216 protein-coding genes, 5 tRNA genes and 1 rRNA gene (1 of these 222 running past the window's edge) are annotated in these 230686 nt (G+C 33.5%); 109 read left to right on the top strand and 113 right to left on the bottom strand.

What is annotated here, in order from left to right; genetic code table 11:
• Both Q0857_RS14000 and Q0857_RS13995 read right to left on the bottom strand, forming a co-directional pair.
• On the bottom strand, window positions 1-456 hold the 5' portion of the coding sequence (locus tag Q0857_RS14000) for a RagB/SusD family nutrient uptake outer membrane protein (RefSeq protein ID WP_298536349.1). Its footprint begins 1338 nt before the window's first position; 456 of the gene's 1794 nt are visible here — the first part of the coding sequence; it begins with the start codon at window positions 454-456; its stop codon lies beyond the left edge, outside the window.
• A 77-nt stretch (window positions 457-533) separates the two neighbouring features.
• On the bottom strand, window positions 534-3668 hold the full coding sequence (locus tag Q0857_RS13995) for a TonB-dependent receptor (protein ID WP_298536347.1): 3135 nt from the start codon (window positions 3666-3668) through the stop codon (window positions 534-536).
• A 550-nt stretch (window positions 3669-4218) separates the two neighbouring features.
• On the opposite strand from Q0857_RS13995, the gene Q0857_RS13990 reads away from it, so the two are divergent.
• The 5 genes from Q0857_RS13990 (at window position 4219) to Q0857_RS13970 (ending at window position 8315) form a co-directional block, all read left to right on the top strand.
• Window positions 4219-4848: a Crp/Fnr family transcriptional regulator gene (locus Q0857_RS13990; protein ID WP_298536345.1), complete on the top strand. Its 630-nt coding sequence runs from the start codon at window positions 4219-4221 to the stop codon at window positions 4846-4848.
• Between the two features lie 178 nt (window positions 4849-5026).
• Window positions 5027-5584 carry a YeeE/YedE thiosulfate transporter family protein gene (locus Q0857_RS13985; protein WP_298536342.1) on the top strand — a complete coding sequence of 186 codons (558 nt, stop codon included), beginning with the start codon at window positions 5027-5029 and terminating at the stop codon, window positions 5582-5584.
• Between the two features lie 2 nt (window positions 5585-5586).
• Window positions 5587-6000, top strand: coding sequence for a DUF6691 family protein (locus tag Q0857_RS13980; RefSeq protein WP_298536340.1), 414 nt, complete (start codon window positions 5587-5589; stop codon window positions 5998-6000).
• A 2-nt stretch (window positions 6001-6002) separates the two neighbouring features.
• A complete protein-coding gene (locus tag Q0857_RS13975) occupies window positions 6003-6794 on the top strand; it encodes a sulfite exporter TauE/SafE family protein (protein ID WP_298536338.1) in 792 nt (263 codons plus the stop codon).
• Between the two features lie 108 nt (window positions 6795-6902).
• Window positions 6903-8315, top strand: coding sequence for a rhodanese-like domain-containing protein (locus Q0857_RS13970; protein WP_298536336.1), 1413 nt, complete (start codon window positions 6903-6905; stop codon window positions 8313-8315).
• Between the two features lie 11 nt (window positions 8316-8326).
• On the opposite strand, the gene Q0857_RS13965 is transcribed toward Q0857_RS13970, so the two are convergent.
• Together Q0857_RS13965 and dinB are read right to left on the bottom strand one after the other, a co-directional pair.
• Window positions 8327-11338, bottom strand: coding sequence for a PHP domain-containing protein (locus Q0857_RS13965; protein WP_298536334.1), 3012 nt, complete (start codon window positions 11336-11338; stop codon window positions 8327-8329).
• A gap of 10 nt (window positions 11339-11348) precedes the next feature.
• Window positions 11349-12569 carry a DNA polymerase IV gene (gene dinB, locus Q0857_RS13960; protein ID WP_298536332.1) on the bottom strand — a complete coding sequence of 407 codons (1221 nt, stop codon included), beginning with the start codon at window positions 12567-12569 and terminating at the stop codon, window positions 11349-11351.
• A gap of 104 nt (window positions 12570-12673) precedes the next feature.
• On the opposite strand from dinB, the gene Q0857_RS13955 reads away from it, so the two are divergent.
• Window positions 12674-13273, top strand: coding sequence for a S24 family peptidase (locus Q0857_RS13955; protein WP_298536329.1), 600 nt, complete (start codon window positions 12674-12676; stop codon window positions 13271-13273).
• Here the strand turns inward: Q0857_RS13955 and Q0857_RS13950 are convergent, their stop codons facing one another.
• The 14 genes from Q0857_RS13950 to Q0857_RS13885 form a co-directional block, all read right to left on the bottom strand.
• Window positions 13274-13549 (bottom strand): ATP-dependent Clp protease adaptor ClpS, encoded by a 276-nt coding sequence (locus tag Q0857_RS13950; RefSeq protein WP_298536327.1) that lies wholly within the window; start codon window positions 13547-13549, stop codon window positions 13274-13276. It lies immediately after the preceding gene.
• 32 nt (window positions 13550-13581) lie between these two features.
• Window positions 13582-14418, bottom strand: a complete 837-nt coding sequence (gene prmA / locus Q0857_RS13945; RefSeq protein WP_298536325.1) for a 50S ribosomal protein L11 methyltransferase — start codon at window positions 14416-14418, stop codon at window positions 13582-13584.
• A gap of 39 nt (window positions 14419-14457) precedes the next feature.
• Window positions 14458-15093, bottom strand: coding sequence for a response regulator transcription factor (locus Q0857_RS13940; RefSeq protein ID WP_298536323.1), 636 nt, complete (start codon window positions 15091-15093; stop codon window positions 14458-14460).
• Window positions 15083-16951 carry a sensor histidine kinase gene (locus Q0857_RS13935; RefSeq protein ID WP_298536321.1) on the bottom strand — a complete coding sequence of 623 codons (1869 nt, stop codon included), beginning with the start codon at window positions 16949-16951 and terminating at the stop codon, window positions 15083-15085. Before Q0857_RS13935 ends, Q0857_RS13940 begins: the two co-directional genes overlap by 11 nt.
• A 123-nt stretch (window positions 16952-17074) precedes the next feature.
• Window positions 17075-17935 (bottom strand): hypothetical protein, encoded by an 861-nt coding sequence (locus Q0857_RS13930; RefSeq protein ID WP_298536319.1) that lies wholly within the window; start codon window positions 17933-17935, stop codon window positions 17075-17077.
• Complete coding sequence (locus tag Q0857_RS13925; RefSeq protein WP_298536317.1) at window positions 17932-19083, bottom strand: LamG-like jellyroll fold domain-containing protein; 1152 nt, start codon at window positions 19081-19083, stop codon at window positions 17932-17934. Before Q0857_RS13925 ends, Q0857_RS13930 begins: the two co-directional genes overlap by 4 nt.
• Before the next feature lie 6 nt (window positions 19084-19089).
• Window positions 19090-21057 carry a hypothetical protein gene (locus Q0857_RS13920; protein ID WP_298536315.1) on the bottom strand — a complete coding sequence of 656 codons (1968 nt, stop codon included), beginning with the start codon at window positions 21055-21057 and terminating at the stop codon, window positions 19090-19092.
• Between the two features lie 7 nt (window positions 21058-21064).
• Window positions 21065-21715, bottom strand: a complete 651-nt coding sequence (locus Q0857_RS13915) for an outer membrane beta-barrel protein (protein ID WP_298536313.1) — start codon at window positions 21713-21715, stop codon at window positions 21065-21067.
• Window positions 21716-21729: 14 nt separating this feature from the next.
• On the bottom strand, window positions 21730-23112 hold the full coding sequence (locus tag Q0857_RS13910; protein ID WP_298536311.1) for a hypothetical protein: 1383 nt from the start codon (window positions 23110-23112) through the stop codon (window positions 21730-21732).
• 184 nt (window positions 23113-23296) lie between these two features.
• Window positions 23297-24046 carry a triose-phosphate isomerase gene (gene tpiA / locus Q0857_RS13905; protein WP_298536309.1) on the bottom strand — a complete coding sequence of 250 codons (750 nt, stop codon included), beginning with the start codon at window positions 24044-24046 and terminating at the stop codon, window positions 23297-23299.
• An 80-nt stretch (window positions 24047-24126) separates the two neighbouring features.
• Entirely contained in the window at window positions 24127-24615 is a 489-nt protein-coding gene (locus Q0857_RS13900; RefSeq protein WP_298536306.1) for a TlpA disulfide reductase family protein, read from the bottom strand.
• A gap of 64 nt (window positions 24616-24679) precedes the next feature.
• Complete coding sequence (locus tag Q0857_RS13895) at window positions 24680-25756, bottom strand: ABC transporter permease (protein WP_298536765.1); 1077 nt, start codon at window positions 25754-25756, stop codon at window positions 24680-24682.
• Window positions 25757-25781: 25 nt separating this feature from the next.
• Entirely contained in the window at window positions 25782-27092 is a 1311-nt protein-coding gene (locus tag Q0857_RS13890) for a BT_3928 family protein (RefSeq protein WP_298536304.1), read from the bottom strand.
• Complete coding sequence (locus tag Q0857_RS13885; protein ID WP_298536762.1) at window positions 27089-27634, bottom strand: DUF1599 domain-containing protein; 546 nt, start codon at window positions 27632-27634, stop codon at window positions 27089-27091. The genes Q0857_RS13890 and Q0857_RS13885 overlap by 4 nt, the downstream gene beginning before the upstream one ends.
• Before the next feature lie 104 nt (window positions 27635-27738).
• Here Q0857_RS13885 and folP point away from each other — a divergent pair, with 104 nt between their 5' ends.
• From folP to Q0857_RS13870, 3 genes are read left to right on the top strand one after another with little or no spacing between them, the layout of a single operon-like run.
• The gene (folP, locus tag Q0857_RS13880) at window positions 27739-28563 is read left to right on the top strand and encodes a dihydropteroate synthase (RefSeq protein ID WP_298536302.1); all 825 of its coding nucleotides are present in this window, start codon (window positions 27739-27741) and stop codon (window positions 28561-28563) included.
• A gap of 16 nt (window positions 28564-28579) precedes the next feature.
• Entirely contained in the window at window positions 28580-29266 is a 687-nt protein-coding gene (locus Q0857_RS13875; RefSeq protein ID WP_298536300.1) for a hypothetical protein, read from the top strand.
• A 35-nt stretch (window positions 29267-29301) separates the two neighbouring features.
• Window positions 29302-30087 carry a diadenylate cyclase gene (locus Q0857_RS13870; RefSeq protein ID WP_298536298.1) on the top strand — a complete coding sequence of 262 codons (786 nt, stop codon included), beginning with the start codon at window positions 29302-29304 and terminating at the stop codon, window positions 30085-30087.
• Here the strand turns inward: Q0857_RS13870 and Q0857_RS13865 are convergent.
• The 5 genes from Q0857_RS13865 to Q0857_RS13845 form a co-directional block, all read right to left on the bottom strand.
• Complete coding sequence (locus Q0857_RS13865; protein ID WP_298536296.1) at window positions 30084-31850, bottom strand: ABC transporter ATP-binding protein; 1767 nt, start codon at window positions 31848-31850, stop codon at window positions 30084-30086. The genes Q0857_RS13870 and Q0857_RS13865 overlap by 4 nt on opposite strands.
• On the bottom strand, window positions 31851-32594 hold the full coding sequence (gene truA / locus Q0857_RS13860) for a tRNA pseudouridine(38-40) synthase TruA (RefSeq protein WP_298536294.1): 744 nt from the start codon (window positions 32592-32594) through the stop codon (window positions 31851-31853).
• A gap of 472 nt (window positions 32595-33066) precedes the next feature.
• On the bottom strand, window positions 33067-33777 hold the full coding sequence (locus Q0857_RS13855) for a hypothetical protein (RefSeq protein WP_298536291.1): 711 nt from the start codon (window positions 33775-33777) through the stop codon (window positions 33067-33069).
• A gap of 40 nt (window positions 33778-33817) precedes the next feature.
• Window positions 33818-34687: an SDR family oxidoreductase gene (locus Q0857_RS13850; protein WP_298536289.1), complete on the bottom strand. Its 870-nt coding sequence runs from the start codon at window positions 34685-34687 to the stop codon at window positions 33818-33820.
• 67 nt (window positions 34688-34754) lie between these two features.
• On the bottom strand, window positions 34755-35612 hold the full coding sequence (locus tag Q0857_RS13845; protein WP_298536287.1) for an AraC family transcriptional regulator: 858 nt from the start codon (window positions 35610-35612) through the stop codon (window positions 34755-34757).
• 262 nt (window positions 35613-35874) lie between these two features.
• Here Q0857_RS13845 and Q0857_RS13840 point away from each other — a divergent pair, with 262 nt between their 5' ends.
• Together Q0857_RS13840 and Q0857_RS13835 are read left to right on the top strand one after the other, a co-directional pair.
• On the top strand, window positions 35875-36387 hold the full coding sequence (locus Q0857_RS13840; protein WP_298536284.1) for a metallophosphoesterase family protein: 513 nt from the start codon (window positions 35875-35877) through the stop codon (window positions 36385-36387).
• 274 nt (window positions 36388-36661) lie between these two features.
• A complete protein-coding gene (locus tag Q0857_RS13835) occupies window positions 36662-37090 on the top strand; it encodes a peptidylprolyl isomerase (RefSeq protein ID WP_298536282.1) in 429 nt (142 codons plus the stop codon).
• Window positions 37091-37225: 135 nt separating this feature from the next.
• Here Q0857_RS13835 and Q0857_RS13830 read toward each other — a convergent pair whose 3' ends face one another.
• Complete coding sequence (locus tag Q0857_RS13830; protein WP_298536280.1) at window positions 37226-37636, bottom strand: DUF4293 domain-containing protein; 411 nt, start codon at window positions 37634-37636, stop codon at window positions 37226-37228.
• A 184-nt stretch (window positions 37637-37820) separates the two neighbouring features.
• On the opposite strand from Q0857_RS13830, the gene rho reads away from it, so the two are divergent.
• From rho to Q0857_RS13815, 3 genes are all read left to right on the top strand, one after another.
• Window positions 37821-39455, top strand: coding sequence for a transcription termination factor Rho (rho, locus tag Q0857_RS13825; RefSeq protein WP_298536278.1), 1635 nt, complete (start codon window positions 37821-37823; stop codon window positions 39453-39455).
• A gap of 877 nt (window positions 39456-40332) precedes the next feature.
• Window positions 40333-41253: a ThuA domain-containing protein gene (locus Q0857_RS13820; protein ID WP_298536276.1), complete on the top strand. Its 921-nt coding sequence runs from the start codon at window positions 40333-40335 to the stop codon at window positions 41251-41253.
• 65 nt (window positions 41254-41318) lie between these two features.
• Window positions 41319-41990, top strand: a complete 672-nt coding sequence (locus Q0857_RS13815) for a class I SAM-dependent methyltransferase (RefSeq protein WP_298536274.1) — start codon at window positions 41319-41321, stop codon at window positions 41988-41990.
• A gap of 75 nt (window positions 41991-42065) precedes the next feature.
• On the opposite strand, the gene Q0857_RS13810 is transcribed toward Q0857_RS13815, so the two are convergent.
• From Q0857_RS13810 to proS, 5 genes are all read right to left on the bottom strand, one after another.
• A complete protein-coding gene (locus Q0857_RS13810) occupies window positions 42066-43241 on the bottom strand; it encodes a T9SS type A sorting domain-containing protein (RefSeq protein WP_298536272.1) in 1176 nt (391 codons plus the stop codon).
• A gap of 179 nt (window positions 43242-43420) precedes the next feature.
• A complete protein-coding gene (locus Q0857_RS13805) occupies window positions 43421-43783 on the bottom strand; it encodes a hypothetical protein (protein WP_298536270.1) in 363 nt (120 codons plus the stop codon).
• Window positions 43784-43928: 145 nt separating this feature from the next.
• Complete coding sequence (gene rpsT / locus Q0857_RS13800) at window positions 43929-44180, bottom strand: 30S ribosomal protein S20 (protein ID WP_298536268.1); 252 nt, start codon at window positions 44178-44180, stop codon at window positions 43929-43931.
• 23 nt (window positions 44181-44203) lie between these two features.
• Window positions 44204-44275 (bottom strand) — tRNA-Glu (locus Q0857_RS13795).
• Window positions 44276-44467: 192 nt separating this feature from the next.
• The gene (proS, locus tag Q0857_RS13790; RefSeq protein ID WP_298536266.1) at window positions 44468-45946 is read right to left on the bottom strand and encodes a proline--tRNA ligase; all 1479 of its coding nucleotides are present in this window, start codon (window positions 45944-45946) and stop codon (window positions 44468-44470) included.
• A gap of 121 nt (window positions 45947-46067) precedes the next feature.
• Here proS and Q0857_RS13785 point away from each other — a divergent pair, with 121 nt between their 5' ends.
• From Q0857_RS13785 to Q0857_RS13760, 6 genes are all read left to right on the top strand, one after another.
• Entirely contained in the window at window positions 46068-47192 is a 1125-nt protein-coding gene (locus Q0857_RS13785) for a hypothetical protein (protein WP_298536264.1), read from the top strand.
• Window positions 47193-47224: 32 nt separating this feature from the next.
• Entirely contained in the window at window positions 47225-48769 is a 1545-nt protein-coding gene (locus Q0857_RS13780; protein ID WP_298536262.1) for an OmpP1/FadL family transporter, read from the top strand.
• A 181-nt stretch (window positions 48770-48950) separates the two neighbouring features.
• Complete coding sequence (gene folE, locus Q0857_RS13775; protein ID WP_298536259.1) at window positions 48951-49628, top strand: GTP cyclohydrolase I FolE; 678 nt, start codon at window positions 48951-48953, stop codon at window positions 49626-49628.
• 37 nt (window positions 49629-49665) lie between these two features.
• Window positions 49666-51147 carry a cysteine--tRNA ligase gene (gene cysS, locus Q0857_RS13770; RefSeq protein ID WP_298536257.1) on the top strand — a complete coding sequence of 494 codons (1482 nt, stop codon included), beginning with the start codon at window positions 49666-49668 and terminating at the stop codon, window positions 51145-51147.
• Window positions 51148-51215: 68 nt separating this feature from the next.
• A complete protein-coding gene (yidD, locus tag Q0857_RS13765; protein WP_298536255.1) occupies window positions 51216-51437 on the top strand; it encodes a membrane protein insertion efficiency factor YidD in 222 nt (73 codons plus the stop codon).
• Between the two features lie 121 nt (window positions 51438-51558).
• Window positions 51559-52452 carry an alpha/beta hydrolase gene (locus tag Q0857_RS13760; RefSeq protein ID WP_298536253.1) on the top strand — a complete coding sequence of 298 codons (894 nt, stop codon included), beginning with the start codon at window positions 51559-51561 and terminating at the stop codon, window positions 52450-52452.
• Window positions 52453-52583: 131 nt separating this feature from the next.
• On the opposite strand, the gene Q0857_RS13755 is transcribed toward Q0857_RS13760, so the two are convergent.
• Entirely contained in the window at window positions 52584-54044 is a 1461-nt protein-coding gene (locus Q0857_RS13755) for an aminoacyl-histidine dipeptidase (protein ID WP_298536251.1), read from the bottom strand.
• Between the two features lie 73 nt (window positions 54045-54117).
• On the opposite strand from Q0857_RS13755, the gene Q0857_RS13750 reads away from it, so the two are divergent.
• A complete protein-coding gene (locus Q0857_RS13750) occupies window positions 54118-55185 on the top strand; it encodes a DUF3810 domain-containing protein (protein WP_298536250.1) in 1068 nt (355 codons plus the stop codon).
• A gap of 7 nt (window positions 55186-55192) precedes the next feature.
• Here the strand turns inward: Q0857_RS13750 and Q0857_RS13745 are convergent, their stop codons facing one another.
• Window positions 55193-55981, bottom strand: a complete 789-nt coding sequence (locus Q0857_RS13745) for a DUF6503 family protein (RefSeq protein ID WP_298536247.1) — start codon at window positions 55979-55981, stop codon at window positions 55193-55195.
• A gap of 83 nt (window positions 55982-56064) precedes the next feature.
• On the opposite strand from Q0857_RS13745, the gene Q0857_RS13740 reads away from it, so the two are divergent.
• Both Q0857_RS13740 and Q0857_RS13735 read left to right on the top strand, forming a co-directional pair.
• A complete protein-coding gene (locus tag Q0857_RS13740; protein WP_298536245.1) occupies window positions 56065-56859 on the top strand; it encodes an RNA methyltransferase in 795 nt (264 codons plus the stop codon).
• Between the two features lie 109 nt (window positions 56860-56968).
• A complete protein-coding gene (locus Q0857_RS13735; protein WP_298536244.1) occupies window positions 56969-58201 on the top strand; it encodes a M48 family metallopeptidase in 1233 nt (410 codons plus the stop codon).
• 3 nt (window positions 58202-58204) lie between these two features.
• Here Q0857_RS13735 and yaaA read toward each other — a convergent pair whose 3' ends face one another.
• The 3 genes from yaaA to Q0857_RS13720 all read right to left on the bottom strand — a co-directional run bounded on the left by yaaA (window position 58205) and on the right by Q0857_RS13720 (window position 60730).
• A complete protein-coding gene (yaaA, locus tag Q0857_RS13730; protein ID WP_298536243.1) occupies window positions 58205-58963 on the bottom strand; it encodes a peroxide stress protein YaaA in 759 nt (252 codons plus the stop codon).
• Window positions 58964-59138: 175 nt separating this feature from the next.
• Window positions 59139-60170, bottom strand: a complete 1032-nt coding sequence (locus Q0857_RS13725) for an RluA family pseudouridine synthase (protein ID WP_298536242.1) — start codon at window positions 60168-60170, stop codon at window positions 59139-59141.
• A 2-nt stretch (window positions 60171-60172) separates the two neighbouring features.
• Window positions 60173-60730 (bottom strand): PASTA domain-containing protein, encoded by a 558-nt coding sequence (locus Q0857_RS13720; protein WP_298536241.1) that lies wholly within the window; start codon window positions 60728-60730, stop codon window positions 60173-60175.
• A gap of 245 nt (window positions 60731-60975) precedes the next feature.
• Between Q0857_RS13720 and Q0857_RS13715 the strand changes: the two genes are divergently transcribed.
• From Q0857_RS13715 to Q0857_RS13705, 3 genes are read left to right on the top strand one after another with little or no spacing between them, the layout of a single operon-like run.
• Window positions 60976-61950: a D-alanine--D-alanine ligase gene (locus tag Q0857_RS13715; RefSeq protein ID WP_298536240.1), complete on the top strand. Its 975-nt coding sequence runs from the start codon at window positions 60976-60978 to the stop codon at window positions 61948-61950.
• A gap of 59 nt (window positions 61951-62009) precedes the next feature.
• Window positions 62010-62465, top strand: a complete 456-nt coding sequence (gene coaD, locus Q0857_RS13710; protein ID WP_298536239.1) for a pantetheine-phosphate adenylyltransferase — start codon at window positions 62010-62012, stop codon at window positions 62463-62465.
• A gap of 33 nt (window positions 62466-62498) precedes the next feature.
• Window positions 62499-63029 (top strand): thioesterase family protein, encoded by a 531-nt coding sequence (locus Q0857_RS13705; RefSeq protein ID WP_298536238.1) that lies wholly within the window; start codon window positions 62499-62501, stop codon window positions 63027-63029.
• On the opposite strand, the gene Q0857_RS13700 is transcribed toward Q0857_RS13705, so the two are convergent.
• Entirely contained in the window at window positions 63026-64639 is a 1614-nt protein-coding gene (locus Q0857_RS13700) for a SulP family inorganic anion transporter (RefSeq protein WP_298536237.1), read from the bottom strand. The two genes, Q0857_RS13705 and Q0857_RS13700, sit on opposite strands and share 4 nt — an antisense overlap.
• 242 nt (window positions 64640-64881) lie before the next feature.
• On the opposite strand from Q0857_RS13700, the gene Q0857_RS13695 reads away from it, so the two are divergent.
• On the top strand, window positions 64882-66063 hold the full coding sequence (locus Q0857_RS13695) for a DUF418 domain-containing protein (RefSeq protein WP_298536236.1): 1182 nt from the start codon (window positions 64882-64884) through the stop codon (window positions 66061-66063).
• Between the two features lie 213 nt (window positions 66064-66276).
• Here the strand turns inward: Q0857_RS13695 and Q0857_RS13690 are convergent, their stop codons facing one another.
• The gene (locus tag Q0857_RS13690; RefSeq protein ID WP_298536235.1) at window positions 66277-66858 is read right to left on the bottom strand and encodes an NUDIX domain-containing protein; all 582 of its coding nucleotides are present in this window, start codon (window positions 66856-66858) and stop codon (window positions 66277-66279) included.
• Between the two features lie 134 nt (window positions 66859-66992).
• Here Q0857_RS13690 and pyrE point away from each other — a divergent pair, with 134 nt between their 5' ends.
• Window positions 66993-67637 (top strand): orotate phosphoribosyltransferase, encoded by a 645-nt coding sequence (gene pyrE / locus Q0857_RS13685; protein WP_298536759.1) that lies wholly within the window; start codon window positions 66993-66995, stop codon window positions 67635-67637.
• Window positions 67638-67703: 66 nt separating this feature from the next.
• Window positions 67704-68099 carry an SRPBCC family protein gene (locus tag Q0857_RS13680; protein ID WP_298536233.1) on the top strand — a complete coding sequence of 132 codons (396 nt, stop codon included), beginning with the start codon at window positions 67704-67706 and terminating at the stop codon, window positions 68097-68099.
• On the opposite strand, the gene Q0857_RS13675 is transcribed toward Q0857_RS13680, so the two are convergent.
• The gene (locus Q0857_RS13675; RefSeq protein ID WP_298536231.1) at window positions 68096-68827 is read right to left on the bottom strand and encodes a biotin--[acetyl-CoA-carboxylase] ligase; all 732 of its coding nucleotides are present in this window, start codon (window positions 68825-68827) and stop codon (window positions 68096-68098) included. The genes Q0857_RS13680 and Q0857_RS13675 overlap by 4 nt on opposite strands.
• 92 nt (window positions 68828-68919) lie before the next feature.
• Here Q0857_RS13675 and rsfS point away from each other — a divergent pair, with 92 nt between their 5' ends.
• The 7 genes from rsfS to Q0857_RS13640 all read left to right on the top strand — a co-directional run bounded on the left by rsfS (window position 68920) and on the right by Q0857_RS13640 (window position 74550).
• Entirely contained in the window at window positions 68920-69291 is a 372-nt protein-coding gene (gene rsfS, locus Q0857_RS13670; protein WP_298536229.1) for a ribosome silencing factor, read from the top strand.
• Window positions 69292-69300: 9 nt separating this feature from the next.
• Window positions 69301-71265 (top strand): ATP-dependent zinc metalloprotease FtsH, encoded by a 1965-nt coding sequence (ftsH, locus tag Q0857_RS13665; protein WP_298536227.1) that lies wholly within the window; start codon window positions 69301-69303, stop codon window positions 71263-71265.
• A 122-nt stretch (window positions 71266-71387) separates the two neighbouring features.
• Window positions 71388-71996 carry an LUD domain-containing protein gene (locus Q0857_RS13660; RefSeq protein WP_298536225.1) on the top strand — a complete coding sequence of 203 codons (609 nt, stop codon included), beginning with the start codon at window positions 71388-71390 and terminating at the stop codon, window positions 71994-71996.
• A gap of 1 nt (window position 71997) precedes the next feature.
• Window positions 71998-72819 carry a phosphatidate cytidylyltransferase gene (locus Q0857_RS13655; protein ID WP_298536224.1) on the top strand — a complete coding sequence of 274 codons (822 nt, stop codon included), beginning with the start codon at window positions 71998-72000 and terminating at the stop codon, window positions 72817-72819.
• Window positions 72809-73462: a phosphatidylserine decarboxylase family protein gene (locus tag Q0857_RS13650; RefSeq protein ID WP_298536222.1), complete on the top strand. Its 654-nt coding sequence runs from the start codon at window positions 72809-72811 to the stop codon at window positions 73460-73462. Before Q0857_RS13655 ends, Q0857_RS13650 begins: the two co-directional genes overlap by 11 nt.
• The gene (locus Q0857_RS13645; RefSeq protein WP_298536220.1) at window positions 73462-73728 is read left to right on the top strand and encodes an acyl-CoA-binding protein; all 267 of its coding nucleotides are present in this window, start codon (window positions 73462-73464) and stop codon (window positions 73726-73728) included. Before Q0857_RS13650 ends, Q0857_RS13645 begins: the two co-directional genes overlap by 1 nt.
• A 42-nt stretch (window positions 73729-73770) precedes the next feature.
• A complete protein-coding gene (locus Q0857_RS13640; RefSeq protein WP_298536218.1) occupies window positions 73771-74550 on the top strand; it encodes a carbohydrate-binding family 9-like protein in 780 nt (259 codons plus the stop codon).
• A 55-nt stretch (window positions 74551-74605) separates the two neighbouring features.
• Here the strand turns inward: Q0857_RS13640 and Q0857_RS13635 are convergent, their stop codons facing one another.
• Entirely contained in the window at window positions 74606-77239 is a 2634-nt protein-coding gene (locus Q0857_RS13635; protein ID WP_298536216.1) for a valine--tRNA ligase, read from the bottom strand.
• 308 nt (window positions 77240-77547) lie between these two features.
• Between Q0857_RS13635 and Q0857_RS13630 the strand changes: the two genes are divergently transcribed.
• Window positions 77548-77964 (top strand): DUF1573 domain-containing protein, encoded by a 417-nt coding sequence (locus Q0857_RS13630; protein WP_298536214.1) that lies wholly within the window; start codon window positions 77548-77550, stop codon window positions 77962-77964.
• 74 nt (window positions 77965-78038) lie between these two features.
• Here Q0857_RS13630 and Q0857_RS13625 read toward each other — a convergent pair whose 3' ends face one another.
• Complete coding sequence (locus Q0857_RS13625; protein WP_298536211.1) at window positions 78039-79376, bottom strand: pepsin/retropepsin-like aspartic protease family protein; 1338 nt, start codon at window positions 79374-79376, stop codon at window positions 78039-78041.
• A gap of 124 nt (window positions 79377-79500) precedes the next feature.
• Between Q0857_RS13625 and Q0857_RS13620 the strand changes: the two genes are divergently transcribed.
• The 4 genes from Q0857_RS13620 (at window position 79501) to Q0857_RS13605 (ending at window position 83107) form a co-directional block, all read left to right on the top strand.
• Window positions 79501-80691: a pyridoxal phosphate-dependent aminotransferase gene (locus tag Q0857_RS13620; protein WP_298536209.1), complete on the top strand. Its 1191-nt coding sequence runs from the start codon at window positions 79501-79503 to the stop codon at window positions 80689-80691.
• Window positions 80691-81704: a UDP-N-acetylmuramate dehydrogenase gene (gene murB / locus Q0857_RS13615; protein WP_298536207.1), complete on the top strand. Its 1014-nt coding sequence runs from the start codon at window positions 80691-80693 to the stop codon at window positions 81702-81704. Before Q0857_RS13620 ends, murB begins: the two co-directional genes overlap by 1 nt.
• Before the next feature lie 69 nt (window positions 81705-81773).
• On the top strand, window positions 81774-82304 hold the full coding sequence (locus Q0857_RS13610) for a sigma-70 family RNA polymerase sigma factor (protein ID WP_298536205.1): 531 nt from the start codon (window positions 81774-81776) through the stop codon (window positions 82302-82304).
• Between the two features lie 11 nt (window positions 82305-82315).
• Entirely contained in the window at window positions 82316-83107 is a 792-nt protein-coding gene (locus tag Q0857_RS13605; RefSeq protein WP_298536203.1) for an anti-sigma factor, read from the top strand.
• 74 nt (window positions 83108-83181) lie between these two features.
• Here Q0857_RS13605 and aqpZ read toward each other — a convergent pair whose 3' ends face one another.
• Entirely contained in the window at window positions 83182-83871 is a 690-nt protein-coding gene (aqpZ, locus tag Q0857_RS13600; RefSeq protein ID WP_298536756.1) for an aquaporin Z, read from the bottom strand.
• A gap of 147 nt (window positions 83872-84018) precedes the next feature.
• On the opposite strand from aqpZ, the gene Q0857_RS13595 reads away from it, so the two are divergent.
• The 7 genes from Q0857_RS13595 (at window position 84019) to Q0857_RS13565 (ending at window position 91307) form a co-directional block, all read left to right on the top strand.
• Entirely contained in the window at window positions 84019-84222 is a 204-nt protein-coding gene (locus Q0857_RS13595; protein ID WP_298536201.1) for a membrane or secreted protein, read from the top strand.
• Between the two features lie 8 nt (window positions 84223-84230).
• A complete protein-coding gene (locus Q0857_RS13590; protein ID WP_298536199.1) occupies window positions 84231-85343 on the top strand; it encodes a glycosyltransferase in 1113 nt (370 codons plus the stop codon).
• A complete protein-coding gene (locus Q0857_RS13585) occupies window positions 85334-85879 on the top strand; it encodes a sigma-70 family RNA polymerase sigma factor (RefSeq protein WP_298536197.1) in 546 nt (181 codons plus the stop codon). Before Q0857_RS13590 ends, Q0857_RS13585 begins: the two co-directional genes overlap by 10 nt.
• A complete protein-coding gene (locus Q0857_RS13580) occupies window positions 85880-87094 on the top strand; it encodes an Nramp family divalent metal transporter (protein ID WP_298536195.1) in 1215 nt (404 codons plus the stop codon). It abuts the gene before it with no gap.
• Window positions 87095-87143: 49 nt separating this feature from the next.
• Window positions 87144-88022, top strand: coding sequence for a lipoyl synthase (gene lipA, locus Q0857_RS13575; RefSeq protein ID WP_298536193.1), 879 nt, complete (start codon window positions 87144-87146; stop codon window positions 88020-88022).
• Window positions 88023-88024: 2 nt separating this feature from the next.
• Window positions 88025-89029, top strand: a complete 1005-nt coding sequence (gene gap, locus Q0857_RS13570; protein ID WP_298536191.1) for a type I glyceraldehyde-3-phosphate dehydrogenase — start codon at window positions 88025-88027, stop codon at window positions 89027-89029.
• Window positions 89030-89117: 88 nt separating this feature from the next.
• Entirely contained in the window at window positions 89118-91307 is a 2190-nt protein-coding gene (locus Q0857_RS13565; protein ID WP_298536189.1) for an ATP-binding protein, read from the top strand.
• Here the strand turns inward: Q0857_RS13565 and lpxK are convergent.
• Complete coding sequence (gene lpxK / locus Q0857_RS13560) at window positions 91297-92295, bottom strand: tetraacyldisaccharide 4'-kinase (RefSeq protein ID WP_298536187.1); 999 nt, start codon at window positions 92293-92295, stop codon at window positions 91297-91299. The two genes, Q0857_RS13565 and lpxK, sit on opposite strands and share 11 nt — an antisense overlap.
• A gap of 46 nt (window positions 92296-92341) precedes the next feature.
• On the opposite strand from lpxK, the gene Q0857_RS13555 reads away from it, so the two are divergent.
• The 3 genes from Q0857_RS13555 (at window position 92342) to msrA (ending at window position 95210) form a co-directional block, all read left to right on the top strand.
• A complete protein-coding gene (locus Q0857_RS13555) occupies window positions 92342-93436 on the top strand; it encodes a Nif3-like dinuclear metal center hexameric protein (RefSeq protein WP_298536185.1) in 1095 nt (364 codons plus the stop codon).
• Between the two features lie 3 nt (window positions 93437-93439).
• Window positions 93440-94219, top strand: coding sequence for a C4-type zinc ribbon domain-containing protein (locus Q0857_RS13550; RefSeq protein WP_298536183.1), 780 nt, complete (start codon window positions 93440-93442; stop codon window positions 94217-94219).
• 328 nt (window positions 94220-94547) lie between these two features.
• On the top strand, window positions 94548-95210 hold the full coding sequence (gene msrA / locus Q0857_RS13545; RefSeq protein WP_298536181.1) for a peptide-methionine (S)-S-oxide reductase MsrA: 663 nt from the start codon (window positions 94548-94550) through the stop codon (window positions 95208-95210).
• 179 nt (window positions 95211-95389) lie between these two features.
• Here msrA and Q0857_RS13540 read toward each other — a convergent pair whose 3' ends face one another.
• A complete protein-coding gene (locus Q0857_RS13540; protein WP_298536179.1) occupies window positions 95390-95821 on the bottom strand; it encodes a hypothetical protein in 432 nt (143 codons plus the stop codon).
• A gap of 151 nt (window positions 95822-95972) precedes the next feature.
• Window positions 95973-96773: a bifunctional 2-polyprenyl-6-hydroxyphenol methylase/3-demethylubiquinol 3-O-methyltransferase UbiG gene (locus Q0857_RS13535; RefSeq protein ID WP_298536177.1), complete on the bottom strand. Its 801-nt coding sequence runs from the start codon at window positions 96771-96773 to the stop codon at window positions 95973-95975.
• A gap of 33 nt (window positions 96774-96806) precedes the next feature.
• On the opposite strand from Q0857_RS13535, the gene Q0857_RS13530 reads away from it, so the two are divergent.
• Window positions 96807-97466 (top strand): hypothetical protein, encoded by a 660-nt coding sequence (locus tag Q0857_RS13530; protein ID WP_298536175.1) that lies wholly within the window; start codon window positions 96807-96809, stop codon window positions 97464-97466.
• 140 nt (window positions 97467-97606) lie between these two features.
• Here Q0857_RS13530 and Q0857_RS13525 read toward each other — a convergent pair whose 3' ends face one another.
• Window positions 97607-98026: a (4Fe-4S)-binding protein gene (locus Q0857_RS13525; RefSeq protein ID WP_298536173.1), complete on the bottom strand. Its 420-nt coding sequence runs from the start codon at window positions 98024-98026 to the stop codon at window positions 97607-97609.
• Window positions 98027-98143: 117 nt separating this feature from the next.
• Between Q0857_RS13525 and kynU the strand changes: the two genes are divergently transcribed.
• The 7 genes from kynU to Q0857_RS13490 all read left to right on the top strand — a co-directional run bounded on the left by kynU (window position 98144) and on the right by Q0857_RS13490 (window position 104598).
• Window positions 98144-99415, top strand: coding sequence for a kynureninase (gene kynU / locus Q0857_RS13520; RefSeq protein WP_298536172.1), 1272 nt, complete (start codon window positions 98144-98146; stop codon window positions 99413-99415).
• On the top strand, window positions 99408-100805 hold the full coding sequence (locus tag Q0857_RS13515; protein WP_298536170.1) for an NAD(P)/FAD-dependent oxidoreductase: 1398 nt from the start codon (window positions 99408-99410) through the stop codon (window positions 100803-100805). Before kynU ends, Q0857_RS13515 begins: the two co-directional genes overlap by 8 nt.
• Before the next feature lie 61 nt (window positions 100806-100866).
• Window positions 100867-101307 carry a GNAT family N-acetyltransferase gene (locus Q0857_RS13510; RefSeq protein ID WP_298536168.1) on the top strand — a complete coding sequence of 147 codons (441 nt, stop codon included), beginning with the start codon at window positions 100867-100869 and terminating at the stop codon, window positions 101305-101307.
• Between the two features lie 2 nt (window positions 101308-101309).
• Entirely contained in the window at window positions 101310-102092 is a 783-nt protein-coding gene (locus tag Q0857_RS13505) for an SDR family oxidoreductase (protein WP_298536166.1), read from the top strand.
• 150 nt (window positions 102093-102242) lie between these two features.
• Complete coding sequence (locus tag Q0857_RS13500; RefSeq protein WP_298536164.1) at window positions 102243-102776, top strand: 3-hydroxyanthranilate 3,4-dioxygenase; 534 nt, start codon at window positions 102243-102245, stop codon at window positions 102774-102776.
• Window positions 102777-102868: 92 nt separating this feature from the next.
• Entirely contained in the window at window positions 102869-103954 is a 1086-nt protein-coding gene (locus Q0857_RS13495; RefSeq protein WP_298536162.1) for an amidohydrolase family protein, read from the top strand.
• Window positions 103954-104598 (top strand): O-methyltransferase, encoded by a 645-nt coding sequence (locus tag Q0857_RS13490; RefSeq protein WP_298536160.1) that lies wholly within the window; start codon window positions 103954-103956, stop codon window positions 104596-104598. Before Q0857_RS13495 ends, Q0857_RS13490 begins: the two co-directional genes overlap by 1 nt.
• 10 nt (window positions 104599-104608) lie before the next feature.
• On the opposite strand, the gene Q0857_RS13485 is transcribed toward Q0857_RS13490, so the two are convergent.
• From Q0857_RS13485 to Q0857_RS13460, 6 genes are all read right to left on the bottom strand, one after another.
• A complete protein-coding gene (locus tag Q0857_RS13485; protein ID WP_298536158.1) occupies window positions 104609-105217 on the bottom strand; it encodes a response regulator in 609 nt (202 codons plus the stop codon).
• 145 nt (window positions 105218-105362) lie between these two features.
• On the bottom strand, window positions 105363-105650 hold the full coding sequence (locus tag Q0857_RS13480; protein ID WP_298536155.1) for a twin-arginine translocase TatA/TatE family subunit: 288 nt from the start codon (window positions 105648-105650) through the stop codon (window positions 105363-105365).
• An 85-nt stretch (window positions 105651-105735) separates the two neighbouring features.
• On the bottom strand, window positions 105736-108021 hold the full coding sequence (locus tag Q0857_RS13475; protein ID WP_298536154.1) for a M1 family metallopeptidase: 2286 nt from the start codon (window positions 108019-108021) through the stop codon (window positions 105736-105738).
• A gap of 109 nt (window positions 108022-108130) precedes the next feature.
• Window positions 108131-108634, bottom strand: a complete 504-nt coding sequence (locus Q0857_RS13470) for a DUF6702 family protein (RefSeq protein WP_298536152.1) — start codon at window positions 108632-108634, stop codon at window positions 108131-108133.
• Between the two features lie 94 nt (window positions 108635-108728).
• Window positions 108729-109502, bottom strand: coding sequence for a hypothetical protein (locus Q0857_RS13465; protein WP_298536150.1), 774 nt, complete (start codon window positions 109500-109502; stop codon window positions 108729-108731).
• A gap of 86 nt (window positions 109503-109588) precedes the next feature.
• Window positions 109589-110389, bottom strand: coding sequence for a carboxypeptidase-like regulatory domain-containing protein (locus tag Q0857_RS13460; RefSeq protein ID WP_298536148.1), 801 nt, complete (start codon window positions 110387-110389; stop codon window positions 109589-109591).
• A gap of 109 nt (window positions 110390-110498) precedes the next feature.
• Here Q0857_RS13460 and pepE point away from each other — a divergent pair, with 109 nt between their 5' ends.
• A complete protein-coding gene (pepE, locus tag Q0857_RS13455) occupies window positions 110499-111206 on the top strand; it encodes a dipeptidase PepE (protein WP_298536146.1) in 708 nt (235 codons plus the stop codon).
• Between the two features lie 30 nt (window positions 111207-111236).
• On the opposite strand, the gene Q0857_RS13450 is transcribed toward pepE, so the two are convergent.
• Together Q0857_RS13450 and Q0857_RS13445 are read right to left on the bottom strand one after the other, a co-directional pair.
• Window positions 111237-111309, bottom strand: a tRNA-Gly gene (locus tag Q0857_RS13450).
• 48 nt (window positions 111310-111357) lie between these two features.
• A complete protein-coding gene (locus Q0857_RS13445) occupies window positions 111358-111783 on the bottom strand; it encodes a GNAT family N-acetyltransferase (protein ID WP_298536144.1) in 426 nt (141 codons plus the stop codon).
• A 53-nt stretch (window positions 111784-111836) separates the two neighbouring features.
• On the opposite strand from Q0857_RS13445, the gene Q0857_RS13440 reads away from it, so the two are divergent.
• Complete coding sequence (locus Q0857_RS13440) at window positions 111837-112310, top strand: GNAT family N-acetyltransferase (protein WP_298536142.1); 474 nt, start codon at window positions 111837-111839, stop codon at window positions 112308-112310.
• Between the two features lie 141 nt (window positions 112311-112451).
• On the opposite strand, the gene Q0857_RS13435 is transcribed toward Q0857_RS13440, so the two are convergent.
• Window positions 112452-112850 carry an ankyrin repeat domain-containing protein gene (locus tag Q0857_RS13435; protein WP_298536140.1) on the bottom strand — a complete coding sequence of 133 codons (399 nt, stop codon included), beginning with the start codon at window positions 112848-112850 and terminating at the stop codon, window positions 112452-112454.
• A gap of 251 nt (window positions 112851-113101) precedes the next feature.
• On the opposite strand from Q0857_RS13435, the gene gpmI reads away from it, so the two are divergent.
• The 5 genes from gpmI to Q0857_RS13410 all read left to right on the top strand — a co-directional run bounded on the left by gpmI (window position 113102) and on the right by Q0857_RS13410 (window position 117232).
• Window positions 113102-114619, top strand: a complete 1518-nt coding sequence (gene gpmI, locus Q0857_RS13430) for a 2,3-bisphosphoglycerate-independent phosphoglycerate mutase (protein WP_298536138.1) — start codon at window positions 113102-113104, stop codon at window positions 114617-114619.
• Between the two features lie 132 nt (window positions 114620-114751).
• Window positions 114752-115159: a BT0820 family HAD-type phosphatase gene (locus Q0857_RS13425; protein ID WP_298536136.1), complete on the top strand. Its 408-nt coding sequence runs from the start codon at window positions 114752-114754 to the stop codon at window positions 115157-115159.
• Window positions 115160-115251: 92 nt separating this feature from the next.
• A complete protein-coding gene (gene map, locus Q0857_RS13420; protein ID WP_298536134.1) occupies window positions 115252-116070 on the top strand; it encodes a type I methionyl aminopeptidase in 819 nt (272 codons plus the stop codon).
• 5 nt (window positions 116071-116075) lie between these two features.
• Entirely contained in the window at window positions 116076-116840 is a 765-nt protein-coding gene (locus Q0857_RS13415) for a class I SAM-dependent methyltransferase (RefSeq protein ID WP_298536132.1), read from the top strand.
• Between the two features lie 17 nt (window positions 116841-116857).
• Window positions 116858-117232: a DUF423 domain-containing protein gene (locus Q0857_RS13410; protein WP_298536131.1), complete on the top strand. Its 375-nt coding sequence runs from the start codon at window positions 116858-116860 to the stop codon at window positions 117230-117232.
• Here Q0857_RS13410 and Q0857_RS13405 read toward each other — a convergent pair.
• The gene (locus Q0857_RS13405) at window positions 117229-118209 is read right to left on the bottom strand and encodes an FAD:protein FMN transferase (RefSeq protein ID WP_298536128.1); all 981 of its coding nucleotides are present in this window, start codon (window positions 118207-118209) and stop codon (window positions 117229-117231) included. The genes Q0857_RS13410 and Q0857_RS13405 overlap by 4 nt on opposite strands.
• A gap of 55 nt (window positions 118210-118264) precedes the next feature.
• A complete protein-coding gene (locus Q0857_RS13400; protein WP_298536126.1) occupies window positions 118265-118642 on the bottom strand; it encodes a Na(+)-translocating NADH-quinone reductase subunit F in 378 nt (125 codons plus the stop codon).
• Window positions 118643-118791: 149 nt separating this feature from the next.
• Between Q0857_RS13400 and Q0857_RS13395 the strand changes: the two genes are divergently transcribed.
• The 4 genes from Q0857_RS13395 (at window position 118792) to Q0857_RS13380 (ending at window position 121639) form a co-directional block, all read left to right on the top strand.
• Window positions 118792-119583 (top strand): hypothetical protein, encoded by a 792-nt coding sequence (locus Q0857_RS13395; RefSeq protein WP_298536124.1) that lies wholly within the window; start codon window positions 118792-118794, stop codon window positions 119581-119583.
• A gap of 10 nt (window positions 119584-119593) precedes the next feature.
• A complete protein-coding gene (locus Q0857_RS13390) occupies window positions 119594-120349 on the top strand; it encodes a DUF6090 family protein (protein ID WP_298536122.1) in 756 nt (251 codons plus the stop codon).
• A gap of 2 nt (window positions 120350-120351) precedes the next feature.
• Window positions 120352-121125, top strand: coding sequence for a DUF6090 family protein (locus Q0857_RS13385; RefSeq protein ID WP_298536120.1), 774 nt, complete (start codon window positions 120352-120354; stop codon window positions 121123-121125).
• A 61-nt stretch (window positions 121126-121186) separates the two neighbouring features.
• Window positions 121187-121639: a Na(+)-translocating NADH-quinone reductase subunit F gene (locus Q0857_RS13380; RefSeq protein ID WP_298536118.1), complete on the top strand. Its 453-nt coding sequence runs from the start codon at window positions 121187-121189 to the stop codon at window positions 121637-121639.
• Window positions 121640-121724: 85 nt separating this feature from the next.
• On the opposite strand, the gene fucP is transcribed toward Q0857_RS13380, so the two are convergent.
• The 9 genes from fucP to Q0857_RS13335 all read right to left on the bottom strand — a co-directional run bounded on the left by fucP (window position 121725) and on the right by Q0857_RS13335 (window position 132247).
• The gene (fucP, locus tag Q0857_RS13375) at window positions 121725-122954 is read right to left on the bottom strand and encodes an L-fucose:H+ symporter permease (RefSeq protein ID WP_298536116.1); all 1230 of its coding nucleotides are present in this window, start codon (window positions 122952-122954) and stop codon (window positions 121725-121727) included.
• A 39-nt stretch (window positions 122955-122993) separates the two neighbouring features.
• Window positions 122994-124730 carry a sodium/solute symporter gene (locus Q0857_RS13370; RefSeq protein WP_298536114.1) on the bottom strand — a complete coding sequence of 579 codons (1737 nt, stop codon included), beginning with the start codon at window positions 124728-124730 and terminating at the stop codon, window positions 122994-122996.
• Between the two features lie 108 nt (window positions 124731-124838).
• On the bottom strand, window positions 124839-125960 hold the full coding sequence (locus Q0857_RS13365) for an AraC family transcriptional regulator (protein ID WP_298536112.1): 1122 nt from the start codon (window positions 125958-125960) through the stop codon (window positions 124839-124841).
• Between the two features lie 225 nt (window positions 125961-126185).
• Entirely contained in the window at window positions 126186-127493 is a 1308-nt protein-coding gene (nqrF, locus tag Q0857_RS13360; RefSeq protein ID WP_298536753.1) for an NADH:ubiquinone reductase (Na(+)-transporting) subunit F, read from the bottom strand.
• Between the two features lies 1 nt (window position 127494).
• Window positions 127495-128217 (bottom strand): NADH:ubiquinone reductase (Na(+)-transporting) subunit E, encoded by a 723-nt coding sequence (gene nqrE, locus Q0857_RS13355; RefSeq protein ID WP_298536110.1) that lies wholly within the window; start codon window positions 128215-128217, stop codon window positions 127495-127497.
• A gap of 48 nt (window positions 128218-128265) precedes the next feature.
• On the bottom strand, window positions 128266-128913 hold the full coding sequence (locus tag Q0857_RS13350) for an NADH:ubiquinone reductase (Na(+)-transporting) subunit D (RefSeq protein WP_189360638.1): 648 nt from the start codon (window positions 128911-128913) through the stop codon (window positions 128266-128268).
• Between the two features lie 3 nt (window positions 128914-128916).
• On the bottom strand, window positions 128917-129663 hold the full coding sequence (locus Q0857_RS13345; RefSeq protein WP_298536107.1) for a Na(+)-translocating NADH-quinone reductase subunit C: 747 nt from the start codon (window positions 129661-129663) through the stop codon (window positions 128917-128919).
• Between the two features lie 2 nt (window positions 129664-129665).
• Window positions 129666-130892, bottom strand: coding sequence for an NADH:ubiquinone reductase (Na(+)-transporting) subunit B (locus Q0857_RS13340; protein ID WP_298536106.1), 1227 nt, complete (start codon window positions 130890-130892; stop codon window positions 129666-129668).
• The gene (locus tag Q0857_RS13335) at window positions 130892-132247 is read right to left on the bottom strand and encodes a Na(+)-translocating NADH-quinone reductase subunit A (RefSeq protein ID WP_298536104.1); all 1356 of its coding nucleotides are present in this window, start codon (window positions 132245-132247) and stop codon (window positions 130892-130894) included. The genes Q0857_RS13340 and Q0857_RS13335 overlap by 1 nt, the downstream gene beginning before the upstream one ends.
• 164 nt (window positions 132248-132411) lie before the next feature.
• Between Q0857_RS13335 and Q0857_RS13330 the strand changes: the two genes are divergently transcribed.
• The 6 genes from Q0857_RS13330 to Q0857_RS13305 all read left to right on the top strand — a co-directional run bounded on the left by Q0857_RS13330 (window position 132412) and on the right by Q0857_RS13305 (window position 138662).
• Window positions 132412-133662, top strand: coding sequence for a DUF5103 domain-containing protein (locus tag Q0857_RS13330; RefSeq protein WP_298536102.1), 1251 nt, complete (start codon window positions 132412-132414; stop codon window positions 133660-133662).
• A 106-nt stretch (window positions 133663-133768) separates the two neighbouring features.
• On the top strand, window positions 133769-134155 hold the full coding sequence (apaG, locus tag Q0857_RS13325) for a Co2+/Mg2+ efflux protein ApaG (RefSeq protein ID WP_298536100.1): 387 nt from the start codon (window positions 133769-133771) through the stop codon (window positions 134153-134155).
• Window positions 134156-134646: 491 nt separating this feature from the next.
• Complete coding sequence (locus tag Q0857_RS13320) at window positions 134647-135918, top strand: hypothetical protein (RefSeq protein ID WP_298536098.1); 1272 nt, start codon at window positions 134647-134649, stop codon at window positions 135916-135918.
• Window positions 135919-136221: 303 nt separating this feature from the next.
• Complete coding sequence (locus tag Q0857_RS13315; protein WP_298536096.1) at window positions 136222-136794, top strand: Crp/Fnr family transcriptional regulator; 573 nt, start codon at window positions 136222-136224, stop codon at window positions 136792-136794.
• 64 nt (window positions 136795-136858) lie between these two features.
• Window positions 136859-137728: an SDR family oxidoreductase gene (locus Q0857_RS13310; protein ID WP_298536094.1), complete on the top strand. Its 870-nt coding sequence runs from the start codon at window positions 136859-136861 to the stop codon at window positions 137726-137728.
• 157 nt (window positions 137729-137885) lie between these two features.
• Complete coding sequence (locus Q0857_RS13305) at window positions 137886-138662, top strand: hypothetical protein (protein ID WP_298536092.1); 777 nt, start codon at window positions 137886-137888, stop codon at window positions 138660-138662.
• 20 nt (window positions 138663-138682) lie between these two features.
• On the opposite strand, the gene Q0857_RS13300 is transcribed toward Q0857_RS13305, so the two are convergent.
• Window positions 138683-139675, bottom strand: a complete 993-nt coding sequence (locus tag Q0857_RS13300) for a DUF6695 family protein (RefSeq protein ID WP_298536090.1) — start codon at window positions 139673-139675, stop codon at window positions 138683-138685.
• Window positions 139668-140393 carry an NRDE family protein gene (locus tag Q0857_RS13295; RefSeq protein ID WP_298536087.1) on the bottom strand — a complete coding sequence of 242 codons (726 nt, stop codon included), beginning with the start codon at window positions 140391-140393 and terminating at the stop codon, window positions 139668-139670. The genes Q0857_RS13300 and Q0857_RS13295 overlap by 8 nt, the downstream gene beginning before the upstream one ends.
• 151 nt (window positions 140394-140544) lie before the next feature.
• On the opposite strand from Q0857_RS13295, the gene pruA reads away from it, so the two are divergent.
• From pruA to Q0857_RS13270, 5 genes are all read left to right on the top strand, one after another.
• The gene (gene pruA / locus Q0857_RS13290; protein WP_298536085.1) at window positions 140545-142176 is read left to right on the top strand and encodes an L-glutamate gamma-semialdehyde dehydrogenase; all 1632 of its coding nucleotides are present in this window, start codon (window positions 140545-140547) and stop codon (window positions 142174-142176) included.
• 374 nt (window positions 142177-142550) lie between these two features.
• Complete coding sequence (locus Q0857_RS13285; RefSeq protein WP_298536083.1) at window positions 142551-142898, top strand: YciI family protein; 348 nt, start codon at window positions 142551-142553, stop codon at window positions 142896-142898.
• Window positions 142898-144139 (top strand): sigma-70 family RNA polymerase sigma factor, encoded by a 1242-nt coding sequence (locus tag Q0857_RS13280; RefSeq protein ID WP_298536081.1) that lies wholly within the window; start codon window positions 142898-142900, stop codon window positions 144137-144139. Before Q0857_RS13285 ends, Q0857_RS13280 begins: the two co-directional genes overlap by 1 nt.
• Window positions 144140-144221: 82 nt before the next feature.
• Window positions 144222-146642, top strand: a complete 2421-nt coding sequence (locus tag Q0857_RS13275) for a CehA/McbA family metallohydrolase (RefSeq protein ID WP_298536079.1) — start codon at window positions 144222-144224, stop codon at window positions 146640-146642.
• Window positions 146643-146769: 127 nt separating this feature from the next.
• Window positions 146770-147726 carry a tetratricopeptide repeat protein gene (locus Q0857_RS13270; protein WP_298536077.1) on the top strand — a complete coding sequence of 319 codons (957 nt, stop codon included), beginning with the start codon at window positions 146770-146772 and terminating at the stop codon, window positions 147724-147726.
• Window positions 147727-147729: 3 nt separating this feature from the next.
• Here the strand turns inward: Q0857_RS13270 and rsmG are convergent, their stop codons facing one another.
• A complete protein-coding gene (gene rsmG / locus Q0857_RS13265) occupies window positions 147730-148359 on the bottom strand; it encodes a 16S rRNA (guanine(527)-N(7))-methyltransferase RsmG (RefSeq protein ID WP_298536075.1) in 630 nt (209 codons plus the stop codon).
• Between the two features lie 230 nt (window positions 148360-148589).
• Between rsmG and Q0857_RS13260 the strand changes: the two genes are divergently transcribed.
• Entirely contained in the window at window positions 148590-149684 is a 1095-nt protein-coding gene (locus Q0857_RS13260) for an acyl-CoA desaturase (RefSeq protein WP_298536073.1), read from the top strand.
• A gap of 31 nt (window positions 149685-149715) precedes the next feature.
• On the top strand, window positions 149716-150900 hold the full coding sequence (locus Q0857_RS13255; protein WP_298536071.1) for a pyridoxal phosphate-dependent aminotransferase: 1185 nt from the start codon (window positions 149716-149718) through the stop codon (window positions 150898-150900).
• A gap of 57 nt (window positions 150901-150957) precedes the next feature.
• Here the strand turns inward: Q0857_RS13255 and Q0857_RS13250 are convergent, their stop codons facing one another.
• The 3 genes from Q0857_RS13250 to trkA all read right to left on the bottom strand — a co-directional run bounded on the left by Q0857_RS13250 (window position 150958) and on the right by trkA (window position 154444).
• Complete coding sequence (locus Q0857_RS13250; protein WP_298536068.1) at window positions 150958-151221, bottom strand: hypothetical protein; 264 nt, start codon at window positions 151219-151221, stop codon at window positions 150958-150960.
• 352 nt (window positions 151222-151573) lie between these two features.
• The gene (locus Q0857_RS13245) at window positions 151574-153067 is read right to left on the bottom strand and encodes a TrkH family potassium uptake protein (RefSeq protein ID WP_298536066.1); all 1494 of its coding nucleotides are present in this window, start codon (window positions 153065-153067) and stop codon (window positions 151574-151576) included.
• A 27-nt stretch (window positions 153068-153094) separates the two neighbouring features.
• On the bottom strand, window positions 153095-154444 hold the full coding sequence (trkA, locus tag Q0857_RS13240; RefSeq protein ID WP_298536064.1) for a Trk system potassium transporter TrkA: 1350 nt from the start codon (window positions 154442-154444) through the stop codon (window positions 153095-153097).
• A gap of 138 nt (window positions 154445-154582) precedes the next feature.
• On the opposite strand from trkA, the gene ubiE reads away from it, so the two are divergent.
• Both ubiE and Q0857_RS13230 read left to right on the top strand, forming a co-directional pair.
• On the top strand, window positions 154583-155308 hold the full coding sequence (ubiE, locus tag Q0857_RS13235; protein ID WP_298536062.1) for a bifunctional demethylmenaquinone methyltransferase/2-methoxy-6-polyprenyl-1,4-benzoquinol methylase UbiE: 726 nt from the start codon (window positions 154583-154585) through the stop codon (window positions 155306-155308).
• Window positions 155309-155312: 4 nt separating this feature from the next.
• Window positions 155313-156041: a porin family protein gene (locus tag Q0857_RS13230; protein WP_298536060.1), complete on the top strand. Its 729-nt coding sequence runs from the start codon at window positions 155313-155315 to the stop codon at window positions 156039-156041.
• A gap of 16 nt (window positions 156042-156057) precedes the next feature.
• Here the strand turns inward: Q0857_RS13230 and Q0857_RS13225 are convergent, their stop codons facing one another.
• Window positions 156058-156780, bottom strand: coding sequence for an RNA methyltransferase (locus Q0857_RS13225; RefSeq protein ID WP_298536058.1), 723 nt, complete (start codon window positions 156778-156780; stop codon window positions 156058-156060).
• 170 nt (window positions 156781-156950) lie between these two features.
• Between Q0857_RS13225 and Q0857_RS13220 the strand changes: the two genes are divergently transcribed.
• From Q0857_RS13220 to accD, 3 genes are all read left to right on the top strand, one after another.
• Window positions 156951-159476 carry a BamA/TamA family outer membrane protein gene (locus Q0857_RS13220; RefSeq protein WP_298536056.1) on the top strand — a complete coding sequence of 842 codons (2526 nt, stop codon included), beginning with the start codon at window positions 156951-156953 and terminating at the stop codon, window positions 159474-159476.
• A gap of 137 nt (window positions 159477-159613) precedes the next feature.
• On the top strand, window positions 159614-160681 hold the full coding sequence (gene fbaA / locus Q0857_RS13215) for a class II fructose-bisphosphate aldolase (RefSeq protein ID WP_298536054.1): 1068 nt from the start codon (window positions 159614-159616) through the stop codon (window positions 160679-160681).
• 320 nt (window positions 160682-161001) lie between these two features.
• Entirely contained in the window at window positions 161002-161859 is an 858-nt protein-coding gene (accD, locus tag Q0857_RS13210) for an acetyl-CoA carboxylase, carboxyltransferase subunit beta (RefSeq protein ID WP_298536052.1), read from the top strand.
• Between the two features lie 28 nt (window positions 161860-161887).
• Here the strand turns inward: accD and Q0857_RS13205 are convergent, their stop codons facing one another.
• Window positions 161888-162997, bottom strand: a complete 1110-nt coding sequence (locus tag Q0857_RS13205) for a PAS domain S-box protein (RefSeq protein ID WP_298536050.1) — start codon at window positions 162995-162997, stop codon at window positions 161888-161890.
• Between the two features lie 170 nt (window positions 162998-163167).
• Here Q0857_RS13205 and rpsO point away from each other — a divergent pair, with 170 nt between their 5' ends.
• From rpsO to Q0857_RS13190, 3 genes are all read left to right on the top strand, one after another.
• Entirely contained in the window at window positions 163168-163437 is a 270-nt protein-coding gene (gene rpsO / locus Q0857_RS13200; RefSeq protein WP_298536749.1) for a 30S ribosomal protein S15, read from the top strand.
• A gap of 214 nt (window positions 163438-163651) precedes the next feature.
• Window positions 163652-165925, top strand: coding sequence for a polyribonucleotide nucleotidyltransferase (locus Q0857_RS13195; RefSeq protein WP_298536048.1), 2274 nt, complete (start codon window positions 163652-163654; stop codon window positions 165923-165925).
• 157 nt (window positions 165926-166082) lie between these two features.
• Entirely contained in the window at window positions 166083-167474 is a 1392-nt protein-coding gene (locus tag Q0857_RS13190) for a glycosyltransferase (protein WP_298536046.1), read from the top strand.
• An 88-nt stretch (window positions 167475-167562) separates the two neighbouring features.
• Here the strand turns inward: Q0857_RS13190 and Q0857_RS13185 are convergent, their stop codons facing one another.
• Window positions 167563-168489, bottom strand: a complete 927-nt coding sequence (locus Q0857_RS13185) for a LysR family transcriptional regulator (RefSeq protein WP_298536044.1) — start codon at window positions 168487-168489, stop codon at window positions 167563-167565.
• 309 nt (window positions 168490-168798) lie between these two features.
• Between Q0857_RS13185 and Q0857_RS13180 the strand changes: the two genes are divergently transcribed.
• Together Q0857_RS13180 and Q0857_RS13175 are read left to right on the top strand one after the other, a co-directional pair.
• Window positions 168799-169764 (top strand): sodium-dependent bicarbonate transport family permease, encoded by a 966-nt coding sequence (locus Q0857_RS13180; RefSeq protein WP_298536042.1) that lies wholly within the window; start codon window positions 168799-168801, stop codon window positions 169762-169764.
• A gap of 21 nt (window positions 169765-169785) precedes the next feature.
• Window positions 169786-170097, top strand: coding sequence for a hypothetical protein (locus tag Q0857_RS13175; protein ID WP_298536040.1), 312 nt, complete (start codon window positions 169786-169788; stop codon window positions 170095-170097).
• A gap of 75 nt (window positions 170098-170172) precedes the next feature.
• Here Q0857_RS13175 and Q0857_RS13170 read toward each other — a convergent pair whose 3' ends face one another.
• Both Q0857_RS13170 and Q0857_RS13165 read right to left on the bottom strand, forming a co-directional pair.
• Complete coding sequence (locus Q0857_RS13170) at window positions 170173-171279, bottom strand: fatty acid desaturase (protein WP_298536038.1); 1107 nt, start codon at window positions 171277-171279, stop codon at window positions 170173-170175.
• Window positions 171280-171437: 158 nt separating this feature from the next.
• Complete coding sequence (locus Q0857_RS13165; protein WP_298536037.1) at window positions 171438-172319, bottom strand: LysR family transcriptional regulator; 882 nt, start codon at window positions 172317-172319, stop codon at window positions 171438-171440.
• Between the two features lie 84 nt (window positions 172320-172403).
• Between Q0857_RS13165 and hutH the strand changes: the two genes are divergently transcribed.
• From hutH to rpe, 5 genes are all read left to right on the top strand, one after another.
• Window positions 172404-173894: a histidine ammonia-lyase gene (gene hutH, locus Q0857_RS13160; protein WP_298536035.1), complete on the top strand. Its 1491-nt coding sequence runs from the start codon at window positions 172404-172406 to the stop codon at window positions 173892-173894.
• Window positions 173895-173906: 12 nt separating this feature from the next.
• Window positions 173907-175904 (top strand): urocanate hydratase, encoded by a 1998-nt coding sequence (locus Q0857_RS13155; RefSeq protein WP_298536033.1) that lies wholly within the window; start codon window positions 173907-173909, stop codon window positions 175902-175904.
• Window positions 175904-177142 (top strand): imidazolonepropionase, encoded by a 1239-nt coding sequence (gene hutI / locus Q0857_RS13150; RefSeq protein ID WP_298536031.1) that lies wholly within the window; start codon window positions 175904-175906, stop codon window positions 177140-177142. Before Q0857_RS13155 ends, hutI begins: the two co-directional genes overlap by 1 nt.
• Before the next feature lie 175 nt (window positions 177143-177317).
• A complete protein-coding gene (locus tag Q0857_RS13145; RefSeq protein WP_019387909.1) occupies window positions 177318-178181 on the top strand; it encodes a sigma-70 family RNA polymerase sigma factor in 864 nt (287 codons plus the stop codon).
• A 174-nt stretch (window positions 178182-178355) separates the two neighbouring features.
• Entirely contained in the window at window positions 178356-179018 is a 663-nt protein-coding gene (gene rpe, locus Q0857_RS13140) for a ribulose-phosphate 3-epimerase (RefSeq protein WP_298536029.1), read from the top strand.
• On the opposite strand, the gene Q0857_RS13135 is transcribed toward rpe, so the two are convergent.
• The 20 genes from Q0857_RS13135 to mraZ all read right to left on the bottom strand — a co-directional run bounded on the left by Q0857_RS13135 (window position 179015) and on the right by mraZ (window position 199739).
• A complete protein-coding gene (locus Q0857_RS13135) occupies window positions 179015-179434 on the bottom strand; it encodes an HPP family protein (RefSeq protein ID WP_298536027.1) in 420 nt (139 codons plus the stop codon). The genes rpe and Q0857_RS13135 overlap by 4 nt on opposite strands.
• Before the next feature lie 76 nt (window positions 179435-179510).
• Window positions 179511-179930, bottom strand: coding sequence for a CBS domain-containing protein (locus Q0857_RS13130; protein ID WP_298536024.1), 420 nt, complete (start codon window positions 179928-179930; stop codon window positions 179511-179513).
• An 80-nt stretch (window positions 179931-180010) separates the two neighbouring features.
• Entirely contained in the window at window positions 180011-180727 is a 717-nt protein-coding gene (locus tag Q0857_RS13125; RefSeq protein ID WP_298536022.1) for a zinc-dependent peptidase, read from the bottom strand.
• A 561-nt stretch (window positions 180728-181288) separates the two neighbouring features.
• Window positions 181289-182356 carry an XRE family transcriptional regulator gene (locus Q0857_RS13120; protein WP_298536020.1) on the bottom strand — a complete coding sequence of 356 codons (1068 nt, stop codon included), beginning with the start codon at window positions 182354-182356 and terminating at the stop codon, window positions 181289-181291.
• 46 nt (window positions 182357-182402) lie between these two features.
• Window positions 182403-183038 carry a hypothetical protein gene (locus Q0857_RS13115; protein WP_298536018.1) on the bottom strand — a complete coding sequence of 212 codons (636 nt, stop codon included), beginning with the start codon at window positions 183036-183038 and terminating at the stop codon, window positions 182403-182405.
• Between the two features lie 398 nt (window positions 183039-183436).
• Window positions 183437-183510: transfer RNA gene (locus tag Q0857_RS13110), tRNA-Arg, on the bottom strand.
• Window positions 183511-183540: 30 nt separating this feature from the next.
• Window positions 183541-183990: a GatB/YqeY domain-containing protein gene (locus Q0857_RS13105; RefSeq protein WP_298536016.1), complete on the bottom strand. Its 450-nt coding sequence runs from the start codon at window positions 183988-183990 to the stop codon at window positions 183541-183543.
• A gap of 145 nt (window positions 183991-184135) precedes the next feature.
• Complete coding sequence (gene ftsZ / locus Q0857_RS13100; protein WP_298536014.1) at window positions 184136-186115, bottom strand: cell division protein FtsZ; 1980 nt, start codon at window positions 186113-186115, stop codon at window positions 184136-184138.
• Between the two features lie 114 nt (window positions 186116-186229).
• Window positions 186230-187543 (bottom strand): cell division protein FtsA, encoded by a 1314-nt coding sequence (gene ftsA, locus Q0857_RS13095; protein ID WP_298536012.1) that lies wholly within the window; start codon window positions 187541-187543, stop codon window positions 186230-186232.
• A 3-nt stretch (window positions 187544-187546) separates the two neighbouring features.
• On the bottom strand, window positions 187547-188068 hold the full coding sequence (locus tag Q0857_RS13090) for a cell division protein FtsQ/DivIB (protein ID WP_298536010.1): 522 nt from the start codon (window positions 188066-188068) through the stop codon (window positions 187547-187549).
• Between the two features lie 187 nt (window positions 188069-188255).
• The gene (gene murC, locus Q0857_RS13085) at window positions 188256-189608 is read right to left on the bottom strand and encodes a UDP-N-acetylmuramate--L-alanine ligase (protein WP_298536008.1); all 1353 of its coding nucleotides are present in this window, start codon (window positions 189606-189608) and stop codon (window positions 188256-188258) included.
• Window positions 189608-190705 (bottom strand): undecaprenyldiphospho-muramoylpentapeptide beta-N-acetylglucosaminyltransferase, encoded by a 1098-nt coding sequence (murG, locus tag Q0857_RS13080; protein ID WP_298536006.1) that lies wholly within the window; start codon window positions 190703-190705, stop codon window positions 189608-189610. Before murG ends, murC begins: the two co-directional genes overlap by 1 nt.
• Window positions 190706-191899 (bottom strand): FtsW/RodA/SpoVE family cell cycle protein, encoded by a 1194-nt coding sequence (locus Q0857_RS13075; protein ID WP_298536004.1) that lies wholly within the window; start codon window positions 191897-191899, stop codon window positions 190706-190708.
• A 12-nt stretch (window positions 191900-191911) separates the two neighbouring features.
• Window positions 191912-193249 carry a UDP-N-acetylmuramoyl-L-alanine--D-glutamate ligase gene (gene murD, locus Q0857_RS13070; protein WP_298536002.1) on the bottom strand — a complete coding sequence of 446 codons (1338 nt, stop codon included), beginning with the start codon at window positions 193247-193249 and terminating at the stop codon, window positions 191912-191914.
• A 49-nt stretch (window positions 193250-193298) separates the two neighbouring features.
• A complete protein-coding gene (gene mraY, locus Q0857_RS13065) occupies window positions 193299-194540 on the bottom strand; it encodes a phospho-N-acetylmuramoyl-pentapeptide-transferase (protein WP_298535999.1) in 1242 nt (413 codons plus the stop codon).
• A gap of 43 nt (window positions 194541-194583) precedes the next feature.
• Window positions 194584-196047, bottom strand: a complete 1464-nt coding sequence (locus Q0857_RS13060) for a UDP-N-acetylmuramoyl-L-alanyl-D-glutamate--2,6-diaminopimelate ligase (RefSeq protein WP_298535997.1) — start codon at window positions 196045-196047, stop codon at window positions 194584-194586.
• Complete coding sequence (locus tag Q0857_RS13055) at window positions 196044-198005, bottom strand: penicillin-binding protein (protein WP_298536746.1); 1962 nt, start codon at window positions 198003-198005, stop codon at window positions 196044-196046. The genes Q0857_RS13060 and Q0857_RS13055 overlap by 4 nt, the downstream gene beginning before the upstream one ends.
• Window positions 198006-198068: 63 nt before the next feature.
• Entirely contained in the window at window positions 198069-198386 is a 318-nt protein-coding gene (locus Q0857_RS13050) for an FtsL-like putative cell division protein (protein WP_298535995.1), read from the bottom strand.
• On the bottom strand, window positions 198386-199294 hold the full coding sequence (gene rsmH, locus Q0857_RS13045) for a 16S rRNA (cytosine(1402)-N(4))-methyltransferase RsmH (RefSeq protein WP_298535993.1): 909 nt from the start codon (window positions 199292-199294) through the stop codon (window positions 198386-198388). Before rsmH ends, Q0857_RS13050 begins: the two co-directional genes overlap by 1 nt.
• The gene (gene mraZ / locus Q0857_RS13040; protein ID WP_298535990.1) at window positions 199269-199739 is read right to left on the bottom strand and encodes a division/cell wall cluster transcriptional repressor MraZ; all 471 of its coding nucleotides are present in this window, start codon (window positions 199737-199739) and stop codon (window positions 199269-199271) included. Before mraZ ends, rsmH begins: the two co-directional genes overlap by 26 nt.
• Window positions 199740-200053: 314 nt before the next feature.
• Here mraZ and Q0857_RS13035 point away from each other — a divergent pair, with 314 nt between their 5' ends.
• From Q0857_RS13035 to Q0857_RS16950, 3 genes are all read left to right on the top strand, one after another.
• The gene (locus Q0857_RS13035; RefSeq protein ID WP_298535988.1) at window positions 200054-200818 is read left to right on the top strand and encodes an alpha/beta hydrolase; all 765 of its coding nucleotides are present in this window, start codon (window positions 200054-200056) and stop codon (window positions 200816-200818) included.
• Window positions 200819-200879: 61 nt separating this feature from the next.
• Window positions 200880-201491, top strand: coding sequence for a ribosome biogenesis GTP-binding protein YihA/YsxC (yihA, locus tag Q0857_RS13030; protein WP_298535986.1), 612 nt, complete (start codon window positions 200880-200882; stop codon window positions 201489-201491).
• A gap of 429 nt (window positions 201492-201920) precedes the next feature.
• Window positions 201921-202037 (top strand): hypothetical protein, encoded by a 117-nt coding sequence (locus tag Q0857_RS16950; RefSeq protein WP_367278098.1) that lies wholly within the window; start codon window positions 201921-201923, stop codon window positions 202035-202037.
• Window positions 202038-202074: 37 nt separating this feature from the next.
• Here the strand turns inward: Q0857_RS16950 and Q0857_RS13025 are convergent, their stop codons facing one another.
• The gene (locus Q0857_RS13025; RefSeq protein WP_298535984.1) at window positions 202075-203169 is read right to left on the bottom strand and encodes an ABC transporter permease; all 1095 of its coding nucleotides are present in this window, start codon (window positions 203167-203169) and stop codon (window positions 202075-202077) included.
• A gap of 10 nt (window positions 203170-203179) precedes the next feature.
• A complete protein-coding gene (locus Q0857_RS13020) occupies window positions 203180-205318 on the bottom strand; it encodes a carboxy terminal-processing peptidase (RefSeq protein ID WP_298536744.1) in 2139 nt (712 codons plus the stop codon).
• Between the two features lie 177 nt (window positions 205319-205495).
• Here Q0857_RS13020 and surE point away from each other — a divergent pair, with 177 nt between their 5' ends.
• Genes surE through Q0857_RS12995 form a run of 5 tightly spaced genes read left to right on the top strand, consistent with a single transcriptional unit; the run spans window position 205496 to window position 210304 of the window.
• On the top strand, window positions 205496-206272 hold the full coding sequence (surE, locus tag Q0857_RS13015; RefSeq protein ID WP_298536742.1) for a 5'/3'-nucleotidase SurE: 777 nt from the start codon (window positions 205496-205498) through the stop codon (window positions 206270-206272).
• Complete coding sequence (locus tag Q0857_RS13010; protein ID WP_298535982.1) at window positions 206265-206549, top strand: hypothetical protein; 285 nt, start codon at window positions 206265-206267, stop codon at window positions 206547-206549. The genes surE and Q0857_RS13010 overlap by 8 nt, the downstream gene beginning before the upstream one ends.
• A gap of 3 nt (window positions 206550-206552) precedes the next feature.
• Window positions 206553-207665 (top strand): lipid-A-disaccharide synthase, encoded by a 1113-nt coding sequence (gene lpxB / locus Q0857_RS13005; RefSeq protein ID WP_298535980.1) that lies wholly within the window; start codon window positions 206553-206555, stop codon window positions 207663-207665.
• 3 nt (window positions 207666-207668) lie between these two features.
• Window positions 207669-208241, top strand: a complete 573-nt coding sequence (locus Q0857_RS13000) for a C40 family peptidase (RefSeq protein ID WP_298535978.1) — start codon at window positions 207669-207671, stop codon at window positions 208239-208241.
• A 23-nt stretch (window positions 208242-208264) separates the two neighbouring features.
• Complete coding sequence (locus Q0857_RS12995) at window positions 208265-210304, top strand: ComEC/Rec2 family competence protein (protein WP_298535976.1); 2040 nt, start codon at window positions 208265-208267, stop codon at window positions 210302-210304.
• A 6-nt stretch (window positions 210305-210310) separates the two neighbouring features.
• Here Q0857_RS12995 and Q0857_RS12990 read toward each other — a convergent pair whose 3' ends face one another.
• From Q0857_RS12990 to Q0857_RS12970, 5 genes are all read right to left on the bottom strand, one after another.
• Window positions 210311-210778, bottom strand: a complete 468-nt coding sequence (locus Q0857_RS12990; protein ID WP_298535974.1) for a thioredoxin family protein — start codon at window positions 210776-210778, stop codon at window positions 210311-210313.
• A 12-nt stretch (window positions 210779-210790) separates the two neighbouring features.
• Entirely contained in the window at window positions 210791-211339 is a 549-nt protein-coding gene (locus Q0857_RS12985; RefSeq protein ID WP_298535972.1) for a thioredoxin fold domain-containing protein, read from the bottom strand.
• Window positions 211340-211427: 88 nt separating this feature from the next.
• Window positions 211428-213197: a peptide MFS transporter gene (locus Q0857_RS12980; protein WP_298535969.1), complete on the bottom strand. Its 1770-nt coding sequence runs from the start codon at window positions 213195-213197 to the stop codon at window positions 211428-211430.
• 69 nt (window positions 213198-213266) lie between these two features.
• Complete coding sequence (locus Q0857_RS12975; RefSeq protein ID WP_298535967.1) at window positions 213267-214655, bottom strand: peptide MFS transporter; 1389 nt, start codon at window positions 214653-214655, stop codon at window positions 213267-213269.
• Window positions 214656-214682: 27 nt separating this feature from the next.
• On the bottom strand, window positions 214683-216878 hold the full coding sequence (locus Q0857_RS12970) for a S9 family peptidase (protein WP_298535965.1): 2196 nt from the start codon (window positions 216876-216878) through the stop codon (window positions 214683-214685).
• 150 nt (window positions 216879-217028) lie between these two features.
• On the opposite strand from Q0857_RS12970, the gene Q0857_RS12965 reads away from it, so the two are divergent.
• Both Q0857_RS12965 and Q0857_RS12960 read left to right on the top strand, forming a co-directional pair.
• A complete protein-coding gene (locus tag Q0857_RS12965) occupies window positions 217029-218351 on the top strand; it encodes a hydroxymethylglutaryl-CoA reductase, degradative (protein ID WP_298535963.1) in 1323 nt (440 codons plus the stop codon).
• Window positions 218348-219256, top strand: coding sequence for a GYDIA family GHMP kinase (locus Q0857_RS12960; protein ID WP_298535961.1), 909 nt, complete (start codon window positions 218348-218350; stop codon window positions 219254-219256). The genes Q0857_RS12965 and Q0857_RS12960 overlap by 4 nt, the downstream gene beginning before the upstream one ends.
• A gap of 146 nt (window positions 219257-219402) precedes the next feature.
• Here the strand turns inward: Q0857_RS12960 and Q0857_RS12955 are convergent.
• The 9 genes from Q0857_RS12955 to Q0857_RS12915 form a co-directional block, all read right to left on the bottom strand.
• Window positions 219403-219477, bottom strand: a tRNA-Pro gene (locus Q0857_RS12955).
• A gap of 162 nt (window positions 219478-219639) precedes the next feature.
• On the bottom strand, window positions 219640-220620 hold the full coding sequence (gene trxB, locus Q0857_RS12950) for a thioredoxin-disulfide reductase (protein ID WP_298535959.1): 981 nt from the start codon (window positions 220618-220620) through the stop codon (window positions 219640-219642).
• Between the two features lie 152 nt (window positions 220621-220772).
• Entirely contained in the window at window positions 220773-222905 is a 2133-nt protein-coding gene (locus Q0857_RS12945) for a peptidylprolyl isomerase (protein ID WP_298535957.1), read from the bottom strand.
• A 135-nt stretch (window positions 222906-223040) separates the two neighbouring features.
• On the bottom strand, window positions 223041-224330 hold the full coding sequence (locus Q0857_RS12940; protein WP_298535955.1) for a hemolysin family protein: 1290 nt from the start codon (window positions 224328-224330) through the stop codon (window positions 223041-223043).
• A gap of 3 nt (window positions 224331-224333) precedes the next feature.
• Entirely contained in the window at window positions 224334-224525 is a 192-nt protein-coding gene (locus Q0857_RS12935) for a hypothetical protein (RefSeq protein WP_298535953.1), read from the bottom strand.
• 64 nt (window positions 224526-224589) lie between these two features.
• Window positions 224590-225144, bottom strand: a complete 555-nt coding sequence (gene lptC / locus Q0857_RS12930; RefSeq protein WP_298535951.1) for an LPS export ABC transporter periplasmic protein LptC — start codon at window positions 225142-225144, stop codon at window positions 224590-224592.
• Complete coding sequence (locus Q0857_RS12925) at window positions 225144-226523, bottom strand: hypothetical protein (RefSeq protein ID WP_298535949.1); 1380 nt, start codon at window positions 226521-226523, stop codon at window positions 225144-225146. Before Q0857_RS12925 ends, lptC begins: the two co-directional genes overlap by 1 nt.
• Before the next feature lie 19 nt (window positions 226524-226542).
• A complete protein-coding gene (locus Q0857_RS12920) occupies window positions 226543-227853 on the bottom strand; it encodes a hypothetical protein (RefSeq protein WP_298535947.1) in 1311 nt (436 codons plus the stop codon).
• On the bottom strand, window positions 227850-228581 hold the full coding sequence (locus Q0857_RS12915) for a type III pantothenate kinase (RefSeq protein WP_298535945.1): 732 nt from the start codon (window positions 228579-228581) through the stop codon (window positions 227850-227852). The genes Q0857_RS12920 and Q0857_RS12915 overlap by 4 nt, the downstream gene beginning before the upstream one ends.
• Window positions 228582-228761: 180 nt before the next feature.
• Here Q0857_RS12915 and Q0857_RS12910 point away from each other — a divergent pair.
• Window positions 228762-228834 (top strand) — tRNA-Phe (locus Q0857_RS12910).
• 58 nt (window positions 228835-228892) lie between these two features.
• Here Q0857_RS12910 and Q0857_RS12905 read toward each other — a convergent pair.
• Window positions 228893-230239: a transporter substrate-binding domain-containing protein gene (locus Q0857_RS12905; RefSeq protein WP_298535943.1), complete on the bottom strand. Its 1347-nt coding sequence runs from the start codon at window positions 230237-230239 to the stop codon at window positions 228893-228895.
• 233 nt (window positions 230240-230472) lie between these two features.
• Window positions 230473-230580, bottom strand: a 5S ribosomal RNA gene (gene rrf / locus Q0857_RS12900).
• Window positions 230581-230686 lie beyond the last annotated feature (106 nt).

Raw genomic sequence — 230686 nt, 5'->3', positions numbered from 1 at the left:
TCGAGCTTGAGCATACATTACGATAGCTTCTTCCTCATCGTCTTCAGTTTCAAACGTACCTAACAAACCCTCTGCGCCTCTAATCACTTGGTTGGCTCTAAAAATCGTAGTATATAGAGCTGACCATTTACCATTGGGAGCCTGATCGGCTTCATTAAATATTTGCAGGTAATATGGGTTTACATTATTAGGTCTTTGATAACCCGTACCCCATGCTATATCAGACCTTAGCATCTCATCAACCAGTCGAAAATTACTTCCTCCTGCCAAGCCTTTATAGGTTGCAGTAAGGCCTTTATCTAAATCATCCAAGTTACTCCAAAATGTAGCAGTGGAAATCTCATTAGGATTTGTTTGTTCAAGAAATTCATCCTTACAGCCAAAAAAAGCTAAAGACATAGACAAAACAAACAAAGTTGTTAATTTGGCACATTGTGTTTTAATATATTTTTTCATTTTCTTGTTTTTATGTAATGTAATGATATGAAACGAATTACATCTTTAAATTTAACTATTTTTTCCATAACAATAAATTAAAAATCGACTTGTACGCCTAGTCTAAATTGATTGCTTACAGGATATGTGCCTTTGTCAATACCTCTTGTACTAACTCCGTTATTTCCAACTTCTGGATCATATCCATCATATTCAGTAAATGTTAATAAGTTTTGGCCAGCGGCGTAAACTCTAAATCTAGACACATTAATCTTTTCGGTGATTCTCTTTGGTATGGTATACCCTAAAGAAATATTACGTAACCTAATAAACGAGCCATCTTCTACCCAGTAATCTGTAAACCCTCTATAATTATTATGATTTGCTCCTCTATTTACTGGTATTGGCGAATTATTGTTTTGAGGTGCCCAGGCATAAGCAAGGTCCCTGTGGTTTCTACTTTTATAGGCCAATGCCTTATTTCCATTAATAATTTCGGCTCCTGATGACGCGTACCACATCATACCAAAATCAAAATTCTTATAATTGGCCGAAAAATTAAAGCCCATTTCAAAATCTGGAATACCACTACCCACATATTGTCTGTCGTTAACATCTAAAACCCCATCGCCAGCGTCAGGAATACCATCACCATTAGTATCAACAGTTAAGGCATCCACATATCTTAAATCTCCAAGTTTAGCATTAGTATCAAGCTTCTGGTATTCTATTAACTCTTCTTCAGTCTCTATAATGCCATCCGTTTTTATCAAAAGAAAAGCGCCGGCCTCACGACCTAATGCTAGAAAAGATGTAAGATCTTGATCGTTATCATGACCAGAAATACTACTATCATCAAAAGGAATAATTTCGGTTGATCCAGACATTTTGGTAATTTTATTATCGTTTTGTGTAAAAGTTAAACCCGCACTCCAACTAAACTTGCCACCATGTTTATAATTTACTGCATACTCAATACCTTGATTCGTCATATCACCAACATTAAGCGTTACCTCCCCATTTGAACCGGTTCCAACTGATTGCGGAAGTAAGACTGGAAACAACATATCTTTTTTATTGGTTCTGTAATAATCCCCAGAAATAGTTAGCTTATTTTTAAACATACCTAAATCAAAACCAAAGTTTGAAGCTATTGAAGTTTCCCACTGCAAATTTGGATTCGCATATTCTGTTTGAACGGCCCCTATTTTTAAATTTTCATTAGCGCCAATTCCCAAGGCATAATCATTATCAAGCGTAATTGTTCCAAATTGTGCATAAGGATCAATACCCTGGTTACCTATTGAACCTATACTAGCTCTCATTTTAAGTGAATTAGCAACATGTCTTACAGGATCCCATAATTTCTCATCAGAAACATTCCATGCGGCTGATGCTCCTGGAAAGACTCCCCATCGCTTATTTTCACCAAAAGCAGAAGATCCATCTCTACGCACACTCGCACTAAACAAATACTTCCCTTTATAATTATATTGAACTCTCCCCAACATACCAATTAATGTTCGCTCAGAATCTTGTTGCCATTGTCCCGTTCCAGATCCTGAACCTTGATCAGCAGTTCCTCCATTTAGTACGGTAATGCTATTATCTATAAGATCAAAACGTTGCCCAAAGAATTGAGAATAATTAAATTTTTCGGATGTATAAGCTGCAGTGATATTAATATTATGATCACCAAAAGATTCACTAAAATTCAATATATTTTCTAAAGTCTGTCTTTTTCTTAAATAGCTTTCATTTCTTACTCGTGAACGCTGTGTTGAGACTTCATCACCATTAATATCAACGGCTACAAACTTTGGATTGATAATCCTTCTTGTTGAATTTTCATAGGCTGCAGAGGCTCTAACTGTATATTTTAAATTATCAAGAATACTATATTCAGCAATTATACTTCCATCAAAATATTGAGTTTCTGCATTATCTTGTTGCAGAAATTTATATCCTAAATTTGAAATATTATCTGCGGCACTCCCCTCATCTGCATTATCAATTGCTTCTTGATTCGGATCAATAGCTACTTGATACGCCGGATATCTAATGGCATCTAACAAAAGCTGCCAGGGTGCTCTGGTTTGATCGTCTACTCTAAAAGATAAACCCGTAGATATTTTCCATTTCCCCTTTTTGTATTGGGTATTAGATCTCACATTGAATCGCTTAAGTCTTGATTTGATAATAACACCTTCTTGATCGAAGAAATTACCATTTACACTATATGTTAAACCGTTACTACCACCAGAGATACGTATATTATAATTTTGAATAGGTGCTTGATCGTTTGTAATAGTGTCTACTAAATCTGTATTGTTAGTTAAACTAAATGGATTTCTTTCAACACCAGTCCAGGTGTTTCCAAAGGTTCTATCATTTAACGCCTGCGATTGCAGGAATTGTGTATAAAAGTTATCTTCAACAGATAGCGTAGGTGTTCCTGAAGTGATATTTTGAATACCATAATAGCCTTCAGCCTGTATTTTCATTTGACCTTCTTTACCAGATTTAGTAGTAATTAGTATAACCCCACTAGCGCCACGTGTACCATATATAGCGGTTGAAGCGGCATCCTTTAAAATATCAATAGTTTCAATTTCGTTTACAGATAACCTTGGGTCACCCTCAAAAGGTATCCCATCAACCACATAAAGCGGTGTATTGGATCCGTTAATAGACGTTAAACCACGAATTTGAATATTCGCTTCAGAGCCCGGAGCACCAGAACTGGCAGTTACATTTACCCCTGCTACTTGTCCCTGGAGTGCTGCTCCAATATCAGAAGTTGCTGTTTGTGTCAACACTTCTGCTCCCACTTGTGCTACGGCTCCCGTAACCTCTTTCTTCTTTTGGGTACCATACCCAACTACTACTACTTCGTCCAATTCGGAGAGGTCTTCTACCAAGACCACATTTACAACGCTTTTTCCAGATATGGAAACCGTTTCTGTAACGTATCCTAGATAACTAAATTCTAAAACGCCACTAGAACTGGCATTTAACGAATAATTCCCATCAAAATCGGTAATCGCACCAGTATTAGTCCCTTTTACAATTACCGTAACTCCTGCTAAAGGTTCATTTTGAGATGTTACGGTTCCACTTATTGGAATAGACTGTGCATTTATTGCATTGATGCTTGAAACAAACAATGCAATTAGACAAATCTTGAATCGCCATTTCTTAAATGACCATTTTTCAAGTAAATCAAATTTCATACTTAATTAGTTTTAGTTTTAATTGTTAGTAGCTCTTTTAAAAAAATTGATAATAATTAACTAAAAGTTATTACCGAATAGAAAATAAATAGTTTCTTCTCAACCTAAATAATTGTAAAGCATACAAACCTATCTAGATTACTAAAAAAATAGTTTTACATATGTGTTTAAAACGATAACATATGTTTTACATGAAAGATCTTGTATTAACAAAAAGGGGCAATACTATCTCAAATCTCAACTGTTTATTAATAACAGTAAAAAGCTACATTTTGATTTAAATGTTCATGAGAAATTTCGTTCAATATTTTTCATAAAACACTGTTAATAAAACCTTTAAACACCAAACGATAACGTCTAGCGTCAATACTCCAATTGTAAAAACACACTGTAACCGGGCATATAAAACCGCCTAAAAAAGGTCTCATAGAATTAAAAAACAAATTATCTTTTGATTTTATGTGTAGGTTTTTATTGAATAGCATAAATGATTTTATTGGATAAATCTATCCAAACAATTAATTCAATATTTAAATTGTTATTTTTGATAATGACTTTTGAATTACTTAAACAAAAATTTTCCAATACTCTAGATGAAAAACTCATTGAAGAGATTTTTGAAATTGGTCAATTTGCCTCGTTCAAACAAAACGATATTATCATTGACATTGGTCAACCCTTAAAGTTTATCCCACTTCTTTTAAGTGGCGATATTAAAATCCTCAGAGAGGATGATGAAGGCAATGAATTACTTATTTATTTTTTAGAAGCTGGCGAAACCTGCACTATGTCGCTAACCTGCTGTATGGGTACCACCAAAAGCAAAATAAGAGCCGTAGCAGAAAAAGACACCTCTCTTGTCATGATTCCTGTTGAGAATATGCAAATCTGGTTTCATAACAATGAGAGTTGGCGAAGTTTCATTCTAGAAAGTTATCAAACCCGTTTTGATGAAATGCTTGAAACCATTGATAATCTTGCTTTCATGAAAATGGATAAGCGTCTACTTAAATACCTTATCAATAAAACCAAACTTCACACCTCAAAAACTATTATTGTAAAGCATCAAGATATTGCCGAAGATTTACATACTTCTCGTGTAGTGATATCAAGACTTTTAAAACAATTGGAAAAAGAGAACAAAATAAAATTAAGTCGAAATAAAATAGAAGTTTTCTAATTTAAATAATTTAAGCGTTACGTCCAGGTATGGGCTTTTACAAGTCGCCCTCTTTAAGGAATTCCAATAATTACACAATCTCTCACGCATCTAAATAACGAGCAAATTAGGTGTTTTAAGTAACAATTATTACAAACTTAAAACAGTCTTACCTCTAAATTTGCACAAAACACGAAACATGCAATATATTTTAAACCCTTGGCCTTGGTATATCTCTGGACCATTAATAGCAATAGTAATGGCACTGCTACTCTATTTCGGAAAAACATTTGGTATGTCGTCAAATCTAAGAACACTATGCGCTATTGGTGGTGCTGGTAAAATTGCCGATTTCTTTAACTTTAAATGGAAAGACCAAATATGGAACCTTACTGTAGTCGCTGGAGCCATTATTGGCGGGTTTATTGCAACGCAATATTTATCAAATGATAGCGTCACCAATTTAAATCCTGCCACCACCGTAGAGCTTCAAAATATGGGCTTTAAAACCCCGGGAGCCACTTTAGTTCCGGACGAAATGTATAGCTTGGATGTACTAGCAACACCGAAAGGCATGCTACTATTAATTGTTGGAGGCTTACTAGTAGGTTTTGGTACTAGATATGCTGGTGGTTGTACTTCTGGTCATTCCATAACAGGACTAAGTAGTTTACAAAAACCCTCTTTAATTGCCGTAATAGGTTTTTTCATTGGTGGTTTAATCATGACTAATTTTATTCTCCCTTTAATCTTTTAAATATGAAATTTATAAAATTCTTACTGGTAGGTATATTCTTTGGTGTTGTTTTAGTGAAATCTGAAGCTGTATCATGGTTTCGTATTTATGAAATGTTCCGCTTTCAGTCCTTCCATATGTATGGTATTATAGGAACAGCCATTGCTTCTGGAATACTATTTCTACAAATCTCAAAAAAAGGTTATATAAAGAGTATAAAAGGCGAAGATATTTTTGTTCCCAAAAAAGATAAAGGATTCACTAGATATATTATTGGGGGAATCATTTTTGGATTTGGTTGGGCACTAATTGGCGCATGTCCTGGTCCTATGTACATACTTTTAGGAACTGGTGTTTGGAGTATGATTCTTGTTATCCTAGCTGCTGCAATAGGCACATTGATTTACGGCATGCTAAGAAACAAATTACCTCATTAAGTATGGATAACATCCAAATATTAGGTTTTTTTGGTGCCTTAATTGTAGGTTTGGTTTTAGGCCTAATTGGTGGTGGTGGCTCCATACTTACAGTGCCCCTGCTGGTTTACCTTTTAGGGTACAACCCAATTATAGCCACCGCTTACTCGCTTTTTGTTGTTGGCACCTCATCTATGGTAGGCACATACCAAAAGTATAAAAAAGGCCTAGTAAATTTTAAAATAGGCTTAGCCTTTTCTTTCCCTTCTTTTATAGCAGTTTATTTATCAAGGCGCTATTTAGTTCCTAGTATTCCAGATACTCTTTTTTCTATTAAGAATTATACGTTGACTAAAGACATGGGAATCATGATTTTCTTTGCAATCATCATGCTACTTGCTGCCTTTTCCATGATTAAAAATAGAAAAAATGAAGACTACTCTTCCACAAATCAGCCTTATTTCAAGACTTTTGTTCAGGGACTCGCCATTGGTACCATAACTGGAATTATTGGTGCTGGTGGTGGATTTCTTTATGTTCCTGCCCTTGTACTTTGGGCTAATATTCCCATGAAAAAAGCAGTGGGCACATCATTAGTTATCATTACTATTAACTCACTTATTGGTTTTATTGGAGATGTTCAAACTTTAGATATTGAATGGATTTTCCTTTTATTTTTTACAGGAGTTTCAATTTTGGGCATCATGCTAGGCGTGTTTCTCTCAAAATTTGTAAGTAGCAGCAAACTAAAAAAGAGTTTTGGTGTTTTTGTTCTTCTAATGGCTATTTATATTATATATATGGAACTCAATTAGTCTAGTGTAATATAAGTTACAAATTGATTGCTAGGGGTTTAGTAATTTTGAATAATTAAAAAAACAACATTTTTTTCTAATCTAGAGAAAGTGATAAAATATTAAGATATGAAAATAGAACAGATTTATACGGGATGTTTAGCACAAGGGACATATTATGTAGAATCGCAAGGTGAAGTTGCTATAATTGATCCATTACGTGAAACACAACAATATGTTGATAAAGCAAATGCTGAGGGTGCTAAAATCAAATATATTTTTGAAACTCATTTTCATGCTGATTTTGTTTCAGGTCATATTGATTTAGCTAAAAAAACAGGGGCTACCATTATTTTTGGTCCTGGAGCAGAAACTTCTTATGACATTCATACCGCAAAAGATAATGAAACATTCATGTTAGGCGATGTTACTTTTAAGGTACTTCATACGCCTGGACACACTTTAGAATCTTCAACTTTTCTTTTAATTGATGAAAACGGTAAAGATCATGCCATTTTCTCTGGGGATACTTTATTTCTAGGTGACGTTGGTCGTCCAGATCTCGCGATAAAATCAAATCTAACTAAAGAAGATTTGGCAGGTATGCTTTTTGATTCTTTGCGTCGTAAGATTATGCCTTTGGCAGATGACATTATTGTTTATCCAGCTCACGGAGCAGGGTCTGCCTGTGGTAAAAATTTAAGTAAAGAAACTGTAGGTATTCTTGGTGAACAAAAAAAAACGAACTATGCTTTAAGAGCAGACATGACTAAGGATGAATTTGTTAAAGAAGTATTAAACGGTATTGCACCTCCTCCTCAATATTTTGCAAAGAATGCCATGATGAATAAGTCTGGCTATGATAATTTTGAAACTGTATTACAGAAAGGAAATACTGCTTTGAGTCCTGAAGTATTTGAAGCTATTGCAAACAATCAGGACGCCTTAGTTTTAGATGTTAGAACAGAACAAGAATTTGTAAAGGCCCATATTCCTAATTCTATATTTATTGGGTTAAATGGTGGTTTTGCGCCATGGGTTGGGGCTTTAATTACAGACTTAAAACAGCCAATTTTATTAGTTGCTCCAGAGGGCAAAGCACAAGAAACTGTAACTCGATTATCGCGTGTGGGTTATGACAATACTTTAGGGTATCTTAAAGGCGGCATCAATGCTTGGAAATCTGCAAACAAAGACATTGAAACTATAACCTCTGTAACTGTTGAAGAGTTTGCTAAAGATTTTAATAACAAAAAGATTACTGTTTTAGACGTTAGAAAAGATGGTGAATACAAATCAGAACGCCTTCAGGGAGATCACGTTCTGCACTTTGCCTTAGATTATATTAATGATAATATGAGTTCTATAGACCAAAGTAAACCCTATTATGTGCATTGTGCTGGTGGCTACAGATCTGTTATAGCAGCTTCAATTTTAAAAGCAAGAGGATTTAATAAGTTAAAGGATATAGCTGGAGGGTTTGCAGCCATAAAGAATTCAGATTTGCCAATTACTGCTTTTGTGTGTCCATCAACTTTATAAATTCTATTTACCTAACTATTAACTGTAACTGATTTCGGAAATGCTTTTCGGTTATAGGTCATATCAAATCTAGGGTCTGATATATAAGGCATTCTTTCTTGCTTTATAACTTCAATGCTTAAAAAATTAAATTCTTCAACAACTTTTCCAATAATACAATACACCCCTTTACCTTTAAAAGGATATTGTTTGGCTACAGGCGGAAAATGTACCGTATCTAACCATTGACCATCTTGATCTAAGAATGTGCCAAAATGCATACGATCTCCTTTGTGTGTGCTTGTATTTTTAGCCGTAATCAAATATCCATAAATAGTTATCACCCTATTTTTATAAGCCTTTAAATCTGCTGCTAAAATCTTATTATTTGGTCGTTTTTCTAGAAGTGAAAACACATTATACATAGTAAAACCCAACAATTCTAATTGGTCAAAAGCATTCTCTAAATCTGTTATTGTAAATTCTGGTAGCGCAAATGCTTTGGCTCCAATTCTAAACAACTGAGGTTGTAACTCATCAATAGACAAATGATTACATTTATAATAAGCTTCCCATAGCAACGTACGCTTGTCCTTTCCTAAACTTCTAAATGCATCAACTCTAATAAGAATATCTAATTGTTCTATAGACATTGGCACACGTTCTATAAAATCATCTAATGACAAAAAATATCCGTTTACTCTTGCCTTCAGTAAATTAATCATATTACGTTTTTCAAATCCTTGTAAATGCTGAAACCCTAAATAAATATCAATACCTTGAATGAGTGTTTCAATAGTGCTTTTATTAATACAAGGCGGATGAATAAACCCGCCTTGTTTTTTGGCTTCATGCAAATAGAGTTCTGTTCTATAAAACCCTCCTCCGTTATTTACAGTAGCCACCATATATTCCAAAGGGTAGTAACATTTTAAAAATAAACTTTGATAAGATTCTACAGCATACGATGCAGAATGTCCCTTAGCAAAAGCATAACCAGCAAAACTTTCAATTTGCCGCCAAACTTCAAATATTACGGCATCTTGCTCTCCCTTTTTTCTACAGTTAGAAATAAACTTTTCTTTAACTGCTAAAAACTCTTCCCTAGAGCGGTATTTTCCACTCATTCCTCTACGCAACACATCGGCTTCTCCCAAATCCAAACCTGCATAATGATGCGCTACTTTAATCACATCTTCTTGATAAACCATGATTCCATAAGTATCGGGCATAATATTCCATAACACTGGATGTGCTTTTTTTCTACGCTCTGGGTTTTTATGACGTAGAATATACTCACGCATCATACCACTTTTAGCAACACCAGGACGAATAATAGAACTTGCTGCTACCAGCGTTAAATAATCTCTAACACCAAGTTTTTTAAGAAGCATACGCATGGCTGGAGATTCTACATAAAAACAGCCTATACATTCTGCTTTTTCTATCATGGTATTAATATACTCATCAACAAAAAATGATTTTGCATTATGAATGTTGGGTAATTTAACCTCTGGCTTATTTACTTTAATTATAGCAATGGCATCTTTTATTTTTCCTAACCCACGTTGCCCTAAAATATCAAACTTATATAAGCCTACATCTTCTGCAATATGCATATCAAACTGAACCGTTGGAAATCCTTTTGGAGGCATATTAGTAGCAGAAAAATAGTGGATGGGTTTTTCTGAAATTAATATGCCTGCAGCATGAATACTAATATAATTTGGACGTCCTTCAAAATACTTAGCATAACGCAAAACTAATATAGACAACTCATCTAACTGGTTATAACTAAATTTCCCTGAGCATAATTTATCTATTTCATACTTAGGTAATCCAAATACTTTTCCTAGTTCACGTACTGCCCCACGGTATTGAAAAGTTACATAAGCGCCTAGAAGCGCAACTTGTCCATTAGCTCCAAATTCTTCAAAAATAAAACGCGTAACATCTTCTCTATCCCATGTTGAAAAATCAATATCAAAATCTGGTGGGGTAGTACGGTATAAATTCATAAACCGCTCAAAATACAAATCCAATTCTATAGGATCTACATCTGTAATTTCCAATAAATAAGCAACAATACTATTAGCCCCGCTCCCTCTACCTACGTAATAATATCCTTTTGATTTTGCATATTGAATGATCCTCCAATTAATCAAAAAAAAGCTTACATAATTTTGATGTTTAATAAGACGTAATTCTTTTTTCAAACGTTGTTTGATGGTTTTTGAAATCTCATCGTATCGCTTAGGTAAACCTTCATAACAAAGCGCTACTAACTTTTGATAATCCTGTACTTTATTTCTAGTTAGGGTTGATAAATTTTGACTCTTTTTATTCTTAGAAAAATCAAACTCAATACTACAACGCTCCAATAGCCGTGTCGTATTTCTCAAAATATGAGGAAAATTTTCAAAGGCTTTTTCTAGCTCATAAATTGGTACTAATTTATGTTCTAATAATCCTTGCTGTAATTTAGGCAACTTACTTAAAAGCACATTATTATCAATAGCTCTTAATAACCTGTGTATATTGAAATCTCGTTTATGTCTAAAACTTACTGTATGCAACACTACCAATTTATCCTTAAATTGATTCAAATTTGAAAATTGAAGTTTATTGATATCGCTAATTGATATTCCTATAAATTCATTTTTAGTAAAGTCCTGTTTTTTTAATTCTAATAACTTCTTAAACGGATAGATTGTGATAGCTTTCTTAAAACTAGGAGCTACATCAGGGAACCGTTTATCATTATGTAAGTGGTTTGAAAGGAAATTATTGAGTTCTAAAAAACCTTCGTTATTAATTGCTAAACACACATAACACTGATGATTTTTATTTCTGAAATCTATCCCAACTACAGGGCTAACCTCATATTTTGGTGCATACTTAATAAAGTTTAAGCATCCAGAAGTATTATTAATATCGGTAAGCGGAAATATGCTACAACCATTTTTTTGAGCCAATGCTAGAAGTTCTTTTTCAGGTATCGTACCATAACGCAGACTATAATGTGAATGATTATTTAAAAACATAATACTAAAACTATTGTGTACGATGCGCTAATACAATGGGAGGCTCTCCATTAAAAGGGTTAGTAAAATTACCTACAGACCTCGCCCCTTCTCCTAATGCCGCTGCGCGAAACACACTGCGTGATCCATACCGTAAGCGAATTTTATCCATAGCACTATATAGATTAACCGTTCTTTTCTCATCATCAAACAAATTAATTTGATAGGTCCCTGAGGTAATACCTCCAAACCTAACACCTACCAAACGAATAAGCACACGCCTATCATACAATTTATCGAACAACTCCTGTACCAACGGAATTAAATGATGATCTGCCGATGTATATGGTATTTTTAATTGTTTAGAGCAAGTTTGAAAATCTGAATACCGAATTTTCACAGTCACTACCGAAGTTAATTTTCCTCCACGTCGTAATTGAAACGCAAGGTCTTCAGCCATAGCCGCAAGTGTGGTTCTTATTTTTAAAATATCAATAGTATCCTGACCATAAGTACGCTCACTTGAAATAGATTTACGCTCATGATATTCTATAATTGGTGTATTATCTATACCATTAGAACGCTGCCAAATAACTCGTCCGTTTTTACCAAAAACCGAAGTCATCATTTCTACAGGCATTTGTTGTACAGTATGTACAGTCTTCATCCCCATATTACAAAATGCTCTAAATGTTTTTTCGCCCACCATGGGAATTTTTTTAATAGAAAGCGGCGCCAAAAAATTCTTTTCAGAACCAAAACCTATTTTTAATTGGTTATTAGGTTTTGCTTCATTTGTAGCAACCTTAGAAACGGTTTTATTCCCTGAAAGTCCAAAGGATATGGGTAAACCAGACTCTCTCATTATTTTTTTACGCAATTCAGTAGCATATTTATAGCATCCAAAAAAACGATCCATCCCTGAGAGATCTGCATAAAACTCATCAACACTAGCCTTCTCTAAAACTGGCACGTCGCTTTGTATTATTTCTGTAACAAGTTTTGAATATTTGGTGTATGTGCCTGCATTACCTCTAATAAAAATAGCCTGCGGGCATAGTTGCCTTGCCATTTTTGCGGGCATTCCAGAATGCACACCATAGGCTCGTGTCTCATAACTAGCTGCACTTACTACACCACGCCCTCCTGTACCACCAACTATCACAGGTTTATTATTTAACCTACTATCTAAGAGTCGTTCGCAGGAAACAAAAAAAGTGTCCAAGTCCAAATGTAAAATAGTGCGTTTCATAAAAATATTTGTTCTACAAAAATATAGAACAAAAACAAATATTCTATATTTATACATATATTTGTTATTAACAAATTAAAACATCTATTTAAAAACCTCTGTAGATGAAGGATTTACACAACAACCAAATAGCCCTTTTAAAACTACTCAACGAGCAAGTTGACAACCCACTAACCATACGACAAATTCAAGAAAATTTAAAGTTATCTTCTTCAAGTGTAGTTGCACATCATATTCAAAAACTAGAACAAAAAGGATATTTAAAACGTAATCCACACAACCCAAGAGATTATCAAGTTTTCCTTAATCCTGAACGCCCAATTATCTATTTAAACCTTTATGGACATGCACAATGTGGTAAAAATGGAACGATATTGGATGGCAACCCTATTGATAAAATTCCCATCGCCTCTCGTTTACTTAAATTCCCTGCTCATGAAGGATTTATTGTTACTGCTCGTGGTAATTCTATGGAACCTTTTATAAAGGAAGGTGATTTAGTAATTGCCCAAAAGAAAAATGAAGCTCTAAACGGAGATAAAATTATATGTGTTTATGGAGAAAAAGTTCTTATTAAAAAGTTTTTTAAACAGAATGAAACTATTTCTCTAACGTCTTTAAATAGTGAGGGGCATCCCCCTATAATTGTGGATGACTACTTTAAAATTGAGGGTGTTGTTAAAAATGTACTAAAGTATAGCTAACTAAACTATCTCTGCACTTAATCCTGCCTCTAAAAGCATGGTACAACGTGGTTTCAAGTCATCAAACACACCTGTTTTAACCGTACATTTACCTTTGTAATGCACAAGTAAGGCACACTGTTCTGCTTGTTCTGCAGTATGCTCGCAGGCATAAATTAGTGTTTCAATAACGTGGTCAAAAGTATTAACATCATCATTAAACAAGACTATTTCATTTTGAGTTAAGACTTCCTCCTCAAGTAGTAATTCTTCGGATATTTTTTCTTTAGTACCCATGTCTTTAATTATGTTTTTTTGAAAAACTTGCACTAATTTAAAAATTTTAAAGCAACCCAATTGTTTCTTTCAAATTTTTCTTCAAATTTTAACAAATGATTTTCACATTCTGCTTTAATCATAGGGATGTCATCATTATAAAATCCACTTAAAAACAACATACCGCCCTTATTCAAACAAGATATGTAGGTTCCCATGTCTTGCATTAAAATATTGCGATTTATATTAGCGATAATAACATCATACTTTTTTTCTACAAGAACAGAAGCATCTCCTTCAATAACGGTTATATGTTTACAATTATTTCGCTCTACATTTTCAATACTATTTAAATAGCACCAATTATCATAATCTACAGCATCAATGGGTTTAGCGCCTTTTAGTTCTGTTAAAATAGCCAAAACTCCAGTTCCGCAACCCATATCTAAAACCGATTTACCTTCAAAATCATTTTTTAAAATATGCTGAATCATCATATGTGTGGTTTCATGATGCCCTGTACCAAAACTCATTTTGGGCTCTATAATAATATCATATTGTGTATCAAACTTATCATGAAAAGGAGCTCTTACAGCACACGCACTATCAACCACAATAGGGTTGAAATTTTTCTCCCACTCTGCATTCCAATTGGTTTGTTCTATTTCATCGAACTCGAAAGTAATTTTAAATTCCTCTGATTTTAAAATTTGTATATCATCTAAAATATTCCCGTGCCATTCTTCTTTTTGAATATAGGCAGTTACACCTTTTTCAGTTTCAACAAAACTCTCAAAACCGGCATATCCTAGCTCTGCAATAAGAATTTCAACTCCTGGTTGTAAAGGATCTACCTTAAATTCGTAACCAATATAAATGATGTTAGACATAGTCGTTTTTTTGCGACTACAAAGATATGAACTTACGGGCTATAACAATTCTTTCTCAATCGCTATTTTAATAATCCCCACACTATTTTTAGCACCAAGTTTACTCATAATATTCATACGGTGGGTTTCCACGGTTTTTGGACTAATAAAGAGTTTTTCTGAAATTTCTTGGGTGGTTAACTCCTCTGAAATAGCCACTAAAACATCCTGTTCTCTTCTAGTAAGCTTGGGTTTTAAACCATTATCAGTTGTTTTTTTAGAGCCTTGGTTTAGTAAACTAGCCTGAATGTCTTTTTGCAAAAATAACTCACCAGATAATACCGTTTTCATGGCGGTAACCAACTCGAGTTTATCTGTATTTTTTAATAAATAACCATGAACCCCATTTTTAAGCATGCGTTTTACAAATGATATATCTTCAAAATTAGTTAAGGCAATAATCTTTAATTCTGGGTTTGTTTTTAGAAGCATTTTACTTAAATCGATACCATTTATATCTGGTAAATTAATATCTAAAAACAACACATCTGGCGCATCTTTTTCAATATTATCAAGGGTGTCTTGTGCATGTTCATACATACCCACTACCTGTAATTCTGGTGTACCCTGAAGCATCGCCGCAATGCCCTTTAAAACCATTTTATGGTCGTCTGTTATCGCTACTTTAATCACCATTAAGTTTATCTTTATCTATATCTATGGCATACGAGGTTCCTTTGTTGTTCGAAATTAAATCGACATCAGCTTGTAAATAATCAACTCTAGATTGTACGTTACTTAAACCTATACCAGGACTTTCAATATTATTTTTATCAAAGCCTGTTCCGTCATCCTCAACGGTTACCTGAATCATATTATTCCGATGACTAATTTGAACATTAATGTTAGAGGCTTTGGCATGCTTTACACCATTAGTAATTAATTCCTGAATGATTCTAAAGATATTCACTTCGGCTTGTTTAGGGATATTAATAACCTCTCCTAGTTGTTGAAACGTAATCTCTAAATTAGAGTTTAAACTATTTAAATTATTGCAATAGGCCTCGGTTGCCTCCACAAGGCTAAATTTTTCTAAGGTTGGAGGCACCAAATTATGCGAAATAGCCCTTACCTGTTTACAAGAGTCATCTATCATGGTTATGGCCTCTTTAATTACTTTATTATTCATTTCTAGTAAAGACGATAGTTTGTATTTTATGGCCGATAAATCCCCATTAACGCCATCATGCAATTCTTTAGCAATCCTGAGCCGTTCTTTTTCCTCGCCTTCAATAAGTGATTCAAGCGTTTTTATTTGAAACTCCCGTTTTAGTGTTAATATTTCCTGGTTTTTTCTTTTTTGGCGCTGTTTAAGCAAAAACACTAATAAGATGGTCGATACCACCAAAAAGATAATTCCTCCCAACATATAATTGTTCTGGGCTTTCTTTTTCTGAATCTCTGATTCTTTTTCTTTAAGTTCTAATTGTTGTGTTGCTATTTCCTTGTCTTTTTTTTCGGTTTGGTATTTTCTATCCGCATTGGTCAATAACATTTTATTTTCAGACTTATATACAGAATCAATATATGTTACATAGGTATTTAATAATTCATTAGACCTTTTATAATTCCCTAACTTTCCTTCTATTAAAGAACGCTTCCTGTATGCCATATCTGCATACCACAAACTTTTCACCTCAAAAGAGTCTATGTTTTTAGTATTATAAATATGCGCCGCTTTATTAAAATTACCTCTTTCATACTCTAAATTCCCCATTAACAGATCACTTTCAATAATAGTTCGTTCTAATTTTCTTCGTATGGCATAGTCTTTAGATTTTGTTATTGACACTTCTGCCTCTTCGTAATTCTTTAATTCAGTTTGAAGTCTTCCTAGGGTCAGATATAGGTAGTGGGATACTTCAGGTAAATCAATTTTATTACAAATTTCTTCAACTCTTTCTAAATAAGGTTCTGCTTCTTTATATTTTTTTTCTCGCATTGCATGGAATGCTAAATTCATTGAAGCATAAGACTCAACCCTAATTTCTTTTGATCTATTAGCCATTTCTCTTGTCAGTTCTAAATAATATTTAGCCTCCTCAAAAAAACCAGCATTTTCATAAATTACAGAATGATTGTAGTACAAAAAACAAAGTTCATAATCATCATCTTTGTTTAATTCAATAGCTTTTAAACTATACTCTAATTCTTTTTCTATATTATTTGAATTCTCATAAGTTCTAGAATAATTACCGTAAAGAATACCCCTTACAGTTTTATTATCACTAATATCTAAAGCGGTAAGTGCTTTATCATAATAAGATCGTGCAAACTCTTGATTTCCATTCTCAGACTCAATCAACCCTAAATTATTATAAATTTCAGCCAATTGATAATTGTCAGACTTTAGAGAATAAAACAATGCACTATCCGCATAAAACTTTGCTTTATCAAATTCATAATCCATAGCTTCAGCTGACAGGGTCAAATAGAGATTTGTTAAAACTGTATCAACTTTCGTTTTTTTTAGCTCTAATTTCAAACTATCCATTCCCGGGGTTTGGCCCCCCAAAAAAAACGACGTAAACAATAAACAAACACTAAATATATTTTTCAAAATACACACTATATAAAAGTTTCTTAAATGTAAGAAAATTATAAATTACTTTTAGATTTAGTTACACAGATCACTACCTCCAATAACCCATTTATCACCATTAATATAATAGGCACCATCCTCGGTATAACGCTCTATGGGCATATAACTAACCTCTCCGGCATTGGATGTAAGACGTAACACCATATAATTATTAATATCCATTAAACTCCAAAGCCCTTCACCTGCACTGGTGCTAGACCAAGTCTCACCATCCATAGCGGGACCACCTGCACTTAAATCGGAGTAACCATCTATAACAAACCTGCCGTTTGAACAAAAATGAATAGTCGTCTTGCTACTAGACCCAACACTTACCGTATTATCATAATCCGATGTGTAATAGGAACTATAATTAATAAGCTTTCTGCCCTTAAACATTCTGGCATTTTGCTGTGCTTGCGAATTCATAAAGGTTCTATATTTTATAGATTTTGAAACCACAACAGCTAAGTCTTGTAAATCATCTGTAAAGTTCGATTTTGAGGCAATAACAACCGTCGTTACTCCGCCTCTTCCCCAGAGCTTACTTCTAGAAACTACGGTTACAACCACAATTTCCTGGTCATTACTACTGCCTTGATATAACGCTATGAAATCGCCATTTTCAAGTTCCATAATATCTGTAGCCAATGCAGCTTGCCACCCCTCCTCATCCATGTTTTGTTGCATATTTTGTAAAATCATGTCTTCTGATGTCCAGCCGTGTTCTATAAATAATAAACCTGCTTGTACATTAGGATTGCTGCACATAATTTGTCCATAGTTTTCTTCTTGCACCTCCCAACCACTTGGCAAATTAGCTTGCATAGCGATACCTGTAAAACGCGTTTGTGCAACCGTTGTCATGGTTATAAATAATAAAAAGATAAGTCTCATTTTTTTAAGATTTTAAACACCTTAGTCTGTTGATTCTCTTGATTTTGCACTGCTACAAAATATAACCCAGGAGCTTGATTACTCATTTGTATCTGGGCTTTATTGGAACTATTATTAATACTATTTAATATTTTACCACTCACATCATAAAGTGATACATTAAAACTACCTAGCTTGTTAAAGTTAATGATTAACGTATCAATAACAGGGTTAGGGTAGAACTTAATCGTATTTTCTACGAAACTATCGTCTTCTATATTTAGCGGAGCCTCACATTTTCCGTTAGCTCCTGCGTTATAAATACTTTGAATTTCTGTTTCTGATAGTGCACGGTTGTAAACTGAAACCTCATCGATTTGACCACCAAAATAGTTTACATAGTCTTTATTTTGGTTATCATATTGCGCCCCGATAGTTAACGGCAACCCTGCACTACTTGCAGGTGGGTTTGTAAATGGAACCCATCCAAAATTAAACCCATCGGCATAAATAGTATGTTGATTACCCTTACGCACATACACATAATGATGCCATTGAAAATCTTCAAAAGAAGGTCCTCCTAAATCAATATTGGCTCCTGCAGTATCTTGAAAAGCGCAATTTAATGTCGCTCCAGAAAAACGCATAGAAAAAACAGTTGGTTCTTCTTGAGCACCTTTGCAGACCACTGTGTTTTCAGAATTAAATACGGTTTGTACTGCCCATAATTCAACCGTAATATCTCCTGTAATATCTAAACTTTCACTAGCCGGTATAACTACAACATCATCTACGCCATCAAACAAAAAGGCTTTGTTAACTGATCCTGTTGCATAAGTCGCCCCATTAGATGTTCCATGGTTACCGCCCACCAAGTCATTGGCATTATCTTCAGCCGCCCACCAACTTATCAAGTTATGTGGAGGTGTTACACAGTCCAAGTTTTGAGAGGCTTGATTGTTTAGCTGATGTTTACCTATAAATCCTTCGGAAACTTCAATTGTATTGGCTGAATATTCATTAATTGAAACTTCTCCAATTGTTGAAACGACCGATATAGGTCCTGACTTAGCGGTTCCACCTCCATTATCTAAACTAGTTATTTTAATATTGAATTGAGAATATCCCAATTGCCCGATAATTAATAACAGTGTTGTAATTTTTTTCATAATGTTTTATTTTTTAAAGACCACAAAATTGAAAGACTCGTCTGAAAGCGAGCCAGATGTACTATAAGTATTCACAGCTATATAGCTTGTATTTCTAACCGTTTTAATAAAACCTATATCCCCATGAAGCGAGGACACCACCATATAATCTCTATAATTAGAAGGTGGATTATTAAAAACGACTCTGTAAGCTCCTGTTCCTGTTTTTGAGATGGTAAAACCAGCCGATGAAGCGGAAGTAACCTCGCCTACACTTGTTATCAAACCGTAGATATACGCTTTCATATCGGCATCGCCCGAGTCTTTTCCTTGAACTTCCTCTACGTCTAAGGCTCCGTTAATGGTAGTATTTCCATTTTTAAGTACTACCATGGCATCACTGACATTAGCGGACCCTGTTCCATTACCTATAACAAATAAGGGATCTGTAGCTACAAATGAGGTTATTGACCCTCCAGAGTTTGTATTATATTGACCAATTGTGGTTTGTGCAAAACTTTCTGAAGTGGTTAGGCTTCCCATGGCTATAGATCTATTTCCAATAGCCGTTGTTCCTTGCCCCATGGCTGTTGAATGATTTCCTGACGCCAGCGTTCCGCTATTAAAAGTAACTGCATAATCACCCGAAGCTATTGTATTACTACCTATTGCAAGAGTACTTATTCCAGTAGCACGTGTATTTTTCCCAATAGCTATAGAATTTAAACCAGATGCGATGGTGCTTTCTCCCATAGCAATAGCGTATCGACCAGATGCTTTTGTAGTGCTCCCCATCGCTACAGAATAATAGCCAGTTGCACCATAATTTCCTGTACCCTTACTAATACTCAAGTCTAATGCATTTTGCCCTACGTTACCATATTTATCAGGGTCTCTACCCAACAAACGATAGCCGAAATCAAAACCTCTGGGAACGCTTTCTAAACTACCAAAGCTATTGGCAGCTTCCCAATGTGTTCCAGAATCACTAGTATTCATTACCAATACTTCCCCGGCTTCTCCTTTACTTATAGGTAAGGTATATCCAGAATCATCATTATTTGCATCAACCGTTAAAACCCCATTAATTTCTGTATTCCCATTTTTTAACATCACAAGTGCATCACTTCTATCATTAATATTAGTACCATTACCAATGACAAATAATGGGTCTGTTTCTACAAAAGATTTAGATGAACTAGAAACATTCGTATTATAGCTTCCTATAGTGGTTTGATTATAAGATGCTGCTATAGTTTCTCTACCAAATACTGTACTATAATAACCAGAAGCTTTTGTACTACTACCAAAGGCAGATGAGCTATGACCCAAAGCTTCGGTGTAGGCTCCAAAAGAGGTTGCATAGGTATCAGCTGCTTGGGTGTTATAACCAAATGCAACTGAATATTCGGCCGAGGCTTCTGTATTATAACCAGATGCAAAGGCCCCTTCTTGGGTAGCTCCTCTGGTTTCAGATTCAGAACTTTGAAACGATAAGTCTATGGCTTCTTCTCCAATATCACCATGATTAGCAATTACCGCATCGGCTAAACGATACCCTTCATTACCATTTTCTGTAACCTTTACTAAATTTCCCATATTGGTGATGGTACCAGTAAACGTTTCGGCTGTTTTAGCATGCAACGCGTAAGGTACCTGCTTAAAGGCGGTTGTTCCTAAATCTACCAAACCATTGCCAATATCTATGGCAACATTTAGAAATTGTTCTTTGGTCCAATCTATTGTTTCAAAAACACCTAAAGTTGGACTACCTTCACCTATATTCGTAACAACTATACCATTTTTATTGGTAGTTATAAGGCGTGTTTCTTTATAAATATCTATAGTCCCGTTTTCTTTAATTGTGAAATATATGGTTACTGGAGTATTAGCTACAATTTGATCGCCATCTTGAATAACAGCCTTGTAATTAATTCCTTGCTGGCTAAAACCCATTGTTGAGAGCAGTAGACATAAAATATAAAACCTTTTCATAATTAGTTTATTTTGAATGACCCTTTTCATTTCCGAACTGATATGAAACCCCCACCTGAATGTTATTTATCTTTAAATAGTTATCACTATTTCCACCTTTTAATAAATTGGTTTGTCCCCAATCATATCGAGCACCTACAGCAATTGTTTCTGAAATATTATATGACAAACCAAAATCTATCGCAAAATTTGTTGTTTTCACCCTTTCGCCCGTATCTAAAAGAAACCCTAAACTGGGTCCCGCTTGGGCTTTAAACTGTTCTGAAATATGATACGACACTAAAACAGGCACCTGTATTTGGTTAAAACCTTTCACTCCAACGAATCTTATTTCTGGCTGTAGCTCAAATTTGTTTGATAAATTAATATCTGCTAACGCCAATCCTATATAGAAACCTGTTTTATTAGAAGACTCACTATAACTAAAAGATGATAGCGATGCCCTGTTTAAACTGGTAGATGCTTTTGAAACCGAAATCTTGGTGGTTATATCAGTATCTGGTAATGGTGTATTATCCATTGGAGGTTCCGTATTTGGGTTAGAAACCGCATAGTTAATATCCATAAAATTAACACCTCCTGTTACTTTTATTTTTTGCCCGTAAGTGAATGTGGTTATAAAGCACATTAACACTGATATTCTGATTAATATTTTCATGATTATTTTAGTTTTTAATTGGTTACTATAATGGATTCTGTAATTATGTAATAATCTTCTACTCTTATATCTTCCACTTCTCCAACACAAATACAAGTATTTGTTTCCCAAACAGTTTGAATACTTGTATCGTTAAAACTTGCACGTTTTAAAATAGATTTCTGCAAATCATCACTTTGCGCAAACCAATACACCATTTGGTTTTTTAGATCTAATTTCATTCTATGAGGTAAGATATCTGAAGTGGTTGGGTGATTCCCTGCTATTTCAACAACATTTAAATTTGTTTCTGTTCCTTCCAAATTACTAGTCCCTACAGTATAATATCTTTGGCTACCCCGGTTGTAAGAAAGAATCATGTAGATTGTTTTATTAGGTAGATCTACGGCTATATCATGTATTTCATGACCATCAGTAGTGAAAATGGTACTACCTTGCAAGCTAGAACTACTAACTGGATTGTAGGTATATAGAGCATGTCTATCATGCATGATTAATAGCGGATTTTCAGTTTCCTGCACCCAAATTTTCTTAATCGCATTTGCTCTGGTCGCGTTCTCTATTTGAGCCAATAAGGTTTTATTGGTTCCATCTGCATTCATTTTATAAAGCCCATGCCTACCTACTTTAGTTAAATCTGCACCTTCTAAGAAATAATATATTTCTTGTTCTGTTTGGTTTTTGGCTAGTGCACTAAACAGGTAATTTGACGTAGATACACTCATTATTTCACGTCCTCCCTCTGAAGGATTTACAGAAGTAATATTAGCATCTAAACCAGATTCTGTAGAACCAACAAGCAATTCGTTAAACTCAGGATAGACCATTAATGATTTTCCTTTGGTTACATCTTTTGATAATATGGTTTCTTTGCTTGTACCATCATTATAAATATCTAATCTGTTTATACTTGCATACTGCCTATCTGAGAAAAATAATTGAAAAACTATAGCTAGTTCTTCCTCTTCCTCTTCTTCTTCAGACTCTCCCACAACACATTGGATTGTTCTTGTAGTAGATGCGTTATTATCATTTGCATCTCTAAAAAGGAATTTAATTGTATAGAAACCAGGAGTGTCTATTGAAAAATTCGCTGTTAAATCTAATATGGTATTATTTTCACTAAAGTTACTTTCTACATCGGCATCTACTAAGTTACCATCGGCATCGGTAATTGTGAAAATTCCAAAAACAACCGCATTATTATCTGTTGCTCTGGCATGTATTTCTATAGAATTGGGCGAAAAACCACTATCACTTGTATAGAAAATAGAGTTATCATTTGGTTTAATAATCTCTATTAAAGGCGCTTCGTCATCACCCTCTAAAGGTTCTGTTTTACAAGCAACTAACAGTATTGATATTGCAAATACAAAAAGAAGTTTTAAAATTTTCATAAGGCTAAAATTGTTTGATTAATAACTGATTGCAAGTTACTTTGAGGTCTATAAAAAAAAGTAAGGGCATTCCTTGATTTGTAAAAAATCAGGGAATACCCTTAAAAATGTTTGAAACAAAAAAGACCTGTTAAACTTAAAAGTTCAACAGGTCTTAATCATGAATTTTATACTTCTATTTTATTTAAAAAGCATTTACAATTGCAAAGAAATCTTCTGCTTTAAGTGAAGCCCCTCCAATTAAACCGCCATCTACATCTGGCTTAGAGAAAATCTCCTCAGCGTTAGCAGGTTTCACACTACCTCCATAAAGGATAGATAGACTATTGGCAACATCATTACCGTATTTATCTGCTAGTGTTTTTCTAATAAAGGCATGCATATCCTGCGCTTGCTCTGGACTAGCTGTTTCTCCTGTTCCAATTGCCCAAACAGGTTCGTAAGCTAAGACGATATTTTGAAACGCATCTGCACCTAAATGAAATAATGCGTTTTTAATTTGACTCCCTACAACAGCTTCTTCATTTCCTGCTTTTCTATCAGCAAGTTCTTCTCCAAAACAAAAAATAACGCGCATACCATTAGCTAAAGCTGCATCTACTTTTTTAGCCAACAACTCATCGGTTTCATTAAAATACTCACGACGTTCACTATGCCCTAATATTACAGTATTTACACCAATACTTTTTAGCATTCCTGCACTAATTTCACCTGTATAAGCACCACTTTCAGCAAAATGCATATTTTGAGCAACTACTTCAATAGTTGAGCCTTTTACGCTATTACTAGCCTGAGATAAATTTACAGCAGTTGGCGCAATCATAACCTCTGCATTAGTTGTTTTATTTTGAGCTTTTAAACTTGCGATTAACGCTTCTGTTTGCGCTACATCGTTATTCATTTTCCAGTTTCCTGCTACAATTTGTTTTCTCATAATTCTTACTTCACCTTCACAACTAGAAGGGTTTTATTTTATTATTAATATTATTCTGTACTAAGACGACGCAAATATAATTATTCTAAAGCTTCGGTTATCTGATTATTATCAGCTTCTACAGCTTTAAATAATTTTATGTTTCCTTTTGAATCGACCACCATATATCTGGGTATCCAATCGATATTTACAAAGTTTCCAAAAGCGCTATCCTTTCCATTTGGCAAGTAATAATGTTCACCTTGAACATCATATTTTTTAATACCACGTTTCCAAGCATCTTGACCTCTATCTAAAGATAAAAATATATAAGCAGCTTCTGGATTGGCCTTTTGTAATGCTTTTACTTTTGGCATACCTTTAATACAATCGCCACACCAGGATGCCCATATATCGATTACAATCATTTTTCCCTCATGGGTTTCCAATATATCCTTAAACAATACAGATTCTCCATCTAAAGAAATAAATGTATCGTTTAAAGCAGCCTCATTAAACTTAGTAGGTACATCTTTAATACAACTCAAAAACCCAATAAGTAGAACCAATAAATATTTCGTTTTTTTCATTTTTAAAACACTTTATTAGGTTAAACAGTCTCTATTTTTAAACCAAACTAACAAAAGCAGTATATTATTCTAACTTAACTTTTGGATCTAACCATACATAAATTAAATCTACAAAAACATTGATAATTATAAATAACAAAGCAATAATTAACACCGACCCCATTATTACTGGCAAATCTAAGGTGTTTAAGGCATTTACTATTTCTTTTCCTAGTCCATTCCAGCCAAAAATATATTCTACAAAAACGGCTCCTGCTAACATTGATGCAAACCAACCTGAAATAGCCGTTACTACAGGATTCAAAGCATTTTTAATAGCATGCTTTTTAATGATTTGAAATTCACTTAAACCTTTCGCCCTCGCAGTTCTTATATAATCTTGATTAAAAACTTCTAGCAAGGAATTTCTCATTAACTGAATAACCACAGCTAGAGGGCGAATACCTAATACAATAGCAGGTAAAATTAAGTTTTTCCATTTGATATGTATCGCTTCACCGAAATCGTCTAACTCAAATAAGCTTCCTGTCATTTCCAAATGTGTGTACTCATGTAAAATATATCCAAAAAACCAGGCAAATAAAATAGCACTAAAAAACGAGGGAATACTCATCCCAAATGTACTCAAAACCATAATGGTTTTATCTAACCAGGTATCTTTATAAAGGGCAGAAACAACGCCTAAAAACACGCCTAAAACAATAGCAATACAAATAGCAGATACTGCCAATACAAATGTATTAGGTAATGTTTCAGATAAAACTTGGCTTACCTTTTTTCCTTGCTTTGTAAACGACTCTCTTAAATAAGGCCACTTTAATACAATAGTTGTATTGCCTAGGGAAACCACCTTTGCTTCATTATACTTCCCTGATCGCAAATACGTATAGTCAGTGGATTGGTTGGAATGAAATGAAACGGGAGACAAATCATTTAAATAATACAAATACTGTGTACCGATTGATTTATCAAAGCCATATTTCTGCTTTACTAAAGCCAATTGCTCACTATCTTCATTTTGACCAAGCATCATTTGAGCAGGGTCTCCAGGAAGAATATTGAACAAAAAGAAAATAACAGTAACTACCCCAAACAGAGTTAGAATAGCATATAGAATTTTATTTAATAGGTAACTTATCAGTTGTTAGTTATTTGTTAGTTGAATATTATTCTTCTTTAAGTTTGACTTCAATTTGACCCGTGTAAAATGTACTGTTTTTAGCATTTAATTCTTTAAGTTGAATTGAATCCTTAATAACATTTACACTTTCTATTTTAGATGAATCTAAAGCTTCAACCTCTTCTTTTGTTGAAGGTGTATGATTAATGAAATAAGCAATAATATCTTCAACTTCTTCAGATTTTGGTTTTCTTTCAACTATTGGCAACTCCAAACTCTCAATATCATTCCAATGAACTTTTTGCTTTATAGTCCCATTATCTAGTTCTAAAACACCAGGGTTTGATCGCACTATAGTTTTCAAAGCTTTCTCATCACATAAATACCATTTAAAATCCACGTTATAAGCCTCGTTAATACGTTGCTTCGTATCATTTCCAGAGGCTGTTAATCCAATAATTTTATAACCGTTTTTTCTGGCATCATCTTGCAATGCTTTCAACTTGAGTGCTCCTCCTCTTTCAATTTTTTCTAAACTATACGATATAATAACAATCAGGTTTTCTTCATTTAAAAACTGTTCGGTTAGATCCTCATCTTCTGTTTCTATAGAAAAATCGACTACCGAAGGCGTATATCCTTCTTGAAGTACCTCAGTTTCCACTGAAACAAAATCACCTTCTACCGAAGGATAAGAACCATCAGTAACAATTATTTTTTCTTCACCTTTAATGTTAAACTTCCAGCTATATTTTAAAATAGGTTTTGGTGCATCCTCAGGAATAATCATACCCTCTCGAATATTTTTACCAATAGCGTATGCTCTAAAATCTATTGAAGGCAAATGTTCTAACACATGAAAACCAAACCATAAACTCACAATAAAACTCATTAATGCTAAAACAGTTGTCTGTAATTTACCAAATACAGGTTGAATGTATTTTAATCCAACAAACAATACTAAAATAAAAATAAGTAAAACAACATCTTTCGTAAAACTTTCCCAAGGCGTAAGTTTTAAGGCATCTCCAAAGCATCCGCAATCTTTAACTTTATCAAAATATGCCGAATAAAAAGTTAAAAATGTAAAGAACAGAATCATTAAAAGCAAGCTCCAAACTGTAAATTTGGGTTTATACCCTACAAGTAGAAACGCTCCCAATACAACTTCGAAAACCACCACTAAAACAGATATTCCTAATGCATAGGGCTCTAGAAAAGGTATGTTCAAAACATCTGGACTAAAGTACTCTTGAAGCTTATAAGAAAACCCAAGTGGGTCATTTAGTTTTATAAACCCCGATATAATAAACAAAACCCCAACAAAAATTCTGGATAAAGCGACTAATGCTTTCATACTTTCTCATTGTTTAAATGAATCATAGCAAAAATAGCATAGTTAATCATATCTTGATAATTGGCATCAATACCTTCACTTACCAATGTCTTCCCTTTATTGTCTTCAATTTGCTTAACCCGTAGTAATTTTTGTAAAATTAAATCAGTCAAACTACTTACCCTCATATCGCGCCAAGCTTCACCATAATCGTGATTTTTATCCTCCATAAGCTGTTTGGTTACAGCAGCCTTTTCAACATATAATTTAGTCGCCTCTGTAGTAGACATATCGGGTTGTTCAACAACGCCCTTTTCTAACTGAATCAAGGCCATAATGCAATAGTTAATAATCCCTATGAACTCACTTTCTTGACCTTCGTCTACCTTTCTCACATCATTTTGTTGCAAACTTCTAATACGCTGCGCTTTAATAAAAATCTGATCTGTAAGTGATGGCAATCTTAATATTCTCCATGCACTACCATAATCGCTCATTTTCTTTTCAAACAAACTTTTACAGGTATCTATTACGGCATCATATTGTTTTGAAGTATCTTGCATAAATAAATTCATTTTTGCGTAAATTTCGCATAAATAATCAAAACCTTCAAGGTTTATGGTTTAAAGTTTTAAACTATGTACCAACACCTTAGAAAACTGTGTAAATGACTATAAATTGTAAAGGCAAACTCATTGATTTAGCATTTCCTAAGATTATGGGGATTTTAAATATCACCCCAGATTCCTTTTATGATGTTGGTACCTATAAAAATGAAAAAGAAGTTCTGCATCACGTTGAAAATATGCTAACAAAAGGGGCTACTTTTATTGATGTAGGTGCTTATAGTTCCCGGCCTAATGCAGATCATGTTAGTGAAAATGACGAACTGAAACGAATACTTCCAATTGTAGACTTAGTTCTAAAAGAATTCCCTGAAACGATTCTCTCTATTGATACGTTTAGAAGTGAAGTTGCTAAGCAATGTATAGAAGCTGGAGCAGCGATGATAAATGATATTTCGGCCGGTTTACTTGATGACAATATGCTGCCAACTATTGCAAAGTTGCAAGTCCCGTATATTATGATGCACATGAGAGGAACACCTCAAAACATGCAGCAACAAACTACATATGATGATTTAGTAAAAGATGTATTATACTATTTTTCGGAACGCATAGCAGCTGCCAAAGCTTTGGGAGTCATTGATATGCTCATTGACCCTGGATTTGGGTTTGCAAAAACTTTAGATCAGAATTATGAACTCTTAAATAAATTAGAGCTTTTTAAAATGATTGAAAAACCCTTGCTAATTGGAGTTTCCAGAAAATCAATGATATACAAAACATTAAAAACTACAGCGCAAGAAGCATTAAATGGCACCTCGGTATTAAATACTATCGCCCTACAAAAAGGAGCCTCTATTTTACGTGTTCATGATGTAAAAGAAGCTGTGGAATGTGTTAAACTTGTTGAATCTCTCAAAAGTTAGTTGTTGCTTAAATATTATGAAAAACCTCTTTTTATCCATTATCTTTATTTGCCTTATTTCCTGCGGAGAAGATAAAGCTGTTCAGTTGCCCGAAATTAGTAATTCTAAGGTTACAGAAATAAATGATGTTTCTGCAGCTTATCTGTTTTATGATGAAACCTTAAGGGATAGTGTAGAGCTTAATAGAAGAAACCTAATTAGCACAACCAATTGGTTAATAAACGTTGATAAACGATTAACGCTAAAACAAGTGATTCCACATATTCAGTATTTGCAAGAGAAAAAAGGTAATTCTAGTCATAAAAACGAAAATGCTAAAAACTATTTTACCTGTAACGATACCAGTAAGCAAAACCTAGGTTTTTTTGAATTTACAAATTCAGTCTATAAAAATGCAAGTATTATCCCTTTAGTTGGAGATGAAATTTTCAATAAAAAACACAATTTCATTATTTATTTTAATACTGAAAATGACATTCAAATTAAATCATTTCCAGATAATGAAGATCCAATACATTCTAATATTAAAAACATTAAAAACGATTTAATTACTTTGACAAAAAGATTAAATAATGATTTAAATATCTCGCTAAGTTTTAATTCCGGCATTACCTTTCAAAACTATATTAGCATGAAATCGCTTGTCGCAGACCTGCCATCAGAAAAACTATCTATTACGGATATAGAATTTATTTCAGATTAAGCTTATTTTCTTAAATTTACAAAAACCCACTTCCATTGGATATTTTTCAAGACCTTTTAAAATTTACCGTTGTAGATATAATTGATGTCATTTTAGTAGCCCTGCTGCTTTATTATGTTTACAGGCTGATTAAAGGTACTGTAGCCATAAATATTTTTATTGGTATAATAATTATTTATGGCGCTTGGAGATTAACAGACTTTCTTAACATGGAGCTGCTCACTGGTATTTTTGGCGGATTTATGAAAGTTGGTATTATTGCTTTAATAGTTGTTTTTCAGCCGGAAATTCGAAAATTTTTACTCATGGTAGGGTCAACAAATTTTGGCCGACGTCGTAAATTTTTGCAACAAATTAATTTCTTAAAAACAGAATCTGCTGACGAAACCGATGTTGATGCCGTGATTTCTGCCTGCAATAAAATGTCTATGTCCAAAACTGGTGCACTAATTGTTTTTGAACGAAACAACAACCTCGATTTTTTATCAGATTCAGGTGATGAAATGAATATTAAAGTCACTCAACCCATTATAGAAAGTATCTTTTTTAAAAATAGTCCCCTTCATGATGGTGCTATAATTGTTAGCAACAACATTGTTAAGGCAACACGTGTTATTCTGCCTGTAAATAATGAAAAGAGTATTCCTCAACGTTTTGGTTTAAGGCATAGAGCAGCTATAGGGGTTACAGAAAAAACAGATGCCTTAGCTTTAGTAGTAAGCGAAGAAACTGGACATATTTCTTACTTTAAGGACGGTGAGTTTGTTGTTTTTGAAGACACTAATGAGCTAAGTACAATAATTAAAAAAGATTTAGCCTAAGCCACTTCCTCTTGTAAAAACTGAACTTCGTATAAGTTTTTATAATAGCCATCAGCCTTTTTGAGTAACTCATTGTGGGTACCTTGTTCTACTATTTCACCAGCATCCATAACTATAATTTTATCCGCTTTTTTAATAGTAGCCAAACGATGCGCAATAACAATTGAAGTCCTGCCTTTAGTAATCTTATCAGTGGCATTTTGAATAAGCTGTTCAGAATACGAATCTACAGAAGACGTAGCTTCATCTAGCACCAAAATACTAGGATTCGTTACATATGCCCTCAAAAAAGAAATGAGTTGACGCTGACCCGAAGACAACATAACGCCTCGCTCTTTTACATTATAATGATACCCATTAGGCAAAGTCATAATAAAATCATGAATACCAATATCTTTCGCGGCTTCTTGAACCTGTTCTTCTGTTATTTCGGGATGATTAAGCGTTATATTATTTAAAATAGTATCTGCAAATAAGAATACATCTTGCAATACAACAGCAATTTGGGTTCGTAATGATCCTAGAGTAACATCTTTAATATTAACACCATCAACAGAAATCGTACCATCATTAATTTCATAAAAACGATTCAATAAATTAATAATTGTAGATTTCCCAGCTCCGGTGGCTCCAACAATGGCAACGGTTTCTCCTGCTTTCACATCAAAAGAAATCCCTTTTAGCACAGGTTCATCATCTACATAATTAAAATACACGTTTTCAAATGAAATATCGCCTTTAAAGTGCTCAGCAACATATTTACCATGATCATCAATTTGCGATGTTGTATCAATCACTTTAAACACTCTATTAGCTGCCACCATTCCCATTTGTAGGGTATTAAACTTATCTGCAATTTGTCGTAGTGGTCTAAATAGCATTGGGATAAACATAATAAAAGATACAAGCACTCCTTGCGTAACACTCCCTTCTAAAACTACATTTAAACCACCATACCAAGCGACTAAACCAATAGTAATCGATGAGGACAAATCGGCCAATGGAAAGAAAATAGAATTATACCAAACCGTTTTTAACCAACCTTTTTTATGGCGCTCATTAATAGTTTTAAAGTTGTTTGATTCAACAGATTCGCGTGTAAACAACTGTAATATCTTCATACCCGTTAATCGCTCTTGTACAAACGAGTTTAAATTGGAAACTTCTGTACGCACCTCTTCAAAAGCTTTTTTCATATATTTTTGAAAAACACGCGTAGCATAAAGCAATACTGGAAGCATTAAAAACACAATTAAGCTCAACTTCACATTGGTATAAACCATGACTCCAAATACGACAGACATGGTTAACAAATCTCGAACAATCATAAACAAACCTTGTCCAAAAATATCAGCAATACGTTCCATATCGGTTACTGCCCTAGTGATGAGTACACCCACTGATGAATTATCATAATACTTCATTTTAAACTTAAGCAAATGATCGAAAAGTTTTACTCTAACATCCATGACCAAATTTTGACCTAGCCATGTAGCGTAATAAATAAAGAGTAACTGAAAAAAAGTTTGCAAAATTAAAACACCAAGCATAAGCATGATATAAAACAAAAAGTCTTTAGCTTCTTGTTTGGCAATACTGTCGTCAATGGCAAATTGTGTGATTTTGGGTGTAGCCACACTGAATACCGCAAGTATAACCACAAGAACGATTAAGCCAAAAAACACAAACTTATAAGGCTTTATATATTCAAATAGGCGCCTAAAAAGCTTAAAATCAAAAATACTTTCTTTTCCTTTACTCATCTATAGTCTTATCTCTTCTGGGTATTCAATTTTTGTTAAGTACAACCCATGCGCTGGCACAGAAAACCCTGCTTCACTTCTACTTTTAGATTGAATAATTTGATGCAACTCCTCAACTTTAATTTTACCAAGACCAATATTAATCATGGTACCTACAATGGCTCGAACCATATTTCTCAAAAAACGATTGGCTTTAATTTCAAAATGAAGCTCATCTGCTTTAAAAAACCATTCCGCCTTCATGATATCACAATAATACGTTTTTACGTCGGTATTACTTTTTGAAAAACATTGAAAATCTTTATACTCAAATAATATCTTGGCAGCCTCATTCATTTTGTTAACGTCCAAATTCTGTTTCACAAAATAAGTGTTTTCAAAATTAAAAACATTTTTCACTAAGCCTATTCGGTAAACATAAGTTCTGCTTAAAGCATCAAAACGCGTATGCGCTTCTGGTTTTACATTAAATATTTCTTGTATAGCAATATCTGAAGGTAAAAACGAGTTCAACTTAAAAACTAGATTAGACTGACTTAAATTAATATCGGTATCAAAATGAGCAAACATTTGAGAGGCATGTACTCCAGCATCTGTTCTGCCAGCTCCCATTACACTAACAGTTTCATTAAGTATGGTAGACAATGCGTTTTCAATAACTTCCTGAACAGAAATAGCATTAGGTTGGTTCTGCCACCCATGGTATAATTTCCCGTTATAAGCCAATTCTATAAAATATCGCAACCTATTTGTACCGTTTTATAAGAACACAAAGATAGCGAGATTTGCGATTACCCATACATCAATAATCTTAATTAAATATTAAAAAATATGGGGGTTACCCGATCCTGAATTTAGCTCAGGATCAGGTCGGGCTTTTCGTTGCAATCTTTTTATGCTAACCTTGTTTCTGCATACCACAACAGGTTTTGTTTACTTCATAATTGTGCTTAATTAAAATGATAGATGAGCACAAAAAGGATTTCCTATACAATCCCTAACGCAACTATTTGCAGACTACAGGAAATACATGGATCTGCTTTCCTTTTTAAGGATGGCTCGGTTAACGTTCTGTGTATGAATAGTAGCGGGTAAAATACACTTTTATATTGAGCTGCAAGATATTGAATTAAACGAAAAAACGGTTCGGGACCACTCCCAAACCGCTGTTACTTATACACTTTGCTGTACGTAGTTTTTAATTATTTTTTAGGTTCTACAATGTAGCCTCACCGATGAAAAAGTATAGATTTTTAAGTGAAGCATCTCTTTTTGGGAAAAGTGCCTTCATTCTCTCATCTGTTCCCATTTGTTGGAGTCCTTCCATGGAGTCGAAGTAGAAACGATGTATTTCATCAGGTTTTTCTACTGTTCCTTTAGATTGAAATGGGGCAACGAATCGTTCAAAGTGTGTTCCAAATTCAGGCATGATTTCACAAACTTCATCATGATATTCCTCAAACTCCTTCACAGCCGCTTCTCTCTCATCAAAATAGATAAGTGCTACCCCATATGTTTTTGATGTATCACCTGATTCTTTCTCGAATTCAAAATCAGTATTACGGCTAGTGAATATAGAAATATCCTCTAATGCTGGTATTGCATACTCTTCTCTAATTTTAATAAACTCAGGATCTTCGTTGAATTTATTAAATACTTCAATACTAGGATAAGATGCGAAGTGAATTTCATCAGGTATATCTAGTTCACCTTCCGCTAACATAGTTGGTTTAATTACCCGCTCTATTTTTCCGCCATAACTTTCTAGAATTGTTCCACCTTTCTTTTTATACTCGTCAAAGCGTTGCTCTTCACCATCTTTGATATACATCAATGCGACGTTTACGATTTCTTCCTTCTTCTTCTCCATATTATTTGTGTTTTGAGTGTTAGATCTTTCTTTTATTGAACTACATGAGAACATCATCAAAGTCCCCATTATAATTGTTGTTATCCTTTTCATTTTTTTAAATTAAATGCCCCATCTGGAGGTTGTTTTTAACATGGTTCTCTTGAATTCGACCAATGCTATTATTCAATTCATTTGTCCCGTAATCAATCCCTGTAACTTTTCTGATTGGTCTTTTTCCTTTCTCGGTTTGAAGAACCTCTAATACAGAATCTGCTATTTCTTGAGGGTTAGGTGCGTCATCACTTTTGAAAAGTTCTCCAAAGCTTTGAAGCATTGCTGAAGGAACCATACGCATCTCCCCATAAGTATCAAGAGCCGTTTCATCATCTTCTTTAGGTCCGCTATGCAATAAGCTGGTAGGAAATGGACCGGGCTCCAAAATAGACACATCCACACTTAATGGTTTTAGCTCATATCGGAGGGATTCGGTGTATGCTTCTAAGGCAAATTTACTAGCGCAGTAAACTCCAAAGTAAGGGAATACCAAACGACCTGCTAAAGAGGAAATATTGATAATAACCCCATCCATTGATTTCTTAATTAAAGGAAGGAAAGCCTTAGTTGTTCTTAGAACTCCAAAGAAATTGGTGTCAAATTGCTCTTGAACTTGTTCTAAACTATATGCTTCTGTTATGCCTACATACATAACACCGGCATTGTTTATCAGCGCATCAAGGCTTCCATCTTCTCGTGTGATTTTTGTAGTTAATTCTTTTACAGAAACATCACTCGTAACATCAAGTTCAGCGACAGTAATGGCTAAGTTTTCATCTTTAGCTAATACTTCAAATTCTTTTCTTTTCTCATAGTTTTTACCATTGGGATCTCTCATGGTTGCCCAAACTTTGTATCCTTTTCGAGCAAGGGTGAGAGTGGTCAGATAACCAAACCCGCTACTTGAACCTGTAATAAGTACTTTTTTCATCTTTTTGCTTTTTAGTATTAATTAATAATACAAAGGTCAGCATAGCAAAAAGGAAAATGTTTTACTGTTAGTTCAATGAATTTCCCAAATGGGTCATCTTGTAGTTAGAAGGTGAGACACCGTATTTTTGTTTAAATGTTTTAGAAAAATGCGACACGTTAGCGAACCCACATTCATAAGCAATATCTGTTGCTCTTAAGTCTGTAGATGTCAATAGCTCTATCGATCTTTCAAGTTTCTTATCCCTTAAGTAGCTTGCAGGAGAAACGCTGTATAGTTTTTTGAATTCTCGCTTGAATGTAGATAGACTTTGATTATTAAGCTGAGCCAATTCGTCAAGGGTGGTATTAGAATAATAATGTGCTTCTATGATCTCTCGAAAAGAATAAGAGTTTGGATTAAATAGGTTAGAAAGAACTTGTCTAATTGCAGGGGCATTTTGAGTTTGATTCAGTAACAAGATGATTTCTTTTAACTTTAAAATCAAAATTTCCTCATTAAATAGATTAGGGTTATTAAAGTAAAACAGAATGTCTTCTATGTACTTATGAATTAAAGCATCACTGTTCAATTTCGTCATTCTTAAATCTGAATTATTCTTTACTTTTAGAAAATCAGGAAGTTTATTTTCATAAATTTTTAAAAGGACTTCAGGGTAAAAATGAACAGCTAAAGCTTGATATGTCTCTGAGGATTTTGAAGGCAGCATCCTACTCGTATAGTTACCACACTTCATTAAAAGCGACTCTTCAGCTTCAATTTTTACTTTTTCCACTTCAGAAACCGATTCATATTCCCCCTTCATGATATACAGGAAACATGCCGCATTCGGCATGGGGTTTGGCTTTTTAAAAGGAGGTTTTAGAACAATCGTCTCAAAAATCATTTTGCCAAATAAATCAATCGTCTTATAGTCTAATATCATCTCATTTTTATCGCAATATTATAAAGATAATTGTTCTGATTGGTTATACGGTTGATTCATTAATTTGTCTATTCGGGTCAAAAATATTAAGTACAACTTTTGGGATATGAAATCGTTTCAATGTTTCATATCCTACGTTAAACGAAGTTCGATAATTTTTCTAACAAAATCAAGCAAACCACTCTCCAAATAACAGGTCATCATCACCAGCTAATTAAAACAATAATCAATAACTTTACATTCTTATTTTGCTAGACCTATAATGACTAAAATATTACTACTTTCTGACACCCATGGCTACATAGATACCGATATATTAAAATATGTAAAACAAGCTGATGAAGTGTGGCACGCTGGCGATATTGGTAGTTTAAAGGTTACTGATGCTATTAAAGCCCTTAAACCATTAAAAGGTGTTTATGGAAATATTGATGACGCCAGTGTTAGAGTAGAGTTTCCTGAACACAATAGATTTACCTGTGAAGATGTTGATGTTTGGATGACGCATATTGGAGGTTATCCCCCTAAATATAACCCGAGAGTTCTCTCTGGTATTAAAGAAAACCCTCCCCGAATTTTTATTTGTGGCCATTCGCATATTTTAAAAGTGATGCCCGATAAAAAACTAAACCTTATACATATGAATCCTGGAGCTGCTGGTAAACATGGGTTTCATAAATCCAGAACTATGCTAAGGTTTACTATTGATGGCAAAAAAATTGATAATCTGGAGGTTATTGAATTTCCTGTTAGGCACCCAAAATCAAACTTATAGTCCATTGTGATAACCTTAAAAAGTAGACCATCCATCGTGGGTACTTGAATTTGGCGAGTACGTGCTTAGGGATTGCAGTAAAAAGCCCACAGCGAGGTACGAGCGCGGACTTGCTACGTAAAGCCCGACCTGATCCTGAACTAAATTCAGGATTATGTTAACGCCCAACATATTACGACACCCTTTTAACCTCATACTTGAATAAACAAAACCTGATAAATTACTTGATAAGTTGTATTTTTGCAGCCGTTTTAAAAATTAAACATAATTTGTTATGAGTCAAGTAAAAGAAAATGATACGATAAAAGTACATTACACGGGAAAATTAAGTAATGGTCAAGTTTTTGACAGCTCGTTAGAAAGAGAACCTTTAGAAGTTGAACTAGGTAAAGGCATGCTTATTCCTGGGTTTGAAAAAGGGATTATTGATATGAAATTAAATGAAAAGAAAACGATCAATATTCCCGTTGCTGAAGCTTATGGCGATGTGCAAAAAGAACTAATGTACGAAGTTAAGAAAGAACAATTACCACCAGATATGGCCCCTGAAGTTGGTATGGGGTTAGCCTCGAAAGACGAAAACGGTAGAGAAGTACAATTTCGCGTCGCTGCTGTTAATGACGACCATATCATTGTTGATGCCAACCATCCATTGGCTGGACAAGATCTAACTTTCGATTTAGAGCTTATCGAAATAAAATAATTATTTCTAAATCTATAATACAATTTAAAGTCTGGAATTTTATTTTAGACTTTTTTTTTGCCTAAAACCTTGAAAAAAAAAGCCCAAGATCTTCATCCTGGGCTTACGCACTAATACTACTAAGATATAAGGTTTTTAACGTAACCTATCAACAGATTTTACGAGATCTTCATCCTTCTTGATGGCCTTATTGGCTAAAGCCAAAAACACGATAGAAACAATAGGGAGAAGCATCCCAATACCTTTCTCAGAAACCGCCGTTTCTCCAGATATATTTAGTGATTGATACACGAAAAATCCTAGTAAAATAAAGTTTAATATGATGTTAAGTCGCCCCAGCATAAATTGAGACTTCCTATTTTTATACATAAATATAGATATTAAAGACAGTATGGCCGAACCTAAGAATAAACCCAAGTATAGTATATCGTCTTTTGCAAACACACTTAAACCATCATTAGTAATCCATAAATGGAACACAAATATTAACCCTGCCGAAATACCAGCAGCGCATAATAAATAAATAGATTGAATACGTTGTAACATATAATTTTATAAAACTAGACCGCAAAAATAGAAGAATAAATACAAAAAAATAAAATAAAGTTGTATAATTGCAGTAATAATTCTCAACAATCGCAATAACAAGCGGTTAATTCTTCAGAATAAAATCATTTTTTTCAGAATTACTCAAGATCGTATTCAATACAAAATATTCAATTAAACATCAATGTTTGAAATTTCACAATTAAAAGAAAAAAAGCTCGCTGATTTACAGGAGATTGCAAAAAAACTGAGCGTTCCTAAATATCGTTCATTAAAAAAACTTGATTTAGTATACCAAATCCTAGATCAACAAGCTGCTGATCCTAAAGCTGTAAAAGCTGTTGTAGCCCCTGCTGAAACTACTGAAAACGCAGAACCTAAACCTGCTAGAAAACCAAGACAACGGGTACAGAAGCCAGCTAAAGACAGTACACCAGCTAAGCCAGAAGCTAAAGCAACTGAAAGCAAAACTGAACCAAAAGCAGATACTGCAAAAAAAGCAGAGGCTCCTCAAAAACAACAAAAGGAAGAACAAAGAAAAGATAACAATCCTAGGCATAGAAATAACCAAAACGACAATCAGCAGAAGTCGAATCAAAGAAATCACAGCCAAAATAAAAATCAACACAGAAACCAAAAAAATGGTAATGTTGACAAAGGCAACAAAGATAACAGAAATCGTTACCGCGAGCCCGATTTTGAGTTTGACGCCATTATTGAAAGTGAAGGTGTTTTAGACATTATGCAAGATGGATATGGTTTTTTAAGATCTTCAGATTACAACTACCTGTCTTCTCCTGATGATATTTATGTGTCACAATCTCAAATTAGATTGTTTGGTTTAAAAACTGGAGACACTGTTTTGGGTCATGTACGTCCGCCAAAAGAAGGAGAAAAATATTTCCCTTTAATTAAAGTAAGCAAAATTAATGGTCAAAACCCTAATGTGGTAAGAGATCGTGTGTCTTTTGAGCATTTAACACCTTTATTCCCTCAAGAAAAATTCAATTTAGCAGAACGTCAAAGTACGATTTCTACTAGAATTATGGACTTATTTTCGCCTATTGGAAAAGGACAACGTGGAATGATTGTATCGCAACCAAAAACGGGTAAAACTATGTTACTTAAGGATGTTGCAAATGCTATTGCAGCAAACCACCCCGAGGTTTACCAAATGATTTTATTAATTGATGAACGTCCTGAAGAGGTAACAGATATGCAACGTAATGTTCAAGGAGAAGTTATTGCTTCCACTTTTGATAAAGAAGCTCATGAGCACGTAAAAATTGCCAATATTGTTCTTGAAAAAGCAAAACGACTCGTAGAATGTGGCCATGATGTCGTGATATTATTAGATTCTATTACACGTTTAGCAAGAGCATATAATACGGTACAGCCCGCTTCTGGTAAAATATTAAGTGGTGGTGTTGATGCCAACGCCTTACACAAGCCAAAACGCTTTTTTGGAGCAGCTCGAAACATCGAAAACGGTGGTTCTCTTACCATTATTGCAACAGCGCTTACTGAAACAGGTTCTAAAATGGACGAGGTCATTTTTGAAGAGTTTAAAGGAACTGGTAACATGGAACTTCAGTTGGATAGAAAAATATCTAACCGTAGAATTTTCCCTGCTATCGATTTAACATCTTCAAGTACGCGTCGTGATGATATCTTATTAGATGACAACACTATTCAGCGTATGTGGGTAATGCGCAAATACTTAGCAGACATGAATCCTGTTGAAGCTATGGAATTCATTAATGACCGTTTCAAACAAACGAGAAACAACGAAGAGTTTTTAATATCTATGAATGGATAATAAATTATAAACTTTACTAACAACTAAACTAAAAAAAGTCTTAACCTCATGTTAAGGCTTTTTTTGATTTATAATAATTTAAAAACCTCATATTAGGCACATTGCTTTATTCTATAATTTTGTAGTCATAAATATACTTCAAAATCACATTAAAGGACGTTAAACATTGGAGACAAATAAGTTTTGATTCCTTTCAAAAGTAGATACGAATATTAAAAATACACTAAGCCACCATTACTCTGCCAAATTAGTTCGTTATGCTATTACTCATTCAATAAACAGTAAACTTTCAATAATTTAACACAACCATTTGATAATTTCAGCATCTAAAAGTAAAGTACAAAGAAAGAATTATGAAAATTGAAAAAATAGGATTACTAATAGTTATAGTGTTCAAATTTTTTTACGAGCCGTAATAGTGATGACTATAATAAATCAACATTTGAATCAACCGCAATACTTTCAGGTTTCGACCTGACCTTATGTTCCTGCTGTGGAGGTTGTTGGATTATTATTATTATTATTATTATTATTGATGGAGATGAATCTGAGAATTGTTTTTCTGAATTACCTCCAAATTCTGATATAAATTTAGAAACCATAAAATCATCTATTTCTGTTAATTTAAATTGGTCTGAATCGCTTGATTATTGCGGACAGAGGATAATAATTGAATCTCTTGAGCTAATTGAATGAGAGACTATATGATGAAACAAAATCTTTCATTTAAAACATTAATTGTTCAAAATTAATAGCCATATCAACTATAGTTTATTCTACGATACTCTAATTCAATCAAATTAACTACTTTTAGTCCGTTTTTGATAACAGTTAAGGAAGTCGACAATCATTTTAAAGTATAGTTTTTAAAACAATTATGGCTAAATTATTATTCAATTTTCTTTTCATTCTTTTTTTGGGACAGTTTGTATGTTCTCAATCACATTCTAACAAATTAAATGTTTTAATCTTAGATGGTTTTAGTAATCACAATTGGAAACAAACTTCTTTACTTGTTAAATCGATTCTTGAAGAAAGCAATTTATTTAATATAACTATATCAACAGCTCCTTCTACACTTAAGGGTAGTGCATGGCAAAATTGGCGACCGAAATTTGAAAATTTTGATGTTGTTATTCAGAACACGAACAATATTCAGAATAAAAAAATCCATTGGCCTCAAGAAGTTCAAAAAGATTTGGAAAACTACGTAAGATCAGGAGGGGGCCTATACATACTCCATTCAGCAAACAATGCTTTCTCAAAGTGGGACGAGTATAACCTTATGATAGGATTAGGCTGGAGATCGGAAACCGAAGGTATTGCACTGCAAATAAGTGAAAATAAAAAAATAGTTGAAATTCCTGTAGGAAAGGGTAAGCCCACATTTCATGGGCCAAGAAACGACGAAGCTATTTATATTTTAAACAACCATCCTATTAATAGAGGTTTTCCTCAAGTTTGGAAGACACCAGACTTGGAACTTTATAAGTTTGCTAGAGGGCCAGCCAAAAACCTTACCGTACTTTCATACGCGATAGATGATAACACCAATATAAACTGGCCGGTAGAATGGGTGGTTTCCTATGGGAAAGGAAGAGTTTATAATTCTTCTATGGGGCATCTCTGGGAAGGGGAATCCTACCCGATAAGTTATAGATGTGTTGGTTTTCAAACCACTTTAATTAGAGCTACAGAATGGTTAGCTACTGGAAATACTTCTTATGAAATACCTGACAATTTCCCAACCCAAAATAAAATGGAATTAATTAGCATAACTACTAATACCCCGAAATAAGACAAAGTTCTTTTTAAATTTCCACCAAAGCAAAATACAAATCAACGAATATTCAAATAACACACATGTCCAAAAAATTTAACACCAGCAAACTTTCTAAACAAGAGCTGGCAAGTCATTTAAAAAAACCTACTGGAGAAGATGGAAAAGAAGTTGGTAGGCAAATGAATAAAGGTAATAAACATATCTGCCTAAACTCCTACAATGTATTAAACCCTAAATCAAATAGCTTGATCCTAGAAATTGGAATGGGCAATGGTTACTTCACCAAAAATATTTTGTCAATGAATCCTAATTTAGAATGTACTGGATTAGATTTTTCCCAAACTATGGTTGATGAAGCTATGCTATTAAATAAGAAATTGATAAATACTAAAAAGGTGTCTTTTATTAAAGGTTCGATTGAAAAACTGCCATTTGATAATAATAGTTTTGATTATATAACCACGACTAACACAATATATTTTTGGCCGAATTTAATAGATAGTGCTAAAGAAATGTATAGAGTATTAAAGCCTACTGGTAAAGCTTTAATTGGATATCGATCAAAAGAACTGATGGATAAAATAGAATTAACACAATACAACTTTAATAAATATACTAAAGAAGAGATAGAAAAATTATTAGATAAAACGGGATTCAAACAAATAGCAACAGAGGTAATTTCGGAACCAGACATTGACTTTGATGGAATTCCTATGTCCATGAGCGGACTCTTTACCTATGGATTAAAATAACAACAAACAGTAAAAAAAGACTACAAAACGTAAAAAGCACTTCCTTAAAGCAGATAACCTTTATAAGTTGACAACCTAATTTTTAATAATTTTCATAACATCAAACCTCCCATTAATTCCTTCAAGTTTTATAAAATATAACCCACTAGCCAAGTGTTCAAAATAAACTTTACTGCTTTTACTTGGAATATTCTTTACTGTTTTAACTAAAAATCCATTTACATTGTAAACATTTAATTGTTTTAAATTAGAATTAGACTTAATGGTAATAAAATCTAGAACAGGATTTGAATAGGCTAAGCTTCGTGAAAGATTAAACTCCGATGCAGAGGCCGTTTCACCTTTATCTTTATACGTCCGAATCCAATCCACTTTGAATGTATGCCCATCGGTATCGGCTAATTCCCAATCAGTTGGCCATACACCATTATTTACTTGCCAGCCTTGGGCAGCACCAGAAATAATAATTTTTTCCTCACTGGATAATCCGTTACCGTTTAAATACTCATTAGGATCAATAATCGCTGCTCCAGAAACTGTTCTTACCAAAACTCCATCAATATAGTACTCTAAATGAAAAGGATCTCTCCAATACACTCCTACTCTTCTAAAACCATCGCGCCAATAAGAACCATCTGTATACCAACTACCATTATCCGTAGGTTGATAATCTAACGCTGGCGTAACACTCCTGTCAAAAGTATGATGACTCAAATGCATTCGCTTTGCAAACCATTCTTTTGAAGAACTAGCACTTTCGGAATAGCTAGAACCATAGGCTTCAACAATATCGATCTCCTCAGCACTATCTGAACTTAGCATCCAAACTGCATTAGCCATTACCGAATTCATCACTTTCATTCGAGTTTCAACAAAAACAGGATACTTAATTGCTGTTTTAGTTGAAATGGCCTGAAAATGGACTTTATCAGTTGTACCAGGCACTCGTGTGGCTTTTATTTCCAGATTACCATTCGTTACTCTTGCGTTATCTGGAATCCATTCTGTATTTCCCGGACCTTTCCAACCGTTAATAAAACCATCTTTCCACTTACTATTAAAAATAGCTCCCTTATTATCTGCTGGAGCTTCGTAATTAAAATCATCTGAAGTCTCGTCTATGAGCTCCCATTGGCCAACAACAGGATCAACTGGTATATCTATACCATCCCAATCATATTGTGCAAAAAGTCTTGTAGAGATTAAACAAAAGAATAAAAACAAGAAAAAAAAACTTCTTTTTTGAGACATAACTGTATGGTTTAAATGAAAATCATTCACTCACTAAAATAGTAAAAATAAGTTGTTCTTTTCAAAATAACAGAAACCTCAAAATAGCTTGTAAATGTTTATAATATTTTACAAAGGATACTTTATAAAAAAAGCCTCTCGAATTTGAAAGGCTTTTAAATTATAATCTATTTTTCTATTCAATAGTCAGTTAAAAGATCTCTGTATTCTTTTAAGTCCAAAACATTCATCTTATTATTCAAATTTTTAATAAGAGATAATAAATATTTAAGACTTTCTTCAGGTGCAGTCATATCATTTGCCACAATTTCTCCATTCTCTTCTAGCGGTTCATCATCCAGAATTGGTATTAAAAATGAATCATTTGCTTCAATATGCTCATAAGTAAGTCTTAAAACCTTAACCACTAAAGGTATTTGCTCTTCTAAAGCAAAAACGCGTAATGCTTTAACATTACTTATTACGCCTTCACTATTAACACCATCTTCATCGATTTTCTTAAGAGTCTTATCTATAAGTTTTATTGCTTCTTTATTTTCCAAGGGATTGTAATTTGTTAAGTTTACTACTTGTTGCTATTGCAAATTTATAGTTTTATTTATTGGTTTAAAACTAAAACATTAAAAGAAAATCAAAAAAAAAGCTCCTCATAATGAGAAGCTTTTAAATATATTTCTTTAACGAATCTTAAAGTGCAGCAACATGTGCAGCCAAACCGGATTTAAGGTTTGCAGCTTTATTAGCATGAATTACATTTTTCTTAGCTAACTTATCTAACATAGAAACTATTGAAGGGAATAAAGCTTCAGCCTCTTTCTTATCAGTTAATTCACGTAACTTCTTGATAGCATTACGTGTTGTTTTATGCTGATATTTATTAGTTAAGCGTTTAGCTTCGTTACTTCTAATTCTTTTTAATGCTGACTTATGATTTGCCATTTTATTCTTCTTATTAAATATTGTAGCCCGTAGGGGAATCGAACCCCTCTTACCAGGATGAAAACCTGGCGTCCTAGCCGATAGACGAACGGGCCATTTGTTTTAGAGTGCGCAAATATAATTTTAATTTACAAACCTGCAACTTAAAATTTAATAATTACTTCACTGTTTCAAATAACTTACAATGTTTTCCATTGCGGATGCAAAAATACAACTATTTTTAAATGTTGCAAGAGCAATATAAATTTTTTTTAAAAAAATTTATATTGCCTTTTTTATTTTTGAAATTAATATGCTTTTGCGAACAATACTCTACGTTTCGACGGTTTTCCAGAATACACACAAACCCCTTCTTCTTCCTTGGCTTCCAAAGGAATACAACGTATAGTAGCTTTGGTTAACTCTTTTATCTTGTCTTCAGTCTCATTTGTACCGTCCCAATGTGCAGAAATAAACCCTGTTTTAGTTTCTAAAACGTTTTTAAACTCTTCAAAAGTTTCAACCTCAGTAGTATGTTCATTTCTATAATCAAGCGCCTTATTAAATAAACTGTCTTGCATTTCTTTTAGCAAACCTTCAACCTTGTCATTTAAATTATCCAAAGCAATAACTTCTTTAGTTAAGGTATCTCTCCTTGCAATCTCAACCGTTCCGTTATCCAAATCTTTCGGACCTATAGCTATACGCAATGGTACTCCTTGTAACTCATGCTGTGCAAATTTAGCTCCCGGTCTATGCGTTGTTCTATTATCAAATTTAACCGTAATATGCTTTGCTCTTAAATCACTTAGTATACTATTTACAACTTCTGTAATAGCCTCCAAATCTTCTGCACTTTTATATATCGGCACAACAACAACTTGGTTAGGTGCTAAACTTGGTGGTAATACTAATCCATAATCATCGCTATGCGTCATAATTAAAGCCCCCATTAAACGTGTTGAAACACCCCACGATGTTGCCCAAACGTAATCTTGTTTTCCTTCTTTATTAGCAAACTTAACATCGAATGCTTTTGCAAAATTTTGACCTAAAAAATGTGAAGTCCCTGCTTGCAAAGCCTTTCCATCTTGCATTAATGCCTCAATACAATAAGTTTCATCGGCTCCAGCAAAACGTTCACTTTCTGTTTTCAAACCTTGAACTACCGGAATAGCCATAAACTTTTCAACAAACGTAGCATATACATTATTCATCAACTCTGCTTCTGCCAGAGCTTCTTTTTTTGTTTCGTGAGCGGTATGCCCTTCTTGCCATAAAAACTCTGCAGTCCTCAAAAATAAGCGCGTTCGCATTTCCCAACGCACCACATTTGCCCACTGATTTATTAAAAGAGGTAAATCTCTATAAGATTGTACCCAACCTCTAAAAGTATTCCAAATTATAGCTTCACTTGTAGGTCTTACAATAAGTTCCTCTTCAAGTTTAGCCTCTGGATCTACTCGTAATTTCCCTTCTTTATCCGGATCATTTTGCAACCTGTAATGCGTAACAATTGCACATTCCTTAGCAAAACCCTCTGCATTCTTCTCTTCTGCCTCAAACAAACTTTTAGGAACAAACAAAGGGAAATACGCATTTTGATGCCCTGTTTCTTTAAACATTTTATCTAATTCTGCCTGCATTTTCTCCCAAATCGCATAACCGTAAGGTTTAATCACCATACATCCTCTTACTGCTGAATTCTCAGCAAGGTCTGCTTTGACAACCAATTCGTTATACCACTTAGAATAATCTTCCGCTCTACTAGTAAGTTTTTTACCCATATTATTGTTTTGGCACAAATGTTGTGACTATTGTTAATTGAAAATAGTTCAGCAAAACTAACTATTTTTGTTATGTTCAACAATAAAATTTAGAGATATGCATATTAACAACTACTTAAAAATGAAAACACCCTTAGTAATATTACTGGGGTCATTGCTAGGTTTAGTTTCCTGTGGAACTTACGATTATGTAGGTGTTGATAACGACGGCATCTATGGTGAACCTGTGGTTATGCATCAAGAAAAAACTGTTGAAACACCACCAAAAAAGGATAATAACTATTATGAAAACTATTTTCAGACCAAAGCAATCGAATCGGAAAATCTTGATGACGACAATGTTATCTTTACTGATATAGACTCCTACGAAAACTCAAGTTATGTTGAAAATGATACTATACCAAATAACTATCAAGGTTATGCTGGATGGGGACAAAGTAATACCAATGTTGTTGTTAACGTAAATTCTGGCTGGGGAGGCTGGGGTGGCTACGGCGGTTGGGGTATTGGCTTTGGCTGGGGCTATGGTGGATTTTATGGCGGTTACCCAGGTTGGGGATGGGGAGGATACTATCCCGGATGGGGTTACCCAGGATGGGGATATCCAGGCTGGTGTTATCCCGGTTATGGCGGTTACTACCGCAGTCCATACGTGTCATATAATGCTGGTAGAAGAGGTAGTTATTACTCTAGAGGCTATAGTGGAACTCAAACTGGTAGACGAAGTTCATATGGAAAATCAAATACTGGAGGCAGACGAAGTGCATATGCTTCCAATAATTCAAGAAATTCTGTATCTGGCAATAGCAGCACCAGACGTAGTTCTGTAAATTCTAACAATAGAACAACTTCAAAATATAACACCGCTAGAAGAAGTAGTAGCAGTGTAAACCGTAGCTCCTCTAGAACTAGTAATGGTTACAGGCAAGGCTATAATTCTAATGGCAATAGAACATACTCTGGAACCGCAAGAAGATCTAGTACCGTTTCTAGAACGCCATCAAGAAATTCAACAGCACGGGCTTCATCTCCTTCTGCAAGAAGAAGTTCAAGTACAGTCTACAGACAACCAGCAAGAACTTATAATTCTGGAAACGCAAATAGAAATTCATCTTCGCGAAGTTCGGGGTATTCTCCAAGTAGAAGCTCTAGTTCAAGGTCAAGTGGTTCAATGTCAAGATCATCTGGTGGCAGTAGAAGTTCGGGTGGTGCGCGTTCATCTGGTGGCGGAGGAAGAAGACGCTAATCTTTTTATTCATTCAAAAAAAAACTATCAATATGAAAAAGTTAAATTTACTATTCATAGGAATCCTATCTATGTCTACCGTTTACGCACAAGAAATTAGTGATGTGTTACGGTATTCACAAAGCGAAATTCATGGAACGGCTCGATTTAGAGCTATGAGTGGTGCATTTGGCGCTTTAGGTGGTGACTTAAGTGCGGTAAGCTTAAATCCTGCAGGATCTGTCGTTTTTAACCAAAGCCACGCAGCAATAACTGGTTCTGTCGTAGGTACGGACAATACTACCGAGTATTTCAATAATTATACAAATTCTAACGAATCTAAATTTCAAATAAACCAAGGTGGAGCCGCTTTTATATTTAGAAATAATGACAGAAGTTCCGAGTGGTCTAAATTTGCACTGTCCTTCAATTATGAACGCACAAATAATCATAACAGTAGTTGGACGGCAAGAGGCTTAAATGACACTCAAGATCCTGATTTTAGTAATTCTGTAGCAAGTTACTTTTTTGACTATGCAGACGGCAAAAGACTTGTTGACATTTCTGCCCTACCTGATGAAACCATATCACAGGCATATAGAAATATTGGAGATGAATTTGGTTTTGCACATCAACAAGGTTTTTTAGGCTATGAATCTTATATTTTAGACCCAGAGTTTGATGATGATGAAAACACAGCTTATTTTTCTAATGTAGAGCCAGGAAATTTTAATCATAATTACACCTATATCGCATCAGGCTATAGCTCTAAAATGAGTTTCAATCTAGCTACACAATACAAAAATGTTTTATCTCTTGGTTTAAATTTAAACTCTCACTTTATGAGGTATGATAGAGCTACAATTCTTTTAGAAGATAATAATAATGTTGGTTCTTACGTCAATAGTATAGATTTCAGAAATAATTTAACAAGCAGAGCTGCTGGATTTTCCTTCCAATTGGGAGCTATTGTAAAACTAACCCCAGAGCTTAGAGCTGGACTAACTTACGACTCCCCTACATGGTACTCTGTGGATGAAGAAACTTCACAATCTGTTTCCACTGTTCGAGATGAGGTTAATGGTCCTGAATCTATACTTATAGCTCCTGGAATTTTAAACGTATACCCGAGATACAATTTACAATCCCCTTCAAGATTTACAGGTAGTTTAGCCTATGTTTTTGCAAAGCGCGGAATTTTAAGTTTCAACTATTCAAACACAAATTATAGCAAAACAAAACTTACTCCAACTTACGATCCCTTTTTTGCTGATCAAAACGATATTATGAGTAATACATTTACAAATGCATCAACATACCGAATCGGCGCAGAATATAAAATAAAACAAATCAGCCTAAGAGGTGGGTATAGGTTTGAAGAAAGTCCTTATTTAAACCAAACAACTGTTGGGGATTTAACTGGTTATTCTTTTGGTATTGGATTCAACTTTGGAAACTTTCGACTAGACCTAGCTTATGATCGTGCAGAACGAGATTCCCAAAACAATCTTTACAATTTAAACTTTGGGACTGCTCCGTCTGCCAATGTTAATACTGAGAACCAAAATTTCACGTTCACTTTAGCATTTAATATTTAATTTCGATCGTATAACAATTACAGATCACACCAAATAATTATAGCTGCTAATTTTTTAAGCAAAATTCTTGTAATTAAATTTCAATTTACTAGACTAAGTAGAAGTATTAATTATTTGCTAACATCAAACGTTGCAAAAGAGAAATGCTTATCTTTGCAAATTAAATTTTGAGCTATTACTGATGAAATTTGACAACAATTTAGACGACTTTGAAGCTTTAGGAGATGAGCACATTGGTACTTCGGAAAACACACCGATGCGCAATGATGCTTTTAAACTTTCTAATGAGGAAAAAATAGACATCATTAAAGATGATGTTCGTCATATTATGGAAACCTTAGGTTTAGATTTAACAGACGATAGTCTTAGTGGAACACCAAACCGTGTCGCTAAAATGTTTGTTAAAGAAATTTTTGGAGGTTTAGACCCAAATAAAAAACCAAGTGCTTCAACATTCGATAATAAATACAAGTATGGTGAAATGCTGGTTGAAAAAAATATTACGGTATATTCAACCTGTGAGCATCATTTATTGCCTATAGTTGGTAGAGCTCATATTGCTTATATTTCAAACGGAACTGTAGTAGGGCTATCTAAAATGAATCGTATTGTAGATTATTTTGCTAAACGTCCGCAAGTTCAAGAACGCCTTACCATACAAGTAGTTAGAGAACTTCAAGATGTTCTTGGAACAAAAGATGTCGCTTGTGTAATTGACGCCAAGCATTTATGTGTCAATTCAAGAGGAATTAGAGATATTGAAAGTAGTACGGTAACTTCAGAATTTGGAGGAAAATTTAAAGACATGGCAACGCGTCGCGAATTTCTTGACTACATTAAATTAGACACAACTTTTTAATTTTTAGCCTAATTAAATAACTCATCACCTGCCTAACATGCCGTTATACCAATCGCAACAAATAAAAATATACAATTCTCTTACTGGAAAAAAAGAAATATTTAAACCCATTAACGAAGGCCATATTGGTATGTATGTTTGCGGACCAACAGTTTACAGTAATGTTCATTTAGGCAACGTAAGAACATTTATGTCTTTTGACATGGTTTTTAGATATCTTAAACATTTAGGATATAAAGTAAGATACGTGCGAAACATTACAGATGCAGGACATTTAGAAAATGATGCTGATGCTGGCGAGGATAAAATCACAAAAAAGGCACGACTAGAACAAATTGAACCTATGGAGGTCGTACAACGTTATACGGTCGACTTTCATAACATTTTAAACACCTTTAATTTTCTACCTCCCAGTATTGAACCAACTGCAACCGGGCATATTATTGAACAAATTGAATTAATAAGTACGATCATTGAAAATGGTTATGCTTATGAAATAAACGGTTCGGTTTATTTTGATGTTCACAAGTTTAACGAAACCAACGACTACGGTAAATTAAGCAAACGTAAAGTTGAAGATTTAATTCATAACACCCGTGAACTCGATGGACAAAGTGATAAAAAAAATCCGCAGGATTTTGCACTTTGGAAAAAAGCAGAACCTCAACATATTATGCGCTGGCCTTCTCCATGGAGTGATGGCTTTCCAGGCTGGCACTTAGAATGTACTGCCATGAGTACAAAATACTTAGGTGAAAAATTTGATATTCATGGAGGTGGTATGGATTTAAAATTCCCTCACCATGAATGTGAGATTGCTCAAAATGAAGCTGCAAAAGGTGTTTCTCCGGTAAATTATTGGATGCATGCTAATATGCTAGAATTAAATGGATCTAGAATGTCTAAATCAACTGGAAATACGGTAAATCCAGACGAATTGCTTTCTGGAAAAAACAAGTTTTTCAGTAAACCCTACTCCCCTAGCGTTATCCGTTTTTTTAACGCTCAGTCTTCTTACAGAAGTGTTTTAGATTTAACGGATGATGGTTTATTAGGAAGTGAGAAAGGCTTTTACAGATTGATGGATGCAGTAAATTTGTTAAAAATCATAGAAGCTACGACAACCTCTACTTTTGATGTTTCAGCATGGAAACAGAAATGTTATGATGCCATGAATGACGACTTTAATTCACCTATCCTGATTGCGCAACTTTTTGAGGTAGCTAAATACATTAACCAAATAAAAGAAGGAAAAGCAACTATTTCTTCTGAGGATTTAAATACATTAAAAGACACTGTAAATATTTTCGTTTTTGATGTTTTGGGTCTTGAAAACAGTTCTAAATCTAATTCGGGAACCGATAAATTGTCTGGTGCTATTGATGTTTTAATCAAGTTAAGACAAGAAGCTAGGCTTAATAAAGATTTTGCCCTATCGGATAAAATTCGCGATGAGTTGGCAGAAGTTGGTATTCATCTTAAAGATGGAAAAGACGGCACAACGTTTTCTGTAAATTAGTGACTTTTTTGAATTAGTCTTACATTATAGAAAGAATAATTTAATGGCTAATATTCATATTCAAAAACATGAAAAAGCTTCTTATTACGTCTTTTTTATTTTTAATTAAAGTTTACCAAGCTTTAATATCTCCGCTTACACCTGCAACATGTAGATATCAGCCAACATGTTCACATTACAGTAAAGAAGCCCTTCAAAAACATGGCCTTTTTAAAGGTGGCTGGCTTGCTATAAAACGTATTTTTAGTTGTCATCCGTGGGGAGGCTCAGGCTACGATCCCGTTCCTTAAAGAATCCTATTCAAACAAAGTCAAATCAACATTACTACCTATTTTAGTTGAATTAAAACTAAGGAGACGTAATTAGTATTATATTTAATTTTCTATTGAAATTAGATTTAACACGTTAATTATGTTTAAGACTATTAAAAGCCCCATACTTCCATTCCTGATATTATTATCTTTTTTGGCGCACGCGCAAACACATACTATTATTGAATTACCTCATGTAAAACCAGATAGTATTACATGGACTAACCCGGAAAAAGAGTATTATTCTAAAGATTGGAAATCAAATGCCGTTACCAATGTATCAACACCTACACTAATTGTATATAGCCCCCCTATTGAAAAACAAAATGGTACCTCTGTTATAATTGCACCAGGTGGAGGCATATATGCATTGAGTATGGAATACGAAGGTAAAAAAGTAGCTGAATGGCTAAACCATAAAGGCATTACCGCTTTTATCCTTAAATATAGGCTCGTTCCTACTGGCGATGATGGCATCAAAGATTTAAAAAATATTGTAAAAAATAATAATGAGGAACGTGTAAGAATAACAAAAAAACTCATGCCCTATGCTACTGCCGATGGTTTGAATGCTATTAGTTATATAAGGACTAATTCGAATAAACTTGGAATAGATCCTGAAAAAATTGGATTCATGGGATTCTCTGGAGGAGGGTGTGTGCTATTTGGTGTAGTAAATGATTGTACTGAAAAAAACAAACCAAATTTTCTTGTTCCTGTCTATCCTGGAACTGATTTAATTAACCCCAAACCTAACAATTTAACACCTCCAACCTTGTTTATTATGGCTGCTAACGATCAATTAATAGATGCCACCGTATTTACTTCAATTTTTAATAAATGGCACAAGGCTGGCGTTAAAACAGAAATGCACATGTATGCCAATGGTGGCCATGGTTTTGGCACATGGCTAAAAGGGCTTCCTGTTTCAAAATGGCTTGATCGTTTTTACGAATGGATTTTAAGCGAAAAATTACTAAGCCTAGAACAATAACTCATCTTATTTAAAAAAATATTTTAGAACATATATTTTCACAAAGTGTATCTAAATCTATCGTTGATAATGTAATCAACCTCAATCTAGATTAAACAATTCATACAAGTAAATGAAATTTTTAATTTATTCTATTTCAAAGGAATCTCTTTTAAAATCTCTAAAACAAATTTCCAATATTTTTGTACTGATGATATTTGAGCTCTCTCATCTGGAGAATGAGCTCCTCTAATGTTTGGTCCGAAACTAATCATATCCATATCTGGATAATTTTGCCCTAGAATCCCGCATTCTAATCCTGCATGACAGGCAGCTACATGAGGATCTTCACCATTTAATTTTTTATACAATGGTTTCATGACTTTTAAAATTGCCGAATCCATATTAGGTGTCCACCCTGGATAATCTCCAGAAAATTCAACTTCACATCCAGTTAATTCAAAAGTAGCTCTTAATGTATTAGCTAAATCTACTTTGGCGCTTTCTACTGAAGAACGTGTTAAACAACCCACATGAATTTTTCCTTCCTTAACAATAACTCTTGCTATATTGTTTGAAGTTTCTACCAATCCAGGAATATCTGCACTCATTCTATAAACACCATTTAATGCCGAATACATGGCTCTAGTAAAACCTTCTTGAACTCCTAAATCCATTATTGTTTTTGGTGCTTCACATTTTGAAATACCAATCTTCAAATCAGGTTCCATAGTTTTAAGCTCCTTTTGAATTGTATTTACTACCAATGCCATATCTAAAAGAAAAGCATCTTCATGCACGGCATCAATAGCTACAATGGCATTGCTTTCACGTGGAATAGCATTTCTTAAACTTCCTCCATCTATTTCAGAAATACGCAGTCCGTAATTTTCAAAACCATCAAATAATAGGCGGTTCATAATTTTATTAGCATTTCCTAAACCTTCATGAATTTGCATACCAGAATGCCCCCCTTGTAAACCTTTAACTGAAATAGTATAACCTACTTTAAACTCTGGAGTCTCCTCTTCTTCATAAGAACGCTTAGCAGTAACATCAATACCACCCGCACAGCCAACACCTATTTCATCATCTTCTTCTGTATCCAGATTCAATAAAATTCCGCCGCTTAACAGACCGCCTTTTAAACCCATAGCTCCAGTCATTCCAGTTTCTTCATCAATCGTAAAAAGCGCTTCAATAGCAGGGTGTGGAATATCTGTACTTTCTAAAATAGCCATAATCGTTGCAACACCTAAACCATTATCGGCTCCAAGTGTCGTACCCCGCGCTTTCACCCAATCACCTTCAATAAACATATCTACACCTTGAGTATCAAAATCAAACACAGTATCATTATTTTTTTGATGCACCATATCTAAATGCGATTGCATAACCAGCGTTGTTCTATTTTCCATGCCTCTAGTAGCGGGCTTTTTTATAATAACATTACCCACTTCATCTTCAATAGTCTCTAACCCTAATTTTTGACCAAAATCTTTCATAAATGCAATAACTCGTTCCTCCTTCTTTGAAGGCCTTGGAACTGCATTCAAATCTGCAAATTTATTCCACAGTGCTTGTGGTTCGAGTTGTCTTATTTCTACGCTCATAGTTTTAAAATCTAGTACTACAAAGATACGCTTTAGATAGCCTGTTTTGTAAACATTTTTCTATTTTTGACCCATGCTAAAAAAGAAAAAGACTATTATCGCGCTTTCGCTAATTCCACAAATTTTATTAGTTCGCATTTTATCGAATTACCCAGAATTTGTTGAACGCTTTTATAGTCATGGAATATACGAATGGTTATCAAAATTGTTTCGATTTGTTCTAGGCTGGCTTCCCTTTTCTTTTGGAGATTTTATATATGCATTTACAATTATATATAGCATACGTTGGTTATTAATAAACAGGAGGCGTATAAAAAAGGACACTAAATACTGGCTGGTAGACGTTATAGCCACCTTATCGATCTTCTATTTTGTATTCCATTTATTATGGGGTATGAACTATCACCGATTGCCCCTTCACAAAAGTTTGAAACTAGAGTATGAATACGACACAGAACAACTAATTGCAGTAACTGAAAAGCTTATTAAAAAATCTAACACCTTACACTCTACACTTTCTGAACATGATAGTCTTGCTGTTAGGTTTCCCTATTCGAAAAGTGATATTTTTAAAATGACCCCAGACGGCTATAAAAATTTAAAAAGCGTATTTCCCCACTTAAACTACGAGCCTGCTAGCATTAAAAAATCCTTGTTTAGTTATCCTTTAACTTATATGGGATTTAGTGGATACTTAAACCCCTTTACTAATGAAGCACATGTAGATGGACTCATTCCTGTTTACAAATTCCCAACTACCTCAGCTCACGAAATTGCACATCAACTGGGTTATGCTGCGGAAAACGAAGCTAATTTCATAGGATGTTTAGCAAGTATTAAAAATGATGATGCCTATTTTAAATATACCGGATACACCTTTGGTCTACGTTTTTGTTTGAATGAAATATACAGACGCGATGAAGCTCTTTATGAAACCATAGTCGAAACTGTAAACCTTGGTATTTTAAAAAACTATGAAGAAGTAAGACGCTTCTGGGAAGCACATCAAAACCCTACCGAACCTCTTTTTAAATTATTCTACGGCGGCTTCTTAAAGGCCAACAAACAAAGTAAGGGTATGGAAAGTTATAGTTATGTTGTCGCTTTATTGGTTAACTATTTTGAAAAAGAAAACCCGTAAAACCTTATTATTCTAAAATAATGGCCCCTTCTGGAACTTCAAATATTTTAGAATTTGGTTTATCTTTAGATACCTTAATATCAGTAAATTTTAAGTCGCTCTTTTTTTCTGTTGGTTTATTATTTTCATAAGCATACCACGAGATCGTCTCTGGTAATAATAAACCATTCACATCTTGCCAATTGCTATATTTTATAAAATGAAACTCTTTCCCTTTCTCTTTTGTAAAAAAGGTAACTGTGTAGGCTAACCATGTCATTTTGTAAGTCTCAGCATCATAATACAAAATGTACTCGTCTTCTGGCGATTCACCTACGCCAGCATCATATGTTATTTTAATTCCTGGAAAGGTTTTTCCATCAAAAACCAAAGGTTTGGCATCGCTATAAATAATTCCATCATCAGCTAAAATAAAGGGCATCGCATAAAAGTAAAACATTAAATTATAATAAAATTTAGGATTCCCTTTATAATGCATGGAGTCTTGTTTTATCCAGACATCCAGTCCATTATACCCCATCTTAAATTTATCTGTTGAAATAAACGATTTCCTATGTCTTAAATCGGTTAATGTTACTTCATGCCCTTTAGGTTTATTCATTGTAAATTCTAAAGAACGTAAAGTATTCCAATTTGCTAAACCTCCATGCACTTCAAATATTTTTGAAATGTTTTCTGGATAGGTTTTGCTAACAACTGGCACGTCTTCATTTAAAGACACCTCAACTTGCTTTTTTTGTTCATTATTGCAGGATATTAAAAGTAATACAGTAATTAAGGAAATAATTGGCTTCATGAATATATGCTAAAATGGTTAACCTGTTTGACGAAGTTAGAAACGAATAATTACATTAAATCAATTACTTTTGCTCAACACATATGAAATCAATAACCAGTCCACAAAACCCGCTTATTCGACAACTTGTTCAACTCAAGGATAAATCGCGTGATCGTAAAAAATCGGGAACATTTTTAATTGAAGGTTTCCGTGAGATTTCGCTAGCTTTAAAAGGTAGTTTTGAATTGGAAACGGTATTGTTTTATGAAGAACTATTTCCTAAAAACCAGCTTAGCGATATCACAAATAAAGACACAAATTGTATAGAAATATCAAAGGAGGTCTATCAAAAATTAGCTTATCGTGATACTACTGAAGGTGTTTTAGCCATTGCGAAAACTAAAAACCAGAAATTAAAAGATTTAAATTTCAATACAACAAATCCTTTAATTTTGGTTGCTGAGGCTCCCGAAAAACCTGGAAATATAGGTGCAATTTTACGAACCGCCGATGCTGCGAATGTAGATGCCGTTATCATAGCCAATCCAAAAACAGATTTATATAACCCTAATATTATTCGTTCTAGTGTAGGATGCATATTTACGAATCAAATTGCATCAGGAACTACTTCTGAAATTATTGACTTTTTAAAATCAAAAAACATTAATATTTATTGTGCTATTTTGCAAGAGTCTGTTAGTTACCATACTCAAGATTTTACCAAACCTAGTGCCATTATTGTTGGGACGGAAGCTACTGGCTTAAGTCAAGAATGGCGCGACCACGCCACTCAAAATATTATTATCCCAATGCGAGGCGAAATAGATTCTATGAATGTTTCAGTTGCTGCAGGAATTCTTATTTTTGAAGCGAAAAGACAGCGTGGTTTTAAATAAATTGTCATTGCGAATGAAGAATGACAGAAATAATTTCATAAAATAAAACTAAAATATACAGATTGCTACATCGCAAAAAAAGGACTCGCAATAACGCTAAATACCAAATATGACAGCAAGTACATTATTTTACATCATAATTGCCATAATTATAATAAACTTTATAAAAGATAAAGTTCTAGATGCACTTAACGCAAAGCATTATAACGATACGCTTCCTGAAGATTTAAAGGATGTTTATGACAATACAGAGTATAAAAAATCGCAAAGCTACAAAGCAACGAACTACAAGTTTGGAATCATTACCTCTACATTCTCTTTGGTGCTAACTTTAGGGTTTTTATTACTCGATGGGTTTGAATATGTTGACCAGATAGCAAGAGGTTTTAGTGAAAACCCAATAATCGTTGCTTTAATATTTTTCGGGATTATTATGATAGGGAGTGATATTTTAACCACGCCATTTTCTTACTATAGCACTTTTGTGATTGAAGAAAAATACGGTTTTAATAAAACTACAAAAAAGCTTTTTATACTCGATAAAATTAAAGGCTGGCTAATGATGGCTATTCTGGGTGGAGGTATTTTAGCTTTAATTATTTGGTTTTATCAAATTACTAGAGAACATTTTTGGTTATATGCTTGGGGCTTAATAGCTATATTCACTTTGTTTATGAATATGTTTTACTCTAAACTTATCGTACCATTATTTAATAAACAAACACCTTTAGAAGCTGGAAGTTTACGTGATAATATTTCAAAATATGCTGAGACCGTAGGCTTTAAGTTAGACAAGATTTTTGTAATTGACGGTTCTAAACGAAGCACTAAAGCAAATGCTTATTTCTCTGGATTCGGAAGTGAAAAGCGCGTGACACTTTATGACACGTTGATTAATGATTTAGAGGAAAATGAAATTGTAGCTGTCCTTGCTCATGAAGTTGGACATTATAAAAAGAAACATATCATTTTCAATCTATTTTCTTCAATTGTATTAACAGGACTAACACTTTATATATTATCCTTATTTATTTCTAATCCTATGTTATCTCAGGCCATAGGAGTTGATATTCCAAGTTTTCACATTGGATTAATTGCATTTGGATTACTGTACTCTCCTATATCTGAAATTACAGGATTAATTATGAATTTGTTTTCTAGAAAGTTTGAATACCAAGCAGACGATTATGCAAAAAATACATACAAACCAGAACCACTAATTACTTCACTTAAAAAGCTTTCTAAAAATAGTTTGAGTAATTTAACACCGCATCCTGCATATGTATTTATGCATTATTCGCACCCTACATTATTAGAACGCATTAAAAACCTGAGGAAATAACTACTATCTAATAAACACCAAATCGTTTTCTTTTGACATGGCTTCACTATACCCATAGCCATCATAATTGAAACCTTTTAAGTCATCAACAGTTTTAGCATTAGTATCTACGATGTAGCGTGCCATCATACCTCGTGCCGCCTTGGCAAAAAACGATATCATTTTATATTCGCCATTTTTAAAATCTTTAAAATTAGCGGTGACTACAGGTACTTTCAACACTTTTATATCTATAGCTTTAAAATACTCATTACTAGCCAAGTTTAAGAACAACTCATCATCTTCAAGTTCTTCATTAAGAGTTTTTGTGATGTCTTTTTTCCAAAACTCATACAGGTTCTTTTTTACACCTACCGGCATTTTAGTCCCCATTTCTAAACGATATGGTTGAATTAAATCGGTAGGCTTTAATACACCATATAAGCCCGAAAGAATACGAACCGTACTCTGCAGCGTTTCAAGTTTTTCTTCTGGAATAGTATAAGCGTCTAACCCTCTATAAACATCACCATTAAAAGCATATACGGCAGGTCTAGCATTGTCCTTTGTAAATGGCAATTCCCATGATTGGTTACGCTCATAATTTAATTGACCCAACGCAGGAGAAATACTCATAAGTTTTGATAAACTCCTTGCCGATTTCTTTCTTAGCAGTTTGTTTAAACGTTCAGATTGTTTTAAAAATCGTGCTTCTGTTTGCTGTGTTGTTGGTAATTCCGTTTCAAAATCTAACGACTTTGCTGGCGATATAACTAATTTCATAAATAGATATTTTTTTATTTCAGTAAAGACGGAAATCTCATATTCTTTTCATTTCAAATTTACAACTCCTTATTTACTTTTAAGATTTAAGCCTAAAATTATTTTAAATGTGGTTATAAATGGAATTGATAATCTGTTTCAGTTGAGAGATAAATAAAGTAAAGAAAATAGAATGCTATTCTTGATGTTTTGCGTACCCTCGCCACTTTTCAACACATTGCTGCATATCTTCAGGAATTGGTGTTTCAAATTTTAAAAATTCACCAGAAGTAGGATGAACAAAACCAAGTGTTTTAGCATGAAGGGCCTGCCTTGGCAACACCTTAAAACAATTATCTGCAAATTGTTTATACTTCGAAAAGGTTGTGCCTTTTAAAATTTTATCGCCTCCATAGCGTTCATCATTGAATAAGGTATGCCCAATATGTTTCATGTGTACACGTATTTGATGCGTGCGCCCCGTCTCTAACTTACAAGACACCAAAGTAACATAACCTAAACGCTCAATAACTTTGTAATGGGTAACCGCAGGTTTTCCTTTATCAGCGTCATCATCAAGAAACACCGTATTTTGAAGTCTATTTTTGGGATGACGTCCAATATTACCTTCAATAGTACCTTCATCTTCAGTCATATTCCCCCAAACTATAGCTACATATTCACGTTCACTTGTTTTTTCTGCAAATTGCAAAGACAATTTAGCCATAGCTTGTTCGGTTTTGGCAACCACTAAAAGTCCACTTGTATCTTTATCAATTCTATGTACCAACCCAGGACGCTCACTTGAATTGTTGGGTAGATTATCAAATCGGTAAATCAACGCGTTTATAAGCGTACCTGAATAATTGCCATGCCCAGGGTGTACCACCATACCCGCTGGTTTATTAACAACAAGTAAATCATCGTCTTCGTAAACCACATCAATAACAATATCTTCTCCTACCAACAAATTTTCAAAAGGGGGATGCGAGAATAGTACGCGAATTTTATCATCTGGTTTCACCTTATAATTCGACTTTACAGGCACATCATTTACATAAATACAACCGTCTTTAGCTGCTGCCTGAATTTTATTTCGGGTAGCATTTTCAACAAAATTCATTAAATATTTATCTATACGAAGTGGTGCCTGACCTTTATCAACAGTAAAAGCATGGTGCTCGTAAAGATTATCTTCGTTGGGTAATTGGGGTGTGTAGTCGTCCATTATTACGGTCTCTTCCCGTTACCAAGTTGCAAATCGATTACAGATGTTTTAGCTAATTTATCTCCAGCTTTAAGCGTCTTGCCTCTGTGAGATAATTTTAAAACCATATCCTTACCAATGTTATTTACATAAGTGATTTTACCAATTTTAAAATCTAAAGCTTCCAAAGTTGGTTTTACTTGACGGAATGTTTTATCAATTAAGCCCTCTGGGATATTCATTTTTCTATAGCCTGACGGGTTAAGTGTAATATATATTTTTCTGTTTTCTTTGACTTTAGATCCAGCCAAAGGTTCTTGTTCAATAACAGAGAACTTAGGATAATCAGGATTATAATTGGCTGAATCTTGAATTTTCATTACCAGTTTATTATCCTCTAACTCCACTTGAGCTACACTAATAGATTTTCCTTTTAAATCGGGTACCGTTTCAAAATCCCCATGATTAGTAGAAACATTCAACCACTTTAATATTATAAAGCAGAGCACAACCACAGCCACTACAGCCAATATAATCTGTTTCAGAAAAGTTTTACTGGTAAGGAATTTTATAAGACTCATTTATAGAATTTTCAATTTTAAACCAATTTACAGCTAAAATATTGCATGTTGCTCCGTTCTTTTAAAACATAAACACTTCCAATTTGGTTTCAGCAAATATATAAAAACAGAACTGTTTTTTGTTTTGCAATTTATATGATATTTTAGCTTCACTTAATAATAACTACGTTTTATTATTAGTTTTAGACGCGAACACTTAAATTGACAATGTTTCGGCCCTTGCCGAAATAAAAAACAAGTAATTGATGAAAAAAAATATTGCTATCATAATGGGAGGTTACTCTAGTGAGTATAAGATTTCATTAACTAGCGGAAATGTGGTTTATGAAACACTAGATCGCTCAAAATACAACCCTTATCGAATTCATATTTTTAAAGAAAAATGGGTTTATGTTGATGAAGAAGACACTGAATTCTCCATAGATAAAAATGATTTCTCAATTAATGTTGGTGCTTTTAAAACTACTTTCGACTGTGTATTTAATGCCATTCATGGGTCTCCAGGTGAAGATGGTTATATGCAAGGGTATTTTGAATTGTTAAACATTCCACATACTAGTTGCAGTATGTACCAGGCGGGTATTACTTTTAATAAACGTGATTTTTTAAGCATCTTGAAGCCCTATGGAATCAAAACTGCTGAATCTTATTATTTAAATCTTGGCGACTCTTATAATGAGGATGATATTGTTGCCAAAGTAGGTTTACCTTGTTTTGTAAAAGCTAATAAAGCCGGAAGTAGCTTTGGCGTGAGTAAAGCACATAAAAAAGAAGACTTACATAAGGCCATTGAAGTGGCTTTTAAAGAAGATGACGAAATTATTATTGAATCTTTTTTAGACGGTAAAGAAGTGTCTGTTGGTGTGATTACTTATAAAGGAGAAACCAAAGTATTGCCAATTACTGAAATAGTACCTGAAAATGATTTCTTTGATTATGAAGCGAAGTATTTAGGAAAATCGCAAGAAATAACACCCGCAAGATTAACAACTGAAGAAGAAACTAAGGTTACCGTCGAGGCTAAAAAGATTTATGAGGTTTTAAAAATGACTGGTTTTAGCCGTAGTGAATTTATCTTTAAAAATGGTGAACCTCATTTATTAGAAATGAACACGGTTCCCGGGTTAACCAGAGAAAGCATTTTGCCCCAACAAGCGGCAGCTGCAAATATTCCCTTAGCAGATTTGTTTGATAATGCTATTAAAGAAGCTTTAAAATAATTTATAATTATCTTTGATAAGATTCCCATCTTCTCGGGAATAACTAAAAGAATTTTAAAATGAAACGTGCTTTATTTCCAGGATCTTTTGACCCAATTACACTTGGACATTACGATATCATTAAACGTGGCGTTACACTTTTTGATGAAATTATTGTTGCCATAGGGGTTAATGCCGATAAAAAATACATGTTTTCTCTTGAGGAACGCATGGCATTTATTGAAAAAACGTTCGCTGATGAACCTAAAGTCAAGGTTGTTACCTATAAAGGGTTAACTGTAGATTATTGCAAAAGTATTGGTGTTGAATTTATTTTACGTGGACTTAGAAATCCTGCTGATTTTGAATTTGAAAAAGCAATTGCCCATACTAATAGAGACCTTGCACCTATTGAAACGGTTTTTCTTTTAACCTCTGCTGACACCTCTTATATTGCCTCCAATATTGTTCGTGATGTAATTAGAAACCATGGAGATTACACCAAATTAGTTCCTGATAGTGTAAGAGTGAAATAAATTTAATAGACACTTTATTAAACAAAATAATCCATGATATATTATTGGTATACCATTTTGAAAATTCTTTTATTTAGAAACTTTCAAAGTGAGGTCCAATACAATGAAACCATATCCAGAAGCTTTAGAGTTGGTGTGTTTGACTGCGACGGATTACGTGTTATGACCGCTTCAAAATACCCTGTTTACATGGATTTTATTCGCTGGGAACTTATTGCTAGATCAAAACTATTTAAGGCCATTGTAAAACGAGGACTAGCTCCTACTTTAGGGTCTCAAAAGTTAATTTACAGAAAACCATTAAAAATCTGGACTAAATTCAACTTAACTTTAGAGAGTGCAGGTTCTGATGATAAATGGGTTTATCACATTCATAATTTCGAACAAGACCATGAGATAAAAGCTATTGGTATAACACGATCGCTTATTTGGAAAAGAGATATCCCTACGGCCCTTTCTGATATTTTAAAAGAAGTTGGTGCTAAAGAAACAAAAAAACCTCCTCAGTGGGTTTTGGATCTATTCAAATCTGATAAAGACATTATTCAAAAAGCAAATAGCTAAAACTTATATTCTGAAAGCCCCTTTGTAAAGGCTTCTGGGTTTTCTGCTAAATGGTAACGCGGATCATCAATATCCTCAACCACTACCTCCCTAAATTTAGGATTAGACTTGTATAATAAAATCTTACAATCTTCGCTCAAATGCTTCAGTTTTATTTTTTTGCCAGCAGCCTCATACTTGCTTACTAGGTTAAAAATAGCTTCAATTGCAGAATGATCACTTATTCGCGACTCTACAAAATCTACTTCAATATGCTCAGGATCGTTTTTTACATCAAACTTTTCATTAAATGCAATAATAGATCCGAAGAATAATGGTCCCCAAATCTCATAAACTTTAGTACCATCCTCCCTCATGCGTTTACGCGCACGAATACGTTTTGCATTTTCCCACGAAAATACTAACGCACTAATGATCACACCAGCTATTACAGCAATAGCCAAATCAAAAATGACCGTTAGGGATGAAACCGCTATTAAAACAATAACATCACTAAGTGGTATTTTATTTAAAATCCTGAAACTACTCCATGCAAATGTTCCAATAACAACCATAAACATCACTCCAACTAGCGCCGCTATCGGTACTTGCTCGATTAGTCCTGAAGCAAAAAGTATAAATACGAGTAATAAAACTGATGCTACGATACCAGACAATCTTGTTCTTCCTCCTGACTTAATGTTGATTAAAGACTGTCCAATCATGGCGCAACCTCCCATACCTCCAAAAAACCCAGTAAGAATATTAGCCCCACCTTGAGCCATACACTCCCTATTAGTATTTCCTCTAGTTTCGGTTAATTCATCAATTAAATTAAGTGTCATTAAAGATTCAATTAAACCAATGGCTGCAAGAATTAAGGCATACGGTCCTATGAATTTAATTGTTTGCCAATTGAAAGGCACTTTGCTAAATATACCTGTTTGGAACTGTGGTAAACCGCCTTTTAAACCTTCACCCCCGCCATCTGTAATAAAACTACCCACCGTAGCTACATCTAAATTTCCAAAAATAGCAATTGCTGAAACTACTAAAATAGCAACTAAAGCTTCAGGTAATTTCTTAGTTAACTTAGGCAAACCAAACATGATAAGCATAGTTAATCCTACTAAACCAAGCATAACATACAACTGACTTCCTGAAAACCAATCACCATTTACATCTTTAAACATGCCTAATTGCGATAGAAATATAACAATAGCAAGTCCGTTAACAAACCCCATCATAACAGGATGCGGAATCAAACGTACGAATTTCCCCAGCTTCAAAATACCAGCAAGCATTTGTATAACCCCCATAAGAATAACAGTGGAGAACAAGTAATATAAACCTAATTGCTCCCCTTCTGCCCCCATAGCATTTCCTTCAGCAACTAAACTTACCATTACAACGGCAAGAGCTCCTGTAGCACCACTAATCATTCCTGGACGCCCACCAAAAATAGACGTAACCAGTCCAATCATAAATGCAGCATACAACCCAACCAAAGGATCAACACCGGCAACAAAGGCAAAAGCTACTGCCTCAGGCACTAAGGCAAGAGCTACAGTAATTCCACTTAAAATATCATTTTTGGCATTGGCTGCACGTTTTCTAATAAATTCAGTCATGGTTATTTTAATGAAGGTGCAAATTTACGCTTAATATATTGACGTGCAAGTAGAAGTATTACTAATTCATATTTTGCTAAACGCAATCGTTTGAGAATATATACTCTAATCATGCACGTGAAATAATTTTATAATTCTAAAAGTTAAGAGCAATAATTTTAAAAAGCATGGTAGTAACATATTCTTTTTGGTTTCACTTTTTTCATTAGCTTTAAAGCCGTTATTAAACTAAACCACTTTAAATGAATAGCATTCCAGTAAAAAAACCAAGAATAGAAGTTGTTGATGCCTTAAGGGGTTTCGCTATAATGGCAATAATGCTTTTGCATAGTATTGAGCATTTTAATTTCTATGTTTTTCCTGACAAAAGCACGCAACCAGATTGGTTAAACACGATTGATGATGGTATATGGGATACCCTATTTTTTCTTTTTGGAGGAAAAGGTTATGCCATTTTTGCGATTCTATTTGGTTTTACATTTAGTTTAATGTACACTAAACAACTCAAACTAGGCAAAGATTTTGGTTATCGTTTTTTATGGCGTATGCTACTTTTAGCTGGGTTTGCCTTTATTAATGGTATGTTTTTTCCTGGTGAGGTCTTATTAATGTATGCTATTGTTGGAGTTACCCTTTTTATAGTTAGACATTGGGGAAATAAGGCTTTACTCATAGCTTCGTTTATCTTACTTCTTCAGCCTGTAGAATGGATACATTATATGATGTATGTGTTAGACAATACCTATACTGTTCCTCGAACAAATATGGGAAGTTATTGGGGTTTTATATCAGAAGGTCAATTAAGTCACTCCTTTCTTGATTTAGTAAAATCTAATACGCTTTACGGACATAAGGCATCACTCCTTTGGGCTTATAGTGTTGGCAGGTTATTACAAACTGCCGGCCTATTTATTTTTGGCTATTGGTTAGGAAAAAAACAACTATTTGTGAATTCCGAAAAAAGTTTAAAATTCTGGAAAAAAGTTCTAACTGCTTCAATTCTAACATTCATTCCGCTTTATATTCTTGAAACGAACATAAAATCGACTATTGATATTCAAATATATAAGGATACTCTTTTTAAAGCCATTGATATGTATGGTAATTTGGCATTTACTCTATTCTTGATTTCAGCCTTTATTTTATTTTATAGGGTCGATTTTTTTATAAAAATAACTAATGGACTACGCTATTGTGGAAAAATGAGTTTAACAGCCTATGTCTTTCAATCGATAATAGGTGGTTTTGTTTTTTATGGATACGGATTAGCTCTGGGACCATCTTTAAGACATACCAAAAGTTTTTTACTAGGTATTTTGCTTTTCACCTTTCAAGTTTATATTTATAGGTTTTGGTTGAAAAAATTCAATCAAGGTCCTCTAGAGAAGCTTTGGCATAAATTAACTTGGATAAATTACAAATAAAAGAAAGCCGTTATTTTAATAAATAACGGCTTTCAAACCAACCAAACTAATAAAACTAACTTTTCTTCTTTTTTATTTTAGTTTCATTAAACAATAAAATATTGCTATTCGTCAAAAAAAATACAAACAATACAGAATATTGTAATCCTATTCTTAATTATCTCATTATTAGAGCATAATTAAACATAGATACAAAACGAAAAAAGGATAAAACTAAACCAGTAACTTAATATTGGCATATGAATTTTCTAAAGCTTTAGTAGCCTCCTCACTATCCAACCAAGCGACCTTGGTAATGCCTTCATTTTCTTGAGGATATAATTTACCTTTGAAGTTGGTTTTCATTTCAAACCAATAGGTAATTTTAATCTTATAACGGCCGTTGCGTTTAAAGATATGATATGTAGTATCTAATGGTTTTACAATTTCTAAGCCTGTAACCCCAGTTTCTTCAGTAACCTCGCGTATGGATGTTTCTTCAATAGACTCCTTGCGTTCAGCCTTTCCTTTTGGTAAATCCCATTTATCATTTCTATATATAAAAAGTATGTCACCTTTATCATTATAAACTTTACCTCCACCCGCAATTACATTCGGCAATTTCCTTAAAAACTTCTTTATGAGTTTATCTTCTTTCTTATGAATTAACCTAACCTCCTTTAAAGACGATGTATTAAGCTTCCGAATAACCTTAGCCATATTTACAGTTTTAAGTAAATAATTCTTGAAATAGGTTTCTTTCTCTACTACAGTTGTTAAGACGATAGGCTTATCTCCAACAAAAACTTTATACATACTTTAAAGCTATTACTAATTTGAATATGGTAAAAATATCATTTTTACTTACATACCGAACATTGTTGAAAAATTATTTTTTTTATCATGAACTGCCCTGAATTAAAATTAAATTTATGTGTAATTTTGTCCCTATGATTTTTAACAAAGACACTGCCAAAAAAACAGCTGAAGTTTTATTACAAATTAATGCTATAAAACTAAGCCCTAAGGAGCCTTTTACATGGGCCTCTGGATGGAAATCACCAATTTATTGCGATAACCGCATTGTACTATCTTTTCCTCCAATTCGAAACTACGTTCGTGAGACCATAGGAAAACATATTGAAAGACAATATGGCAAACCAGACGTTATAGCTGGAGTTGCTACTGGTGCTATTGGTATTGGTATGCTAGTGGCAGAATATTTAGGACTTCCTTTTATTTACGTAAGACCAGACGCTAAAGGTCATGGTAGAAAAAATCAAATAGAGGGTTTTATTGAAAGCGGACAAAATGTAGTCGTAGTAGAAGATTTAATCAGTACTGGAAAAAGTAGTTTAAATGCTGTTAAAGCACTTCGAGAGGCTAATATTAATGTAAAAGGTATGGTAGCCATTTTCACCTATGGATTTGATGTTGCTACCGAGAATTTTAAGAAAGAAGATGTTCTACTGCATACCTTAAGTAATTATGATAATTTACTAGAACAAGCTTTAGAAACCAACTATATTTCTAAAAAAGAATTAAACACATTATCTGAATGGAATACCAATCCTAGCGAATGGAACGCTAATTGATATACTAACGTAAAACTATTTTAATTTCTTTACATCTTTTTAGCTAACGATAAAAAAACAACAAAAATGAATTTAGATTCTCCGAAAGTAAATATTAGTAAATCTCAAGAAGATGTATGCCATTTTTTAGCTGATGTTAAAAATTTTAAATCTTTAATGCCAGAGAACATTAGTAAATTTGAAGCCCTTTCAGACGACACTTTTGTTTTTGCTCTTAAAGGCATGCCAGAAATTATATTAAAAAAGAAAGAGGTTATCCCTCCAAACAAAGTCATACTTGGTGCGGCTGGCGGAAAAATTGACTTTTCTCTTATTGGCAACATCAATAAAGTGGATGAGAATACCAGTGAGGTTCAGTTAAATTTTTCAGGAGATTTTAACCCCATGATGGCGATGATGATTAAAGGTCCTATCACCAAATTCATTGAAACTTTGGTGACCAATATCCCAGAAGCTATTTAATATAAAAGGGTGATTTCTTTTAAATCATATTCCTTTAAAATATGGTCTTCAAGCTTGACTTGTAATTTACCCAAATTAGAAACTCCCTCAATAAAACCAGAAAACATAACACCTTCAACATCTCTAAATGTTGAAGGTTTATTTTTTCTAAATAAATGCGATTCATACTCCTCAATAAGAACCTCTATTCCATTCTCTTTGAATCGATCAAAATACATTTTTAAATTTTCTATTATACCCAATGCCAACTCGTCCAAATTATAAACACTACCTGAAATATTTATAAGCGATGAGGCCTGAGGTAAGTTTTCAAATTCGGTTTGGTTTACGTTTAAACCAATTCCTATAATAGAAGCCTCAATAACACTATATTTTATGACATTTTCAATCAAAATGCCACATATTTTTTTGTCTGCTGACAAAATGTCGTTGGGCCATTTAACACTTAATCGAGGTATGGAAATTAACTGAAGCGTCTTAAGAACCGACAAAGCACTAATCATACTAATGCTAAACGATAGTTCCAGAGGTAACGACTTAACATCCTTGAACACACTGAATGTAAGGTTTTTAAACGCTTGAGATTCCCACAACGCTCCCATTTGCCCTTTTCCCTGTGTTTGCTCTTTAGCAATAACCGCTGTAAAATCTGTTAAATTTCCTTCCGAATATAACGCCCTTAAGTAGCTATTTGTAGAATTGGTGGCATTAAGTTTGATTATACGCATTTAAAGGTTATTAGAATACTTTAAATCTTCTGTTTATTTTAAAGTATAAAGAACTAAAAAAATAATAACTTTGCACAAATTTAATTTAATTAATGGCGAAAGAAAAAATTAGCACAGACCAATTAATATCGGTAATAATTCATGGTATTGAGGACGTTAAAGGAAAAGAGATAAATATTCTAGATTTAAGAGAAATTGAAAACACGGTTTGTGATTACTTTATTATTTGCGAAGGAACTTCAAATACGCAAGTAAACGCTATAGTTAACTCTATACAAAAGAAGGTTAGTAAAGAACTTAAAGACAATCCTTGGCACACCGAAGGTGTAGATAATGCAGAGTGGGTATTAATTGATTATGTAAATGTTGTAGTTCACGTTTTCCAAAAACATATTAGAGAATTTTATGATATCGAAAGTCTTTGGGGAGACGCAAAAACAACCGTAATAGAAACAAGTTACTAAAAAATTGAAATGGCAAAAGAGAATAAAAAAATAAAGGATAAAAAACCTAAGTTTAGTCCATATTGGGTATACGGTATACTAATAGCTGTATTTTTAGGGTTTCAGTTATTTAGCAGCGGAAGTTATCAAGACGGTAACTTAACAACGCCTTCTGATTTTTTCAGATATTTAGAAGATGGTGATGTAGAACGTGTCGATATTGTAAAAAACACGCGTGTTGCAAAAGTATATTTAACCAAAGATGCTGAAGCTAAAGAGGTTCATAAGACTTCTAAACCTCAAACGTTTATACCCTCAGCTACCAAATTACCTAATTATAGATTTGAATTTGGTGACTTGCAGAATTTTGAAAATAAATTAAACGAGTCAACAAAAGATTTATCTGAAAAACCAGTTATCACGTTCGATACAGAAACCAATGATTGGGGTAACCTCCTAATGGGAATTTTACCATTTATACTTTTAATTGGGGTTTGGATATTTATTATGAGACGTATGTCTGGTGGTGCTGGTGGAGGTGCTGGCGGTCAGATTTTCAATATAGGAAAATCTAAGGCTAAATTATTTGATCAAAATACAGAAGTAAAGACTAGTTTTAAAGATGTTGCCGGATTAGAAGGCGCTAAAGAAGAAGTACAAGAAATTGTAGACTTTCTTAAGTTCCCAGAAAAATACACTTCTCTTGGAGGTAAAATACCTAAAGGGGCATTACTAGTAGGACCTCCTGGTACTGGTAAGACATTGTTAGCTAAAGCCGTTGCCGGTGAAGCCAAAGTACCTTTCTTTTCATTGTCTGGTTCAGATTTTGTTGAAATGTTTGTAGGTGTAGGAGCGTCTCGTGTTAGGGATTTATTTAAGCAAGCAAAGGAAAAATCACCCTCTATTATCTTCATTGATGAAATAGATGCTATTGGTCGTGCAAGAGGCAAAAATGCTATGTCTGGTAGTAACGATGAGCGCGAAAACACTTTAAATCAATTATTAACTGAAATGGATGGTTTTGGGACCAATACCAATGTTATTGTAATTGCAGCAACCAACAGAGCTGATATTTTGGATAAAGCATTAATGCGTGCAGGACGTTTTGATAGACAGATTTATGTGGATTTACCAGATGTTAGAGAACGTGAAGAGATATTTGAAGTTCACTTAAGACCTCTAAAAAAAGCCAAAGACTTGGATTTAGATTTCTTATCGAAACAAACACCAGGGTTTTCAGGTGCCGATATCGCAAATGTTTGTAATGAAGCTGCCCTTATTGCCGCCAGAAATGGCAAAAAATCAGTAGACAAACAAGATTTCCTTGATGCTGTTGATCGAATTATTGGAGGTCTTGAAAAGAAAAACAAAATTATAACGCCTAGCGAGAAAAAAGCAGTTGCTTTTCATGAAGCTGGTCACGCCACAGTCAGCTGGATGTTAGAACATGCTGCGCCCTTGGTAAAAGTAACAATTGTTCCAAGAGGACGATCTTTAGGTGCGGCTTGGTACTTACCCGAGGAACGCTTGATTGTTCGCCCAGAACAGATGTTAGACGAAATGTGTGCTGCTCTTGGTGGACGTGCTGCCGAAAAAGTAATATTTAATAAAATATCAACAGGAGCATTAAGTGATTTAGAAAAAGTGACCAAACAGGCTAGAGCCATGGTTACCATATATGGTTTGAGCGATAAGATTGGTAACCTAACTTATTATGATTCTGGACAAAGTGAATACGGTTTTACAAAACCTTATAGCGAACAAACAGCAGAACTGATAGATAAAGAAATATCAGACATTATTGAAGAGCAATATCAACGTGCAATAAAATTGTTAGAGGCAAATAAGGACAAGCTTACTGAACTAGCCGAAGTTTTATTAGAAAAAGAAGTTATTTTTAAAGATAACCTTGAAAAGATATTTGGAAAGCGCGCATTTGAAAAAGAAAAAGCTCTAAATGCCGCAGAAATATCAAAAAACGAAGAAGAGGAATAATTTGAAGCTTGATTGTTCTATCAAGGTTTAAAGTAAAAATCTTAAATTAAGCGCAAGGTTAATTTAAGATTTTTTATATTTGATAAAACTCGCATGATATAGTGTTAATAGCAAGAAACTAGATGAGTCTTTTTAGAAAAATTTTTGGTTCCAAATCTAAAGAATCTGAAGAGGAATTAAAATCTGATAATAGAGGCAGATATATGCCGGAAATAAAACTACCTATAGACGAGAGGTTTACTATAAACTTCAAGGCTAATGGTGGTAAATTCTTGTATTGCGAAAATTTGGATGAAGTCTTTCAAAATCTAGGGCATATTATTGATGAAAATGAATGGGTAGAAGAGCAAGTTTTATTATTGGATTCTGGTCTCGAAGATAAATTTAAAAGTTGTGACTTATTAACCACAAAAAAACTTAACCAAGCTACATTTTTCCTCACCACATGTGAAAATTTGATTGCTAATGATGGATCGTTATTAATTTCGTCGAAACAAATTTTTGAGAAGAAATTACCGGAGTTGCCATTAAACTTTATTGTTTTTGCCACAACAAGTCAAATTGTTGAAAATATTGGAGAAGGATTAAGGGGTATTAAATCCAAAAACAGACAAAGAATTCCAACTAATATTACAACCATAAAACATTTTAAATCAGGCGATGAAAAAGATTTTCTAAGTTATGGTAGTAGTGCAAAAAATCTCTACCTCCTACTTCTAGAAGATTTATAGAATGAAAGAAACCCTTGTCCGATCGCTATCTGGATTGCTCTATATATTATTATTAGTCGTTTGTTTATGTTTTGAGCAAGCTCTTATTGGGCTTTTTTTTATTTTTGGTTTAGTATGTATGGGAGAGTTCCTCAAACTTATTCAACTTAAAAATTATATCCCCTACTTTATCTTTATTGTTTTATTTGCGGTATTTGGTTATTGGCAAACTGTATTGAATACAGATGAAGGCCTTAACGAGGCCACCCAGATTCTTACTGTAATCTCCATATTTGTGAATTTATTCCTAATAAAAGATCTTTTTTCAGTAAAAACCATCCCACTTTTTGAAACTAAGCGCTTTTTGTTGACCACATTTTATTTATCTAGCGCATTTGTTTTTTTAATTTTAATAGCGAATTATTACGAAAATTATAACCCACAGATTTTATTAGGTGCTTTTATCTTGATTTGGGTTAACGACTCTTTTGCTTATTTAGTTGGGAAAAACTTTGGCAAACAAAAGCTATTTGAAATTATATCACCTAAAAAAACCGTCGAAGGTTTTCTTGGAGGCTTGTTCTTTTCATGCATAGCAAGTTATTTTATTGCTACCTTTACAGAAACACTAGGCTTTACTAGCTGGCTTATTCTAAGCATAATTATTAGTGTTTTTGGGACTTTAGGCGATTTAATAGAGTCTAAATTTAAAAGACAAGCCAATGTAAAAGATAGTGGAGTTATTATGCCTGGTCATGGTGGATTATTAGACCGCTTAGACAGTATAATATTTGCAGCACCGTTTATTTATTTATTTTTAAGAATTTTACATTATGTTTCATAAAGAAGGCCATAAAATTATTATTATAACCCTCATTTTTATTGTTGGATGCTTTTTATTAATTGATAGTTATGTAAACATAGCATGGTTAAGAACAGTAGGAATGATTGCTCTGCTTGTATTTTTAATCTTGATTCTTCAATTCTTTAGAAACCCTAAACGCCATACACATTTAAATGACAAACACGTTATCTCTCCTGTTGATGGAAAAGTTGTCGTAATTGAAGAAGTATTTGAAAAAGAATATTTTAAGGAAAAACGTTTACAAGTGAGTGTTTTTATGTCACCAATTAATGTTCATGTTACTCGTTATCCTATTGGAGGTCATGTTATATTTAGTAAATACCACCCAGGTAAATATTTAGTGGCATGGCACCCAAAAGCTAGTGAGGAAAATGAGCGTACCACAGTTGTAGTAGAAAACGAAAACTATGGTAAGGTTTTACACCGTCAAATTGCAGGAGCCCTAGCAAAACGGATTGTAAACTATGCAAAACTCAACGACAAAGCGGTCCAAGGTGGAGAATCGGGATTTATTAAGTTTGGTTCGAGAGTGGATTTATTCTTACCATTAGGCACAAATATAAAAGTGGAACTAAATCAAAAAGTTAGAGGGGGCGAAACTATTATTGCGGAAAAAAGTTAATGAAGAATTCTGATTTAGACATAGAATTCCAAGAAGCTGTTGAGCGTGTTAATGCGCATACTGAACCGTTTCCTGCAGATACTCTACTGAAACTTTATGCCTTTTATAAAAAAGCTACAAATGACTATGGACGACCTAAAAGCAAAAAACCTATCATTAATGCTTTTAAAACCAACGCCTTGTTTCAAGCAAAGGGACTTAGTGAGGATGACGCAAAACAATCCTATATTGATTTAGTAAATAATTATTTTTTATATAGAGAATAGTCATTTCATCTTATTCAATAGCCTTCGTGATATGTATATTTTATGATTCTTAAAATTGAAAAAACACTTATTTTAACAATAGTTTGTTTAGTAAGCATTACTAATAATTGGGGGCAAGAATACAAATTATCTCTTGATGAACGCCCTTTATACCGCGTAAAAAAAACTCATGAAGATATTGTCGTTGATGGCAAATTGAATGAAACCTCATGGGGACTTGCTGAGTCTAGAACCTTTAACCATCATTATTTCACTCAAGAACCTAATGATAAACAAAAGACTACTTTTCGAATATTATGGGATGATAAAACGATATATTTATTTTATTCTAGTAAGGATAAATATCTAACAGCCACAGAAAAAGAAAAAGACGGCACTCCCTTTTTAGATGATTGCGCAGAATTATTTTTAATTCCGATCCCAAATAGCTTAAATATGCATTTTTGTTTTGAAATCAATCTGTATGAAGCCAAAAACGACATTATTTTTATCAACAATTTTTATAATGGTAACGATGCGGTTGTTAAAGCATTTAACCCAGATTATCAAGTAAAAGTAATAACTCAAGGAACTATCAATGATAATTCTGATATTGACAAAGGCTGGACTATGGAAATAGCCATACCTATTGAAACCTTTAGAGGGTCAACAAGCTTCCACCCTGTTCAAACGGGAACTCAATGGGCATTTATGGCTTTAAGACAGGAACGCAACGAACTCAAACAGGGGAGACGCGTTATATCAAGCATCTTTCCTATTGAAGACATTAAAAAAGGGGTTCACCAACCAAATATGTTCGGACTACTTGAGTTTATTGACTAAAAATAGGAACATCTCTTTTCAGCAATGCAAAAATCGGGTAAAATTAAATAAAGTATTATCTTAAATTAGACAAACTAGTCTTTAATGTGTCTATTTTAGCTAAAGCATCGGCTTCCTTTTTCTTTTCGCTCGCGACGACTTGTTCTGGAGCATTATTTACGAAACGTTCGTTAGATAGTTTCTTTCGAACAGATTTTAAGAAACCTTCTGTATAGTTTAATTCTTCTGTTAGTTTAATCATTTCAGCTTCCACATCGATTGCGCCAACCATAGGAATAAAATACTCGTTAGATTTCACTCTAAAGGTTAATGCTCCTTCAATAGCCTCATTTACAATTTCTACACCTTCAAGGTTCCCTAATTTCGCGATAACTCCATCAAAGGTAGTATGCGTTTTTTCGTTATTAATTACTGAAAAACCAATAGCATCTTTAAATGCAATATTCTTTTGCTTCCTAATGTTTCTTATTCCTGAAATTACTTCCGAAGCAAATTCAAACTCGTTGATTATTTCTTTGTTTATTGTTTTTAACTCTGGCCATTTGGCAACAATTAAAGCCTCATCCGGGGTTCTCTTTGAAATATATTGCCAAATTTCTTCTGATAAAAATGGCATGAATGGATGCAATACTTTCAAATTATTTTCAAAAGCTTCAATAACCGAATTATAGGTTTTAGCATCAATTGGTTTTTGATACGCAGGTTTAATGATCTCCAGCATCCATGATGAAAAATCATCCATAATTAATTTATAAATTGCCATTAAAGCATCACTTAGTCTATACTTACTAAAATAATCTTCAATTTCAATCAAAGCTTTTTGAAACTTGGCTTCGTACCAATCTAACCCAACTTTTGAAGTTTCTGGTTGTGAAATTGTTTCATCAATTTCCCATCCTTGAATTAACCTAAAAGCATTCCAAATTTTGTTTCCAAAACCTTTTCCTTGTTGACAAAGGTCTTCGTCGAACATTAAATCATTCCCTGCAGCAGAGCTCAACAATAATCCAACACGAACACCATCTGCTCCATACGCCTCAATAAGTTTTAAAGCATCTGGCGAATTCCCTAATGATTTGCTCATTTTACGGCGTTGCTTATCGCGAACTAAGCCCGTTAAATATACGTTTTCAAAAGGTTTCTCATTTTTATACTCGTAACCCGCTATAATCATTCGGGCTACCCAAAAGAATAAAATATCCGGACCCGTAACTAGGTCATTGGTTGGGTAGTAATACTTTATTTCTTCATTTTCTGGATTTCGAATACCATCAAAAACGCTCATTGGCCATAACCAAGATGAAAACCATGTGTCTAAAGCATCTTTATCCTGAACTAAATCAGCTGTAGTAAGATTTTCATTTCCAGTAACAGTTTTTGCTTTTTCTAAAGCTTCCTCTACATTTTGAGCAACTACAAAATCTTCCTTTCCATCTCCATAATAATATGCAGGAATCTGTTGCCCCCACATAAGTTGTCTTGAAATATTCCAATCACGAATATTTTCCATCCAATGGCGGTACGTATTCTCAAACTTTTTAGGGAAGAGTTTTATATCCCGATCTTCTAAAACTGACTTAATAGCAGGTTTAACCAAATCTTCCATTTTCAGAAACCACTGATCGCTTAATCGAGGTTCAATAACAGCTTTTGTTCTTTCTGAAGTTCCTACTTTGTTAATATGAGTTTCAGTTTTAACCAAAACACCGTTTCCTTCAAGTTCATTTACTATGTCTTTTCTAACTACAAAACGATCTTTACCGGCATAATGAAGCCCGAAACTATTTAAAGATGCATCTTCATTAAAAATATCAATAACTTCTAATTTATGCTTATCTCCTAAATTCTTATCATTTTCATCATGAGCCGGCGTGACCTTTAAACAACCTGTACCAAATTCGACATCAACATATTCATCTTCTATAATCGGAATAACACGATTACAAATAGGCACAATGGCTTTCTTTCCACGTAAGTGAGAAAAGCGTTCATCATTTGGGTTGATGCAAATGGCTGTATCTCCAAAAATAGTTTCAGGACGCGTAGTCGCTATGGTTAATGTATCGCTACTTCCTTCAATTTTATACTGTAAATAATAAAGGTTTCCCTGACGTTCTTCATGAATAACTTCTTCATCAGAAAGAGTCGTTTTAGCTTCTGGATCCCAATTTACCATGCGATAGCCACGATAAATCAGACCTTTTTCGTATAAATCAATAAAAACCTGGATTACGGCTTCACTCATGTTATCATCCATAGTGAATTTGGTTCTATCCCAATCACAAGAACAACCCAGTTTTTTAAGTTGTTCTAGTATAACACCTCCATATTCTTCCGTCCAATCCCAGGCATGCTTTAAAAACTCCTCACGAGATAAATCATTTTTGTCAATTCCCTCTTCTTTTAACTTAGCAACAACCTTAGCCTCTGTTGCTATAGAAGCATGATCTGTACCAGGGACCCAACACGCATTCTTTCCTAATAAGCGCGCTCTTCTGATCAACACATCTTGAATCGTATTATTCAACATATGCCCCATATGTAAAACCCCCGTAACATTTGGCGGTGGAATTACGATAGTGTAAGGTTCTCTTTCGTCTGGTTCAGAATGAAAATAATCGTGTTTCATCCAGTAGTTATACCACTTGCTTTCTACCTGACTGGCATCATATTTAGATGGAATCTCCATGCTTTGGAATAGTTTTTGAATAATGATGTGCAAAAGTACTTATATTTATAGTTCTGTGAAACTAAAACACAACTTGATAGTATAGAACTTATATAGAATTTAACAGTTTTTAAACCAAGCAGTTTAGAAGCAATATGTACATTTGACATCTAAACGGTATGTTAACAAACGTGCATTACATCCAATTTTTTTGCAGATTGTAGAAAAAGTAAGTATGTTTGATTTAGAAAACAGAATGAATTGTATGAATTACCTTAACTATTAGGGTGTTAAAATGGTCTAAAAAATCTTAAAAAAATATATTTATTATGAAACAACTAATTACAATTTTATTTATCGGATTAATAAGTTTTTCTATTAATGCCCAGGCAAAGATTGAGTTTAAATCAGAAACCATTGATTATGGTACAATTGATAAGGGGTCTGATGGGGTAAGGGTATTTGAATTCACGAATACTGGCAACGAGCCCCTAATTATCTCAAAGGTATCATCAAGCTGTGGATGTACTATCCCTAAAAAACCGAAAGATCCTATTCTACCAGGAAAAACAGGGGAAATTGAGGTAAAATATGACACTAATAGAGTTAACCCTATTAGAAAAACAATTACCGTAATTTCGAATGCTGAAACTCCAACGGTGGCTTTAAAGATCAAAGGTTTAGTGGTTGACCCTAGCAAAGTAAACGTTATGGAAAAAACAGATAAAAGTGTTATGGATCAATAATCATATGAAATAGATTTCAAAAAAGGCTTAAACATTAATGTTCAAGCCTTTTTCTTTTAAAATATCTTTACTCATTAAAATAACTGCTTTAAAAAAAAGCTAAATGTCATAATTTGACCATCCCTATCCACTTTCAGTTTAATCCTTTTTCCGGCATCATCATAGAATCTTTGATTAATTTGTTGAAGAGAAAATTGTTTAGTGTCTTTTCCATTAATGCTAAGTATTAAATCACCTACTTTTAAACCAGCAATTTTAGCCGGTGATTTTTCACGTAACTCGACAATTACATATGCAGGCATTAATACATACCGATAATTATTTTTTATTCTTACTAAAGAACTACTTTGAGTTTTATCGTCAGAGGGAAACCCTCTTTCTCGGCTTTTACTATTATCAACAATTTTAATAAGCCTACTCCCGTCATGGGCTAGTTCAATTCCACTTTTATTATAGCCAAATGATTCATTAAAAAACTTATTCTTCTTTAGTGTTAATGTCCTTTGTTTGTAGTTAAAAATAATATTAAAGCGCTTTAAAATATTACCTGACAAACTTCCATTTCTATTTTCAATCCGTTGAGCAAAAACTATAGACTTTGACTCGGGAAAGGATACGTTAACATTTTTTAATTTAAAACGTTTCAAAGAAAATGACTGAACCTTAGATCGTTTTCCATAAACACTACCTGCAAGCCCATGCCCTAAAAAATCTTCAAAAAATTTACTACCTGATGTAACACCAATAGAACTATCTTCGAAAAGCCACAACGCATCACTACTTCCTGAATCAATTAACAATTTAACTGGTATATTTTTATTATTTATTTCAACGATACCTTTTATGTATGGTTTTTTATTATGAAATACCAACCCAAAATGCTCACAGCCTCTACAAGATTTGTACTCAAATTTTTCAGGTTCTGTTAAAATAATGATTTGTTGAGAATAGTTTATTTGAACAACTAAATCTTCAAATAAATCGAAACCAATAATTCCATGAACCGGAAAACCTAATTTGGGACTTAAATTTAAATTTATATTATAAACGGCATATAATTCTTGCTTAAGCTTTATAGCATCCCCAACTTTGAACACATTATTTCTTGATTTTAATGCTTCAATTGGATCTCCTTCACCTAAACCTCTTAAAAAAATAGATTCGGTATCTTTTATTTTTAATGTATCAGAAACATTCAAAAAATTAAAAATAATCGGTTTACTCACTCCTGTATCTAACAAAAACGATAGTGTTACTCCGTTTACCTCAACAGGGATAATAATCAAATTATTTATCAATTTAAATTTGATTTTATCTGATTGCTGTTTATTTTGAACAACGAATTTATTCTGGGAAAAAACAAAATAACTTATGCAAAAAAACAAAAAAAATAGAGCCGTGTATTTTTTCATACTGGAACGATACGTCATTCAACTTATCAAATTACAAATCTTTATGCAAGCTTCTTGATTTAAGAAGCTTTTTTAAAAAAACTTTAAGATAAATTCCTCAACTTTGCAACTAAACTTATAATTAATGCCTTCTATATCCAAAAAAGGACGTGTAATGCCTTCTTCCCCTATTAGAAAATTGGCCCCATATGCTGAGCAGGCTATTGAGAGAGGAAAAAGTATATACCATTTAAATATAGGGCAACCAGATATTAAAACTCCAGACGTTGCACTTAAAGCAGTCAAGGAAAATAATATTAATATTTTATCATATTCTAAATCTGAAGGTTCAGAAGCCTATAGGGTTAAACTAGCCAATTATTATAAAAATGCAAACATTAACGTATCTTATGAAGATATTATAGTCACCACAGGAGCTAGTGAAGCATTACTTTTTCTGTTTAGTAGCATTATGGATTCTGATGACGAAGTTATAATCCCTGAACCCTTTTATGCTAATTATAGTGCTTTCTCCATGGTATCAGGTATTAATGTTGTTCCGGTAATATCTAATATAGACAATAATTTTGCCCTACCCGCTTTTGAAGCTTTTGAAAAATTGATAACACCAAAAACAAAGGCTATTCTTATATGTAACCCTAATAATCCAACAGGGTATTTATATTCGAAAGAAGAAATAGAACAGCTTGCTAAATTGGCCATAAAACATGATTTATTCCTTGTAGCTGATGAGGTATATAGAGAATTTGTTTATGATGGCAATTCTCATTATTCAATCATGCAAGTTAATGGTATTGAAGAGCATGCTGTTATAATTGATTCTGTTTCTAAACGTTATAGTATGTGTGGTGCTCGTGTTGGTTGCCTAGTTTCTAAAAACACGGCATTAATCCAAACCATATTAAAATATGCGCAGGCAAGACTAAGTCCTCCTACCTATGCGCAAATAGCTAGTGAGGCTGCTCTAGAAACACCTCAAAGCTATTTTGATAATGTTATTGATGAGTACGTTGAGCGTAGAAACACCTTAGTTAATGAGCTAAAAAAGATAGAAGGTATAAAAGTTGCAATACCTCAAGGCGCTTTTTATTGTATGGTAGAGCTTCCTGTAAAAAACACAGATGTTTTTGCTCAATGGCTTTTAGAAAGTTTTGATTTAAATAACGAAACTATAATGGTAGCTCCTGCCGGCGGTTTTTATTCAACTCCGGGAGTAGGTTTAAACCAAATAAGGATTGCTTACGTACTTAATAAAGAAAGCTTGATTAAAGCCGTAAACATTTTAAAAGAAGCCCTAAAGATTTATAAGGACTAGTGCATATTCATCAAAATATTTCGTTAAAACCGTATAACACCTTTGGCATTGATGTTAAAGCCAAACATTTTGTTTCTGTTGAAAGTCTTAACGATTTAAAATCTGTTTTATCTTTAACCGAACACCCAAAAAAACTTATTCTTGGAGGAGGTAGCAACATACTTCTTACAAAAGACTTCGATGGTTTAGTTATTATTAATAAAATAAAGGGCATTGAAGTTATTTCAGAAGATGAAAACTTTGTTTTTGTTAAGAGTAATGCAGGTGAAAACTGGCATGACTTTGTACTTTGGTGCATCCATAATAATTTTGGTGGTATTGAAAATTTATCATTAATTCCTGGGAATGTTGGTACTGCACCTATTCAAAATATTGGAGCTTATGGTGTTGAATTAAAAGACGTTTTTGAATCTTGCGAAGCGATATCTATAGATTCCAAAAAACTACACAAATTCACAAAATCAGATTGTCAATTTGGGTATAGAAATTCTATTTTCAAACAGCATGCGAAAGGAAAATTCATCATCACCAATGTTACTTTTAAATTAACAAAAAGTAATCATAAATTAAACATTAATTATGGCACAATAGCTTCTGAACTTGAAAACAGAGGCATAAATGAGCCTTCTATAGCAGATATATCAGACGCAGTAATACGAATTCGAAATAGCAAATTACCCGATCCAAAAGAAATTGGTAATAGCGGTAGCTTCTTTAAAAACCCTGTTATCCCAAAGAAGCAGTTCAACGCATTAAGTAAAAACTTCAAAGATATACCAAGCTACCCTGTATCTGAGGAAAATGTTAAAGTTCCTGCTGGATGGCTTATTGAAAAATCTGGTTTTAAAGGAAAAACATTTGGCAATTACGGTGTTCATAAAAAGCAGGCTTTAGTGCTTGTAAACTATGGTGGTGCATGTGGTTCCGACATTGTAAATCTTTCCAAATTGATTCAAAAAACAATTAAACGTCTTTTTGGCATTACTATTGAAGCTGAAGTAAACATTATATAATCAAAAAGAAATTTCTAACTTTGAATTTAGTAATTCAAATTATCTAAACTAATTTAAGACACCATCGCATTGGTTACAGCAATAGAAAAGGAAATAGTAGGTTTACTTGAAAATAGCGATAAAAGAGCTATTAATTTGCTTTATGAGTATTATGCTGATTCTTTATATGGGGTCATTCAAAAAATAATTTCTGATGAAGACACCGCACAAGATGTACTTCAAGAAACCTTTGTTAAAATATGGCGCTATGCTAAAAAATATGATTCCAGTAAAGCAAAATTGTTTACTTGGCTCTATAGAATAGCGTATAACACTGCTATTGACAAAGTTAGATCACAAAAAAATAAAAGCAGCAATGAAGTCCAGATTGAGACAGCAGCCGTATATAAGATAACGTCCAACGAAATAAATCAGGATGTTCTTGATATTAAAAAACATCTAAAGTCTTTAGATGAAAAATATCAAATAGTTATTAATGCTCTCTTTTTTGAGGGTATGACGCAGCAAGAAGCTAGCGATGAATTAGATATCCCATTGGGAACAATAAAATCGAGATTAAAAATTGGGTTAAGAGAATTAAAAAAAATCTATAATCCTTAAATAACAAAGTCATGAATGAGAAAATAAATACTTTTTTAAGTTCTGGCCTATTAGAAAAATATCTTTTAGGTGATACCACCTCTGCCGAAACAGAAATGGTTGAATCTTACATTTCAAAATACCCAGACGTTCAAAATGCATACAATACATTGCAATTCAACCTAGAAGTTGTTGCAAAAAGTAATGCTATTGAAGCACCAAAGCACATCTTAAATAATATTTTAGATGAACTTGATGAAAAACCGGTTATTGCATTAAACAGTTCCAAAAAGACATACAAAAAATGGTATAAATATAGTGTTGCCGCTAGTGTTGCTGCATTAATTTTTGCCGGTACGTCTTATTCTTTTTACAATCAAAATCAAAAACTATCTGAAGAAAACCAAGTAGTTGTTGAAGAAATTTATGATTTAAGAAGTGATATTGATCAAAACAATAAGATGCTTGATAAAGTCATGAGACAGCTTTTAAAGCTTAATAATCCTGAGACTGAGAAGTATATTATTAAAGGAAATGAGAGAGCAAAAGATTTAAAAACCGTTGCTTATATTAATGCCAAAGAAAAAACATCAATGATTGATGTAGTCTCTTTACCTGAATTACCAGAAGAGCAATGTTACCAAATATGGGCCGAATTGCAAGGAAAAATGGTAAACCTAGGTGTTTTAGATAAAGCAGATAGAAAATTAAGAAATATTCCTTACATGGAAGATGCACTAGCATTAAGTATTACTATAGAACCTAAAGGCGGAAACAGTATTGCTTCTGTTGAAAACTCTGTAGCACAAATTAGTTTACAATAAAATCCATTGAACTAAAAAAGTGAAGCCTCGTTTATTAAATAAACGAGGCTTTTTTCGGTCTACTTTCAAATCAATTATTCTTTATCAAACAAAGTTTTATGAATAAAACCAGCAACAATAGCACCAGCTATTGGGGCTAACCAAAACAACCACAATTGACTTATAAATTCTCCTCCTGCAAATAGGGCCTGACTTGTTGATCTAGCTGGATTTACGGAAGTATTAGTTATTGGAATACTTATTAAATGGATTAAAGTCAACCCTAATCCAATAGCTATTGGAGCAAAACCCTTTGGAGCTCTTTCATTAGTACTACCTAATATAATTAATAAAAAAAACATGGTTAATAAGAACTCTGCGATTAACGCAGCCATCATTGAATATCCATCTGGGGACAAATCTGCATAACCATTTGCAGCAAACCCTCCAATTGTTACAAAATCAGATTTATTCGTAATAATTAAATACAAAGCTCCAGCCGCAACAAAAGCGCCAATTAATTGCGCCACAATGTAACCCAATAAATCTTTAGCTTCAAACTTACCACCCGCCCAAAGGCCGAATGAGACTGCGGGGTTAAAGTGTCCTCCTGAAATATGCCCAACAGCATAAGCCATTGTTAAAACAGTCAATCCAAAAGCTAAAGAAACACCTACAAAACCAATCCCTAAATCTGGGTAACCTGCTGCAAAAACAGCACTACCACAACCTCCAAAAACAAGCCAAAAAGTTCCAAAAAACTCTGCAAATAATTTTTTCATAATGTGAAATTTTTTAATTAGTTAGTATTTAAATGTACGAATAATTCATCAATAAGACCCAAAGGGCTCCAAAAGTCACGTTATTTTTGACTTATTTATTACTAAAACAATTATCTAAAATCATATCTTTGCATAAATAATAACATTTAAATGAAACTTCTTTTAATCACTATTATACTCTTAGGTATTGGCATTGCAGGTATTGCAATTAAAATTTGGGCTAAAAAAGATGGTGAATTTGCTGGCACATGTGCCAGTCAAAATCCTATGTTGAATACTGAAGGAGAGGCTTGCGGTTTTTGTGGTAAAACCCCAGACCAGTTTAGTGATTGCAATGAACCTCAACATTCTTAAATAAATTTATGGGGGTTCTTGATGTCGTTTTCTACACATTTGTTGTTGTAGTTGTTGTTCAAGTTGTTTTTTATTCTGTTTTCTTTTCCCGATTCGCATTCTCAAAACCAAAAAAAACAGTTCCAAAAAACTATCCAGTTTCAGTTATTATATGCGCTAAAAATGAAGCTGACAATTTAAAAGCTTTTATTCCCTCAATAATTAACCAGAATTATGAAGAATTTGAAATAGTTCTTATAAACGACTCTTCTAGCGATAATACCTTAGAGGTTATTAAACATTATGCAAGTCTTCATAAAAACATTAAAGTTGTTGATGTTAAAAGTATTGAAGCATTCTGGGGAAACAAAAAATATGCACTAACATTAGGAATCAAAGCTTCATCACATGATTACCTTTTATTTACCGATGCAGATTGTAAGCCTCTATCAAAGTATTGGATAAAAGAAATGACTGCTCATTTTGATGAAAACATAGGAATTGTTTTAGGATATGGGGCATACTCCAAAGTAAAGCGATCGTTTTTAAACAAGCTTATTCGGTTTGAAACTTTAGTCACTGCCATAAATTACTTTTCCTTTGCGCTATCTGGGTTTCCATATATGGGCGTTGGAAGAAATTTGGCCTACACCAAAAAAGATTTTTTTAAAGCCAATGGTTTTATAAGTCATATTAAGGTACGTTCTGGTGATGACGATTTATTTGTTAATCAGGTTGCAACTCCAGAAAATACTGCAATTAGCTTATCGAAAAAAACGTTTACTGAATCAAAACCAAAAACAACTTTTACAGCTTGGTTTAAGCAAAAAAGACGGCATATATCAACTGCAAAGCACTATAAACCGAAACATAAAGTTTTACTTAGTTTGCTTTACAGCTCAAACTTACTATTTTGGCTATTAGCAATTATTCTTCTTATAGCTGCCTTTAGTTGGAAAATGGTGCTTTGTCTTTTTCTATTTCGATTAATTCTTCAATTTTTTATTTTTGGAGCTTCTACAAAAAAACTAAACGAAAAAGACCTTTTATTTTTCCTTCCCATCTTAGAAATCTTTTTAATTATTGCGCAATTAACTATCTTTATAAACAACCTAATTTCAAAACCCAACCATTGGAAATAGATAATGCTATTAAACGTGCCAAAAAAAATGATCAAAAAGCATTTAATTATTTATTAGATATATATTGGGATAGTGTTTATGGTTTTCAATTAAAACGTACTCAAAATGAAAATGATGCAGAAGATATTACCATCCAAACCTTCTCAAAAGCATTTGACAAAATTGAGACCTTTGACGAAAGATATAAGTTTAAAACTTGGTTAATTTCTATATCTAAGAATATCCATATTGATTTATTAAGAAAAGAAAAAAATTCTATTTCGCAAGTCTTGTCAAATGACAATCAAGAAGTTTTTCAAGTTATAGATGAATCGCCATCGCCAGAAGACAAACTTATTACAGAGCAACACTTGGCAAAACTGCTTCGGGATATTAAAAAGTTAAAACCTCATTATCAAGAAATTATAAACTTGAGATATTTTCAGGAATTAAGTTATAAAGAAATTTCTAAGAAGCTTGATCAACCCATGAATAATATTAAGGTGAAATTACTACGCGCAAAAAAACTACTTGCCGAAATTATACGAGAAAAATAAATGCTTAATAAACTTAAAAACCTTGGTCCTGGGTTAATATTTGCTGGTGCTTGTATCGGGGTATCGCATTTAGTACAATCTACACGGGCTGGAGCCGATTTTGGGTTAGGTTTAATTTGGGCTCTTTTACTTGTAAATCTTTTTAAATACCCTTTTTTTCAATTTGGTCCACGCTACTCTACTGCAACCGGGGAAAGTTTATTGGATGGTTATAAAAAATTAGGCAAGGGTGTACTAGTTGCTTATTTTTTAATAAGTCTAGCAACTATGTTTACTATTCAAACCGCAGTCACTATAGTTACTGCTGGTTTAGCCTCATCTATTTTTGGAGATTTTATAAGTTTAAAAGGTTGGACCATAATTATTCTTATTACATGCCTAGTTATTTTAATTTTTGGTAAGTATAAGCTTCTGGATAGGCTTATGAAGATCATTATCATTACACTTACAATAAGTACAATAACCGCTGTAATCATTGCTATGCTAAAAAATACATCATCGCTTTCATTCAACCAAGTTTTACCAAAGAACAGCTTAGAAATAACATTCTTAATTGCATTTATGGGTTGGATGCCAGGGCCTTTAGATATTGCAGTATGGCAATCTTTATGGTCTATTGAAAAACAAAAAAATAATAAGAAATACAATACTGAGTCTGCTATTTTTGATTTTAATGTAGGCTATATTGGAACTATCGCTTTGGGTATATGCTTTGTGCTTTTAGGCACCTTAATCCTATTTAATTCGGGAGAGACTTTCAGTAATTCAGCTACGGTATTTTCAGGACAATTAATTAAAATGTACACTACAAATCTAGGACATTGGGCACACGTTATTATTGGAATTGCTGCTTTTACAACCATGTTTAGCACAACGCTTACAACACTAGACGCCTCTCCAAGAGCAATGAAAAAAACATCTCAATTACTTTTTAATAAAAGCACCAAACTTAATTACACTTTCTGGATCGCTTTACTTTCAATAGGAACTATTTGTGTGTTTTTATTTTTCGTTTCAGAAATGGGTTTTTTAATTAAAGTCGCTACCATTTTATCTTTTGTAACCGCACCATTTTATGCCATTATAAACTATATCCTGATTTCAGGAAAACATACACCTAAAGCTTGGCACCCATCTAAATCACTACATGTTTTGAGCATTTCTGGTATTATTTTTTTAATAGGATTTAGCCTTTGGTATCTTACCACGCTTTAAGATAATTTAAAAGAATACTTCGTATCTTTGCGTTCCATATTTTATGACCATGAACACAGATACTAATTCCAATATATTACCAGAACGTCAAGCAAAGCCAAAATGGCTTCGTGTTAAGCTTCCTACTGGTAAAAAGTACACTGAACTAAGAGGTTTAGTTGATAAATACAAGCTAAATACCATATGTACTTCAGGTAGTTGCCCAAATATGGGTGAATGCTGGGGAGAAGGTACTGCTACTTTTATGATTTTAGGGAATATTTGTACCCGCTCATGCGGATTTTGTGGTGTAAAAACAGGTAGACCGGAAACAGTAAACTGGGATGAACCTGAAAAAGTAGCCCGTTCAATTAAAATTATGAGCATAAAACATGCTGTTATAACGAGTGTGGATAGAGATGATTTAAAAGATATGGGGAGTATTATGTGGTCTGAAACAGTAAAAGCCGTAAGACGTATGAACCCTAATACAACCCTTGAAACACTTATTCCAGATTTTCAAGGTATTGAAAAACATATAGATCGCATTGTCGATGTAGCTCCTGAAGTAGTTTCACATAATATTGAAACTGTTCGCCGTTTAACTCGAGAAGTAAGAATACAAGCTCAATATGATCGCAGTATGGGCGTTTTGAAATACTTAAAACAACAAGGACAACGTAGAACTAAATCTGGAATTATGTTAGGCTTAGGAGAGACTAGAGAAGAAGTTATTCAAACATTACATGATCTAAAATCTAATGATGTTGATGTGGTCACCATTGGTCAATATCTACAACCAAGTAAAAAACATTTACCTGTTAAACAATTTATTACTCCAGATCAGTTTAAAGAATACGAAGAAATTGGACTAAATTTAGGTTTTCGTCACGTTGAAAGTAGTGCTTTGGTCAGGTCTTCATATAAAGCTCAAAAACATATAAACTAATCATGATTAATGTTGCTATCAATGGTTTTGGTAGAATAGGACGACGCGTTTTTAGGCTTCTACAAGAGTATGAAAAATTTCAAGTCGTTGCCATAAACGATTTAGCAAACGCAAAAACATTAAGTCATTTACTAAAGTACGATAGCGTACACGGTATTTTCAACGGCTCTATATCTTCAGACCAAAATCATATCATTGTAAACAACGTTAAGATTCCTCTTTTAAATGAAAATCATCCAAAATCTATTGATTGGTCTCCTTTTAAAGCTCATTTTGTCATAGAATGTTCGGGGAAATTCAAAACAAGTACAGAATTGAATTATCATCTGAAAAACGGGGCAAAACATGTTGTTTTAAGTGTTCCTCCTATTGAAGATGATATTAAAACCATTGTATTGGGCGTAAATGATGCAAGTATTGACGGTTCTGAGACTATCATTTCAAATGCGTCTTGCACCACGAACAATGCGGCCCCAATGATTGATGTTATTAATAAACTTTGCGGCATTAATCAAGCTTATATTACAACTGTGCATTCTTATACAACAGACCAAAGTTTACACGATCAACCACATCACGATTTAAGACGTTCTAGAGCTGCTAGTCAGTCAATCGTTCCTACAACTACGGGAGCCGCCAAAGCATTAACTAAAATCTTCCCCAAGCTATCTGAAGTTATTGGAGGTTGTGGTATTAGAGTCCCTGTAATTAATGGCTCTTTAACAGACATTACGTTTAATGTTAAAAGACAGGTTTCTATTAAAGATATAAATAACACCTTTAAAGAAGCTGCTAAAAATCAATATAAAGGAATAATTGAATATACTGAAGATCCAATTGTATCCATTGATGTAGTTGGAAATTCACATTCTTGTATTTTCGACTCTCAAATGACCTCTGTTATTGGAAACATGGTTAAAATAGTCGGTTGGTACGATAATGAAACGGGCTATTCTCAACGAATAATTGATCTTTTATGCAATTTATCGGAAAAAAAGTGTCTTTAATCGATAAAATAATTATATTTGTCGGTACTATTAATTGATTATGTCCCGAACGAAACATTACATATATATTATTATATTGCTTTTTAGTATGAGTCTATACGCCCAAAAATCGATGGCGGATGACCCTGAAATAGCGCAAAATAATATCAACTACCGTATTACTCAATCACAATTTGAGCTTGAGAATTATAACTATTTTAATGCTCAAAAGAAACTTGATGAGGCATTAGAACTAGCCTTAAAAGCAGATAATAAGAAAAGTCTCGGTATTATACATGCCTTAAAAGGACGTATTCAACTTATAATTGAAGAAGAAGATAAGGCTATAAAATCATTAAATAAGGCCATTGAAATACAAAGAATTATTAATGATAATGCAAACTTAGGAAGTTCCTATAAAACATTTGGAGATGTATATTTAGCTAAAGATGATTATTATTCGGCTTTAGACTCTTATCGAGCCGCTAAATCTAAATTTGAAGAGGAAGAATTAAACGAAGAGTTAGCAGAAACATTGTTACGTGAAGGCCAAACTTATATAGAATTAAAAAATTTCAATAAAGCTAGAGATGTTATTGAACAATCTTTGGCTATTGCAAAAACATATGATTACTTCAAAATACAAAGTGAAGCGTTAATTAATCACGCTATAGTTTATAATAAACTAGGTAATAACGAAAAAGCGCTTGCTGTTGGAGAAGAAGGACTACAAATTGCAAAAGCCAAAAAATTCAACAATATTCTCAATCAAGGGTACTTGACTCTTAGTAATTTACATAATAATGTTGGAGACTTTAAGGTTTCAAGAAGTTATTTAAATTCATACTTAAAATTGTCAGATTCCATTAGAAGTTTAACAAGAATTAATTCTTCTCAAGACCAAGAAACTCAATATTTGTTGAACGAAGAAATTGAGAAGAACAATCAAATTGTTGAAAAGTTAGAGCAGGCTGAAGATGATAAAAATCTTGGTACTTTAATTTCAATTCTAAGTGTTGCACTTATTACCATACTATCTCTTTTAACCTTATCGTTATACAAAAACAATAACATCCGTTTGAAGACGAACAACATGCTTCACAAAAAAAACGGAGAACTTATTATTGCTAAAGAGAAGGCGGAACTCGCATCAAAAACCAAGGCAAATTTCCTATCCACAGTAACGCACGAGCTAAGAACACCTTTATATGCCGTTACAGGATTAAGTAATATGCTTTTGGAAGAAAACCCAAAGCCTGAACAAGTACAACACCTAAAGTCTTTAAAGTTTTCTGGAGACTACCTCTTAACCTTTATAAACGATATCCTTCAAATCAATAAAATTGAAGCAAATAAAGTGGATATCGAACCTGAACCGTTTAATCTTAAGAAAAAGATAAACAATATTGTTTTGGCTTTAAACAATTCTGCTCAAGACAATAATGTTAATATCCATTTTGAATATGATAAAGAATTACCAGAAAACTTTATAGCGGACCAGTTAAAGATCTCCCAGATTTTAATCAATCTTGTGGGTAACTCCATAAAATTCACCAAAGATGGAGATATCTGGATTCGTATTTATAAAATTGAAGAAGTTGGAAAATTATACACCTTAAGATTTGAAGTTGAAGATAATGGGATTGGCATTAGTCAAGAAAAACAAGATCATATGTTTGAAAGTTTTTCTCAAGGATCAATTCAAATCAATCGAAAATATGGTGGAACTGGTTTAGGACTATCTATAGTTAAAGGACTTATTGATATCTTAAAAGGTAAAATTTATGTAAAAAGTGAGTTAGAAAAAGGAACAACATTTTACTTTGAAATTCCTTTAGAGCACACTACGGTTGAAGAAGCTAAAGAGAATAAAGTTGCCTATTTTGATGGAAATAAAGAGGATATAGACCTGAAAAGTGTTAAAATTTTAGTTGTTGAAGACAACAAGATTAACCAAATGATAACCAAGAAAATTCTAACTAAAATGGAATTGAAATGCGATATTGTTGACAATGGTGAAGATGCGGTGGATATGATTAAATCAAACAACTACAATATCATATTAATGGATATTCATATGCCAGGAATCAGCGGTATTGAAGCTACAAAAATTGTTAGATCATTTGATAAGGAACTTACTATTTTCGCACTCACGGCGGTTACTATTGAAGATAAAATGCATGAATTTGAAGAAGCTGGATTTACTGACATCATTCCAAAGCCATTCAAACAAGAAGAGTTTGAGAAAAAACTATACAACGCTTTAGCTTCGAAAAGCAGTAATTCCGCTAATGCTTAATAAAATCTTTGATTTTTTGATTAAACCCCAATGCCCCGTCCATAGACACAGTAATAGGTAAATAAAATAGTTTGTCCTTTATGATATCATATTGTTTTAATCTCACAAAATCTTTCTCTGTAGTAAGAATCAAATCTTTATTTTTTAAAGCATCAATATCTTTTCGAGAAAAATGATGATGATCTTTAAAATTTAAATGTTCAAATTTCAATTGTTTCTTCTTCAAAAACTGCAATAACGGAGAAGCATTTGCTATTCCTGTTACTAACGTAAAATCTGCTATTTCACTTAACAATTTCGTTTCTTTTACAGAAAACAACCTTTCAGAATAAGCAATAGAACTAAAAAACACGCTTTGAAAGTTTTTAGGCTTAATACATTTTACTATTTCACTTTTATCTGTATCACTTAAATTATTCGGGCATTTTGTAACCACAATAATATTAGCGCGATCTGCTCCACTTCTAGGTTCTCTTAAATCACCAGTGGGTAACACAATATCTTTATAATAAGGTTTGTTATAGGTTGTTAATAAAATATTTAAGCCTGCTTTAACTTTTCTATGTTGAAAAGCATCATCTAATAAAATTAGGTCTGGTTCAGAATCTTGTAAACACTTAATTCCATGTTGCCTATTAGAATCAACAGCAACCAGAACGTTCCCTTTAAATTTTGAATAAAACTGAAAAGGCTCATCTCCAATAGAATCAACACTCGAAACTTCATTCGCCAGTACAAATCCTTTTGTTTTTCTTTTATAACCTCTACTCAAGGTAGCTAGCTTATATTCATCTTTTAAAAGGTTTATTAAGTACTCAATCATCGGCGTTTTTCCAGTACCACCTACACTTAAATTACCTACACAAACTACGGGAAAGTTATATGATTTCGATGCCTTAATTCCAGCATCATATAATTTATTTCTTAACCAGGTTACTAAAAAGTAAACAGGCACAATTGGAAATAATATGTATCTTACTATTTTCATCCTAACGAAAGTATAATATTTTATCTTTGAACCAAACAAATTAAGTATGATTGTACAAGATGTTATAAATCATTTAGAAGAACTTGCCCCTTTAGCTTATGCTGAAGGTTTTGACAACGTTGGCCTTTTAGTTGGCGACAAAACTCAAAAAATTACAGGAGTTTTGGTGACTTTAGACACTCTTGAAGGTATAATAGATGAAGCTATTTCAGAAAACTGCAATTTAATAATAAGCTTCCACCCTATTATTTTTAAAGGGTTAAAAAAAATGACTGGCAAAAGTTATGTTGAACGTGTAGTTATGAAAGCCATAAAAAATGATATCGCCATATACAGTATGCATACTGCTTTAGACAACGCCATTCATGGTGTGAATGATATGATTTGTAATCAGTTATTATTAACCAAAAAACGTATACTTATTCCGCAAAGCGAAACCATAAAAAAGCTCACTACGTATGTTCCAAAGGACGAAGCCGAAACGTTAAGAACCGCTTTATTTAAAATTGGGGCGGGCAGCATTGGCAATTACAACGATTGTAGTTTTAATATTGAAGGTTTCGGTACCTTTAATGGTAACGAACAATCCAACCCAAGTAAAGGTAAAAAAGGCAGTATTCATACTGAAGCAGAAACTAAAATCACGATCACCTTTAAAAAACATTTAGAATCAAAAGTTCTTGATACACTTTTTAAAAATCATTCTTACGAAGAAGTCGCTTATGAAGTAACAACTTTAGAGAACAAAAACCAAAATATTGGTATGGGAATGATTGGAGAACTTGCTGAACCAATGGACGAACAGAGTTTTCTTAACCACTTAAAAGTAAAAATGAATACCGAATGTATTAGGCATTCATCATTATTAAATAAAACGATTAAAAAAGTGGCTGTACTAGGTGGCTCTGGCAGTTTTGCCATTCAAGCCGCTATGGCTGTAGGCGCTGATGCATTTGTGACTGCAGATTTAAAGTATCACGACTTTTTTACAGCAGAAAATAGTATCCTATTGGCAGATATTGGACATTATGAAAGTGAGCAATTCACAAAAAATGGTTTAGTTGCACATCTTACAAAAAAAATTACTAATTTTGCAATCATTTTATCAAAGATAAACACCAATCCTGTTAAGTATTTTTAAAGTATGGCTAAAAAGAAAGAAGTAACTGTCGAAGAGCGCTTAAGAGCTTTATACGATTTACAACTCATCGATTCTCGTATAGATGAAATAAGAAATGTTCGTGGAGAACTTCCTTTAGAAGTTCGTGATTTAGAAGATGAAGTTGCTGGATTAAACATAAGATTAGAAAAACTTGTTTCTAATTTAGAGGTAATAGACAACGATATTGCTAGCAAAAAGAATTTGATTGAGGAATCAAAAGCTTTAATGAAAAAATATGCAGAGCAACAACAAAATGTTAGAAACAACAGAGAATTCAACTCTTTAACTAAAGAAATTGAGTTTCAAGAATTAGAAATAGAATTAGCAGAAAAGCACATCAAAGAGTTTAAAGTTCAAATTGAGCAGAAAAAAGAAGTTATTGCTGAAACTAAAGAACGTGTAAAAGAGCGTGATACGCATTTAAAACACAAAAAAGGTGAGCTTAATGATATTTTAGCTGAAACTGAAAAAGAAGAACAAGCTTTAATTTTAAAGTCAGAAGAATACAAGCAACAACTTGAAGAACGCTTAGTTTCTGCCTATACTAGAATAAGAACTAATGTAAAAAACGGATTAGCTGTTGTACCAATTGAAAGAGGTGCTTCAGGAGGATCTTTCTTCACAATTCCACCACAAGTGCAGGTTGAAATTGCCTCTCGTAAAAAAGTTATTACAGACGAGCATAGTGGAAGAATTTTAGTTGACGCGGCCTTAGCTGAAGAACAAAAAGAAAAAATGGAAAAAATGTTTTCAAAACTTTAATCCATTTAAACATTAAATATTTAGAGCCTTCAGGAAACTGGAGGCTTTTTTTATTAATTCTATGGACAAAGTGTTCCAACCATGGCTAGTCCAGCTTTGACGCTTGCCAAAGTTAGCTAGAGCGATTGGAACAAATTCTTTCTTAAAGTTTATTGTATTGAACCTATAAAAACTTAAATGTTTAATTTTAGCCACTATCAGCAGAACTTACAAAGATATAACAAAACGTAAAACCTATAATTCAAAATGCTTCAATCGGAATTGTTAAAATGACGAATAATTAATTAAGGTTTCTGAGTTTCAAACGTCTATTATAAAAATAAAATATATGAAACGTATTATCCCCCTCATAGTATTAGCACTTTGCTTTAGTTGTCAAAACTCTGCGCAATCAAAAAAATCACAGGAATTAGTAAAACAAGCTAAACCCATTCAAGTACCACTAAAAAATGGAAAAGCAAGAGCTTATTTTGCTAGCGGTTGCTTTTGGTGTGTAGAAGCTATTTATGAAAGCGTAAAAGGAGTAGACGAATCTATTTCAGGCTATTCTGGTGGGCACACCAAAAACCCAACTTATGACGCTAGTAATACAGGTAAAACAGGACATGCCGAAGCCGTAGAAATTATTTACGATCCGAATGTAGTAAGTTTTGAAACCCTAGTTGATGTATATTTTGCTTCTCAAAATGTAACACAAATAAATGGGCAGGGTAATGACCGAGGATCTCAATATCGATCCATTATTTTTTATCAAAATGATGAACAAAAGCAAGTCATTTTAAAAAAGAAAGTAGCTTTAGCCAAAGCCATGGATGTTGAAATTGCTGCAGAAGTATATCCTTTTCAAAAATTTTGGGTAGCAGAAGACTATCATCAAAACTATGAAAAACGACACCCAAACCATCCATATATCCAGAATGTCTCTATTCCACGCCTAAACAGATTTAAAAGTAAATTCCCTAAAGAACTATTAAAAGAAGTTTCATTTTAAGTTATTTGTAGTCTTGAAAAACAGAACTTTACTCAATATAAAAATTCACATCACCTAGGATATAAAAAATAAAATCTTAAAAAAACCTCAATCTGTAAACACATTGAGGTTCAAGTTTAATTTCCTGTTTAATCATTAAGTCATTAATCAAGTATTAACTTTTAAAAAACTTATTGTTCTTATAGCTTCATAGTCACTCCAAGACCTCCAGTGGCACCTTGCGTACTGCCACCACCAAATTCTAAGTAAATACCCCATTTATCATTCCAAAACCATCTTCCTCCAACATGAAGACCTAAGTCAAAATCACTACTATTATTACCATTCCCATTATAAATGGCGTAACCAGCACCTAATCCACCATAAACATCCCAGGCCTCATCAGCTAAACCAAATAGGTTATCAAAATAATAATTTGCTTTGACTCCTAATGTTAACCAATCAAGATCAAAATTAGTACCTGCCCCAGGTGCGATTGTAATATCCTTATGTACAGGAATTTCATAATTAACGCCAATAAGTCCAAAATTCAATTCGCTCCTAGCTTGACTAAAAACATTTACTGAAAAACATGTAATGACCAACGTTGTTAAAAAGAGTGTTTTTTTCATAATTAAAAAGTTATAGTAGTTGTATATTATTATCAAATTTACAATTTTATTTTGAAAGCTTCAGATGTTTATTAAATAATGCCCCTAGCTTTTACAGAAAATTAGAGTCCTTAAATTATAATTCAATATATCAATCCTCTCCTATTTAATATTAAAGTTTAGTAGCCTTTAAAGTAAAAATCAAAGGGTATAATTTATCATCTGTTGCATACATTCCTGACTCATTTTGTTTTAGATTAGGTAATACATCGTAAGGACTCTCATTAAACTCTTTTAAATACTCTATATGCAATCCAGCTTCCGTTAACGCGGAAATCACTTCACCTACCCCATGATTCCATGCATATTCTTTACTAATCATACTAGAGTTTTCATCAGCATAAGTTCCTTCGTATTCTTCGTAAATAACCTCGTCCTGCATGTATCCATATTTCATAACAGGCTTATCTTCTAAGTAATCGAACATCCAAACTATAGGATGAAATTCTGCCATAAAAAACGTCCCTCCCTTTTTTAAGCGTTCAGCTATCATTTGCCCCCAAGGTTTTAAATCAGGCAACCACCCTATAACACCATAACTTGTATAAACAATATCAAATTCATCTTTAACAAATTCAGACGTATCTAAAACATTACAACAAACAAAATTAGCATCTAGCTTCAACTCATCATTCAAACGTTTAGCTAATTTCACTCCCTCATCACTTAAATCTACACCAACACATTTGGCTCCCATCCTACTTAAACTAAGTGTATCTTGCCCAAAATGACATTGTAAATGCAATAACGACTTCCCCTTCACATCTCCCAAAGCTTCTAATTCATAAGGCATCAATGATGACTTCCCTTTTTTAAAACCCTCTAAATCGTACATATTACTTTCAGAATGCACTTTTACTTTATCATTCCATGTGGATTTGTTAATCTCAAAATATTTCTTGTTAGTACTCATAATCAAGTTATATATTTACAAAAAGTCTAATTTATGAAAATACTATTCTACACTACTTTAGCATTTACCCTTATAACTGGGTGCAAAGAAAAGCCTAAATCTGAAACTAATTCTAAAACTCACCCCACACTGTCTATTGCTGAAAAAATAGCCAATGCCCATGGTTTTAAGAATTGGCAATATATTTCTAAAATACAATTTACCTTTAACAAAAAAAGAAATTGGGTATGGCAGCCTAAAAACGATAGTATTTCACTTATTACTGAAAAAGACACCATTAATTATTTCAGAAAAAATATTGATAGTCTATCATTTAGAGCGGATGAAAATTTTATTAATGACAAGTTTTGGCTATTAATTCCTTTTCAGTTGGTTTGGGATAAAAACACAACAATCTCTCAACCATTAATAGAAAAAGCTCCTATAAGTCAAGTAATCATGAACAAAATCGTTTTAACTTATTCAAATGATAGTGGAGGATACACACCGGGTGATGCCTATGATATTTACTACAATGATGATTTTTTAATTAAAGAATGGGCTTTCAGAAAAGGTAACCAACCAGAACCATCACTAACCAATACGTTTGAAAATTACAAAAACTACAATGGGTTACTTCTAGCTTCAGATCACAAAATGTTAGATTCAGATTGGAATTTAACCTTAAGTAATATCAAAGTCATTTTAAATTAAAAATTTTAGACCTTTCTGTAATTTAAACCTAACAAGAGACTAGCGCTCGTATATAAAGTATAGTAATTATTTTCCGCGTAATGCGTCTATATATATTAAAGCGCTTGAATCAATTGGTTTAAGCGCTTTATCTTTTTGTTCTAGCCTTTAAATTCTGAGGAGACATGAGCGCCATCACAATAAGGCTTATTGCCAGAAGCACCACATCTACAAAAAGCGGTGGTTTTATTTTTTGTTTCGGAAGATCCGTCCCTATTAACTACTTTAAGTGTCCCATAAACTAATAAAGGTCCATTTTCTAAAACCTCAACTTTAGTTTCTAAAGTTTCAGAAGTCTTATCGTCTTTATTATTCATATAAAATCGTAGTGCTCCAGACGGACATTGCTTTACTTGATTGATTATAGCTTCGGTTTTTGCTTCATCCAGTTTAATCCACGGGCGCAATCTAGGGCGAAATACCTTAGGCAGTCCTTTTGCACAAATTGCAGAATGGATACACTTTTCAGCCTCCCAAACCACGGTAGTCTCTCCGTTCGAATATTCTTTTATCTTACTCATAGTATTGGCATTTCACTAAATATACAAAAAAAGTTCCTCATTAAAAAGTAAGTATTAGAGCCCTACTTTATAATTTTTTAATCCTTATTTTTGTTATAAACCCAAAAAAAATATACATTGTCTGATTATAAATTAGGGATTAATTACGCTTTAGAACAAGACAAAAAAGATGTACTAAAGTCTTATAGAAACCAATTTCATATACCCAAAGACAACGGTGGTAATGAATGGATTTACATGACTGGCAATTCGTTAGGGTTACAACCCAAATGCACAAAATCTTATATAAATCAAGAATTAGAAGATTGGGCAAATTTAGGTGTTGAAGGTCATACACAAGGAAAAACACCTTGGTTACCTTACCATGAATTTTTAACCGAGAATATGGCTAAAATCGTGGGAGCAAAACCTATTGAAGTTGTTGTTATGAATACCCTTACGGCAAACCTTCACTTCATGATGGTTTCGTTTTATAAGCCAACAAAAACACGTTATAAAATATTAATAGAAAGTGATGCTTTTCCTTCTGATAAATACGCTGTAGAATCTCAACTTCGCCATCATGGTTTTGATGATAGAGAAGGAGTCGTTTTATGGGAACCAAGAAAAGGTGAAGAGTTATTACGTTATGAGGATTTAAAAACTATTCTTGAAGAACAAGGACAAGAAATAGCCCTTATCATGGTAGGCGGCGTTAATTATTATACAGGACAGTTTTTTGATTTAAAACGTATAACAAGTCTTGGGCACAAACAAGGTTGCTTGGTGGGGTTCGATTGTGCTCACGGCGCAGGTAATGTTGCATTAAACCTTCACAACTCAGATGCCGATTTCGCAGTATGGTGCACTTACAAATACTTAAACGCCGGTCCAGGAAGTTTAGGTGGTTGCTTTGTTCATGAGCGTCATGCATATAGTAAAAATTTAAATCGTTTTACGGGCTGGTGGAGTCACAATAAACAAACAAGATTTAACATGCGCGATGAATTTGATCAATTGGAAGGTGCAGAAGGTTGGCAATTAAGCAATCCCCCTATTCTATCTATGGCTGCCATAAAAGCATCACTAGACATGTTTAATGAAATTGGAATGAACCAATTATTAAGCAAGTCAAAGAAGCTAACAGGATATTTAGAATTTTTACTTAGAGAACTAGGGGAAGACACAATAAGAATAATTACCCCTAGTAATGTCAATGAGCGTGGATGCCAACTATCTATACAAGTTAAAAATGCCAATAAAACGTTACATGACAGACTAATTAATGAGGGAGTAATTAGCGACTGGAGAGAACCTAATGTTATACGTTGTGCCCCCGTGCCCTTGTACAACTCTTTTGAAGATGTTTATCGTCTTGTTGAAAAACTGAAAGTCATTTTAAATGAATAATAAACAAAACATACTTATTATTGGAGCAGGCCTTTGCGGGAGTCTCTTAGCTTTAAGATTAGGTCAAAGAGGCTATAATGTAACTGTTTACGAAATGCGACCTGATTTACGCAAAGTTGATATCAGTGCCGGACGTTCTATAAACTTAGCATTCTCCAATCGTGGTTATAAGGCTATAAAACTTGTTGGACTAGAAGACCAAATAAAACCACTCTGTATCCCCATGCATGGACGTATGATTCATGACTCACATGGCAATACATTTCAATCAAACTATAGCGGTCGTCCTCATGAATATATAAATTCAATTTCACGTGGCGACTTAAACTCGTTACTTCTAAATGAAGCTGAAAAACACAAGAACATCAACATATATTTCAACAAAAAATGTAAATCTGTTGATTTTGAAAAAACCACAGCACTATTTAAGGATTATAAAACTAAAACCGAATTTGTTGAAGATGCAGATATTATTATAGCTACTGACGGCGCAGGTTCTGCAATGCGAAAAAGTTACTATTTGGGTAAAAAATTCTTGTTCAGTTTTTCACAAAACTATTTAACACATGGCTACAAAGAATTAAGTATTCTTCCTAAAGAAAACAATGATTTTAGGCTTCAAAAAAAAGCTCTTCATATATGGCCTCGTGGCAATTTTATGCTCATTGCACTACCCAACTTAGGTGGAAGTTTTACAGTAACCCTATTTTTAAGTTATGACGGGGGCCAGTACAATTTCAACAATCTTAATGATGAAAATATAGTATTGGAATTTTTTCAAAAAGAATTTCCCGATGCTTTGGCCTTAATGCCAAATCTTTTAGATGATTTTTTTAAAAACCCTACAGCTCCATTAGGCACTATAAAATGCTCACCTTGGCATTATAAAGGAAATACACTGTTAATGGGGGATGCGGCACATGCCATTGTTCCATTTTATGGGCAAGGTATGAATGCGTCATTTGAAGATGTTGTAGAGTTCGATAAAGTTTTAGATAAAAATCTTGAACACTGGGACACTGTATTTAAAACCTACGAAGAGGGTAGAAAAAAAGATACCGATGCCATTGCCGATTTAGCTATTGATAATTTTCATGAAATGAAAGACCATGTGGCCAATCCTATATTCAAAGAAAAACGTAAATTAGAAATGGCTTTAGAGGAAGCATTTCCAAATGAATACGCATCAAAATATTCCATGGTTACATTTAATGAAAACATGGGATATAAGGAAGCTATGCTAAAGGGACGAGCTCAAGATAAAGCTATTTTAAACCTATTGACTGATGGATTTTTAAATTTAAACGATGATTTAAAACTTACCTTAAAAAAGATAAAACTCGAAACTGAAGCTATTCTTGAAGATGATAGAATTGCAGGTTTAAAATAGGAGATATTTAAACCTTTCAATTATTAAATAAGATAAGCACTAGAAATATAAATACAATTTAATGACTGAAATAACTAAAGGTATTTATTTGTCGTCAAATTTTAATGATATGGATTTACCTCTCATATATGAGTTTGTTAAAAATTCGTATTGGGGAGAATCGAGAACCTTTAAAGAACAGAAAAAAGCATCGAAAAACACCATTAACTTTGGTCTGTTTAAAAATAATCAACAAATAGCTTATGCACGAGTCATGACCGATAAAGTGTTTTTTGCATACCTATTAGATGTATTTGTTATAGAAAGTGAACAAGGTAAGGGTTACTCCAAATTGCTTATTGACCATATACTTAATGCTCCTGATTTAAAAACCGTTGACAAGTGGATGCTAGCAACTAAAGACGCGCATACTCTTTATACTAAATTTGGATTTACAGGTATTAAAAGCCCAGAAAAGCTCATGGAAAGGCTAAGTCCCAGAGCAAAAAAAATATATGAATAAATATGGATTTAAAACTCAATAATAAAAACGCCTTGGTATGCGGAAGCACTCAAGGTATTGGTAAAGCTACTGCTTTAGCACTGGCTGCAGAAGGTGTAAATGTTACCCTTGTAGCTAGAAACAGAGAAAAACTAAAAGCAGTGCTAGCAGAATTACCTCAGCATAGAAACCATAACTATATTGTTGCTGATTTTTCTAACCCAAGGGAGCTATATGAGCAAGTCATTAAGTTTATAGAAAAAGAACATGGCTTTCATATTTTGGTTAACAATACTGGAGGACCAAGACCAGGTAATATTTTGAACGCCTCATTGTCTGAATTTGAAAACGCATTTACGCAACATTTAAAATGTAACCACCTATTAGCACAGGCTACTGCACCTTTTATGAAGGAAGTTGGTTTTGGAAGAATTATTAATATTGTTTCTACATCAGTTAAGGAACCACTTGAAGGCTTGGGTGTAAGCAATACCATTAGAGGTGCTGTTGGTAATTGGAGTAAGACCCTATCATTGGAATTGGCTCAATTTGGAATTACTGTTAATAACGTTTTACCTGGATTTACAGCAACAGAACGTCTAACAGAAATAATAAAAATAAAAGCTGATTTTGAAGAAACTACTATTGAGGAAATGACACAAATCATGAAAGATTACACCCCTATAAAACGCTTTGCTACCCCAGAAGAACTTGCCAATGTAATGGTGTTTTTAGCGAGCGAATCTGCCGCTTATGTTAACGGAACCAGTATTCCTGTTGATGGCGGTAGAACGAAGTGCTTATGATCAAAATAGAACGAAAGAATAAGATATGAATGCTTTTCTTTTATAGTTTTTACTTAATTTTAGAAACGTAAACTGCGTGAGGGATTGCAGCCAGCTACCATGTAGCCCGTAAAGCCCGACCCGAAAGGGGTACGCCCAAAACATTAAAACATGAGTCATTTAACGTCTCCCATAAATTTTAAAGCTTGGATTGAAGAAAACAGGCATTTATTAAAACCTCCTGTTGGAAATAAAGTGGTTTGGAAAGACGGCGATTTTATTGTGATGGTGGTTGGAGGCCCTAACAATAGAAAGGATTATCATTATAACGAAACACCCGAATTTTTTTATCAGGTTGAAGGAGATATTGTTTTAAAAATAATTGATAAGGGTACTCCAAAAAATGTACATATAAAAGAAGGTGATATTTATTTATTACCTCCAAAAGTACCACATTCTCCTCAGCGCGGTGCTAACACAGTTGGATTGGTGATAGAATACAAAAGACCAGAAGGTATGCGTGATGCATTGCTTTGGTTCTGCGAAAATTGCGTAACTAAATTATATGAAGAAGATTTTACTTTAGAGAATATTGAAACAGACATGTCGAAAATATTTGATAAATATTACAACGATAAAGACAAACGAAGTTGCCCTAATTGTGGAGAAATTATGGAACCTCCAAGAAAAGTTAAAATAGAATAAAACCCTTCTGAGGCTACAATATCGTGATGATTCATAAATTTTAGCCTCAGATAAATGTGAAATAAATTCTTGCCTTGGCAAGAATAATAACTATGGAAAAGCGTAAACTTAGAATTAACGGTCATTCCCATCTGCTTCCGTATCCGGAAGACATTCCTGATTTCATGCATGAAAAAGGTATTTTTTGGGTAGATAAAGACCGAAAGTTTATGCTTCAAAAAGATTGGAAACGCCCAGTAACAGATTCCAGTTTCTTCTTGGAAGAAAAGCTTGAATGGATGGAACACAATAAACTAGATCACGCCGTGGTTTTAAACCTTTCTCAATTATACGGAAACGGTTTACGTGTTGAAGAAATGAAAAAAGCTTTGCGCTTTCAAAATGATTTTAATGCGAGTATTCAGCATGAACATCCTAGTAAATTTACCTGTGGGTTTGTAGTACACCCTGGATTTGTTCGGAGTGCTTGTTGGGAAATTGAACGTTGTGTTGAGCAACATGGAATGCAATTGCTTTGTTTACCAACCCACTATATGGACACTATTGGTACTTGGCGATGTATTTTTGATGAGGAAAATGAACCTATTTTTGAGTTAGCTAACCAATATAATTTAGCTGTAGAAATACACCCTTACGATGGCGAAAAATTTATAAAATTAAAAAATACCTCTTGGCGTTTTCATTTGATATGGATGCTGGCACAATGTGCAGATGCGTATCACTTTTTAACATTAAACGGTTATCAAGAAAAATACCCAAATATGCGTACCTGTTTTGCACATGGTGGGCAATTAGCACAAATTAACCTAGGTAGACGTATACAGGGTTTTGATGGCAGACCCGATTTATTTGAAGGTAAACACCACCCACGTGAAGCTGTTGGTCATAAAAACATTTTTTTCGACACCCTTGTGCATGATACTGGAGGCTTAGAACTTTTAATAAGAAACCATGGTTCCAAACAGGTTATAATGGGACTTGATGACCCTTACCCTTTAGGTGAAATGGAGAGTGATAAGCAATCCTCTTACCCTGGTAAAATATTGGACTTAGCTATGAAGAGAAAGATTATAAACCAGAGAGATTATGATGCCATTTGGGAAGATAATGTTGTTAGATGGCTTTGTGGTGACAGTAAACTCTCTCAGGAAAAATTAACACATAGAATTTTAAATTAATGCATTTTATAACAGAAGAATTAGACAACTATGTTGTAGCTCATTCTGACGATGAGCCTGAATTATTACGGCAGCTTAACAGAGAAACGTACCAGAAAATATTACAACCAAGAATGCTAAGTGGTCATTATCAGGGGCGTTTGTTAAGTATAATTTCTAAATTAACTAATCCAAAAAACATTTTGGAAATTGGGACTTATACGGGTTATTCAGCTTTATGCTTAATTGAAGGCATGCAAGAATCCGGGAAATTACACACCATTGATATCAACGAAGAATTGGTTGATTTTCAACGTAAATATTTTGATAAATCAGGATATGGTAAACGTATATATCAACATTTAGGAAATGCATTAGAAATAATCCCTAAGCTTGAAACTTCTTTTGATTTGGTATTTATTGATGCGGACAAAGAAAACTACTGCAACTATTTTAATGTGATTATAGAAAAGTTAAATCCAGGTGGCATTATTTTATCTGACAATGTATTGTGGAGTGGTAAAGTTTTAGAAACTTCCTTTAAAAAAGATGATGTTTCTACGCCTGCGTTAATTACATACAATAAACTTCTAAAAGAAGACAAACGTGTAGAAACCGTTGTTTTGCCTATAAGAGACGGCTTAACCATTAGTAGAAAGCTTTAATTCTATCCATTTATGACGCCAAGGCAACTTTATTTCTTGAACTGGAATATACAAAAGACCTTTTGGTGAGTGTAATTAAATTGTTAATTGTTGTTAGGAAATCCTCTTTATTGAGAGGTTTAGAAATAACATCGTTAAAACCCATAAAAAACTTATCCTCAAACAATTCGTTACTAACTTCATCGGCGGTTAAAGCTAAAATTGGTATTTGTTTATTGATTTTTCTAATAGTTTTCGTGGCTTCTTCACCATCAAGAACCGGTATATTAATATCCATAATAATCAAATCGTATACGCTAGCCTCGAACGCACAAATAGCTTCCCTACCATTTTTTACAATATCGAATTGATACTTTTCTTTTTTTAATAAATCGCTTATTAAAACTTGATTTGCTTTATTATCATCAACTAATAATACTCTTATCTTATTCTTTTTGATTGGAACAGAAATTGCGCTATCGGCATATACGTTCTCTTCTATTACCGGTATTTCTTTTATTCCTTTTTTATTTGAAAATAAGGTGTCTATAAATGACTTTCCACCCCCCTTCTTTAGAAATATGTTGATTTCATTTACGAAAGAAAAAGACAATAGACTATTAAGTAGCTTGATTTTCATAGGTTAAATACTTAGTTGAGGGGTAACTAAACTAGAAAACCAAAGAATAAAAGACCGTTATTAATTAAAAAAAACGTTGAAACGATTATTTTAAATGATAAAGAAAAATCAGCTACACTAAAAATCGTTGAAAAAAAGTGAGAAATTAAAACTTACGTCTAACAGAACCTGTAAAATCTTCTAGATCATCTTTGACTTTATCCAATTCTTTTTTTACATCTCCTGTAATACTTGCATCAATGCCGTTATTTTCGGCTGTTTTAGTTATCTCGTGTTTAATATCGTTTGTAGCGTCTTTTAGGGTACGCATACCTTTACCTAAACCTCGAGCAATTTCTGGTAATTTATCTGCACCAAAAACCATAATAGCAATAAATAGAATAAAAGCTATTTCACCACCACTAATAAACAAAAATGTTGCTTGTTGTATCACAGCACAAATATAGTGAGTTGTTTGGTTAGAATAAAAAAAGCCGATTAAAAATCGGCTTTAAATGTAAATTTATCTTTTAACTTTTTTATTTCTGTTTGAATTGATCAAATTCGCTTTGTTCTTCTTGTCTTGGCCAAGTATTATTTGAAGTATCAACATCAGCTGTTTCTTCATTAGGATCAATTATAATAGAAATAATTTCTTTTTCTGAAGCAATCGCTTTACTAACCTCATTATCATTAAGCCTCCATATTTGAGCTGGATATGTTTCTTTTTTTGAAGTACCATCTGCATAAGTATATTGTACAATTATTGGCATAACCAAACCTCCTGGTTTTTCAAAAGTTATCTGATAGAAATATTTTGGATTCTTTATATTTTGCCTTTCGCTAAGCGTAAAATTATCCATAAGATATTCTTTTACTGAAACCGTTTCAAGAGCCCCAGTACCATCCATAGATTTATCAAACTCTTCACTTCCTTCTTCAACCATGTATACCAAAGGTCTCAACTGATTTTTGGTCAAACCTCTTTCTTCCATTAATTCTTTCATAAATGCATTAGGTTCAGAAGAGACATAAAATTGTTTCACCTCTTTGATTCCCATATCCACCCAGTCGGTCGTATAAAACCATCCTCTCCAAAACCAATCTAAATCTACAGCCGAAGCATCTTCCATCGTTCGAAAAAAGTCTTCTGGTGTTGGGTGTTTAAATTTCCATCTGTTAGCATACTCTTTAAATGCATAATCAAACAGTTCATGCCCCATTATCGTTTCTCTAAGTATATTGAGCGCCGTTGCTGGTTTGCCGTAAGCATTATTACCTAATTGATACGCATTGATTCCTTTAGACATTATTGGAGCAATAAAATCTTGATTACCTCCCATATATGGTATTATTTTTTTAACCGGCCCACGTCTTGAAGGAAAAACACTATCTTCTTCAGATAAAGCTCCAGGATACTTTTTCCCAAAATCTTGTTCTGCCAAGTATTCTAAAAAACTATTTAGGCCTTCATCCATCCAAGCCCATTGTCGCTCATCGCTATTTACAATCATCGGAAAAAAATTATGACCAATTTCATGAATAATTACCCCCATCATAGCATATTTAGTACGACTATTATACGTACCATCTTCTTGAGGACGTCCATAATTCCAACAAATCATAGGATATTCCATACCTTGATTTTTTGAATGTACAGAAATCGCTTTGTGATATGGGTAATCAAAGGTCATTCTAGAATACGTGTTTAAAGTACTGGCCACAGCCTTTGTCGACCATTCTTCCCAAAGGGGATTACCTTCTTTTGGGTACATAGAAACAGCCATAATGTCTTTACCTCCAATTTTTACGGCCATCATATCCCATATAAACTTTCTTGACGAAGCAAATGCAAAATCACGCACGTTTTTGGCTTCTAATTTCCATGTTTTGGTTTCGTTTGAAAACACTTTTTCTGCTGCCTCAGCTTCTTCTTGAGTAACAATCAGAACAGGTTTAGTATATGAGTTCTTAGCTTTTTCATAACGTTCCATCATTTGTTTAGAAAAGACTTCTTTCCTGTTAACCAACACTCCAGTTCCATCTAAAACATGATCGGCAGGCACAGTAATATTAACTTTATAATCTCCAAATGGCAGAGCAAACTCTTCATCTCCCCAGAATTGGGTGTTTTGCCAACCTTCAACATCATTATACACGGCCATTCGTGGAAAAAACTGAGCGATTACATAGGCTCTGTTTCCGTCATTTGGAAAAAACTCATAACCAGAACGGTCTCTTTCAGGAACATGATCGTTTACGTTATACCACCACTTAATAGAAAACGAAAACTTATCACCTGTTTTCAATGGCTTAGACAAATCAACCCGCATCATGGTTCTATTAATTTTATAAACCAGAGGTTTGCCATTGGTTTCTTTAACTTCTTGAATGTTAAAACCACCGTCAAAAGAATTTTTTAAAAATGTATTAGTAAAATCCTCTGGAATAAAAACCGGGTCTAATTCTGCTGACTCTATTAGCGGTGATTTTGAATCTTGAGATCTTTTATTTTGATCTAACTGAACCCATAAATAACTTAATACATCAGGAGAATTATTAGTATAAGTAATCGTTTCAAAACCAGATAATTTAGCATTTTTATCATCTAAAACGATATCCATTTCATAATCCGCCTGTTGTTGATAATAAGCCGTCCCTGGAGCCCCTGACGCCGCTCTATACATATTAGGCGTAGAAAACTGATCGTACAATTGTCTAAACTTATTCGTATTGGTATGTCCCGTTTGTGGTGCTTGTTCTTGAGCAAACAATGAATTTGATATAAATAATACCGCCAGAAAGCAATATGCAATTTTTCTCATAGCTATTCTTTAATTTTCTTCGAAGAAATAATACTTTAAAGCTCTTTCTGTAACACATTAGTACAAAAAGTTCTCGAAAGTAATAAATTAAGCAGGCAATTAACTTAATTTAATCAAATTTTAACACCTCAATATCCTTTTGCGGAAACAAAATAAAACTATTCTGTTTTGCGTTTATTTTCGTTTTAACAATGTTTTGCTGGTCTTCAAAAACGTCAAACAAAACTTTATTACTTATTTCAAAAGTTTTAATATGCTTTATATTTTCAATTTCAAGATAACACTTAACAATATCAGCATCAAATTCTTTACCAATATATACAGGCCGAGCAACTTCATTATTTATTTTAATCCTTAATTTCTCTTTTAAATAACGTTCAATATATAAGTCTGCTGTCTTAGGCTCATCTTTGCCAGCAAGTACAATAGTTTCATCATATCGTTCCCTTAATAGTTTTTCAAAATCATCTATAAAAATTCTAGAGGTTATTTGAACGGATTGTTTACTTTCTATATAGTTAATTTGCGTTACACTTATATAATATTTGTGCACTCCAGTAAATGCAAGTAACGGAACTAACATTAAAAATAAAACAACTCTTAAAAACCTCACCGAACTAAATTTTAGCTAAAATAATTAAATAAGAATAACTTGTATTCGTCTTATTTCATCTTAATTAGAAACACTTTCAAAAAACATTCCAAAACTAGTTTTTATTCCGCTTTCTGTTTTCCATATACTGGACATATTTCTCTTCCATAAAAAGTAATACTTCTAAATCTGTTTTATTTTTGCATCTAATCATGAAATCTTTATCATCCATACAGAAATAAAAATAATCCATCTTAAAATCTTCTTCTAATGGATTTGAAATAAAAAAATCTGCAGACAAACGCACCTTAATACTTCTCATGAGTGCGTCCTTCCTCTCTATTTTAATATGCTCTTTGAGCTCTTTTGTTCTTCCCGTAATTGCGTTAATAATTGGATTTAGCGGTATAATCCCACTTCCAGAGGTTGCCTCATGTAATCTTCGTTCACTTTGTGTAGCTGGTTTTCCTTTATATCCTGGGATCCCAACATCGTAAAAATTTAAAGGTGCTTTACCCTCTGTTTGTCTAACATCGAATAACAAGTCTCCTGTTAATACTTTACCAACCAGAACTTCATCTAGCACATTTATTTGCTCTTCTAGATTGACAAAAAGTGTTTTTGATTGCAGTATTTCTTCTGAAATTATGACTTCTTTGGGTTTAAATTGAATTGAAGAAAACAATAAAGTATCATTTAATTTTGCAACAATTCTAAAATCCCCTTGTTTACCTGAGGTAGTAAAAAGCTGTGCCGTTTTATTAATAACATGAATATTTTCGGTATCCATATTCGCTTTACTTATCACCTTTCCACCTAATTCAATAGATTGTGCCACTGAAATTAGCGGAATAAGTAAAACTATAAAAAAGATAAACTTAAAATTCAAACCGTCACTTTATTTTATAAAGAACGTATTTCAAATCTTAAAGAAAAGGTAAATAGGTTTTAATGTTTTGTTAAACCAGTTAAGTCTTAGCTTTTGTTTTTTAGAAATTCTATGCTTTTCTTGTTTAGAAATTCTAAAAACTCCATTTCTTTTCCATAGTTAAGCAAAGCGTAGTCAAAATTATCACGTTCTACATATTGTATAAACTCTTGAACGCGATGCTCTGGAATATTAAAATTATCAACCAAGAATTCAGACCCAAAATAATATTTAATAGATTCAATAGGCACATCTGGAACACCTGCTTTTTTCTTGTTAGGAACCTCTGACCTAAATAGCGGCAGCAAGAGTTGGTCTACCACATTTACAATATTCAAACCATTTACCATATGCTGTTGCTGATAGTTCTGACCTAGGTTACTTACCTCTGTTTTTTCATCTATTTCAAAATCATACTCCGAACTATGTTTTACGCCAAAGTACAAGGCATCCAACTGTGGATTAAAGCTTTCGCTACCCTCTACATCGGCACCTAAATTACCTGACAATCCTTTTGTTCTAACAATTACTTCATCTAGCTTATTGATTTCTTCAATTAAAAACAGTTTCATTTTTTTTGAATCTATAATAGCTTCATTCACCGTAAACTTAATATTCTGATACTTCAAGGCACTAACCTCTATGATATCATTTTTTGTAACCTGCAATTTAAATGCACCGTTTTCATCGGTAATGGTTCCAGAATTTGAAGAAGTATTGAAAATAGTAATCCCAGAAATATCACTCCCTTCAACAATAATTTTCCCTATAACCTCAATACGTTTTGTATTTTGAGAAACTGCGGAAAATGACACTAATAGGGCAAAAAACAGGAATATCTTTTTCATAAAGTATTTTTATTTTGAAATTACCAATTTAATTTTTAATGTTAAAGTAAAACGAACTAAATTTTACTAAAATTAATTTTGTGTAGTTTTACAGTATAACTCGTTTTCTATGCGAAATATCATTATTGCAAGTACATCTACCATCCACAAAAGTGGTTACCTAGACTATATTATTGAAGAACTTGAGATGTTTTTTAAAGAGGCTAAAACCATTTTATTTATACCCTATGCCAGACCTAGTGGTATTTCTCATGATGATTATACTTTAAAAGCAAAACATGCCTTTGCAAAAATTGGCAAAAAGACAACAGGTATTCATGAGTATGAAAACCCTGCAGAGGCCATAAAAAACGCTGATGGTATTTTTACTGGAGGTGGAAATACATTTGTACTTACCTATCAGTTATACAAAAACGGTTTAATAGATGTTTTAAAAACCGCTGTTAATAATGGCACTCCTTATTTAGGTACAAGCGCTGGCAGTAATATTTGCGGACTGACTATTAAAACTACGAATGATATGCCAATTGTTTACCCGCCAAGTTTTAATGCCTTGGGGCTTGTCCCTTTTAATATTAACCCACATTATTTGGATCCCGATACATCAAGTACTCATATGGGAGAAACTAGAGAAACCAGAATTAAAGAGTTTCACTACTATAATACACAACCTGTAATTGGACTTAGAGAAAGGAGTTGGTTAGAAGTAAAAGGGGAATCAATTGTTTTAAAAGGAACATTGCCGGCAAGGGTTTTTGAATACAGCAAAACACCTTATGAAATAAAACCCGAAACGGACTTAAGCTTATTAAAATAAAAAAAGCTCCATATATCTATGAAGCTTTTGAGCGAGAGACCGGGTTCGAACCGGCGACATTCAGCTTGGAAGGCTGACGCTCTACCAACTGAGCTACTCTCGCATTCGGGTGCAAATATATACAAACCGTCGCATCATTTGCAAGAAAAAATCACAACTTTTTCAAAAAATGATAGCCTAATATTTTAAAATTCTCATTAAAATAAAATTTATGAGAAGAAGCATTTGTTACATAGGTATTTAACTCTACTGCCTCGCAACCTTTACTCACAGCATAATTATAAATCCAATTAAAAAATTGCTTCCCTAAGCCTTTACTTCTATAACTTTCATCAATAAAAACATGGTCTGGTTCTACACTTCTTCCAGAATAATGTCTTGTGCAAAACCACAAACCACAAATACCAATTAACTTTTCAGAATCATAAATTCCTGCGCATTCATAATTTTGACTAAACATTTCAACAAATCGTTCAGTCAAAACAGAATTACTAACCTGGTGTCCATTTAACTTCTGTACAAGCGGAATAATATCCTTAATACTTTCCTTTTCAACTATCTTAAAAACAATATTCATTACTATTTTACAGTGTGATGGTTAATTTGTTATGAGAAATTTATAAGTTTGATTTGAACCTTTTAAAATCTATAAACATCAATTCGCATAATTATTTTATAAAATTAATCAATTCTGAAGAAACATATAAGGTAAGACATCCTATTTTGAGATCTGGAAAACCAATTGAATCTTGTGCTTTTGAAGGCGACGATCATAAAACTACGCTTCATTTAGGTCTTTATTTTAAAGACGAAATTGTTGGTGTTTGTTCTTTCTTAAAGAATAAACATGTTAACATTAACCAGGAATCTCAATATCAGTTAAGGGGTATGGCTGTTCTGGAGAACTTTCAAAGGACAGGAATAGGCTATGAACTTTTAAACTACGCTGAAAATTTACTCAAAGCAAAAAACACAAATACCATTTGGTGTAATGCCAGAGAAGTAGCCCTACATTTCTATAAAAAAAATGGCTATACCATCTTTGGGCTCCCATTCAATATTGGAGATATTGGATTGCACTATACCATGTATAAAAATCTGTAGCCCCGTATTAAGGCTTCTATTTAAGACACCGAATACCAAATAAACTGAACCCCAAAAGGTGCCCAAAAAATAAAAAGCCTTGAAAACCAAGGCTTTTAAACTGAGCGACTAACTCGAAATAATTATATATTATTTAAATAATTATTTTTTCTTTTTCTTCGCTGTAGCTTCTTTAATAATAGCTAAAGCATCAGTGGCTCCGTGTAATTCTGCATAATCTTCAGCAGTCATTTTTTTATCGGAGCGTGCTTTCAAATTAGCACCTTCTGAAATTAATAAATTTAATATTTCAACTCTGTTAAATTTAGCAGCATACATTGCTGGAGTCATTCCATTTGAACGTTCATTAACATCAGCTCCCCTGGTTATAAGCTTTTGAACAGTTTCCAAATCGCCTTTTGCAATAGAAACACAAAATGAGTTTACTTTAAAATAAGCTTCAACACTATAATTTTTAATAGTTGGGTTGTCTGTTTTTGCATTTACTGTTACAATAGAAAAGCATAACGCGATTGCGGAAATAACGATTGTTTTTTTCATGATGAAAGAATTTAAGTTTGATTAATGATTTACGTTTTTTGATATAATAAAGAGACGATTTTATTTTTAAACTGTTACACTAAAAACTATATATAACACATTTTTAACTTTTGATTCACAAATAATTAACGAAAACGTTTTCTTTAAAAAAGTAATTAAAAGCCCTTAAAAATTAGGGTTTTTGAACCGTTTTTGTATTAACCTTTACCTCAAACTTTCATATCTTTGCCTGCATAAAATTTTAACATAAAATGAATAAAAAAGTTATCTTAATGATTCTTGATGGGTGGGGAAATTCTCCAGATCCAAAAGTTTCAGCAATCGATCATGCCAAAACTCCCTTTATAGATTCACTCTATAAAAAATATCCATTTGCAACCTTGAGAACCGATGGTTTGCATGTTGGTTTACCTGAAGGACAGATGGGGAATAGTGAAGTTGGCCATATGAATTTGGGTGCAGGTCGAATTGTATATCAAGATTTAGTAAAAGTTAATTTAGCTGTTGAAAACAAAACATTAAATGACGAAAAAGTGCTTGTTGACGCTTTTGACTATGCAAAAACAAACAATAAAGATGTTCATTTTTTAGGTTTATTAAGTGACGGTGGTGTGCATTCGCACATTAATCATATTAAAGGTTTAGTTGATGCGGCTAATGATTTTGGTTTAGAAAACACATACGTTCATGGGTTTACTGATGGGCGAGATGTTGATCCTAAATCTGGCGCAGGTTTTATTAAAGATTTAGAATCTCATATTAAAAATACTAATACTGAAATAGCATCGATATCTGGACGGTATTATGCCATGGATAGAGATAAACGTTGGGAACGTGTAAAATTAGTATATGATGCTTTAGTAAATGGTACTGGTGAAAAAACTAAAAATATCATTGAAAATGTTGAAGCTAATTATACTAACGATGTTACTGATGAGTTTATCAAACCGATTATAGCAGTTGATGATAATAATGAACCTAAAGCCAAAATTAAAAATGGTGATGTTATTATTTTCTTCAACTTCAGAACAGATCGAGGTAGAGAATTAACAGAAGTACTTTCTCAAGTTGATTTCCCTGAATATGATATGAAAAAATTGGATTTGCATTATGTAACACTAACTAACTATAATGACAAATACAAAAATGTTAATGTTATTTTCAATAAAGAAAACCTAACGGAAACTTTAGGAGAAGTTTTAGAAAAAAATAACAAAAAACAAATTCGAATTGCTGAAACCGAAAAGTATCCGCACGTTACTTTCTTTTTCTCAGGAGGAAGAGAAGCAGAATTTGAAGGGGAAATACGTTTATTAAGAAATTCACCTAAGGTAGCAACCTATGATTTGAAACCAGAAATGAGTGCTTATGAATTACGTGATGCTTTAGTTCCAGAACTTGAAAAAGGCGATGTGGATTTTGTTTGTCTTAATTTTGCAAATGGTGATATGGTCGGTCATACCGGAGTTATGGAAGCTGCCATTAAAGCCTGTGAAGCAGTTGATGAATGCGTGAAAGATGTTATAGGTACGGCCTTAGATAATGGCTACACCACGCTCTTAATCGCAGATCATGGAAACTGCGAAACCATGATTAATCCTGATGGGACACCTAATACAGCTCATACCACTAATCCAGTTCCCGTTATTTTAATTGATAATGAATTAAAGGAAATTAAAGATGGTATTTTAGGAGATATGGCTCCAACCATTTTAAAGCTTATGAATGTGCCTCAACCTGAAGCTATGACAAGACATGCTTTAGTTTAAATTATATAATCCCTAATAAAAAAACCTGTATTCTAAATACAGGTTTTTTTATTTATCAAGACTGGTTTTGTAAATACTAAAAGATCGAAATTTATTGTATTTTTGTAACAAACCCTATTCTATTAATAACATATGAAATTTAGCCTAGATACACTTATAATAGCCGTAGATTTTGATGGTACTATTGTAGAAGATGCCTATCCTAAGGTAGGAAAACCTATGATTTTTGCTTTTGAGACTCTAAAAAAGTTACAAGAAGATGGGCACCGTCTTATACTATGGACATATAGGTGTGGAGATAGGTTAGACGAAGCCGTTGAGTTCTGTAAAGACAATGGTATTATTTTCTATGCAGTAAATAATAGCTTTTCAGAAGAAAAATATGACAACTCCATAAGTAGAAAGATTAATGCAGATATATTTATAGATGATAGAAATATTGGTGGTTTTCCAGGTTGGGGCGTTGTATATCAAGAATTAACAAATTCTACCCCTCCTATTCCTCAGAAAAAGAAGGGTTTCTTCGATTTGTTTAAATAAAAACAAGCGTTTTTTTTCGAATAATCTTATTTTTTATTAGTCCATATTCAATTTGACTTTTTAAGTATCTTTGCATTCCTATATTTACGATTATGATTATTGTTAAAACAAGAGAAGAAATTGAGTTAATGCGAGCTAGTGCACTAATAGTATCTAAAACTTTAGGGGAATTAGCGAAAGCAATAAAACCCGGAGTTACGACACTTCAATTAGATAAAATTGCAGAAGAATGTGTTAGAGACCATGGTGCTATCCCAGGCTTTTTAGGGTTATACGATTTCCCTAACACCCTATGTATGAGCCCCAATTCTCAGGTGGTTCATGGTATCCCCAATGGGGACCCATTAAAAGAAGGCGATATTGTATCAATTGATTGTGGTGCTTTAAAAGATGGCTTTTACGGTGATCATGCCTATACATTTGCAGTAGGTGAAATTGATCCTGAAACTGAAAAATTACTTCAAGTCACAAAGGAATCTTTATATGTAGGTATTAGAGAATTCAAAGCTAATAATAGAGTTGGCGATGTAGGCTATGCTATTCAAAAATACTGTGAAAATCACGGTTATGGTGTGGTTCGTGAATTAGTTGGTCATGGATTAGGACAAAAAATGCACGAAGACCCTGAAATGCCAAATTATGGTAAACGTGGTAGAGGGAAAAAATTCATTGAAGGTATGGTTGTGGCTATCGAGCCTATGATTAATATGGGCACGCACCGCATTAAGCAGCATAGAGATGGTTGGACTATAACCACATTAGACAATAAACCATCTGCTCATTTTGAGCATGATGTAGCTCTAATAGATGGTAAGCCAGAATTGCTATCGACCTTTGCTTATATCTATGAAGCCTTAGGCATTGAAAGTAATGAAGAAGCAGAATTTCGTCAAAATGCATTAGTGATTTAGTTTGAATGAAGCGACTTTTCAAACTATTACTAAATAGTATCCCAAGACCTTTATTGATTAGGCTAAGCTATGTTATTCGACCTGTACTATCATTTTTTTTAAAGGGTAACAAATTTACGGACCCTATCGACAATAAAAGCTTTAAAACCTTTTTGCCTTACGGCTATGGTAGTCAACGCAACAACGTTTTATCCCCATCTACATTATCCTTAGAACGCCACAGACTACTTTGGTTATATCTAAAAAATGAAACATCTTTTTTTACAGATCATTTAAAAGTATTACACTTTGCCCCTGAGCAGGCATTCTATAAGCGATTTAAAAAGATGACTAATTTAGATTATGTGACTACCGATTTAAATTCACCATTGGCTGATGTGAAGGCTGATATTTGCAATCTTCCTTTTGAAGACAATGAATTTGATGTGATTCTATGCAATCATGTCCTTGAACATATTCCAGACGATTCGAAGGCCATGCAAGAACTATATCGCGTACTGAAAACTGGAGGTATGGGCATATTCCAAATCCCACAAGATTTAAAGCGAGCGACCACTTTTGAAGACGATAGCATAACGAATAAAAAAGAACGCGCTGAAATATTTGGTCAGTACGATCATGTTCGTGTTTACGGTAGGGACTATTTTGATAAACTAAGACATATTGGTTTTAAAGTTGAAGAAGTAGATCATACTGCATCGCTCTCTAATTCTGAAATCGAAAAATATTGTTTAGCTCCAGATGAAGTAATACCAGTTGTTAGTAAGTAATTTAACGTTAAACTAATATGACTCAGGAAGTAATCATTTCAACGGCTGCTATATTTGGATTCCTATCTGTAATATTTGGTGCATTTGGAGCCCATGCCTTAAAGAAACTATTATCACCAGAACAATTAAAAAGTTTTGAAGTAGGTGTTAGATATCAAATGTTTCACGCCATTGTCATATTGGTATTAGCCTTTAATTCAGGATTAACCAAACCTGCTGTATACTGGTGTTTTACTATAGGAATACTTTTATTTTCTTTTAGTATTTATGGCCTGGTATTATCTGATGCCTTAAACAAAAAATTACGTTTTTTAGGACCTGTTACGCCAATTGGCGGTTTATTACTGGCAACTGGATGGTTTTTATTACTTCTTAGTACCTTGATAAATTAATTCTCAGGAAAATTATTCAAAGCCAGCGTTTCCAGTTCTTTGTTTTCGTTCTCAAAAATCAAGAACACTTTCAATTCAGGATTCGACTTTAAAAACACTTTTACTTTATCAATTCCCATGGCTTTAAAAGCGGTAGCATAAGCATCGGCTGTCATACAATTCTCGGCAAGAACAGAGATACTTAATAAACTTGTTTTACTGGGGTAGCCCGTACCTGTATCTATAATATGAGCATACCGATTACCTTGCTCATCCGTTTTAAACTTTCTGTACGTCCCTGAGGTAGCCATAGCTTGATCTTTTAACGTAATAGCTTTTAGAATAGATTGAGTTCCATCAAAATTAGGGTTCTCCACGCCCACTTTCCAATTTGCCTGCTTCTCCTTATTCTGACCTTTAGCTCGTATCTCACCACCTATTTCAACTAAATAATTAGTTATGTTTTTAGATTCCAAATATTCACCTATAACATCAACGCCATAGCCTTTTGCTATAGCATTAAAATCTAAAAATGTGGCATCAGGTTTTATAATTGTATTCCGACTCCGCTTTACTTTGTCTAGACCTACCGACAACATCAAACTATCAATCTTCAAGCTATCTAAATTAACAATCTTTCCTTCTGGTCCAAAATCCCATGCGTTTACAACGGCTCCAATAGTAGGATCAAAAACACCTTCAGTGCTTTTATAAATTTCTTTTGAAGCTTCAAAAACTTTTACAAAATGAGCATCAACCTTATTGGACTCGTTTCTATTCAGTTTTGAAATATCGGAATTTGTTTGATAGGTTGACATAGAGTTATTCACCACATAAAATAAACTATCAAACTGCTCATGGTAATCATGATTAGAATCATAAATAATAGAATAACTGGTTCCAAAAACAGTGCCTGTAAGTTTAGTGTTTTTAACCTCCTGTTTTTTACAAGACGCTAAACAAATGCCTAAAAATAATACGAGTAAGTATTTGTACATGGTGATTGGTTTAATTCAATTTTGAGATTATTCTGTGTTCAACTAGAAAAATTTCCTAATTTAAATGGGTATCTAAAACTTGTATCCCGTTATATTCTAACAAATAATCCTTATTTAAATATATAGGTTCCTTTTCACCATCAACACTTCCTATTCCTACCCCAGCATAAAGTACTTTAGCATCTTTATCTCTCGCATGCTTTTTGAAAGATTCCATCCAAACCACATCATAATTATTGGGGTTTTCAGGTAAAATAACAGCTCGCACAATTACAAAAAAGTACTGTTTATTCTTATCAATACAGACAAACTGCGGATGCTTTTTCAATTTGCTATTAACCGCAATAAACTCAAAGCCACGTTCTTCTAAATCTTCACCAACATGGTTCATGGCTAGGTTATGTAATTCTTGAGGGGTAAGGGCTTTACTCATTTTACAAATTTAACACATAAATATAATCTTGTGAAATTTGTTTACCTTTAAAATCAATCTGGTTTTGTAACAAAAAGATCGAAACAAATACAGATAGTTAACCAACCCAACCTATCCTGCGCTTACGTACTTGCTATTTTAGTTAGTATATGATTAATTTTTTTAGACGTATTCGTCAAAGACTTCTCTCTGAAAAGAAGTTTTCTAAATACCTTTTATATGCCCTAGGTGAGATTCTTTTGGTTATGGTAGGTATTTTATTGGCGCTTGAAGTAAACCAGTGGAACGAAGAAAAGAATGACCAGCGTATTGAAAACACAGCACTTTTAAATTTAAAAGCAGAGTTTATAACCAACCAAGAACATTTTAACATCCTGTATGATATAAAATTTAAAAATGAAAAAAAATATCGCAGCTATTTAAATATTATTGGCAACGACACCATCCCCTTTGATATTAAGGTAAAAGCCTCCCCTGCTAATTTAATGGATGGGTATTGGCATCCAACAAACGAAGCCTTAAAAAGTTTAATGAACACTGGCTATCTTGATAAGATTAAAAATGATTCACTTAAAACCCTACTAATAAATTGGACTAAAAACACCACCATGATGTCTCATTTTGAAGAACGAGTTTATCTTGCATATCACAACCAAAAGACCTATTTGAATGAGCATGTTTATCAATCCGTTGTAAAAGAAAGAAGGTATACGAACGACATATGGCCAGGAGCTAGTCTACCAAAAAATATACAAGAAAAAAAAGATAAGATTTGGTCTTCTTTAATTGACGATATTGCATTTTTTAATGTTTTCAGCACCACATTATTAGAGCTATATCATTTAAATACGTTTTCAAACCATGTGAAAAGTGATTTAGAAACTATCACTAGATTGATAGATGAAGAGTTAAAAATCAGAAAAGTAATTGAGAAAAACTAAAATAAGGTTCATGATAAAATTCTTTAGAAACATTCGTAAAAAACTTTTAAAAGAAGGCAATACAACTAAATACTTCAAATATGCTATTGGTGAAATTGTGTTGGTTGTTATTGGTATTTTGATTGCACTTCAAATTAACAATTGGAATGAGAATCGTATTGAAAGAGTAGAAGAAAAACAGCTTCTTACTAATTTAAAAAGTGAAATGATTGGCAACCAAGAACGCTTGGAAGAAATGATCAAATTTCATGAGCACATAAATACTCTTATGGTGGAATTTTCTACATATTTTGGCCCTGAACAAGAACCTATTGAAATTGAAAAATTTGAAAGCTATATCAGTTCTTTATTATGGACACCCTATTATAGTCCACAAAAAGGTGTTTTTAATTCAATAATATCTTCTGCTAAACTAGGCCTTATAAAAAAGGATATATTGAGTTTTAAAATCTCAAGCATCACAAGTTTGGAAACGGCTTATAATAGTATTCTAGATCATTTAAGTACATTATCATCAGACCATTTCGCCACCCATATTATTGACAAGTATCCTTTAATTAATATGAGAACTGGGGAGTTAACTGCCCATAAAAGAAGTGCGTTTCCTTTAGATCAAAAAAAAATTTTACAAAGTGTAGAATTTGAAACTTTGTCGAATTTAAAACGCCTTAATACAAGTGAAGCAATAATTCAAGCAAAAGAACTTCACCAAGCTCAGGATGAAATTATTAATTTAATTGATGTAGAATTAAAACGATTTGAATAGGTATGATTAAATTCTTTAGAATCATCCGTAAACAATTATTATCCGAAGGAAAAACCTCCAAATACCTTAAATATGCCATTGGTGAAATTGTATTGGTTGTTATTGGTATTCTCTTAGCACTTCAAATTAATAATTGGAATGAAAATCGAAAAAAACAGAAATTAAAAGATGTTTACATAAATGCTTTAGTTCATGATTTAAAACAAGACACTTTAGATTTAGGCTTATCTATACGTAGAATGAAATCTGACTTAAAGGTTTTAAAACAGTTTAATTTAAGAATTTCAAAAAAGAATGCGACCATAGATACTCTAAAGCATATAGCTCGATTTGAATATAGTCCTTATTTCTATCCAGATAATAGCGTAAATAACAATACCTATACAACGTTAACATCCACTGGAAATATGGATTTATTAGACCCATGGCTTAGTGACGCGCTTTTAGTTCTAAACAATAATCAAGAGCAAAGCATTAAAATAATTGACGTAAATATTAATCTGCACCTTTCTGCATTGGCAAATTATATACAGAAATATAACCCAATAAAAGGAAAACCCTTCTTAATGGGAACAGATTTATTTGAATCCTATGGACCTTTAGATGACTACATTTGGGACAATGCTAATGACATTGATCTTATCTCAGAATTTACGGGAATATTAACATCGAAAGGATCTATGGAACAAATTATTATTTGGAGAAGAGAAAATTTATTAAAAGAAACTAGTAAATTATTAGATACCATTAATGCTGTATATAAAACGAAAGAGTAACGTCTTGAAATATTTTATTTACCTAAAAGTCATTCTTTTTTCTTATCTTAAAATAAAAATCATGAAAACTTCGAAACGTTTAGAATTAGCAGTTCAAAAACTCTATATTGCTTTTCATAACAACACATTATATCCGGAGTGTTGCAAACAATGTGCCGTTGGAAATATTTTAGACCATACCGATAGCTGGAAATACTTATCTGACCATCACGGTAGTATAGAGTTAAATTATATTGGAAGAGTTCATCAAACTTTAGGACGAAAATTTAATGGCTATTCACCACAAGAATTACTAAAAATAGAGCATGTCTTTTTAAAAGCATGTGGTTTTCTTGTACCACTTCATTATAAAAACGATAAACCAAAAAATGCATTAAATAAGGATCAATTGTTTAATGGTTTATGTGAAGTTATTGAATTACTTTGCCAATTTGATGGCATTAAAAATGTCATGTCGCATAAGAATATAATCAGGCATAAAAGACAACCGGAAAATTTAGTTTTAGTTAGTTGAGTTCATATAAAAACCCAGCCGTTTTAGGTTGGTTTTTTTTATTGCTGTTAGAATTTTATCCTCCTAAGTCATCTAATATGACCTCTTAATCTTTAGTTGTGGCGCCAAATAAAGCAACAACTAAAAAACAAACTGCAGGAACAATGAAGGATACGTTGATATTAGTGGCATCTGAGATTAGCCCCTGTAACATTGGAAATAAAGCACAACCCAAAATAGCCATTATAGCACCCGCACTACCAATTTTAATATTTTGTCCCAAACCTTTAACCGCTAAACCAAATATTGTTGGAAACATTAGTGATAAGCAAAATGAAACACTAACTAATGCGTATACTCCAATATAACTATGATTAAAAATTACAATAACAGTAAGCAACATACCTAGAATAGCCGCTATCAACAACAAATATCGTGCTTTAAAAAACTTCATTAAAAAAGTAAACAGAAACCTTGAGCAGGCAAAAAGAATTAATCCTATCAAATAAAAGTTTGCTGCTTTGTCTTCATTTAAATCTAATTCAATCATTGTATAACGAATGGTAAAAGACCATGTTCCCAATTGAGCTCCACAATAGAAAAAAAGAGTAATAACACCCCATATATAATGTGGCGTTTGAAATAGTTCCTTTATCGAAGTCCTTAAGTTTATATTAGGACTAGTATTTAAAACATTCGGCATTTTTGTAAACCTAATAATAGCCCATAATAGTATCAAAACCATGGCCACACCTACGTAAGGCATCATTACAGCATGTAATTCATTTGATTGAATATTTTTCAATTCTTCTATAGGCATTCGCATTCTTTCTGCTTCATTTGCAGGGTTTAAATGCGACAGAATAAATATTTTACTTAGAACAACTCCTGTAATTGATCCAATGGGGTTAAAAGATTGTGCCAAATTTAAGCGGTAAGTCCCTGTTTCTTCCGGTCCCATAGCTATAATATATGGGTTTGCAGCAGTTTCCAAAATGGCCAAACCACTTGCTAAAATGAACCATGAAAACAAAAAGTGTGAATAGTACATTGTTAAGCTAGCGGGGTAAAATAACAGAGACCCTAAAGCAAAGAGTCCAAGACCTAATAAAATTCCTGATTTATAACTAAACTTACTTATAAACAGTGATGCTGGAATAGCTAAACAAAAATACGCTCCGTAAAAAGCTACTTGTATGAGTGAAGACTGAAAATCGGTCATGCTCATGATACGTTTAAAAGCAGAGAGCAATGTATCTGTCATATTATTAGCTATCCCCCACAAGAAAAACTGACTGGTTACCAAAATAAATGGAAGTATATATTGTTTTTTCATAATTACACCTATAAAGAATTAATTGTCATTTTATACTTTTTAACCTAGGAAAGTATAAATACTAATTAAGACTGTTAGAACAATTAACGCCATAATGTTGAATGATTTCTCAGTTTGAAATAATGATGAACCTATACTAATAGCTTTCTTTGATGATTGTTTACTAGTAAAGACAAAATACAGACAAACTAAAGTCATTACTAATATCAAAACGCCCAGCCATTTAGAAAGCATTATATCTCCCATAAATATTCTTAAACTAAAAGGAATAGCAATTAAAATCATGGTTGCTAGAATAATGAAACCAGGCAGTGTATGTGGCTTTTTTCCATCTATATCTATTTTGTCCATTTGGGACAACACCACAATTAATGTGGATAAGGTTACAAACGAAATAGTCATTCTATAGAAAAAGGGCAATTCGGTCATTAGAAACAGTCCTACTGATAATGGCACACAAAGTAAAGCACACCAGAAAGCCCCTTTAGCGCTTGTTGGTTTCCAAAACAAACCAAAAAGTATAGCTACAAAAATCCCAGGGCTTACAAAACCGGTAAATTCCTGAATAAACAAAAACGCTTGGCTTAACTCAATTTTATTTAATAAAGGTGCTGTTAACATCCCTATTACCAATGCTCCAGCTGCGGTAAGTTTACCTACTTTTACAAGATGTTTTTCAGTAGCACTTCTATTAAAAATTGGTTTATATAAGTCCAACGTTGTAATAGTTGAAACACTATTAACTAAAGAACTAATAGAACTTCCTATTGCTGCCACTAAAGCTGCAAAAACTAGCCCTTTTATTCCAACAGGCACCAATTCACTTAAAACCCACGGGAACGCTTCATCTGGCATACCTACATTGGCATTTAAGGCAAAAGCTGCCATACCTGGTACTACCGCTATAAGAGGCATTAATAATTTTACTAAAGCTGCAGAAGCTATACCTTTTTGAGCTTCTTTAATGTTTTTTGCAGCTAGGGCTCTTTGAATGATAAATTGATTGCCTCCCCAATAATAAAGATTGGCAATCCACATCCCGCCAACTAGAACACTTATCCCGGGTACATTGTTATAGAACGGGTGTTCTTTGTCCAATATCATATCGAAACGTTCAGGAGCAAAATCATACAAATTAATAGCTCCGCTGATAACATTACCTTTTCCCAATGCAGAAAGTGCTACGCCTGCCGCAATTAATCCACCCAATAGAAGTACCACGGCCTGAATAACATCGGTCCATACAACTGCCTTAAGGCCTCCAAAAATCGAGAAACTGGCTGAATAAATAACCAACCCTAAAACACCAATCAATAATGGCAAACCTGTAAGGTTAGCAATGGCTAATCCTCCTAGGTAAAAAATAGAAGTAATATTTACAAATACATATAATACAACAAGAATAAAACTAAAACAGATCCGAACTCTATTATCAAATCTCTTTTCTAAAAATTGGGGTATGGAATAAATATTTTTATCAATAAAAACTGGTAATAGAAATTTTGCTACAAGAACAAGTGTTAACGCAGACATTAATTCGTATCCACCAATAGCCAGCCCTATGGCATAGCCAGAACCATTAGTTCCTAAAATTTGTTCAGCAGATATATTAGAGGCTATTAAGGAACCGCCAACTATCCACCATGGCAGAGATTTGCTTGCCATAAAATAGTCTGATACATTTTTTTCCTTGGCCCTGGACATCCAGATACCATAGCCCATAATTCCTAAAAGATAAGCAAATAATATTATAAGATCAATTTTTGATAAAAGCATTTTTTTCTGAAATTGTGATAATTCCCAAATATATGTGCCGATTTGTCCATCAAAAAATTAAGAGTAGCTGAAGTTGTTTGAATAACAAAAAAAAACGTTCGGATTAATTTAAACGAACGTTTTTTTTTGCTGAAAATGTATTCTTCTATATTGTGAAGGGGTATTTCCCGTAATTTTTTTGAAAGCTGTATTAAAAGTAGTTTTTGAATTAAAGCCAGATTCAGTTGCCAACACCATAAGTTTATATCCCTTATATTTCTCTAAGCCCATTAGCCTAATGATTTCTTTAACACGATAACCATTTATAAAATCATAAAAATTAGTATTTAAATGCCCAATTAACACCTCAGAAACAATACTTTCAGAAGTTTTTACCGCTTTTCCCAAATCTTTTAGTTGAAGCTTTTGGTTTTTGTAGAGCTCAAGTTCAATCATAGCTTTCAGTAACTTTTCCTTCACATCTAGTAGAATATCTTCGTCCGTTTTATATATTCGGACAGTATTCTGTTTAGTTATATGTTTTTGGCTATCTAAGCCAATAAGCTTTCTGTATGAGATTATTAATCCTAAGGTCGTTACAATAGTTAAATAGAATTCCTCAGGATAAGAAATAATTATATTTGGCTCAATATGTAAATTGTTCAATAGTTCCAAAACAGATAAAATAGTAACTACTAAAAGTGTAACATATAAAAAATAAATATCCTTGGTAAAGTTTAAAGATTGCTTTTTCACCAATAAAACCCCAAACGCCAACACATAGATTTGCACTGAAACTGATACGATTTTAATAACCCAATATTCTATGTAAGGGAACAAATAATCTGTGTAAAAATATAAGTCTCTCGTACTTAAATCGCCTAAAAGTATCCAATAAGATTTAAAAATAAAGTAGCTAAATGCAACGAGAAAGCAAGTAGTTAGAAAACGAGTCACTTTCTTTATAACTATATTTTTGATTTCGTATGTAATAACAATTAGCTTAAAAAGTGCTAAAGATGAGAACACCTTCCATGGTAAATAAGGCAATGTGAAATTTGAAGAATAATTAAACAGCCAATAAAGTCCTTTATAATTAAATAAATCTAACGCAATGGAAAGAATAAAAAGACCATACCATAAAGATCTTTTATTTTTAGAATAAGCTAATAATAGAATAAAGAGCAAAAAAATATTAAGAAGACCAAAATAATTGTAGTACTCAAATATCTGTATTATTATTTTATCCATTTGCACTTAAGAGAAGTTATTTGTAGGCTCTAAAATAGCATAAATATTTAATTAGAGACTACTATTAAAATTCATAGAACTTGCAATAAGAAACAACTTAATACTTATAAGAGAAATACTCCCAGTCTAAATGAAATACTATTTACAAAGAACTACTAGAATAGTAAAAACTAAGAACCCAGCATATAATGCTGGGTTCTATAAATTCTATAAAAGCAGGACTTTTTATCCTCCAAAGTCATCAAATCTGATATGTTCGTCTGGGATACCAAAATCTTCTCCCATTTTCTGAACCGCTTTATTCATTAATGGAGGACCACAGAAGTATAATTCTATATCTTCTGGAGCTTCATGCTTACTTAGGTAATTATCAATCACACAATTGTGAATGAATCCAACAAAACCATCTCCTGGAGCATCTATATCGGCTTTAACTTTCCAGTTATCTTCTTCCATAGGTTCAGATAAAGCTAGGTAAAATTTAAAGTTAGGGAACTCCTTTTCTAATTCGTAGAAGTGCTCTAAGTAGAACAACTCGCGCTTAGAACGCCCACCGTACCAATATGTTACTTTTCTACCTGTTTTTAATGTTTTGAATAAGTGATACAAGTGTGAACGCATTGGCGCCATACCTGCTCCACCACCAACATAAAGCATTTCACTTTCGGACTCATTGATAAAGAATTCACCGTAAGGCCCTGAAATAGTAACTTTATCTCCTGGTTTTTGATTGAAAATATAAGATGAAGCAACCCCAGGGTTTACATCCATCCATCCGTTTTTAGCACGATCCCATGGCGGACATGCTACACGAACGTTTAACATAATCTCACGTCCTTCAGCTGGAAAAGAAGCCATCGAGTATGCTCTCTCAACAGTCTCAGTATTTTTCATAACTAAAGGCCAAAGACCAAACTTATCCCATTCCGTTTGAAACTTATCAGGTGTTTCATGCTCTTCAGGATGCGCTGTAATATCCATATCAGAATATTTCACTTCACATGGCGGGATTTCTATTTGAATATACCCTCCTGCTTTATACCCCATATCTTCCGGGATTTCAACTACAAACTCCTTAATAAAAGATGCAACATTATAGTTTCTTACTACAGTAGCTTCCCATTTCTTAATTCCAAATACCTCCTCAGGAATTGTAATATTCATGTCTTGCTTCACTTTTACCTGACATGATAAACGGGCACCATGTTGTAATTCTTTTCTTGAAAAGTGAGGGGTCTCTGTTGGAAGTGCTTCTCCTCCACCTGATAATACGTGACACTCACACTGGATACAAGTTCCACCACCACCACATGCCGATGGTAAAAATATTTTCTCTCCACCTAAAGTAGATAATAAACTTCCTCCTGAAGCTACTTCTATTTCACGCTCACCGTTTATGGTAATTTTAACTGGGCCAGAAGGTGATAATTTTTGTTTTACAAATAATAGTAAGGCAACTAACAACAACGTAATAATTAAAAACGCTATTACTGTTACTACAATTGTTCCTGTTGTACTTGCGGCTAAAATCATATTACTCATTTACTTTTATGTTGTTAGCTATCTCTTTTCCTTTTTCTAAATCATCTGTAGAATCTTCAACGGTTGCCGTTTTTTCTTCTTTAGCTCCTTCATCATCGCCACCAGTTAACATGCCTCCAAAGCTCATAAAACCAATTGCCATTAATCCTGTAATGATAAATGTAATTCCTAAACCTCTTAATGCAGGTGGCACATTTGAATATCTAATCTTCTCGCGAATAGCGGCAATTGCTAAAATGGCTAAAAACCATCCTATTCCAGAACCAACACCGTAAGTTGTTGCTAATCCTAATGTAGGTATTTCTCTAGACTGCATAAATAGCGAGCCTCCTAAAATAGCACAGTTTACCGCAATAAGTGGTAAAAATATACCCAGCGAGTTATACAGTGAAGGTGAAAACTTCTCCACTACAATTTCAACTAATTGCACCATGGTCGCAATAGTTGCAATAAACATAATAAATGACAAGAAGCTTAAATCGTAATCTGCATATTCAGCTCCTAACCAAGCTAATGCCCCGGGCTGTAATAAATACTGATCTAATAACCAGTTTAAAGGTACAGTAATAGCTAGTACAAAAATAACTGCAGCTCCAAGACCAACAGCCGTACTTACTTTTTTAGACACCGCTAGGTAAGAACACATTCCTAAGAATGTAGCAAATACCATGTTGTCTATAAATATTGATTTGAAAAATAATTCTATATGTTCCATATTCTATATGTTGATGAAACCCTGTGAAAATTCAGGATAACTAGTCAATTAATGATCTTCTACTAATGCTGTATTTCTTGAACGTTGAATCCAAATAATGATACCCACTACAATTAGTGCCATTGGCGCCAATAACATAAAACCGTTATTCTCATACCCAAAAGCATAAACTCCTGTTTTCTCAATAGGATCTCCTAGAACTTTAAATCCTAATAAAGTACCAGCTCCTAATAACTCTCTAAAGAAAGCAACTATAATTAAAATCACACCGTATCCTAAAGAGTTTCCTATTCCATCAAGGAATGAACGCCAAGGTCCGTTTGCTAAAGCAAAAGCTTCAAAACGCCCCATAATAATACAGTTGGTAATAATCAATCCTACAAAAACCGAAAGCGTTTTACTTAACTCATAAGCAAAGGCTTTAAGTACCTGATCTACTATAATTACTAAAGCAGCAACTACAATTAACTGAACGATAATTCTAATTTTAGATGGTATAATATTTCTCATTAAAGAAATAACCACGTTTCCTATACCAAGTACAAACAATACTGAAACAGACATTACAATAGCCGCTTCTAATTCAGCTGTAATTGCTAATGCTGAACATATACCTAGTACTTGAATAGTAATAGGGTTATTATCTGCTAAAGGATCTTTAATTAATGCCGCGTCTTTTTTTGATAAAAGTCCCATAAATTAATTGTTTTTTAAGTTTTCAAAATAAGGCACATACTGCTTTAACTCAGATTTTAACATGGCAGAAACTCCATCTCCTGTAATCGTTGCTCCAGCAATGGCATCTACTTTATTATCGCCTTTATTTTCATTTTTAGGATCGTTGTTACCTTTTGCAACAGTAATACCTTTAAATTCTCCACTGTTCATTAAGCTTTCACCAATAAAATCGTCCATAAAGTAACGTTGCTTGATATTAGCACCTAATCCAGCAGTTTCACCTTTATGATCAAAATAAGCACCTTGAACCACCATGTCTTTATCCATAGCGATATAAGCCCAAATGGCATCCCAAAGTCCTTTTCCTCTAATAGGCGCAATATAAAATGTTTTTCCATCCTTCTCACCAACAAATAAAGGTAATCGGCGTTGGTTACCAGCTTTGGCACTAGCTTGTTCTTTTTTAACATCAATTAAATAAGCATTTTCATCTTCAGAAACCTTATCCCCTTGAATAACTAATTGCTTAGATATATATTTAGAAAACAATTCTGGAGCTTCAGCTGTAGAAACAAAAACAGCACTGCTTTCATCGTTTGCATTAACACCCATCGCATACAAAATATTTTGTTGCTTTTCTAAACGCTCATTATTATCAATTCGTGGTCTTAAAGCAGAAGCTGTAAAGGCCAATAATCCGCCTACAACAATTACCATAGCGATGGCAAAAATTATAGTATATACATTTGAATCCGTTTTTTTACTCATAACTAAGCTGTTTTTGCTTTTAAACGTTTCATTCTTTGTTTAACATTACCTTGAACCACATAATGGTCGATAGTTGGTGCAAACACATTCATTAATAAAATGGCTAACATCACACCTTCTGGATATGCCGGATTGAATACACGAATCAAAATTGAAATAAATCCAACTAAGAAACCATAAATCCATTTTCCTTTGGTTGTTTGTGAAGCCGTAACAGGATCGGTAGCCATAAATACGGTACCAAAAGCAAAACCTCCTATTAATAAATGCTCCCAGAACGGTGCACTCATTAACCCATAAAATTTGCTGCTTTCTGAAATTATACCTGCAGAAGCCACTTGATTAAAAATTAATCCCATAACCACAGCTCCTAGTACAGAAGACAACATGATTCTCCAGCTTCCAATTTTTGAGAAAATCAAAAACAAACCACCCAATAAAATTAATAATACCGAAGTTTCACCTACTGAACCTGGAATAAAACCTAAGAACATATCGGCTGCACTGTAAGCAACCTCCTTACCTTGCGCAAGAGTTCCTAAAATAGTCTCTCCAGAAATAGCATCTAAATTCTCACCTGCAGCAATAGCTTGATCTCTTTCAACCGCACCATGCACCCATACTTTATCTCCTGACATCCATGTAGGATATGCAAAGAATAAAAAGGCTCTAATAGTTAATGCTGGATTAAGAATATTCATTCCAGTTCCACCAAAAACTTCTTTCCCTATAACAACACCAAAAACTACCGCTACTGCTAACATCCATAATGGAATATCTACAGGAACAATAAGTGGCACAAGCATCCCTGTTACTAAGTAACCTTCTTCAACTTCGTGCCCTTTTATAATGGCGAAAATAAATTCAATACCTAAACCAACTCCATAAGAGATTATGACTAATGGTAAAATTTGCCAAAATCCAACCAAGAAATTATCGATAGACCAAAATTCTGGACTAAAAAAACCTGCAGTAACTGCCTGAATATCCCCTAATGCAATATGATGTTGATAACCGGCATTAAACATACCAAAGATTAAACATGGCACCATGGCCATGATAACTGTATTCATGGTACGTTTTAAATCATCAGCTCCCTTTATATGAGTCCCATTATGAGTAACCTCATTTGGCAAGAATAAAAAAGTGTGGATTGCAGAAAACGCTGGTAACCATTTCTTATCCTTATTCTTTACCTTAAAATCGTGTAATTGCTTTTTTAAACCCATTATCCTATTTCTTTAAGCATTAAGTCTAAACCTTCTCTTATTATTTTTTGATGTGGTTGTTTTGATACACACACAAATTCTGTCAATGCAAAATCCTCTGGAGCTAGCTCATACATCCCCAAAGCTTCCATTTCATCTAAATCTTTATACATACAAGCTTTTAAAACTTGCATTGGATAAATATCTAAAGGAAAAACCTCTTCATAAGTCCCAGTAGTTACAAATGCTCTATGCTCACCATTAGTATTCGTGTTTAAAGCGTATTTTTTATTGGGGTTTAACCAAGAAAATGTAAGCGCTCTAGAGATAGATAATTTGTTAAAAATGGGCTTAGTCCATCCAAAAAACTCATAATCATCACCTTCAGGAATTATTGAGATAATATTACTATAGTAATCTAAACTACCATCGGCTTGCACTTGCTTACCCGACAATACGTTACCAGAAATGATTCTATCATTACCATTTTTCGCAACACCTTTATCGTAGATCATTGTAGCTACTTCGCTTCCAATAATCGTTTTGAAATATCTTGGTTTTTGAACTGAAGACCCCACTAGAGCAACAACACGTTCCGCATTGAACTTACCAGTCAATAATAACTCACCAATTATGACAAGATCTTGAGCGTTTACTGTCCAAACAATTTCACCTTTGTTTATAGGATCGATTTTATTAATCTGCGTTCCCACATTCCCAGAAGGATGCGGTCCAGATACTTTATGTAAAGTAATTCCTGAAAGACCTGCAAATGGTGAATTTTCATTTTTACCAACCGAAACATGAACTTTACCATCAGTAAGTTTACCTAAAGCAGCAACAGCAGCTTGCAATTCAGCTTCTTTACCTTTTAAGGTAAAATCCAAGTTGGCAGCTAATGGTGCGCTTGCATATGCCGAAATAAAAATAGCTTTAGGCGCTTTTTCGGGATTTGCAATCACATCATACGGACGTTGTTTAATAAATGCCCAACAGCCTGATTCAAGTAAACGTGCTTTTACTTCTTCAGCTTTAGCTGCATCAACATTAAACTCCCCATAATCTTTGTAAGATTGTGTCTTGTCTGCTTCAATTTTAAGAGCATCAATGCGTCTTTTTGGTCCACGAACAACCTCAACTATTTTACCCGATACAGGCGATGAAAACTTAATCGTTTCATTAGCCTTATCGTAAAACAAAGCATCTCCAGCTGTAACTGTAGTACCTTCTTTAGCAATAAGTTTTGGAATAACGCCGTGAAAATCTTCTGGTCTTATGGTGCAGTAGTTACTGATAATCGCTTGTTCCACGGTTTTTTCAGCTTCACCCTTAAGTTTAATGTCCAGACCTTTTTTAATACGGATGTCGTTTGACATATTTATTTAATTGAAATTAGTTGTCTAAAAATCGGTGCAAAAATACGGATAATTAATCAAATTTTCACTCTAAAAATAGTCTGCTTATTATTTATTTTGATTCTAAATAACCATTTCTAACTACGGTATGAAATTTGATTATATTTACAAAAAATATGCTTTAAATGACATTAAAAACCCGGTCTCATTTTATCGTTTTCTTACTCCCTATTTTCCTTTTTGCTCAAGTAGAAGAAGTCAACCCTCCAGAATATATAAAAACGGTAAACTTTGGAAGCGATAATGAAGAAACTCAATTACCTATTATAAGTTATGGCGACTATGTTTATTTAGAATTCGATGCGCTAAACGGTAACGAGGATGATTTCTATTATAAAATCAAACATTTTAATTTTGACTGGACACCATCTGTTTTGGTTCAATCAGAATACATGGAAGGGTTTGACAACCAACGCATAAGAAACTATGAAAATTCATTTAACACCTTACAAATCTTTTCGCACTACAAACTCACCATTCCTAATAACGAGACAAGGCGACTTAAAGTTTCAGGAAATTATATGTTATTTATTTATGACAGTAATGGCGAACTCTTATTTACGCGTAAGTTTATGATTTATGAAGATCGAGTTGGTGTTGGTGTAGCTGTAAAACGCTCTAGAGATATTAAGGTTATTGAAGAAAAACAACGTGTTGAATTAGTAGTAGCCTCAAATGGCATGCAATTAAACAACCCTTACCAAACAGTTAATGCTGTCATTATTCAAAACAACAATCTCAACACCGCTATAAAAAACATAAAACCTCAATACACTCTGGGAAGTGATTTGGTTTATAAATACGATTCCGAAACCAGTTTTGGAGGAGGTAACGAATATTTTTATTTTGAAAACAAAGATGTGCGTAGAGCTAGTAACGGGGTACAACATATTGAACTTAATGATCTTTACGAGAATTTTCTATTTACCAATGTTTCTAGAGCAAACCAACCATATACTTACTATCCTGATATAAACGGTAACTATGTAGTTAACAATCTTGATGCAACTAACAATAGTACTGAGGCTGATTATGTATGGATCCATTTCTCATTAATGGCCACCGACGCTATTATAGATAAAAATGTTCACGTATATGGAAGTTTTAATAATTATGCTATTGACGATAGTACGCTCATGACCTACAATGCTGAAAGGAAGGCTTTCACGGCCGCCATTCTGTTAAAGCAAGGATTCTACAACTATAAATACGTCTTAAGTGATTCTAACAACAAAGTAAATGAAGGATTAATTAGCGGCAATTTTTGGCAAACAGAAAACAGTTATAAAGTTCTTATTTATTATAGGGAGCTTGGCGCTCGTTACGATCGTATCATTGGTTTCGGAGAGGGTAATTCCATCAACATCACCAATTAAAGTAACCGTTTGTCTAATATTTCTATCAAACACGTTAAAATTTGCTTCAACAATTTAATATTTGCTATTTTAGCGACCTTAAATACATTGTATATCAATAGTTAACATGGTTCAACAAGTTACAAGCGGGATAAAAATTACTGTAGAAACTAACTTCGAAGGCTCGTTTTATAAAAATTATAAAATTCAGTATGCCTTTGGGTATACTATTACTATTGAAAACCAGAGTAAAGATTCCGTGCAACTTAATGCACGTCATTGGGAGATTCTAGATGCTTTAAATAACATTGAAACCGTTGATGGCGATGGTGTAATTGGCAAAAAACCGGTATTAAAACCCGGTGAATCTCATACTTATACTTCAGGCTGCTTACTCACCTCTCCTTTTGGCGCTATGCAAGGTTATTATAGTATGGTCAATTTTACCACTACCAAAAAATTTGATGTAGCTATTCCATTGTTCAAGTTAAGCGCTCCTTTTGCTATTAACTAATAATTAGTATTTATTTTCTATATTAAGTTAAAAGCAAAAAATAGTTTTTAAAGAGGTCTTCCTCTGTTCTTTTTTGTGTTCACAAATTCTTTTCACTCCCAAGAATTTGAAGCTAACTATTCCAATCTAGACATTATAATGCACGAGGAAAATAATTTTGGTGGACCTTAAAAATATGGTAAAGTCTAGGATTAGGAAATTAGGAGATGATTATCAAAGCCATTATTTATTTCCAAAATGAGTTCGTAGTTCTTAAATATTCTATGGCAAAAGACAAATACGCTCTTTACCCAATTCCAATTGAAAGTGAATAGAATTTGATCGACTATCCAAGAAGAAAACAACAAACTCAACAAATAAAATTTTAATGTTGGGTATTCAACAATTATCATTAGATTTAATCTCTACTTTTTGAGATATTTACCATCAAAACATGATAAGTATCTTGATTTGTTTAAAAAAATTCAATAGATAACCGACACACTTTGATTATGACATTAACATCTTTCACAACAAAAAAAATTAGTATTGTTTTAGTCTTGATAGTTACGACTTTATTCTCTTGCCAGCAGGTAAAAACAGATGAGAATCAAAAAGAACAAGAAGAATCTTTCGAAAGCGCTTCTTACACACGTTTTCGCGAAGGCAAAATACTTTATGAAAAATACAACGAGTTTAATACGCAATTTAAATTTGTAAAATTAGAAGGATTTGAATTTGAAGAAGGTATTGAACGCTATTATCCTTCAAGTGTCATAAAAGTTGATAGCACATACTATATGTGGTATTCCAAGCCTCAGTCTAATACAGAAGTGGTTGGTCCCAATAAGGCTACAAATTCCCTAAGAGCTTTTCATTGGGACATGTGTGATGTATGGTACGCCACCTCCACTGATGGATACAAATGGGAAGAACAAGGTATTGCAGTTAAGCGAGGTGAAACAGGACGTTACGACCATCGTAGTGCTTTTAACCCAGAGGTATTGATTGTAAATGGTAAGTATTATTTGGCATATCAAGCAGCCGAAAGTTTAAAGCATGCACGTTGGGGGAAAACTTTTCCAACCGCAGGTGATTTTACACCAAATGTTATTGGTATGGCCGTTGCTAATTCCCCAAATGGTCCTTGGAAATCATTAGATGCACCAATTTTAGAACCCGGAGCTCAAGATGCTTGGGATGGAGAAGTGATACATGAACCTACTTTCTTTGTTAAAGGAGGTCAATATTATCTATACTATAAAAGCCATGGTCGTTTACCTTGGACACCGAATATCTCATCAGGTGAGTTTAATAAAGAACATGCCGATATACCACTTGCAACAGGTGTGGCTATTGCAGATAACCCAGAAGGGCCCTATATCAAATCAAAATACAACCCCGTGTTAATGGGAGGTCATGGCGGAATGGTATGGCCATATCGGAACGGAGTATGCGCTACTTTGCCCGAAGGACCAGAAAGAAATAGTATTCTATTTTCAGAAGATGGTATAAATTTTCATCCTGTTATCCAAGGAATTACTGTTCCTAAGGGAGGAGGCGCTTATCGATCAGGAAACTTTACTGATGTTGATTTACAACCTGGACAAGGCTTAACGTGGGGTGTTAGCCATGCGTTATACCCCTACTACCATTTTGTGCGTTTTGAATGTAATTTATCTTTAGAGCATGGTAATGATGTTCAGAAAGCTTATCAAATTATTCAAGATTACAAGAATGGAGATGGATATGATTATAACCCCAATCTAGACATCAAAAACTAATTGGGTTTAAAGTGATATTTAACACATAAAGTGTTTTAACATAACTCTTTCTTAGTAAAAGGCTTTGAGTATTTAAATTTAAAAAACAAGAACTTGAGGCCTTATTTGTACATAACCGGAATAACACCAAAAATAAATAGCTCGTATAAAAACGTACAAAGGTTTAAGAAGCGGGAACCGAATATACTGATGTATTAAACAATTGAATGTAATGTTTTACTATGTACCCCTAACCATAGCTTAACAGATACACCTTCATAGGCTTCTTGCCCAAAAATGTTGTTGTCAACATGAACTAACAATATGGAAAAACTAATTGAGAATATTAACACTTATATTTCTCTTAACGAAGATGAAATTTCTCAACTCAAAAGATCTATTGAAAAGAAGACTTATAAAAAGAACGAAATCATTTTCACTGAAGGAAAAGTATCTAATAAAATCTATTTTGTGATTAATGGATGCGTTAGGCTTTTTTATAATGTAGAAGGAAAAGACAAAACTGCTTTTTTTTACACAGAAGGTCAATTTATTTGTGCTGGAGAAAGTTACACTTTTAATATTCCAGCTATAGAAAATTATCAAGCCGTTGAACAAACGGATGTATATATATTCACTAAATCGAGAATTGATAAATTATTAAGTAAGGTCCCAAAAATGGAAGTGATTGCAAGAATAGCCACCGAAAACGAACTTATTACTTGTCAAAAAGTAATAGCCTCTTTTGTCACAAAGTCAGCTGAGGAACGCTATAAAAATTTGTTAAATAAGCAAGGGGAATTATTTTTACGTGTGCCTCAGCGATACATTGCTTCTTTTTTAGGAGTCTCTCCAGAAACACTTAGCAGAATAAAAAAACGAGTACATAAGATTTAGATAAACTTGACCGTCGTCAAGAGAATCCAAAAATTGAACATCTATTTTTGTACAAAGAAAAATAATGAATACAAAAAATGCTTTAGTAGCTGGGGCCACAGGATATTTAGGTAAATACCTTGTAAAGGAGCTTAAAAAAAGAGGATATTGGATTAGAGTATTAATCCGTAAAGAAGAACAGAAACATATTTTCGATTCGGTAGATGAGTTTTTTGTTGGTCAAATCACAAAGCCCGATACCCTAAAAGGAATTACAAAAAATATCGATTGGGTATTTACAACTTTAGGTATAACTCGGCAAAAAGATGGAATGACTTATATGGATGTCGATTATAAAGGTAATTCTAACTTATTGAAAATGGCCGTACAAGACAAAGTCAAATCTTTTCAATATATATCTGCTATTAACGGAGATAAATTAAGACATTTAAAAATATTTGAAGCTAAAGAGAAGTTTGTAGACGAACTAAAAGCATCAAAACTTGACTATTCAATAATGCGCCCTAACGGTTTTTTTTCAGATATGGGTGATTTTCTTAAAATGGCAAAAGGAGGAAGAGTGTATTTATTCGGGCATGGAAACTACAAACTAAACCCCATAGATGGTGAAGATTTAGCTAAGGTATGCATAGATAATATGGAAAAAAAGGTTAAAGAAGAAACTGTTGGAGGAATTGATGTATTTACTCAAAATGAATTGGCAGAGTTAGCCTTAAAATCGTGGAAAAAACCAATTAAAATAAGTCATCTTCCCGATTGGATAAGACAATTTACAATTTGGTTTTTAAGAACATTTACCTCTTCAAAAACTTACGGTCCCATCGAGTTTTTTTTAACGGCAATGGCTAACGACAACATTGCAACAAAATATGGTTCAAAACAACTTAAGGATTTTTTCGAATTAGAAGTACTAAAAATGAAAAACCATAATTGAAAACAAATGTAAAAACTTAGTAAATCTGTAAGTTATTAAAAGTAAACAATTAAACGAATTAGTCTTAAAAAACTTGACAAATTGATATCTATAAAGATTAATTGAGCAAATAAAGGAAAAATACATCAACAACCTTTATATTTATTCTTTCTAAAAAATGAAAGTTTTAAATCTTAATAATTGTATCCATTTCGTTAAATCATTAATACTATTAGTGATCTTATTCTTGTCGGATTCTCTTCTTAGTCAAGAAAAAAATATTCAAGAAACTGTTAATATTCCTGAGCCTCTTATGTTTGATTTGGTTAGGGGTTTAGGCGCTAAACAAGGAGAACTAGAAATCAATTCTTTAGCCGATTTTCCATTAAACAATAATTCAGAACGTACCGTTGAGTGGGCACCAGAAATCGAGTATGCACTCTTCAATAATTTTGCAGTAGAGCTCGAATTCCCATTTGAAAATCTAGAATTAGAAGCTTATAAAATGGCCATTCAATGGACTATAGGCGCATCAAAAAACAACAAATTTATTCACGGAATTCAGATTATTGGTGAAAAATATATTCATGAAGATATTCTTGAAATGAACTTCCTTTATGTTCCTGCTTATAGATTTAGTAAGGTTTGGAGTGCTATTGGTTTATTTGGTTTCATGACAGAATCCGGAGCCGATGCTCCTGAAAAGAATTACACTATTATTTTAAACACCTCTGTTTTTGCAGATATTAATAAACATACCGTAGTTGGTGTCGAAATTAATAATTCGGACCCTACAATTCAAAAAGTAGATAGCAACGAAATGGAATTACTTATTTTACCACAAGTACATTATGAATTTGAAAGCGGTTTTTCGTTTCAATTTGGAGTTGGTCCCAAATTCATGGAAAACAGAACTAATGCCTCCGCCGTTTTAAGAGTTATTAAATCTTTTTAAAACACTTTCCTTACTACTACCTAAACTTTACGTGTAAATTTAAAAACCGCACCAGATTGTTCTACATGAAAAAACGCGCAGTTGGAATAATGCACAATTTCAAATGCTGAATGATAATTAAAACCACCACTTTCTATTCTAAAAACAGCATCAACATCAATATTTCCATAAGGAGAAACACGTCTGTAACGGTACTCAAATTTATTAGAAGTTTCGTGTAGCTCAAACCAAGCTCCAGCTGCAATTCCTGAAAGCCATTGAGCAGTATCATGCAATCCCTCAACAGTTTTTGGTTCTTGTGTTCCAACTAAATTAATTTCATGGTCCTTTAGTTTATCTAAAAAACAACGTAGGTTCTCACTCTTTTGAGAGCCTTCGAATTGAGAAATAACACCAGCTTCTGAAACCTCATAAACATCATTTTCCGTATCGGCTAACAACACATTACCTACCGTACTTGGTGTAAACCATTTTGAGCTTTCAAGTTTCTTTTTAATTGACATTTTAGTAACAGAAGCAATTAAAGTATCTGTTACAAATCGGGCACAATTACAGGCTTCTTTTATAAAAGCAGCATACCTTATAAAATGCTTGTTTTGCATTTCCGTAATATGCGCTCTTGCCAAATCATAATCAATAGCATTACAAACCGATGCTACCAATTTTCCTTCTCCATGTGTTATTTTAGGATGTGTTGCTAAAAACTCTAAAATGAGGTCAATATTTTTTATGGTTTCTCCATCCACAATCGCCTTCATAGGGAAATGCAATTCGTTATCAGTATCCCTTCCACGAACACGCCCCGTAGGTTCTGGAGTAATATATCGCCCAAAATCATGATATTCTAAAATACCTGTTCTTTTTTCTATAAGCACCAATGCTGCATGACCAGCACGTAAGTAATCTTTTTTACCCACACCTATATATTTCAAAAAAGGAGAAAACCACTCTTCTGAAACCATAACAATAGTATCTGGGTATGCTAATGTTAAAATTACACCCGTATTATTCATTTACAACTTGTGGTATATTGAAAGTATTGGTCAAAACTGAGTTACTACCCAAATGTTCATAGCGCATTTTTAAATTATCTTGATATTTTTCTATCTGCGTAATGCTCGTTGTTTTTACAAAACCACGATCCATAACCACACCATAATCTGTATTTCCTTGTCCTTCAGACTTATGAAAACCTAATAAAGTTTCCGAATTCAATAAATTTTCAGATTTAAAGGCTTCAAACCAAGCTAAACGTTCTTTTTTCATAGCGAATGAATATAAAGTAGATGATGACCAAATTTTGGGTTCTAATGGTAAACCTGAAAAATGTTTTTGCTCGCCATCCCAAACCAATTCGTATAATTTTAAACTAGTGCTCCAATCCGCAACTACCATAGTAAAAGGTTCTATATCACTAAAATTATATTGATCAACTGTTTTCAAAACATCATCTGAAAGCATAAAATCATTCGCGACCACCCCCCTACTCAATCTATAATTTGATTTTCTCTGATGACATTCAAAACCACCGTTAAGCACACATACCACTCTGCTCTTTTCGCTAATACCTATCCATGTTCCCCCTGCTAACTTATCTTTTGGAAATAACATTTTAGTCCCATTTACCAAATAATAGTCCGGAGGTAGCGCAATTCTATTTGGGGCTTCATCTCGATTTTGAGTCAACACAAAATCTTTATTTTTCTTTGGAATAAAAGTAAGGGTACACATAAATTCTGTAGTCTTAAAACCGAAGAGCAACTTACAAAAAATAAATAAAATTTAACGTGCTTTTAAGAACCATCTAACTCTATTTATAATTTGAAAATTCTTAAATTTGCAGGACATTTACTGAAAAATCAATAATAAAAAACGTCATATTATGGGAAAAGGCTTTTTTAATGTACCAATTGCGGTTAACGAACCGGTAAAATCATATGCTCCAGGTTCTCCTGAAAGAGCAGCAGTTTTAGACGCATATAAAACAATGTTTAATAGTAAAATTGATGTTCCTTTATATATAAATGGTGAGGACGTAATCACTGGAAATACCAGAACGATGTCGCCACCACATGATCACCAACATGTTGTAGGTACCTATCATTTAGCAGAACAATCTCACATTGATGATGCTATCTCGACTGCTTTAGAAGCTCGAAAAACATGGAGCCAAATGCCATGGGAGCAACGTGCAGGTATATTTTTAAAGGCTGCCGAATTGATTGCGGGCCCCTATCGTGCTAAAATAAATGCAGCTACTATGATAGCCCAATCAAAGACTATTCATCAAGCAGAAATTGATGCTGCTTGTGAGTTTATAGATTTCTTGCGCTTTAATGTGCAATTTATGACGGACATTTATATGGAGCAACCCGAAAGCACAAGTGATGCTTGGAACAGAGTGGAATATCGTCCGCTAGAAGGATTTACTTATGCCGTAACACCATTTAACTTTACAGCTATTGCAGGAAATTTGCCGGCATGTATGGCTCTAATGGGTAATGTGGTAGTTTGGAAACCTAGTGATAGTCAAGTGTACTCTGCTAAAGTAATTATAGATGTATTTGAAGAAGCCGGAATACCTCCTGGAGTTATTAACGTCGTTTTTGGAGACCCGGTAATGATCACTAATACAGTTTTAGCAAGCCCTGATTTTTCTGGGTTACACTTTACGGGTTCTACCTTTATTTTTAAAGAACTTTGGAAACAAATAGGAAATAACATTCATAATTATAAAACCTATCCGAAAATTGTTGGAGAAACAGGCGGTAAAGATTTTATAATTGCGCATAAATCTGCAAACCCTATTCATGTTGCCACAGCGATTGTTCGTGGGGCTTTTGAATTTCAAGGTCAGAAATGTAGTGCTGCATCAAGAGCTTATATTCCTAAAAGTCTTTGGGACGCTGTAAAAACTCAGGTTATAAAAGATGTTAACTCTTTTAAAATGGGCTCACCTGAAGATATGGGCAATTTTATTACTTCAGTAATTCACGAAGGGTCTTTTAATAAATTGGCTAAATATATTGATGCTGCAAAAACAGATAATGACGCCGAAATTATAGTTGGCGGTAATTATGATAAAAGCAAAGGGTACTTTATTGAGCCAACCGTTATAGTCACAAACAATCCGAAATATACCACCATGTGCACTGAGTTATTTGGACCTGTAATTACTATTTATGTTTACGAGGATGACGCTTATGCCAAAACTTTAAAGTTAGTAGATGAAACTAGTGAATATGCTCTAACGGGAGCTATTATATCCAAAGACCGATACGCTGTGACTCAAGCAACAGAAGCATTGCAAAACAGCGCAGGAAACTTCTATATTAACGATAAACCAACTGGTGCTGTTGTTGGACAACAACCTTTTGGTGGTGCTAGAGCATCTGGAACTAATGATAAAGCAGGAAGTGCTCAAAACTTATTACGCTGGGTATCACCAAGAATGATAAAAGAAACGTTTGTAACACCTAAAGATTATCGTTATCCGTTTTTAGGAGAATCATAAAAGGCATATACTTTTTAAACTAAAAATAAAATCCCAATAGGTAGCTATTGGGATTTTTTTAGTGCTATATACAATTTTAACTTTGTGAAGTTTTCAATCATTCTATTTCCCACATTAAAGATTGAAGGCTAGTATTTAAGTTCATTAATATCATATAAAAGACTATGAATAAAGTTATAAACTAAGGAAGGACGATAACTTTTAATTAAAAGTGACTGGAGTTAGTGAAACCCAATTTGATATTACTTTTCCAAATCTACTCAAAACGTAACTTATAACCTTTTTCAAAAAGAATTTTGATAAATTTGAAAAGCTTGTCCCCTTGCGCCTTTTGATAGACGTTATAGAGATATAAACTTTTAAAACATATAATTATGAAAGAATTTATGATGATTTTTGTAGGAGCCGATTACACAGATCTAGGCCTATCCCCTGAAGAACTTCAAGGCAGAATGGGAAAATGGTTTGCTTGGAACGACAAAATGGAGCAAGCGGGTGTACTGCGTGGAGGCAATGCCTTAACACCTCAAATAAGACGCGTTGTTGGATCTAACAGAACGGTTACCGATTTAACTTCAGCCGAAGTCAAAGAAATTGTTGGTGGCTATTACATTGTGGAAACGACCGATTTTGATGCGGTTCAAAAAATCGCCGAAGATTACCCTGACTACGATTTAGGGGGTACAGTAGAAATTCGTGAAATCATGGTATTTGATCGTTAATGAACTCTGAAATTATTGACCATCTTTTTCGTCATCATAGCGGAAAGATGGTTTCTGTTTTAACAAGGATTTTTGGTCTTAAACATCTTGATATTATTGAAGATGCGGTACAAGATACTTTTATAAAAGCCAGTATAAACTGGAGAACTAGGCAACCTGAAAACCCAGAGGCATGGTTGAACAAAGTTGCAAAAAATCGAGTTCTTGACATTTTTAGGAAACTAAAAACAGAACAAAAGCACTTACCTCTTATCAATCAAGGAACAGATGCTATTGCCATAAATGAATTGTTTTTAGACACGGAAATTGAAGATGCCCAACTCCGCATGATTTTCACCGCATGTCATCCTAAATTAGATCCCAGAGACCGGATTGCATTTGCCTTAAAAACGGTCTCCGGATTTAGTATAAAAGAAATTTCATCGGCACTGTTAACTAAAGAAGATACTATTAAAAAACGTTTAGGAAGAGCTCGAAAAACCATAGTAAATGCAGATTTAAAGTTTAAAATACCACTAGGAAAGTCTTTACCCGACCGTTTAGACAGTGTTATGGAAGTGCTTTACTTAATTTTTAATGAAGGTTTTCATTCTAACCAAAGAACTAAGCTTGTTCGAAAAGAACTATGCGGTGAAGCCCTAAGGCTTTGTCAAATGCTATTAAAAAACGAACACACTAGAACACCCGAAACTTATGCTTTAAATGCTTTAATGTGTTTTCACTCAGCAAGATTAGATACTAAAACCAATACGCAAAATGAATTGCTTGATTTAAAAAATCAGGATCGTAGTTCATGGTATTTTCCTTTAATTAAACTAGGCCATAATATGATGACCAAGGCGGTTATAACTAAACAAGAATTCTCTTGTTACCACTATGAAGCCGCCATAGCTGCTGAACATTTGCGAGCCCCAATATTTGAAGATACTAATTGGGACAAAATTCATTATTGGTATCAATGCTTAAATAACTTGCAGCCCATGCCAATTTATGTTTTAACAATGGCAGTTGTATGCATTCAAAATAAAAACTTTAAAACGGCTAAAGCCTATCTTAACGACATTAACGCTTCAGATTTTGAGCAACGAGCATATTTATTTTATGGTGCAAAAGCGGATTATTATATAGGTACAAATCAAATAAAAAAAGCCATAGAATATTTAGACTCTGCCCTAGAAATTGTTAATAACAGATTAGAGTTAGCGTATCTTGAAAAGAAGCGCGCTAAACTTCTTAATTAAATTCCCGACCGCTTCGTAACTTTTTTTAATTCTTCATAACTTAGTAGAATTCAGATTATTCACGTTCAAATCAGTTTAAGCCATGAAGTATTTATTCAGTTTTATTGTTGTTTGTTTATTTAGTAGTATGACTATTCATGGACAATGGTCTAACAGATATCCAAAGGTAGATGGTTTTGGGCATCATGTTTATTTAGAGGGCTATGAGCTACCTATTTTAAATGCAGGCCCTACTGATCCCGCACCTTCACCAATTGATAAGCGTATTGTTTTTGCAGCTAAAGGTTGGTTGTGGTTAATGGATACGAATGTTAGAGAAGCTTCAAGAATTACATCATCTGCGCATGTAGACTCAAAACCAAACTGGTCTCCTAATGGAGATCAAATAGTTTTTATACGCGACAATAGTAGCGATACCGAAATTGTTTTACTGGATTTGGCTTCAATGGAAGAAACCGTTTTGGTTAATACTAAAGCCCTAGACCTAGACCCTATTTTTTCAAGAGATGGTGCATTTGTTTATTATGCATCCGCCGATGTCGGTTCTATTGATATTTGGCGTATTAACCTTTCAACTAATGAAAAACAAGTAATCACCAAGGAGGATAATTTAGAACGTTTACCTGTACCTACAAATTCTAGTAAATGGCTAGTTTACTTGAAAAAAGAAGGGTTCTCATATGATTCTATTGAACTCCTAAATACGGAATCAAATGAATCCAGCCCATTAGCAGAAGAAAATTTCACCTCGCAAGCAGCATTTTCGTTATCACCAGATAACCAAACCCTAGTCTATTCATGGCCTCAGGACGATTTTTATGAATTACGTTTGCTTGATGTACTCACTCCCAAAAGCACACTTCTGCTAACTAAAAGTAATAATCTACCATTATCTCCAAAATTTAGTGCTAATGGTAAATGGGTGTATTATTTTGAATTCAATATGTCCGAGCGCTCAGAACTAAAACGAATAAGCATTAATGGCGGTGAACCTGAAGTCTTAGATGTCTTGAATTGGGAATGGAATATACCAACATCTAAGCTAAAAATAACCAGTAAAGTTGACGGCGCATTAGATGCTGTTAGGATGAGTATTACCGATCAAGCAGGTCACCCTATTGTACCTGAAACAGGTATTGTGCATTCAGACGGACAAAATGGAATCGTCTTCTTTTACTCTCCTGGAGGCATTGAAGTTGAAGTTCCCCAGGGAGATATAAAAATTACCGCTGTTCATGGATTTTCAACTATCAAAACCACAAAAAACATAACAGTTAACACACCAGAGCGTACTACCGAAATTAGTCTTAGTTCTATTTGGAATGCAGACGAAAATGGATGGTACTCTGGAGACAATCACTTTCATATTAATTACGGAGGGACAAGTCAATTAGATCCAGATGATATTGTACTGGATTTAAGAGCAGAAGATTTAGACGTGGCTTTTCCTTTACTGGCTAACTTAGGGCAACGATTTTTACAACAGAATCTTTGGAAATGGAAGCGCGATGAAGTGCCTTTGATTGAATTTGGACAAGAAGTAAGATCACATTTTTTAGGACACTTAGGTCTTTTAGGAACAAAAGACTTGTTTTGGCCATGGGTTTGGGGCCCATATTATGATATTTATGGTCGTGATGATAGAACAAATGCTGAGGCATTACGGTTTGCCAAAAAACAAAATGCCTTAGGCGGATACGTACATCCAACAAGTGTACAAGACCCGTTTACTGAAAAGGGAGCAAGACGAATTCCTATCGAGTTGATTGCTGATGCGGTTTTAGGTGAGTCTGATTATATAGAATTGGGATGCTTATGGTCTGACGAAATTGGTACTGCGGCACTTTGGCATGCTATATTAAATATTGGAGAACCGTTGGCCATATCAGCAGGAAGCGATGTAATGAATGACTTATATAGAACAATGGCTATTGGAGCAACTAGAGTTTACGTAAAACCAGAAAAAAATCTGACTATGGATAACTACCTAGAAGCCTTAAAAAATGGAAGAAGCTTTGTAAGTAATGGTCCCTTAGTTGAGTTTGAGGTAGAGGATAAAATTTCAGGAGGGGTTATTTCTACTAAAAACAAGAAAGCTAAATGGACTTTAAACGTGCATTCTGCAACACCATATAACAAAGTTGAACTATTTATTAACGGAGAAGTAGTATGGACAAAAAAAGGAAATACTAAACCTGGTTCTAAAAGCTACAAAGGAACCATTGTTGTTCCTGATGGCGGATGGGTTACAGCAAGAGTTTCGGGTGGCTCAATTGACTGGCCTCTAATGGACAGTTATCCTTTTGCAGAATGTGCCCCCATATGGTTTAATGAGGTAGGAAGCATAGACATCACCGTAGCAAAACAATCCGCAGAGAAACTATTAATGCTTTTAGAGGTTTCGAAAGATAGACTCGAAAAGGGATATGGAGAAAGCGCCATCCCAAAACTAAAGGCACATTTTGAAAAAGCAAAACAAAAATTACTAAAAATCAGTAACTAAGTAGGTTCATTATTTTCAAACAAATTAGAATGAATTCTCTTGACTCGATTTCAACAAAATTTATTTATCTTTCCTGAGTATTTCTTCAATAAAAAACGGCACACTATTTGTTGAATAAAAAACGCTGATGAAAAAACTAATACTCACATTATTTGTCCTTTTACCCGTTTTAACCATTGGGCAGGCGAGCAAGATTTATAGAAAAGCGCTTCGTTCTACAGATTCAAAAGAAAAAATCAGTCTCCTGAATGAAGTTATCAAATTAGAGCCTAAAAACCTAGATGCTTATTTTCAGCGTGGACTTGCAAAAAATGATTCCGGAGATTATCATGGTGCTATAGTAGATTATTCCAAAATTATAGTTGAACAACCCGATGCCGACACTTATTACAATAGAGGCAATTCTAGATATAGTATTAAAGATTTAACTGGAGCTAAAGAAGATTATGCCAAAGCTTATATACTTGACAAAAACTTTATTGATGCCTTATATAGTCTAGCTTGCGTAAGATATGATTTAGAAGAATACGATCAAGCAATAAGCGATTTTAATAAAGTAATAAAAGCGGCTCCTGCGCAATCAAAACTTTACACCTTACGTGCATCTTCGTATAAAGCTTTGGAGAAATATACCGAGGCGGCAAAGGATTACTCGACAGCTATTTTGATTGAGCCTAATGCCAATAACTACTATAATAGAGGCGTGTTTTTAATGGATATTAATTATTACGAAAACGCCAATGAAGACCTAACAAGATCTTTACGTTTAAATCAAAACAACTCATTTGCCTATTTTTATAGAGGTGCTTCATATTTATTATTAGGAAAATTTACTAATGCGATTACGGATTTTTCCGAGGCTTTAAAATTTGACACTATGGATTTTGATGCACATTTAGGGCTTGCCATAGCTTATAGTAAGATTAACGATATCGAGAAGGCTAAAGCTAGTTTTAAACGTGCAAATGAAATTTTGTCCATTGAGAATGATGTATCGAGTATTGAGCCCTACAATAATACTTATTGGTTTCAAAATCAATATTATTACTTTAACAACAATATTGCTACAATAGCCAAACTATAGTACTTATCCTCTATATTTTAAAGGTAAATGCACCACTTTTTTAGTTTCATAAAAATCTTCTGAAAAATAATCACTTAAATTATAAATAGTTGTCGTTCTATAATCTTTAAGTTCTTCTGACAGGTCTCCTCCTTTTAAATAAAGTATTCCGTTTTTCAGATCATGATTTTGCTTTTTTGCTATTTTACCTTTTACCCAATGCACAAAAGTAGGCATCGCAGCAACAGCCCTACTTACAATAAAATCGTAAGTATCATCAATAGCTTCTACTCTACTATGCGTCGTTTTTACATTAGTTAGACCTAAACCGGCAACCACCTCATCAACAACTTTCAATTTCTTTGCAATACTATCTACTAAATGGAAAGAACATTCTGGATACAGAATAGCCAAAGGAATCCCTGGAAAACCACCACCAGTACCTACGTCCAACAATTTACTTCCGTCTTTAAAAGATATTACTTTTGCAATACCTAGTGAGTGTAAAACATGGCGCATGTACAATTCATCTATATCTTTTCTGGACACTACGTTTATTTTCAAGTTCCAATCTTGATACAGAGATTCCAACTTTTTAAATTTTTCTATCTGATCTTCAGTAAGGTCAGGAAAATACTTTAATACAAGTTCCATTTACTTCTAGTATTTTATAAATCAACCAGATACACACATTCCAATAAATTCGTCCCAGTAAAGAGAGTTTATATTTACAGACATATCTAAGCTGTTAAATTTTCAACAAAAATATACTTTTTCGATACATTTTTTTACAAAAAAATGGTATTACTTCAGTTGGTTTATACCTATCTTTGCCGCAGGTATGATCAGCAATTTTTATTATTTATCATATTAAAATTAATAGCATGACAAAACAAGCACTTTCATTTTCAAGAACTGATTCTGCAAAATTTTTCAAAACATTAAATAAACGTGTTAATGATTATTTCAAAGAAAATAACATTAAGCGCACAGGTAATTGGAAACTTTATTCGAAGGCCATTTTCATGTTCGCCTTACTTATTACCCCTCCTGTTTTAGTGTTAACCATAGATTTACCATGGTATGCTCAAGTATTATGTATGATACTTACTGGTATTGGTATGGCAGGTGTAGGCATGAATGTGATGCACGATGCCAACCATGGCTCTTTTTCTAGTAAAAAATGGGTTAATAAATTAATGGGAAGTAGTATTTACATATTAGCTGGGAATGACTACAACTGGAAAGTTCAACATAATGTGTTACATCATACGTATACCAATATTCAAGGTCATGATGAAGATATTGACGCCGGTAGAATTATTAGGTTTTCCAAGCACACCAAGTGGTTAAGGATTCATAAATATCAAAAATATTACGCGTTCTTTTTATATGGTTTATTAACTGCGAATTGGGCAATTACAACAGATTTTATTCAAACCTACCAATATCTTAAAAGAAAACTAGCTTACGGAAAATTACCCCATCCTGCAACACAGTGGACTAAGTTAATTATTGGAAAGATTGTGTATTATTCAATTTGGGTTGTTTTACCAATCTCAGTAGGTTTTACATGGTGGCAGGTTTTAATAGGCTTTATCGTTATGCATTATACTGCGGGAATCATTTTAAGTGTTATTTTTCAACTCGCACATGTTATGCCTAACACAGAGATGCCTTTACCTGATGAAAACGGTAACATCAAAAACACATGGGCTATTCACCAACTATTCACAACCTCGAATTTTTCACCAAAAAGCTGGTTGGCCGAATTTTATACTGGAGGATTAAATAGACAAGTAGAACACCATTTATTTGCGAATATTAGTCATGTACATTATAGCAAAATCGCCAAAATAGTTAAAGAAACTGCAAAAGAGTTTAGTTTACCATACAACGAATATAAATCGTTTTGGCAAGCTGTAGCTGAGCATTATAACCAATTAAAGGTCTTAGGAAGAAAACCTAATATGGCCTAAACTTTATATTTACTTTTTAACAAATAATTAAATGCAATTACTATCTGATAGAATTTTAAACATGTCTACGTCTGCAACGTTAGCCATGGCAGCAAAAGCAAGAGAACTTAGAGGAGAAGGAAAAGATATTATCGGTTTAAGTTTGGGAGAACCAGATTTTAATACACCAGACTTTATCAAAGAAGCAGCTGTACAAGCTATTAATGACAACTATAATTCTTATACTCCAGTTGATGGATATGCTGATTTAAAGGAAGCTATTATTACTAAGTTTAAACGTGATAATGGTTTAACATATTCACCAAGTCAAATAGTAGTTTCTACCGGTGCTAAACAAGCTTTATTTAATATTGCTGGTGTAATGTTAAATGCTGGTGACGAGGTTATTTTACCTTGTCCTTACTGGGTAAGCTATTCTGATATTGTAAAACTATTTGATGGTGTACCTGTGGAGGTAAAAACTTCAATTGATACTGATTTTAAAATGACTGCCGATCAATTAGAAGCAGCCATTACACCAAATACAAAAATGATGTGGTTTAGCTCACCTTGTAATCCAAGTGGATCTGTTTACAGTGAAGCAGAATTACAAGCTCTAGTTGACGTTTTAGCAAAACATCCAGACATCTACGTTGTTTCTGATGAAATTTACGAGCATATTAACTATGGTAAAGGCCATACGAGTATTGCTAGTTTTGAAGAAATGTATGATCGTACAATTACTGTTAATGGTGTATCGAAAGCTTTCGCGATGACTGGATGGCGTATAGGTTATATAGGAGCTCCTGAAAAAATTGCACGTGCTTGTAACAAACTACAAGGACAAGCAACTAGTGGCGCCAACTGTATTGCACAGCGTGCTGTAATTACTGCCTGTACGGAATCTCCTGAGAAAGTTAAATACATGATTGATGAATTTAAACAACGGCGTGATTTAATTTTAGGATTATTAAATGATATTGAAGGGTTTAAATGTAATGTGCCAGATGGTGCGTTTTATGTATTCCCTGACGTGACTCACTTTTACGGAAAGACGTTAAAAGGTACTAAAATTAATAACGCTAGTGATTTTTCATTATTCTTATTAGAAGAAGCTCTTGTAGCAACCGTAACTGGTGAGGCTTTTGGTAACCCTGATTGTATCAGGATTTCTTACGCTGCTTCAAACGAACAAATTATTGAAGCTATTAAACGTATTAAAGAAGCTGTAAGTTAAATAGCTTATTATCTTAAATATTATTGAAAAGCCACTAATTAATTTAGTGGCTTTTTTTTAGATGTAGTAGATAAAAACTGAAATTAAAATCAGCATCATAATTCCAAATATTATTAATTGCTTTATTCTTATTTGCTTATGCTCGTTTTGTAATCTATTTTTAAGTTTCTTTAATGACAACGTATTATAATTTGAAGCTTTTGTTTCATACTTCTCATGTTTTTCTGAAGAAAGTGTATTTTTCAAACGCTTTCTATTTGACAACAAATTTCTATTATTTTTAATAGTCGCTATAGCGGATTGCACTACTCCAAAACTCATAATTTCTAAAATGTTAATTGTGAAACTTTGTTGAAATATGCAACAAAGGATTATTGTGTTTTAGAAGATATCTTAAAACATCAATTGATAATTACAAAGTAGCTATTCTTTATATATATGTAGATTATTTCACCAAAATGTTACAACAGAACTTAGGATTTCGAATTAGCGATAGTAGCCGCATCCTTTTTTGCTATAAACTAAACATTTAATAAAATTAAAAACCTTAACCCTAATTAATACTTAATACTATCCTAAAAACAAGATTAGCTAAAAAGATGTAACGAATAGCATGACCTTTACCTGAATCACATTCATGAAAAAGCAGAAATGTTATATTCAAATTATATGACTACCTATTGCGCCAAAAGAACGGTGTGAAAAGAATAAGAACTGTAAACAACTCTAAACGCCCAATAAGCATTAAAAAAGACGACCACCACTTGCCTAAACTTGGTAATGCCGCATAGTTATTTACGGGTCCGAAATCACCTAATGCTGGTCCAACGTTACCAAGTGTTGAGGCCGCAAGACCCACTGCCGATTTAAACTCTATACCCATTATTGAAAAGCCCAAAGACCCAATAATAAAAGATAACATATAGAGGATGAAAAACGCCAAAACATTAAATACGATAAACCTGTTTATCGCTTTTTTATTATATCGCACAGGCACAATAGCATTTGGATGAAGCGTGCGCTTAAACTCTAAAAAACTATTTTTAATGAGTATTAAATGACGTACAACCTTAACCCCTCCAGAGGTACTTCCTGCCGAACCTCCTAAGAACATGAGTCCGAAAAAGAAAACCATTAAAAAGGGTGTCCATAACGTATAATCGGCCGTAACAAACCCCGTGGTAGTTACAATTGCCAATACTTGGAATAAAGCATGCCTAAAAGCGCTTTCTCCCTCTCCCCAAACCATTGGGTGTGCTATTGATGAGACACTAACGTCTGCTTTAAAATAAATAACAACAGCAGCTATAATGGTGAAAACAACAACAAACTTAAAGTATAATTTAAACTCTTCGTCATGTATAATTTTTTGGACTTTCCCTTTAAAGGCAAAATAGCTTAAAACGAAATTCGTTCCTGCTAAAAACATAAACAAAATAATAATATATTGAATAATAGGTTGGCCATTCCAATAGGCAACACTTGCATTTTTTGTAGAAAACCCTCCTGTAGACAAGGTGCACAAGGCATGATTTATAGCATCAAAAAAAGACATACCTGCCACTGTTAACAATAAGGTTTCTGCCGCTGTATAACCCACGTAAATAAGCCACAGGCGTTTTGCAGTATCAGTAATTCTGGGGTGTAATTTATCGGTACTTGGGCCTGGAGCTTCCGCCGCAAACATTTGCATTCCTCCGATTCCTAATAAAGGTAAAATAGCAATAGCTAAAACAATTATTCCCATTCCTCCAATCCAATGGGTCATACTACGCCAAAACAAAACTCCTTTAGGCACCGCTTCAATATCATTCAAAATAGAAGCCCCAGTCGTCGTATAACCAGACATGGTTTCAAAAAAAGCATTAGTGAAATCTGGTATACTATCTGTAATTACATAAGGTATAGTACCTGATAAAGACATAATTATCCACCCAAAAGTAACCACAATGTAACCTTCCCGCTTATTAATTTCCTTTTCATGATGCCTAGTAATAAACATTGATATCGCTCCAATAACTAAAGTAATAATACCGGCTATAAAAATTTGTAACGTAACACCGTCTTGATAGACCAAGCTAATTAGTGCAGATAACAGCATAAACCCGCCATTAAACAATAACAGTAGCCCCAGAATGTGAAAAATAATTTTATAGTTAAGTTTCAAGACTTATTCTTATTTTGAAAAGTAGTTTTATACAAATAACTTTTCAACAGTTTTTATAGATTTCAATAAACAGCATACCACAACACGGTCTCCTTCTTGGATTTTAAAACTACCCAAGGCAATCATTCCTACGCCATCTCTTATAACACCTCCTATAATGGCTGTTCTTGGAAAATTAATAGATTTAATGGTTTTATTACAAACAGCAGAGTCAGGTTTAACTTCAAACTCCAATAATTCAGCATTAAGATTACTAAGTTTTGTCATAGCCACAACTTCACCACGCCGTATATATCTAAAAATATTATTGGCTGCTAATAACTTTTTATTAATTAAGGTATCAATTCCTATGGAGTGAGACAAATCAAAATAGTCCATATTTTCCACCAAAGCAATGGTCTTTTTCACACCCTTTGATTTAGCCACCAAACATGACATGATATTAGTTTCGGAATTTGGTCCTACCGCAATAAAGGCATCCATTTCTCCAATATTTTCTTCTTCTAATACATCAACATTTCGTCCGTCACTATTAATAACCAACACCTTTGTTAACTCATCTGCAATCTCAAATGCTCTATCTCTATTTCCTTCTAAAAGCTTAGCATTAAAGCCTTTTTCACTCAAGTCTCTGGCTGTTTTATAACCAATTTGACTCCCTCCTAAAATCATGATATCTTTAATAGCTCTATTTTCCTTACCTGTGAGACGACATAATTCGTCGGCTCCACCTTCAGAAGTAACAAAAACCACAGTATCACCACGCATAAATTTCGTGTTACCTCTAGGAATAATAGTATACTGCGTTCCAAAACGCTGAATAGCAATAGGAACAAAATGTATTTCAGGAAAAATTTCTGCCGCTTGCTTTACAGTCTTTCCAACAAATGAGGCTGATTTTGACAAGGTAAGTCCCGCCATAGTCAGCGCACCATCTTCAAATTCATAGTTTTCATTAAAAGAAGATTGCTTTAATGATAATTCAATTTCTGACGCAGCTAGCGCTTCTGGTGATATTAACTCGTCAATACCAAACTTAGTAAACCCGACCTCCTCTTTATTATTAATAAATTCAGTATTAGTTATTCTGGCAATGGTCTTGGTCGCTCCAAGTTGTTTAGCCAAAACGGATACTGTAATATTTGTAGTTTCACTAGATGTAACAGCAATAAATAATTCACATGAAGATACTCGAGCTTCTTTAAGAATTGCTATTGAGGTGGCATCACCTTTAACTGTTCTAATATCCAAATGCGTATCTGCATAGGCTAAACTTTTTTTATCGGGATCTATTAAAGTAATTTCTTGTGATTCGTAGGAGAGCAACTTTGCCAAATGAAATCCTACTTCACCAGCACCAGCAATAATTATCTTCATCTTTTAATTATCATAAAAAGTATAACAAAGATAGTACAAAATCGATATGTTAGCAGGACTTTGAGTTAATATAATTATTTAGAACCCGAATTATGTAATGCTTTTTGAATAGTTTATATTTGCCCAAAAATTAAAGATTTGTCAAAAGTAAAACCATACAAAAACAGCGATTTAGGCAAAAAAGAACAAGTTACCCAAATGTTTGATAATATTTCTGGTGATTATGATGGTTTGAATCGTGTGATTTCTTTTGGAATTGATATAAAATGGCGAAAAAAGGTTGTTAAATTAGTTAAAGAAAGTCATCCAGAAACTATTTTAGATATTGCCACAGGAACTGGTGACTTAGCTATAAATCTTGTAGAAACAAATGCCTCTAAAATTGTTGGTTTAGACATAAGCAGTGGTATGCTTGAAATTGGCAAGGACAAAATAAAAAAGAAAGGGTTAGATTCTAAAATAGAAATGATTTTAGGAGACAGTGAAAACATGCCTTTTGACAATAATTCTTTTGATGCCATTGCAGTTGCATTTGGAATAAGAAATTTTGAAACTCTAGAAAATGGGCTAAAAGAAATTTTAAGAGTTCTAAAACCGGGAGGTACTTTTATAATACTTGAAACATCTGTACCTACAAAAACACCTTTTAAACAGGGCTATAACCTTTACACCAAAAATATTATGCCCCTTATAGGAAAAACATTCTCTAAAGACCAAAGTGCCTACACATATTTAAGTGAATCTGCATCTGTTTTTCCATATGGTGAAGATTTAAACAATATTTTACGTAAAATTGGGTTTATTAATGTTGAAGATTTTCCACAAACTTTTGGCGTGGCAACAATTTACAAATCGTCTAAATAATTATATGAAATACATTTTTGCATTACTTATAGTTTTATTTATATCCAACGAATCTAGCGCACAACTTTTCAAAAAAGAAAAAGTATCCTACGATGCTAATCAAGGACGCGGTACTACTGATAATGATTTACTTAGATGGGGGTATTTTTTAGGATTTAATAGTTATGATTTTAAATTTAACTATAATGAAGACTTAAAGGATATTTACGTAAAACGCAGCCCAGGCTTTAACGTAGGGCTTATTGGAAATTTGCGTATTAATAAATTTATTGATTTAAGGCTTGAACCAGGATTATCAATAACAACAAGGGAATTAAACTATAGCACAACTTATTTTGATGGTATAGAATTTAAAAAGTCAGATTTGATTAGAGAAGTTAAGTCTACATATATACATATTCCATTACTAGTTAAAATATCGGCAAAGCGCATAAATAACTTCAAACCATTTATTGTAGGTGGATTTTCGACAGCTTTAAATTTATCAAGCAATGAAGATAACCCTGAGGATAATGATAATGGGCAATTTAGAACAACTTCAAATCCTGTTTTTTATGAATTGGGTTTTGGTATTGACTTTTATTTATATAATTTTAAATTCACACCAACTATTAGAGGTGTATTTGGGCTTAGCGACGAATTAGTAAGAGACGAAGATCCAAACAGCCCTTGGACTGGCAATATAGCTAGTATGGAAACTCGTGCGGTTTTTATTAATTTCACGTTTCAATAATTCGCGAAGAATATATTCAACTTCCCCTTTTAAACTCACTTAATATTATTGATGTAGCTGTAGCCACATTCAAACTTTCTGTGACTTGTAAATCACCAAATCTTGGAATGGAAATCTTGTCAGTAATCATGGTTTCTGTTTCTTTTGATATCCCATTCGCTTCATTCCCCATAACAATAACACTGGTTTGTGGTAAACTTCTTTTGTAAATATTATTTCCTTCCATATATGTGCCAAATACAGGGCCGTCGTAATTACTTAAAAAAGAAACTAAATCAATATAAGAAATATTTACTCTGGTAATAGACCCCATGGTGGCTTGAATAACTTTAGGATTATAGCAATCTACCGTTTCCTTACTACATACTAAATCTTTAATCCCAAACCAATCACATAACCTAATAATGGTCCCCAAATTTCCGGGGTCTCTAACGGCATCTAACGCAACAATAAGTCCATTCTTTTTTAAAGTTTTTGATTGCGGAATCTTAAAAACAGCCATAGCCATATTGGGTGTCGCCAAAAAACTTATGCGCTTTAAATCACTTTCAGATATTAAAACTTCATTTTTGGCATCAATATTGAAAGATTCCTTAGTATAAAGAGCATAAAGTTCTAAATTAGATTGTAACAATTCTGTTATAGTCTTTATACCTTCAACAACAAACAATTGATGTTGTTGTCTATATTTCTTGTGCTTTAAGCTGTTTATTAATTTTATTTGACTTTTAGAAAGCATAGATACTTTTATATTTTTTATAAAGAAAAGAAAATAATAATTAGATCACCTAGACCTAATAATATTTAAACTTTTTTTAGTTTAAAAAATGTATTTTTGATGCATAACTAATACTTACTATTTGTTTTATATATTAAAATAATAAAACCCTGAATTAAGTTTAATTCCATTTGAAAAAACAACTCTCAAAAATATTAATAATAACACTTACCGCAATACACTTAATTTCATGTGATGCTGTAAAAAGAGTTGGTGATGAAGAATACTTACTTACAAAAAATTCAGTTATTATTAATGGAGAAAAAGACAAAAGGGAGACCATTGACAAGTTACTTTCCCAGAAGCCCAATAAAAGTTTAGCTAACATCCCTTTACAGTTGCATGTTTACAACCTTGCTAGACCAAATAGAGATTCTATTTTCGATGCTTGGTTAGAAAAAAAACCAAAACGAAAAGAACATTTAAAAAACCTCTATTCCCAAAAACAAGCAGATAAATTACGGGAATCTGCGATAGGCTTCAATAATTGGTTAAAGAAAACAGGAGAAGCCCCTGTTATTGTTAATGAAGACAAAACCAAAAAATCAATAAAAAATCTTGAAGCATATCATACTAATCATGGTTGGTTTAATGCCAAGGCTGATTATAGCATTAATAGAATTGAAGATAAACGAGCTGAAATAGAATATACTGTAAGTACTGGAACACCGTATATCTTAGATTCCATTACCACAACAATTAAATCGCCTTCTATTCAATCTCTATATAAAGATATAAAAGAAGAAAGTCTGCTAAAACAAAAGGAGCAATATAAAACCTCTAATTTTGAAAAAGAACGTGAAAGAATTTCAAACAAATTAAGAAATTCGGGTATTTATCATTTTAGTACAGACTATATAACTTTTGAAATAGATACCATTGGTACTAATAAAAAAGTAAATGTTAACCTAACTATCCAAGATAGAGCAATAAGAACACCTGATTCTTTGGAAAGAGAGCCTTTTAAAGTTTTTACTATTCAGGCTGTTAATATAATAACAGATTATTCTTTTGAGAATAGTGGCAAACCTTTCAAAGATTCAATATCCTATGACGGATATAATCTCTACAGTTATGGCAAAATGAGGTTTCGTCCAAAAAACATTACCGATGCCATATTCATTAAGCCAGGTGATATTTTTAGAGAAATTGATGTGCTGCGTACTTACAGACATTTAAAAGAATTAAGAACATTTAAATATCCGAACATTGAGATAACGGAACATCTTGATAATACACTAACTCATACCATTAAGCTATCTCCTTTGAAAAAATTCAGTTTAGGTTTAGGTGCTGACGTTTCGCAAAGCAACATCCAATCTATTGGCTTTTCTTTTAACCCGAGTTTGCAAATGCGGAACATTTTTAGAGGAGCAGAAACATTAGACCTTACAGCCAAAGGAGCGATTGGTGCTTCAAAAGACAAAAACAACCCTAACGATGCCTTTTTTGATATTGTTGAATATGGTGTAGATTTAAGGTTGACTATCCCCAGATTATTCTCCCCTTTTTACACCAAACATATCATTCCAAAATACATGTCTCCTACCACTCAAATTGGTATGGCCATGACCAGTCAAACCAATATTGGACTTGATAAACGAACTTTAAGTGGTACTCTAAATTATAACTGGCTCCCTAATGAAGAATTAAATAGCCGAATTGGTTTATTAAACGTTGAATTTGTTAGAAACTTAAATCCCGACAATTATTTTGGAGTTTACCAGACCTCCTACAGATCCCTTAATAATATTGCTAAAGATGTCGGGTACATTGAACCAGACGAAAACTTAGGTATCCCCGAAGAAGCCGATGAATTTATTGCTTACGCACTTGGACCTCCTCCAGCACCAGAATTATCTGAAGACCAGTTAAATGAAGTAAATAGTATTGATGAGCGTAAAACTAGACTAACTGAAAATAATTTAATTTTATCATCTAACTTTGGCTTCACAAAAGATAATCGGACCAATCTCTTTGATGAAGACTTCTCAATATTCAGGTTTAAATTTGAAGCGGCAGGAAATTTATTATCAGCACTATCTGATGCTCTAGGATTAAAAAAGGATGAAGCTGGACGTTATACGGTATTTGATGTAGCCTATTCTCAATATTTAAAAACAGAACTCGATTATATAAAACACTGGGATTTAGGAAGAAAGAATGTATTCGCAATAAGAAGCTTTTTTGGAATTGCTATTCCCTACGGTAATTCTAATAGTATCCCTTTTGCCAAGAGTTTCTTTGCAGGAGGACCAAATGATAATCGTGCTTGGTCTGCTTATAGTTTAGGTCCGGGAAGTTCAAGGTCCAGAGATGAATTTAATGAGGCCAACCTTAAAATTGCTTTTAGTGCTGAGCAACGTTTCAATATTTTTGAAAAATTAAATGGTGCCGTTTTTGTTGATGTAGGTAATATTTGGAATGTACTTGACAATGTTACCGACCCAAATGCTACTTTTACGGGTTTCGAATCACTTGAAGACTTAGCTATAGGTTCAGGCTTAGGCTTACGTTACGACTTTAGTTATTTCGTTTTTAGGTTAGATGTGGGATTCAAAACTTACGACCCCTCGTACCAAGATAAAAACAGGTGGTTTAATGATTATAATTTCGGCAATGCGGTTTATAATATTGGTATAAACTACCCATTTTAAGGAGGATATACACCTTATTTTACTATAACGTTTTAGTGTTTTTTTATTATAATCACTTCCTAATACAGATAAAAATTCCTCAAAAATTGATTACTTTTGATACCTAATAATTTTAGAAATCATATTAAAATAAAAAAATGGGACATAACATAAAACCTGGAGTAGCCACAGGACAAGAAGTTCAAGCTATTTTTAACCACGCAAAAGCTAATAACTATGCGCTTCCTGCTGTAAACGTAATTGGTTCAGATACTATTAACGGAGTTTTGGAAACTGCTAGAGATTTAAACGCTCCAGTTATTATTCAATTTTCCAATGGGGGTGCACAATTTAATGCTGGTAAAGGTTTAAGTAACGATGGTCAAAAAGCCGCTATTGCTGGAGCTATTGCTGGAGCAAAACACGTGCATACTTTAGCTGAGGCTTATGGTGTTCCTGTAATTTTACATACAGACCACTGTGCTAAGAAATTATTACCTTGGATAGATGGTTTATTAGATGCCAGTGAAAAACATTTTGCTGAAACTGGAAAATCATTATTCAGTTCTCACATGATTGACCTTTCAGAAGAGCCAATTGAAGAAAATATTGCTATCTGTAAAACCTATTTAGAACGCATGAGCAAAATGGGTATGACTTTAGAAATTGAGTTAGGTATCACGGGAGGTGAAGAAGATGGTGTTGATAATACAGATGTTGATGATTCTAAATTATACACACAGCCAGAAGAAGTTGCATATGCTTATGAAGAGCTAAGTAAAGTAAGTCCTCAATTTACTATTGCTGCTGCTTTTGGTAATGTACATGGTGTTTACAAACCTGGTAATGTAAAACTAACTCCAAAAATTTTAAAGAACTCTCAAGAATTTATTACCAAAAAGTATGGTGTTGAAGAAAACCATATCGATTTTGTATTCCACGGTGGATCAGGATCTACAGTTGAAGAAATTCGTGAAGGAATTAGCTATGGTACTGTAAAAATGAACATCGATACCGATTTACAATATGCTTTTATGAGTGGTATTAGAGATTATATGGGCGGTAAATCAGAATACTTAAAATCTCAAATAGGAAACCCTGAAGGAGATGATTCTCCAAATAAAAAATATTACGACCCAAGAGTTTGGTTACGTGAAGGTGAAAAAACTTTTGTAGCTCGTTTGAAAAAAGCTTTTGAAGATTTAAATAACGTAAATACGCTTTAATTTGAGCGTTACCCTAGGTATTATTAGAGGTTAGACTACTACTTCAATCTTTAGGAAGAGTTTAAACAGACCGCTTTACACCTAGTACAAACACCATATAAAATCCTGTTTTTAACTATTAAATTTAGTTATTGAACAGGATTTTTGGTTTTTACTACATTCATAGATTTGAGATTGAACTCACAATTTTTGAGTTTGAATAATAAAAATAGTAATTTTGTACACTTTGCAAAAGCAAAAGTAACTAACCCATAGCCATCATTTTTAGTATACCATAACTATATTAAAAATGACAAAAACTAAAAACAATACATCAATATATGTCTTGGTTTAAAAGAAAAACAGCAGGAATAACTACAACTACCGAAGAGAAAAAAGACACACCAAAAGGGTTGTGGTATAAATCACCAACAGGTAAAATTGTAGATACTGAAGAATTAGAAAAGAATTTTTATGTAAGTCCAGAAGATGGTTACCATGTTCGAATAGGCAGTAAAGAATACTTTGAAATTCTTTTTGACGATAATAAATTTAAAGAATTAGATAAGAACCTTGAATCAAAAGATCCTTTAAAATTTGAGGATACAAAAAAATATCCAGAGCGTTTAAAAGCGGCACAATCGAAAACTAAATTAAAAGATGCCGTTCGTACTGCTGTTGGTAAATCTAAAGGAAAAGATTTAGTAGTAGCCTGCATGGATTTTGCCTTCATTGGAGGATCGATGGGTAGTGTGGTTGGAGAAAAAATAGCGAGAGCTGCAGATTATTCTTTAAAGCATAATATTCCGTTAATGGTCATTTCAAAATCTGGAGGAGCTAGAATGATGGAAGCCGCATTATCTTTAATGCAATTAGCTAAAACTTCTGTAAAATTAGCACAACTGGCAGATGCCCAAATTCCATACATCTCATTATGTACAGATCCCACTACAGGAGGTACAACTGCATCATTTGCGATGTTAGGAGATATAAATATTAGTGAGCCTGGTGCTTTAATTGGTTTTGCGGGACCGCGAATTGTAAGAGATACAACTGGAAAAGAATTACCAGAAGGTTTTCAGACTTCCGAGTTTTTACTTGAACATGGTTTCTTAGATTTTATAACTCTTAGAAAAGATTTAAAAGATAAAGTTAATCAGTACTTGGACTTGATACTAAATCAGCCCTTGAGAAAATAAAAAAAGCGAGCCAATTGGCTCGCTTTTTTTATGCTCGTTTTAAGTATATTGAAAACGTTGTACCAATATCAACTTCACTAACAACCTCAACTTTACCTCCCATAGATTCAATATGATTCTTGGTAATAAATAAACCAATACCAATCGAATCTTTATTAGAATGAAACGTTTTGTACATATGAAAAAGTTTCTTTCCATATTTAATTAAATCGATACCCATACCATTATCAGAAATCTTTAAAACTATAAATTGGTCTATTTCCTCAGCGGATATTCTTACCTCAGGTAAGCGTTCTTCTGCCCTATATTTTATAGCATTGGTTAAAAAATTTAAAATAATACTATCTAAATATGCAGGTACACCTTTTACCTCAACAACTTCTTCAAGATTATTAATAATATGTGTTTTTGTATTGCGTGCTAATGCAGCAACATTATATATAGCTTTTTCAACGTAATCATATAAGTTTAAGGTTTCAATTTCATCATTTCCCACCTGCTTAATTTTAGCCACTTCTGTGAGATGGGAAACCGTTTCCTCCAAGTTATCTATGGCCTTGGTTAAAATATCAAAATTTTCATTTGTACTTAGCCATTCAAACTCATCTACAAGAAAACCTTTAATCGTTGATAAATTTCCTGAATGCGATCTTAAGTTATGAGTTATAATATCTGCAAAAGTGGTGAGTCTTTCATTTTGTTCTCTCACCACACCAAGCATGAGTTTTAGTTTATCTTGATTCAGCTTTCTACTAGTAATATCAGAAAACTGCCAGATCATCTGGGTTGGATTTCCTTCCTTATTACATATTAAAGAAGCCGAAATTAACACCCAAATTATAGACCCATCTTTATGAAAATAACGTTGCCGAACCCGATATCGGTTTATTTTTCCTTGCATTAATCGTTCATATTTTGTGGCATGAACTCCTAAATCTTCTCTAAAGACTATGTTCTGGATATCCATATTAAATAATTCATTCCGAGTATATCCAAATAGTTCGCAAATACTATCGTTTACTTTTATCCAATCACCATCTAAGGTTAGGATGACGATACCGTTGTAGGTGTTGTTGAATATTTTTTCAAAGGAATCGTAGGTGTCAGGAAAATTTTTGTGTAGAAATGACGCTTTCATGCATAAGAAATTACAAAGTTATACCTGCTATTATAATCTTTGGTCTTAGGCTAGGGTAAATGTCAAGTAAAAGTTACGGAAAAAAACCTTCCAAACCAAAAAAGTTACTATATTTGCCGCTCGAAAGAAAGGCTTTCGTGTACATAACAATCATTTACAATAATATTAGCATGTATTTAGCAAAAGAAGAAAAAGAAAAATTGTTCGCAAAACACGGTAAAGGGAAAAACGATACTGGTTCTGCAGAAGGACAAATTGCGTTATTTACGCAAAGAATTAATCACTTAACAGAACACTTAAAAAACAATCGTAAAGATTTTAATACTGAGCGTTCATTAGTAAAACTAGTAGGAAAGCGTCGTGCTTTGCTAGATTACTTAACTAAGAAAGATATCTTAAGATATCGTGCCATAGTAAAAGAATTAGGATTAAGAAAATAATCTAATAAACATAAAGACCACGCCTTAGCGTGGTTTTTTGTTTAAATATAACTCTAGCGTAAGAGTATAATTTACGTATTAGAAGAAGCTAATTATAGTTTTTCATTGGTCAAAAGACATTTAATTGTCTAACACACAACAACTACACACAACACAACGACCATTGTTTAACCTAATTTGAGCACGATGCTGCTTGAATTACAAGAAAAAATTTATGATTCCACAAACATTTAAAGAGGTTATAGACCTTGGTGACGGTAGAGAAATTTCTATTGAAACCGGAAAATTGGCAAAACAAGCGCACGGTAGCGTTGTTGTACAATCTGGAAAATGTATGCTTTTGTGTACGGTTGTTTCCAACTACAAACAAGCTGATGTAGACTTTTTACCTTTAACGGTAGACTACAGAGAGAAATTTGCTGCAGCGGGAAGATACCCTGGTGGTTTCTTTAAAAGAGAAGCTAGACCAAGTGACGGTGAAGTATTAACAATGCGTTTAGTAGATCGTGTTTTACGTCCGTTATTCCCAAAAGATTACCATTCTGAAACTCAGGTGATGATTCAGCTAATGTCTCATGACCCAGAAGTTATGCCTGATGCTATGGCAGGTTTAGCAGCTTCGGCAGCTATTCAATTATCAGATTTCCCGTTTGAATGTGCTATCTCTGAAGCTAGAGTTGGTCGTGTAAATGGTGAATTCATTATCAACCCAACTCGTGCTCAATTAGAGGAGTCTGACATCGATATGATGATTGGTGCTTCTGCTGATTCTGTAATGATGGTTGAAGGTGAAATGGATGAGATTTCTGAAGAAGAAATGACAGAAGCTATTAAGTTCGCACATGAAGCTATTAAAGTTCAATGTGCTGCTCAAGTAAAATTAGCTGAAGCTTTTGGTAAAAAAGAGACTCGGGAATATGAGCCAGAACGTGAAGATGCTGATTTAGCACAAAAAATTCACGATATGGCGTACGATAAAGTATATACTGTGGCTCAAGCAGGTTCTGCAAAACATGAGCGTAGTGCTGCTTTTGGTGAAATTAAAGAAGAAATCATTGCTAGTTTTTCAGAAGAAGAACAAGAAGATTTTGGTGGATTAATTTCTAAATATTATGCTAAAGCTGAAAAAGCTGCGGTTAGAGACTTAACATTAAACGAAGGTTTACGTTTAGATGGACGTAAAACTACTGATATAAGACCTATTTGGTGTGAGGTTGATTATTTACCATCTACACATGGTTCTTCAATCTTTACTCGTGGGGAAACTCAAGCTTTAGCTACGGTTACTTTAGGTACTAGTAGAGAAGCTAACCAAATAGACATGCCGTCTTACGAAGGTGAAGAGCGTTTCTACTTACATTATAACTTCCCTCCTTTTTCAACTGGAGAAGCTAGACCTATCCGAGGAACATCTCGTCGTGAAGTTGGACATGGAAACTTAGCGCAACGTGCTTTAAAAGGGATGGTTCCTGAAGACTGTCCTTATACGGTACGTGTTGTTTCTGAGATTTTAGAATCTAACGGTTCTTCGTCTATGGCAACTGTTTGTGCAGGTACTATGGCCATGATGGATGCCGGTGTACAATTAAAGAAACCTGTTTCTGGTATTGCAATGGGGTTAATTTCTGATGCTGATTCTGGAAAATATGCTGTACTTTCTGATATTTTAGGTGATGAAGATCACTTAGGAGATATGGACTTTAAAGTTACTGGTACTGAAGATGGTATTACAGCTTGCCAAATGGATATTAAAGTAAAAGGGTTATCGTACGAAATCCTTGTTAACGCTTTAAATCAAGCTCGCGAAGGTCGTTTACATATTTTAGGTAAGATTACTGAAACTATTGAAACACCTAATGCAGAAGTTAAAGATCATGCACCTACAATGGTATCAAGACGTATCCCAAATGAATTTATTGGAGCGTTAATTGGCCCTGGAGGAAAAGTAATTCAGGAGATGCAAAAAGAAACAGAAACGACCATTGTTATTAATGAAGATCCTGTTACTGAGGAAGGTATTGTTGAAATTTTAGGTGTTGGTAACAAAGGTATTGATGCTGTTATGGCAAAAATAGATTCTTTATTATTTAAGCCTGAAGTTGGTAGCGTATACGAAGTAAAAGTTATTAAAATGCTTGACTTTGGAGCTGTTGTAGAGTATGTTGAGGCTCCAGGAAACGAAGTATTATTACATGTAAGCGAATTAGCTTGGGAACGTACTGAAAACGTATCTGATGTTGTAAATATGGGCGATGTATTTGATGTAAAATACTTTGGTATAGATTCAAGAACCCGTAAGGAAAAAGTATCTCGTAAAGCTATATTACCTAAACCAGAAGGTTATGTAGCAAGACCGCCAAGAGAAAATAATGATCGTGGTGGACGTGGTAGAGATAACAGAGGTAGAGATAATCGTGGACGTGATAATCGTAACAGAGATAATCGTAGAGACGATAGAAAACCTAGAGAAGATAAGAAAGAGGATTAATTCTTAATTCTTTTCAAATATTAAAAGCCAATGAGTTATAATTCATTGGCTTTTTTTTTGTTACAATTCTAATCTAAAAATTTTTTTTCGTAAAAAAACTTTAAACAAAATCTAAACACTAAATATCAACGTATAACAAGTAAATCCATACTAGAAAATGAAAAATACATTGAGTAAATTAACCCCTCTAAATTTCTCAAAGAAAGAGAACAACTCCAGCCTTTGGAGTACTTTTGTTATTGTTTGTACCTTTTTGTTAATAATAGATGCTATCTACTTATTTTTCATCTTACAAAATGATTTCTATGAATTTAATATAGAAAGAACCTCTAACGTATTCGGATTAACCTTTATGACTATTGCAGGAGCTTTACTGGTTTTCAAAGCAGGCTTTTTTATATATACGCTTTATAAATATTTTTGCTATAAACCCGTAGCGTCGGTTTCGGATGATAAACTTCCAACCTGTACCGTAATTGTTCCTGCGTATAACGAAGGTAAACAAGTTTATGATACACTTATGAGTTTGGCTAAAAGTGATTATCCTAAACAAAAATTACAATTACTAGCTATTGATGACGGTAGTAAGGACAATACTTGGCCTTGGATTATTGAAGCCAAAAAAGTTCTAGGAGATGGTTTATCTATATTTAGACAACCTGAAAACAAAGGAAAGCGCCATGCGCTTTACCGTGGATTCAACGAAGGAACAGGAGAGATATTTATAACCGTAGATAGTGATTCTATAGTAAAAAAAGATACTTTAAGAAACCTTGTAAGTCCGCTGGCAACAAATGAAAAATGTGGTGCTGTTGCTGGAAACATTCGAGTTTTAAATAACAAAAAAGCACTTCTTCCAAAGATGCTCGATGTTAGCTTTGTATTAAGTTTTGAATTTGTACGTTCAGCTGAAAGTAGCCTTAATTCTGTATTATGTACACCTGGTGCCTTGGCTGCATATCGTCGTGATGCCGTTTTTGCTTGTCTGCCAGAATGGATTAACCAAACTTTTATGGGAAAACCATCAGACATAGGTGAAGATCGTGCCATGACGAATATGATATTAAGGCAAGGTTACCACGTTTTATTTCAAAAAAATGCATATGCTTATACTAACGTTCCTGAAAAATATAGCGGTTTATATAAAATGTTTATTAGATGGGGACGAAGCAACGTTCGTGAAAATATAGCCATGTCAAAATATGTTTTCACAAATTTTAAAGAAGAATCGAAATTTGGAACACGACTGTTATTTTTAAGCCAATCTCTCGAGATTATCATGTGTTACCCCTTTTTAATTTTTATGCTTCTTTTTGTTGTTACTCATCCTTTACTATTTGTAAGTTCAACACTATTTAGCGTGTTCATTTTATCAACCTTTCCTGTTATTTTTTATGCTAAAAAATATGACATATCAGAATCCTTATGGGCATATACTTATAGTGTACTCTATACGTTTGGATTGTTTTGGATTACCCCTTACGCCATTGCTACTGCAAATAAAAGTGGCTGGTTAACGCGTGAATTACCAAAACAAAAGATAACCTAATGAGGTATTTACATTTAATTAAAAGTTATTTTTTCAGGGCAGTTACATTTTAAATTTTACTTTTTAAGAATCAAAGACTCATTAATATTTAATCGTACTGTTCCATCCAACCAAAGTGCTTTTCTATCAATGATTCTTTATTTTCTTTAACGTAATCTATAAGTGATTTCGCTATTACTGACATATTTTTAGAACTTAACCATATTAAATTCCAATTTGTCACAATGGGTAAACCTTTCACTGGTATAATTTGCAAATCCCCTATAGTAATAGCATTCTTAATACCTATTAAAGGCATGATAGAATAACCTAATCCAGAAATAACAGCTTGTTTTAAAGCTTCATTCGAGGTTAATTCCATTTTTTTATAAGTCGATATTTTTTTTGAATCTATAAATTTTTCCATTGCCAAACGGGTTGCAGACCCCTGTTCTCTATATATAAGTGGTAATTTTTGAAATTCAGTTTTTGTTAAGTTTTTACTCTTGTGTTTATATCCTTTTCCCCCAACCATATACAACTCATTTCGCATAAGTTCTATTCTATTAATTTTCAGCTTATTCGGTATTGTAGAAACCATCGCAAAATCAACTTCATTATTTTCTAAAGCTTTTATAACGGAAGTTTTATTAGTCACATCCATAATCAGGTCTACACCGCGATGTGTATTTATAAAATCTGAAATAAAAAAAGGCATAACATATTTAGCTGTAGATACAATGGCAATTCTTAGTTTCCCTGCTAGCTCACCTTGATACGACAATGCCCTGTAGTCTATAGCTTTAACCTCATTCATTATTTTCTTCCCTGCAACAACAACCTCTTCTCCAAATTCCGTAATATAAATCCGTCTTCCAACAACTTCGAACAATGGAATTTTAAACTGCTCCTGTAATTTTTTCAATTGAATAGAAACTGCAGGCTGAGTCAAATACAACGCTTCCGAAGCCTTAGTAACACTTTGTAATTCAGCAACTTTTAAGAAAATCTCTAATTGATGCAAGGTATAGTTCATAATTTATTTTTATATATTTTATAATAAATATAAATAAAAATATATGAATTATAAAACTAAACTTTGCATCAAAATTAAAATCGATGAAAGAAAAACTTTTTACCAGTATTCAAAATTTTAATCAAAAACCCGTTTCACTTAGCGTGGTTATTATCCTATCCATCTATCTCACATTTATTTCGCTATCAATAAGAAGTAACAAGTTGTTTTTAGAGGAGCTGATTTTATGTGGAACAATAATCTGCTTAGCCCTTATGAACGGAAAGAACACTTATAACCATTAACTAATATAATTTTTTTAATCTTTTTATGGATTTACATTTACTTATTGACAACCTTACTAACCCAGCATTACTTTTTTTCTTTCTAGGAATTGTTGCTGTTCAACTTAAAAGTGATTTAAAAATACCTGAAAACTCGTCCAAGTTTATCTCTCTTTATTTATTATTAGCCATAGGCTTTAAAGGCGGGCAAGAACTATCTCACAGTACTTTTTCGTTGGAGATCGTTTGGTCGTTAGTCTTCGGCATATTTTTAGCCTTAACTGTTCCTGTATACACATATTATATTTTACGAAAAAAGTTTAGTATAGATAACGCTGGAGCTATTGCAGCATCCTACGGCTCTGTAAGCGCAGTTACCTTTATAACAACAATTGCATTCTTAGAAATGGAGCAAATCCCATTTAATGGACATATGGTTGCTGTTATGGCTTTAATGGAAGCCCCATCTATTATGATAGGTCTTTTTTTAATCATGATTTCAAAAGGAAGCCGTGGGAAATCAGATATTCCAATTAAAACCGTATTGCAACATGCTCTTTTTAATGGTAGCGTGCTTTTAATTATTGGGAGTTTAATTATTGGCTTTCTGGCAAGTGATGCGCAAGCTGAAGGTATAAAACCTTTTACTACAGATATATTTAAAGGATTCCTTGCTGTATTTCTACTAGATGTGGGAATAACAAGTGGTAGAAAAATATCAGACTTAATTAAGAAAGGATGGTTCGCCTTAGTATTTGCAATAATTATTCCAATTACAAATGGAACGCTAGTGGCTTTGGCTAGTGGCATATTTATTGAAGGCGTTGGCAATAGACTTTTATTTGCCATACTAGCTGCTAGTGCATCATACATTGCAGTTCCAGCCGCCATGAAAATAGCTGTTCCCAAAGCGAGTCCGAGCTTATATATACCCATGGCCTTAGCTATAACCTTCCCCTTTAACATCACTTTGGGCATGCCGCTTTACTTATGCATTATTCAAAATTTTTAATAATCTTTAACACAATACCTTATGGAAACAACATTAAAAAAATCAGAAAAACTACAATTGAAACAAAAAATTAATCTGGTTGATGGATCATTTACACTATCAGAAGCTCGCACCATACTAAATGGCCTTCTAGATACTAAAATCAATTTTCACAAAATCCAAAGATTATCAAGAACGGAAGGAAACATAAATGATTCCTGTACATTTGATAACAGCCGAATTATAGAACTCATTACTTCAAAAGAAGACACCAAAGCTTTTTTAGCTGATGCAAGATTAAAAGGAAAAGAATTAAAAATTCAAAGTTCGGTAACGATCCAAATTTTAGATTAAACCCATTTTTATAAAATAAAAGCTTCTTTAATCAAATGGTATTAAAGAAGCTTTTATTTTATAATTAAATTGGAATTACATATCTTCTTCTAAAATATTAAATTCTGCAGTTGCATTATCAGCATTTGATTTAATTAATTGATAATGATGATACAAGGCTTTCCAAATAGTCCAAGATTTATACTTAAAGCCATTCTCTTCAGCATATTCCTTAATAACTTGAGTTGCTTCTGGAGAGTAAACAGGACTAATATTTGGATATATATGATGAACAATATGGTAGTTAAAATTCCCCATTAAATTTCGGCTAAACCAATTATCCAAGGTAACATCATTTGTTGTAATAAACTGATGCTCTAACCAACTATTGGGTATTTTACCATTTTCATCAGGAACAGGAAACTCATTCGTTAAATTAGGGTGCGCAGTAAGTAAAATAGTTAATGCCACTAAACTCCCTACCACCAACATTACTAATAAAGCTCCTATTGCGGTACCTACACTTTGTCCCATTAATATTGGAATAAACACCATATAAAAAATAAAGAAAAACTTAAAGAAAAACAGTTTCACATATTCTATTAACGGTATTTTATCAAGCTTCTTTTTAATACAACGATCTTCCTGAAAGAAGTCTTTAAAGTCTCTTATCAAAACCCAATTAAACAAATACAAGGGGTACATAAAAAATACTAGAATGTGCTGTTTTTTATGAATGGGCTTTGTTTCGCTTGCAGGATATATTTTTACAGGTCCCGCTTGCTCTATGTCAGAATCCCAACCCATAATATTCTGATAATTATGGTGCATTTTAATATGTCTATTCTTCCATATAAAACTATTTGCACCAAGCAAATCAAAAACTATTAACACCAAATTATTGGACCAGTTTTTATTAAACACATGGTTATGTACAGCGTCATGTATAATGTTTAAAAAAATAAAAACTATTGCAAACCCTAAACCGGCATAAAGCAAATAATACAGGCCAACATTTTCTATATTATATAAAGCCAAAAAATAAATAAGTACGTAAAGAGAAATACAAAAAAAGGTTGTTATCTTTTTAGCTGTGTTTCTAGACTTAGGTAAATCTTTAACAACAGCATCCACCCTTTTTTTAAGAACCCTATAGTGTTTATTATCTCCGGAATTCTGAGTAAAAGTAATATCTACACTCATTTTATCAAGGCATTAATTTATGTTACAAAACTAAAGATTATCTATTAAAACAACAAGCTTAAATACAATTGAAGTCATGCATTTTTAATAGATCAAAAACATCAAATTCCTTAAAGCCTTTGGGCGCAAAAACTTCTAAAACTAACCTTTTTTATTTATCAATATAAGAACTCCAAAATCTTTCCCAACACTGGATTGATGCTTTCCCTATTCCATACCACTGACAACGTTGTACGATGCATAACTTTATTCAACTCTATAAATTTCAAACTTTTAAAAGAACCCGAAATTAACGATTTAGGTACTATAGAAACTCCAAAACCATTTTCAACCAACTTATAAATTGACGTGGCATGAATTGTATAATGAGATACACTAGGTACAAAACCGGCATCTTCAAATATATGCATAACCTTTTCAAAATATGAGGAACTATATTGAGAATCAAACAAAATAAAAGGTTCGTTTTTTAATTGTGAAATATCAGTAAAACTGGAGTCTCTTATATGATGTTCCTTTGGAAGAACAATGCAAAAGGGTTCTTTTAAAATTGGCCTAATTTCTATGGTACGGGGTACCTTTTCTAAACGAACAAAACCCATATCAATGTCTTGAGATAATAAGCTTTCGATCTGCTTTTGATTATCCATTTCCTTTAAAGAAATCACAATATCTTGATTAGATTTTTCAAACCTCAATAGCAAATCGGGAATAATTTGATTCATTGCCGAACCTACGTAACCTAATTTCAAATTACCCCCTAACCCATCATTTAAAAGTTTAGCATGGCTAAATACATTATCCAAAGTTTTTAAATTTCTAGTTAGTTCCTCTTTTAAAAAGGCCCCTGCAATAGTAAGTTCAACTTTTCTATTATGTCGGTAAAATAGTTCGACTCCTAACCCTTCTTCCATTTGTTTTATTTGTCTACTTAGCCCTGGTTGTGAAATAAACAAACGTTCAGCTGCACGCCTAAAATGTAAATCTTCAGCAACAGCAAGAAAATATTTTATATGTCGAAGTTCTATTTGATTACCCATAGTTATCAATATAGTAAATAATTAATCTTGTTGAACATCAAACTATAAAATAACTTTGAATAAAACCTATATAACCTAAAATATATGTTTCGATATGGCCTTGACAAACTAACCGTTGAGATAGTAATTGCTATTTCAAATGGCTCTTTAAACGCGCAATTAACTGCTAAAACTATAGAAAAAGTCCAAACTTGCAGAAAAAAAGTAGAAGCCATGGCAGCTTCCTCCAAAGCTATTTATGGCATTAACACAGGGTTTGGTCCATTATGCGATGTTCAAATCACTCCAGATGAAACTAGTAAACTTCAAAAAAACCTTTTAATGACCCACGCTGTTGGAGTTGGAAAACCGATTAATAAACGGTTATCGAAAATTATGATGATTTGCAAAATACACGCTTTATGTCAAGGATTTTCTGGAATTCGACTAGATGTCATAAACCGCATTATTTATTTCATTGAAAATAATTTAATACCAGTAGTTCCAGAACAAGGTTCAGTAGGAGCTTCTGGAGATTTAGCTCCGCTTTCTCATTTGTTTTTGCCTCTTTTAGGCGATGGCGAATTCTGGGTTGACAATCAAATTGTTAGTGCAAAAAAAATCTTAACCAAGCATAATTTAGACCCCATTAAACTAGAAGCTAAAGAAGGATTGGCGCTCATTAATGGTACACAATTTATTCTAGCACACACTATAGTGGGATTACATAAAATGAAATATCTTCTTGATTTAGCTGATGTAGCAGGCGCTATGAGTATTGAAGGCTATAAAGGAAGTGCTTCTCCTTTTAAAAAGTCACTGCACAAAATAAGACCTTTTAAAGGAAGTTTGAAGGTTGCCAAGCGCATGCGTATGCTTTTTAAGTCCTCCGAAAATATTATGTCGCACGAAAACTGTGAACGGGTGCAAGACCCCTACTCTATGCGATGCATACCGCAGGTTCATGGTGCTTCTAGAAATGCTTACAATCATTTAAGGAAATTGGCAGAAATAGAAATGAACTCTGTTACTGATAACCCTATAGTTTTAAGTGATACGGTAGCCATTTCTGGCGGAAATTTTCATGGACAGCCACTTGCTATGGCATTAGATTATGGTGCTGTTGCCGCTTCCGAACTGGGGAATATTTCAGATAGACGCTCTTATTTATTAATTGAAGGTAAATACGGGCTTCCAAGATTACTTACGGCTTCAGGGGGACTAAACTCTGGATTTATGATTCCACAATACACAACAGCAGCTCTTGTTACCGAAAACAAATCCTTGTGTTTCCCACCTTCAGCAGATAGTATCCCAACAGCTTTAGGCCAAGAGGACCACGTTTCTATGGGCAGTATTTCCGGAAGAAAATTTAATCAAATATTAGAAAACATAGAAAAAATATTAGCTATAGAACTCATGTATGCAGCTCAAGCGCTTGAGTTTAGGAGACCCTGTACCTTCTCTAAAACAATTGAAGAAAACTTCAAAATCATTCGATCTTATGTCACAAAATTGGAAGAAGACCGTATTCTAAAGGATGATATTAACGCCATGATTAACTTAGTAAAAAACAAATGTATCGTAGTAAATTAAATTGATTTTCAAATGACTTTTCAAGAACAAATATTACAAGGTATTCCTTCTATACTGCCAAAAAAAAGAGTTCTTACATCCAACGTAAATAGAGCCCCTAAAAGAAAAGACGTACTATTAACTAATGAAAAACAACTTGCAATACGAAATGCATTAAGATATTTTCCAGAAGCATGGCATAAAGACTTAGCCCCAGAATTCGCTCAGGAATTAAAAGACTTTGGTAGAATCTATATGTACAGGTTCAAACCAAAATATAAAATGTTTGCCAGATCTATAGACGAATATCCAGCGAAATCCTATCAATCAGCGGCTATTATGCTTATGATTCAAAATAATTTGGATCCTAATGTTGCCCAACACCCCGAAGAATTAATTACCTACGGTGGAAATGGTGCTGTATTTCAAAACTGGGCCCAATATTTAGTCACGATGAAGTATTTGGCTACCATGACAAATACGCAGACCTTACATATATACTCTGGTCACCCCATGGGTTTATTTCCATCATCAACAGGTGCTCCCAGAGTTGTAGTAACAAATGGGATGATGATTCCTAATTATTCAAAACCAGATGATTGGGAAAAATATAATGCTTTAGGAGTTACCCAATATGGTCAAATGACAGCAGGTTCATTTATGTATATTGGCCCCCAAGGAATTGTTCATGGCACTACCATTACGCTTATGAATGCATTTCGTAAAATTCTCTCTGACCGTGAAACCCCAAAAGGAAAAATATTTTTAACAGCAGGATTAGGGGGAATGAGTGGCGCTCAACCCAAAGCTGGCAATATTGTAGGGTGCATTACAATTGCTGCAGAAGTAAACAAAAAAGCTGCAACAAAACGCTTCGAACAAGGCTGGGTGGATTTACTTATTGATTCTATGGATGACTTGACAGTAAGAGTAAAACAGGCACAAGCACAAAAGGAAACTGTTTCAATTGCCTTTATTGGTAATATTGTTAGTATTTGGGAGCGTTTTGATAAGGAAGACATTTTCGTTCATGTGGGTTCAGATCAAACTTCACTTCACATTCCATGGACTGGTGGCTACTATCCTATTGACATTTCATATGAGCAGTCCAATAAGTTAATCCGCGAAAACCCAGAATTTTTCAAAGAAAAAGTAAAAAAGACTTTAATCCGTCATGCAAAATCCATAAACCAACACACAAAAAAAGGTACTTATTTTTTCGATTATGGAAACGCCTTTTTATTAGAAGCCTCAAGAGCTGGAGCGGACGTTATGCATAAAAACGGGGTTGATTTCAAATACCCCTCCTATGTACAAGATATATTAGGTCCAATGTGTTTTGATTATGGTTTCGGTCCTTTTAGATGGGTTTGCACTAGCGGAAAACCAAAAGATTTAGACATAACAGATAAAATAGCAACTCGTGTTTTAAAAGATATTATGAAAAGTGCTCCACAAGAAATTCAGTTGCAAACGCAGGATAATATTACTTGGATTAAAAATGCTAAAAGAAACAAAATGGTTGTTGGTACCCAAGCACGTATATTGTATGCTGATGCTGAGGGACGTTCAAAAATAGCAACTGCCTTCAATACTGCTATAGCCGAAGGAAAAGTTGGTCCTGTTGTTTTAGGAAGAGATCATCATGATGTAAGCGGAACGGATTCTCCATACAGAGAAACTTCCAATATTTATGATGGTAGTAAATTCACAGCAGATATGTCAATTCATAACGTTATTGGTGATAGTTTTAGAGGAGCTACATGGGTGTCTATCCATAACGGAGGTGGTGTTGGTTGGGGAGAAGTAATAAATGGTGGTTTTGGATTGTTGTTAGACGGGAGCCCTGAAGCTGAAAAAAAATTAAAAAGTATGATATTCTATGATGTACACAATGGCATTGCACGAAGAAGTTGGGCCAGAAATAAAGGATCCATTTTTGCCATTAAGAGAGAAATGAAACGTACACCTAAACTAAAAATTACAATCCCTAACTTAGTAGATGATAACTTATTAAAAGACCTTTTCTAATGCGAACTTTATTTAAAAACATAAAAGAACTCCTCCAAGTTAGAGACAAGCCTATTTCTTTTGTAGCAGGAGCCGATATGAATATTCTACCCACTATAAAAAACGCTTACGTAACATTTCAAGATGGGATAATATCAGATTTTGGCTCCATGAGTAACTGCCCTAGTTCAAGTTTTGACATTTTAGTAGATGCTTCAGGAAGAATGATGCTTCCTTCATGGTGCGACTCTCATACACACATTGTTTATTCTGGAAACCGTGAGTCTGAATTTTCAAATCGAATAAGAGGGTTATCTTATACAGACATTGCTAAAAACGGGGGAGGTATTTTAAACTCTGCTAAAAAATTGCAAGAAACATCAGAAGAAGAGCTATACCAACAAAGCAAAGTCAGACTTGAAGAAGTCATTAAGCTAGGTACAGGAGCCATCGAAATAAAATCTGGTTATGGTCTAACAACTGAAAGCGAATTAAAAATGCTTCGTGTTATCAAACGCTTAAAAGAAGAATATCCAATTGAAATAAAATCGACTTTCTTAGCTGCTCATGCCCTGCCAAAAGCATTCGAAAATAACAAAGCAAAATACTTAAACACCGTTATTGAAGAATTATTACCTCTAGTAATACAAGAAAAGCTTGCCGAATATATTGATATCTTTTGTGAAACAGGATATTTCTCCGTTGAGGATACCGACCTCATTTTAAAAGCAGGAAAAAAACATGGACTAATTCCTAAAATGCATGTCAATCAATTTACGGCCATAGGTGGCGTACAAAAAGGGATTGAGTACAACGCTCTATCCGTAGATCATCTTGAAGAAATGAGAAATATAGATATTGATTCCTTAAAAAACACGAACACCATGCCCGTAGCACTGCCAGGTTGTTCTTTTTTTTTAGGTATTTCTTATACGCCAGCTCGTAAAATGATAGATGCAGGTTTACCCCTTGCTCTGGCTACAGACTACAATCCTGGTTCGGCTCCCTCTGGAAATATGAATTTTATAATCGCCGCAGCCTGTATAAAAATGAAAATGACGCCAGAAGAGGCTATAAATGCGGCTACAGTTAATGGAGCCTACGCCATGGGATTGGAAAAAAATATTGGTAGTATAACAATTGGTAAAAAGGCAAACGTATTACTTACAAAACCCATTAATTCTTATACCGCAATACCCTACTCGTTTGGGCACAACCAAATTGATAAAATATATTTAAATGGTATAGAAATAAGCTAAAGCACCTTTAACACTATGAATATAAACGTTTTAAACTTGAGACTTCTTATTAATACTTGGGTCCAAATACTAGAAAATAAATATATTTATATTTTTTTGTAACAAAATGTAACAATAGTACGTATAACCACCGAATGCCCTATTTATTCACAATTAAATTACAGGAGAACATTAGATGAGACAACTTAAAATCACGAAGCAGGTAACCAATAGAGAAACCGCTTCGTTAGATAAATACCTGCAAGAAATTGGAAAGGTTGATTTGATTACTGCAGATGAAGAAGTAGAATTAGCACAACGTATTAAGGCTGGAGATCAAATAGCCTTGGAGAAGTTAACAAAAGCTAACTTACGTTTTGTTGTATCGGTAGCTAAACAGTATCAAAACCAAGGTTTAACCTTACCTGATTTAATTAATGAAGGTAATTTAGGATTAATTAAAGCGGCGCAACGTTTTGATGAAACACGTGGTTTCAAATTCATCTCATATGCTGTATGGTGGATTCGTCAATCGATTCTTCAAGCCTTAGCTGAACAATCACGTATTGTACGTTTACCATTAAATAAAATTGGTTCTATTAATAAGATTAATAAAACATTTGCTTTCTTAGAGCAAAGTCATGAGCGCCCACCTTCTGCCGAAGAAATTGCAAAAGAACTGGATATGACTATTAATGACGTTAAAGAATCTATGAAGAATTCTGGACGTCACGTAAGTATGGATGCACCTTTAGTTGAAGGTGAAGATTCCAACTTATATGATGTATTAAATTCAGGTGAATCACCAAATCCTGACAAAGAATTATTACACGAATCTCTTCGTACTGAAATTGAGCGTGCTTTGGAAACGTTAACACCTAGAGAAGCAGATGTGATTCGTTTGTATTTTGGTTTAGGGAATCAACACCCAATGACACTAGAAGAAATTGGAGAAACTTTCGATTTAACACGTGAGCGTGTAAGACAAATTAAAGAAAAAGCTATTCGTAGATTAAAACATACGTCTAGAAGTAAAATATTAAAAACTTATTTAGGTTAGTAATTGTTTATAATTACGACTAAATTACAGTAACAAACAGTTACACATAACTGTTCGTTTTTTGATTGATGAAAGAACCCTCGGCTGATTACCGAGGGTTTATTTTTGCGCTAACTTCAAAATTCTTTTCCTTTAAATAAAGACTTTATCTATCTTTGCGAAAACTTAATTTATATGTCGTCAAAACTAATCGCCCCATCCATATTAGCCGCAGATTTTGCTAACCTTCAACGTGATGTAGAAATGGTTAATGAAAGTGAAGCAGATTGGTTTCATATTGATATTATGGACGGCGTTTTTGTTCCAAATATTTCATTTGGAATGCCTGTATTACAAGCTATTGCTCAACATGCAAAAAAAACAATTGATGTTCATTTAATGATTGTTGATCCTGATAAATACATTAAAACCTTCGCTGATTTAGGAAGTGATGTTTTAACAGTACACTATGAAGCTTGTACACATTTACATAGAACTCTACAGGCCATTAAAGCCGAAGATATGAAAGCTGGTGTTGCTCTTAACCCACATACTAATGTAAATGTATTAGAAGATACTATAAAAGATATTGACTTGGTTTGTATTATGAGTGTTAATCCAGGTTTTGGCGGTCAAAGTTTTATAGAAAACACTTACAGCAAAGTCAAGCAGCTTAAAGACTTAATTACACGTAAAGGAGCTTCAACTCAAATTGAGATTGATGGTGGTGTTACAAATAAAAATGCAAAACAACTTGTTGATGCTGGTGCAGATGTTTTAGTTGCGGGAAGCTATGTATTCAAAAGCAATACACAAAAAGAAACAATAAAAGACCTTAAAGCTATAGCCAATTCCTAGAATTGTTTATGATAGTAATTGAGCAAATCGGTTGTTGTAACTATACCTATTAAAGTATCATTATCTACAACTGGTAAAGCATGAAATTCGCAAGCAGCTAAAATCTTTGTAACATCCTTAATCGACGTTTTACTACTCACTGTCACAACATCCTTAACCATTACCTGCTCAATAGTAAACATATTATAAACTACAGATTCAATCGTGTTTTCTGCTTTTGACGACGTTTCAGCGTAACTTATTCGCATTAAATCGGTATAACTTAATATACCAATTATCATCCCTCTAGACACAACTGGCATATGTTTTATTTTATGCCTTTTAAATAACATTTCAGCTTTTTCCAAATCATCTGATTTGGTTAATGATACAATATTCTTGGTCATAATTTCAGACACTGGTGTACGCTGTTTCATAGTTATGCAATAATTAAATGAAATTGGATTGAAAACTAATTAACACATCTGTTCTATCACAACTAACATTTCAATCCTAAAACTGTTTCAACAAATATTTAATAAGATCTGTTGTAGTAACAATACCTACTAGAGCGTTATTATCGACCACAGGCAAGGCATGAAACTCTTTGGAGGCTAATAATTCTGCTACTTCTTTAATAGAATTTGATGATGATACGGTAACAATATTTCTATTCATAACTTGTTCTATACTGAACATATTATAAACCATAACGTCAGACATGTCATCGTCATTCATATCCACATCTGCAAAACTCAACCTTAATAAATCGGTATAACTCAACATACCAATAACAACATCGCCATCTACAACGGGAATATGTCTTATATGATGTAACTTAAATAAATGTTCCGCAGTTTCTAAATTATCGTATTTTTTTAACGTAATGACGGGTGTAGTCATTATCATCGAAATTGGTGCTTTTCGTATCATGATTTTTAGTTTTAAGTTTAGTTACCACTAAAATTATTGAAATCATTCCTTAAAAATCATGATAAAAATCATACAACATCTTAATAACCAGCAAAATTAAAGTTTAACATTTGCTTAGTTTTACTATAAACCTCGGGGAAATTAGACTTAAATTCTTGAGGTGTTTCAATAAAAGTCTCTGTAAGTACAGCCAAAAACTCGAATTGATTGGTAAAGGCATACTTTCTAAAATAATCAGATTGCACCAATTTTTCACGTAATTTCGGTTTCTCTGCCAATAATTGCTTTAACTCCTTGAAAGAATCACTAAAAATAGTTGAACTGATATCCCGCTCTTTAAGACTATTAATATGAATAGCATGTGTTAATTCATGTATTCCTAAATTTAAGTTGTCGTTTTCAATATTTAACCCTTCTATAAAATCTTCCCAGCTTAGTACAAGTGCACTAAGCATAGGGTTAAACTCTCCTTTATGGTATACTTGATTGGTCTTAGAAAAAAAAGCTTTTGGGTATACAACTATCTTGGAAATCACACCAATATAATAATCTCTAAAACCAAAAGTAAGCATTACAGCTGTACCAGATATCAAGACTTCTACTTCTTCCGTGATTTCAAATCCATCTCTTCCGATAAAATCTTTATCTTTAATAAACGAAGCCACGCGATGCTCGAAATACTTTTTATGCTTCGCACTAAGTTTATTATAAAATCTAAAATACTTTCTAAGAATTAATTTTTGCGGTTTTGTAAGTTTTCTAGAAACAAAATAAAAATGTGTGTACCATGGCTTCATAAACTTTAAAACGTAAGCTGTTTCTAACATTTTAATAAAAAACCGTAGGATAATACAAAACATGACTATTCCAAATACACCAAGTATTATTTGACTTATTGTAATCGAATCATCCTGAATAAAAAAATAGAAAAATAGATTCTGCACACCTCAAAGAAAAGAATAATTATACCGTGATTAAACATTTATGCTAAATAAACCATTATGCGTATTAGAATTATGCATTTCATCTATTCAAATAAGGAATGTCTTTAGGCTAATTTTTATTATAAAAAACAAAAAAACCATGGAATATCCATGGTTTTTATAAAGTGACCGCGAAGGGAATTCAGATTTCTACTAAATAGAACATAAATAGTGCTTATATGTGCCTTTAGTCACTTAAAACATTATATTAATATAACATCTGATATAATATGCAAACATTATTGTTGTGCATATGTTGTGCATATGTTGTGCCAACTCCAATAATAAATAAGTCCTAGTTGATTTTCTCTAACGATTTAATTTGTTAAATATCATCCCTTTCTTTTCTATAAAAAAAGATTTAAATGAAATAACTTACATAACAATTTTGAGCTTAGCCGAATCGGAAAAATTCAAATATTTCTTTATAATATCGTTTGGTAACGAAAAAGCCTTACCCAATTCTTCATCTGTATAATTGAGTTCCTCCTTGTGTAATTCATAAGCATTTTTGAATATCACTGGTTTATCAATGTTAACTAAAGTTTTCTCATGCTTTCTTTCTCCCATTCGGCTTAGTTCTATCATAAAATACCTAGCTCTTTCGCTATCAATACAATTCAAATCTTTAGCTCTTCTAATGATAGACTGTTTTGAGGTATGCCAATATTTTTTCAAAGAAGCTAAATAAGATAATCTTAAACCATGAAGTGATTTTTCAATATCCTGAGCAGGCATTAAAAACTCAGCCGCAAACCTATTTGCTTCATTCTCCTTTTCTTTTTCATTTCTATAAGAAGGAATTGGAAAATCACCGATTATGTGCATTAGCAAGTGACCCAACTCATGCGCCAAACTAAATCTCTTGCGATCGTTACTAAAATTTTTATTAATAATTATGATAGGAATGCCATTGTCCGTTTTAAAAGAAACTCCATCGAATTTATCTGAAATTGCATCAAATTCAATGACAACAATTCCACTACTCTCTAATAAATAAAAAATATCAATTACCGCTTCATCTCTTTTTAATCCTAATAATTTTCTTGTATAGCCAGCAATGTATTCTGGAGTATAATCCTCAACATCAAGAGATATTAAAGAGAAATCTGGAAAATCAACAGATTCATTTAGTCTATCTACTAAATATCCTAAAAGCTTATTATTTGATTCTAGTTGCACCCGTATCCTTTTTGTAATACTTGATCTTGATCTATAATGTGCCGAATCTACATCATTACAAATTCGCTTCTCAAAAAACGCTAATGGAAAATCTAAAACGTGAACAATATTCCTTATTACCTCTTCAGATAAAACTTCTAGCCCTTTTTCAAATTTAGACAAATTTGATTGAGAAAGCCCTATCACTTTTTTCGCGAGCTCAGTCTGATTCATCCCTCTATACTCTCTCGCAAATACAAATTGAGAATGATTAATTTTCATAAAAAAAAAGTTTTACTATCTTTTCCTTAAGGTGTCGGATTAATTATTAATTATTAGAAGCCTTTTTACTTCTCAATTCTTCTTTAATAGATAAATTTATAGTCCTTTTTCTGCTAATATCAGAAACACTATTCCCAGTATTGATAACTTCAATATCATTTTCAGAAATAACCCACTTAACCATATCTTCATCAATATATACTAATTGTGGCGAAATAATTTCACCCGATTTATCTTTTTTGTAACCAAAAAACAATATTGGTTCTGTAAAAAAAGAGGAATCGTTAAACAAAGACAATTGCATTTGATTTGAAATCGAATTAACATGTTTTGTTTGAATATTCATTGGCTTATTTTTCCTATCTAATTTTTTGAATAAAACAAGATAATCTTCAATCCTAAGAACAAAGCGCTTATACCTTCCAAATTTCCAATGCTCCGGAAACTCTTCTTGAATACATTGCACAATTCTAGAGTTCAACAACGGAGCATCAAGCCTAATCCTTGAATTAAAAGGAATATCCTCCATTGTTTTATTAAATAATTTCACTCCCTTATTAAAGGCCTTGAAAATTTTTGGAAGATCCTTTTTAAGATCAACCAGGCATTCACTTCTGGACACCTCACGTCTTTTTCCAGTCCGTATTTTTGCCGGACTAGAAATTTTTACTAATTTTGTCATTACTAAAACACATTTTGACACCTTAAGTCAAAGAACTAACAAAAAACTCTGCGCTAACAGAGTTTTTTTATTATTACAAATATATAAAAATAAAGAAAAGTTGTAATATTTTTTAAAAATAGTTGTAAACATTATGTCAACAAAGATTTTAGAGCATATTTGATTTATCTTAACTCTTAAAAAGAGGAGTTATTAAAATTAATAAATCATATTAGTGTACTCAAATGCTCTAGTAGATTACTATGAAACTAAATCAAACGATGATTCAACAACTTACAATAAATATAAGTATTTGAAAATCAATAATTTAATGATTATTTATGTTGTGCATATGTTGTGCAGAATTAAATTAAATAAACATAAAAGCCTGTAAATCAATGATTTACAGGCTTAAAAAGTGACCGCGAAGGGATTCGAACCCCCAACCCTCAGAGCCGAAATCTGATATTCTATCCAGTTGAACTACGCAGCCAAAATATTTTGAAACTTCAGAATTTGTATTTTAAGATAATTTTTGACGCACAATTGTTGAAATTGTTTTACCATCAGCTTGTCCAGCCAATTCCTTACTAACTATTCCCATGACTTTCCCCATATCTTTCATACCTTCTGCTCCAACATGGGCAATAGTTGTAACCACCACTTTTTCAATTTCCTCATCTGATAAAGCTTCTGGTAAAAACTGTGCAATAACATCAGCCTCAGCCAATTCTGGTGCCGCTAAATCTTCACGTTCTTGTTCTAAATAAATAGCTGCACTATCTCGACGTTGCTTTACTTGTTTTTGAAGTATTTTAAGCTCTTGTTCTTCTGTTAAATCTTCTTTTGCTCCACTTTCAGTTTGAGCTAAAAGAATAGCAGATTTAACCGCTCGTAAAGCCGTTAAAGCCGTTTGGTTCTTAGACTTCATAGCGCTTTTTAAAGCAGACATAACATCATGTTGTAAACTCATTTTCCTATTTATTTAGACTGCGAAGATAAAAATAAAAACCCTTTCTTCATAAGGGATAACATCAAATTTACCTATATAAAAACCCGAAAAACAGATGGATGCTTTTCGGGTTCATACATAGCATAGTAAGCCAAGGGCAGTACTATTAGTCTACATTGTCGTGTAGAAATGAATTATTACTTCTTAATTGAATATCATCATTATCATCTAAGCCAACGCTTGTTCTTGATAAATCGGTTTCAGATGAATGCTTCGCTTCATTTAAATTAACGCCTTGACGTTTGTAAGCAGGCACTTTTTCAATATCATCAATTTTTGCACTATTAAACTTATAATTAAAGTCTTTCATTTTACGTCTACGCTCTTCCGCACGCTCCTTAAGCAATTCTGAAATTGGCGTGTTCATTGGATCAATTTCCTCACTTCCATCTTCTTCTACCATAGGTTGTTTAACAACCTTTCTCTCAAAAACTACATCTTGATCTTCTTCTAATACTTCTTGCTCCTGTTGCTTCAGGTTCATTGAAGATTCAGCTTCAGCATAATCGTCAAGCGCATACCTCACGTCGCCTTCTTCATTAGTTTCTGTAACTGTTATCAACTCTACATAATCATTTACCGGAATATCCTTGATATTATCATCAACTATATCATCGGTCAAATCATAAGAAATAACATTTTCTTTCTGAACTTCATCATCATTAGTTGACAATGGCATATCAAAAGTCAAGGTTATTTGTTGTTCTTCTTCGATGTAATCTGAAATGACCTCAATATCCGTCATTTCCTCAACATCTGCCGACATTCTTGTTACTGGCTTTATGATAAAATCCTCATCATCCTCTATATTAGCAGAAACCTCATTATATACTACATCTATGTTTTTAATAATATCAGATGTTGAGATTAAATCTATATTATTTGAAGGTTCTTCATTTTTCTGTTTGACAGAAAAACTTTCAACTTCTTCTTCCGATTCTAAATCTAAAGTATGACGAACTACTGGCGGTTCTTTTTTCTCTTCTAATTCAATAATTGGAGCAATAATTACAGGCTCTTTTTCTTGAGTATCTAATTCTTGATCTTCACTCAAAGAATGTACAACTTTCTTAGTTTCTGTATTAGAAATCTCATCCTGTTGCTCAATATTAAACCCTGTTGCTATAATAGTTACCGCAATAGACTCCTCTAAAGCTTCATCTTCACCAACCCCCATAATAATATTAGCACCATGACCAGCTTCATTTTGAATATGATCATTGATATCTCCTATCTCATCAATCGTAATTTCTTGAGCACCAGAAACAATTAGCAGCAATACATTTTTAGCACCTGTAATTTTATTATCATTTAATAATGGAGAATCTAAAGCCTTACGAATAGCATCTTGAGCTCGATTTTGACCTGATGCTAAAGCAGATCCCATAATAGCCGTTCCACTATTACTTAAAACCGTTTTTGCATCACGTAAATCAATATTTTGGGTGTAATGGTGTGTAATAACTTCAGCTATCCCACGAGCAGCAGTAGATAATACTTCATCTGCTTTTGAGAACCCTGCTTTAAAACCAAGATTTCCATACACTTCACGAAGTTTGTTATTGTTTATTACAATTAATGAATCAACTACACCTCTTAATTTTTCAATCCCCTTCTGAGATTGCTCAATACGCATTCTTCCTTCAAACTGAAATGGCATCGTAACAATTCCAACTGTTAGAATATCTAAATCCTTAGCCATTTTCGCAATAATGGGAGCCGCACCTGTACCTGTCCCTCCTCCCATTCCAGCAGTTATAAACACCATTTTTGTGTTTGTATCTAACATCTGAGAAATATCATCAAAGCTTTCCACTGCAGATTGCTCGCCGATATCTGGATTTGCACCTGCACCTAAACCTTCTGTAAGGTTGAGGCCTAATTGGATCTTGTTAGGAACACCACTATTTTGGAGGGCTTGGGCATCTGTATTACAGATGTAAAAATCTACACCTTTAATACCTTGTTGGAACATGTGATTAATGGCATTACTACCACCACCACCAACACCAATAACTTTAATTACATTTGATTGATTCTTGGGTAAATCAAATGAAATGCTTTCGAATTCTTTTTTGCTGCTCATAAATTCAGTTTTACTGAGGTTTGTTTGTACTTTATTTTTTAATTCAATGGTTTTCTTTTTATGCCTTAAAGCAACTTCGCATAAACTGTCCAATGGACAATTTTCCGCTCTTTCCTATTCCGCGTTATCTAAAAAATCTTTAACGCGCTCGGTCAACTTATCAAGGAATGAGCGTCTTTCCTTAACAGGTGATTCTTTTATTTCTTCAACAGGACTCTCAACATCGTTCAAAACATCGTCCTCTTGTTGCTGTTCAATTTTCTTTCTTTCTTGCCTTTTTAAACCGTCTAATACAAGACCTACGGCAGTTGCGTATAAAGGGCTTGTGATATCATCGTCACTGTCGCCTGCCAAATGCTCATTCGGATATCCAATTCTGGTATCCATTCCAGTTATATACTCCACTAATTGCTTTAAATGCTTTAACTGGCTACCACCACCTGTTAAAACTATACCCGCTATTAATTTCTTCTTTTGCTCTTCATGTCCGTAATTTTTTATCTCAACATATACCTGCTCAATAATCTCAACAACGCGAGCATGAATAATTTTAGATAAATTCTTTAAGGTAATTTCCTTTGGCTCTCTACCTCTTAACCCCGGAATAGATACAATTTCATTATCTTTATTTTCTCCTGGCCATGCAGAACCAAATTTTATTTTTAGCAATTCAGCTTGCTTTTCTATGATTGAACACCCTTCCTTAATATCTTCAGTAATCACATTACCACCGAATGGTATAACAGCCGTATGGCGAATAATACCATCTCTAAAAATAGCTAAATCGGTAGTTCCACCTCCTATATCAATTAATGCAACACCTGCCTCTTTTTCTTCTTGACTTAAAACAGCGTTTGCCGACGCTAGAGGTTCTAAAGTAATACCTTCTAAATTCAACCCAGCGCTTTGCACGCAACGTCCAATATTCCTAATAGAAGAAACCTGACCTACAACAACATGAAAATTAGCTTCTAAACGTCCACCATACATACCTATTGGCTCTTTTATTTCGGCTTGTCCGTCAACTTTATATTCCTGTGGCAGAACATGTATAATCTCCTCGCCCGGAAGCATCACTAATTTATGCACTTGATTTATGAGTCGATCGATATCATCATCATCAATAACAGTTTCAGAATTTGATCTTGTTATATAGTCACTATGCTGTAAGCTTCTTATATGCTGCCCAGCGATACCTACGGTAACATCTTCAATTTTCATATCGGCAGCAACCTCCGCTTCCTGAATAGCCTGCTGAATAGACTGAATGGTTTGGGTAATATTATTTACAACACCCCTATGAACACCTAAACTTTTAGATTTACCTATACCCAAAATCTCAACCTTGCCGTATTCATTCTTACGACCAATCATCGCCACAATTTTTGTGGTTCCTATGTCTAACCCTACTGCTAAATTATGCTCCATAGCTTAAATTTTGGTACAAATTACTTGGTTCTCAAACTGCAAATTCACTTTGCTATAATTACTTAGTGTTTTATCTTTTAAATTCTTTTTATAAAACGCCTTAAGATTATTTATTTTCTTATTTAAAAAATTAACATCCCCCAATTGCACTAAAAACTTATATTTTCTTAATCTTAAATAAAAACTGTTATCTTCATTTCGATGAATTTCAATAACATGTTTTTTTAAAAATTCGTCGTCCTTAATTTTTTGTGCAACTTTATAGACGCTTCTTAAGTTATTTTTCTCAACATAACCAGTAACTAGTGGTACTCTAGCAGAATAACTTCTTGACAATGGCATAAACAAACCTTCGTCATCAATATAATAAGACGCATTTGTACTGACTCTTGCTATTGGTGTCTTTTGCTCTATTTTGGCGTTAAGCACACCGTTTACAGCAACATACACTTCTGCAGTTTTTATCATGGGATTAGATTTGAGGGCTTTTTCTAATTCATTCAAATCTAAAGTTTCTTTAGGCATGTTTTTAAGACCGTCGTAATTTTGTATTAACAATTTACTAACAGTTTCACTCGTTATAAAAAGATTGTTTTCACTCACGAACTCAACTTGAGGAACAGATATTGATCGGTTCCCATTTTTATTCGCTGAAAAAGCGAATAAAAAGGCCACTAAGCCTAACAAAACAAGCAACTTTATGTAATTCCAATTAACTCGCAATACTTAATCCTTTTTTTATACGTTTCACTTCTTCACCAATATCTCCAGCCCCCATTGTTAAAACAACCTGAGCGTCACTTTTATGAATTTGATTAAGCAAATCACCCTTAGTGACTAATTGCTTATTCTTATTTGCAATTTTACCCAATAACCATTCAGAATTAACTCCTTCGATAGGCAACTCTCTTGCTGGGTAAATATCAAGCAACAAAAGCTCATCAAATTGCGCTAGGCTTTTTGCAAAATCATCAATAAAATCCTTGGTTCGGCTAAATAAATGCGGTTGAAAAACGGCAAGCACCTTTTTATGAGGATACATCTCCCTAACAGCTTGATGAACGGCCTCTATTTCTTGTGGGTGGTGTGCATAATCATCAATAAACACCAAACTATCTGTTTTTATCTGATAAGTAAACCTGCGCTTCACCCCTTTATAGGATGCTAAAGCTTTGGCGAGCTGCCGGTTAGGGCAACCATATTCTACAGCCATCGCCAAGGCTATTAATGCATTCGACAGATTATGTCTACCAGGTAGGTTAAATTGTAAATTTTCGAGTACCGTTTTTGGCGTTTTTACATCAAAAACATAAGTACCGTTTTCTATTTTTATATTTTGGACTGAATAATCAGCATCATCTTCAATACCATAAGTCACACCTTTTAAAGGCAAACCATTTTTCACAAAGAGCTTCCCATTAGGTTTTATTCGATTTGAAAATTCTTCAAAAGATTTTACCAACTCAGAAGAATCACCATAAATATCCAAATGATCTGCATCCATTGATGTAATGCAAGCCAAGTCTGGTGATAAAGTTAAAAACGACCTATCAAACTCATCAGCCTCAACAACAGAAACTTCGGTTCCGTTTAAAATTAAGTTCGAATTATAATTTTCGCTAATACCACCTAAAAAAGCAGTTAAGGGCACATCACAAACATTCATTAAATGACCTAAAATACTTGTTGTAGTCGTTTTGCCATGCGTACCCGCAACAGCTAAACAAAAGGTGTTTTCAGTAATAGCGCCTAAAATTTTAGACCGCTTAACTATATTATAGTTATGATTTATAAAATAATTTAATTCTTTATGATCTTTTGGAACCGCAGGCGTATAAACTACCAAAGTACTTTCTTTATCTAAAAAAGCTGAATAAATCTGTTCAACAGAATCTTCAAAATGAATTTCAATCCCTAATTCCTGTAAACCTTTTGTAATTGGCGATTGAGTTTTATCATATCCACCTACTTGCTTTCCATTTGCATGAAAGTATCTAGCCAAAGCACTCATACCTATACCGCCAATGCCAATAAAATAAAAGTTATGTACGTGATTTAAATTCATTAATTCCTTTTGAGTAATTTTTCTATTTCGTCTGCAATTTCATTTGTTGCATTAACTAATGCCAACTTTTTAATATTTGTTCCCAATTCTTTTTGCTTCTCAGAAGAAGCTACTAATTGCGAAAATTTATTTTCAAAGTCAGCATCTAAATCTTCTTCCTTTATTATCAAAGCAGCATTTTTATCAACGATTGCCATAGCATTTTTTGTTTGATGATCTTCGGCTACATTTGGAGATGGAATAAAAATCACGGGCTTACCAACAATACACAACTCTGAAACCGAACTTGCTCCTGCCCTTGAAATTACCATATCTGCGGCCGCATAAGCGAAATCCATATCATTCAAAAACTCAAAAACCTGAACATTCTTTGTGTTTCCATATATTTTATACTGCTGATAATATAGTTTTCCACATTGCCATATAATCTGTACGTTTTGAGTATCAAAAAAATCTAATTTCTTTTCAATTAATTGATTAATACGTCTTGAACCTAAACTCCCCCCAATAACAAGCAAGGTGTTTTTTCCATGTTTCAAATCAAAAAAGTCTTTCGCCTCCACTGTTTTTGTCTCTACATCCAAAAGCCCTTGCCTAACAGGATTTCCTGTTTTTATAATTTTATCTGAAGGAAAAAAGCGCTCCAAGTCATCATAAGCCACGCATATTTTTTCTGCTTTTTTAGCTAACAGTTTATTAGTTATACCAGGATATGAATTCTGTTCCTGTATTAATGTTGGGACATTATTTGAAGCAGCAACTTTCAATAACGGACCACTAGCAAAACCACCTGTGCCTATAGCTATGTCTGGCTTAAAAGACTTAACAATCTTTCGAGCGTTCCAAAGACTACTGAGTACTTTAAACGGAAAAATTAAATTTTTTAAAGTCAACTTACGCTGAATACCTGAAATCCACAACCCTTTTATCTCATATCCCGCTTGTGGCACTTTTTCCATTTCCATTCGATCCTGTGCACCAACAAACAAAAATTCGGCATCGGGGAAACGTGATTTTAATTCGTTCGCAATAGCTATGGCTGGATAAATATGACCCCCTGTTCCTCCTCCTGATAATATGATTTTATATTTACTCATTTACAACGTTTCAGATAATATTTCCAGCGGATTTTCTTCGCTTATTTCTCGTTCCTTAATCTCTTCTCTTTTTGCACTCACACTAAGTATTATTCCTATTGCTAAACAAGTCATCCAAATAGAAGTACCTCCACTACTTATTAACGGCAAAGTTTGCCCTGTAACAGGGAATAATTCCACAGCAACCGCCATATTAATTAGTGCTTGAAACACGATTGGCAGGCCAACTCCTAAAACCAAAAGTTTACCGAATATAGTATCTGATTTTTGTGATACGATCACTATCCTAAAAAGCAACCATAGATACAAGGTCATGATTACAAAACCACCAATTAACCCATACTCTTCTATAATAATGGCAAAAATAAAATCAGACGATGATTGTGGCAAAAAGTTCTTTTGCATGCTTTTACCCGGGCCAACACCTTGAATCCCGCCCGTAGCAATGGCTATTTTTGCTTTTTCAATCTGATAATCTGCCTCAGTATCTTCAGGATTCGAGAAACTTTCTATTCGCCCCATCCAAGTATCAACTCTATTAGGCATAGCATCAGGAAAAGCCTTCGCTATTAAAATAAACATAGTTAACACTAATATTCCCGAACCAATAATCACTGCCAAATACCTTAAGGGATACCCCCCTAAAAACACTAACATCAATACCATTAAAAATATAATAGCCGTTGTAGAAAAATTAGCTGGGAGAATCAATATCAATACTAAAAAAACAGGCGTCCAAAGTGGTAAAAGAGACTCTTTAAAAGTAATTTCTTTATCCTTAATTTTAGACATATATCTGGCCACATAAACCAAGAGAACTACAGCCGCTAAGGTTGATGTTTGAAATGACATTCCAACAAAAGGTATTTGAATCCATCTACTTGCATTCGCTCCCTCAATAGTAGTTCCTTGCAGCATTGTTATACCTAATAAAACCAAAACAATTGGAATCATAACTAGAGATAAGCCTTTAAAATAGCGATATGGAATTTTATGAATCCCATACATAATTGCAAAACCTAGAACCAAATGCACAAAATGCTTAATAAAAAAAGCAAAAGTATTACCCCCTCCTCCTCTATAAGCCAAATTACTAGCAGCACTATAAACTGGTAAAAACGACAATATAGCCAGTAGCGCCGCTATAGCCCATATTAATCGATCACCTTTTAAATTTTTAAATAATGACTGCACTCTAATTTATTATTACAGGTTTCTAACAGATTCTTTAAATTGACGTCCTCGATCTTCATAGTTTTCAAACAAATCAAAGCTCGCACAAGCCGGCGACAGTAAAACATTATCACCAGATTCAGACACCTTATAAGCTATCTTAACAGCTTCACTCATAAACTGTGTTTCAACAATAATATCTACCATATTACCAAAAGTGTTCATTAATTTCTCATTATCAACACCTAAGCAAATAATAGCCTTAACTTTTTCATTTACAAACTGAAACAACTCTTCATAATTGTTCCCTTTATCAACACCACCAACAATCCAAACTGTAGGAGCCTCCATACTTTCCAAAGCATAATATGTCGCGTTAACATTCGTTGCTTTAGAATCATTTATATACTGTACCTTATTAATCTTAAGCACTTGTTCTAAACGATGCTCAACCCCCTGAAAGTTCTCTAAACTCTCCCTGATAGTTTGTTTTCTTATTTTAAGTAAATGTGCTACAGCAGAAGCAGCCATTGCATTTTTTACGTTGTGCTTTCCTTCTAAGGTTAAGTTTTCTGTTGGCATAATTATCTCGTTATTATTTATTGTTAGTCTAATATTTTCTTTATCTAAATACGCTCCGTTTTCAACTGGTCTCTCCAATGAAAAAGGTATTAATGTGGATTGAACTGGATGTTTTTCTAAGTGATGAACAATCACTTTATCGTCGGCATCATAAATCAAATAATCTTCTTTAGTTTGATTCATTGCAATTCTGAATTTGGAATGAACATAATTTTTAAATTTGTAATCATATCTATCTAAATGGTCTGGCGTGATGTTTAACAATACCGCAATGTTTGGTCTAAAATTGACAATATCGTCCAATTGAAAACTGCTAATTTCTAGTACATAGTTTTCAAAATCATCTTCCAATATCTGTTTTGCAAAACTGTCACCAATATTACCCGCTAACCCCACATTTAATTCTTGCTTTAGAATATGATGTGTTAACGTTGCCGTAGTTGTTTTTCCATTACTTCCTGTAACACCAACAATTGTAGCTTCAGTAAATCTTGAGGCAAATTCAATTTCAGAAATCACAGGAATACCTGCTTCACGAATTTGCTTTATCAAACTCACCTTATCGGGAATACCCGGGCTCTTCATAACAATATCGGCACTTAGAATCTTTGATTCCGTATGCATTTCATCCTCCCATTCAATCTCATTATGTATAAGAACTTGTTTGTACTTCTCTTTTATTTTTCCTTTATCGGAAACAAAAACCTCATATCCTTTTGTCTTTCCTAAAAGCGCTGTTCCAACACCACTTTCTCCTCCACCCAATATGACTAATTTTTGTTTTGCCATTCCATATTCATTTCATAAGATTCCCACCTCTACGTGATAACCACATTTGTTATCGTATTTTCAATGTTACGATTGAAACTATGGCAAGCAATATGCCCACAATCCAAAACCTTGTTACAATTTTACTTTCGTGATATCCTAATTTTTGATAATGATGATGCAAGGGTGACATTTTAAATATGCGCCGTCCCTCTCCATACTTCTTTTTGGTATATTTAAACCAGCTGACTTGCATGACTACTGATAAATTTTCTGCTAAAAAAATCCCACAAAGCACAGGTATTAACCACTCTTTTCTAACAGCAATTGCAATTACAGCAATAATCCCCCCTATGGTTAAACTCCCTGTATCTCCCATAAAAACCTGAGCTGGATATGTATTGTACCACAAGAACCCTATGAGCGCTCCAACAAATGCAGTTATATAAATTGTTATTTCCTCAACTCTTGGGATATACATAATATTGAGGTATTCTGAGAAAATAATATTACCAGACACCCAAGCAAAAATCCCTAAAGTAAGTACGATAATGGCAGACGTACCAGCGGCTAAACCATCTATTCCGTCAGTTAAATTTGCACCATTAGAAACAGCTGCAATAATTAAAACCGATATTAAAATAAAAACAATCCACGCATATTTTTCTAAATCAGGACTTATCCATGTAATTAAATCAGCATAGTCAAACTCATTTCCTTTTACCCCTGGAATAGTTGTTTTAGTAGATTTAGCCTCATCTTTAAATAATTTTGAAGGCGAGATATCTGGATTTTCAGCCAAAAGAATTTTCTGCTGTTCAATAGGCAACTTCTCTTTCATAGTTACATCCTGATGAAAAAACAATGTTGCTCCAACAATAACTCCCAAACCTACTTGGCCCAGTATTTTAAATCTTCCTTTTAAACCTTCTTTATCGTTTTTAAACTTTTTTAAATAATCATCTATAAACCCAATAACACCCATCCAAAATGTTGTAACAATTAGAAGAATGATATAAATATTTTCTAGTTTGGCTAGTAAAAAAACAGGAATCAAGGTTGCAAGAATTATGATAATCCCACCCATTGTTGGGGTACCTGCCTTTTCTTTCTGACCTTCTAAACCTAAATCCCTTATCGTTTCCCCCATTTGCTTTCTTTGCAAAAGCCCAATAATTCTTTTCCCATAAATTGTTGAAAAGAGCAATGCCAAAATCATTGCCAAAGCAGCCCTAAAGGTTAAGAACCCAAAAAGCGAAGCGCCTGGTAACTGAAACTGTTCTTCTAAATATTCAAATAAATAGTATAACATCTGGTTCTTTATTGAGATTCTTTGGTTACCCTAAGAATGACGTTTATTTTTGTAATTGCTTTAATAATTCCTGTACTATTTTTAAATCGTCAAAATCAAAGCGCTCCCCATTAATTTCTTGATATGTTTCATGCCCCTTTCCTGCAATCAAAATAATATCATTAGGTTGCGCCATTTGACAAGCTGCTTTTATAGCTTGTTTTCTATCTTCAATTGTTAATGTCTTTTTAAAATTCTGGGGCTCAACGCCGGCCTCAACTTCTTTTAAAATATCTTCTGGCTTTTCGCTTCTAGGATTATCATTGGTAAAAATCACCTTAGTACTTAAAGCAGAAGCAATGTGCCCCATTTTAGGCCTTTTCGTTTTATCCCTATCTCCACCACAACCTACTACCGTAATAAGCTCTTCATTTTTGGTACGAATACTATTTATAGTTTCCAATACATTTTTTAAGGCATCAGGCGTATGAGCATAATCAACAATAGCTGTAATTTTTTCATCTGAAACTACATATTGAAAGCGCCCACTCACACTATCTAAATCACTTATTAATCTTAATATTTCAACTTTTTCAAGCCCTAACAATTCCGCGGTCGCATAAATCGCTAAAACATTATAGGCGTTAAAATTTCCAATAAGCCTTGTCCACACCTCGCTATCATCCACCTTAAGCAATAGCCCTCCAAACTGATTTTCCAAAATTTGAGACTTATAATCAGCATATTGCTTCAAAGCGTAGGTGTATTTTTTAGCTTTGGTATTTTGAAGCATTACCAAACCATTTTTATCATCAACATTTGACAACGCAAAAGCACTTTTTGGAAGCTCATCAAAAAACTTCTTTTTAACATCCCTATACTCAGCGAAGGTTTTATGATAATCCAAATGATCGTGTGATAAATTGGTGAAAATTCCACCCTCGAAACACAGACCTTCTGTCCTGAATTGATGAATACCATGCGAACTCACTTCCATAAAGCAAAACTCAACACCTTCTTCATTCATTTCACTTAAATACTTATTTATAGTCAACGAATCTGGTGTGGTATGCGTAGCCTTATACACTTTGTTATCTATTAATATCTGAACTGTTGAAAGCAATCCAACCTTATACCCTGCCTTCTTAAACAATTGATACAACAAACTAGCAATCGTTGTTTTTCCATTAGTTCCTGTAACCCCAACTAATCTTAAATTCTCTGAAGGGTTATCATAAAAATTGGATGCAATAATTGCTAAAGCTTTGCTGGAATTATCCACTTCAACATAGGTCACATCATCTACCAAATTATCTGGCAAGCTTTCACAAACAATACTTTTGGCACCTTTTTCTATAGCCTTATCAATAAAATCATGTCCATCGGATACCAAACCTCGAATAGCTACAAATAGATCACCTTGTGCTATTTTTCGAGAATCAAAATCTATAACAGATACATCAATAACAGTGCTTCCTACTACAGCATTTATGGTAACCTTATACAATATGTCTTTTAATACTTTCATGAAGCCTTCAAGACTACAGTTTGATTAGACTTCAACTTTTTATTTTTAATAACTGATTGTGATTTTACAATTCCATTACCCTCGAGTTTCACCTTCACATCAACCTGCATATTTTCTAAAAGCACCATAGCATCCATCGCCGGCATACCAATAAGATTTGGCATAATAGTTTTATACGTCTGAGCGGTTTCATAAAAGCCATCATAAGCTTCATCAACCTCAGCTACATTAACTTCTAATGACAGTATTTCATCAATTAAAGGAGTATCTGTATATATTTTTTGAGCCACTCTTTTAAATACTGGTCCCGACACATCTGCTCCATAATACCCAATACCTTTTTCAGGCTCATGAATAACAACAATGCAGGAATATTTTGGATTATCTGCCGGAAAATAACCAGCAAAAGAGGAGATATAATTTAACTTTTCTTTATCTCGATAATCCTTCTGACAGGTCCCTGTTTTCCCTGCCATAGAAAAATGTTTTGAGTACAATCTATGACCAGTCCCATGATCCTTTTCCACCACATTCTTCAATAAAATTTGTAACTTAGCAATGGTTTCCTTCGAACATACCGACTTATTAACCACCTCTTTTTCAAAGGGTTCAATAACCTTATCAAACGCCCTAACTTCTTTTAAAAATCGAGGCTTAACCATAACCCCATCATTAGCTATTGCATTATAAAAAGCTAGTGTTTGTAAAGGTGTAAATGACACTCCATAACCATAAGCCATCCATTGCAAAGCGATACCACTCCAACGTCCATTTTTAATTCTTGGATCTGGAATAATCGGAGCTGGCTCTCCAATAATTGGAAGCCCTAAATCTTGATCTAGATTCATCTCGTACAACCTATCAACAAATTTTGAAGGCTGTTCTCTATACCCTTTATCAATCACCTTCACAATCCCTGTATTTGAAGACACCTCAAAAGCTTCTGAAACCGATATCTTACCATAACCACCACGCTTTGAATCACGCACCTTTTTCCCATAAAAGCTTATAACTCCTTTCTCCGTATCAATAACATCACTGGTATCTGCTACTTTATCTTCAAAAGCCGCCGCCAAAGCCATTAACTTAAACGTAGAACCTGACTCATGAGTTTCTCCAACAGCATAATTTAAGCGTTCATAATAATGTCCGTTTTTATTTCTTCCTAAATTTGAAATGGCACGAATTTCACCTGTTTCAGTTTCCATAACGACCACACATCCGTGGTCCGCCTTATACTTTTCCAGCTGCTCTAAAAGCGAATGATGCGCTATATCTTGAATGTTAACATCAATTGTAGTGTACACATCATACCCATCTTTCGGCTCAATTTCATTAGCGTCACTTAAAGGTTTCCATTGCCCCTTTCCAATCTGCTGCTTTTTACGATGCCCATCAACACCTCTCAAATATCTCACCCCAAAAGCACCGTCAATCCCAGGCCTTGTAACATTCCCTTGATCATCAACCCGCTCATAACCAATAGTTCTTTGAGCAATACCCCCCATTGGGTGCTCACGTTTGGTTGATTGTTCAACAATCAAACCACCCTTAAAAGCACCTAAACTCAGTAATGGAAAATTTCTTATACGGATGTAATCGGAATACCCAATATCTCTTGCCAACAAATAATACCTATTTCTATTAGCTCTTGCGTACCTCAATTGCTTTTCAAACTTTCTTGATGATTCCCCCGTGTATTTAGCTAATGAATCAGAAAGCGATTTAATATATTTTTCGAAAGTTTTGGCCGATGGGGTTACCGCATCAAAACGAATATCATATTTAGGAATTGACGTCGCCAATAAATTCCCATTAACAGAGTACACATTACCTCTATTAGCCGGAATCACTACATCTTTAACAACACGTTCTGTAGCAAGAGCTTTATATTTCTCTCCTTGAAGAAACTGAATACTCAAAAGTTTAAACACCACAGCAATCCCGAAGATGAACATACATCCAGCTATAAAATACAAACGGTTCAATATGTTTTTTTCGCTTACTGCCAAGATTGAACTTTAATTTTGAGCTTTAACTTTTATTTTTTTTGGTGGATTCCCTGAAACCTCTAACCCTTTCTCTTTCATCACTTTTACAACATGCGATTCCATTTTTAGCATCATCAGTTTAGATCGACCATCAACGAATGCAGATCGCATTTCTTTAACTTCATTTTTTAAACGTGCTATTTCATATACTTTTTTATCAGCACTATGAGAACTCGCAATCATTATTATAGCAAGACCTGAAATAAAAAGAATGTAACGCCAATTTTTAAACGCATCATCGCTAACCAGAAACGTACCTTTTAATATGTTGTAGATATTTTTTTTCATTACACCTTCTCTGCTATTCTTAGCTTCGCGCTTCTCGCTCTGTTATTTATTTTTATTTCTTCCTTCGTTGGAACAATCAATCCATTAACTTTCTTAAGAGGCACCTCAAAATTCCCAAACATATCGCGCTCTGGCTCACCTTCAAACATGCCATTCCTTATAAAACGTTTTACCAACCTATCCTCAAGAGAGTGATAAGAAATAAAACTTAACCGCCCCCTTTCACTCAACAACTCTGGCGTCTGCATTAAAAATTCTTTTAAAACTTCAATTTCCTGATTCACTTCAATACGAATAGCTTGATAAATCTGCGCCAAGACTTTATTCTCATGACGAGGTGGCAGAAATTTACGTAAGACACTTTTTAACTGCTCACTAGTCACAATAGACTCGTTTCTCCTATACTCTACTATCACTCTAGCCATGACCGGAGCAGCCCTTAACTCTCCATACTGCAAAAACACTTGTTTCAAGCGCTCTTCCTCATACTCATTCACAACATGAAATGCAGACAAGCTATTTTCCTGATTCATTCGCATATCCAAATCCGCTTCAAAACGCGTAGAAAAACCTCGTTCGGCAACATCAAATTGATGAGAAGACACTCCAAAATCGGCAAGAATTCCGTTCACTTGTTTAACCCCGTGAAATCTCAAAAAGCGTTTTATATATCTAAAATTTTCATGAATCAAGACAAACCTATCATCATCAATAGCATTGTCAAGCGCATCAGAATCTTGATCAAAAGCATAAAGCTTTCCTTTTTTACCAAGTCTGCTAAGAATTTCCTTACTATGGCCACCACCACCAAAAGTCACATCTACATAAACACCATCAGGGTTTATATTCAACCCATTAACGGTTTCGTTCAAAAGCACAGGGTTATGATATTCCATGGTCATCGTCATCTTGTCCCATTACCTCTTCAGCTAAATCAGCAAAATCCATAGCCGCATCATCAATAGCCTGCTCATATAAATCTTTATCCCAAATCTCAATAATATTGATAGCCGAAGCCACTACAATATTTTTTGAAATGTCCGCAAAAACCGTCAAGTCTTTTGGAATCAACAACCGTCCATTCACATCGACCTCAACCATTTTTGCTCCAGCTGTAAACCGTCTAATAAAATCGTTATTCTTCTTCTTAAATTTATTCAGCTTATTCATTTTTTGCATCAATACCTTCCACTCACCCATCGGATAAAGCTCCAGACATTTTTGAAAAACCGAACGACGAATCACAAACCCCTCTTGCACCATAGCAGATAATTGCTTTTTGATAGCAATAGGCATCATTAATCTGCCTTTTGCATCTACTTTACAATCGTATGTCCCTGTGATTAAGTCCAAAGCGGTTTACTGAAAATTAATAGTTTAAGTTTCAAATATATCGAAATTTTTACCACATTTTACCACTTAATACCACTTTGTTAATAAATTTTCGATCAAATCAGTTTTAACTTCGATTTAAAACAAGGACAATTACCACCAACACTATATTGTTACCAATTAAAAACTTAATTTTCCTCATTAACAGTTGTTAACATCTTAGCTTTTAATAAGATTTCAATAATGAAAAACAGATTTTTTTCTGAAACGAATTATTATAGTAGAAATATCAATGAAATAACTATATTTGTTTTGAACGCTTGACTAACCGATTAATGACGCATCGCTTAAAAAAAGAAAAAAAATTCAGCTATATAGAAGCTGGTGAAGGCACTCCAATTGTTATATTACACGGTCTTATGGGAGGCTTAAGCAACTTTGACTCAGTAACCGATTTTTTTAGTGCTAAAGGCTATAAAGTTCTTATTCCAGAACTCCCTATATACACGATGTCATTGCTAAAAACTAATGTAAAAAGTTTTGCTAAATACCTACATGACTTTATTGTTTTTAAAGGATATAAAGACGTTATTATTCTTGGAAATTCCCTTGGTGGTCATATAGGTTTGTATCACACCAAAATGTATCCTGAAACCGTAAAAGCACTGATTATAACCGGAAGCTCTGGACTTTACGAGAGTGCCATGGGTGGCGGATATACCAAACGAAGTGATTATGAGGTTATAAAAAAGAAAGCCCAAGACGTTTTTTATGACCCTGCGGTTGCAACAAAGGAAATTGTTGATGAAGTATATGACACTGTTAATGACCGAAACAAACTTATAAAAACGCTTGCCATTGCTAAAAGCGCGATTAGACACAATATGGCCAAGGACTTACCAAATATGGATATTCCAACATGTATTATTTGGGGGAAAAATGATAATGTAACCCCTCCTGAGGTTGCGGAAGAATTTAATGGACTTTTACCTGATTCTGAGTTACATTGGATTGACAAATGTGGGCATGCAGCTATGATGGAACACCCTAATGAGTTTAATCAAATTATGAATTCATGGTTAGAGAAAAGAGGTTTTTAACGTATTACGAACACTATTTCTTAACATAATATTTCTTCATTAAAACCTAGCAAACTGAATAATGAAAATCAAATCTGCTGAATTTGTAGTAAGTAATTCTGATGTAGATAAATGCCCTAAAAGCAGATTACCCGAATACGCATTTATTGGGAGAAGTAATGTTGGAAAATCGTCATTAATCAACATGCTAACCAACCGAAAAAGTTTAGCAAAAACTTCAGGAAAACCAGGTAAAACGCAACTTATCAATCATTTTTTGATTAATAAAAACTGGCATTTGGTTGATTTACCAGGATATGGTTATGCTCGAGTTTCAAAAAGCTCAAAAAAAGTATTTCAGAAATTTATCACCCAATATTTTGGGCTTCGCGAACAATTAGTAACAGCGTTTGTGCTAGTAGATATACGACATAAACCCCAGCCCATTGACTTAGAATTTATGCAGTGGCTTGGAGAGCATGGCATACCGTTTTCAATTATTTTTACTAAAGCAGATAAGCTAAAACCAAAAGCTATTAACAACCATATTGACGACTACAAAACCATTCTTTTAGAAACCTGGGAAGACATGCCCAATCACTTTATTACCTCTTCTTCAAAAAACATAGGCAAAGATGAGTTGTTAAATTATATAGACAGCTTGAACAGCAATATGGTCATGGATTCCCAATAAGCTTTCAATTTTTACGAATTTTCATTTGAAAGAAAACAAACTATATTTGACTAAGCTTAAACATAAATTGCCTTTACCATCGAGTTGAACCTACTTCTTTAACAAAAGAAATAACAATAAAAGTTTATAAGTCAAAATTCGGTTATAAAATTTTACTATTACTAGTATTAATTTTCGCTGGGTTAATCCTAGTAATGATAAATACAAATGAATCTCTACAATCAATATTCACAGTTGTTGGCATATTTATAATAGTTTATGGCTTTATTTTATTTCTTAATTTTTCAACCTCATACACAATCTTAGAAACTGGTTTTTTATACATAAAGTGTGGTTTTTTTATACAACAAAGGGTTCGATGTAAACAAAATCATATCTATTGAAGAAACAAACAATCTCATATCATCACCTGCGCCTTAATTAGATAGAATTAAATTGTCATATGGAAAATTCGATTTCATTATAATTTCACCAAAAGACAAAATTGGTTTCGCACATGAACTAACTAAAGTAAATCCTCAAATTAAAAATAAATTGGTCAAATAAAAAGCAAAACCAGAGCAAAAATAGCCTAACAAAACCTCTAACTCTTAACATCCAAAGCATCTCGCAAAGCATTCCCTACTAGCATAAAAGCCATAACCAAACTCATAATACAAAGACCTGGTATAATAGCCAAATACGGTTTTCCTAAAATAATATAATTGTAATGGTCTTTTATCATAGCGCCCCAACTTGCCATAGGTGGTTGCGCACCAATACCTAAAAAGCTTAATCCGCTTTCAATTAAAATTGCCGCTGCAAAATTAGCCGCAGAAATAACGATAACTGGCGCCATAATATTGGGTAAAATATGCTTTGTAATAATTCTAAAATCAGTATATCCTAACGCTCTAGCAGCGGTAACATATTGCATTTCTTTAGCACTTATTATTTGACCTCGTACTACCCTTGCAACCTCAACCCACATGGTTAAACCTACAGCAATAAATACTTGCCAAAACCCCTTACCTAATGCCAATGTAATTGCTATCACAAGTAATAATGTAGGAATAGACCATGTTACATTAATAATCCACATGATTACAGCATCCATATTACCCCCAAAGTAACCTGCTATACTTCCCATAAATATTCCAATAACAAGCGAAATAAAAACCGCTACAAACCCTATAAAAAAAGAGATTCTTGCTCCAACCAATACCCTGCTTAACAAATCGCGACCATATTTATCTGTTCCGAATAGAAAAGTTTGCTCCGTAATATAAGATTCCGCCGAACCTTCTGGAAAAATATTGAGGTTTATATTTTTTTCTGCACCTTCCAATCCGTCTGAAGCATACTCCTTATAACTTAGTTGACCGTTATTAATAGCGTAACCTGAAATTGGAACCTCAGTATCAGCTTTTTTTTCTCCAAAAAACACCTTATCAAAAAAACTTTGGCTTTCCTTTAATTGAGAAGGAATAGTTAATATTGTCACCTTAAAGCCGGGTTTTTTAGAATGAATAGCCAAATGCATTTGATTGGCATACTGAGAATTATCGGGTGCAAACACGTATGAAAAAACAGAAATAATACCCACAAAAATGATGAAGCAGAAACTAAAAACGCCCCAAAAGTTCTTTTTAAACTTTTGGAGCGCTAACTGTTTTAATGAGTTTGACTTATGACTCATAAATATTTTATTACTTCTTTACAGCAGAAGCCACTTTTTTTACGGGATACGACATTTTTAAATCTTCAAGAACATTTAACGCTTCTTCTATATACACATCTTGACTTAAACTTTGATGCCAACGCTCTCGCTTTTCCTTTAAATCGGTAGTATCTTTATCAAAAAGTGCTTTTTCATAACTCGTTGATTCAAAAGTTAAATTTGTTTTATAATCAGAAATGGCATCAAATTGTTTCGCTTCTTCTTCATTTAACTTATTTTGCTCGTCATACTTACTATAATTTAAAGAAAAAACCGTTTCATCAATTTTACTTTTAACCCATTTTGCATTTTTATCAATTAATTTTAATTGATCATTATTACTCATGCGTTCTTTACTTTTAGCTACAGTTGCATTATAATCAAAATAATTTTCCCAAGGTGTATAATCTGCTGCATCTATTTCATCCCAAGGTAATGGATTGTCTTTATCCTTTTCTCCCACATCAATATAAGTAAATCTGCCAGGTACTTCAACATCACTTTTTACACCCTCTAATTGTACAGATCCGCCATTAATTCTATAATACTTTTGTGTAGTTAGAGCCAAAGCTCCTAAATCTCCACTTGTATTGTTTCTAAGCATGTTATTCAAATTAATAACATTTTGAACCGTCCCCTTTCCGTAAGTTTGCTTACTTCCAATAATTACAGCACGTTTATAATCTTGCATAGCAGCAGCCATAATTTCTGATGCCGAAGCAGATATTTCGTTAACTAAAATAACCAATGGTCCATCCCAAGAAATACTCTTATCTCTATCTTTCAAAACTTCTTTTGATTCCCCTGTAGATCTCACTTGCACAATTGGTCCATCTTTAATAAATAATCCAGCCATATCTACAACAGTTGGTAAAGACCCGCCTCCATTGTTACGCAAATCTAAAACCAAGCCTTGAATTCCTTCAGACTTTAAATAATCAATTTCTTTCTTAACATCCTTAGCTGCATTTACATTTTTATAATCCTGAAAATCCACATAGAAAGCGGGCAAATTAATGACTCCAAATTTCTGTTCGTCCTTTTCAACAACAGAAGATTTAGCATATGTTTCCATCAATTCCACAACATCTCTTGTAATCACAACATCTTTAATGGTGCCATCCACTTTCTTGATGGTTAAAGTTACTTTTGTTCCTTTTGGTCCCTTAATATATTTTATCGCATCACTAATACGCATACCAACAATATTCACAGGAAACTCTTCACCCTCCTGCTTAACTTTTAAAATAATATCTTCTACCTCAAGCTCCTTACTCCTCCAGGCTGGTCCACCCGAAATTAACTCAACTATCTTAATATAGTCCATACGCTTTTGTAACCTAGCACCTATCCCTTCAAGCTTACCAGACATACGTTGATCAAAATCTTCTTTATTTCTTGGCGCCAAATAATAGGTATGTGGATCATACTCTTCAACAATTGTATTCACATAAAGTGCAAACCAATCTTCACGCTTTAAATCATCAATACTATCATTGAAATAGATATCAATAGATTTAAGTGTAGCTTCTCGAGCTTCCTTCTCCATCACCTCTTCAGTCTTCATTACATAATTAGCGTCTTTTTCCTTAGCCTGCTTTTCTTGCTTATACAAATCATCGTAGTTAGAAATTGTAGAAAACTTAAGTTGCTTTCTCCAACGGTCTTTCATTTGCTTTTTATTCTTAACAAACCCACTATTCTCATAGTCAGTATCGAAAGATTCATCAATAGAATAATCAAAAGGTTCTGACAATATTTCTCTGTAAATTCCTTTAGCACCCTCAATTCGCTCCAACATACGCTCGTTCACAACATTGAAAAACGTAATATCCGTATCCCTCAATTGGTCATCAATCTCTAACTTATACTTCTCAAACTCCTTAATATCAGATTGATAAAAGTAACGTTTCACAGGATCAAGAATTTCAATATAATCGTTAAATAATTCTTCTGAAAAACCATCATCCATAGCAATAGGATCAAAGTGGCCTTGTTCCAACACAAAAGTGATTATTTGAACAAGTAGTTTATCCTTATCAGGGTTGCTAAATTTTTTAGTAGTAAAACTGCATGATGCAAAGGCTAACAAAAGCAAAAGCAACAAGACTTTATAATTCCTTTTCATAATTTTCTTCATCTATTCAAATTTGTTCGCTTTGAAAAAGCCTAACTTATTTTTCACTAAAATAAAGAAAAAACTATGCCAACTCTGGTAATTGCTACTAATTTTTTGTTAAACAGCAGAAATTAGGTGTTTACTGACGAAATTATGTATTTTAGCGAGTGTATTGGAGCTCATGCAATGACAAAAAAACCACTTATATTAATTACCAATGATGATGGGATTAGTGCTCCGGGTATTCGAGCATTAATTTCTACTATGAATGAAATAGGCGATGTTGTGGTTGTAGCACCCGATAGCCCTCAAAGTGGCATGGGGCATGCCATAACCCTCGACTCTACGCTGTTTACCGATGAAGTTTATTTTGATGACGGACCACAAAAGGAATACAGCTGCTCCGGCACTCCTGCTGATTGTGTTAAAATTGCCGTTAGAGAATTATTAGACAGAAAGCCAGATCTATGTGTTTCTGGAATTAATCATGGTTCAAACGCATCCATAAATGTTATTTATTCTGGAACCATGAGCGCTGCAATTGAAGCTGGAATTGAGGGTATTCCTGCTATTGGATTTTCGCTTCTTGATTACGGATGGAATGCTAATTTTGAGGCTAGTAAAGCATATGTTAAATCAATTACTAAGAATGCTTTGGCGCAAGGTATTCCAGATGGCGTTGTATTAAATGTAAACATCCCAAACATAGATAAAAGCCTTATTAAAGGAATAAAAATATGCAGACAAGCCAAAGCCAATTGGGTTGAAGAATTTGATAAACGTAAAACACCTCAAGGGAAGGATTACTACTGGCTTACCGGAAAATTTGTTAATTTAGATGGTGGTGAAGACACCGATGAATGGGCTCTGGAAAACGGCTATGTTTCTATAGTACCAACTCAATTTGATTTAACGGCTCATCATTTTATTAAAAACTTAAATACCTGGGATTTAAATGAATAAAAAAGACATATTTATAGGCATGCTTGTTGGCTTAATAGCAAATACTATTGGCCTTTTTTTTGCTGCCAATTTACTAGGTCAAGGAGATGATTTTATGAATGTTATAAAAGCGGCATCACAAGAGGGTTTTTTAGGAAAACTAATTAGCTTAGGCGCCATTTTAAACCTATTGGCATTCTTCATTTTCATTAAAAAAAGACAAGATTATAGAGCTCGTGGCGTTCTATTAATTACTGTTTTTATTGCCGTTTTTACTTTTGTTTTTAAACTCTTTTAAAAAATGAAATACTATATTCTGGCAGGAGAAGCTTCAGGAGATTTACACGGCTCAAATCTAATAAAAGCCTTATTGGAAGAAGATAAGAATGCTGATATTCGATTTTGGGGTGGTGATCTTATGAAATCTGCTGGAGGTACTTTAGTAAAACATTATAAAGAACGCGCTTTCATGGGGTTTAGTGAAGTTATCATGAACCTTAATAAAATTTTTAAACTCATCTCTTTTTGTAAAAACGACATCACATCATTCAATCCTGACGTTGTTATTTTTATTGATAATTCTGGGTTTAATTTGCGCATAGCAAAATGGGCTAAAGCTGCAGGTTTAAAAACTAACTATTATATTTCGCCACAGGTTTGGGCTTCAAGAGCAAGTAGAGTTAAAGCCATTAAACGAGATATTGATGGAATGTATGTCATATTACCTTTTGTAAAGCCATTCTATGAAAAGTATAATTATAACGTCACTTTTGTAGGTCATCCCTTAATTGATGCCATTGCAAATAGAAAACAGGTAGAGGAATTTAAATTTAGAGACAAACATAAATTAAGCAATAAACCCATTATTGCTCTGCTTCCGGGAAGCAGAAAGCAGGAAATCACCAAAATGCTTTCTGTTATGCTCAGCTTAGTTGATGATTACCCAGATTATCAATTTGTAATTGCGGGTGCTCCTAGTCAGGAATATGATTTCTATAAAACCTTTATTAAATCGAGTAACGTAAAATTTATTGCCAATAAAACTTACGATTTATTAAGCATCTCTACAGCAGCTCTAGTCACCTCTGGGACGGCTACTCTAGAAACAGCATTGTTTAAAGTCCCTCAAGTCGTTTGCTACAAAGGGAGCTCCATTTCTTATTTCATTGCAAAGCGCATAATAACCTTAAAGTATATTTCGTTAGTAAACTTGATTATGAACAGGGAAGTTGTGACCGAACTGATTCAAAGTGATTTCAATCAGAAGAAATTAAAAATAGAGTTGGATAAAATTGTAGATAAAAACTCCAGAGAACAAATGTTTTTAGATTATTTTGAATTGGAGAAAGCATTAGGAGGTAAAGGTGCCAGCAAAAAAACAGCACAACTTATATACAACGGTATTAAAAATTAATTAATGAAACGAATCCTACTACTTTTCATTACTTTATCTACACTTATTGGGTGTAAATCTTCTAAGAAAAATATTGAAAAACGAGATGCAACAGCAAATGAAATTAGTGCTTCACCCCAAAAAACCGGTAAAAATGATTGGGATACTTTAAGCAAAAATGCTGGCTCCAAAAAAAACACTAAAACTGCAAAATCAAAGGAAGCTAATATCATTGATTACGCAAAACAGTTTCAAGGCGTAAGATATAAATGGGGTGGTACAACAAAAGCTGGAATGGATTGCTCTGGTTTGATATATGAATCCTTTAAGACCTATGACGTTGTACTTCCTAGGATTTCTAGGGATATGGCAAAAAAAGGCAAAAAAATCTCATTAAAAAAAGTACATCAAGGCGATTTATTATTTTTTAAAACTGGAAATAGAAGAAACTCCATCAATCACGTAGGGCTAATCGTGGCCATTCGAAACAACGATATTGAATTTATTCATTCCACAAGTAGTAAAGGTGTAATTATATCACATTTGAACGAAACCTATTGGTTAAAAGCTTTTCATGAGGCCAGACGTGTTTTGTAAGATTTTTTATATATTACATGAGTATGGAGTTACTCAATTTCAACATTATAAAACTAACAACATGCCTTGTTCTAGGCATACTGATAGGAAATTTTATTAGGCCCACTTTAACCGTTTCCTTTTACCTGACCTCGCTTCTTCTCACTCTTCTTTTTGTCTTTTTACTACTATCTAAAAAGCAGTTCAAAAAAACCGTTGGGTTTGGAGTAGTTGGACTCGTTGCCACGATTTCAATAGGTATTTTAACCATCAGTTTTCATAATCAGAAAAGTTTCTCAAACCACTATACTCAAAAATTAACAGGACCTTCTAGTAGTTTAAACCTAATTAAATTTCGAGTTAGAGAGGTTTTAAAATCGGGACGTTACTATGACAAATATATAATTGATATCATTTCAGTTAATAACGAAAATGTGACTGGAAAATCGCTTTTAAATATTGAAAAAGATTCTTTGGCAAAGCCCATATATGTTGATGATGTGTATATTACTAAAACGGAATTTAAGGACTTAATTCCCCCATTAAACCCATATCAATTTGATTACAAAAAACATTTAGAAAAGGAATACATTTATCAGCAACTATTCATACATCAACACGCACTTTTCAAAATTGATGGTAAAGACAAAACACTATTAGGTATAGCTAACAATATACGTCAGTATATCAATAAAAAACTTAAACCTTACAACTTTCAATCCAATGAAATAGCTATTATAAACGCGCTTCTATTGGGGCAACGACAAGATATTACTAAAACTGTTTACAACAGTTACACCAATGCTGGCGCTATTCATATTCTCGCGGTTTCAGGATTACACGTTGGTATTATTCTATTAATTCTTAATTTTATTTTTAAACCCTTAGAGCAATTTAGATATGGTAAGCTCATTAAAACCATCATTCTAGTTTGTTTTTTGTGGTGTTTCGCCCTCATAGCCGGTTTATCTGCCTCGGTTACACGTGCTGTAACTATGTTTAGTATTGTCGCCATAGCAATGAACATAAATAGACCGACCAATATTTACAACACGCTAGCTATAAGCATATTAGTTATTTTGTTATTTAAACCATTATTTTTATTTGATGTTGGTTTTCAGTTAAGCTATTTAGCCGTTTTTGCTATTGTAACTATCGACCCTTATTTATATAAACTCTGGCAGCCCAAAACATGGGTTTTAGATAAGTTATGGCACACTTTTACAATTACACTTTCAGCGCAGTTTGGCATTTTACCAATTAGTCTGTATTATTTTCATCAATTTCCTAGTTTATTTTTCGTTTCAAATTTGGTTATAATTCCCTTGCTGGGAATTATTTTAGGTCTTGGTATTCTGGTTATTACACTTGCCGTTTTTAACATTCTCCCACCGTTTGTGGCTGAATTTTATGGATGCATAATTGATAGCATGAATAGTTTTGTTAACTGGGTCTCTCAACAGGAAAGTTTTCTCTTCAAGGATATTCCTTTCAGTTTATTGCATATTTTTGTTTCATACCTTTTTATAATCACATTAATTCGATTTTTTATAAAAAAGAATTACAATGCTTTAAAATTACTTTTAGTTGCCGTATTAATTGTTCAGTTCACACTATTGTACACAAAACATAGCAAACCATTTAACACGTTTATTATATTTCACCAAAGTAGACATAGCTTAATAGGTCAAACAAATCCTAAAAAAATAATTATCGCCCATGACTTCGATAGTTTAACGTCATCAGAAAACAGACTAATAAAAGACTACGCCATGGGTAGACATATAAATACAATTGAAGAAACATTACTTAAACCCGTTTATCAATTAAATCAAGAAAAACTTATGATCGTTGATAGTTCGGGTATTTACAACGTTAAATCTTTTCGACCAGACTATATATTGCTCAGACAATCTCCAAAAATAAATCTTAAAAGATTAATAGATTCCATTAAACCTAAAGAAATTATTGCTGATGGAAGTAATTATAAATCATATGTAGAACGTTGGAGCAAAATTTGCAAGGACGGGCGCATTCCTTTTCATCAAACAAGCAAAAAAGGCGCTTATATCATTAAGTATTAAGTTATACTACATATCATTTCCCACAATATTATTAGCAACGTCAAGCCATTTTTTTGCACCTCCACGAACATAACCTGTTTTACCTAAACTCTTTAAATTAGTTCTTCCATCTGCCATTGTTTCAGGAGACACGAAGAAAACCGTTGGATATCCTCTAACTTTAAACAGACTTTGTAACTGTTGGTTTTGCCCTCTGATTTTATCATCCTGAGGTGTTTTTCTGGGAAAATCAAGTTCAACCAAAACAACACTGTCAGACCATGTTTCAAAATCTGAGGTTTTGAAAACTTCTTTCTGCAGTCTTATGCACCAGCCACACCAATCAGAGCCCGTAAAAAACAATAACATATTTTTATTTTCTTTTTTAGCGACATCAAGAGCTTTTTCTATATCGGTATGCCATACCACTTCTTGAGTTTCTCCATTAAAAGAAAAAAAAGCCAATATTATAAGTGTTATTACTATCTTCTTCATTGGAACAGTATCCTAACCTTTAAATTCAGATTTAAAAGCTTTATAATATGCATTAAACTCCTCTTGCGTAGTTATATTTTTATGATCATCTGCATTGAACATTTTCAAATACAACTCCAACTGTGGTGGAGTTTGATAACCTTTAATGGGTGCAATAACCTCAGCCTTTTCATCTATAAACACGATGGTTGGATAGGCATTGACCTGTAAATAACGTGCTAATTCATGTACAGAATTTCTTGAATTTACTCTTGCAGGATCAAAACCAGGATTCCCAAACTGTTTTTCCTTATAGGTTATAGCCTCATTACCCTCACCATTAAACTTAACAGCATAAAAATGCTTGTTAACATAATTTGCTACATCCGGGTTATGAAATGTCTTTTTATCTAACAACTTACATGGTCCGCACCAGTTGGTATAAACATCCATCATAATCTTCTTGGGCGACTTCTTTTGAAGCTCTAAAGCTTCCTGGAGTGTTACCCATTTTATCTCTTGAGCCAAAGCAGTAAAACCTACAAATCCAACTGCTAGCAATAATAATATTGACTTTTTCATAATATTTTATGTTGCAAATCTTGTTCCGAACTTACAAAAAATGCTCCTAATTAGGAGCATTTCAAATAATTTTTAACTTTTTAATCGATTAACGGACGCCATGCATGAGCTTTTTAATCACAGGATATAAAACTGCAGATAAAACAGCCAACCCTAAAGAAACTACTGTCAACAACCAGAAAAAACTACTTATCCCGCTTTCTTTTGCAATAGCCTCAGAAGATTCTGCAAACACACCAGCCAACTTCATTCCAATGGCTACTGCCAAGTACCAAACACCAAACATAAAAGCAATCATACGACCCGGAACTAATTTAGACACATATGACAAAGCTACAGGTGAGACACATAATTCACCCATCGTGTGAAACAAATATACTAATATCAACCAGATAATACTTACTGATGCCGTTTTAGCCCCTGGCTCAATACCAGATGCACCAAAGGCAATACACGCCATTCCTAAGCCCAATAATGCCATTCCAATCGCCCACTTCATATTCGCATTTGGATTGTATTTGCTTTCCCACCATTTTGAAAATAATGGAGCCAAAGTAATTATATATAACGAGTTTAATACTGAAAACCAAGACGCTGGAATTTCAGCTGTATCTTTTTGAAATTCTTTCAACAACATTCCTATTGCTATCACCCAAATAATCAAAAAACTTACTGCCAAAAATATGTTAGACCACTTATATTTTGAAAATGTCTTCCTAAACAAAAGAAATAACACCCAAGTGATAATACCTAAAGGCACTAAAGTCATCAAAGAATTTACAATCTTAAAAATAACACCTGAACTTCCTTCCAATGTCCGCTGCGTATAATCTCTTGCAAAAACAGTTAACGAACTTGGTGATTGCTCAAATATTGCCCAGAAAAAAATCGTTACAAAAGCAAAAAACACAACAGCTAACATTCTATCCCTTAAAACTGGTGTATACCTCGGAATTCGAATTAATAACAAAGAAATAAAAATAATAAACGCCACAATAATGGCAATTGTAGAACCTGAATACCCTGAAAATTCAAATGGAAAAACATTATACCTGCCCTCAGATATTTTCGAAATAGGATCGTTAAAAATCCACAACAAACCTAATAGTGATGAAATTCCAATTAGTGCTTTTTGAAAATTTGTGAATGGATTACGAACTGCTTCATCAGAAATATCATTAACAGTATCTAAAACTTCATCTAGAACATCAATATTCTGATTTTTAGCTTGTTTTCCTATTTCTCCAAATATTCCCTGAGCATACCAAAACTGTAATAACCCAAAAAGCATAAATACTCCGGCTACGCCAAATCCCCAGGACCATCCAATTTTCTCTCCTAGGTAACCGCACAATAGAATTCCTAAAAAAGCACCGGCATTTACTCCCATATAAAAAATGGTATAAGCCCCATCTTTTTTATCTTCTTTCCCTTTATACATTTCAGAAATAATAGATGTCATATTTGGCTTAAAAAATCCGCTTCCAATAACAAGTAAAGCCAATCCGGAATAGATGAAAAATGATGTTTCTACCGCCATACAGGCGTGTCCCAAAGTCATTAGTAAAGCACCAATGACCACGGCCTTTCTTATACCAATAACATTGTCTGCAAAATACCCCCCAACCATAGTAGACAAGTAAACTAACGATGTATATGTTCCAAATATAGCAAACGCCCACTCCTGTGGCCATCCCCAACCGTCATCTAACAATGACGCAGTAAAAAATAAAACTAGCAATGCGCGCATTCCATAATAGGAAAATCGCTCCCACATTTCCGTAAAAAATAACACAAATAATCCAGCGGGATGCCCAAGTACTTTATCTTTAAACAAACTTTCAACGTCAGTATTCATAAAATCATTTTGATGGTTAAAATAATTAAAGCCTCACATTAAAAAACAAGACTTCTATGTATCTTGTCTTTAATTATCCGCTAATTCAAAGCCTTCTGCTTCTTCGTGATGCATATCAACCTCTTCATCCTCCACACCATGAGTTAAACCTTCTAATTTCTTTCGTACCAAAAGGACCAAAGACCCTAAAATTACGCAAAAAACTGCTATTCCTGTAAATATTGTATATTCTCCTAAGCTTTCAGACCACTCACCTAACAAACCAGCAAGTTTGCTACCGAAACCGGTCATTGCAAAATAAACCCCCATCATAATTGACGCATATTTAACTGGTGCTAGTTTAGTTATAAATGATAATGCCACCGGCGAAAGACATAATTCTCCAACAGTATGAAATAAGTACGCTAATACTAACCAATACATTTCTGATGTTCCTGTAGACTCAAACTGAGCTGTTGCTCCCGTCATAAAAAAGAATCCTGTTCCCATAATAATAAGACCAACGATCATTTTAAACAAAGAAGTAGACACTTTTCCTTTTAATTTTCTATTTGCCCAAAACAAGGCTACTGATGTCCCCAAAAAGATAATAAACATGGCGTTTAAAGACTGAAACCAGGACGCAGGAACTTGCCAGCCCATTAACATCCTATTGGTTTTTTCCATAGTATAAATATTCATCAATCCTCCTGCTTGTTCAAAAGCTCCCCAGAATACAATCACTAATAAAAAAGAGATGAGAAGCACAACCACTCTATCTTTTTCAACTTTCCTCAATGGTTTTTTCAACAAGGCTTTTTCTTCTTCATTTTGCGAAGCACCAAGAAAATTCCCGACATTAGCCAAATGTTTCTGCCCCATAACGTATTGCAAAATACCAAACCCCATACCTATTCCGGCAAGACCAAAACCATAGTGCCATCCATAAACCTCACCAACATAACCCACAACTAAACTAGAAAGAAATGCTCCTACATTAATTCCTATATAGAATATGGTAAACCCTTTGTCTCTGCGAATATCTCCCTTTTTATACAAGCCACCAACCATGGTCGAAATGTTAGGTTTTAACATCCCAACACCACATACAATTAAAGTCAATCCTGTATAAAAAGCCCACATTTGCTCAACAGCTAATATACTATGCCCAAAAAGCAACAAAACACCACCAACAAGTACAGATTTTTTTTGCCCTAGAAATTTATCGGCTATGATACCACCTGGTATTGACATTACATAAACCATCATGGTGTACCAACCATATAAAGCCAAAGCATCACCATTAGTCCAACCTAAACCTGCATTTTCAACATTCGTCTGGGCAACTAAATATAATACTAAAATAGCACGCATACCATAGTAAGAAAAGCGCTCCCACATTTCTGTAAAAAAGAGCACATATAATCCTACTGGATGCCCAAACAGTTCTTTTTGTTTTATAGTTTCTGAATTTGCCATAAATATTGTTGTTGGTTAGTGTTATTTTTAATCTCCAGCATTTAGATTAAATGACTCACTTATAAAATTAGTCATTTTTCTAAACAAGTGAAGCCTTGTATTTCCGCCATAAATACCGTGATTCTTGTCAGGATAAATGGCCCATTCAAAATCTTTATCAGCTTGAATCAACGCCTCAGCTAAACGCATACTATTCTGCACATGAACATTATCATCTGCCGATCCATGCACTAATAAAAAATCCCCCTTCATTTTATCTACATGACTTAAAGGTGAATTATCATCGTAGCCTCCTATATTTTCCTGAGGTGTAGTTAAATATCGCTCCGTATAGATGGTATCATAAAACCTCCAACTTGTAACAGGAGCAACCGCTATGGCCATAGAAAACACATCATTACCTTGAAATAAACAATTACTGCTCATAAAACCACCATAGCTCCAACCCCAAATTCCAATTCTACTTGTATCTATATAAGAAAGCTCCGCTAATTGTTTAGCCGCTTGAATTTGATCTTCTACTTCGTATTTTCCTAATTCATTTTGAGTTACCTTTTTGAATTCAGCACCTTTAAACCCCGTACCTCTTCCATCTATACAAACCACAACAACCCCTTGCTGCGCAAGAAGTTGATACCAATAATCATTAGCAGAATACCATTGATTGGCTACTTCTTGAGACCCAGGACCTGAATATTGTGTCATTAGCAGCGGGTATTGCTTAGATTCATCAAAATCCAGTGGCTTTAGGGTCCACATATTTAAATCGTTTCCGTTAACACTAATGGTTCCAAACTCTTTTTTAGAGAACTTATAAGCCTCTATCGACCGAGCAACGTTTTCGTTATCCTTAATTTTCTTTATTAAGTCTCCCGACTTTGCTTTATGCAATGCATATGCTATTGGCGAAGTAGCACTAGAATGGGTATTAATGAAAAAAGAAAAGTCCGAACTAAAATCAGCTTCGTTAGTACCATCCTTTTTTGATAACCTGTTTTTGTTGCGTCCGTTTAATTTTATTGCAAACACATCTCTATTAATAGATCCGTTTTCTACAGATTGGTAAAAAATTGAATTACTCTTCTCATCAAATCCATAATAATCAGTCACTTCCCAGTTTCCTTTGGTCACCTGAATAATTAATTTTCCATTCTTGTCATAATGATAAATATGATTATAACCATCTTTTTCACTAGTCCATATAAAACTGTTATCTTCTAAAAAGGTAAGATAATCTGTTACTTCAACATAAGCTCTGTCTGTATCCTGAAGCACTAAACTAGAAGAATCATTAGCCGTATTAAACATCCATAGATCTAGTTGGTTTTGATGTCTATTTATAAATTGAGCACTTAACACATCGGGGTCATTAGTCCATTTGATTCTAGGTATATAAAAATCTTGATAAACCTCAGCGGTTTTTAACTCTTCTAAAGTTTTCTTTTCTAAATCATATACATGCAGAGACACTTCTGAATTGGCTTCACCTGCCTTGGGATACTTAAAAACTTGTTGTGTTTGATATAACTCAGTACCATAAACATCCATTGAAAATTCAGGTACTTTGGTTTCGTCAAACCTGATGAAGGCAATTTTATCGTTACTTGTATTCCAATCAAAAGCTTTTACAATTGAAAACTCTTCTTCATAAACCCAGTCGGCAATTCCATTAATTATTTTGTTTTTTTCTCCATCAGATGTTATTTGAGTTATCTCATTAGATATTAAATCTTTAACAAACAAATTATTATCTTTTGCAAAGGCAAGTTTATTGCCATTGGGTGAAAATGTAGGTTCTTGTATTTTATCTTCTGAAATTAATTGAAGTGCTCCAGTTTTCACATCATAAACATAATAATGTCCTTTTGATGACCTTCTGTAAATGGATTCTTCATCTGCGGTCAATATTACTTTTTGCTCATTTTCACTAAATGCATAATCAATAAAATAAGGAATAGCATCAAGATCATTAGAGTTTACAATAGTCTTTACTTTCTCTAATGTCATATAATCATAAACATCAATGGACGTACTTCTACTAGCTCTATCAAAATTTAATACAGAATACTGCTTCCCATTTGCCATGGAATGCAAAGCATCCATATAATCCTGTCTAAAAGTTCCGTTTTTCCAAATATCTTCAAGTGTTATATCCTTAGTCTGTGCTGAAATTAGTGAAGTAATAAGAAGACAAACAAAAAAGGAGAATTTTAAGTATTTCATTAAAAAAAATGTTTATTTCACAAAGCGATGTCAAGATTACTAAAAATTCTTCAAAAAACCACGTTTATTAACAGTTAAATATCGCGTTTTTAAAAGATTTCATTACAAATTAGTACCAAGATAGTATCTTTGCGTTACAAATTAAAATCTATGAGTAAATCTATTGCCGGCTTTTCTAAACTGTCAAAATCAAAAAAAATTGACTGGATAGTTGATACTTATTTTTCAAATGCAGAAAGCGCAAAAAACATATTAAAACAGTATTGGAACAACGATGAGAAACTTCAACAGCTTCATGATGAATTTATTGAAAATACCATAACCAATTACTATTTACCCCTAGGTGTTGCTCCAAATTTTTTAATTAATGACAAACTATTTACCATCCCCATGGCTATTGAGGAGAGTTCTGTAGTAGCGGCAGCTAGCAAAGCTGCTAAATTTTGGCTGGATCGAGGTGGTTTTAGAACCAAGGTGATTTCGACGACCAAAATTGGACAAGTTCATTTTAAATATTCTGGAGATACTAATAAGTTGAAAAAATTCTTTAATACTGTCAAACCAAAACTTATTGAAGATTCTGTTGATATCACCAAAAATATGAACAAACGAGGTGGTGGTATTATAGACATTGAGCTTCGTGATAAAACTACCGATTTAAAAAACTACTACCAACTTCATGCATCTTTTGAAACCTTAGATGCCATGGGCGCCAATTTTATAAATTCTTGTTTAGAACAATTTGCAAAAACGCTTAAAGCAGAGGCTTTAGTTTTTGATTTGTTTACTGATGATGAGAAACAAATAGACATCATAATGAGTATTTTATCAAATTATGTTCCCGATTGTTTAGTGCGAGCTGAAGTAAGTTGCAAGATTGAAGATTTAAAAGAAAATAATTCTATTTCAGGTGAAGCCTTTGCTAATAAATTTATTGAAGCTGTTAAAATTGCTGAAGTTGAACCTTACCGTGCTGTAACACATAACAAAGGGGTTATGAACGGTATTGATGCTGTGATTTTAGCCACAGGAAACGACTTTAGAGCAGTTGAAGCGGGTGTACATGCCTATGCATCGCGCGAAGGAAAATATAGCAGTTTATCGCACGCTAAGATTGAAGATGGTATTTTTACGTTTTGGATTGAAATCCCACTAGCACTTGGTACTGTTGGTGGATTAACGGGTTTACATCCTCTAGTAAAATTATCTCTAGAAATGCTACACAAACCATCGGCAAAAGAACTTATGCAAATAGTTGCTGTGGCAGGACTAGCTCAAAATTTCGCGGCCTTACGTTCGTTAACTACTACTGGTATTCAGCAAGGCCATATGAAAATGCATCTCATGAATATTTTAAATCAATTCGAAGCATCTGATGCAGAAAAAGAAATTTTAACAACATATTTTAAGAGTAATACAATTTCGCACACTGCTGTTTCTGAAGCTTTAAATAACCTAAGGACTTCTGGATGAATAAAACATTTTACAGTAATGGGAAACTTCTAATTTCAGGAGAATACGTCGTACTCGATGGCGCATTGTCTTTAGCAATTCCTACTAAATATGGGCAATCTTTAACTATTGAGTCTATTGATGAAAATAAGCTATATTGGGAAAGCATGAACCATAATGGAACCACTTGGTTTCAATGTGAATTTGAGATAAAAAATCATTCTGTTGAAAGTTTTGACACGAATGAAACCTCTCAAAGACTTGTTCAAATATTAAATACCGTAAAGACTTTAAATCCTATGTTTCTTGAAGGAGAGAAGGGATACAAAATTACTACAACTTTAGATTTTCCAACAAACTGGGGTTTAGGCACTTCGTCTACCTTAATAAACAATATAGCACAATGGGCAAATATTGACCCATACAAGCTTTTAAAAAAAACCTTTGGAGGTAGTGGCTATGATATTGCCTGCGCGCAGAATGATACACCGATAATCTATCAGATTAGAAATAACGCAGTAGTTGTCCATGCTGTTAATTTTAATCCTATTTTTAAAAATCATTTATATTTTGTTCACTTAAACAAAAAACAAAATAGTAGAGATGGCATAAAGCGTTATAAGTTAAACAAAAAAAATATCGAGTCTTTAATAGAAATGATTAGTAAGTTAACTTCAAAAATGATTAAGTCTAAAACTATTGAAGATTTCCAAGGTTTAATAACACAACATGAAAGCATCATTTCTGAGATTACGAATCAGACAACAGTAAGAAACCTTTATTTCGAAGATTTTGAAGGCTCTGTAAAGAGTCTTGGAGCCTGGGGTGGCGATTTCGTATTAGCAGTATCTAAAACTAACCCTACCAACTATTTTGTAAAAAAAGGATTTAAAACCGTGGTTCCTTATATGGATATGGTTCGTTAAAAAAAAGTGTAGAATAAAACTGATTATTTTACTAAATCGAAATAACAGGACTTAGATAACCACCCAAGCCATTATTGCAATTAACAATAACGGCATATTTATTAGGGAAAGAGTACTATATAAGGGTACCAGAAGTTCTCATTTCGTCGGGATGACAGGATTTGAACCTGCGACCACACGGCCCCCAGCCGTGTACGCTAACCGGACTGCGCCACATCCCGTTTAAAATTTCAATTTCAAAGAAAGTGAATTTTAATAAAATTCAAAAGCTATGGTACAGATTTTTAAAACAAAAAACCAGAACAAATACATGTTCTGGTTTTATTCATCATTATTATTAATGGCTTACCGTTTTTAGGGTCCGCTTAAAACATAAATAATACTTAATTATAACTTGATGTTGACACTTCAAATGAAGAATCTTTAGCCGCTAAATAACGTTCGGCATCTAAGGCTGCCATACAACCTGTACCTGCTGCTGTTACTGCTTGCCTGTATACATGGTCTGCAGCATCGCCAGAAACAAATACACCTTCTACATTGGTTTTAGAACTTCCTGGAACATTTACAATGTATCCTGTCTCATCTAAATCTAAAAAGCTTTTAAATATGTCAGTGTTAGGTTTATGACCAATAGCTACAAAAAATCCTGTTGCCGGAATCTCTTGTTTTTCATTTGTTTGGTTATTAAAAACTCTAACTCCTGTCACAACTTGCCCATCTCCTAAAACTTCATCAGTTTCGGTATTAAACAAAATTTCAATATTGTCTGTATTCTTGACCCTCGCAGCCATTATTTTAGATGCTCTGAACTCGTCTCGACGAACAAGCATCGTTACTTTTTTACAAAGTTTAGATAAATAATGTGCCTCTTCACATGCAGAGTCTCCTGCTCCAACAATTACAACTTCTTGATTTCTATAAAAGAAACCATCACATACAGCACAAGCTGAAACACCTCCTCCTAATTTCAAGTACTTTTGTTCAGAATCTATTCCTAAATACTTAGCCGAGGCACCTGTAGAAATAATGACTGTATCTGCGTGAATCTCCTTAGTATCATTAACCCATACCTTATGTAGGTCTCCAGAAAAATCTACTTTAGTAACCCAACCATCCCGAATATCAGCTTCAAAGCGTTGCGCTTGAGCTTGCAATTGCATCATCATTTCAGGTCCTGTTACCCCTTCTGGGTAACCTGGAAAGTTCTCCACCTCATTTGTTGTTGTTAACTGGCCTCCTGGTTGAGTTCCTTGATATAAAACAGGATTCATATTGGCTCTTGCTGCATATATCGCAGCGGTATAACCTGCAGGACCAGAGCCTATAATAAGGCATTTTACTCTTTCTATTGTATCAGACATAATATTATCTTTTATCCTTACAAAAGTAGGATTTTTGATAGAAAACTTACAGTTAAGTTATCAACAGTTTTTATTAAATAATAATCTTAAATGATATAAAAAAAGCGCCTCAAATATTGAAGGCGCTTTCTTAATTTTATGTTGTATAGGTTTTATTGAATTTGAGTCTTAGCTCTATTATCTTCAATATCTGCAGCAGATTTTAAAGCATTATAAAGCTTTGAGTTAACAACACTTGACTTTTGTTGTTCCACTCTATTGGCAGCAGCCTGATAATTGTCAAGTTCCACTGCTGGTGTAACTTTAGTTACTTCAACCATATAAACACCTTTTTCGCCATCAATCAATCCTGAAGTTTCACCCTCACTTAAACCAAATGCCGAACCAACAACTATAGGCTCTCTTCCTGCTCCAGAAATTGTTGGGCTTTTCATATTTATTCCTGTCGCCGTTCTCACGGTCGTATTTTCAGCAGCGGCCAAATCATCTAGAGTTGTAGCTGACACTCTATTTCTAATAAGTTCTGCTTTCTTTTCTTTTCTTATTACTGGTAAAACCTTCGCACTAGCATCTTCAACAGACATAAGCCCCTCTTTATGCTTTGCAACTAACTGAGCAATTACATAGCCTTCAGGAACATTAAAACGTTTAATATCTCCTATTTCACTTTCTTCTTCAAAGGTCCAACGTACTATAGGTCTTTGGTTTCCAACACCAGGAATGCTCTCATCCAATACTTTAATACCATTAACTGGTCTAACTGTATAGTCCTTTTCTGTTGCAATAGATTCAAAATCTCCTTTTCCTGCATTAATCTCAAAATTAGATGCATCTCTGAATACTCTATCGCTGGTAGCTTCAGAAGGCTCAATCTTTCTAGCAATAGTACCTACTTGAACAGCTTTCTTCTTATCTTTTTGTCCTTCAATCTCAATAATATGAAAACCAAAAATCGTTTTTACAACTCCAATATCTCCTGTTTTTCCTTCAAATTCAAAATCATTAAATTCTGGAACCATGGTATTATATGGATGCCAATCATAACGTCCTTCTTTAGCAACACTACCCTGATCTGAGGAGAATTCTTTAACAAATTCAGGAAACTTAGCTCGATTTCCTTTTAAAACCGCCAATAAACTATCAGCCATTGCTTTAGCTTCAACTTCGGTTTGGGTTATATCTTGTGCTGCGCTTTGCGAGCCAACAAATGGCAATAAAATATGTCTTACTTTGACTGAATCTGGAATTTGTTTTACTGCTACTATCTTAGACAGCTTAAAATACCCATCATGCTTAAAGGGACCAAAAACATCTCCTTCATTTAAATTATAAATATCATCTGCAAACTCCGTAGGTAAGCTTGATTTAAAAACAAACCTTTCATCACTAAATTTTATGTCTGAAGCGGCTACTGCATTAATATAATCTTCATTATTTTTTACCTGAGCAAATGCAACAATAGTATCTTTTCTACCTCTCGTGTCAACTAACTGACCATTCAAGTAAGTATTAAGTTCCGCCTTAATCGCATTTTCATCTTCAATAGAAGCCACTTCTTTAAACTCAACAAAACGAATGTCTCTTGATGCTTCAATCTCAAATTGGCTTTTATTTTCCTTAATATAATTCGAGATATCTGACTTAGATACTTCAACAATACTATCGGCTATTGAAGAATACGCTACTTGCACATATCTAATATCAACTTTATTCCCTTCAAGCTTATGCTCTAGCTCACCTTCAGATAAAGTACCCGTTAATCCAGCCTTTACCATATTAAAGTAGTTTTGACTTAAGGCGTTTGAAGCTAATTGCTTTTCATAATTAACCCAACTTTGAAATCCTTCTGGAGATGTCTCTTTTAAATTAGCGATATACTCATTTAATTTATTCTCATCAAATAATCCAGCTTCATTTAAAAATTCTGGACTAGTTGCTAACGCCGTTCTTAACAAATCTCTCATCTGGTCTTTCTCAACAGAAATCCCAAGTTCTTCAAATTGCGTATCCATTACAGCCTGTCTTACCTCCTGTTCCCACACGCGATTCATCACTTGTGTGTTAGTAGAATTTGGCCCTAATTGTCTTTGCATGACCTCTACCTTTTGTAAAAAGTCTTCACGACTAATATCCTTTCCATTAATTGTTGCTACAATGTTTTGTGATTTTGACGTAAGTGCATCACTGTTTCTAAACAGGTCTGCTAACACAAAAGAAAATAACGCTAAGGCTATAATTAGAATTAAGAATAGGGAACGTTGTCTTATTTTATTTAAAACTGCCATTTGAAAATTTAATTTTTAAAACTCCAATTTATTGAAGATTGCTTGTTAAGTTGGTGTCAATTTTACTAATTTGACGAAAATATCGTGCGCGAAAATACCAATTTCTATCCAATAATAAAAGGAGATTATAGGATTTTAATCTTCCTTCAAAACTTTAAGTTCTACCAAGTCTATTTTAGTATTTGATACTTCTAAAATGGTAAACTGAAACGAATCCATTTTAACAATATCGTTTTGAGTGGGGATCTCCTCGGCATGGTTAACAATAAGTCCTCCTAGGGTTTCATAATTCTCACTTTCTGGGAGTTCTATCTTATAAGTTTCATTAATATAGTCTACTTCTAGTCGCGCCGAAAATTTATACACCTCCTCATCAATAACCTCTTCAATTAAATCTACAGAATCGTGCTCATCTTCAATTTCACCAAAAAGTTCCTCTACGATGTCTTCAACAGTCATGATGCCTGAGGTTCCTCCATATTCATCCAAAACAACAGCAATACTTCTTCTTTTTTTTGTTAATACATTTAGAACATCTTTAATAAGTACGGTCTCTGGAACAAATTCTACAGGTGTTAACATAGCTTTTATACTATTCGCTTTTTTAAATAACTCAAAAGAATGTACATACCCCAAAATATCATCAATATTATCTTGATAAACTATTATTTTGGTTCTTCCTGTTTCAGTAAATAACGTATTCAAAGACTTTATGGAATCATTAATTTCCACTCCGATAATTTCGGTACGGGGCACCATAACTTCTCTAGCTTTTACCTCAGAAAACTCAAGTGCATTTTGAAATATTTGAATCTCACTATCTACGTCTTCATGGGCCTCTACAGCCTCCATTTGTTCACTAATGTAATTACCCAACTCAACTTTTGTAAATGCCAATTGTATTTGATCACCTTCGGTTTTAAAAAAAACCCTAAGAACAAAATCTGAAATCCAAATCACAAAATCTGATATAAACGTAAAAAGAACATAAAAGATATATGCCGGTATAGCTAGTGCCTTAATCAACGTGTTTGAATAAATTTGAAAAAAAACTTTCGGTAAAAACTCTGCTGTAATAAGAATTATAAATGTAGAAATGACTGTTTGCGACAATAAACTCCAATCTGTTAATAAGTAATCAACAAAACTATATGGAGTGGGCAATAAAGATTGAAACCAAGTTATTAGTAAATCTCCCATAAAAAACCCATAAATAACCAGAGCTATATTATTACCTATTAGCATTGTGGTTATAAACTTTGAAGGTTTTGCAGTAAGTCTTGTTAAAGCTTTAGCCAACAAACCATCTTGCTTTTTCTCTATTTCAATATGTATCTTGTTAGATGACACATAAGCTATTTCCATTCCCGAGAAAAAAGCAGAAAGAATTAAAGATGCAATTATAATAATTACATAAATACTCATTAACTAGGAGTTACTTTTGTTTCCAAATTTCTTACTGAATTTTCTTCTAAAGAAATACATAAAAACAGCTAACCCTGCTAATCCTAAAGATATATATGCGCCATTAGTACCATTACCCCATTTTGAAATACCGTCGTAGGTGAACAAAACAGCAAAAACCAAATAGGCATATTGAAAAATTTTAGAATACTTCATTATTGAAATTTAATTAGAATGTAAAGATACTTAAAATTGAAAAGATGGTTTTTAAAAAGAAAAATTAATCCTCTAAAGTAATTATACCTGTTACCTCAAGTACTTCGGCATTTGTGAATTTTGAATTCGAGTCAAAACCGTTGCCATTAATAATATCCTGCTTGGTTTGAAAAGATACAGGATAATTAGTGTAAAGCCATTCTTTTTTTTGATCATAATATAATTGATCTGTTTTTAAAACACTACCATCACTAGTAGTAATAACAACATTATTTTGTAAATCAATTAAATTATTTTTGGTATAAACAATTGCATAATCTGCTAATACCGTACTTTTTTTATTTTCTTTATCATAAACATAAAGGGTTACGCCATCCACAAACTCCCTAAACGGAAAATCTCTATTTGTATAATCCAAAGCTTTAGTGCTCAATAGGTTTGCAGTAACTCTACCCGAATCTGTATATTTTAAATTAAGCTCATAATCAACTCCTATGGGTTCATTCTCCGATATTCCAATCTTTTGGACTTGCTTAAAACTGTCATTACATGAAAAAAACATAGTCACCGCAACAACGGTGACTATGTTTTTAATACTATATATATATTTTATTCTCATTAAATACTTGGCACTGTAACCGAAGCTCCGATCCAACAACCAATTTTAATGGTTTGGCCAGCTCTTCCCGAACTAAATATTTCAGCTTTTGAAGGCGCCTTAGCCTTATAGTTAGCAGATGATTGTGCCGCTGCTTTCTTCATTGTAGGATCAACACGAGCCGCTTTGTTCGCTTCACTTGCTGCTAACCAATATACCGCTCTTTTATCGAAATTAGTATCTCCACAATTGTTAGCACTAGCCGCATACATGGCAGCAATTGCTATATATGGTCTACCATTTGAAGGGTTAAGTTTTAAAGCTTGTCTGTAATAGTTTCTAGCCTTACCGTAGCTACGCTTCGCTTTCATTTTAGTAGCAATTCTGTAGTATAGTTTAGATTTCTTGAAATTATCGGTTTCTAAACTAATTGCCTGCTCGTAAAACTTAATCGCTTCATTAGGTTTGTTTTCTTTATCTTTTAATAAACCTAAATAATAAGCTGAATTTGCCGAAGGACTCAACTCATGATATGCATTTACTAACTTAAAGAATAATGGATCATCAGTACATTCCTTTTCAGACATTTTACCAGCAGCTCTTTGTAACCAAACGGCATCGTTTTTATTTTCTTCAAAGTCTTTTTGATATAAAGGAATCAAGTTTTCACAGTTTGCTCTGTCCCCTAATTTTTGATCTATACTTCCAGAAATCTGATCGTAAGCCTTCAAATAACTCGAATAATACTTCTTGTAACTATTTTCTTTTTTAGTTAATGCTGTTCCTCCATCTTCTTTTTCAATAAGCTTATTTAGTTTTTCAGAATAATTTTTAACTTCATCTTCAACCTTCTCAACAATATCATCATACTTATTAAACAAATCTTTGGCAGGCTTCTTTCCTTCATCAAATAAATCAACCATTAAAGAAAAATACGTATACAAACTTTTAGGATTAGTAAAAGAATCCTTGTCCATATGGTAGGCCTCATCAAAGCACACATATAATTCATCTTTAGATAATCCAAGAGCATCCCTGTTATCATATTTTAACTGACAACCTTTTGCTAAGTATTCTCCTTTAGGAGTTTTACTAGGAAAATGTTCTCCACGCACATCCCATAACTTAATCAAATCATTAATAAAAGCAGTTTTTTCAGCTCCTTCCGAATTCTTTATTTTATGATTTAATATTTTTTCTCCATCAACATAAATAGCATTATTAAACTTTGGACATTTATTTCTCACAGCCATCCAAGGTTCGTATGCCGCATCATAATTCTTAGCTTTTGTATACTCATGGAATATTGAAAGTTTGGTAAGACATTCTTCATCTTGTTGAGCAAAACCAACATTTATCCCCATAAATAATAATACCAATAATGTAATTTTTGTTTTCATAATAATAGTGTTGTACTTTTTATTGAAATTTTCTTTTCTGAAACCATCTATCGTTCAAAGATAAGCTTAATTGAATATTTATAAAATTCTCTTGAATTAAATTGTTCTTTGTCGTTCCACGTTGTCCGAATTCGAAACCAATATTTGCGTTTGATAACAATCTTGTATCTCCAATCGGTAATCCTACTCCAAAAGATATGCCAAACTCTTTTATAGACTCATCATTAATTTTTAAACCTGTTTTTTCAAGACGCACCCCAGCCCTATAAACCGCTCTTTTAAAATAACTTGAGAACGAATTATATTGCGGAATAAAGAACCCGCCAACAGAGAATGTAGATGCATCTTCATAAGCTGTAATATTAGTACTGTATAGCACATTTGAAAATTTACTTGATTCCTGAAATAAGTATTCTGCACCTATAAACCAATTTCTAACCTGTCCAATACCAAGTCCAAAAGTGAATTTTGAAGGTATTATTAAATCTGTTTTTGCCAAACCTAAGGCATCCAAATCTGCAGTAACCGTATTTACAGGTATTTCTCTACCCGTAGTCTGATTAATGGTTATAGCAGAAAAAACGCGTTCGTTAGCAGAAACCAATGTCGCTTCGGGCGAATAAGTTGCCCCTGTTACCAGCTCCAGTCTTTCGTTTAGTTTTCTTTTGAATGACACTCCAAAATTCATAGTAAAACCACTCAAGTCTGATCGATTAATTTCTCTAGACTGGTATTGCACCGGAACACCATCGTCATATTGAAATGAGACAACATTATTTTGGATATTTCCAAAATTGTATTGAAAATCCACGCCAAGAGATAATCCCTTAGTAACCTGATAACCTGTACCCAAGAATACACGATTCAAACCGCCTTCTCCATTAAATTTATTTGCAATATCTCCATCATCATTTAAGGACTCCAACCTGTAACCTACAGAAGTATAAGGCATAATACCAATTCCAAAACCTAATTTCCCAAGAGGAATAGACATGGCTAAATAGTTAAAGGTTGTAGATTGCGCTTTTCCTTTACTTGTTTCACTCTTTAAATCCGTTTTCTTAAAACTCCCACCCATGGTATAGGTTACCGGTCTAGATTCACCACCCCACATAGCCAAATTATCACCTCCATATGAAGCTGGGTTACGTAAATTTACATGTATACTATCTGTATAAATACTTAAACCTCCCATACTTCTATTTTCGACAGTACCCTTAAAATTTAGACTTCCAATACCATAAAAAGAATAAGGTGAGGCCGTTGCCTCTTGACTATAACTTTGAATTGCCACTAATGCAATTAAAACTAGTACAAGTTTTTTAATCATTCGTTTGTGTTAAATTGTAAAATATAGTCCAATCCTTCTAAAAGAAAATTAGGATTGGCAAATATGCTACTTTTTAATTGTTTAGACAAGAATTTGGCATCACCACCTGTTAAAATAACTGTTAAATCTGAATATTTCAATTTATACATTTCTATAGCTCCGGTTATTTCATTTAAAATACCATTTACAACACCAGAATGTATGGATTCTTCAGTTGAATTTCCAATAACACTATCTGGCAAAGTTGCCTCTAATAACGGTAAATTTGCGGTTAAATTATTCAACGACCGATATCTCATATTTAATCCCGGTGAAATTGCTCCCCCTAAGTAATGATTTTCGCTATTTACAAAATCAAAAGTCATACATGTTCCTGAGTCGATAATGAGAACATTTTTGCTCGAATATGTTTTCACTGAAGCGGCAACCAAGGCCATTCTATCAACACCTAAAGTTTTTGGTGTTTTATATAAATTTTTAAAAGGGAGGTTCGTTTGGGTATCAAGTTCAAGTAAATCGAAATCCTTCTTAATAATTTCTAAATCTGCTCGCTTAAGCTTTCCTACAGATGAGATAATAGCTTTTTCGATATCAGAATAATTCTGCTTTAAAACTTGAACATGTTTCAAAATATATTCTGGTTCAACAGTCTCATTGTGCGCCAATTTACCATTATTAAAAACAGCAAGTTTCACAAAAGAATTACCAACATCTATAATTAAATTCATTCCCTTTTAAATATCAAATTTACAAAACGAGTAACAATAATTATTCCAAATATGCCTATATTATTAAGAACAAATTAATTATAAATTTCAAATTAGAAATTAAAAAAATAAAAAGGATTTTTTAACGGTTTCATTTGGCGAATAGTAAAAATGAATATATATTTGCAACCGCTTTGGCGAGGTACCTTAGCTCAGTTGGTAGAGCAAAGGACTGAAAATCCTTGTGTCCCTGGTTCGATTCCTGGAGGTACCACAAAAAAATCCCGAAACATTTGTTTTCGGGATTTTTTGTTTTAGTGACTTTGGTCCGATTATTTTTCAGATTGCCAATGGGATTTAATGTACGCCATGGTATCTTTAAGTCCTAGCGGTTGAGAGGATGCTGATGCTCTTATGAAAAATTCTTCTTTTTCTCCTTTAACTAAAAATACTGGCGTCTTACTCTTTTCAATTTTTATCACACAAACATCCTTTTCTCCTAACTTAACTATTTTAATACTAATATACTTATGGGATTGCTTGCCCAGACTATTATTTATAACTGTTGTAAGAGTCAAGACAAACCCATCTTGGTTAGCTTTACTTAATGTATTATAATCATTTTCTAGACCAAGAATAGTTCCATCATCATTCACTCCAATAAGAAGTATCCCACCATCCGAATTCAAAAATGCAGATATCGTTTTTGCAACCACCAATTCCAATACCTTGTTTTTAACATTTTTATGATAATCCCATCGTAAAGACGATTTAAATTCTAAAAAGTCTGATTCGCCCTTACTAATTTCTTCTTCTAAATTAAAAACTCTTCGAGCTAAACTATTCTTCTTATTTAAGATACGCTTTATAAATAACAATACGCCGAACGCCAGTAAAGCAATTATACCAATGATAACATATAATAAGGTCCTATCAACCGTAACTTTATCCTTAAACACATTCCATTTTGTGGCCACTTCAAGTAAATCCTCCTTTGACATAGCCTCTGAGCCTTTCATAATATCCGCCAATATTTTTTTATTCCCTTTTTTGACCATAGGTCTAAGGTTATTGGAATATAATACTTCAAATTGCTTATAACCATCAGGAATAGTAACCTTCACCAAATCAAGAACAGCCTCTGGTGTTATATAGACAAACGCATCAATGTTTTGTTGCTCTACTGCACTATATAATTCTCTATTAGAATTAAGCAAATCAAGTTCTAAACTTGGATGATTTTCTTCAAGATAATTACCTGTATATCCATTTTTTACAATACTCACTAAAAAACCAATACTGTCTATACTTGCAGGATCCAAATCCTTTTTAATGCAAAGTATGGCTTGTGTACTTAAAATTTGATCACCAAAATCATAGTCTTTATTCAGCTCTTCACTAAAGAATGCACCAGCAATGACATCCACCTTATTGGTATTCAAACGACTAATACAGTCCTCTGTATTTCCTGGGATAAATGTAATATCAATACCCACTTTGGCACTCCAAAGATTCCACCAATCTATTAAAAAGCCAGTAGCCTTGCCTTGCTCATTTATAGATGAATATGGGGGATAGTCATTTAAACAAGCTATTTTGTAGGATTGCCCATAATATAGATTTGAATATCCAATAATTAATACAAAAAGAGTGAATTTAATAAAACGCCTATTATTCATTAAAATATTATTCAGGGTTATTTAACTATGCTATGGCTCTAGTTTTTATTTAAACACGTTCGAAGAAGCCTCTCACAAATGTGCCAATATTTATTAGAATAAAAAAATTAGTTATCCTCAAAAACAACCCCAATTAGGCAAATACAATAAAAAAAGAATAGATATGTACTCTAACAGTAGTTGTTGAGTTAATTGCAAAAAAAATCCTCAACAAATAAATGTTGAGGATTCAAAAAAGGCAACGACCTACTCTCCCACAAATGTAGTACCATCGGCGCAAATGGGCTTAACTTCTCTGTTCGGAATGGTAAGAGGTGAGCCCCATCGCTATAACCACCTTAAGTTATAGCTGCTGACTATCGGCTTTCGCTTCTAGTCTTCAGCGTTTATCTCGTAGGATAAACAAATATCTTAACATATTGAATAAAGAACATGATTGTAATAATA

The sequence above is a fragment of the uncultured Algibacter sp. genome (assembly GCF_947495925.1).
Lineage (GTDB): Bacteria > Bacteroidota > Bacteroidia > Flavobacteriales > Flavobacteriaceae > Algibacter_E.
Note: the sequence above shows the minus strand (reverse complement) of the source record. Positions and strands in the feature narration are given on the sequence as shown.

Coding starts and splice junctions, on each gene's coding strand:
- Q0857_RS13995 (WP_298536347.1), bottom strand. CDS start 3,668: ATGAAATTTGATTTACTTGAAAAATGGTCATTTAAGAAATGGCGATTC.
- Q0857_RS13990 (WP_298536345.1), top strand. CDS start 4,219: ATGACTTTTGAATTACTTAAACAAAAATTTTCCAATACTCTAGATGAA.
- Q0857_RS13985 (WP_298536342.1), top strand. CDS start 5,027: ATGCAATATATTTTAAACCCTTGGCCTTGGTATATCTCTGGACCATTA.
- Q0857_RS13980 (WP_298536340.1), top strand. CDS start 5,587: ATGAAATTTATAAAATTCTTACTGGTAGGTATATTCTTTGGTGTTGTT.
- Q0857_RS13975 (WP_298536338.1), top strand. CDS start 6,003: ATGGATAACATCCAAATATTAGGTTTTTTTGGTGCCTTAATTGTAGGT.
- Q0857_RS13970 (WP_298536336.1), top strand. CDS start 6,903: ATGAAAATAGAACAGATTTATACGGGATGTTTAGCACAAGGGACATAT.
- Q0857_RS13965 (WP_298536334.1), bottom strand. CDS start 11,338: ATGTTTTTAAATAATCATTCACATTATAGTCTGCGTTATGGTACGATA.
- dinB (WP_298536332.1), bottom strand. CDS start 12,569: ATGAAACGCACTATTTTACATTTGGACTTGGACACTTTTTTTGTTTCC.
- Q0857_RS13955 (WP_298536329.1), top strand. CDS start 12,674: ATGAAGGATTTACACAACAACCAAATAGCCCTTTTAAAACTACTCAAC.
- Q0857_RS13950 (WP_298536327.1), bottom strand. CDS start 13,549: ATGGGTACTAAAGAAAAAATATCCGAAGAATTACTACTTGAGGAGGAA.
- prmA (WP_298536325.1), bottom strand. CDS start 14,418: ATGTCTAACATCATTTATATTGGTTACGAATTTAAGGTAGATCCTTTA.
- Q0857_RS13940 (WP_298536323.1), bottom strand. CDS start 15,093: ATGGTGATTAAAGTAGCGATAACAGACGACCATAAAATGGTTTTAAAG.
- Q0857_RS13935 (WP_298536321.1), bottom strand. CDS start 16,951: ATGGATAGTTTGAAATTAGAGCTAAAAAAAACGAAAGTTGATACAGTT.
- Q0857_RS13930 (WP_298536319.1), bottom strand. CDS start 17,935: ATGAGACTTATCTTTTTATTATTTATAACCATGACAACGGTTGCACAA.
- Q0857_RS13925 (WP_298536317.1), bottom strand. CDS start 19,083: ATGAAAAAAATTACAACACTGTTATTAATTATCGGGCAATTGGGATAT.
- Q0857_RS13920 (WP_298536315.1), bottom strand. CDS start 21,057: ATGAAAAGGTTTTATATTTTATGTCTACTGCTCTCAACAATGGGTTTT.
- Q0857_RS13915 (WP_298536313.1), bottom strand. CDS start 21,715: ATGAAAATATTAATCAGAATATCAGTGTTAATGTGCTTTATAACCACA.
- Q0857_RS13910 (WP_298536311.1), bottom strand. CDS start 23,112: ATGAAAATTTTAAAACTTCTTTTTGTATTTGCAATATCAATACTGTTA.
- tpiA (WP_298536309.1), bottom strand. CDS start 24,046: ATGAGAAAACAAATTGTAGCAGGAAACTGGAAAATGAATAACGATGTA.
- Q0857_RS13900 (WP_298536306.1), bottom strand. CDS start 24,615: ATGAAAAAAACGAAATATTTATTGGTTCTACTTATTGGGTTTTTGAGT.
- Q0857_RS13890 (WP_298536304.1), bottom strand. CDS start 27,092: ATGAAAGCATTAGTCGCTTTATCCAGAATTTTTGTTGGGGTTTTGTTT.
- Q0857_RS13885 (WP_298536762.1), bottom strand. CDS start 27,634: ATGCAAGATACTTCAAAACAATATGATGCCGTAATAGATACCTGTAAA.
- folP (WP_298536302.1), top strand. CDS start 27,739: ATGACTATAAATTGTAAAGGCAAACTCATTGATTTAGCATTTCCTAAG.
- Q0857_RS13875 (WP_298536300.1), top strand. CDS start 28,580: ATGAAAAACCTCTTTTTATCCATTATCTTTATTTGCCTTATTTCCTGC.
- Q0857_RS13865 (WP_298536296.1), bottom strand. CDS start 31,850: ATGAGTAAAGGAAAAGAAAGTATTTTTGATTTTAAGCTTTTTAGGCGC.
- Q0857_RS13855 (WP_298536291.1), bottom strand. CDS start 33,777: ATGATGTTCTCATGTAGTTCAATAAAAGAAAGATCTAACACTCAAAAC.
- Q0857_RS13850 (WP_298536289.1), bottom strand. CDS start 34,687: ATGAAAAAAGTACTTATTACAGGTTCAAGTAGCGGGTTTGGTTATCTG.
- Q0857_RS13845 (WP_298536287.1), bottom strand. CDS start 35,612: ATGATATTAGACTATAAGACGATTGATTTATTTGGCAAAATGATTTTT.
- Q0857_RS13840 (WP_298536284.1), top strand. CDS start 35,875: ATGACTAAAATATTACTACTTTCTGACACCCATGGCTACATAGATACC.
- Q0857_RS13835 (WP_298536282.1), top strand. CDS start 36,662: ATGAGTCAAGTAAAAGAAAATGATACGATAAAAGTACATTACACGGGA.
- Q0857_RS13830 (WP_298536280.1), bottom strand. CDS start 37,636: ATGTTACAACGTATTCAATCTATTTATTTATTATGCGCTGCTGGTATT.
- rho (WP_298536278.1), top strand. CDS start 37,821: ATGTTTGAAATTTCACAATTAAAAGAAAAAAAGCTCGCTGATTTACAG.
- Q0857_RS13820 (WP_298536276.1), top strand. CDS start 40,333: ATGGCTAAATTATTATTCAATTTTCTTTTCATTCTTTTTTTGGGACAG.
- Q0857_RS13815 (WP_298536274.1), top strand. CDS start 41,319: ATGTCCAAAAAATTTAACACCAGCAAACTTTCTAAACAAGAGCTGGCA.
- Q0857_RS13810 (WP_298536272.1), bottom strand. CDS start 43,241: ATGTCTCAAAAAAGAAGTTTTTTTTTCTTGTTTTTATTCTTTTGTTTA.
- rpsT (WP_298536268.1), bottom strand. CDS start 44,180: ATGGCAAATCATAAGTCAGCATTAAAAAGAATTAGAAGTAACGAAGCT.
- proS (WP_298536266.1), bottom strand. CDS start 45,946: ATGGGTAAAAAACTTACTAGTAGAGCGGAAGATTATTCTAAGTGGTAT.
- Q0857_RS13785 (WP_298536264.1), top strand. CDS start 46,068: ATGAAAACACCCTTAGTAATATTACTGGGGTCATTGCTAGGTTTAGTT.
- Q0857_RS13780 (WP_298536262.1), top strand. CDS start 47,225: ATGAAAAAGTTAAATTTACTATTCATAGGAATCCTATCTATGTCTACC.
- folE (WP_298536259.1), top strand. CDS start 48,951: ATGAAATTTGACAACAATTTAGACGACTTTGAAGCTTTAGGAGATGAG.
- cysS (WP_298536257.1), top strand. CDS start 49,666: ATGCCGTTATACCAATCGCAACAAATAAAAATATACAATTCTCTTACT.
- yidD (WP_298536255.1), top strand. CDS start 51,216: ATGAAAAAGCTTCTTATTACGTCTTTTTTATTTTTAATTAAAGTTTAC.
- Q0857_RS13760 (WP_298536253.1), top strand. CDS start 51,559: ATGTTTAAGACTATTAAAAGCCCCATACTTCCATTCCTGATATTATTA.
- Q0857_RS13755 (WP_298536251.1), bottom strand. CDS start 54,044: ATGAGCGTAGAAATAAGACAACTCGAACCACAAGCACTGTGGAATAAA.
- Q0857_RS13750 (WP_298536250.1), top strand. CDS start 54,118: ATGCTAAAAAAGAAAAAGACTATTATCGCGCTTTCGCTAATTCCACAA.
- Q0857_RS13745 (WP_298536247.1), bottom strand. CDS start 55,981: ATGAAGCCAATTATTTCCTTAATTACTGTATTACTTTTAATATCCTGC.
- Q0857_RS13740 (WP_298536245.1), top strand. CDS start 56,065: ATGAAATCAATAACCAGTCCACAAAACCCGCTTATTCGACAACTTGTT.
- Q0857_RS13735 (WP_298536244.1), top strand. CDS start 56,969: ATGACAGCAAGTACATTATTTTACATCATAATTGCCATAATTATAATA.
- yaaA (WP_298536243.1), bottom strand. CDS start 58,963: ATGAAATTAGTTATATCGCCAGCAAAGTCGTTAGATTTTGAAACGGAA.
- Q0857_RS13725 (WP_298536242.1), bottom strand. CDS start 60,170: ATGGACGACTACACACCCCAATTACCCAACGAAGATAATCTTTACGAG.
- Q0857_RS13720 (WP_298536241.1), bottom strand. CDS start 60,730: ATGAGTCTTATAAAATTCCTTACCAGTAAAACTTTTCTGAAACAGATT.
- Q0857_RS13715 (WP_298536240.1), top strand. CDS start 60,976: ATGAAAAAAAATATTGCTATCATAATGGGAGGTTACTCTAGTGAGTAT.
- coaD (WP_298536239.1), top strand. CDS start 62,010: ATGAAACGTGCTTTATTTCCAGGATCTTTTGACCCAATTACACTTGGA.
- Q0857_RS13705 (WP_298536238.1), top strand. CDS start 62,499: ATGATATATTATTGGTATACCATTTTGAAAATTCTTTTATTTAGAAAC.
- Q0857_RS13700 (WP_298536237.1), bottom strand. CDS start 64,639: ATGACTGAATTTATTAGAAAACGTGCAGCCAATGCCAAAAATGATATT.
- Q0857_RS13695 (WP_298536236.1), top strand. CDS start 64,882: ATGAATAGCATTCCAGTAAAAAAACCAAGAATAGAAGTTGTTGATGCC.
- Q0857_RS13690 (WP_298536235.1), bottom strand. CDS start 66,858: ATGTATAAAGTTTTTGTTGGAGATAAGCCTATCGTCTTAACAACTGTA.
- pyrE (WP_298536759.1), top strand. CDS start 66,993: ATGATTTTTAACAAAGACACTGCCAAAAAAACAGCTGAAGTTTTATTA.
- Q0857_RS13680 (WP_298536233.1), top strand. CDS start 67,704: ATGAATTTAGATTCTCCGAAAGTAAATATTAGTAAATCTCAAGAAGAT.
- Q0857_RS13675 (WP_298536231.1), bottom strand. CDS start 68,827: ATGCGTATAATCAAACTTAATGCCACCAATTCTACAAATAGCTACTTA.
- rsfS (WP_298536229.1), top strand. CDS start 68,920: ATGGCGAAAGAAAAAATTAGCACAGACCAATTAATATCGGTAATAATT.
- ftsH (WP_298536227.1), top strand. CDS start 69,301: ATGGCAAAAGAGAATAAAAAAATAAAGGATAAAAAACCTAAGTTTAGT.
- Q0857_RS13660 (WP_298536225.1), top strand. CDS start 71,388: ATGAGTCTTTTTAGAAAAATTTTTGGTTCCAAATCTAAAGAATCTGAA.
- Q0857_RS13655 (WP_298536224.1), top strand. CDS start 71,998: ATGAAAGAAACCCTTGTCCGATCGCTATCTGGATTGCTCTATATATTA.
- Q0857_RS13650 (WP_298536222.1), top strand. CDS start 72,809: ATGTTTCATAAAGAAGGCCATAAAATTATTATTATAACCCTCATTTTT.
- Q0857_RS13645 (WP_298536220.1), top strand. CDS start 73,462: ATGAAGAATTCTGATTTAGACATAGAATTCCAAGAAGCTGTTGAGCGT.
- Q0857_RS13640 (WP_298536218.1), top strand. CDS start 73,771: ATGATTCTTAAAATTGAAAAAACACTTATTTTAACAATAGTTTGTTTA.
- Q0857_RS13635 (WP_298536216.1), bottom strand. CDS start 77,239: ATGGAGATTCCATCTAAATATGATGCCAGTCAGGTAGAAAGCAAGTGG.
- Q0857_RS13630 (WP_298536214.1), top strand. CDS start 77,548: ATGAAACAACTAATTACAATTTTATTTATCGGATTAATAAGTTTTTCT.
- Q0857_RS13625 (WP_298536211.1), bottom strand. CDS start 79,376: ATGAAAAAATACACGGCTCTATTTTTTTTGTTTTTTTGCATAAGTTAT.
- Q0857_RS13620 (WP_298536209.1), top strand. CDS start 79,501: ATGCCTTCTATATCCAAAAAAGGACGTGTAATGCCTTCTTCCCCTATT.
- Q0857_RS13605 (WP_298536203.1), top strand. CDS start 82,316: ATGAATGAGAAAATAAATACTTTTTTAAGTTCTGGCCTATTAGAAAAA.
- Q0857_RS13595 (WP_298536201.1), top strand. CDS start 84,019: ATGAAACTTCTTTTAATCACTATTATACTCTTAGGTATTGGCATTGCA.
- Q0857_RS13590 (WP_298536199.1), top strand. CDS start 84,231: ATGGGGGTTCTTGATGTCGTTTTCTACACATTTGTTGTTGTAGTTGTT.
- Q0857_RS13580 (WP_298536195.1), top strand. CDS start 85,880: ATGCTTAATAAACTTAAAAACCTTGGTCCTGGGTTAATATTTGCTGGT.
- lipA (WP_298536193.1), top strand. CDS start 87,144: ATGAACACAGATACTAATTCCAATATATTACCAGAACGTCAAGCAAAG.
- gap (WP_298536191.1), top strand. CDS start 88,025: ATGATTAATGTTGCTATCAATGGTTTTGGTAGAATAGGACGACGCGTT.
- Q0857_RS13565 (WP_298536189.1), top strand. CDS start 89,118: ATGAGTCTATACGCCCAAAAATCGATGGCGGATGACCCTGAAATAGCG.
- lpxK (WP_298536187.1), bottom strand. CDS start 92,295: ATGAAAATAGTAAGATACATATTATTTCCAATTGTGCCTGTTTACTTT.
- Q0857_RS13555 (WP_298536185.1), top strand. CDS start 92,342: ATGATTGTACAAGATGTTATAAATCATTTAGAAGAACTTGCCCCTTTA.
- Q0857_RS13550 (WP_298536183.1), top strand. CDS start 93,440: ATGGCTAAAAAGAAAGAAGTAACTGTCGAAGAGCGCTTAAGAGCTTTA.
- msrA (WP_298536181.1), top strand. CDS start 94,548: ATGAAACGTATTATCCCCCTCATAGTATTAGCACTTTGCTTTAGTTGT.
- Q0857_RS13540 (WP_298536179.1), bottom strand. CDS start 95,821: ATGAAAAAAACACTCTTTTTAACAACGTTGGTCATTACATGTTTTTCA.
- Q0857_RS13535 (WP_298536177.1), bottom strand. CDS start 96,773: ATGAGTACTAACAAGAAATATTTTGAGATTAACAAATCCACATGGAAT.
- Q0857_RS13530 (WP_298536175.1), top strand. CDS start 96,807: ATGAAAATACTATTCTACACTACTTTAGCATTTACCCTTATAACTGGG.
- Q0857_RS13525 (WP_298536173.1), bottom strand. CDS start 98,026: ATGAGTAAGATAAAAGAATATTCGAACGGAGAGACTACCGTGGTTTGG.
- Q0857_RS13515 (WP_298536170.1), top strand. CDS start 99,408: ATGAATAATAAACAAAACATACTTATTATTGGAGCAGGCCTTTGCGGG.
- Q0857_RS13510 (WP_298536168.1), top strand. CDS start 100,867: ATGACTGAAATAACTAAAGGTATTTATTTGTCGTCAAATTTTAATGAT.
- Q0857_RS13505 (WP_298536166.1), top strand. CDS start 101,310: ATGGATTTAAAACTCAATAATAAAAACGCCTTGGTATGCGGAAGCACT.
- Q0857_RS13500 (WP_298536164.1), top strand. CDS start 102,243: ATGAGTCATTTAACGTCTCCCATAAATTTTAAAGCTTGGATTGAAGAA.
- Q0857_RS13495 (WP_298536162.1), top strand. CDS start 102,869: ATGGAAAAGCGTAAACTTAGAATTAACGGTCATTCCCATCTGCTTCCG.
- Q0857_RS13490 (WP_298536160.1), top strand. CDS start 103,954: ATGCATTTTATAACAGAAGAATTAGACAACTATGTTGTAGCTCATTCT.
- Q0857_RS13485 (WP_298536158.1), bottom strand. CDS start 105,217: ATGAAAATCAAGCTACTTAATAGTCTATTGTCTTTTTCTTTCGTAAAT.
- Q0857_RS13475 (WP_298536154.1), bottom strand. CDS start 108,021: ATGAGAAAAATTGCATATTGCTTTCTGGCGGTATTATTTATATCAAAT.
- Q0857_RS13460 (WP_298536148.1), bottom strand. CDS start 110,389: ATGAAAAAGATATTCCTGTTTTTTGCCCTATTAGTGTCATTTTCCGCA.
- pepE (WP_298536146.1), top strand. CDS start 110,499: ATGCGAAATATCATTATTGCAAGTACATCTACCATCCACAAAAGTGGT.
- Q0857_RS13445 (WP_298536144.1), bottom strand. CDS start 111,783: ATGAATATTGTTTTTAAGATAGTTGAAAAGGAAAGTATTAAGGATATT.
- Q0857_RS13435 (WP_298536140.1), bottom strand. CDS start 112,850: ATGAAAAAAACAATCGTTATTTCCGCAATCGCGTTATGCTTTTCTATT.
- gpmI (WP_298536138.1), top strand. CDS start 113,102: ATGAATAAAAAAGTTATCTTAATGATTCTTGATGGGTGGGGAAATTCT.
- Q0857_RS13425 (WP_298536136.1), top strand. CDS start 114,752: ATGAAATTTAGCCTAGATACACTTATAATAGCCGTAGATTTTGATGGT.
- map (WP_298536134.1), top strand. CDS start 115,252: ATGATTATTGTTAAAACAAGAGAAGAAATTGAGTTAATGCGAGCTAGT.
- Q0857_RS13415 (WP_298536132.1), top strand. CDS start 116,076: ATGAAGCGACTTTTCAAACTATTACTAAATAGTATCCCAAGACCTTTA.
- Q0857_RS13410 (WP_298536131.1), top strand. CDS start 116,858: ATGACTCAGGAAGTAATCATTTCAACGGCTGCTATATTTGGATTCCTA.
- Q0857_RS13405 (WP_298536128.1), bottom strand. CDS start 118,209: ATGTACAAATACTTACTCGTATTATTTTTAGGCATTTGTTTAGCGTCT.
- Q0857_RS13400 (WP_298536126.1), bottom strand. CDS start 118,642: ATGAGTAAAGCCCTTACCCCTCAAGAATTACATAACCTAGCCATGAAC.
- Q0857_RS13395 (WP_298536124.1), top strand. CDS start 118,792: ATGATTAATTTTTTTAGACGTATTCGTCAAAGACTTCTCTCTGAAAAG.
- Q0857_RS13390 (WP_298536122.1), top strand. CDS start 119,594: ATGATAAAATTCTTTAGAAACATTCGTAAAAAACTTTTAAAAGAAGGC.
- Q0857_RS13385 (WP_298536120.1), top strand. CDS start 120,352: ATGATTAAATTCTTTAGAATCATCCGTAAACAATTATTATCCGAAGGA.
- Q0857_RS13380 (WP_298536118.1), top strand. CDS start 121,187: ATGAAAACTTCGAAACGTTTAGAATTAGCAGTTCAAAAACTCTATATT.
- fucP (WP_298536116.1), bottom strand. CDS start 122,954: ATGAAAAAACAATATATACTTCCATTTATTTTGGTAACCAGTCAGTTT.
- Q0857_RS13370 (WP_298536114.1), bottom strand. CDS start 124,730: ATGCTTTTATCAAAAATTGATCTTATAATATTATTTGCTTATCTTTTA.
- Q0857_RS13365 (WP_298536112.1), bottom strand. CDS start 125,960: ATGGATAAAATAATAATACAGATATTTGAGTACTACAATTATTTTGGT.
- nqrF (WP_298536753.1), bottom strand. CDS start 127,493: ATGATTTTAGCCGCAAGTACAACAGGAACAATTGTAGTAACAGTAATA.
- nqrE (WP_298536110.1), bottom strand. CDS start 128,217: ATGGAACATATAGAATTATTTTTCAAATCAATATTTATAGACAACATG.
- Q0857_RS13350 (WP_189360638.1), bottom strand. CDS start 128,913: ATGGGACTTTTATCAAAAAAAGACGCGGCATTAATTAAAGATCCTTTA.
- Q0857_RS13345 (WP_298536107.1), bottom strand. CDS start 129,663: ATGAGTAAAAAAACGGATTCAAATGTATATACTATAATTTTTGCCATC.
- Q0857_RS13340 (WP_298536106.1), bottom strand. CDS start 130,892: ATGGGTTTAAAAAAGCAATTACACGATTTTAAGGTAAAGAATAAGGAT.
- Q0857_RS13335 (WP_298536104.1), bottom strand. CDS start 132,247: ATGTCAAACGACATCCGTATTAAAAAAGGTCTGGACATTAAACTTAAG.
- Q0857_RS13330 (WP_298536102.1), top strand. CDS start 132,412: ATGACATTAAAAACCCGGTCTCATTTTATCGTTTTCTTACTCCCTATT.
- apaG (WP_298536100.1), top strand. CDS start 133,769: ATGGTTCAACAAGTTACAAGCGGGATAAAAATTACTGTAGAAACTAAC.
- Q0857_RS13320 (WP_298536098.1), top strand. CDS start 134,647: ATGACATTAACATCTTTCACAACAAAAAAAATTAGTATTGTTTTAGTC.
- Q0857_RS13315 (WP_298536096.1), top strand. CDS start 136,222: ATGGAAAAACTAATTGAGAATATTAACACTTATATTTCTCTTAACGAA.
- Q0857_RS13310 (WP_298536094.1), top strand. CDS start 136,859: ATGAATACAAAAAATGCTTTAGTAGCTGGGGCCACAGGATATTTAGGT.
- Q0857_RS13305 (WP_298536092.1), top strand. CDS start 137,886: ATGAAAGTTTTAAATCTTAATAATTGTATCCATTTCGTTAAATCATTA.
- Q0857_RS13300 (WP_298536090.1), bottom strand. CDS start 139,675: ATGAATAATACGGGTGTAATTTTAACATTAGCATACCCAGATACTATT.
- Q0857_RS13295 (WP_298536087.1), bottom strand. CDS start 140,393: ATGTGTACCCTTACTTTTATTCCAAAGAAAAATAAAGATTTTGTGTTG.
- pruA (WP_298536085.1), top strand. CDS start 140,545: ATGGGAAAAGGCTTTTTTAATGTACCAATTGCGGTTAACGAACCGGTA.
- Q0857_RS13285 (WP_298536083.1), top strand. CDS start 142,551: ATGAAAGAATTTATGATGATTTTTGTAGGAGCCGATTACACAGATCTA.
- Q0857_RS13280 (WP_298536081.1), top strand. CDS start 142,898: ATGAACTCTGAAATTATTGACCATCTTTTTCGTCATCATAGCGGAAAG.
- Q0857_RS13275 (WP_298536079.1), top strand. CDS start 144,222: ATGAAGTATTTATTCAGTTTTATTGTTGTTTGTTTATTTAGTAGTATG.
- Q0857_RS13270 (WP_298536077.1), top strand. CDS start 146,770: ATGAAAAAACTAATACTCACATTATTTGTCCTTTTACCCGTTTTAACC.
- rsmG (WP_298536075.1), bottom strand. CDS start 148,359: ATGGAACTTGTATTAAAGTATTTTCCTGACCTTACTGAAGATCAGATA.
- Q0857_RS13260 (WP_298536073.1), top strand. CDS start 148,590: ATGACAAAACAAGCACTTTCATTTTCAAGAACTGATTCTGCAAAATTT.
- Q0857_RS13255 (WP_298536071.1), top strand. CDS start 149,716: ATGCAATTACTATCTGATAGAATTTTAAACATGTCTACGTCTGCAACG.
- Q0857_RS13250 (WP_298536068.1), bottom strand. CDS start 151,221: ATGAGTTTTGGAGTAGTGCAATCCGCTATAGCGACTATTAAAAATAAT.
- trkA (WP_298536064.1), bottom strand. CDS start 154,444: ATGAAGATAATTATTGCTGGTGCTGGTGAAGTAGGATTTCATTTGGCA.
- Q0857_RS13230 (WP_298536060.1), top strand. CDS start 155,313: ATGAAATACATTTTTGCATTACTTATAGTTTTATTTATATCCAACGAA.
- Q0857_RS13225 (WP_298536058.1), bottom strand. CDS start 156,780: ATGCTTTCTAAAAGTCAAATAAAATTAATAAACAGCTTAAAGCACAAG.
- fbaA (WP_298536054.1), top strand. CDS start 159,614: ATGGGACATAACATAAAACCTGGAGTAGCCACAGGACAAGAAGTTCAA.
- accD (WP_298536052.1), top strand. CDS start 161,002: ATGTCTTGGTTTAAAAGAAAAACAGCAGGAATAACTACAACTACCGAA.
- Q0857_RS13205 (WP_298536050.1), bottom strand. CDS start 162,997: ATGAAAGCGTCATTTCTACACAAAAATTTTCCTGACACCTACGATTCC.
- rpsO (WP_298536749.1), top strand. CDS start 163,168: ATGTATTTAGCAAAAGAAGAAAAAGAAAAATTGTTCGCAAAACACGGT.
- Q0857_RS13195 (WP_298536048.1), top strand. CDS start 163,652: ATGATTCCACAAACATTTAAAGAGGTTATAGACCTTGGTGACGGTAGA.
- Q0857_RS13190 (WP_298536046.1), top strand. CDS start 166,083: ATGAAAAATACATTGAGTAAATTAACCCCTCTAAATTTCTCAAAGAAA.
- Q0857_RS13185 (WP_298536044.1), bottom strand. CDS start 168,489: ATGAACTATACCTTGCATCAATTAGAGATTTTCTTAAAAGTTGCTGAA.
- Q0857_RS13180 (WP_298536042.1), top strand. CDS start 168,799: ATGGATTTACATTTACTTATTGACAACCTTACTAACCCAGCATTACTT.
- Q0857_RS13175 (WP_298536040.1), top strand. CDS start 169,786: ATGGAAACAACATTAAAAAAATCAGAAAAACTACAATTGAAACAAAAA.
- Q0857_RS13170 (WP_298536038.1), bottom strand. CDS start 171,279: ATGAGTGTAGATATTACTTTTACTCAGAATTCCGGAGATAATAAACAC.
- Q0857_RS13165 (WP_298536037.1), bottom strand. CDS start 172,319: ATGGGTAATCAAATAGAACTTCGACATATAAAATATTTTCTTGCTGTT.
- hutH (WP_298536035.1), top strand. CDS start 172,404: ATGTTTCGATATGGCCTTGACAAACTAACCGTTGAGATAGTAATTGCT.
- Q0857_RS13155 (WP_298536033.1), top strand. CDS start 173,907: ATGACTTTTCAAGAACAAATATTACAAGGTATTCCTTCTATACTGCCA.
- hutI (WP_298536031.1), top strand. CDS start 175,904: ATGCGAACTTTATTTAAAAACATAAAAGAACTCCTCCAAGTTAGAGAC.
- Q0857_RS13145 (WP_019387909.1), top strand. CDS start 177,318: ATGAGACAACTTAAAATCACGAAGCAGGTAACCAATAGAGAAACCGCT.
- rpe (WP_298536029.1), top strand. CDS start 178,356: ATGTCGTCAAAACTAATCGCCCCATCCATATTAGCCGCAGATTTTGCT.
- Q0857_RS13135 (WP_298536027.1), bottom strand. CDS start 179,434: ATGAAACAGCGTACACCAGTGTCTGAAATTATGACCAAGAATATTGTA.
- Q0857_RS13130 (WP_298536024.1), bottom strand. CDS start 179,930: ATGATACGAAAAGCACCAATTTCGATGATAATGACTACACCCGTCATT.
- Q0857_RS13125 (WP_298536022.1), bottom strand. CDS start 180,727: ATGAAGCCATGGTACACACATTTTTATTTTGTTTCTAGAAAACTTACA.
- Q0857_RS13120 (WP_298536020.1), bottom strand. CDS start 182,356: ATGAAAATTAATCATTCTCAATTTGTATTTGCGAGAGAGTATAGAGGG.
- Q0857_RS13115 (WP_298536018.1), bottom strand. CDS start 183,038: ATGACAAAATTAGTAAAAATTTCTAGTCCGGCAAAAATACGGACTGGA.
- Q0857_RS13105 (WP_298536016.1), bottom strand. CDS start 183,990: ATGAGTTTACAACATGATGTTATGTCTGCTTTAAAAAGCGCTATGAAG.
- ftsZ (WP_298536014.1), bottom strand. CDS start 186,115: ATGAGCAGCAAAAAAGAATTCGAAAGCATTTCATTTGATTTACCCAAG.
- ftsA (WP_298536012.1), bottom strand. CDS start 187,543: ATGGAGCATAATTTAGCAGTAGGGTTAGACATAGGAACCACAAAAATT.
- Q0857_RS13090 (WP_298536010.1), bottom strand. CDS start 188,068: ATGCCTAAAGAAACTTTAGATTTGAATGAATTAGAAAAAGCCCTCAAA.
- murC (WP_298536008.1), bottom strand. CDS start 189,608: ATGAATTTAAATCACGTACATAACTTTTATTTTATTGGCATTGGCGGT.
- murG (WP_298536006.1), bottom strand. CDS start 190,705: ATGAGTAAATATAAAATCATATTATCAGGAGGAGGAACAGGGGGTCAT.
- murD (WP_298536002.1), bottom strand. CDS start 193,249: ATGGCAAAACAAAAATTAGTCATATTGGGTGGAGGAGAAAGTGGTGTT.
- mraY (WP_298535999.1), bottom strand. CDS start 194,540: ATGTTATACTATTTATTTGAATATTTAGAAGAACAGTTTCAGTTACCA.
- Q0857_RS13060 (WP_298535997.1), bottom strand. CDS start 196,047: ATGAAAGTATTAAAAGACATATTGTATAAGGTTACCATAAATGCTGTA.
- Q0857_RS13055 (WP_298536746.1), bottom strand. CDS start 198,005: ATGTTCATCTTCGGGATTGCTGTGGTGTTTAAACTTTTGAGTATTCAG.
- Q0857_RS13050 (WP_298535995.1), bottom strand. CDS start 198,386: ATGAAAAAAAATATCTACAACATATTAAAAGGTACGTTTCTGGTTAGC.
- rsmH (WP_298535993.1), bottom strand. CDS start 199,294: ATGACGATGACCATGGAATATCATAACCCTGTGCTTTTGAACGAAACC.
- Q0857_RS13035 (WP_298535988.1), top strand. CDS start 200,054: ATGACGCATCGCTTAAAAAAAGAAAAAAAATTCAGCTATATAGAAGCT.
- yihA (WP_298535986.1), top strand. CDS start 200,880: ATGAAAATCAAATCTGCTGAATTTGTAGTAAGTAATTCTGATGTAGAT.
- Q0857_RS13025 (WP_298535984.1), bottom strand. CDS start 203,169: ATGAGTCATAAGTCAAACTCATTAAAACAGTTAGCGCTCCAAAAGTTT.
- Q0857_RS13020 (WP_298536744.1), bottom strand. CDS start 205,318: ATGAAAAGGAATTATAAAGTCTTGTTGCTTTTGCTTTTGTTAGCCTTT.
- surE (WP_298536742.1), top strand. CDS start 205,496: ATGACAAAAAAACCACTTATATTAATTACCAATGATGATGGGATTAGT.
- Q0857_RS13010 (WP_298535982.1), top strand. CDS start 206,265: ATGAATAAAAAAGACATATTTATAGGCATGCTTGTTGGCTTAATAGCA.
- lpxB (WP_298535980.1), top strand. CDS start 206,553: ATGAAATACTATATTCTGGCAGGAGAAGCTTCAGGAGATTTACACGGC.
- Q0857_RS13000 (WP_298535978.1), top strand. CDS start 207,669: ATGAAACGAATCCTACTACTTTTCATTACTTTATCTACACTTATTGGG.
- Q0857_RS12995 (WP_298535976.1), top strand. CDS start 208,265: ATGGAGTTACTCAATTTCAACATTATAAAACTAACAACATGCCTTGTT.
- Q0857_RS12990 (WP_298535974.1), bottom strand. CDS start 210,778: ATGAAGAAGATAGTAATAACACTTATAATATTGGCTTTTTTTTCTTTT.
- Q0857_RS12985 (WP_298535972.1), bottom strand. CDS start 211,339: ATGAAAAAGTCAATATTATTATTGCTAGCAGTTGGATTTGTAGGTTTT.
- Q0857_RS12980 (WP_298535969.1), bottom strand. CDS start 213,197: ATGAATACTGACGTTGAAAGTTTGTTTAAAGATAAAGTACTTGGGCAT.
- Q0857_RS12975 (WP_298535967.1), bottom strand. CDS start 214,655: ATGGCAAATTCAGAAACTATAAAACAAAAAGAACTGTTTGGGCATCCA.
- Q0857_RS12970 (WP_298535965.1), bottom strand. CDS start 216,878: ATGAAATACTTAAAATTCTCCTTTTTTGTTTGTCTTCTTATTACTTCA.
- Q0857_RS12965 (WP_298535963.1), top strand. CDS start 217,029: ATGAGTAAATCTATTGCCGGCTTTTCTAAACTGTCAAAATCAAAAAAA.
- Q0857_RS12960 (WP_298535961.1), top strand. CDS start 218,348: ATGAATAAAACATTTTACAGTAATGGGAAACTTCTAATTTCAGGAGAA.
- trxB (WP_298535959.1), bottom strand. CDS start 220,620: ATGTCTGATACAATAGAAAGAGTAAAATGCCTTATTATAGGCTCTGGT.
- Q0857_RS12945 (WP_298535957.1), bottom strand. CDS start 222,905: ATGGCAGTTTTAAATAAAATAAGACAACGTTCCCTATTCTTAATTCTA.
- Q0857_RS12940 (WP_298535955.1), bottom strand. CDS start 224,330: ATGAGTATTTATGTAATTATTATAATTGCATCTTTAATTCTTTCTGCT.
- Q0857_RS12935 (WP_298535953.1), bottom strand. CDS start 224,525: ATGAAGTATTCTAAAATTTTTCAATATGCCTATTTGGTTTTTGCTGTT.
- lptC (WP_298535951.1), bottom strand. CDS start 225,144: ATGAGAATAAAATATATATATAGTATTAAAAACATAGTCACCGTTGTT.
- Q0857_RS12925 (WP_298535949.1), bottom strand. CDS start 226,523: ATGAAAACAAAAATTACATTATTGGTATTATTATTTATGGGGATAAAT.
- Q0857_RS12920 (WP_298535947.1), bottom strand. CDS start 227,853: ATGATTAAAAAACTTGTACTAGTTTTAATTGCATTAGTGGCAATTCAA.
- Q0857_RS12915 (WP_298535945.1), bottom strand. CDS start 228,581: ATGAATTTAATTATAGATGTTGGTAATTCTTTTGTGAAACTTGCTGTT.
- Q0857_RS12905 (WP_298535943.1), bottom strand. CDS start 230,239: ATGAATAATAGGCGTTTTATTAAATTCACTCTTTTTGTATTAATTATT.